This is a genomic window from Flavobacterium sp. KBS0721 (assembly GCF_002007065.3).
GTDB lineage: Bacteria > Bacteroidota > Bacteroidia > Flavobacteriales > Flavobacteriaceae > Flavobacterium > Flavobacterium piscis.
On the sequence record NZ_CP042170.1, the window covers coordinates 173,015 to 403,700 of the forward strand.

The window sequence follows — 230,686 nt, forward strand, 5'->3', positions numbered from 1 at the left end:
AAATACTTCGTGTTTTTCATACGGTTTTGCAGATCGAATTTGCGCATAACCACTTCCAATAATTTCGTTATTACTTTCGACAACCATAATTTCTGTCGCTTTATCTTCTATCAATTCCTGTATATCGTAATAAAATATTTCACCCTCTTTTAGTGTTGGATCAAATGGTCGTTCTGCATCAACAAGAGTCTGCAGGAATTCGGCAAGCTTAGGCAAATCAGTATTGGCAGCAGGCCTGATCGTTATATTTTTGTTATTTGTACTCATATTTCAAATATATTAAATCCTTTTTGATTCAATAAAAAAAGTGTTTAGAAAAATCATTTTTAGCTTTTGCAAATGGCGGAGTTAAAATTTTTATTGAATTAGTTTTATATTAGCTATAGTTTAAACATTTGCTCAACAAATCGGTGCAGGCTATTGTACAAAATAAACCTCATTAAGACTACTTATAATCAAAAAAAAGACAATGGAAAATCAATTTGAAGATATTATCAGGAAAGCGTACAATTCGTTTAACGAAAGAAACATTGACAACGCCTTATCGACAATGCAAAATGATGTGCAATGGTCAAAAGCATGGGAAGGCGGTTACATAAGCGGTCACGACGAAATTAAAGATTACTGGACAAGACAATGGACAGAAATAAATCCAAAAGTGGAACCTGTTGGCTTTAATGAAAGAGAAAACGGAAGTCTGGAAGTTAAAGTGCATCAAAACGTAAAAGATTTGCAAGGCGGTTTAATATTTGACGGACTAGTAAAGCATATTTATACTTTTCAGGACGGATTGATCAAAACGATGGACATAGAACTGGTAGAAAATAACTAATTTTGTATTCATCAGAAAAAACAAAATCATGTCAATAAAACAAGAATCCGAATTAATTGGAATGCAAAAGGCAAGTGAAGCTGTCGCTTTTACTTTGAAAGAAATGAGAAACTTTGCCAAAGCAGGAATGACAACGAAGGAATTAGATGAGTATGGCGGAAAAATCCTGAACGAATTAGGGGCAAAATCGGCACCTTATTTAACGTATGGTTTTCCGGGATGGACTTGCATTAGTGTAAACAACGAATTTTGTCACGGTATTCCGTCAGATAAAAGAATTCTTAACGAAGGTGATTTAATCAATATTGATGTTTCGGCAGAACTTGACGGTTTTTGGTCAGATAATGGAGGTTCGTTTGTAATTGGTGAAGATGTAAACGGACACCAAAAACTGGTTGACGCTTCAAAAGATATTTTACAAAAAGCAATCGACAATATAAAAGGCGGTGTAAAGATTTCTGAAATAGGATATCTTATAGAAACTGAAGCTAAAAAAAGAGGTTACAAAGTAATCAAAAATCTGGGCGGGCACGGTATTGGAAGAAGCCTGCATGAACAACCGGATGAATTATTAAACTATAAAAACCGATTTGATCAAAGACGTTTCAAAAAGGATTCGGTTGTAGCAATTGAAACTTTTATCTCAACCTCATCCTCTCTTGCCGTAGAACTTAAGGATGGCTGGACAATGGTAGGCAATAAAGGCGGACATATGGCACAACACGAACATACTATTGTAGTTACCAATGGCAAACCTATTATTTTGACAGAAATGAACGGAATCTGGAATTAAGATTTAAAACGATACTAAAAAAACAAACCCTTAAATACTATTATTTAAGGGTTTTGTTGTTTTATTTGTCTACCGATTTTTGCAATTGCGCAGGATATCGATCTCCTTGTATAGTGGTTTGGGAAAAAGCATCATCAATGTTTTTAATATCTTCTACAGATAATTTAATTGAGGCTCCACCAATATTTTCTGTTAATCGGTGTGATTTGGTGGTGCCCGGAATTGGTGCAATCCAAGGTTTTTGCGCCAATAACCAACCTAATGCAATTTGTGCAGGAGTTGCTTGTTTTTGAGAAGCAATGGCAGATAGCAAATCAACTAATTTTTGATTGGCTTTTCTGTTTTCTTCACTAAAACGAGGTAAAGAATTTCTAAAATCCGTCGCTTCAAAACTGGTGCTTTCAGTAATTGCACCTGTTAAAAATCCTCTTCCTAAAGGGCTAAACGGTACAAAACCAATTCCTAATTCTTCAATTGTTGGCAAAATTGCTACTTCAGGTTCTCTCCACCAAATCGAATATTCACTTTGCAAAGCAGATATTGGCTGAACGGCATGTGCTTTTCGAATAGAGGTTACTCCCGCTTCAGACATTCCAAAGTATTTTACTTTTCCTTCCTGAATCAAATCTTTCACTGTTCCTGCAACATCTTCAATTGGCACATTTTGATCTACTCTATGCTGGTAGAATAAATCAATAACATCCGTTTTCATACGTCTTAAAGATTCTTCGGCCACAGCCCTGATATTTTCAGGTCGGCTGTCTTGTCCGTTAAACGCCTGTCCGTCTTTAAAACCAAATTTAGTAGCAATAATTACTTCTTTTCTAAATGGGCTTAAAGCTTCTCCTACCAATTCTTCGTTGGCAATACCATACGCTTCGGCAGTATCAAAAAAGGTAATTCCCTGTTCGTAGGCTTCTCTAATTATTTTTATAGCATGTTGTTTTTCTATTTGGGCACCATAAGCAAAACTTAATCCCATACAACCCAATCCCAATGCAGAAACTTCTAAGCCCTGAGTTCCTAATATTCTCTTTTCCATAATTTTATTTTTAAAAATAGTGATCTGATATGTTTAGTATCATTTTTAATACTACAAATTTCCGCCAATAATCTCACTTGCCTATAATACATATTACTGCTATTCTAACCATTTTTACTGATTTGCATAATCACGCTAAGTTATTAAAAATCTGAGTAGTATATTTGTGTATATAATTTCATAGACGCATCATGGATCCTATTATAAAACTCGAAAAAGTTACACAGTACAATCAATTAAAAGATGTTGAAACCCAGCATCCTTTAATAAGTATTTTTGATAATTCTAATAGCAAAGCACTCCCCAATCATACCAGAATACACTTTGGTTTTTATGCTATATTTTTAAAAGCCGGAAATTGCGGTGAGTTAAAATACGGGCGTAACAATTACGATTATGATGATGGTACAATGGTTTTTATAGGTCCCGGACAAATACTCGAGGTTAATAATACTGAGAATTATAAATCTACTGGCCTAACATTACTTTTTCATCCTGATCTGATTAGAGGAACTTCACTGGCAAAAAATATAAATCAGTATTCGTTCTTTTCTTATGACTCACATGAAGCACTTCATTTATCTTTGAAAGAACAGCAAATAATAAAAGATTTATTTAGTAAATTAGATTACGAATTAATTCACTCTATTGATAAGCACAGTAAAGGCATCATCAGTAATACTATAGAATTGTTACTTAATTATTGTGTTCGATTTTATGACAGGCAATTCATTACCAGAGAAAATATCAATACTGATGTTTTATCGAAGTTTGAAAATTTGTTGAATGAGTATTTTTTATCTGAAATTGCAAAAGATTCGGGCTTACCTTCGGTTGGCTATTTTGCCGATCGTTTGCACCTTTCTGCGAATTATTTTGGTGATTTAATTAAAAAAGAAACAGGCAAATCAGCTCAGGAACACATTCAGTTAAAATTAATTACCTTAGCCAAAGAACGAATTTTTGATACTGACAAATCCGTTAGTCAAATCGCATTTGAACTTGGTTTTAAATATCCACAGCATTTTAATCGAATGTTTAAAAAGAATACGGGTTACACCCCAATTGAATACAGAAGTTTAAATTAAAATCTATAAACAAAAGAATGCTTGAGAATTTCCCTTTTTATTTAGGTCTTTTAATTGTTATTTTATTACTGATTATGTTGGCTAATAAAATAAAAGTAGCTTATCCCATATTATTAGTATTGGCAGGATTGGCTATCAGTTTTATTCCAAAAGTGCCTTTAATACAAATCGAACCCGATCTTATCTTCTTTATATTTCTGCCGCCATTATTATACGAAGCGGCGTGGACAGTTTCATGGAAAGAAATGTGGCGATGGCGACGCATTATTACAAGTTTTGCCTTTGTAGTCGTTTTTGTCTCGGCCCTCTCTGTAGCATTAGTGGCCAATTATATTATTCCCGGATTTTCATTAGCATTAGGCTTTGTTATGGGCGGAATTGTATCTCCTCCGGATGCGGTAAGTGCCGGTGCTATTTTGAAATTTGTAAAGGTGCCTAAAACTATTTCATCCATTTTAGAAGGCGAAAGTTTACTTAATGATGCTTCCTCCTTAATAATTTTCAGATTTGCGATGATTGCCGTGGCAACTGAGCAATTTATATTTTATAAAGCAGCGGTAAGTTTTAGCTGGATGATTTTTGGCGGAGTTGGAATTGGTTTATTAATTGGATGGCTTTTTATGAAAGCACATAAATATTTGCCTACAGATGCCAATGCAGATATCGTTTTATCATTAGCTACACCCTATATTATTTACCTCGCTGCCGAAGAAGTTCACAGTTCAGGTGTATTGGCCGTAGTGTGTGGCGGATTGCTTTTGTCTAATAACCGACACCGATTTTTGAGCAGCAGATCTCGTTTGCAGGGTATCAATGTTTGGCAGAGTCTCACTTTTATCCTGAATGGTTTTGTATTTATGCTGATTGGTTTAGATCTTCCGCAAATTACAAACGGACTTAAAGTCGAGGCTGTTAGCATTTCGTCAGCAATTGGTTATGGCGTTCTGATAACATTTGTTTTAATTATCAGTAGAATTATATCCTCTTATGGTGCTGTTGTCGTGACGCTCATTGCCCGAAATTTTATTACAGTTGCCGATAGCAGAAATCCCGGTTACAAAACCCCCTTTATATTGGGCTGGACCGGAATGAGAGGTGTAGTTTCATTAGCTGCTGCCCTGTCTATACCTGTTTATTTGAATAATGGCAACGGTTTTCCGCAGCGAAATCTTATTTTATTTATCACTTTTATCGTTATTCTTTTAACGTTGGTCATTCAGGGACTCACCTTGCCTTATTTCATTAAAAAAATTAATCTTACAGATGTTTATGATCCGCTGCCAAAAGAAGAAGCTCATAATAACCTGCGCCACGAATTAGCCGAATTTGCTTTAAATTATCTTAAGACCAATTACAGCGACCAAATCGAAAATAATACTTCTTTACAGCATCTTATTCATAAATGGGAACAATACAGTAATGGCATTGATGATGAAGCAATAGGCAAAGAACTGAAAGTAATTTATCTTGATTTATTAAACGAGCAAAGACAATGGCTAATTGCTAAAAACAAAGAAGATCAAACGCTGGATGAAACCATCATTAGGCGACAAATGCATTATTTAGATATTGAAGAGGAAAAATTGCGTTATCTCTAAAAGATAGTTTGTAAAGCATTACTTCTAAACCCGACCCTTGATATCCGGAATTTTCTCTGTTAGATTTTTCCAGTATCGTTTTGGCATGTGTTGGAGATGAAGTTTTGTATTTTTTCGGGATTCAATATTGACACTTTTGAAATAATTGCGCCATAAATCCTGAAAAAGTTCTTCGCCTTCATCGCCTATTTCTGCTAAAAACTTAGAGGAATTAGATTCAGTATTAAACTGTATTGCTACATTCGAAACATTTTTCAGATCATAATAAATACCATATTTACGTTTGGCATCATAAATTAACCAGCGCTGATCAGCATAACGGCTTCTAAAATGATTTTCTATAAGGGGCAAAACATTGCAATCCGGTTCGACGATCGCATAGTACAATTGGTCTTCTGTTAATTGAAACCTGACGAATGCCTCCATTCGATGTGATTCTTTTCCGGTAAGCCTAATGGCTTTTCGCAGTTCTAAAACATCATTATTACTAAAATCGTCTTCTACATTTATTGTACTTGACAATACATATTGCACATACCGAAACATGATTTCTTCGATCTTATTGGTTTCGGATAAAAAGGCATGATATAAACCCTGAAATCCATTTTTCGAAAAACGTTTTTGTAATCCGCTTAAAACCCGCTTTACTTTTATCTCATCTGTAATCACTGTATGATTGGTAGAAAAAAGCAAATCGGCAGAGGCTTCGTTTTTGGCAAAAACAATATCCTGCAATTTATATTCATAAATTTCGAATACGGCTGTAACCCAGCCTTCATAAGTACCATCGTAAATTATCTGTGTCATTCTAATTTTATTCCGTAATTGTGATTACTTCGTCCATTCGTTTGCTCAATATTAAACACATAGAAACATAGATTTTATATGCAAAAAAGGATACAAAAAAGAAATACATTTCTTTCACATAGTCCCCGAAGCTTCGGGATGCATTTTAATTAAGTGAAACGCCTTTTTAATAAACAAAGGCTATGTTTCTATGTGTTAAAAATTACTACCATTGCATTTAATTAACTAAAATAAAGCAAGCTGATTCGAAAAGTCACTCTTGTATTTACTCTTTTGAGTATTGAGAATATGATCTTTGATTTGAATAGAAGTTAAATCCTTTTGTAATTGAAAAGGTGTTGCAAATGCCAGAAAATATTTAGCGCGCGTATAGGCGATTCCTAATTTTTGCAAATCCTGAGGCACTAATTTTTTAAATTTTCTTGCAGCTACAATTTTTTTGGCACTCAAAAAACCGATACCCGGAATACGCTTAATTAGTTCGAGATCGGCAGTATTAACATCGACTGGAAACTGATTCATATTACGCAATGCCCAACCTAATTTTGGGTCGATATCCAGATCCAGATTAGGCTGATCAAAACCCACGATTTCATTTACATTAAATCCGTACAAGCGAATTAACCAATCGGCCTGATACAAACGATTTTCGCGAATCATCGGAACCGGAGTTCCTATCGCAGGAAGTCTGGTATCATAACTTATGGGTACATATCCGGAATAATACACGCGTCGCATGTTCATTTGATCATAAAAATAATTGGCCATTCCCAGAATTTCCATATCATTTTCCTGTGTTGCACCAATTACCATTTGTGTACTCTGCCCTGCCGGAGCAAATAGCGGAGCTTTATAATTGATTTTTTTCTCTTCTTTATGACCAACAATTTCATTTTTCAGATATTCCATTGGTTTAATCACATCGATATGATTTTTTTCCGGTGCCAGTAATTTAAGGCTTTTCTCTGTTGGCATTTCGACATTTACACTCAAACGATCGGCGTACATTCCGGCTTGTTGCAGTAATTCATCGCTGGCTCCCGGAATGGCTTTAAGATGTATATAACCATTAAAATTTTCTTCTAATCGTAATTTCTTGGCAATCCTCACCAAACGTTCCATCGTATAATCTGGATTATCAAAGATGCCAGAACTCAAAAACAAACCTTCAATATAATTTCTTCTGTAAAAACCAATCGTAAGATCAACGACTTCCTGCACCGTAAAAGCGGCGCGTTTTACATCATTACTTTTTCGGCTTACGCAATACGCGCAATCAAAAATGCAATGGTTGGTCAGTAAAATTTTCAGCAACGAAACACAACGGCCATCTTCGGTATACGAATGACAAATACCATATCCTTTTGCATTTCCTAGTCCATTATCCTTATTTTTTCGATTGCTTTGACTTGACGAACATGAAACATCATATTTCGCCGCATCAGCCAAAATCGACAACTTCTCCATCACTCTTTCATGTACCATTTTGAGCCTTTTTTTGTGGTTAAAAAAACTAAATTTGTTTCGCCTCAAAACTACTCTTTTATGATGCAAAAAATCTGAAATTGGTTGTTCTAAATTGTATCAAAATGCAACACTACAGCTTCAACTATTTGATTATGTGATTACAATCCAATTTTTCCTTCGGCCCAATAAGCCTGGGTATAGATTTTTTTATTGAGGACACCTTTTTCTTTTAATACTTTTCTAAACGCCTGAATAGACTTTGCATTTCCCATTAAATAAAATTGTCCATGTTGCCATAAATCCCAAATTTTAGCATCTAATTTATTCAGTGTTTCTATTGCAAATTCGGCTTTGTTGGGAGTCTTTGGAACAATATCAACTGAGAATCCTAGTTTATCAGGAACTTCCATATCATCAGGATCCAGTTCTAAAATACCGAGGTAATTATTTTCATTAGCATTTATTTCATCCTTTAAACTTTTAAAAACACTAATACAGGTTTCATCTCCATAAAAAAACTGGTATTTTTCTTCTTTTTTAAAAAACTCAAAACCTCGTGGCATTCCCACCGTTATTTGATCATCAGGTTTTAGGTTTTCGACGAAATAACTTCCAGGACCATTTTTATGAATATGAAAAATAACTTCAAATGTTCCTTTTTCGCTATTCCATTTACTGGGCGTATAATTTCGATAATTGGTATCATCAATCCTGATAATTATGGCTTGGCCAATTTTAAAATTGATGTGCGGAAAATGACCTTTGAACCTAATTCTCTTTATATTTTGGCTCAGCATTTTAGTATCGGTAACTTTTACTTTGCAAATTTTACTGCTAAAGGCAAGTTCCATAAAATCTCCAATAATTTTAGGCATCGAATTCATAATGGTATGTTTTAATTTCAATGCAAAATTGAAACTAAAACACAAAAAACAGGTTGCAGAGGAAATAGGGATGATTGGACTATTCGCGGAATTTCAATCGAAAGGCTAATGGGGTTTCGCCAGTTATTTTTTTGAATAATCTTGAAAAATAAGTATGGTCTTCGAATCCTAACATAAAGGCAATTTCTTTGACATCATTTTCGGTATAATACAGCAATCGCTGTGCTTCTATAATCATGCTATTTTGTAACCAATAAGTGACTGATTTACCTGTCGAAGCATTCACACAATAATTCAAATGGGAAGTAGTAATATTTAATTTTTGAGCAAAAAACGATGGACTTTCTAAAAAAGTAACTTCAGAAATTAATTGTTTAAAATTAGAATAAATCAGCATCGATTGATTTTTAATTTCTGATGCTACAGTATTGGATGCTGAATAAATATTGACAAAACGGTAAACTAAAGCATTAAAAAGACCATTGACAATAGCCGTTTTATTGAGAATAGTATCTTCAAAAGAACGGTGCAATAGCGCAACAGTTTGTAAAAGATCGTGCTTGTGGAGTTTATCAATTTTATTTACCTGATCAACAATTTTCAGATTCTGAAAAACAGCTGCACAATGATTCGGAATTAAAAATGGAGCTACACTTATATAATATCCAACTGCATCCGGTGAAACAAATTTTGGCGCATGAATCTGGAAAGGTTTTATAACTACAATACTTTGTGCACTAATTTTCAAGTCTATCATATCACATTTCATGATGACTTTGCCTTTGATAAGCACAAAAAAAATATAAAAATCATCGCGATGTGTTCCTAATTTATTTATGGTTTCTGCATCTCGTCCCAATACAGACGATTCGGCAATATAAATACCGCCAACTGCTTCTGAACTCTGATTGTAAACAGGAATTTTCAAATTGTGATTTTTGGATTTATGAATAACACGTAAATTTTAAACGATGAGGTCTGTACAAACTTAGAAAATTAATCCTAAAATCAGTATAGATAGCAAACAATCTGTTTTTTAAAAGCAAAATCCCTTTCATCATAAATGATTAAAGGGATTTTATATTTTTATTTTAAAAGAATAATGAAGCTTAGAAAGTCACAAATTTTACTCCAAGGCTAAACCATCTTGAAGGAAGAGGCACCGCTCCTACTTCATAATAAGTCGCATTAAAGATGTTTTGCGCATCTACATAAACAGTCACTTTTTTGATCGATTGACTTACTCTAAAATCATTTACCCAATACGATGGTCCAGTTACTCTTTGGCTAAAACGGGTTGCAAATAAAGCGGTAAAATTTTTATGCTGAAAATCTATTGTATTGGTTACCTGATGTTCCAGAGATGAAACCAAATACTTGGCATAAACAGTCGAAATTACATCCTGAAATTTAAAATCCAGATAAGAATATGCCAGATTGATATTCAACTTAGAATCGTTAGAAAAACTGACTCTGTAATTGGTACGCAAATTGAAACCACTGGTATTCAGGTTTCCGTAGTTGTTACTTTGCCACGGTTCTGTTGTTACATTTCTTGTCCAGTCGATAAAATTGCTGATTTTTCTAAAGAAATAATTGGCATTAAAACTAAAATCCCTTTTGATGTATTTGAATCCTATTTCACTCTGAAAAGCATTTTCGGTATCCAGATTCGGATTTCCAATATTTCCCGGACGCTGGTTAAGATATAAATCAGTAAACGAAGGAATACGCTGACTTGTGCCAATATTTCCAATGATCTTAAAAGCATCTGTAATCGCATAACTTGCATCTAATCCCGGGTAAGCCTGCCATTTATAATCTGAATTATAATTGACATAAGTTCCAAAATTTACATCAAGCTTTTCGATAAAAGTCGTTCTGTACTGCAGATAAATTCCGTAATTATCACGATTATGATCCCCAATATTAGACGAGTGAATATCTTCGCTTCTTACTTCGGCTCCAAAGCCTAATTCTCCTGTTTCCATTTTATAAGTCGTATTCACTTCTGCAGCAACTGAGTTGGTATAATGCTGGCTTCTTCCTGCGTTGAGGTTCGAAATTCCGTAATAGCGATAATCATCATAATTGTATCTGTAACTTACCCGAGGCATCAAAGTCCATTTTTCAGATAACTGATGTTTCGATTGTACCGATGCAAAAGTTGTTTGTACCACTTCGCTTGAGTTTTTATCTCCTGGCGCTGCATAAAATCCGTTTGCTCCAAAGCCATTATTGATGTAACCAAATGAAGTTAAAATTTCGTTGGTATCATTTAACTGGTAATTACCCTGATAAAAGATTTTATTATTTTCGAAAGCTGTATTGTAGCGATATCCATTGCTTTTATCATGCGAAGCAAAAAGCGAATGTTGCTGTTTTTCCTTGCTTAAGACACCACCAACCTGAATTCCGGTACCATAAAAAGTATCACCCGTATTTTGTGTATCCTTTTCGAAATTCGAACCTGCATAACTATTGACTAAAAATCCGGACTGCGTTGGTTTTTTGGTAATAATATTGATTGCTCCTGTTAAACTATTTACACCATAGGTAAGCGCTGCCGGTCCGCGGATGATTTCGATTCTTTCAATTACCTCAACCGGAATAGGGAGATTAAGCATATTGTGAGCGGTTTGAGAATCTATAACTTTGGCTCCGTTTAAAAGAACCACCGTTTGTTCGAAACTTCCTCCGTCGACACTTACATCAGCCTGACTTCCAAAAGGGCCTCTTTGTCTAAGGTCAACTCCGTTGGCATATTGCAGAATTTCCTGAACAGATCTTCCTGGTAATTTTGCAATTGTAGCCTGATCAATTACGTAAACGTTTCTGTTTTTCTTGGATATAGGCGTACTAAACCTATTTTCATGAATAATTACTTCATCAATATTAATGGTATCTTTTTGCACCTGAGCTTGTAAACTAACACTTAATAGAGTCAGTGCAGCAAAATAAAGTTTTGTCATTTGTTTTAATTTTTTGCAAAAGTAGTACCTTGCCGTACTACTAATGTATACCAGTTTTACAAAAATGGATAGTCCGGTTCAAATTCCTTTTAAAAGTTTCATTCAGCTCAAGCCTGAAGAAACTACCGCTTTGTATTTGCAAATCGTTTTTGAGTTTATAAAAGCAATACAAATTGGGTTGCTTCCTGAAGGCACAAAACTTCCGGGAACCCGCATATTATGTAAAGTATTAGAAGTAAACAGAAATACCCTGATCAAAGCTTTTCAGGATCTCGAATTGCAAGGCTGGATCGAAATTTTGCCCAACAAGGGCACGTTTATATTATCTGAAAAACAACAAAAAAACAAAGCCGATTTTACTGACGAAAGTAAAAATGTCTCAAAAGCAAACGAAGGTTTTACTTTTAAACATTCTACAATTCTTGAAAACCCAAAAGAAACCAGCGATTTGCCGTATCAGTTTAATGATGGTTTGCCTGATTTGCGATTGGTACAAAGCGATGTTCTGGCAAGATTGTATGTTTCTAAATTAAAAAAACAAAAAACCACCAAAACCTGGGAACAAATTCAGGCGCAGTCTCATCTGAATTTTAAAACCCAGTTTTCTAATTTTTTAAATTTAACGAGAGGAATTCGTATTTCGACCTCTAATTTACTTACCACAAGCAGTCATGAAATTAGTTTGTATCTCGTCACTAAACTACTTATTTCTCCAGGCGATAAAGTGGTAGTGGCTTCTCCGGGATATTATATTTCTAATATGACATTGTCTGATAGTGGTGCACAAATTATTACAATACCCGTTGATAAAGACGGCATCGATACGCAACAGTTAAAACAAATTTGCGAGGAACATCAAATCAGGATTTTGTATTTAACTTCAAATTATCATTATCCAACAACAACTTCACTAAGTGCAAAAAGAAGAATGGAAGTTCTGGAATTGGCCAATCGCTACGGATTTGTGATTATTGAAGATGATTACGATTTTGATTTTCATTATGACAATAATCCCGTTCTGCCTCTCGCCGCCTTAGATTCAAACGAAAGAGTAGTTTACATCGGATCGTTTGGAAGGTCTTTACCGGCAGGATTTGGTTACGGATTTATCGCTGCACCATCTGCTTTTATAAAAGAACTCGAAAAACATCAAAACATTCTCGAATCTGGAATTGATGTTATCAAGGAACAGGTTTTAACTGATTGGATCAAGGAAGGCGAAGTGCATCGTCTTTCGAAAAAAAACAAAAAAATCTACAAAGAACGCAGGGATAATTTTGTTTTATTATTGAAAGAAAAACTGGAAGGAAAAATCAAATTTCAGGTTCCGTTAAGAGGTTTGGCGATTTGGGTAGAATGGCTGGATCACTTTAATTTGATACAATTGCAGAAACAATGTGCCGCAAATGGATTATTTTTGCCCAAAACAGTTTTATATCAAACCAAAAATCTTACGGCAACGCGTTTAGGTTTTGGACATTTTGATCAAACGGAAATGGAAAATGCCGTAACTATTTTACGACAGTCTCTTGATGCTATTTTATAAATCTAAGTGTTAGATATTTTTCACGCAGATTTAGCAGATCTGGCAGATTTTTTATAATCCCTTAATCTGTGGCTTGATTTAAAACATTTTAAAATAAAAACATAACATGGAAATAGACCAAATTCTTGACCTGATCTATCCTCTTCCGGAACTTTCAAAACTAAAACTTCAAAATTGTGTAAAAGAAGTGCGTTTCTCTAAAGGTCATATTTTATTGCGTGCTGATAAAATTGAAACCACTATTTATTTTATTCGAAAGGGAATTGCAAGAGCTTATGCCAATCGCGATGACAACGAGGTTACTTTTTGGTTTGGCAAAGAAGGAGACACGGTTTTATCAATGAAAAGTTATGTCGCCAACCAGAAAGGATATGAAGATATTGAACTTCTGGAAGACTGTGATTTATATGAATTAAAATCTGAGAAACTACAGAAACTCTTTGAAGAAGACATCCACATTGCCAATTGGGGACGAAAATTTGCCGAAAAAGAACTTGTAAAAACCGAAGAACGCCTGATCTCGCGCCAGTTTCGTACTGCTACAGAACGCTATAAAGAATTACTTACTGATTATCCGCACTTAATTCAGCGTGTACAATTGGGACATATTGCCTCTTACTTAGGAATTTCTCAAGTGAGTTTGAGTAGAATTCGCGCCGAAATAAAATAGTTTCATTTTTTAACAAATGTAAAATTCCCTGCCAATTCCTTTTCTAACCTTTGCAAAAAAAAAGATATGAACTGGATTATTTTAGTTATTGCCGGCTTATTTGAAGTGGGTTTTACATTGTGTTTAGGAAAAGCAAAAGAAACTACCGGAAACGAAATGTACATGTGGTATACCGGATTTTTAATATCGCTTATTGTGAGTATGGGACTTTTAATGAAAGCAACACAAACTTTACCTATTGGTACCGCATATGCCGTTTGGACAGGTATTGGAGCTGTTGGAACTGTTTTAATTGGTATTCTACTATTTAAAGATCCTGCTAATTTCTGGCGACTCTTTTTTATTACAACGCTTATTGGTTCAATTATAGGTTTAAAAGCGGTATCTCACTAAAATATATCATTAGGCATATAAGACAAGCGGATTGGTACAAACTAATCCGCATTTTTTTATCTATAATTTTACATTTTCTCTTTAAAATCAGGTATTTCTACGTAGTGTTATAAATGTTAAAAAAACGAATTTTGTTTACCGAATGTGAGAAACCGTAAATAATTCTCAACAAACGATTATAAATTAGCAAAACATTTACTTAAAAATTAAAAAAGATACTCATTATACATTTCAAACCTGAAAAAGAAAACTATGAAAAATCTTTGGTGTTGGCGTTGCAAAATGGAAGTTCCTATGCTTAATGAAGAGGAATATAAAGTAGCCTCTAAACTATATCGAGATGGTTTTCAAACAGGGAAATGTAGTATGACCAGAAAAAAACGATTTAAAGACCTGCTTGACTATTATAAAAATTTAACAGGATTTGAAGAGACCAATCCTAACGCGATCATGCACCATCGTATCGACTTATACGGTTCTGAATGTGAAAATTGTTCTAAACCTTATAGAACTCCCAAAGCTTCTTTATGTGCTGCTTGCGGCAATAAAAGAGTATCTACCATTATCAATTATGCCGCAACTTTACAAGAGGCCGCACCAAAATGGTGGCAGAAATTCTGGATACTGAATAGGGCTGAGTAGCATTTTTATTACTTTTATAAAAATCATAAAACATGAAGATCAACTATAAAATTCAATTTTTTCTATTAATTATTTGTCTTTTCTTTATTGGTCTAGGAATCTTCTCCATATCAAATACAAGACTAAAAACCGGAACAGAACTTTTTTGGCAAATCTCTGCTTTTGTGCCATTTGTAACATCAGCAATTATTTTTGGCATTAATATTTATTCTCAGCGATTTAAAAATTAGATTGCTTACCTCTTCTTGTAAAAGATTCTATCACATTACTTTATATCTAATTTTAGATTGTGTTTATAGCAAAAGGAGATTATTTATTCAATGTCAAAAATGCGTTAAAAAACTTTTGTGATAGCAGTTTTTCGACAATAAAAAATACTTTTGTGAGATAGGAAAAACAAAGACTTATCAGCAACCCGAAACACAATAGTATGGATTACGAAAAATTCATCTTCTGCCTCGAAGGTGTCCCAGACGTAGACGACGACAGAGAGACCCTGGTAGTAAAGAACCTGGAAGAAATTGCTATTGATCAGGGTATTGCCAGTATTTATAAAACCTGCGATACAATTGAAGGTCTTGAAGAAAGTTTGAATGTGTTGCTTTACGAAGATCATAATTTTAAAGATTATGAAATCATCTATTTGGTAATGCCAGGTGAAGCAAATACTATTTGCCTGCACGATTACTATTACAGTCTCGAAGAAATAGCCGAACTTTTTGAAGGAAAAATGAAAGGTAAAATCATTCATTTTGCCAATTTAAAGGTTTTGGATTTAAATGATGAAGAGGCACAATATTTTCTCGACATCACGGGTGCGCGCGCTATTTCAGGTTACGGATCTACTTATAATAAAATTGCCAGTTCCAGCACAATCGACAAAGCCTTTTTTAGTTTGTATCAGGATAATGATGATATTACTGAAGTGGTAGAAGAATTGTATCAAAAACATTATGCTTTGTGCAAATTGCTCGATTTTAGATTGTATTATTGAATATGAAGGCAAAAACAATTGAGAAAATAAAAACCTACAGCCCAACAGGATTTCGCGAGAAGTTTCTGGGAGAAGACAATCCTATTCATTTGCTTTTCAAATCAAATTCGGATCATTTTTTCTGTCTTGAAATTGAGGACATGATGCAAATGCAGCATCCTGTTCCACCTTCTAAACATTCTTGTCATACCTTAATTTTTATTTCCTCAGGTCTGCATGTTATGAAATTGGGGTATCAGGAATATACTTCTACCGATAATGAAATCATCGTGATACCGGCTGGTCAGATTTTCTCTCTTGAAAATATTAATAATATACACAAAGGCTTTATATGCCAATTTCATCCTGATATTTTAATTGGAAAATACGGCAGCCGTGAAATGATCAATGAATTTGATTTCATGAAAATTTCCGGTAATCCCAAAATCACGCTGGATGTTAATGATGTTCCTGATATTACAGCCATTCTTAAGCGACTTCACAAAGAATATTCAGAAACTTCAAGCGCAAATCTCAATATTGTGCAATCGTATTTGATTACATTATTTTATGAAATGAATAAAAATTCGGTTAAAAGTGCTAAAAGTATTTCGGCAGCTGAAGTGATTACCAATAAGTTTAAAGAGCTCATTTATACCAATATCAAAACACATCATCAGGTCAACTATTATGCTTCTTTACTCAATGTTACTCCAAATCATTTGAATAAATCCGTCAAGGCCATCACAAACAAAACCGTAGCCACATGGATTGATGAAACCATTTTGTTAGAAGCGAAATATTTACTCTTTCAAACCTCTCTTTCTGTAAGCGAAATAGCAATGCAGGTTGGACATGAGGATCATTCTTACTTTAGTCGGTTTTTTAAAAAATTTGAAGGAATCACTCCTATCCAGTATCGAAAATTGATTGATAAATCCTAATTATTGCTTGCAGAATCCTATCAAAACGAAAAGCATTTATTGAAATTTGCCAAGTAAAAAAAAAGCAAACTATGATTTATGTTTTTAAGACTTCCGTTGATACAAATTCGAAATTAGAATTCGCAAATGCATTGCTTCAAGAATTACTACCAAATGCTTTTTGGAATTTTGATCTTGAAGATTGTGATAACATTTTAAGAATTGACAGTGAAGAAGAAATAAACGAAATAGTTCTAAAAAATCAAGTTTTCGATTGCATCGAATTAGAATAAACTGCCTTTTTAAAACTCTTTCAAACCTCAACTTACTATTATGGAGACTGCATTACATCAGAACAAAACCTTTGACACTATTGATTACTCAGATCAAAAACTATCTGATAATGAATTTGTAAACTGCGAATTTATCAATTGCCACTTCTCTAAAAGCGATTTCAGTTCTATCGATTTTTTAGATTGTACTTTTAAGAATTGCAATCTTTCGCTTTCTGTTCTTAAAAATACAGGATTAAAAAACATCAAATTTATCGGTTGTAAATTAATGGGACTTGACTTTAGTGCCAGTAATAGCTTTTTGTTTTCGATGTCTTTTCAGGATTGCCTTCTTGATTATTCGACTTTTATTTACAAAAAACTAAAGAAAACATACTTTATAGATTGCTCGATAAAAGATGTCGATTTCTCAAATACTGATTTGTCTTTAGCTGTATTTAAAAATTGTGATCTTGCCAATGCTACTTTCCAGGATTGTATTTTAGAAAAAACTGATTTTAGAAGTTCACGAAATTATGCATTTGATCCCTCTGAAAACAAAATAAAAAGTACCAAAGTATCTCATGCCGCACTTGCAGGATTATTAGAAAAATTTGATTTGGATATTGAATAATTAAAAAGTTTGCAGTCGCAGTTTTTAGTCTCAGATTTCCGTTCTGTATTTAAAAACCTTTGACCTACTTAATTTGAAAACAAAAAAGGGATATAGCCTAAAGCTACATCCCTTTTTTTCTAACTAACACTTAAAAATGAACTATTTTATCCAACGAGGGTCACCCACTCCGTTGTCTTTTAATGTTTGATTACTTATTGTGAAATCACCCGCTGCAGCATCTGCAAATTGTGGGTTTACAGTTGTAAATGTTGTCGATTTATCAACTGTTATTGAATTAGCACCAACTGTATATAATAAACTAGCATTAAAATAATTGTTACCTGCAAAAGTTGGCGGAGCAGTAGGTGTTCCTGAACCATTCTGGTTCGAATAAATTGCTGTTGTTGAAGCAATTATCGTATTTCTCACAGTAGAAGTATTAGCTCCAAATCGAAGATATAAAATTCTTTTCGACGCTACATTACTTGAAACATTGTATAAAGTACATTTATCAATTAATACATTTGTTGTTAAACCCGTACCTGTTAAGCCGGCATTATCTACACGAACAAATTCACGTCCGATCGAGCAAGAGTCAAATGTGCTATTTTTCAATACGATACTTGCTACATAAGTGTTTCTGAAATCTACAGTCTCAGCTTGCGCATTAGTACTTACATTTTCAACTATAGTATTATCTACCGTAAATGAATTTACTTTTGCCAAATTAACACTTCCATAAATTAAAGCTCGTAAATAATCATGAACATAACAACCACTAATTAATATGTCACCATAAATTGCACTAGCAGTATTAATTGTAATAAAACTAGTATCTCCAGCAGTACTTCCTTCCAAATTCAAATCAATTAATGAAACATTTCCTGTGCCGGCATTAAGAGTAAATCTTACATGCAATAATGGTTTATCACCCGCACGTAATCCTCTTATTGTAATTCCTTTGTTTAAAATAATTTCACCTTTAAACACCTGATAATCGCCAGGCATAAGCACTAATGTAGAACCTGCAGGAGCAGCAAGAATAGCAGCATTTAAGTCATCGGTAGGTTTTACTAAAATTCCGGTTCCAATATCTATTCCGGTTTTAAACGTCCTAACTCCTCTTGTTTTAGTTCCATTAAGTAAAGTTGCTGTATAATCTGTTTCACTTATAAGACCTGACACTAAAGCAACTCCTGCTATTTTTTCTTCTGCTGTTACAGCATGTACAATATTGCCTGGATTGATAGAAATTTGTGTTACAGTACTATTTGGAGTCCATCTTAATGTAACTTGCTTTGCCTCAACATCAGCATCAGCAACAGGTAATAAAATTTGCTCTGTCAATGTTGTAGCTGTTGTAACAGACCATTTAGAATCTGCTGCACCTGTTGCGCTTACTCCTTTTACTCTGATTGAATAAACGGTTTCTCCTTCTAACGGAATTGTTATAGGAAGTTCTGTAGGCAATACTTTTACTGTTTTGTAAATCGTTTTAAACTCAGTATCATCTGCACTAAATTCTACAACATAATAATCTACATCACTTTTTACTGTCCAGTTTAATTCTACTGAGGTTTGATTTCTAACAAAGGCTTTTAGTTCTATTGGAGAAAATGCTCTGCTCGCTCCAATATCTTCTAGAACTCCTTCATTATAGCTTTCGCAACTGGCAACTAGCAATAAAAACATAGCCAGCAATCCTTTTAATATATATTTTGCTTTCATAATTATAAACTATAATTTAATTATTATTAGTTACCTAAAACCCAGTCATTTTTCAATTGACCATTACTTCCGTCAATAAACGTTTGCCAAATTGGCCAAAATTGTCTTTTATCTGGATCAACTCCTAATTTGTACAAGCTGCTTATTTTATTATCTTCCAATTTATCCCAAGCTTTAGAAGTAAACCCTGTTGGAGCCTGAGTTTCTCCTCTATTTAATCCGTAAATATCCAATGTAATTCCATCATCCTTGTATTTATAATATAATGTTGAAGGAACATCCTGATAGGAACCTGTACGTGCTTTCAGATTGGTCATTTTCTCTTTGGCTTCATCTAATTTTGTTTTTAATAAATTCCAACGTATAAGCGCATATTTACGTTCCATTTCTCCAGTAAATTCATATTTATTTTCTTCAATAATAGCATTCATCATGGCTTCTTTACTTGTCAATGCGTCTACGTAAGCATCTACTTTTACAGCCTGACTCCCTGCAGCAAAAGCTCTGCGACGAATTTCTTTTAAATAAACTGCTGCAGATGCTGGCCCTTCTAATTCGTTAGCAGTTTCAGCAGCAATTAAAAGCACTTCTGCATATCGCATATAAATTTTATTTACACCATCATCATTTGGTGCAGTAACAAAACGGTTCATCCATTCAAAACGGTATTTACCAAAATACCAGGTTTGTAAGTCTCCAAGCTCTTGTTTTGCTTTTCCGTTTACTGCAGCTCCCCATTTATAGGGAACACAAGTAACATCTCTGCGGGTATCAGCCTGATCGTAGTCATAATAAACGAATGGTAATGGTCCGTTAGCACCACCTTTGTTTGTTCCCATACCTTGAAACTGATCTACAGCATCGTGTCTAACCGCAAGAGTATATAACATCCTTCCTCTTGTAGCTCCAAAAGGAATTTCCCATAGAGACTCGCCTCCAGCCGTTAAGGTTTCCTGATTGTATTTTTTCCATAATCCTTCAAAAGTTGGTTCTAAATGTGCTGAACCACTGTTAATTACAGAACGGCACTCCTCTAATGCCAATTTATACATATTAGCCACCGAAAGTTCAGGATCTTTGCTTCTTCTAACTCCGTCAGGATATTGCTGATAGCCGCTTGCCATCATAGCCAAACGAGCTCTTAAACCTTTAACAAAAGCTTTATTTACTCGTTCAGTACTTGAAGTTGCCGAAGATGCATTAGGCCATGCCACCAAATCAGAAGCCTCATCTAAATCAGCGATCAATTGCTTATAAATTTCGTCACGGCTTGTTTTAGGAATATAAATAGTTGCTGTAACAACAGGTTCAAAACGAGCAGGAACATCTCCCCAGTTTCTCACCAAATCAGCATAATAAATGGCGCGCAATGTTAGTGCTTCTCCCAATAACTGTCCTAATGCGCTATTAGACTTAGTATCTCCGTACGTACGCAAACCTCTAATACATAGATTGGCACGCTCAATTCCTTCATACATCATTGCCCAGGCATTTTTTGGAGAGTTCATCTCTGTATTGTCAGACTTAGCATTATACACCACCAAATCTGATTTGGCGTTATCACTGGAAGAGGCTAAAAGCCACTCCGTATCAGTATTCAATCCCTGATAAGCTAAAAGTCTTCCTCTGTAGGACTGCTCTTCTCCAAATGAGATTTTTATTCCATCAACAGCACCTTGTGCTAATTCAGCATTAGAAAAGATAATTTCGTCGCCTAATGTTGATTGTGCAGGCGTATCAAAGTATTCTTCTCCTAAATCCTGACAAGAAGCAAATAAACCCGAGATAATTAATCCTGCTATTATTACTTTATATTTCATTTTTGATAAATTTTAAATTAGAAATTAAGGTTTAAACCAAAAACCAATTGTCTGCTGCGCGGATATGCTGAATAATCAACTCCAGGTGTTAGTGGCGTTCTTCTTATTGTTGACACCTCAGGGTCCGGTCCAGAATAATTTGTAATTACAAAAACATTTGTTGCCGTAAAATAGAATCTTAATTTACTTACTCCCAACTTAGATGTAAACGATTCGGGCGTGGTGTAGCCTAAAGTTAGGGTATTCAGCCTTAAAAAAGATCCATCCTCTACCGCCCAGTCTGTAAACATAAAATTTTTCATATAAGGAGACCACATTGTCGTATTAGCATTTAGAGCCTGCAAAGCAGTAGGATCTGTTACTAATTGTCCTGACTGAGGATCTACATTTGTCCATCTTTTACCATCAGCCATTTCAGAACTTAAATTTTTATATTGTCCATTTCTGTTTGATGTTGAAAACTCTGCTTTGTTTGCATTATAAATATCATTTCCTATACTCCAGTTAAAAGCTGCAGAAAGATCAAAACCGTAAGCATTACCGTTAATTATAAATCCTCCTGTGCTTTTAGGATTAGAGTTACCAATAATTGTTTGATCTGATGCGGTAACTTTATTATCTGTAGAACCATCAGTATTTTTTAATTTCATCATACCTGGCTGTACAATAGTACCAATAACACTTGTAGCATCGGCCACACCAGCTTTTAAGGTGTATTTTCCTCCAACATAATCAAAATCTGAAACTTCATATCTGCCATCACTTTGATAACCAAACATTAACCCTATTGGCGACCCCACATTTACAGCATAATCGTTACCAATATCTGTTGATGCCCAATTGGTATTCATTCCGAAATTATCCATTACGCCAAGAGAGTTAATTTTATTTTTGTTAATACCAATATTAACAGAAAAATTTAAACCATAATTTTTCCTTTCAATTGCTACAAAATTCACAGTAGCCTCAAAACCTGTATTTTGTGTCTCTCCCATATTTCGAAACTGAGTCTTATAACCTGTACCTCCTACTGGAAATTCAATTAACAAATCTTGCGTAACATTTTTATATACATCAAAAGTTCCATTCAAACGATTTTTGAAAAATCCAAAATCAAGACCCAAATCCTGTGTCACAGTAGTTTCCCATTTTAAATTTGGATTTGCCAAAACACTCGATGGTGACCAATAATTATCAAAACCATTCATGCTGGTATTAGTACTTGATTGATAGCTCTGAACTGTTTGTCCTACCGGAATATTATTGTTACCTGCTTGACCATAACTTAGTCTAAACTTAAGAAGATTTAACCAGGATGTATTTTTCAAAAAACTTTCTTCAGAAATTTTCCATGCTGCCGAAGCTGCTGGAAAATATCCCCAACGATTGTTCCCTAAAAATCTGCTTGAACCATCTGCACGGAAAGATGCTGACAATAAATAACGATCTTTATAATCATAATTTAAACGACCAAAAAATGACAGTAATTTATCATCAGGGCTATAAAAATTATCCACGGAAAGTGGAGTTCCCTGAGTTGTTAATTTCCTTGCCTGATCCAAATCAAAGAAACTAGGATATTTCAGAACTGTTGTTGTCACATTATTTGAAGTAGTCGTAATCATTTCTTCTCCTAAAAGGGCTGTCAAGTGATGCTTATCTCTTAAGATATTTTTAAAATCATAATTTAATGTATTGGCATTTCTAAAGCGTACATCTTTACGATCACTCATTACCATACCAGGCATTCCTGCTCCAAATTTAGCAGTGCTCGAAAAATATGTAGATGATCCGTAGAAACGATAATCTGTATAATTATTATTATCCAATCCAAACTCACTTTGAAATTTTAGATTTTGAGCCAATTTCCAGCCAAAGCTTCCTAATAAATTATAATTTTTTCGAGATTGCTGACGATCATTATCACTTACAACTAAAAATGGATTTACTAAATAACTGTTAACAGTCTGGTCTTCATTATCAGTTGTTAATCCCGGCATTGGAACCGGAGCATAGCCAACACTGTGTCGTAAACGGCTGTCAAGCGATGAAGATTGTTTTTGATCATTGTTACCGCCTCCATTTATTTCTGTATCAGAGTAACGTACTGTAAAAGCAAGATCAATTTTCTCGCTTGCTTTATTTTTTAATGCCAATGATAAATTATTTCTTTTAAAATTAGAACCAATCATGATTGCTTTCTCATCATAATAGGAATAATTAAAATTATAATTAAGTTTGTCATTTCCTCCGCGAATTCCTAAATCACGGCTATTTACTTCACCACGACGACCGTAAATTTGTTTTTGCCAGTCAGTTCCTTTCACACCGTTATACAAATCGTGATCAGCCCAGTTACCAAAAAATTTGGTATAAGAAGTTGGATTACTTACAATAGTTTTATCTGTCTGGCTAAGCATAGCATATTCGTATTGCCATTTTACAAAATCACCAACAGGAAGGACATCAATATCGTTAGCCATTGTTTTCATACCATAAAACATATTAAAGCTAACTGCCATTTTTCCGTCTTTACCTGTTTTAGTGGTAATAATAATAACACCGTTTGCTCCTCTTGAACCATAAATTGCTGTAGAAGAAGCATCTTTTAATACGGTCATTGATTCAATATTAGAAGATGCAATGTCATTCATACTGTTTACAGGAAAACCATCTACTATAATTAAAGGCGAAGCATCTTGTGTTAGTGAACCGCCACCACGAACTCTAATTTTTATTTCTGCATCCGGAGAACCTTCTGATGAAGTAACCTGAACTCCTGCTATTCTTCCGGTCAAAGCTTCTGCAACATTAGAAACAGGAACTTTCTTTAAATCATTTCCAGAAATTGAAGCAACAGAACCTGTTAAATCTGATTTTTTTACCTTTCCATATCCAACAACGACAACTTCGTTTAACTCGTTAGAATCCTCAGTTAAAACAATATCTAGTTTTGTTTTTCCTGCAACAGCAGTTTCTTTGGTTTTAAAACCAATAAAAGAGTAAGTTAGAATAGCTGTTTTGGGATTTGAAAGTTTTATTTTATAGTGCCCGTCAAAATCTGTAGAGACACCATTTTTTGTTCCTTTTTCTAATACATTAACACCGGGTAAAGTTAATCCTGCAGCATCTCTTACTGTTCCTTCAAGTATTACCGACTGAGCATTCATACGGTTGCTTGTGAGTAAACACAATAAGAAAACAACTGCAAAGCAACAATTAGTTCCTTTGTTAAATAAATCTTTAAAATTCATGGTCGATTGTTTAAGTTATTAATAGTTTATTGTTTTTAGTGGTTTTTTGTGTTTGTAATCTTTTAAACTTTTTGATCTTTAAAGGCTATTAATACTTGGGAATAATATCAATTTTTATTTTATAAATAGCCGTTTTTAGTAAAGTAACACGAAGTTGTAATCGATTACACAAACATAAATATTTTTTTTATATAAAAAGTTAAAATTCATAATAATTTCCTAAAAAAAATATTACATTAAAAATAAAAGCACTTTTTTATACGACTTATGTAATTTTACGCAACTAAAAATATGAATTGTATTATTGTTTTGTTCAGATTTATTGTTATATTACATAAAAAACAATCGATTACATCGATAAAGATTAAAAATTTATTAATGATTAAATTAAGACTGTAAATATTCTTAAAAAGATAATCTAAAGAAAAAAGGAACTCTCATTATAGATTTCATTTATAAAAAAATTGGTTAAGAAGAGCCAATTAATTTAAAGCAAAAAAAAGCCTTTAAACAAGATCGTTTAAAGGCTATATAATTAAAAAGAAAAACTTACATATTATTAAGCACGCTGCAGCTGTAAATTACTTTTATGTTTTTGCATCAAAACATAGGTGATTACCATTCCGATAACAGCCATAGCAACTCCAATAAGATTTGGCGAGGCATAACTGTATCCTGCTACCAAAGGCAAACCTCCCAAAAAAGCTCCTAAAGCATTCCCGATATTAAAACTTCCCTGAAGTGCTGCCGAAGCAATCATTTCAGCGTCTTTAGCTGTTTTAATCATCAACATTTGTATAGGCGCAATTACCGAAAAAGAAATAGCACCTGTCAGAAAAGTCAGGAATAAAGAAATGTATTGATTATATGAAAATAAGTACACCAAAATCAAATCGATTGACATGACAAACAACAAAGCTAATACTGTTGGTGCCGGCGAGTATTTATCGGCTAGTTTACCTCCAAGAAAATTTCCCACTACCATTCCTAATCCGGCAAGAATTAAGATATAGGAAACGTCTTCGGCTGAAAATTTAGAAACATTAATTAATAAAGGTGCGATATAACTAATCCAGGCAAATAATCCTCCAAATCCAATTGCGGTAATACCTATAATTAGCCACGCCTCGGTTTTCTTAAAAAATTGCAGTTGGGTTTTCATATTTACATTTCCGCTTTTCTCCAGATTTGGCATCCATAAAGAAATAAATAAAAATGTAAGCAATCCTACAGCAGCAATTAATATAAAAGTATAGCGCCATATAAAATGATGCCCTATATAAGTACCAATAGGAACACCTATTAAATTGGCTAATGTAAGACCCGAGAACATAATCGCAATAGCCTGTGCCTCTTTACCTTTATCCGCCAAACGACTCGCTACAACTGCGCCAACCCCAAAAAAGGCTCCGTGTGGTAATCCGGAAAGAAATCTGGATGCGAATAAAAAATTATAATCTGGCGCAATAATCGAAAGCGCATTAAAAACAGTTAACATCAATGCTAAGATTAAAAGCATTTTCTTTGGTGGAAAGTTTCTTCCAAGGATTACTAATAAAGGCGCTCCAATAACAACTCCAAGTGCATAAGCAGAAATTAAATAACCTGCAACCGGAATCGAAACTTTCATATCTGAGGCAATATCTGGCAACAAACCCATCATAACGAACTCGGTAATACCAATTGTTAATCCTCCTAATGAGAGTGCAATAAGACTTTTTTTCATTTGTTTTTATAAGAAAGGAATAGATTTTCTATGGTGCAAAGTTAACACTGTTAAGCAGAAAATTAGTTGTACATTTGCGATATAAACTTGTAAATTTAAGTTATGCCAATTTTAAATCAATTCAAAACTCTAGTCATTGATGAATTTGAAGATGAGAAATTTCACCTTCCGCCGCATACGCATACTTATTATGAAATCATTTATATCAAAAAAGGGACTGGCGTTCATCACCTGAACAACAACTTATTACCTTATAAAACAGGTGATCTTTTTGTAATTTCACCAGAAGACGAGCATTATTTTGATATTAAAAAGAGTACACGCTTTTTCTATATTAAGTTTACCGATAATTATTTCAATTCGAAACAAAATCTTACTTGTGATGAATTTTTAATTCATACTCCTGAAAGTTTCATGCGTGATAAGACCCTAAAAGAAACGGTTCTTAAATTAGATGATCCCTGCAAAACAATATTAAAAAACACAATCGAGAACATTGCTGCTTATAATTGTAAAACAGATGTTTCGACCTCTCCTATTGTCTTTTATCAAATTCTTTCAATTTTTGGATTAATTAAAGAAACCATGCGTGGCCAGAATCTTATTGTTAAAGGAAATTCAATCGATAACGAACAGATAACATCCTATATACATCAGAATATTTATCAGCCAAAACTGGTTCAGATAAAAGTTATCGCGAATCATTTTAATATTGCTGAAACCTATTTTAGCGCTTATTTTAAAAGAACATTTTCTATTAGTTATCGCGAATATATTCATAATTTGAGAACCACATTAATCGAAAAAAGAATTCACAACAATCAGCTTCCTATTAAACAAATAGCGTACGAGTTTGGTTTTACCGATGAAAGTCATCTTTCGAACTATTTTAAAAAGAGAAAAAACATGAAACCAACTGATTTCAAAAAAACTTAAAATTGGAAATCTTAAATGTATAGTTGCTCTTAAAAAAAATATCTAAATTTGTACTTTCAAAAACAATTTCATTGAAGAAAAAATTCCACATATTATTTCTCTTTTTAACTCTTGGCTTCTTTTTGATGTCCAATTCGGGTTATGCATGTGGAAAAACCGAAGAAAAAATGGATTGTGAAAAGAAAGCAACTTCAAAAAAAGAAATTACGAATTCCTGCCAGAAGAATTGTTGTACAAAAACTAAAAAAGATCAAAAAAGCCACCATGGCTGCAACGGAAAATGCGATCATTCAGGTTGTACAACTTCATTTCTGCAATTGAGCCTGATCACAAACGAAATTGATTTAAGCAATAATCTTTTTAATTTTTCTACAAAAAAACAAATCTCATACTACAATAATGCTAGTATTTCTGATGGTTTTACTTCGATTTGGTTACCACCAAAAATAAAATAATTCTATTTCTGATAGCCATAATTATGTTTAGCTGCCAAAGCTCTAAAGTTCTGAGAAAAAATCAAACTTTGCGTCACTGGGACTTTGCGAGATTAAACATTCAATTAAAAAATAAAATTATTTAACTTAGAGGATAAATTCACATTCTCTATCAAAAATCACATACAATGAAAAATACAATTTCAACTATAGCAGTAGTAATCACATTATTATTTTCTGCAAATACTATTCAGGCAACTACCATAAAAACAGTAATAACTACAAATGAAGATGTTGATTCTAGTCAGTTACAAACTGTTTATGACGCTTATTTTACGGTAAAAGATGCTTTAATAAAAAGCGATGCGAAATTAACTTCGGCGAAAGCCAATGATTTATTAGCTGCAATAACTGCAGTAAAAATGGACAAACTAAAAAGTAACGAACACACTGTTTGGATGAAAGTGGTAAAAAAATTAACCGCTGATGCCAAAAGTATTTCAGGTACTTCAGATCTTAAAAAACAACGTGAAACTTTTAAATCACTTTCAAAAAATACCTACGATTTAATTAAAGTTTCTAAATCTGATGTCGCTGTTTACAAACAATATTGCCCAATGGCAGATGCTGATTGGTTAAGCAAAGAAAAGGCAGTTAAGAATCCGTATTACGGTTCTTCGATGCTGACTTGCGGAAACGTGGTAGAAACCATCAAATAATATGACGCTCTACATCAAAAACATGGTGTGCGGCCGCTGTAAAATGGTTGTGAAGTCTGAGTTGGATAAACTCGGACTTCAGACTATTGCTGTTGAATTAGGCGAAGTCGAACTGCAAGATAATATTACCGATTCTCAGAAAGAACTGTTGCTTAAAAATCTGCAAGCTTTGGGTTTCGATCTTATTGATGATAAAAAAAACAAAACCATTGAGAAAATCAAAAACCTAATTGTCGATTTGGTTCATCATAAAAACAACGAACTTAAAGTTAATTTGTCTGATTATTTGGTCGAAAACCTCAACCAGGATTATAGCACACTGAGTAATCTTTTTTCGGAAATTGAAAATACTACGATAGAAAAATACTTTATCAGCCAAAAAATAGAAAAGGTAAAAGAACTACTGATTTACAATGAGCTTTCGTTGAGTGAAATTGCTGATATGTTAAACTATAGCAATGTTGCTCATTTAAGTAATCAGTTCAAGAAAATTACTGGATTTACGCCTACTTATTTCAAACAGTTGAAAGACAAAAAACGCATTCAAATAGAGAATATTTAACCGCTAAGTTCGCAAAGATTTACGCAAGGTTCGCAAAGTTATTTTAGACAAAGCTTTGCGAACTTAACGTTTTTTATAAAACTAAGTATATCCAAAAAAACTTTGCTCCCGATAGTTATCGGGATTGCGGTTAAATACTCTTTCCTAAATATTACAAATCATTCTCATAATTATACAAACCGTTGTAAATCTTAGTTCGGAAATTTGCATTGTAATACCTAAAAAACGAAAAACAATGACTCATCAATATATAATTTCAGGAATGTCATGCAATGGCTGCCGCACTAAAGTAGAAAAAACGCTAAATGAAGTTAAAGGAATTCATGCCGAAGTAACGTTAGATCCGCCAATGGCAACCATAACAATGGAAAAACATGTTCCAACTGAAAAATTTCAGGAAGCTTTATCAGCAGTAGGAAAGTATACTATTGAAATGAAGTCTCCAACTCATGATACAGAACCCGCTGCAAAATCATGTTGTTCAGGCCATAAAAAAGAAGATCATACTTCGCATTCTCATAAAAAAGAAAACACAGTAATTCCTCATAATGCAACAGGTATTTTTTACTGCCCAATGCATTGCGAAGGCGATAAAACGTATAACAAACCCGGAGACTGCCCTGTTTGCGGAATGGATTTGGTACCTCAAATAGCCATTGGAACACAATTTACCTGTCCAATGCATCCGGAAGTTATTTCGAACGAATCAGGCGATTGTCCTATCTGTGGCATGGATTTGGTTCCGATGCAGGCTTCTGAATCTGAAGAAAACAAAACTTATACCGACTTGCTAAAGAAAATGAAGATTGCGACATTCTTCACGCTTCCTATTTTCATTATATCAATGTCAGAAATGATTCCGGATAATCCACTTTTTAAAATCATGTCAATTGAAAAATGGAATTGGGTTCAGTTTCTATTTTCAATTCCGGTTTTATTTTATGCCGGATGGATGTTTTTTGTTCGTGCCTATAAATCGATTATCAGCTGGAATTTAAACATGTTTACTTTGATTGGAATTGGAACCAGCGTTGCTTTTCTATTTAGCGTGGCCGGAATGTTCTTTCCTGATCTTTTCCCATCCGAATTCAAATCGCATCACGGAACCATTCATTTGTATTTTGAAGCGGCCACGGTTATCATTACGTTAGTTTTATTAGGTCAGTTATTAGAAGCCAAAGCTCACGGACAAACGAATGGCGCAATTAAAGAATTACTAAAATTAGCACCAACCGAGGCTACTTTGGTAGAAGATGGAAACGACAGAACAATTTCAATTCACGACATTAAAAAAGGTGATTTATTGCGAGTAAAACCGGGAGAAAAAATTCCTGTTGACGGAAAAATAACATCGGGAGAAAGCAATATTGACGAAGCCATGATTACGGGAGAACCCATTCCGGTTGATAAAAAAGCGGGTGACAATGTGATTTCAGGAACTATAAACGGAACAAAATCATTTATAATGATAGCCGAAAAAGTAGGTTCAGAAACTTTGCTTTCGCAGATTATTCAAATGGTAAACGATGCGAGCCGTTCGAGAGCCCCAATTCAAAAACTGGCAGACCGCGTTGCGAAGTATTTTGTTCCGACAGTAGTGGCTATTTCTATATTGACTTTTATTCTATGGGCAAAATTTGGGCCGGAACCTTCGTATATATACGGATTAATTAATGCGATTGCGGTTTTAATCATCGCCTGCCCTTGTGCTTTAGGATTGGCAACACCAATGTCGGTTATGGTGGGAGTTGGAAAAGGCGCACAGCACGGAATTTTAATCAAAAATGCCGAAGCGCTCGAAAACATGAATAAAATCGACGTTTTAATTACAGATAAAACCGGAACTATTACTGAAGGAAAACCAACTGTAGAAAAAATCTTTGCAATCGATAATAACGAAGATATTCTGCTGCAAAACATTGCTTCGCTAAATCAGCATAGCGAACATCCTTTGGCGCAAGCCGTTGTTAATTTTGCTAAAGCTAAAAACCAAAAATTACTTGAAGTTCCGGATTTTGAAGCAGTTGCCGGAAAAGGAGTTTTAGGAACGGTTAACAATTCGAAAATAGCATTAGGAAATAAAAAACTAATGGAACAGATTAACGCTTCGGTTTCTGATGATTTTGAAAGCAAAATTACAGCCGAACAAAATCTTGGAAAAACGGTTTCATACATTGCCATAAACAATATTGTTTCAGGTTATGTAACCATTACAGATGCCATAAAAACAAATAGTGCCCAAGCCATTAAAGATTTAATCGATCAGGGCGTTGAAGTCATTATGCTTACCGGAGACAATAAAAATACGGCTAAAGCAGTGGCGGATCAGCTTCATTTAAGTTCTTTCAAAGCCGATTGTCTTCCGGAAGATAAACTAAGAGAAATTGAACGTTTGCAAGCCGAAGGAAAAGTAGTTGCTATGGCCGGTGACGGAATAAACGATGCTCCTGCTTTAGCCAAAGCTGATATCGGGATTGCTATGGGAACCGGAACTGATGTTGCCATTGAAAGTGCCAAAATAACGCTCGTAAAAGGAGATTTAAACGGAATTGTAAAAGCTAAAAAACTAAGTTTTTCGGTAATGAAGAACATCAAGCAAAATCTGTTTTTTGCTTTTATATACAATGTTTTGGGAGTTCCAATTGCGGCGGGAATTTTATATCCTGTATTCGGGATTTTGCTTTCGCCGATGTTAGCCGCTTTGGCAATGAGTTTAAGCTCGGTTTCGGTAATTGTAAATGCTTTGCGATTGCGAAACCTCAACCTTTAAAAAATCAATATGAAACTACATACTATTTTAATTGTCTTTTTGATTGCTTTTAGTGCAAAAGCCCAAAAAGTAGTTCGTTACGATTTGCACGTTCGCGATACGATTGTCAATTTTTCAGGAAAAGAAAAACGCGCTATCGCAGTCAACGGACAAATTCCGATGCCAACATTGACTTTTACCGAAGGCGATATTGCGGAGATTTATGTGCATAACGATCTCAAAAAAGAAAATACTGCACTGCATTGGCACGGTTTATTTCTTCCGAATAAAGAAGATGGTGTTCCGTATTTAACACAAATGCCTATTAAGCCGGGAACAACTCATAAATATACTTTCCCAATTATCCAGAACGGTACGTATTGGTATCACAGTCACTCAGGTTTACAGGAACAAATTGGTTTGTATGGACTTTTTATTATTAATAAAAAGAAAGACGATCCTACATTCAGAAAAGGGATTGATGATTTACCAACTGTTCCGGTTATTTTAAGTGAATGGACGGATTTAAAACCAGAGAATGTGCAGCGAATGCTGCACAATGCCAATGATTGGTTTGCGATAAAAAAAGGAACAACACAGAGTTATGCCGAAGCGATCAAAAAAGGTCAGTTTTCGACAAAAGTCACTAATGAATGGAAACGTATGAATGCCATGGATGTGAGTGATGTTTATTATGAAAAGTTTTTAATTAACGGAAAAAATGAAAATCAGATTTCGCAATTTAAAGCCGGAGATAAAGTAAGATTAAGAATTGCAAACGGAGGCGCTTCAAGCTATTTCTGGCTGACGTATGGAGGCGGCAAAATAACAGTTGTAGCGAGCGACGGTAATGATGTTGAACCTGTAGAAGTCGACCGATTGATTATTGCCGTTTCTGAAACTTATGATATTATCGTGACAATTCCTGAAGATAAAAAATCCTTTGCTTTTTTGGCTACAGCCGAAGACAGAACCGGATCTGCTTCTTTATTTTTAGGTAGCGGCACAAAACAACCTGTCAAACATCTTCCTAAATTGAAATATTTTGAGGGAATGAAAATGATGAACGACATGATGAAGATGAATGGCGAACTGAATGATATGGGAATGAAAATGTCCCTGAACAAAATGGACATGAATGCAGTAATGTATCCTGAAATTTCGGGAGAAGATGCATCTGCAAAAACAGAAGATCATTCTATGCACAATATGGAAGGCATGGAAATGTTAAGTGATTCTACCGCTACTTCTGAAATTGTAACATTGAATTACGGAATGTTGAAATCGCCAAACAAAACAACACTTCCAAAAGACGCTCCGGTAAAAGAGTTACGTTTTACATTATCCGGAAATATGAATCGATATGTTTGGAGCCTGGATAATAAAGTGATTTCTGAAACAGATAAAATTTTAATCAAGAAAGGTGAAAATGTTCGAATTGTATTGTACAACGGGTCGATGATGCGCCACCCTATGCATTTACACGGACATGATTTTAGGATTTTAAACGAACACGGCGATTATTCTCCGCTAAAAAACGTAATTGATATTATGCCTATGGAAACCGATACCATCGAGTTTCAGGCAAATGCAGATGGAGATTGGTTTTTCCATTGTCATATATTGTATCACATGATGGCCGGAATGGGACGTATTTTTACTTATGAAAATTCAGCTCCAAATCCGTTGATTCATGATCCGAAAATGGCAGATAAAATGCTCAAAATGGACGATCGTATGTTTCATTTTATGGCCGAAAATGATTTTGCTTCAAACGGAAATGATGGTGAAGCCATGTTCAGCAACACACGCTGGAGTATTGGAACCGAATGGAGATTGGGTTATAACGATAAACACGGTTATGAAACCGAAACACATATTGGCCGCTATATTGGAAAAATGCAATGGTTTATGCCTTTTATCGGTTTTGACTGGCGCTACAGAAAAATGGGAATGGACGAACAGGAACAAAACTTTTTTGGACAATCGAATTCCAAAGACAATCGTTCTGTTTTTAGTTTAGGTGCCGAATATACTTTACCAATGCTAGTAAAAGCCCAAGTTGAAGTGTACACCGATGGAAATGTAAGAGTCCAATTTGAACGAAAAGATATTCCGCTTTCCAGACGTTTGCGAATGAATTTGATGTGGAATACAGATAAGGAATATATGGCTGGATTAAAATATATTGCCGGAAGAAACTTCGGAATCACAACACATTACGACAGCGATATGGGAATTGGTTTTGGAGTGAATTTGAATTATTAACAATAATTTTAATAATGTTTTAATTGCATTAACTTATCGTTGACAATTTCGAAAACCAAATCGCATTATATTTGAAAAACAATCGTTTATCAAAAAAAAGAAAAATATCTAACAACTAAATTATATTAAAATGAAAAAATTATTTACCGTTTTAGCCATCGCTTTATTTACAATTGGATTACAGGCGCAAGACACAAAACCGGCTCCTAAAAAAGAAAAAGCGAAGAAAGAAGCTTGTACTAAAAAATCAGGTGACAAAGACAAAAAATGTTGCTCTAAAAAATAACAGCAACATCATTACCAAAAAGGTTTCGAATATATTCGAAGCCTTTTTTTTATGTTTTTTTGCCACTGATCTCACAGATTAAAAAGATTTTTAATTGTACAGTAACCACAAGTCATCCCGAAGAATGACAAAAATGCGTATATTAAATTCGCGACAAAAAAAATATGTATCAACCTTGAGAAAGTTTCAAACTATGTCAAAGTTCATCGCCCAGAAATCCTTTTAATCTGTGTAATCTGTGGCAAAAAATTTTAGAACCTTATTTCAATCTTACACTCCATTCAAAATCCATTTCTGAAACCTGAATATCTTCTTCATTTGTACCTATGGATTTCATCCAGAAGGTTTGCCCCTCGCCTGTCGCTATTGTTCTTTGAATTGCCTCGGCAATCAAATGTCCGTCGTTACAAACGAATGTTATTCTTCCGGTTGCTTTTTTGGTAAAGTTTCCTTTATTATTGGCTACGAGCATCGATATTTTTTTTCCGCTTTGCTGAATTTGAGAGATGACCAATGCTCCGGTTGTTAACTCTGCTGCCATTGCCTGAACTGCAAAATACATCGAATTAAAAGGATTTTGATTGATCCATCTATGTTTTACGCTTACCACGCATCTATCTTCGTCGATTGCCTTTACACGTACACCACAAAAGTATGCTGATGGTAATTTGAATAATACAAATTTATTGAGTTTAGAAACTGATATCGCCATGGTATTTATTTTTTTATGTAAAAATACGAAAAAACTATGCACGCACAATAAATCGCAATTACTTTCCTAAAAAGGTAGCAAAACCAAGCCTTTTCGATGGTTTTCAATACATTATAAACAATTTTAAAACTTTAACTTTGTTAAAATTTTGTTAATATTTGGTACTATGCAAAACAAGATACTGTCTTTTAGACATATATTTGCATAAGAAAATACTATATACTTTTAATCATGGAAACAACAACACCACTAATCATGGAAACATCAGAAAAGAACATTGCAACGTTCACACACTTAAGTACTCTAAGTCAGTACATTATTCCTTTTGGAAATTATATTTTTCCAATCCTGATCTGGACGAGTTACAAAGACAAATCAGAATTTGTAAATTATCACGGAAAGCAAACATTGAATTTTCAATTGAGTCTTTTGCTTTACACTTTAATTTTAGCATTAATTGCAATTCCGATTTTTGCATTTGTACTTTTAAAAAACCTGCCAATCAATACGGTTTTTAACGATGAAGATTTAATCATCAGAAATCTGAACATCGACGGAAATATTGGAATTTTAAGTATTGGAGCAACAGCAGTTTTACTTTTTGGATTATTAAAATTTGTTGAATTCTTTTTAGTGATTTACGCTTCGATAAAAGCTTCGAATGGGGAGTTTTACAAATATCCGCTTACGATTCCTTTTATAAAGTAAGGCTTCGGCTTCGCTCAGCCTGACATAAAAATTAAAAGTTATAGTCGAAACTTTACAAGCAATCAACAAGAATCGTTTCGAAATCAATCATCAATCAAAATCATCATCAATCAATCATCATCAATCAAAAAACGAATTGTTCAATCTAAAAAAAACAAAATGAAATTATGAACATTGAAAACACAAAAGCACAGATGCGCAAAGGTGTTCTTGAGTTTTGCATCTTATCTGTATTGAAAGAAAAAGACGCATACACATCAGAAATATTAGACACTTTAAAAAACGCAAAATTACTAGTTGTTGAGGGAACAGTTTACCCGCTTCTAACCAGGCTGAAAAACGACGGTTTGCTTAATTATCGTTGGGAAGAATCGACTTCAGGACCACCACGAAAATATTATGGATTAACCGAAATAGGACAAACATTTTTAAACGAACTTAGCGGAACATGGACAGAATTGTCTGACGCCGTAAATCTAATCACCAATCAAAATCAATAATCATGAACAAAACAGTAAATATTAACTTAGGCGGTATGGTTTTTCATATAGATGAAGACGCATATTTAAAATTGACACGCTATTTTGACGCTATAAAACGATCATTAAACAACTCATCAGGACAAGATGAAATTATTAAAGATATCGAAATGCGTGTTTCTGAATTATTATTGGAAAAACAAAAAAGCGACAAGCATGTTGTAGGACTGAAAGATGTTGATGAAGTGATTGTAGTGATGGGACAACCGGAAGATTATATCCTTGAAGACGAAGAAAAAACAAATCAGTCTTTTAATGATTATAATACGACCAGAAAACATAAAAAATTATACCGAGATAAAGAAAAAGGTATGATTGGTGGTGTAGCAACTGGTTTAGGTCACTATTTTGGAATTGACGCTGTCTGGATAAAAATTATCTTCTTAATTTTTGTTTTTGCAGGTTTTGGAACAGGAATTTTAGCTTATTTTGTTCTTTGGATTGTAACACCTGAAGCGGTTACAACATCTGAAAAACTGGAAATGACTGGCGAACCGGTTACGATTTCGAACATAGAGAAAAAAGTGCGTGAGGAGATTGAAAACTTATCTTACAAATTTAAAAATGCAGATTATGACGCAATGGGAAACCAGGTAAAGTCAGGAGCTGAGAGAATAGGTAGTTCATTTGGAGACTTTGTTATGACGGTTTTTAAAATCTTCGCTAAGTTTTTAGGAGTAATATTAATCCTGTCCGGAATTAGTGTTTTGATTATGTTGCTGATTGGAGTATTTACTTTGGGAACCAACATATTTATTGATTTTCCTTGGCAAAACTTCGTTGAAGCAGGAAACTTTACTGATTATCCTATCTGGTCATTTGGTTTATTAATGTTCTTTGCAGTTGGAATTCCGTTTTTCTTTTTGACACTTTTAGGTTTCAAATTGTTATCTCCAAACTTAAAATCTATTGGAAATATTGTAAAATATACTTTGTTAGCAATTTGGATTATTGCCGTTGCAATTGTTATTAGTATAGGAATTAAACAAGCTACTGAAATTTCATACGACAATAAAACAGTAGAGAAAAAAGCACTTAACATTACACCAAAAGATACATTGTTCGTAAAATTCAGATACAATGATTATTATGCCAAGGATTTAAATCACCATAGAGAATTTGAATTTGTTCAGGATTCCGCTAACAATCAACTACTATATTCAAATGATGTTCGTTTGCATGTTTTACGTACTGATGAAGCTGCTCCTTATATTCAGATAGAAAAAAGTGCAAGAGGAAATTCGTTTATCTCAGCAAAACAAAGAGCAGAAAAAATCAATTACAAATTTCAGATCAACGGAAATCATTTAGTTTTAGATAATTATTTTCTTACTGATGTAAAAAACAAATTTAGAGGTCAGGAAGTTGATGTATATTTGTACTTACCTGAAGGTCAATTATTCAAGCCAGATGCTTCTGTTCAGGATTATGATGATTCTGAAGATAGTTTCTTCAACTTACATTTTAGTGGCAACTATAACTATAAAGTAGAAGGCTCTAAAATTAAATGTTTGAATTGTCCAGCTGAAGAGAATGACCATAATGATATAGACGAAGAAGAAACTCAGACTGACAATGACACAGTAAATGAGGTTTCGGTTAAAATTAATGGAAAAGAAATTTTAAACGGAAAAAAAACCAACGGCAGATTAACCACTGACAAAAACGGAGTTATAATCAAAATAAACTAAGCCATGATAAAAATAATCATTCATATTACGAAATTTATTGTTGCAGGTATTACCGCATTATTGTTCGCTTCATGCAACCTTAATGTAAACAAAATTGAAGGAAGTGGAAATGTTACCACTGAAAAAAGAATTGTTCAGGGAGATTTTACAAAAATAGATGTAAGCAATGCAATCGACCTGGTAATTGAGCAATCTGACGCGACAGAAATTGTTGTTGAAGCAGATGATAATATTCAGAAAGAAATTATTACAAAAGTCGAAAACGGAACTTTGATCATTAAGTCTAAACATAATTCATTTAGAGTTACAAAGAAAAAAGTAACGGTAAAAATGCCTAAAATTGACAAGCTGGAAGCTTCCAGTGCTTCAACTGTATCAAACAAAGGAATAATTCAGGGTGAAAATCTGGATTTAGAATCTTCAAGTGCAGCAACAATAGATCTTAATGTAGAATCTGATAATATCTCTGCCGATTCCGGAAGCGGAAGTACTATTAGTGTAAAAGGAAAAGCATTAACATTTCATACCTCAGCGTCAAGCGGATCCAATGTAAATGCAGGTGAATTATTAGCCAATGATATTCATGCCGAAGCTTCAAGCGGAGCCAGTGTAAATGTTCATCCTATTGTAAAATTGAAAGCTGAAGCAAACAGCGGAGGAAGTGTTAATTACAACAACACTCCTAAAACAATCGAGAAAACTTCGAATTCAGGAGGAAGTATTAGCCAGGGGTAAAAGATATTTATCTGTTAAATATAAAAAAATCATTCATCGAAAGTGGATGATTTTTTTATATTTGTGAAAATCAAATCTAGAATTAATGAAAAAAAATACAGCCTTACTCCTATTATTATTGGTTACAACATTAACTTTTGCTCAAAGAAGAGAAAAAATAAAAGGATCTAAAATCGTAACCACTTCAGTAAAAGAAGTAGGAGAATTTGATGGTATTGAAGCCGATGATAATTTAGAAGTTTATCTTGAAAGAGGAGAAAAAAATGAAATAAAAATTGAAGCCGACGACAATTTACACGATATTATCGGGATGGATTTAAGAGAAAAAGTACTTCGTTTATACACTTCTAAAGAAAGTACTATTTTCAAAAAACTAATCGTTCGTGTTACCTATACAAGTTCTCTAAAAAGTGTTATTGCAAAAAATGATGCAGTCGTTTATGCTATTCAGGAACTTCAGTTAGACGACATTACGTTTAATACTTTTGATTATGCTAAATTATTCCTGAATGTAAATTCTAAAAAGTTTACCTTATTTGCTGATGACAAATCAAAAACCGAATTGAATTTAAAGTCTGAAGATGCAAATTTACAATTGAGTAAAAATTCCTCGATTAAAACATTGGTATCTGCTATAAAATTCAAATGTGATTTATATCAAAAATCAGTTGCCAATATTGAAGGAATTGCCGAAAAAGCAACCATTCGTTTAGATAACAATTCCATCTTTACAGGAATCAAATTTACTTTGAAAGAAGCTAATATTACTGCAGAAAACTATGCTTTAGGAAGTGTTTTAGTTGAAACTACAGCCTCAATAGCCCTTGGGGATAAAGCCGAACTTTCTCTTTTAGGAAGTCCTGCCATTACGCTGACTCGTTTTTCTGAAGAAGCAAAATTATTGAAGAAGATAAAGTAGAAAGTCTCAGTTTTTCAGTTTCAGTTTTCAGTATGAAACTTCTTAAATATAAATACACAAAAAAGTCCTATTCGCCGCGACGAATAGGACTTTTGTTTTATAGCTCTATTCCTATTTCAATAAACTGAAAACTAAACTAAGACTGCAGACTGAAAACTTATTCCTTAGACGCCAAATACCTTTCAGCATCCAATGCAGCCATACACCCTGTACCCGCAGCAGTGATCGCCTGACGATATACATGATCTGCAGCATCACCCGCTACGAAAACACCTTCAATATTAGTTTTAGAAGTTCCCGGAGTGTTTATAATATAACCTGTTTCATCTAGTGTGATGTAGTCTTTAAAAATATCTGTATTTGGTTTGTGACCAATGGCAACGAAAAATCCTGTAGCAGGAATTTCGATAACTTCCCCAGTAGTTTTGTTCAGTGCTTTTATAGCATGTACTACTTGTTCGTCACCTAATACTTCAAGAGTATCGTGGTTCATTAAAATTTCTATGTTTTCGGTTTTGCGAACGCGTTCTTCCATGATTTTAGAAGCTCTGAATTTTTCGCTTCTTACTAACATGGTTACTTTTTTACAAAGTTTAGATAAATAATGCGCTTCTTCGCAAGCAGAATCTCCTGCTCCAACAATTACAACTTCCTGATTACGGTAGAAAAATCCGTCACACACAGCACAAGCAGAAACTCCGCCACCCATTTGTAAATAATGTTGTTCTGATGGTAATCCTAAATATTTAGCTGAAGCACCTGTCGAAATAATAACCGTTTCACAGTGCAATTCTATTGAATCGTTAATCCATACTTTATGAATATCTCCTGAAAAATCAACTTTTGTAGCCCATCCATCACGGATATCTGAGCCAAAACGTTTTGCTTGTTCTTGTAATTGAACCATCATTTCCGGCCCTGTAACACCATCAACATAACCCGGAAAATTTTCTACTTCGTTAGTAGTAGTCAATTGTCCTCCTGGCTGCATTCCCTGATATAAAACTGGATTCATATTTGCTCTGGCAGCATAAATAGCAGCAGTATAACCTGCAGGACCAGAACCTATGATTAGGCATTTAATTTTTTCGATTGTATCTGACATAATATGATTCTATTAATAATTGATGGTGCAAAAGTAAGTTTTTATTGTTGGAATAAAGAACTCAATTAATCAGTTTTTGCTATTCTGAAATAGAGAATAATGAATACGGTAGAAATAAAGAATTCTTGGTGACATATCAATGCTAAATGTTGTCGGGAAACATTAAATTTCATAATCTAATTGTTTTTTACCGTAGAGATCGCAATGCCGATAGCTTTCGGGATTCGCAGAGTTCGCTGATATTGGACTTGTGTTTACAAAACCTAAGTCCGCAAAGCTTTGTGAACTTTGTGTTTTACCGAATTTCGAATGTTTAAAAACTTATTGTCTCTGCAGTAATTTTTTTCTCTTTTCAGAGTTTTTGAGATTAATCCAGAATGAGATTGAAATTTCAGTTTTATGCAAAAAAAAAGCCTTTTCAAGAAAATGAAAAGACTTTTGTCGGGGTGGCAGGATTCGAACCTGCGGCCTCCTGCTCCCAAAGCAGGCGCGATAACCGGGCTACGCTACACCCCGTAAGCGGGTGCAAATATATAACTATTTTCGGCTTATCCAAAACAAATTTAGAAATAAGAAAAAAAATATTTCGCTATACATTATAATTAGAAACAAATGAGCCAATTAAAGTCAATTATTTATTTAAAAAAAATACAATATGCCTTTTAATAGTATAAATATGGCCTTTGCAATAAACTTAATTATATAGATTAATCTTTTTTTGCAAAAAAAATGAAGAAAAATGAAAAAAATACTATTATATATTGTTCTTTCTATGTCATTGACAGCTGTTGCACAAGAAAGTCTTGTATGCCGAGATGAGAATATCAAGATTGAGAACTTAAAAATGTATAAAGAAAAAGCGCATGCTTCTTATTATCATGATAAATTTAACGGAAGAAAAACAGCAAGCGGAAAAAGACTCGACAACACCAAGCTCACTGCTGCCCACAAAAAACTACCTTTTGGTACAAAACTAAAAATAACAAACGTATTAAATAAAAAATCCACTATCGTGGAAGTTAACGATAGAGGGCCTTTTGTAAAAGGCAGAGAAATTGATCTCTCTAAAAAAGCTTTTATGGATATTGCTTCGAACAAAAATAGTGGTGCTATTAATGTAAAAATCGAGATTTTGTTAAATTAAATCCTCCTTCTTAATATTGAAATATTATGTACTACTTTGGACAATAAAAAAAACTCTGAAGACCTATTAGTCTTCAGAGTTTTTATTTGAAAGATTTTCCAGTACTGTTGTACCGCTTCTTTTTTACTTTTCCATAACAATATAGACAGGATAGGATTCACTATTAGGCAAATTAACTTCTTCGTCGTACGATTGCGTACCTTCTCCATTGTTATATAATGCGACACGTTTCACACCTGTTGCTGTACTACCGCCACTACTATTAATCACATTTTGAATATTACCCGGACCGGCAAAACGCGTGATACACATTTTTTCGAGTTTCACAGTTGGACTATTCGGTATTTCAAAACCATTTTTCTTATTGACTTTGCCATCCGTTCCTGTAAAAACTGCATAAGATCCCATCCCTATACTTTGATGTTCTTTCACAGTATTTGCTACTTTGAATGCTGCATAACCATCTACTTTACCTCCCTGACTGCTCCAGCTAGCCTGATTTGGAGCATCGTATGGCGGTTCGTTTTGAAAGAAATAAGTTCTGCCACGTTCTCCTAACCATAATACTTCATATTCCTGAAAGTGTTCGACAAATAAAGCATAAAGTGTAACATCATCTCCTGTAACAATAAGGCCGTTTTTACATCTGTCTCTTATCCAGCGTGCATTTCCACCTTTTTGCGAACCATGGTCAGCGCGCCACAGCCAGAAATGATCACCCACTACATTGTTGCTGTTTATTTCCATAGAAGCATGTATCTGAATATTTTTTGACTGAACCCCGCCTACTCTACAAGTGATATCTGAAAGTAAAATGGGATCTGCAGAGTGGTCAGCATTTGCTCCTTCGTTACCAATTCTAACCTGATACGTTGTACTATTAAATGAATCCATAAGAAGTCCGGCAATGATAATTCCGTCTTTGTCATCTGCATAGATACATCCCCAAGTATTTTTCTCGGTCGGCTCTAATGTTACTGATGCTATACCAGCGCCCAAAAGTATTGCATCCTTTCTATTTACCTGAATAGGAGCATTCAATGCGTAATGACCTGGAGTAAAAAATATATTTTTGCCAACTTTTAACGCATTATTAATTTCAACATCAGTATCGCCTTCTTTGGCAACATACCAGTCGGTAAGCAAATCCTGAATTTTTCCTTTCCCCATATTTGTTGCCGACCAGGAAACTCCTACTCTGTCCTTTTGCCATGCCGGAACAAATACTTTGTACTCGCCATCATTATCGATAAAAAGAAAAGGTTTTTCTCTAATAACAGGTGTAGTAGGAACTGGCGAGTTGGCATCATCTGCTTTTGGAGGATTGACGCAACCTTGCCAAACCATATTATACGAACCGCCCATTGCGCCGGAACCTGAAGGAAAAACAGTATTTCTGGTGTACCATTGTTGCTGTCCGCCCCAGTTTGGCCTGGACGATGTATAATGTGTATCGGCAATAAAACCACCGCTTCCCCAAAAGTTAGTGTCTCCAATATCTGAAATGTATTTTGAAGTACTTTCAATCAGCATTCTTCTTGCACTGGTGGATTGAGAAACTGTCCATCCAAAATCCCGCATTATTGCTACATTTTCTACAGAACGCCAAAATGTACACGTAGCATTTGCTCCACCAGAAAGATGAGGTCTGGTGAATATCGAACCTAGTTTAACGGCTGATGGTAACTTACCTAAACCTCCTATATGAGAATAAAATCCTAATTCTATTGAATTTGCTGTTGCCGATGATGCAGAACCTGATCCGCCCGAATCGTAAGTTTGTCCCTCAATATTTGCTTTAAAATAATAGGCCTGACGTTTTGTAGTCCATTCGCCATTTGATCCGCCCAGGCCAATAGCACTAAACTGCGAATTAATATCATTTCGCGCAGTTTCTGCTTTTTCATATTTTCGATCGTAGAAATACATATTACTGCCAAAAATCTGGTTCTCTATCGAAACTATTATAGTTATAGCATTACGGGTAATTTTATAATAGTTCTCGTATCTATCTTTATTTGGCTTATTATCTGTAAATGTCAATTTCGTAGTCGAACCAACAGCAACAAACTCTGAAGCCAAACGACTTCCTCCTCTTGTAATTACATAATTTCCTGTAGAGCCAAATGCCGGCCATGATAAGGTTATACTATGTTTCTTTTTGTTGTAAATAATCTTGCCTTCTATCTTATTCTCCTGATTTTTTTCATCAGATAAATTTAGCGTTACAAAACTGCATAGCATCAGCATGACTGTAAATGCAGTAAATACTGAGATTAACTTTTTACTCATAATAATATTTTTGGGTTTAATATAGTTTTTAAGGATTCGAAAAATAGTCATAATCTTTAAACTATATGTCCGTATTTGGTCCCAATTTTCTCATCAAAAACTATACAAAGGCTTAATTTTCCTTTAATTGCAATGCTAAAAGTAAAGACTGAGTAAATAACAGAGTTGTAATTACAAATAGAGAGTTTTAGATCAAGCTAATTCTATAGAAGAAAACAAATACTTCATTTAACACGAAAAGAACTAAAAAAATCCCCTTCGTATTAAAATGTTATTATATTTACCAATCATAACATTATACTTAGTTCTTTATGGAAAGTTTTCTTTTAGTTGCGTTATTTTGTTTCTTAATCTATATCTTTAATACCATTAAAGGTCGTTTTAATAACCTCGAAAACGACATTCAGAAACTAAACAAAAAGATTGATCTTTTAAAAACAGTTGAAAAACCTACTGAAATTATTCCTACCGCATCAATTCCTGTTGTACAAAAAGAAGAATTTAAGATTGAGCCTGAACAATCTAACAAGGCTATTTTTGAACCTACGCAACCAGAAGCAATCAAAGAAAAAATAGCAGATGAGCAATTAGAAAAAATAGCTTTATCTTCTATTGATAATATACCTAAACCAATTGAATCTAGACCTCTGGAAACAAAACCAGTTCAAAGACCAATCATCCCTTTTGAACCGAAAAAATCATTCTGGGAAAACTTCAAGGAGAAAAATCCGGATTTAGAAAAATTCATTGGTGAAAACCTGATCAACAAAATTGGAGTTCTGATCCTTGTTTTGGGAATTAGTTATTTTGTAAAATATGCCATCGACAAAGACTGGATCAACGAACCGGCAAGAGTTGGAATTGGCGTATTATGTGGTGCCCTAGTTATGGGAATTGCGCATAAACTGCGTAAAAACTATGCCGCCTTTAGTTCGGTTATTGTTGCCGGGGCGATTGCGATTTTTTATTTTACAATAGGAATCGCTTTTCACGATTATCATTTATTCAATCAAACGGTTGCCTTTAGTATCATGGTGATCATTACAGCATTTAGTGCTTTAATATCATTATCCTATGATAGAATTGAGTTAGCTGTGCTTTCGCTAATAGGCGGATTTGCAGTTCCGTTTATGGTGAGTACCGGCGAAGGAAATTATGTAGTTCTTTTTAGTTACATTATTATTCTAAATATTGGAATTTTAGCCATAGCCTATTATAAAAAATGGAATCTGGTTAATATACTTGCCTACATCTTTACGGTATTATTATATTTCGCATGGCTAACTAAAGATTTAAGCTCGAACAAACCGCATTACCTTGGAGGATTAGTATTTGGATTTATTTTCTATTTCATTTTTATATTAATGAACCTTGTAAATAACATTCGGTCTAAAGGAGAATTTTCTAAAACCCAACTCACTATTTTGGCCAGCAACACTTTTTTGTTTTATGCTGCCGGAATGGCAATTTTAGCTAATTATCATCCGGAATTAAAAGGTTTGTTTACCACCATTCTTGCCTTGCTGAATTTAATTTACGCCTGGATTTTATACAAAAAATTCGATCTCGACCAGAAAGCTGCTTATTTACTTATCGGTCTAACACTGACTTTTATAACATTAGCAATTCCTATTCAGTTCGAAGGGAATTATATTACCTTATTTTGGGCAGCAGAAGCCGTTCTGTTATTATGGTTATCTCAAAAATCTAAAATTACAAGCTATCGATTTGGCTCTATAATAGTTCATATTTTAATGATTTTCAGCCTGATCATGGACTGGAACAAATATTACAATGGTGCTTTACCATTAAATATTATTATTAATCCAATATTTATAACGGGTATTTTTGCTGCCGGTTCTTTATTTGCAATTTGGTATTTATTAAAAAATGAAACCGAAAATTCAACTATTTTCGGCATTAGCTTTAATCCTGAAAAATACAAAAGAATCGTTTTAGAAACAGGTTTTGTAATTGGTTATTTCACAGGTTTATTAGAAGTTATTTACCAATCGAATCACTATATCGACAGCATTTACAGTTCGATAGCATTGCCTATTTTATATCATTTGTTATTCTCGGCTTTGTTTTCTTCTTATCTGATAAAAAGAAAAACAGAAACCGGATATCAGGGTGCTTTATTACTTGCGATTGCTAATATTGTCTTGTTTGCCTTTTGGTTCTCGAACTATCCATTTTTTGAGCACAAAGACATTATTAGTTCAGGAAGCGGAAGAGCAATTGCTTTTTACCTGCATTATATTTCATTGATTATCACGATATATTTTGGCTATCAATTGTTTCAGATTTATAAAAAAGTAGACTTTACTTTTCTTAAAAGCCGATACTTCATGTGGATTGCGGCATTTTTCATTATTTATGTTGCAAGTTCAGAGGTGATGCTTCACGGTCTTATTTTTATGAATTCTCCGGTAACTCTTCAGGACATACAAACAAGTCCTATGTACGCGAGTTACAAATCTAACTTACCTTATTTACGTGAATTTATTGCCGAAGATTATATTGCATTGGCCAGAACTAAAATCATCAAAACAGGATTCCCAATTCTTTGGGGAGTTTTAGCTTTTGTATTTTTAATTATCGGAATAAAAAAGCAACTAAAATCCCTGCGAATAATCGCTTTATCATTACTGGGATTAACGATCTTAAAACTATTTTTATACGACATTAGTAATATTTCTGAAACCGGAAAAATCATCTCTTTTATCCTTTTAGGAATTTTAATTTTGATTATCTCTTTTGTATATCAAAAAATCAAAGTATTAGTTATTGACGAAAACAAGCCTGAAGAAACCAATGAAACTAAATAAATTCATCTTATTGCTATTGATCACAAACCTCTCGTTTGGGCAATATCAAACTACTGCAAAACTAAAAAAAGTCGATCAAAGCGGCTTTAACGAAATTATTTTATCACCTGAGATTCGGTCATTATCGAAACAGGATTTGAGCGACATTAGATTATTTGATGCGAAAGGAAATGAAGTTCCGTATTTTATACAAGCATCTCAAAATGTTTCATCAAATACTTTTGAAGCATATACTATTGTTTCAAAAACGAATGTTCCTAAAAAGAGCACTTCAGTAATTATTGCAATTCCTTCAAATAAACACAACAATCAACTTTCGCTTTTTATCGCTAATTCTGATGTAGAAAAAAAATATTCTGTTTCAGGAAGCGACGACCAAAAAGAGTGGTTTGGGATTTCTGATGCACAAACACTTTACGATCTCAACAGCACATCAGAAACAAGCGTTATTAAAACAATATCTTATCCTTTGAGTACTTACAAGTACTTGAAAATAGATTTTGATGATCAAAAAACACTTCCAATTAATGTTCTTAAAGTTGGGAGTTTCAACTCAAAATTGCAGAAAAGTGCTTTACAGGAAATCTATCCAAAGAAATCGGTAACAAAAGAAATCCCTTCAGAAAAAGAAACTCAAATTCATATTCTTTTTGATGCGCCACAGGTAATTAATGAGATTTCATTCGAAATTTCAAAACCTACTTATTACAAGCGAACTGCAATTCTTTACAAGAAAACAAAACGCCAGACAAAAAGGAAATCTCAAATATTCGACGAAGAAATTACTTCTTTTGAGTTAAATTCAAATGCCACAAATACTTTTACATTTCCTCAAATATTCGAAAAAGAGTTTTTTATTAAAATCAAAAATCACGATAATCAACCCTTATCGATTTCAAAAATAAAATACTATCAAAAACCAATTTCTATTATTGCGGATTTAAATTCTAATGAAAATTATATCCTAAAAACAGGAAATAAAAAACTGAGAGAACCGGAATATGATCTTTCGAATTTTAAAACCAATATTGCCGGCAATTTACCACAAACAACTTTGTACCATATTCAGCAAAATAACCCGGCAAAAACTTCAACAGCAAGTCAGTCATTTTGGCAACAATCATGGTTTATGTGGCTTTGCATTATTTTGGGGGGCATTACAATTTTATTTTTTACCGCCAGTTTAGTAAAAGATTTAAAAAGAAAAAATTAAAGCAACGCTAAATCTAATGTTGCATATTTTTTTAATATTTAAACCAAAATTTGTTCTTTTACACCAAAAAGAAGATGATAATAGAACGAATTTTCGTTACTATTTTTTTATTATATAAGAAATTAAAATCCTCAGAACACGCACCATACAACGATTAACCGAAGTTTCTTAAATGTTAACAAAATAGATTTTCAGAAACCATAAATAATTGTATTTTTACGGTTCAAAATTCAGAAAATAAATGGGCAAAATCATTGCGATTGCTAATCAAAAAGGAGGCGTTGGAAAGACTACTACATCAGTAAATCTTGCAGCCTCATTGGGTGTTTTAGAAAAGAAAGTATTATTAATTGATGCTGATCCTCAGGCAAATGCCACATCTGGCCTTGGGATTGATGTAGAATCTGTTGAGATGGGTACCTACCAAATACTTGAACACAGTAACACTCCCAAAGAAACCATTATAAAATGTTCAGCTGTAAATGTTGATGTGATCCCTGCTCACATTGACCTTGTTGCCATCGAAATCGAATTGGTTGACAAAGAAAACAGAGAGTATATGCTTAAAAAAGCATTAGAAAGTGTAAAAGACGAATATGATTATATCATCATCGACTGCGCGCCTTCATTAGGTTTATTAACCTTAAATGCTTTAACGGCGGCTGATTCAGTTGTTATTCCTATTCAATGCGAATATTTTGCACTTGAAGGATTAGGAAAATTACTGAACACGATAAAAAGTATTCAAAAAATACACAACCCGGATCTTGATATCGAAGGATTGTTACTTACTATGTACGATTCAAGATTACGTTTATCCAATCAGGTTGTAGAAGAGGTTCAAAAACACTTTAACGATATGGTTTTTGATACCGTTATTCAGCGAAATGTAAAATTAAGCGAGGCTCCAAGTTTTGGAGAAAGCATCATTAATTATGACGCAACAAGCAAAGGAGCGGTAAATTACATTCATTTAGCTCAAGAAATTATAAAGAAAAACAGTAAATAGTTTTTATGACAAAAGCAATTAAAAAACAAGCCTTAGGAAGAGGATTATCAGCATTATTAAAAGATCCGGAAAACGACATTACATCAGTAGAAGACAAAAATGCTGACAAAGTTGTTGGAAACATCATTGAGCTTGAAATAAGTGCTATCGAAATAAATCCGTTTCAGCCTAGAAGCAATTTTAATGAAGAATCGTTACGCGAATTAGCCACTTCTATTAAAGAACTTGGTGTGATTCAACCTATTACTGTTCGAAAATTAGACTTTAATAAATACCAGCTAATTTCTGGAGAACGTCGTTTACGCGCTTCAACTTTAGTTGGACTAACACATGTTCCTGCCTACATTCGTATTGCGAATGACAATGAATCATTGGTTATGGCTTTGGTGGAGAACATTCAGCGTCATGACTTAGATCCAATCGAAATTGCTCTTTCGTACCAACGTTTAATTGATGAAATTCAATTGACTCAGGAACAAATGAGTGAGCGCGTTGGAAAAAAACGTTCTACAATTGCCAATTATTTACGTCTTTTAAAACTGGATCCGATTATTCAAACCGGTATTCGTGACGGTTTTATCAGCATGGGACATGGTAGAGCAATCATCAATATTGAAGATCTGGATATTCAGACTGATATATATCAAAAAATCGTAAGTGACAATCTATCTGTTCGTGAAACAGAAACTTTAGTAAAAAATTATCACGAAAGTTTAAAGCCAAAAGCGGAAGGGAAACCAAAAGCAGAATCTTCTTTTGTAGTTAGAGAAACACAAAAAAACACTTTCAACGATTATTTTGGTGCGAAAGTTGATGTAAAAGTCGCTGGCAACGGAAAAGGAAAAATTACAATTCCTTTTAATTCTGAAGCCGACTTTAATCGAATTATAAAATTAATAAACGGATAGTGAATAAGATTGTCCCCATAAGCCTATTGTTCTTTCTCATAGGAACCGTCTCTCTTTTTGCTCAGGCAAAAGAAGAAACGGTTTTGGTTGTTAAAGACACTAGCAAATTACAAGAAATTGATCCGCTTACTCCGGCAAAAGCAGCTTTTTATTCTGCAATTTTGCCAGGTTTAGGTCAGGCATACAATAAAAAATACTGGAAAATTCCTTTGGTTTACGGAGCAATTGGTACGAGTTTGTATTTTTATATTGACAACAATAACAAATACCGCGATTATCGTAACGCTTACAAACGAAGACTAGAAGGCTACAACGACGACAAATACCAATTTCTTGATGAAAGCCGACTTGTTGCAGGTCAGAAATTCTATCAGCGAAACAGGGATTTATCCGCTTTATTTGTTGTTGCTTTTTATGCACTAAACATTATAGACGCCAATGTTGACGCGGCTTTGATTCAATTCAACGTAAACGAAAGACTATCAATGCGTCCGGAAGTATATCCTAACGATATTACTTTCAGACCAAACGTTGGACTAACTTTTAATTACCACTTTTAAATAACTCCTGTTATTTAAACTCAAAAAATACACACAAAATGAAAATTGCGCTTTTAGGTTACGGAAAAATGGGTAAAGTAATTGAACGAATTGCTTTAGAAAGAGGTCACGAAATTGTTTTAAAGAAAGACGAATTCAATACATACGACGGACTTTCAACTGCTGATGTTGCGATTGACTTTAGCGTTCCAACCGCAGCAGTAAGCAACATTTCAAGCTGTTTTAACAACAATGTACCTGTAGTTTCAGGAACAACTGGCTGGTTAGAGCATTTTGATGAAATGATCGCACTTTGCAACGAAAAACAAGGTGGATTTATATCCAGTTCAAATTTTAGTTTAGGAGTTAATATTTTCTTCGAATTAAATGAATATTTGGCTAAAATCATGTCCCAATTTGATTCTTATAAAGTATCAATGGAAGAAATTCATCATACACAAAAATTAGATGCTCCAAGCGGAACCGCTATTTCTTTGGCAAAAGGAGTGATCGAAAACAGTAATTATGCCAATTGGACTTTAGACGAAGCCAAAAACAATAATGAAATTCACATTGAAGCAAAAAGAATTGGTGACGTTCCCGGAACTCATACGGTAACTTACGACTCAATTGTAGACAGCATCGAATTAAAACATACTGCACACAACCGCGAAGGTTTTGCTCTTGGAGCTGTAATTGCTGCTGAATGGCTTGCTGGTAAAACAGGAATTTACAGCATGAAAGATGTATTAAATTTAAAATAATCAAATTTGAAGAGGAAGGTTTTCAACAGAACAACCTAAAACCTGAAACATAAAACAAAAAAACGATGACACTATATCTTTGGTTCGTATTTTTCTTAGCCGTACAAGTAATTCACTTTTTGGGAACCTGGAAACTGTATGAGGCCGCAGGAAGAAAAAAGTGGGAAGCTGCTATTCCGGTTTATAATTCAATAATTTTAATGAAAATTATTAGCCGCCCAACATGGTGGACTCTATTACTTTTTATCCCGATTATTAATTTAATTATGTTTCCTGTTGTTTGGGTAGAAACCTTAAGAACATTTGGCAAAAAATCTACTTTAGATACTTTACTAGGGATTTTTACTTTTGGTTTTTACATTTATTATGTAAATTATACTCAGAAATTAGAATATAATGCCAACAGAGAATTAAGACCTCAAAATAAAACTGCTGACACTGTAAGTTCTTTACTTTTTGCTGTTATCGTAGCAACATTAGTACATACTTATGTGGTACAGCCTTATACAATTCCTACTTCATCTCTGGAAAAATCACTATTAATTGGTGACTTCCTGTTTGTAAGTAAAGTAAATTATGGTCCTCGTGTACCTATGACAACTGTTGCTTTACCTATGGTTCACGATACCATACCATTCTTAAAAAGAAAATCATATTTAAGCTGGCCGCAATTGCCATATTTCAGATTACCGGCTTTAGAAAAAATAAAACGATCAGACATCGTTGTTTTCAACTGGCCTGTAGATACTGTTCACTATTTCTATGAGCCAAAAGGAAGACCAGGGGTTATAAAACCTATCGATAAAAAATCAAATTATGTAAAAAGATGTGTTGGTATTCCTGGTGACAGCTTATCAATTGTAGACGGTTTTGTTTTCATTAACGGAAAAAAATTAATCCTGCCTGAAAGAGCGAAACCGCAATATTCTTATTCAGTAGCTTTAGACGGAAAAACTCCGGTTGATTTTGAATCATTAATGAAAGAGCTTGATATTACCGATGGCGCTTACATTAAAGATCAGGAAAAAAGAGACACTATCTATTTTAGAGCATTAACAGAAGCGAGTGCTGAACGCTTAAAAAACACTCCAGGAATTACTGCTGTAAAAAGAGAAATTGACAGAGGAAATGACAACGCGATTTTCCCTCATATCAACAAATGGAGTCAGGATAATTTTGGCCCTATTTACATTCCTCAGGCAGGAAAAACCGTTGCATTAACCAATGAATCTTTACCATTTTACAAAGAAATCATTACTAAATACGAAGGCAATACTTTGCAGCTGGACGGTTCACATTTCTTAATAAACGGAAAGCAAGCAACAACCTACACTTTCAAACAAGACTACTACTGGATGATGGGAGACAACCGTCATAACTCTGAAGATAGCCGTTATTGGGGTTACGTTCCAGCCAATCATATCGTAGGGAAACCGGTTTTTATCTGGATGAGCTGGGATACTAACGGAAAAGGGATTAACAAAGTTCGTTGGGACAGAGTCTTCACTACCGTTAATGGTGAAGGACAGCCACAATCCTACTTTAAGTACTTTCTGATTGTTCTTGCACTTTATTTTGTTGGAGAATATTTCTGGAGAAAAAGAAAAGAAAACAAAGCATAAAAAAATAGTTATTTTTGTTTCAGGTTTCAAGTTTCAGGTTCTTTGCGAACGTGAAACTTGAAACCTGAAACTTTTAACGTAAAACTTAACAAAATGAATTCCTTATTACTTCCTACCTATTTTCCGTCGATTAGTCACTTTGCAGTTATGGCTCAATCTGAAAATATCACTTTTGAAATGGAAGATAATTTTCAAAAACAGACCAATAGAAACCGTACTTATATCTATAGTCCAAACGGAATTCAGTTATTAAATATCCCTGTTAAGCATTCGAAATCTGCTCATCAAAAAACAAAAGATGTTCTGATCGAAAATGAATTTGACTGGCAAAAACAGCATTTTAAATCCTTAGAAGCAGCTTATAGAAGTTCTCCTTTTTTTGAATTCTTTGAAGATGATATCGCTCCTATTTTCGAAAAGCAACATACTTTCCTTATGGATCTAAATATGGAAGTTCTAGAGATAGTAACAAAGTGTCTACGAATGAAATTAGAATTCTCTAAAACTACAGAATATTTTCATGAGGTCGAAAACATTACTGATTTCAGATTTTTAGCAAACGGAAAAAAAGATCCGAATGTATTTGAAAAATATACTCAGGTTTTTGATGACAAACACGGATTCATCAACAATTTAAGTGTTTTGGATTTACTTTTTAACGAAGGTAAATTTGCAATGGATTACCTAAAGAGCCAGAAAATATTGTAAATCATTTCGACTACATAAAAAATACTATATTTTTATTTGCTGGCACTACAGCATTTATAAAACAAAAAAAAAAGGAGATTTCATTATAGAAATTCTCCTTTTTTTTTGTTTTAGAGTTTATTTACTTTGCTCCCGGAGGACATTTTTCTTCTATAAATTTCAAAAAAGTATCTACCAAATGTTTGCGGGTACCATCACCTTCGTAAATTGAGTGCGAACGATTTGGATAAATCATTAAATTAAAAACTTTATCATATTTAATTAGTTCATTGATCAAAACCTCAGCATTTTTATAATGCACATTATCATCTCCTGTTCCGTGAATATACAGCAAATTTCCTTTTAAATTCTTCGCATGAGTCACCGGAGAAGCTTGAATATAAGCTGATTCATTTTCATCTGGCAATCCCATATAACGTTCTGTGTATATATTATCATAAAAATGCTGATCTGTAACTGCAGCAATCGCTACCCCCGTTTTGTATATTTCCGGATACTGAAACATCAAATTCAAAGTAACAGCTCCACCACCGCTCCATCCGTGAACAGCAACTCTATCTTTATCGATAAAATTCCATTTCAAAACTTCTTTAGCGGCCATCGCCTGATCACGCGTATTGATAATTCCGATATTTTTATAAATAGATTTTCTCCATTTTGTTCCTTTAAGAGATGGAGTTCCTCTGTTGTCCATTGCAATCCCGATATATCCTTTTGGAATCAAATGATCTATAAATCCATTAAAATACGGTACATCGTTCGCGACAGTAGCTACTGGCTCGCCATAAACATAAAAAAACAGTGGGTATTTTTTAGTTGAATCAAAATCCAGAGGCTTGGCCATTATCCCATCCATTTCAATACCATCAACAGTGGTTACTTTAAATTTTTCTAAAGAAAATTTACGAGCAGGAGCCGTAAAAACATCCTCTTCTTTTGGCAGTATTTTTTTATGATCTGAAAGCGAAACCAATCTTACATTTGGGTTACGGTTGATATTAGAATTGGTGTGTTTTGCATAAGATCCGTCTGTAGAGAATTCATATTTATTTGTCCCTTCAAAAGCTTCGGGGGTAAGCCTTTTTGTTTTCTTCGAATTCAAATTCGTTTCATACAAATAACGTTGTGTTGCGTCTGTTGGACTGGCAATATAATAGATAGATTTTGTTTTCTCATTATAGGCTTTAAAATAGGCATCAAACTTTCCGGTTGTAATTAGCTCCTTCTTTTTTCCGTCGCGGCTAATTTTATAAACATGCATCCAGCCATCAGCATCAGAACTCCATAAGAAAGCTTTTCCGTTATCTACAAACTGACATGGAAAACCATCATAAACTCCTGAAGAAATATCGAAAACATCAATCCACTCAGGAGATTTCTCCTGATAAATTAAATTTGCTTTTCCTGATTGAGTGTTACAATTATAAATAGAAGCTTGGTTTTGATGTCTGTTAAGCTGAATCACCATTACTTCATTTGCGGCAACCCATTCCATACGAACCAAATAATTATTATCAGGTTCCCCCGGAATATTAAGCCAATTTGTTTTTACAGAAGCAACATCAATAACTCCAATCTTCACAGCCGAAGGTTTTTCTCCCGCTTTAGGATATTCAACAGGAACAACAAACGGATATAAAGCATCCGTATTATTAATCATCAAATGAAATTTTGTATCTGTTGCATCAACACGCCAAAAAGCAATACTCTTTCCGTCAGGACTCCAACGAAATCCATCTCTTGCTGCCAATTCTTCTTCATAAACCCAATCAAAAGTTCCATTAATAACCTTATCCGTTCCGTCAGTTGTTAAAGCCGTAATTTTACCTGAAGTTAGGTTTTCAAGATAAATATTATGTTTTGAAACATATGCAACATTTTCATTATCACTAGAGAACTTTGCAAACATAAGAGAAGATTCTTCTAAGTTTACGCCAAGTTTTCGTCCTTTTCCGGTTACTAAATCAAAGAACCAATAATCTCCTTTTGTATTAGCACGCCATACTTTTTTTGAGTTGGTATAAACCAATACTTTTGTCTTATTTTGATTCCAGACCAACTCTTTGATGTTTCCATTAAAACCAGCGTCTTTTAATTGTTTAGCGGTTAAAACAGTTGTATTCTGATCTATTTTACCTACATCATAAACCAAAATATTCTCAGCTGAATTTACCCAAAATGAATGCGAATTTGGCAGCCATTTTAACTCGTTAATGTCAATATCTTTCTGAGCAAATATACCTGAGCAAACAAAAAGAAGTAATAAAAAATGTTTTTTAATCATGATTTAGTTGGTATTTAGTAATTGTTCCATTTCTTTAATCTTTTAGATTATTTTCTTAAACACAAAGAGCGCAAAGGTTAGAAAAGCAAAGTTCGTAAAGCTTATTAATTAAACTTTAGGAACTTTAAATAAACCTTTGCGCTCTTTTATGGTTAAAAGCACTACTCCATAGAAAGCCTTGCCATTATAGGATAATGATCTGAGTTTTCAAAATCAGGAAAGCTTTCAAATCCTTTTACTTTCATTTTGCTGTCGGTAAAAATATAGTCAATTCGGGCTGGATAATAGCGGAATTTGTAAGTCGCACCAAAACCTTCTCCAGCTTCTTCAAAAGCATCTTTTTGCTTTCCTTTTATACTTCGATACACATACGAAAAAGGGCTATTATTCATGTCACCGCAAATAATAAACGGAGTTTTACATTTTTTAATATTCTCTTTAAATATTTCAGCCTGCTCCTGCTGTTGCCTGAATCCTTTACTTATTCGGGTATAAATAAGCTGTGACTTTTCCTGATTTACATTATCTATATTATTCGAAATATTAGTAACATCAGGCGAAATCTTAATCGACTGTAAATGCATATTATAAATTCTGATAACATTTGTACCACGTTTTATATCTGCATAAATTACGTTATTATCAGACTTAGGAAAAATAATATTTCCCTCATTTATAATAGGAAACTTAGAAAAAATAGCCTGACCTGTTTTTATCTGATTACCATCTATAAATATATAACGATGAGGATACACTTTTAAGTCGATATGAGCCGAATTGGAGTATTCCTGAATACAAAGAATGTCCGGATCTTGCTCATCGATAAAAGCCTTTATATTTGATGGAATATCATCTCGGTCCAGCCATTTAAAAACATTAAAAAGACGTACATTATAACTCATTACAGAGAAGTCTTTTTCGTCCTTGATATATTCCTTGGCAGAGAATTTATAAAACTTGCTGATAAATGTGATACCCGTGAGCAAAACCAAACCGGACAAAATAAGACGCTTTTTAAACTGAATTGCCCAATAAAAAAAGAAGAAGCCATTCAACACAAAAAATACAGGCATAAAAAGTGTAAACACCGATAGAAGCGGAAAACTTCTAGGCGCCAAAAAAGGTAAAATATAAATACTAAACGTTACTACAGTCAGTACTATATTCAAAAAGAACATTATTTTATTAAACCACGAAAGGTTTTTCATATTTTTATGCTAAAAGGATTATTTTCCAGCTTTAAATAAAAACTCTTTTTCTTCTTTTGTTAAACAATCATAACCAGACTGGCTAATCTTGTCTAAAATTTCATCAATTTGTTGTTGCGTTTTGTCTTTCGTAACAATTCTTGAAGTCACTTTTTCTGTAGGTTTTTGGTAATTTTTATGAACTTTTTTGAAAGGGGTCGAAGGGGATCTTTTGAAAAGATTGGTAAAGAAATCTAATGTTCTGGACACTATCTTACTTAAATCTGTTCCGTTTTGAAGCAATTTAATAAATAGAAAACCGAAAACTGCTCCAGCCAAATGCGAAATATGTCCACCGGTGTTCTCTAATCTAAACTGCATTAAATCCAAAACTAAAATTACAGCTGTAATGTGCCAAAGTTTAACGTTGCCAAAAAACATTAAACGCACTCCCATTAAAGGCTGATAAGTCGTTACCGCAACCAGGATTGCCATAATAGCCGCTGAAGCACCAACAATAGAACCTGCTACGTTTGAAAAATAAAAACTTAGCGCAAAAACAACTCCGGAGAAAATTGCACCCAAAATGTACAAACCTAAATATTGCTTTTGAGTAAAAAAGGTCAGGAACAAATTACTGGCAAAATTTAAAACCATCATATTAAACAATAAATGCCAAAACGATGCATGAAAAAAAGCATAGGTTAAGAATGTCCACGGTTTAAACAAAAACACGTTTGGATCTGATGATAAAGCCAGCCAATTTGGATAAGCAAAACCTCCTCCTGAATATTGATAAAAAAATACTAAAGCGATTATAAAACAAGCAACGTTCCAGTAAATAACACGCATTGCTATACCACCTAATTTATATTGTAATTTTAAATCATCAAGAATATTCATAAAAGCTTTTTTTAGTTTTTATTTGCCCTATTAAAGTTAAAAATTAATTCCAACGATTATTATTAAACTGATTTTTTTTCCAATACCACATAATCAAAAATCCGAAGAGAGCTCCCCCAATATGCGCATAATGAGCAATTCCAGATTCTATTCCCAAAAATGAACTTCCGAAAATACCAAAAAAACCATCAAAAAGAAGCATGTAGATTGGCACAAAATATTTTGCTTTTATTGGAATTGGAATGAACATAATGCCAAGTTCGGCATTAGGAAACATAAAGGTAAAAGCAACCATTAAACCGTAAACAGCACCTGAAGCCCCAACAACAGTTCCAAAATAAGCATCAGTAAAATGCTTAAACTCAGAAACAGTTAATATTTGCTGCCATCTTGTATCTATTTTTCCTTGATCTAGTAATTGCAAAATTTGCACTTTATTATAGCCATTAGCCAATAATGTATTCAATGCATCCTGATAAAAATAATAGTTTACAGCATAATTTATTAAAGCCGCTCCTAATCCACAAGAGATGTAAAAAAACAAGAATTTTTTACCGCCCCAAAAATGCTCAAGTGTCGATCCAAAAGAATATAACGCAAACATATTAAAAGCAATATGCATCACACTACCATGCATGAACATATGTGTAATAGGCTGCCAAAATTTAAATCCCGGATTTTCAGGAAAGAAAAGAGCAAAATATACTTGTGCAGCGGGAACTAAATTGCAGCCAATAAAAAAGATAATATTGATTATCAATAATTGTTTTACTACGGGAGTCATTTTCATCATAAGGCAAACTTTTTATCTATATCTTCCACACGCATGGTGATGAAAGTAGGTTTTTGAAAAGGTGAAATATTTGGATCTTTACAGGCAAACAAACCGTTTACCAAATTATCTTGTTCTTTTTCGGTTAAATAAGATCCTGTTTTAACCGCTAAACTTTTGGCCATCGATTTGGCAATTGTATCATTCTGGCTATAACTGCTAGCCGGGATTCCGTCTTGTAAATCACTTAATAATTGTTCTATTACAAGAGAAACTTCACTTTCGGTAATATTTACCGGAATTCCTGAAATCACAATATGATCGGTCTGTGCGTCTTCAAACACAAAACCGGTTGTTTCTAGAGAAGGTTTTAATTCTTCGATTAATGTCATTTCATCAGAAGAATAAAACAAATTCAGCGGAAACAGCAATTGCTGACTCGAAGCCTGGTTTACAGTCATATTAAGCAAAAATTGTTCGTATAAAATACGTTGATGCGCACGTTGCTGATCAACGATTACCATCCCGGATTTTATAGGCGAAACAATGTATTTTTTATGAATTTGATACGTTCCCTGACTTGCCTGCTCAATTTCATTATCATTGAACAAGGACGAAGTTACTTCTTCATTTTCGAATGTAAAAGGTGAGCTTTCTATTGTATCGGTTTCCAGACCAACATATAAACTTTCCCACGTTGCCGTTGGCTCTATTCTTTTATTATATCCCGAATATGAATTTGATCCTGAACCTGAACTAAAACTGGAACCTGAGCCTGAGTTTGAACCAGAACTCGATTTAGCATAATGCTGATTGGTTTTATCATCTGTAAACGGATTAAAAGTTCCGTCGACCTGAATTGTTGGTGTTTCTGCCTCTAAATCTTTATAGTGATAGGGCGTGTCTAGATTGGCATCGCGATCAAAATCAAGAACAGGCGCAACATTAAATTGTCCTAAACTATGTTTGATCGAAGCTCTTAAAATAGCATATAACGCTTGTTCATCATCAAACTTAATTTCTGTTTTAGTAGGATGAATATTGATATCGATTGTATTAGGCGGAACTTGTAAAAACAAGAAATAACTTGGCTGTGAACCATCTTTCAAAAGTCCGTCATAAGCTGCCATTACAGCATGATGCAAATAACCGCTTTTTATAAAACGATCGTTTACAAAAAAGAACTGTTCTCCCCTGCTCTTCTTGGCAAATTCGGGTTTGCAAACAAATCCCTGAACATTAATGATCTCTGTATCTTCGTTAACCGGAACGAGTTTTTCATTGGTTTTGCCGGACATAATCCCAACAATACGCTGGCGATAACCTGCAGCAGGCAAATTATACATTTCGCTGCCGTTATGGTAAAACGTAAAATGAATATTAGGATGCGCCAAAGCTACACGCTGAAACTCATCCATAACATGACGAAATTCAACTACATCAGACTTTAAGAAATTACGACGAGCCGGAATATTAAAAAATAAATTTTTAACAGCAAACGAAGTTCCTTTTGGTAAAACAGCCACTTCCTGCGAAACAAATTTACTGCCTTCGATGACAATATGCGTTCCCAGTTCGTCCTGATCTTGCTTGGTTTTCATTTCCATGTGCGCAATTGCCGCAATAGAAGCCAATGCTTCTCCACGAAAACCTTTTGTACATAACGAAAACAAATCCTCTGCCTGACGGATTTTAGAAGTGGCGTGACGCTCAAAACACAAACGCGCATCGGTCACACTCATTCCTGAACCATTATCAATTACCTGAACTAATGATTTTCCGGCATCTTTAATAATCAACTTAATGTCGGTTGCCTTAGCATCAACAGCATTTTCTAACAGCTCTTTTACGACTGAAGCAGGTCTTTGAACCACTTCTCCAGCGGCAATTTGGTTAGCAACGTGATCAGGAAGTAATTGAATGATACTCGACATTAAGAAAAAATAATTAAAAAGTTAAGGTTAAAATTTTCGAACCAAGAAGCACAAATTTAATGAATTTCTCTTGGCTTTTAGAATAAGTGCTGTCATAAAAAAAACAAAAAACCTGTACTATTTTACACAGTACAGGTTTTTAATATTTTAGAAGAAAAATATTGCTATTCTTTCTCGATTTTTATCGGTGTTTCTTCTATCTGAATTGCTCCTGAAGCCAACAAAGGCTGATGAAAAGGATGCGACATCGATGCTTGCTGGCGGATATAAGCCATTTTGATTGCAGCAATTGCGGCTTCAGTACCTTTGTTTCCGTGAATTCCTCCACTTCTATCAATTGACTGCTGCATATTGTTGTCTGTCAAAACGCAAAAAATAACCGGAATATCAGTTTGAACATTCAAATCTTTAATTCCCTGCGTTACGCCTTCGCATACAAAATCAAAATGCTTGGTTTGCCCCTGGATTACGCATCCAATTACAATTACTGCATCTACATTTTGTGTCTGCAACATTTTCTTCGCACCATAAATCAGCTCAAAACTTCCCGGAACATTCCAGCGAATAATTTGTTGAGCCGGAACTTCATTATCAATTAATGCTTCAAAAGCACCATTATAAAGCCCTTCTGTTATGGTTTCGTTCCACTCAGAAACAACAATCCCAAATCGAAAATCTTTCGCATTTGGGATCGTGTTTTTATCGTATTCGGATAAATTTTTATTTTCGGTAGCCATCTTTGATATTTAGATTTTTATTTCAGATTGCTAAAATACAAATCTTAAATCTAAAATCTAAACTCTGCAATAATATTATTGCGCTAATCCAATCAATACATCTACAGAAGCTGCTTCTGGAGTTGTATCGTAGTTTTCTTTAATATCTGTTAAATATTTCAAAGCGTCTTCTTTTTGACCTAAAGCCAAAGCCGTTTTTCCAGCTTTTAATAAGAAACGAGGCGTTGTAAAATCGTTTTTGTTAGATTCAGCTGCTTTTACATAATAGTCTAAAGCTTCTTTTTGTTGGTTTTTTTGAGAATAAGCGTCTCCAATTCCACCAATTGCCAAAGCATTAACGATAGCTTCTTTAGATTTAAAGTTACCTAAATACTTAATAGCGTCATCAAATTTACCTGTATTCAAATATGCCATACCAGCATAATAGTTCGCTAAATTTCCAGCATCAGTTCCAGAATATTCTTCAGCAATTTTCACGAATCCGAATTTACCTTCAGAACCATTCAAAGCCAATTTGTATAATGAATCACTAGCTACACCATTTGTCGCTTTATCAAAATTTTGCTGAGCAACAAACATTTCGCTTGCAGCTTCGTCTTGTTTAGGAGCTTCGATGAATTTTTGGTAAGCCAAATATCCAATAGTAGCCACAGCAATACCGGCAACTAAACCAATAATGATTTTTTGATTTTTAGCAACCCAATCCTCAGTTTTTGAAGCAGTTTCATCTAATTTAGAAAAAACGTCAGCTGTAGTACTGTTCTTTCCATCAAGAATTACTTGTTGTTCTTCATTCACAACCTCCTCTTTAACTTCCTTTTCCTTTGGTGCTTTATATCCTCTTTTATTGTAAGTAGCCATTTAAAATTAATTTAGTGAACGGCAAAAATAAAATTTTTATTGAAACTAACGTAAAAAAAATCAAATTTATATCTATTTAAAAAAAATAATTCAGTAAACGGATAATTCTTTCACTTTCATCACGGTATAATTCATCTTAAAATCCGCTAAAAAGCTCACTATTTGGATCTTTTTAGCAATTTGTATCTGACTATTTTCTACTTAATAAAAGTTACGAATATTATTAAAAGTAATTTTTCGCCACAGATTTCACAGATTGTAACAGATTACGCTTTTATTCAATTAAATTTGCAGAACAAAATCCTTTTTAATCTTTTATCCCGATAGTTATTTGGAGCTGTAGAAAAAACCTAATCTACAGGAAAAAGTAATAAACTGGAAACGCCAACTTTTATCATTACAGTTTCGAAAAAAATGTATTTAAACAAAATTTCTTTATTCAATTATAAAAATTTCTCCGAAGTCAGTTTTGATTTTGACCGCAAGATCAATTGTTTTGTAGGTAAAAACGGAATTGGAAAAACGAATGTGCTTGATGCCATTTATCATTTGGCTTACGGAAAAAGTTATTTTAATCCGTTGGCTGTGCAAAACATCAAACACGGAGAAGAGTTTTTTGTTATTGATGCCGAACTCGAAAAAAATGACAGAGCAGAACAAATTGTTTGCAGTTTAAAAAAAGGGCAAAAGAAAATTTTAAAACGAAACGGAAAAGCGTATGATAAATTCTCAGATCATATTGGGTTTATTCCGTTAGTAATTATTTCTCCCGCAGATCGTGATTTAATTATTGAAGGAAGCGAAACACGACGTAAATTTATGGACAGCGTAATCTCGCAATTAGACTCCACTTATCTGCATCAGCTTATTCAATACCAGAAAGTAATTGTTCAGCGAAATGCTTTACTGAAGTATTTTGCCCTGAATCATACTTTCGATAATGATACCTTATCTATATATAATGAACAACTGAATAGTTTTGGACAATCGATTTTTGAAAAAAGAAAAGATTTCCTCGAACAATTTATACCTATATTTAATGTACATCATCAGGCCATAACCGGATCTGAAGAAACGGTACAACTAGTTTACGAAAGTCATTTGTTTGAAAAAGACCTATTAACGCTTTTACAGGAAAACATCAATAGAGATCGCGCGTTGCATTACACAAGCGTAGGAATTCATAAAGACGATTTGTCTTTTGAGATCGACTCTCATCCTATAAAAAAATTCGGATCGCAAGGTCAGCAAAAATCATTTTTGATTGCTTTGAAATTAGCTCAGTTTGAATTTCTAAAAAAACAAAGCGGTGTAAAACCTTTATTGCTTTTTGATGATATTTTTGATAAGCTTGATGAAACCCGGGTCGGTAAAATCATCGAAATGGTCAACAGCGAGACTTTTGGTCAGCTTTTTATTTCAGATACACATCCTGAACGTACCGAAACTATTGTAAAATCGACACATCAGAGTTATAAGATTTTTAATTTGTAATTTTTTTTGCGACGAATTTCACGAATTAACGCTAATTATTTTCTTATTTAAATTTTAAAATCAATCTAAAATAGATAAGTTTTGTGAAATTCATTTTTCAGAAAAACTAATTTGTGCTAATTCGTGAAATTCGTGGCGAAAATATAAATTGAAAAATCATTACTTTAGCGATACCATTTTTAAAATTTAATCCCATGAAATTCCCCAAAATTTTATTGCTAATAGTTTCAATTGTATTCATTTCCTGCAACGATAAAAAATCAAACTCTTTTGAATCACTGCATCCAAAAGAATTTGCAGAAAAAATTAAAACAACCGATCATCCTCAAATTTTAGACGTTCGAACTCCTGACGAATTCGAATCGGAACATATCGATAATGCCAAAAACGTAAACTGGAACGGTGATGATTTCGAAGCAAAAGCAGCATCTTACGACAAATCAAAACCTGTTTTTGTCTATTGCTTAAGCGGAGGAAGAAGCAAAAAAGCAGCCGCAAAACTAAAAGAATTAGGTTTTAATACTGTTTACGAATTAGATGGCGGTTTCCTGAACTGGAACGAAGAAGGATTTGGAATTCCTGCAGCGGCAGAAGCCGGAATGTCTATGAATGATTTTAATGATTTATTAAATTCAGACAAAAAGGTTTTGGTCGATTTTTATGCTGTTTGGTGCGGACCTTGCAAGCAAATGGAACCGTTTCTTTTAACAATGCAAAAAGACATGGCAGATAAAGTAAAGATTATTAGAATTGATGTAGATAAGAACAAAACATTGGCAACTCAACTAAAAATTGACCAATTACCAACAATTGTATTATACGAAAACAAAGCCGTACAATGGAAAACAACCGGCTTCATCAGTGAAAAAGACTTAAAAAAACAACTGCAATAAAATAAAGAATATGCTAACGAAAGAATCATTGCAATTTTTAGACGATTTAAAAAAGAACAATAACAGAGATTGGTTTCAGGACAATAAAAAGAGATATGAGATTTTCAAAAAAGATTATCACCAGTTGGTGAGTGATTTTCTTGACGTAATGAAACCGCTTGATCCTTCATTAGAATTACTGGAAGTTAAAAACTGTACCTTCAGAATCAATCGCGACATTCGATTCTCAAAAGACAAAGCGCCCTACAAAGCGCATTTAGGCGTTTGGATGTCTACCGGCGCTAAAGGTGCTAACCGTGCTGGATATTATGTACATATAGAAAAAGGTGCCAGTTTTATCGCCGGCGGATTTTATTCGCCAGAAGCGGAAGATTTAAAAAAAGTACGTAAAGAAATTGCCTTTTTTCATGATGATCTGGAAGCAATTATTACCGATAAAAACTTTAAGAAAGAGTTTGGAAGTTTGGATATAAATGAAACCAATTCGCTTAAAAATCCGCCAAGAGGTTACGAAAAAGACCATCCTGCGATTGAATTTTTAAAACTAAAAAGTTTCACAGCTACTCAAAAATATGATATTGCTGAAGTCACTCAAAAAGACTTTGTTGCCAAAATGAGCAAAAAACTAATTGCTTTAAAACCTTTAAACGAATTCATCAATCGCGCCTTAGAAACGGATGAATTTTAGTTTAAAATAAAAGTTTGCCACGAATTTCACGAATAAGCACGAATTAATTAGTGGAAATTGGTGAAATTCGTGGCGAAAAACTTCAATGAATGAAAAGAAAAATACTTTTTCTGGGAGAATCCTATCGCGCTGACGCTATTACATGGATGAATGGTTTGAAAGAATTTGGCGATTTTGAAATTTGCACCTGGGAACTTCAAACACCCAACAATTCAAAACTCAACCGATTCAAGCGTATTTTAGAATATGTTTTTTCTCCTCTTTCTATTCGAAAAACAATCCGTCGAGAAAAACCGGATATGATTATTGCAGAAAGAACCACCAGCTATGGTTTTCTTGCAGCAATTTCAGGAATGCATCCTGTCGCAATTGCACAACAAGGCCGAACAGATTTATGGCCGGAAGGCTCGCTTTTATTACCCTTAAAAAAAATCATTCAGAAACACGCTTTCAAAAAAGCCGATTTAATTCACGCCTGGGGTCCGGTTATGACTATTTCGATGAAAGCAATTGGCGTTGACATGAATAAAGTTTTGGTCATACCAAAAGGAATTGATTTATCTCTTTTTTCTCCTTCAACAAACAATTCAAACAAAATCGAAGCTATTGTAACGCGATCTTTACAACCGGAATACCGACATGATTCGATTTTAAGAGCTTTTGCGATTTTACATCAAAAAGGAATCAATTTTTCGTTGACCATTGTTGGCGACGGAACACGCTTGCAATTCTTAAAAGACTTAGCAAGAGAGCTTCAAATCGAAAACAAAGTAATTTTTACAGGAAGAATCCCAAACACTGAACTTCCTAAATTATTGCAACAATCAAATATCTATATCAGCATGCCAATTACAGAAGGAGTTTCGGCTTCTTTATTTGAGGCAATGGCTTGTAATTGCTATCCTGTAGTTTCAGAGATTCCCGGAAATCAAAGCTGGATCAAGCATCGCGAAAACGGACAGTTAATTGAAATTGATAATATCAAAATTTTGGCAGAAGAACTAATTTGGTCTTTTGAAAATGCTGAATCGCGAAATCAGGCCGTTATTCAAAACAGAAAATTTGTAGAGGCAAATGCGAATTATGATATTAATATGAAGATTATTGCGGATAAATATCATGAATTGCTGGATTCAAAAATTTAACCGCAAAGTCCGCAAGGTTTTTTTTTATCTATTGAATATTCATAAACAAAGAAGTTCGCAAAGCTTGATTAATACAAAGCTTTGCGAACTTTGCCTTTTTACAATACCACGCATACATAAACTTTGCGGACTTCGCGTAAATCCTTGCGAACTTTGCGGTTAAAAAAAATAATAATCCTTACTTTTGAACTCAGATTTAAAAGCCTTTTATTTATGGAAATCCAATCCAATTTTTCTTTAAAAAACCACAATACTTTTGGTATCGAAGCCAAAGCCAAACAATTTGTTGCCGTTCATTCAGTAGACGAATTAAAATCAATTTTGAAACAATACAAAAACGAGAAAAAATTTATTTTAGGCGGAGGAAGCAATATGCTTTTAACTAAAGATATTGAGGCGTTGGTAATTCATATAGATTTAAAGGGCAAGAAAATCATTAAAGAAGATGATGATTTTGTTTGGGTCGAAAGTCAGGCCGGAGAAACCTGGCACGATTTCGTACTTTATACTATTGATAACAATTTTGGAGGTTTAGAAAACATGTCTCTGATTCCCGGAAATGTCGGTACAACTCCTGTTCAGAATATTGGTGCTTACGGAACAGAAATAAAAGACACTTTTGTTTCTTGCGAAGCCATAAATATTGAAACTCAGGAAATAAAAACCTTCACCAATGCCGAATGTAATTTTGGTTACAGAGAAAGCATTTTTAAAAATGAAGTTAAAGATCAATATATTATCACTTCGGTAATTTATAAATTAACAAAACGCAATCACAAAATCAATACTTCGTACGGAGACATTACGGCTGAATTGGCTAAAAACAATGTGACAACTCCAACTTTAAAAGACGTGAGTAATGCTGTAATCGCCATCAGACAAAGCAAATTACCCGATCCTAAAGAATTAGGAAATAGCGGAAGTTTCTTTAAAAACCCAATTTTATTAAAATCTGATTTCGAAAAAATCCATCAAAAATTTCCTGAAATGAAATATTATGAAGTTTCAGAAACTGAGGTAAAAGTTCCTGCTGGCTGGCTGATAGAACAAGCAGGTTTTAAAGGAAAACGTTTTGGTGATGCGGGAGTTCACAAAAATCAGGCTTTGGTTTTGGTCAATTACGGAAACGCAACCGGACAGGAAATTTTAGCCGTTTCGAAAGATGTTCAAAAAACTGTTTTCGAAAAGTTTGGGATTCATATTGAAGCGGAAGTTAATGTGATATAAAACACGAATTTCACTAATTCAAAAATTAAAAATATTGTCAAACTGAGCGAAGTCGAAGTCCGTTATATCAACAAAGCATCTCTTCCGAAGTCTCGGAACATTCGATGTGAAAAATCCAAAAACTCATTTTCTTCAAATAAGATGACACATAGTATTTCGATAAAAATAGTAAATCCCGACGACGAAAAAGTTTTGGTAATTACAGAAGAATTATCAGAAAATCTTTACCTTCGTTTTGGAAGTGACGGGAAAAATTCTTTTCAGGATTGGGAGAATGAAAATTCAAAATTTGTATTTGTTGTAGCTGAAATTAATTCTGAAATTGTGGGTTGCGGCGCTATTAGGCCAATTGATCAAAATATCGGAGAAGTAAAACGAATGTATGCCAAATATCCGGGAAAGAAAATTGGACAAACGATTTTAGGTTTTTTAGAAAATGAAGCTGTCAATCTTGGTTATACCAATTTGGTTTTAGAAACACGAGTAAAAAATGAAAGTGCTGTTCAGTTTTATCAAAAACAAGGATATAAAGTAATTCCGAATTACGGAAAATATATAGATCGACCGGAAGCCATTTGTCTGGAAAAATCTTTAAATCAAAATTCATAAAAATGTATACTCCTAAAATATACAAAGACGAAGATCCGGAATCGATCAGGACTTTTTTGAAAGAAAACAGTTTTGGCATTCTGATCAATCAGACTCAGGGAAAATTATGTGCAACACATATTCCGATAGAACTTGAAGTTACAGCTGACGGAAAAGAAATTTTACAAGGACATATTTCAAAATTAAATCCGCAAGCAGAAGGTTTTGCCGAGAACGATCAGGTTTTGGCCGTATTTACAGGTCCGCACAGTTATATTTCTTCTTCCTGGTACGATCACGAAAATGTGCCTACCTGGAATTATATAGCCGTACATGTTTATGGCCGAATTAAAATTGTAGACGAAGCCACCACAATAGAGCAGCTTAAAAAATTAGTTGATAAATATGAAGCGGGTTCTGAGAATCCGGTTCGTGTTGAGGATTTATCAACAAAAACAATGCGCGAAGCCAGAGGAATATTTGGTTTTGAAATTGAAATTGATGAAATTCAGGCTACCAAAAAACTCTCTCAAAACCGAGACGACCTCAATTATAAAAACATTATTACAGAATTAGAAAAAACTGAAAACCCTCAGGCTATTGCTGTTGCAAAAGAAATGTCGAAATGCCGAAAGTAAATTGGCTTTAGCCATTGAAATCTAGGAATTCATAAGTACATTTGCACGCGCAAGATTCAGAAATTAAAAGACATTAAAATCAGATGCTTATAACTTTATTTTACTTCTTTATTGCTATTGTTGTTATTCAGGTTTTCTACTATTTAGGAATTTTTGGAAAGTTTGCTTTTGCTAAACCACAAGATATTACATTAAAAAAATTACCCGTTTCGGTAATTGTATGTGCTAAAAATGAAGAAGAAAACGTTAAAAAGTTTATTCCGCTATTGGCAGAACAAGATTACCCTGATTTCGAAATTGTTTTAATAGACGATGCGTCAAGCGATGAAACTTTAGAAGTTTTTGAGCAATTTGAACAACAATATCCTAACATTCGTTTAGTAAAAGTGCAAAATAACGAAGCTTTTTGGGGCAATAAAAAATATGCTTTAACCCTGGGAATCAAAGCATCCAAAAAAGAATACTTATTATTTACAGATGCGGATTGTTATCCAACTTCAAAAAACTGGATTACGGCAATGACTTCTCAATTTACCATGAATAAAACGATTGTTTTAGGCTACGGAGGTTATGAGAAAGTTGAGCGTTCTTTATTGAATAAAATAATTCGTTTTGAAACGGTTTTAACAGCGGTACAATATTTTTCATGGGCAAAATTGGGACTTCCGTACATGGGGGTTGGTCGTAATTTAGCCTATAAAAGAGACGAGTTTTTTAATGTAAATGGCTTTATCGAACACATCCAGATTCGTTCTGGCGACGATGACTTGTTTATCAATCAGGCTGCAAACAAAAACAATACAACGATATCCTATACTCCGGAAAGTTTCACCTACTCTAAACCAAAAGAAACTTACAGAGAATGGTTTACTCAAAAAAGAAGACATATTTCTACTGCCGAACATTATAAGTTTTTCGACAAAATGCAATTGGGCCTCTTTTTTATATCACAATTATTTTTCTTTATTTTAGTTATACTATTATTAGCTTTCCAATTTCAATGGATTGCAGTTTTAGCTATTTTGGCAACTCGTTACACTGTTGCATGGACTGTAATTGGATTTTCTGCCGGAAAATTAAAAGAAAACGACATTAAAGTTTGGTTTCCTATTGTAGAAATCATGCTTATATTCACACAAATTAATATCTTTATAACTAATATCTTTTCAAAACCTGTATATTGGAAATAAATTCTAAAATAGAAAAAGCAAAAAAGGGCGATCAAATCGCCTTTACTTTTTTATTAGATTATTTCTGGAATGAAGTGTATGGCTTTATGCTAACTCGTACTGAAAACGAAACTACTGCCGAAGATATTACTATCGAAACCTTCTCTAAAGCTTTTGATAAGATAGGTTCTTATAACCCTGAATTTCAATTCAACACCTGGTTAATTGCCATTGCAAAAAACGTATACATTGATTTATTGCGTAAAAAGAAAACCAATCTTTTTATAGAAATTACTGATAACGAAGACCAACAGGCTTACAATATTGCCGACCCTACTCCATCAGCCGAAGATGCTTTAATTAAAGAGCAAAATCTTTCCCGCCTGCTACAATGCATCAAAGAACTGAAACCACATTATCAGGAAGTAATTCAGTTGCGTTACTTTCAGGAAATGACTTATCAGGAAATCGCACTTAAAATCGATGAACCTTTAAGCAACGTAAAAGTAAAATTACTTCGAGCTAAAAAATTATTGGCAGAAATTATCGAACGTAATAGATAATTTATTATCTTTAGGTAAAGAATAAAATATAATTCACTTTATTCTTAAAAAAGTAAATTATCCACACATTAAAACAACAACGCTTCCGTTGTTTGCCAAAACCCAAAACCTTATCGCTTATGATTTAAATGTTACTTAACCTTAAAATCCATAAATCATGTCTAAATCAAGTATCTACGAAACAAGCTGGACCAATCTTGTTTTCGAAAACAAAAACAAAGAGTACGGCGCGTATCAATTACGCCAGGAGAATTCAAAAACTACCATCTCAGCTCTATTTATGGGTTTGCTATTATTAGCCGCTTTGGGAAGTGTATCAATTTTAATCAACAAATTTAAAACTCCAGCTCCTGTAGAAGAAGGACCAGTTATTTATGACCCGCTAACGCCAGTAAATTTAACTCCAATCCCTGTTCAGCCAACGCCTCCGGCACCGCCAGTTCAACAACAGGCAGCAGCAGCTTCGGCAACAGATTTGAGTCAATTATCACATCCAGTTCTAGTACCAACCGAACAGGCTGTAGACAAGATTGCTACAAACGATCAAAATCCTTCTGCAGTACCTAATACAGGAGACGGATCAGGAACTATCGCGAATCCAATACCTGGAAATCCTGGTGGAGATACAGAAGTTGTATCAGTAGCACCAGTAACCAATGAACCTGTACTTCCTGCACTTTTAGACAAAATGCCGGAATTTCCAGGAGGAATGGCTAAGTTTTATACTTATGTAGGTAATAATTTCAACAGACCCGAATTGGATGCTGACAGAACTTTAAAAGTTTATGTTTCGTTCGTAATCGAAAGAGACGGTTCTATTACCGATATCATGGTGAAAAGCGATCCTGGTTACGGACTTGGAAAAGAGGCAATCAGAGTACTTAAATCATTAAAAACAAAATGGATTCCCGGAGTATTAAACGGGAAAGCAGTTCGAACTGCCTATAACCTTCCGATTACTATAAAAACGGAAGCTCAATAATAAAAATAGAAAAGCAGAACTTAGGTTCTGCTTTTTTTTATGCCTTAATTTAAAACATTATTTTATTGAACTATTAAGAGATAAAGAAAAATTAAGCCTTTTGTTAGATTATTAATTTTAAATTTAACCTCATAAAAATCTTAACTATTCTAATCTTAATGCCATTTACCTTTTCTCATCCCGCAATAATCCTTCCCTTAAAATATTTACCTAAAAATTGGATTTCATTAACCGGACTTATAATTGGCAGCTTAACTCCCGATTTTGAGTATTTTATTCGAATGAAAGTTCAGAGTAATTACAGTCATACTTTTTATGGAATATTTTGGTTTGATTTGCCTTTAGCAATTTTGCTTTCTTTTATATTTCACAATATAATCCGCAATTCTTTATTCTTTAATTGTCCTAATATTATAAAATCAAGAGTATTGCTTTTCAGCAAGTTTAATTGGAACAATTATTTTAAAGAAAATTGGATTATAGTTTTAATCTCCACAATAATCGGAATAGCTTCTCATCTTTTTTGGGATGGTTTTACACATAATCATGGTTATTTCGTAGAACATATTTCTTCATTAAAGAATAGCTTTTCTTTTTTAGGAAATGAAATTCCAATTTGGAAAATAACACAGCATGCAAGCACTTTATTAGGAGCCATAATTATAGTTGCATCATTTTTTAAACTTCCTGAAAATATAATTCAGCCGATAGATATTAATCAAAAATACTGGGCTACGACTAGTATACTTACAGTGACAATTTCAATCTTAAGATTTTTAATTAATTTAAATCATATCTCTCCAGGAAATATTATTGTAACTGTAATTTCAGCTTTTTTAATTTCTTTAGTAATAAGTCCTGTCTTAATTAAATCTACAGGAAGTGAAAAATTTTAACAAAATCAATTACTTTTACATCACCTTTCAAAGGAAAATCAAATCTATCAAAATTAAAAACTAAAAAATGGGAATATTTTCAGCTATTCTAGGCAACGCCGGTTCAGTAAGTCAGGAAGATTTAATTAAAAAATACGGACAGCTTTTGACTGATAATGAAGAAATCGAAATGGGTTTTAAACTTATCCGCGATACTTTTATCTTTACTAACAAAAGATTAATTCTTGTTGATGTACAAGGAATAACCGGAAGCAAAACAGAATACAAATCGATCGCATATAAAAGCATCACTCGCTTTAGCGTAGAAACCGCAGGAACTTTTGATCTTGATGCTGAGTTGAAAATTTGGGTTTCAAGTGAATTACAACCCAGTATTGTAAAACAATTCAACAAATCTGTAAATGTTTACGATGTACAAAAAGTATTGGCTTTTCACGTTTTAGGTTAATATTAAAATAAAAACCCGATAAATTTCTATGAAACTTATCGGGTTTTATTTTTCAAGCAGAAATTATTATTTCTTTTTAGTAGCTGTTTTTTTTGTAGTTGTAGCTTTCTTAGTAGTTTTACTTACTGGTGCAGTATTTACAATTTTTTGTTGTACATATGGTTTATACAAACCATCTTTTTCAGCTCTTTTCTTAGCATCTTCAGCCCTTTGTTTTGAATCCGGATGCGAACTCATCATCTGATCGATAAATGAAGCTTGTGATCCTTCGCTCATTTTAGCCAAAATTCTAAAAGCTGATTCTTCAGCATTTACGTTATAACCATTTTTTTTCATAAAATTATACGAGAACAAATCTGCTTCGGCTTCTTGTTTACGACTAAATTTACTATCGATTATGGCACTTCCTATTTTACCCAACTGGCTATCTGTAACGCTTGCAATTGTGGCAGATTGTGAAGCCGCACCTTCTAACAAAGCTTCTTTTCTGTAAGCAGCTTTTATGGCATCTCTTGAGTCATTATTGGCAACGTGACCAATTTCGTGACCAATTACTGCAAGAAGCTCATTATCATCCATAATATCCATTAATCCTGAATATACACGAACACTCCCGTCTGCAGTTGCAAAAGCATTTACTTCTTTTAATTTATAAACTTTATAATTTAAAGTGTATCCGTCGCCAGCAGTATATTTTCCAAAAACTCTGTTCAGTCTTAAAGTGTAGGGATCTGTTGCACTCGCAACTTCATTTTCAGTATCCATTTTATCTACTGCAGCTTTAGATAGCGCAGCTGCATCGGCATTACTAAACGTAAAACCACTAACACCTTTTTGAAGTGCCCCAACGGCTTTATCACCGAAATTAATCTGTGCATTCATTTTAGTAAAACCAAAAGCGGCAAACAAAACGCCTAATACAATAAATTTCTTTTTCATGTTTTATATTATTACAATTTAACAACAAATGTATTACAATGATTAGGTTTTTCTATTTCAATTAAATACAATTTATAACAAATAAAGATATAAATATTAAACGAGTAAAAATCAAGCTTGTGCTATAATTATTCTTCTTATTCAAATAAACAAACAAAAAATAGCCAATTTCACCAACATCATAATTTAAAAACAATAATTTAACACTAGAGCAAAATTATCGTTAAAATGGTTTTTCAAACTATAATGAGATCAATACCAAATTAAATGGTAAACAAATCATCAAATAAACTACATTGCTTATCTTTGTACTTTGAATTTTGATATATGGAAACAGTCATTGAAAATATACCAACTGGAAAACCGAAGTGGTTAAAAGTAAAACTTCCAATTGGACAAAAATATACTGAACTTCGCGGTTTGGTAGATAAATACAGCTTAAACACGATTTGTACCTCAGGAAGTTGCCCAAATATGGGTGAATGCTGGGGCGAAGGAACAGCTACATTTATGATTTTAGGAAATGTTTGTACACGTTCTTGTGGTTTTTGCGGTGTAAAAACCGGTAGGCCTGAAACGGTAGATTGGGATGAACCTGAAAAAGTGGCTCGTTCTATAAAAATCATGAACATCAAGCACGCTGTAATTACAAGTGTTGACAGAGATGATTTGAAAGATGGTGGTTCGATTATCTGGATCGAAACCGTAAAGGCAATTCGCAGAATGAACCCTAACACCACTCTGGAAACTTTAATTCCTGATTTTCAAGGAATAGAAAGAAACTTAGACCGAATCGTAGAAGCAAATCCTGAAGTAGTATCCCACAATGTTGAAACCGTTCGACGTTTGACTCGTGAAGTACGTATTCAGGCAAAATATGATCGTAGTTTGGAGGTTTTACGTTACCTGAAAGAAAAAGGAATTAACAGAACAAAATCCGGAATTATGTTAGGTCTTGGTGAAACTGAAGAAGAAGTTTTCCAGACGATGACCGATTTACGCAATGCCAATGTGGATATTGTTACTATTGGTCAGTACCTACAGCCTAGTAAAAAACATTTACCAGTAAAAGAATTTATTACCCCGGATCAATTTGCACGATACGAAAAATTTGGTCTTGAATTAGGTTTCCGTCATGTAGAAAGCGGTCCTCTTGTTCGCTCTTCATACAAAGCACAAAAACACATTTTATAAAAAGTTTTTATTCAATCGTTTATTTCTTTAATCGCACCAACGGTTAAACAAATAAACGATTGAACAATTTAAACAAATAAATAAAGCACTTGAAAACAAGAATTGCTATTAATGGTTTCGGAAGGATTGGTAGAAATTTATTCCGTTTACTTTTAAACCATCCTGATATTGAAGTCGTTGCCATCAACGATATTGCTGACAACAAAACCATGGCGCATTTGATAAAATACGACAGTATTCATGGGGTTTTGCCCTTTATTGTTAGTCATGACGAAAAAGGAATAATTGTTAATGAAAAACATTATTTATTTTTTCATGAAAAAAGCATTTCAAATTTAGACTGGAAAAGCCATAATATTGACTTTGTAATTGAGTCTACGGGAAAATATAAAACTCACGAAGAATTAAACGCACATATCGAAGCCGGCGCAAAAAAAGTAATCCTTTCTGCTCCATCAGAAGTTGATAGTATCAAAACGGTAGTATTAGGTGTTAATGAAAATATTCTGGACGGAAGCGAAAACATTATTTCGAACGCAAGTTGCACCACAAATAATGCTGCTCCGATGATAAAAATCATCGATGAATTGTGCGGAATCGAGCAAGCATACATCACAACAATACATTCTTATACTACAGACCAAAGTCTTCACGACCAGCCACATAAGGATTTACGCCGTGCAAGAGGCGCAAGTCAGTCAATTGTTCCAACAACTACAGGTGCAGCTAAGGCATTAACAAAAATTTTTCCTAAATTGCATGAAAAAATCGGAGGTTGCGGAATTCGTGTTCCCGTTCCCGACGGTTCATTGACCGATATTACATTTAATGTAAAACGCGCTGTTACTATTGAAGAAATAAATAAAGCATTTCAAGAAGCCTCAAAAACAAATTTAAAAGGAATATTAGATTACACAGAAGATCCTATTGTTTCTGTTGATGTCATTGGCAATACACATTCGTGTTTGTTCGATGCACAATTAACCTCTGTTATTGACAAGATGGTAAAAGTTGTGGGTTGGTATGATAACGAAATTGGCTATTCATCAAGATTAATTGATTTGATTTTGCGTACAAGAAAAACATAAGATTCATTGTAAAAGCATTGCATTACATGAAATACCACTTTTTTATTCTTTTTTGTTTTTTTAATTCATTTTTGTATTCTCAATCCAAAAAGAATACAGATAGTATTTTCTATTACAACAAGTTAGTTAATAAAAATCTGGGCAATAAAAAATATAAGGAAGCGGTTTACTATACCCAAAAATCTATCAATTTTTGCGAATTAAATCACAAACACGAAGGTTTAGCCAATCAAACATTTAAGCTTGGCAAAATTTACTACAAACAACATAAATATGATGAAGCCCTAAAAAGTTTTCATAGAAGTGTTGCTTCCTTTGACAGTGTAAAACCAACGTGTACCAAAGTGCTGGCACTGCATTATATTGGTGTAGCAAATACTGCAAAAGGTGATTATGAAATAGCTGCCATTTATTACAAAAAAGCAGAATTGCTTTTGAATCAGTTAAAAATGGTTGATCATGCCGAAGTTTTGAACTTTCAAAAAGCGATGGCATTAAAAACAAATAAGAATTTACCTCTTGCAGCAAAATCTTTTCACGAAATAATAGAAAAACCTGACAATCCTTCTATTCTAAAAACTAAGTCTGATGCCTATTATCAACTAGGGTTAATCGAAACACAGCTCAAACGAAATGATTCTGCTATAATTTATCTGGAAAATGCTTTAGACTATAATACAAAAAGCAATAATCTGGCTCAAAAATCAAAAATTATTTTAGCGATAAGCCAATATTACAAACAGCATAAAAATTTTGACCTCGCCTACTCTTATCTGGATGAACATTATCAGTTAGAAAATTATATTCTTAAATTAAAAAATGCGAAAATTGATCTTAATGAGTTCGAAAAATTCAAAAAAAATCAATCTTTAAACAATACCATTAAACGTGAAAGCGAAGAAAAAATTCAGCTAAAAACATATCGTTACTCTAAATTGGTCAGCATTTTGGCCATTGCCCTTATTTCGATTTTATCCCTTTTAAGCCTGGCATTATACAAAAACAATATTATTCGAAATCAAAACAATTTACTTTTAAGAGAGAAAAACAAAGAACTTGTTTTAGCCAAAAATAAAGCTGAAAAAGCATCAAAAGCAAGATCCGAATTTCTATCAACTGTAAGTCATGAGCTTCGGACGCCATTAAATGCGATTAACGGAATTACGCATTTACTACTAGAAGATAATCCTAAAAAAACACAATTAAAATATCTTGAATCTTTAAAATTTTCAGGAAATTATCTCACCACATTCATCAATGAAATTCTCGAAATTAATAAAATCGATTCTACAAAAGTCGAAATAGAAAACATTACTTTCAACTTAAAAGAATTGCTATTCAATATTCAAAGCTCCTTAAAAGAATTAGCCACTGCCAATAAAAACTATTTCAACCTTGAAATAGATGAATCAATTCCGGATAATTTAATTGGAGATCCTACTAAAATTTCTCAAATCATTTTAAATTTAATAAATAATGCACTGAAATTTACACAAAACGGAAATGTAAATGTAATTGCAAAGTTGTACACGAAAGAAGAAGATGGCGCTACAGTTTATTTTGAAATTGTAGACACAGGAATTGGTATTCCCGAAGACAAACTGCAAACCGTTTTTGAAAGTTTCTCTCAAGGTTCAATAGAAGTCAATCGCAAATATGGCGGAACTGGCTTAGGACTAACAATCGTTAAAAAACTGATTGAACTTTTAGGAGGCGAAATAAAACTAAAAAGTGAAGTGGGTAAAGGTTCTACTTTTACCTTTAAATTGAAATTCAAGATTAACAATGAACCTTTGGAAGTGGTAGAAGAAGCAAAACCCTATAATGACAAACAATTAAAACACAAATCGATTTTATTGATTGAAGACAACAAAATCAATCAGATGATTACGCGAAAAATGCTGGAAAACAAAGCCATTACCTGCGAAATAATAGATAATGGTGAAGATGCTGTTGAGCTTTTAAAAGTAAAACGATTCGATATGATTTTAATGGATGTTCATTTACCCGGAATCAACGGCACAACGGCTACAAAACTAATCAGGGAATTTGACAAAACCACTCCTATTATTGCATTAACAGCCATTTCGCTTGATGAAAACAGAGACATGCTTTTGTCATACGGAATGAATGATGTGATCACCAAACCTTTTGTACCAGATGAGTTTTACAGTACAATTGCGAAGTTTTTCGATTAATTTTTAAAGGCACTAAGGTTCTAAGTTCCTAAGATCCCGAGTTTAATTTAACGTACTCCAGAATTGACGCGTCAAAATTTTGGTGGTTATTGATAAATGTACTTTTTATTGGTAAATAATACAATTGAGAAGCTAGTTTAGAATCTTTTAAACGTACATAATCTTTTTCTGTTGTAACAATCTTTTTATTCTGAGCCTTACTCTGAATTGTTTCTAAGTCTGAATCTGAAAAATTATGATGGTCCGGAAAAGTCATACATTCGTCATTTTCATTTTTTAAATAATCAAAAAACGGCGTTGGTTTTGCAATTCCTGCAATAAGTAATTTTGGTTCTGATTTAATTTCATTTACAGCTATTTTTTTATTTTCACCGTAAATAGAATCATCATAATCGATAAAAGTAAAATAGACTTGCTGCGAACAAGTCAATTTCAATTTCAAACGAATTTCTGCTTGTTCTGTATCTGATAAATCTTTCGGGCATTTCGTGACAATTATAATGTTTGCCCTATTGGCTCCGCTTCTGCTTTCACGAAGATTTCCGGTTGGCAGCATAAAATCATCCGCATATAAATCACCGTATGAACTCAATAAAATATAGAAACCTGCTTTTACTTTTCGGTGCTGGTAAGCATCATCTAATAAAACAACCTGAGGCTTTTCATTCTGCGAAAGCAATTGTATTATCCCGTTTGTTCTGTTGGCATCAACCGCGACCTGAACATTGGGGAATTTTTGATAAAACTGAAATGGTTCATCGCCCAGAATTTCAGCATTTGAAGTCATATCGGCCAAAACAAAACCTTCAGATTTACGTTTGTAACCCCGGCTTAAAGTGGCAATTTTATATTTATCAGATAATAACCTGATTAAATATTCTATTTGAGGTGTTTTTCCGGTTCCGCCCACGCTTAAGTTTCCAACAGCAATAACCGGAATATCAAAAGATGTTGATTTTAGAATTCCTTTATCAAAAAGAAAATTCCTGATTGAAGTAATGAATCCATATAAAACGGCAAGCGGGAAAAGTAGTATTCGAAGTAATTTCATAAAGTTATTTATCGGAATAATGTCCCATCGCAGAGATTACAAAAACGGTTACAACTTCATCATCTACACGATAAATCAACCGATCTTTTTGATTAATTTTTCTTGACCAGAATCCTGAATATTCATATTTTAAAGGCTCAGGATTTCCAAAACCTTCATATGGATTATCAGTAAGATCTATTAAAATTTTAGCAATATTTTTAATAGAAATTTTATTTCCTGATTTTTTATGTTTTTCAATATCCTGATTTGCACTTTTAGTTACTTCAACCCTAAACTTCCCCATATATCATTTGGATCTAGCGTTGTAGTCTCGCCATTTTTAATATTTTCTTCTGCTTTTTTTACTTTTTCAATAAATTCAGAGCTATAAATGCTTGGCTCTTCATTAACCTGTCCATGAACTGGCTCAACGATCTCAATACCTTCGACACCTTTAAAAAAAGCTTCAAACATCGCCATAAATGCTTTTCCTGTCTTCGTTTGCTCGTTAATTTTTATTGTAGTCATAACTTTAGATTTTGAAACACAAAGATACAAAATTAGTATTACTCGTATTATCAGTATTACTGGTATTGCCAATTTACACAAACAATATTATTTAAATATTTTAAAATTGACAGGTTTATTCGTTAATTTGTTTCAGGTCTTAAGTTTCAAGTTCCTATATAAAACCTGAAACAAATTAAACCTAAAACCTGAAACAAAAAATAATGAAAATCAAAGAAATATTAGCAGTTCTCGAAGAAATGGCACCTTTGGCTTACGCCGAAGATTTTGACAATGTTGGCCTTTTAGTTGGCAATGCTGAAACTGATAGCACCGGAGTTTTAGTTTGTCATGATGCTTTAGAAAATGTAATTGATGAAGCTATCGCAAAAAACTGCAATCTGGTAGTTTGTTTTCACCCGATTTTATTCTCCGGAATTAAAAAAATTACGGGTAAAAATTATGTCGAGCGCACAATCCTGAAAGCCATCAAAAATGATATTGCTATTTATGCGGTTCACACAGCTTTAGATAATCATTCGGCGGGAGTTAATAAAATATTTTGCGATGCTTTAGGCTTAACAAATACCAAAGTTTTAATTCCGAAACAAGGTTTTATCAAAAAACTAGTTACTTATACGACTCCTGATAACTCTGATAAGGTTCGAGACGCTATGTTTGAAGCTGGGGCCGGAACGATTGGTAATTATGACAATTGCAGTTTTAATACTGAAGGTTTTTTTACTTTTCAGGGAAATGAAAACAGCAATCCTGTAGTTGGAGAACAAGGGAAATTGCATACAGGACGCGAAATAAAAATTGAAGTTGTTTTCGAAAAACATTTACAATCTAAAGTCCTGAAAGCACTTTTTGCCAATCATATCTACGAAGAAGTAGCTTACGAAGTGTATGATTTACAAAACGCTCATCAAAATATTGGTTTAGGAATGATTGGTGAATTTGAAACCGAAATGGATGAAAAAGATTTTCTGCTTTTGGTAAAAGATAAAATGATTGCCGACGGAATTCGCCATTCGGTCTTTACAGGAAAAAAAATCAAGAAAGTTGCCGTTCTGGGAGGCTCAGGAAGTTTCGCTATAAAAAATGCAATTCAGGCTGGAGCCGATGCTTTTTTGACGGCAGATTTAAAATACCATCAGTTTTATGAAGCAGAAAATCGACTACTTTTAGCCGATATTGGTCATTTTGAGAGCGAACGCTATACAAAAAACTATATTGTTGATTATCTTCGAAAAAAAATCCTTAATTTTGCCATCATTTTATCAGAAGAAAATACAAATCCAGTTAAGTACTTATAGAATATGGCGAATACGAAAGAATTAAGTGTTGAGGACAAGTTAAGAGCAATATACGATTTACAGCTTATTGACTCTAGAATTGACGAAATCAGAAACGTGAGAGGAGAACTTCCTTTAGAAGTGGAAGATCTAGAAGATGAAGTTGCAGGTTTAAGCACGCGTTCAGAGAAATTGAAAAGTGAACTTGAGGTTATTGAAGATCTTATCAAAGCAAAGAAAAATGCTATTGATGAGCACAAAGAGGTTATCAAAAAATACACAAAACAACAAGAATCAGTTCGTAATAACAGAGAATTTAATTCTTTGACTAAAGAGGTTGAATTTCAGGAATTAGAAATTCAATTGGCTGAAAAGCAAATCAAAGAAATGAAAGCTTCTATCGAACATAAGAAAGAAGTTACTTCTAACTTAAAAGAAAAACTTGACGCTAAAAGTTCTCACTTAAAACATAAAAAATCTGAATTAGATGCTATTATGGCTGAAACTCAAAAAGAAGAAATCTTCTTATCTGAGAAATCAGCTGAGTTCTCTGCTCAAATCGAAGAAAGATTATTAGCTGCTTATACTAGAATCAGAACTAGTGTTCGTAACGGATTAGCTGTTGTATCTATCGAAAGAGGAGCATCTGCAGGATCATTCTTTACAATTCCGCCTCAAACTCAGGTAGAAATCGCTTCTAGAAAGAAAATCATTACTGATGAGCACTCTGGAAGAATTTTAGTTGACAGCGCATTAGCTGAAGAAGAAAAAGAAAAAATGGAACAATTGTTCTCTAAATTCTAATACGAGTCCCGATTTTATCGGGACTTTTTTTTACTCAAAATTTTCCGCCACGAATTTCACTAATTTCACTAATTTTTATATCCTAAGAATAAAAATTCGTGCTAAATTTGTGAAATTCGTGGCGAATCTTTTTTAGATCTAGTTTCGAAAAATTATTTTTCTATCATTAAACTACTTGTTTTGGGAATTAAAAAAGGAATTCGGTTCATTACATTAAAATCGGTTGGGTCGTATATCAATTTTCTAAGTTATGTTCGTCCGCAAAAAGCTGTTGAACTTTCCTATGCCCTCTTTAGTCAGCCCAGAATTGGAAGACTGCAAAAAGAAGATTTACCCAAAATATTAAAAAATACTGAAACTGAAACGTTTCATCATAACGAACATCATTTTCAGACTTACATCTGGAAAGGTAACGAAACTAAAATTCTGCTTGTTCACGGTTGGGAAAGCAATGCCGCACGCTGGAAAAAAACCTTACCACATCTTCAAAAATCAGGAAGTACCATTATTGCAATTGATGCTCCCGCACACGGACAAAGCAGCGGCAAAGAATTTAATATTCCGCTTTATGCTGAATTCATTAATAAAGCGGTAGAAAAGTATCAACCCACAATTATTATTGGCCATTCGATTGGTGGCGCAGCTTGCGTTTATCATCAATATTTATTTCCCAATACAAGTATTAATAAAATGGTAATTCTTGGAGCGCCATCAGATTTAAAAACTTTGATCGACAATTATATTGCCATGTTGAGTTTGAATACCAAAATGTTTTCGCTTCTCGAGGGTAAATTCATAAATCGATTCAACTTTAAAATCGGAGATTTCTCTGCGCAAAAGTTCGCATCACAATTTAATGTTTCCGGCTTTATTGCGCACGATACTTCAGATAAGATTGTTGCTTTTGAAGAAGGGAAAAAAATTGCGAGTAATTGGAAGAATAGTCAGTTTATAGAAACTAAAGGTTTAGGTCACGGAATGCATGATGATGAATTGTATGAGAAAGTAATTGAGTTTTTGTTTTCTGTAGAAAAGGTTTAATGCCACTAAGGCGCTAAGTCGCAAAGTTTTTTTATTTCACCATTATACTTTGTCATCCTGAGGCACGAAGGATCGCACGAGTAATTCTGTTCCTAGAATCTCCAATCTATGTCGAGCTTCTTGTGTGATCTCTCCCTTCGGTCGAGATGACAAGATTGTGGTTACTTTCTATTAAAAAATTTTCCCGCAGATTTACCAGATATTGCTGATTTTTTTATTCAATTAAATCTGCTCAATCTGCCAAATCTGCGAGAGTTAGTCTGCTCATTTTTTGTCATCCCGAGGTACGAGGGATCTCCATAAGAAACTCCGCAATCAAAATCGCCAATCTTTGTAGAGCTACTTACGGAGATCCCTCGTACCTCGGGATGACAAAATTGTTTTTAAACAATAATTTTAAAAGACTTCAACATTTCTTTTTCTCCTTTTCCTGTTATTATAATAACTCTTGAATCTTTTGTTCTTCTTATCCAGTCCTGTTCCAACATTTTATTCAATAACAAAGTTCCTACTGAACCTGCGATATGATATCTTCTTTCGCTCCAGTCGAGGCAAGGTTTTAAGAATATTCGTTTTTGTTTTTTGGCGTCTCCAATATTAACTCCAAAATCTGAGAACCATTTTTCTCCTTCAGAAGTAACTTCGAAAGTATTATTCTTTTCAATAATTATTTTTTGTTCTAATAAACTATCGGCTAAAGCCACACCAATTTTACCTGCTAAATGATCGTAACACGTTCTGCAATATTTTATAGGAGGATAATTTTCTGTCTTCTTTTTTGCAGAAATCTCCGGTTTCGGAATCAGATTCGCCATTGCTTCAACGGCGTAGGCAACTTCTTTATTCGAAAATCGGTAATATTTATGACGGCCTTGTTTTTCGACAGAAATCAAATCGGCATCAAGAAGTTTTCCTAAATGCATACTGATGTTTTGAGCTGATGTTTCGATTGCAATGGCTAATTCAGTTGCAGTGAATGCTTTTCCGTCAAGTAAATTCCACAAAATTGACGCACGCGTAGCATCACCAATTAAAGTTGCCGTTTTTATAAACTGATCTTCCATTTTATTCCATAGTTAAATACAGACTGAACTATTCCCCTGTAAAGTTAAATAACTTTGTTAAAAATAAAATACAATGACCTCAAGTTTATTCGTTCAATCAGACATCCAGAATCCTTATTCAGTTTATAAATTAATGATGGACAAAAATCCTGTTTACTGGGATAAAACCAACAAAATCTGGGCAATTTATTCTTATCGATATTGTGTCGAAATTCTAAAAAACAATAAAGTCGAAATTCCGATTGTAAATCCAGATAATGAACAAAAACTGAATGAATTTGCTTTGAAAATTCTAGACAATCTAACACGATTATCAAATGGAATTCAACACGAAATTTCAAAAGAAATTGCAACGCTGTTATTTTCAAATATAAAATCAGTTAACATCAGCAAAATTACTTCGTCATTGATCGAAAATGATTTAGCTAACAATAAAATCGACTGGGTTAATTCTATCAGCAAAAAATTGCCGATCCTTGTTCTTTTAAAAAGTTTTGGTTTTGAAGAAAATGACTGTGATTTTATTTCAGAAGTAATAGACTCTTTTATCAAAATTATGCTTCCGCAGAAAACTGAAGAGCAAGTAAAATTTATAAATGAAATTTCAGCAAAACTTTATTTTACTGTTGAAAAACATCTTTCTTCACTACCCTTTTATGATTCTTTACTAATGAATATTTCGAATCAATATAATCTTTCAAAAGAAGAAATTAGTACAATTGCAGTTAGTAATTTTATCGGTTTATGTATTCAGAGTTTCGATGCCGGGCGCGGAATTTTGAGTAATTCTTTATTACAAATTATTCAAAACAAAACATTTTCAAACAGAATTGAAATAGAAAAATCGGTTATTGAAACCTTGCGCTTTGATCCTCCGATTCATAATACAAGACGAATCGCCATTGAAGATTTTTTCATCGGCGAAAGCCAAATTAAAAAAGGCGATTCAATATTAATTGTTTTGGCTTCTGCCAATCGAGATTCTCAAAAGTTTGAAAACCCTGTGAATTTTGATATTGAAAGAATCAATAACAATGAAAATCTAACTTTTGGAATTGGCGGTCATATGTGTCTGGCAAAATATTTTTCCATTCATTTGGCAACAGAAGCGCTTTGGCATTTATTTCAGAATTACAAATTTGTTTCATTGTTAGAAAGTCAAATTCAGTACGAATCCCTTATAAACGCCAGATTACCAAAAAGAATCTGTATTCAATTCAACAATTAAAATATAAAATATGATAGCAGTAATTTTTGAAGTAATTCCTAATGAAGGAAAAAAAGAAGAATATCTTGATATAGCTGCAAGTCTTCGCCCAGAATTAGATACTATTGAAGGATTTATATCAATAGAACGATTTCAGAGTTTTAGCAATCCTGATAAAGTTTTATCATTGTCTTTCTGGAAAGATGAAGAAAGTATTCAGCAATGGAGAAATCTCGAAATGCATCGTCATGCTCAGGCAAAAGGACGAAATGAAGTTTTTAAAGATTATCATTTAAGAATCGCCCATATAGTTCGAGATTACGGAATGTTTGATCGCAAGGAAACGCCTAGCGATAGTTCGCAGTTTCATTCTTAAAAAAGGTTCTAAGATTCTAAGACGCTTAGACCCTAAGGTTTTTCTTTTGATAGTCTTCTTTAGTTTTGTCATTGCAAGAAACGAGGAGTGACAAGATTGAGGAAAATCTAAAATCTGAAATCTGCAATACTAAGAAGTCTAACAATCTAAAGATCTAAAATCCAAGAAGTCTAAATTTTGCTTACTTTTGCAGTATGGAAGAGAATTTAAAACGTCTGAATAAATTTATTGGTGAAACCGGATATTGTTCCCGCCGTGAAGCCGATAAGCTTATTGAAGAAGGACGCGTAACAATAAATGGTGTTGTACCTGAAATGGGAACCAAAGTTTCGCAAAATGACGAAGTGCGTATTGACGGAAAATTGATTGTGGAGAAACACGAAAAATTGGTATACCTGGCTTTCAATAAACCTGTTGGAATCGAATGTACAACGAATCTTGAAGTTCGAAATAATATTGTAGATTATATTAATTATCCAAAACGTATTTTTCCAATTGGAAGATTGGATAAAGCCAGTGAAGGATTAATTTTCATGACGAATGACGGCGATATCGTAAACAAGATTTTACGCGCCAGAAACAATCACGAAAAAGAATATACGGTAACAGTAAACAAACCTATTACAGAACGTTTTATACAACGCATGGGAAATGGTATTCCGATTCTGGATACTGTGACCAAAAAATGTAAAGTAGAACAAATTAGTCAATTTACATTTAAAATCATATTAACGCAGGGTTTAAACCGCCAAATTCGTAGAATGACTGAATATCTGGGTTATGATGTTACGGCGCTTAAACGTATCAGAATCATCAATATTTCGCTTGATGTTCCGGTTGGGCGCTATCGTGATTTGACCGATGATGAAATCAAAGAATTAAATCATTTAATAGAACCCTCAAGCAAAACTGAAGAAGCAAGTTTTCCAAAAGTCGAAACTCCAAGTCCAAGACGAAGAACGGATTTTTTATCTAAAGATGATGTTCCTAAACGACGTACCGATTTTATATCAAAGGATGATCCCAGATTTAAGAAAAAAGGAGATTACTAAATTGATCCTATAAAAAAGACCCTTTCGCAGAACGAAAGGGTCTTTTTTATTTAATAGTTACCTAAATTATTTTATCAGAACCATCTTCTTCTTTTGAACAGATAAACACCAAAAATGGATAAGATTACCGATACTAAAAGTAATATCCAGATTCCGTATTTACTTTCTTCTAAACCGTTCGGCACGTTCATTCCGTATAAACTGGCGATTAAAGTAGGGATCATTAAAATAATAGAAATCGAAGTCATTTGCTTCATAATATTATTCATATTGTTCGAAATCACTGAAGCATAAGCATCCATCATTCCGGTCAAGATATTACTGTAAATATTGGCTGTATCTTGTGCCTGACTTAATTCGATATCAACATCTTCTAATAAATCCTGATCAAAATGTTCTCTTTTGGCTTTTAAATTTTTAATTCGATGAAACAAAACATCATTTCCTTTTAGGGAAGTAATAAAAAACACAAGACATTTTTCTATTTGCAAAAGTGCCTGTAATTCTTCGTTCTTGATTGACTTCTCTAAATTATCTTCGGCAAGCTTTATCTTTTGATTAATTTGTTTGAGGTATTTTAAATACCAAACACTTGAGGACAATAATAATCTTAAAACCAAATCAAAATTATCTTTTATGTGTATATTTTTGCGGTTGGTATATTGTACAAAATCAGAAATAATTTCGGTTTCGTAAAAACTAATGGTAACGCAAACATCTTCTTTAAAAATTAATCCAAGGGGAATGGTTTGAAAAGGCAGTTTAATATCATTACTTTTTACCGGAATACGCATGATAAACAAAGTCCAGCCGTCTTCTGATTCCATACGGGGTCTTTCGTCGATATCTTCAATATCATTGTAAAAGGCTTCAGGAACCTGAAGTTCTTCGAGTAAGTATTTTTTTTCTGTTTCTGAAGGAGACTCAATATTGATCCAGCAGTTTGGAGTCCATTCTTGTGTCTCGATTAATCCGTTGTTGTTTTTGTAAAAGGCTTTCATTTCAAAATTGCAGGGTTTTATCATAGCATTTTGAAAAGTTTCAAAAGCTATTTTAATTTAATACTAACGAATAATAATCGTCCATTGGAGAAGTTTTTTTTTAAGTGGTGCAAAAGTATCCTTTATTTTTAAAACCCAAAAGTTTAAAAGTATAATTAAATACTAAAAAACCACCTTCAGTATTTTACTAAAGGTGGTTTCAGGAAAAAATTATTTTTTATTATTCAAAAACTCATAGTACAATGCTTTTGATAAAAATGTTTTGTTCTGATATTCATCAATTTCTTCCTCTTTTCTAATTTCAATTAATTGTCCATCTAAATGAAGTTTTGAGAAATATTCTCTTCGGGCTTCATCATTAAAATTCAAACGGCTCAAAAATATCGGTTCGACACATTTGTTTACTGCAATATTATAAGTAGTAATAAGGTTTCCCCAGTTTACAAAACTGCACAGCAAAACCGTTCCGTAAAAATACCATACCATTTGATTTGCCAGATAAGCGTTTGTTTTTTGTTTTGTGATCTTTCGAAAAACAAAAACTAAACCTATAATGGCCAGGATTAGAAAAGCATAAACTCCCAATCGCTTATAAGTTAATCCGAAAACCGAAATGTATTCTGAGTTTTTAATAATGGTGCTTACGATCAAAAGCCCGTTTAAGACAATCCAGATTTTAGCCAGTTTTTTGAGATTAGCTGCTTTTTTATCAAAATTGAATCCGCCCTTGAAATAGAACATAATTACACCAACCGCCATAATAATTGAAAAAATTACTGAATTGACTCTTTCGTGTGTATCGGCACTTAAGTTTGATTTTTCTACTACTTCAAAAAATTGCTCGTAATTATAAGTTATGATGAATACTACGAGTAAAAAGTTGAGCAATACTAAAGTAATCTCACCACTTTTTCTTTCGAAATCTATATCTAAAAACGAAAATGTATTCTGACTTTTAATTTCGGCTATATTCTTAAAATCATTGTCTAATAAGTCATTTTTCTCATAACAAACTTCTGGTACCCAGTAATTCCAGAAACTGAAGGAAATGTAAAATCCTAAAATTCCAATTAAAATCACTTCGACAATATCGATATCTAAAGTATAATCTGTTAGTAAAGAAGAAAAATGTGAGCTACCGAAAGAATATGCTGTAAAAAAGACTATTATAAAAATCGTTGGGATAATGAAGTAAGCGACTAACTTCTTGGCAAAGTTGTTATGAATTTTTCTTTCCGGAAGCCATTGGCTGAAAATAAAAATACGACCAATGGAAGCGAATGCATTTAAAAATATTAACGGAAATACCTGTACAATTTTAAGTTTTGATTCCTGGGTTTTAAACTGTAAAAAGAGAATGGACATTGCCAAAGCCAAAAAAGAAACAAAATCTCCGTACCAGGCAAAAGCCAGACAAGATAAAACCGAAGTAACAACCAAGATCAAATGTGATCTGTCTGTAAACCGATCCTGAAAGAAATAACAGATTGAACCGGTTAATAATAGTCCAAAAATAGCGAGGTTTACTCCTATTGACTCGTTGTAAAAAAGCAGTGTAAATATTATACTGCAAGCTAGAATGATTTGATGTTTTTTCATTTTTGTTGATTTTATTTTTTTATTTGTTTACTATTTTATCAGCTTTTCTTAAAGGATTTTCCCATATTTAAGTGCTGATTTCATTTATTTCAATTTTAAAAGTACTTTGTGTTTCAAAGTGTTTAGACAAAAAAAATAGCGTTATTACGATTTCATTAATTTTTCGAGGTACGAAAGGTGTTCTTTAAAGGCCGCACGTCCTCTGGGAGTTACCTGATAAGAAGTTTTAGGCTTTTTGCCCACAAACTCTTTTTTGACTTCGATATATTCTGATTTTTCGAGCGCTGAGGAATGGCTGGCCAAATTACCGTCTGTGATGTTCAGGAGGTTTTTCATCTCGGTAAAATCAACCCATTCATTGACCATCAGAACGGACATAATACCCAATCTGACACGGCTTTCAAAATCTTTATTTAGTTTATCAATAATTCCCATTGCGTGGATTTATTTATATTTTTTGAACATTATTAGTCCGTACAAGATATGCAAAATACCAAAACCTACTATCCAAAAAACTAAACCATATCCGATATAAAAAAGAGAAATAAATCCTAAAAATAATTCACAGAATCCTAAGTACTTAACATCCGAAAACGTATATTTTTCTGCATTTACAAGTGCTAAACCGTAAAAAATTAAGGTAGCCGGAGCTACTAATCCATAAATTTCGTGGTATAAAAGTGCCAGACAAAATATGCCTCCGGCCAAAAGAGGAACCGCTAAATTGAACAACATATTTTTTGTTGCCGATGTCCAAATTGGTAAATCGTATTTTCTGCTTTTTCTAATGGTAAAGGTTAATCCGAAAACAAAAGCAAAGGCCAAAATGATTAATCCTGTAAAGAACAATTGAGACACCAAACCAGAAGTAATTGTGATTTGCTGGTCGTCGAAATATTCAATGCCATTTGCTTTGAATAATTGATAAACGTACAATCCGCCAATTAAAGCTGATAGGCCCGCAAAAACTCCTGAGAGTCCGCTTAGGGATATAAATCTTGAAGAGCGCTCCATCATGGAACGAATGTGTGCTAAATCTTCTTGGTGCTTCTGATTCATAAATAAAGTACTTTGTAGTGCAAAGTTATATTTTATTTTGAATTGACAAATAGAAAATTGATTTTTTTTTTATGAAGTCGCCTTAACTGTAATTTTTATATGCCACCCCGATGGGGTTCTGAAAGACAAAATTCATAGATATCTATAAATATATCGTCCCGATGGGACTCTATCATAAATTCGAATAGCGATTTAAATACTTATAATTTTGATGGACTTCATGAATGAACGTAAAGCTGCGTGAGGGATAGGAGCTGGCTACCGAAGTAGCGTGGATAGCCCGACCGTATTTACGAAAGGCGCACATAAGCGGCATGTTAAGTAGCGCCTTTTGTAAATACGGTCACGCCCAAAGTATATCAAACAACAAAGCCTACTCGATTGAATAGGCTTTGTTTATTTTTATTTGAAAAGAATTATTTTTTCGCGCTTCTCATTTTTCTTGCTAAAAGTGTATTTTTAAGTAACATTGCAATTGTCATTGGTCCTACTCCACCAGGAACTGGCGTAATAAATGATGATTTTTTACTTACTTCGTCAAAATCAACGTCGCCTTTGATTACGTAACCTTTTGGGTTTGATGCATCGTCTACACGAGTAATTCCAACATCTATAATTACAACTCCGTCTTTAACCATGTCTCCTTTTAAGAATTCAGGAACTCCTAAAGCGGTGATAATGATATCTGCATTTTTAGTGAATTCGGCTAAATTTTTAGTTCGGCTATGTGTTAGCGTAACGGTTGAATCTCCAGGATTTCCTTTACGGCTCATTAAAATACTCATTGGTCGGCCTACAATGTGGCTTCTACCAATTACTACGGTATGTTTTCCGGCAGTTTCTACGTTGTAACGCTCTAGTAATTGCATGATACCGAATGGCGTTGCAGGAATAAAGCTTTCCATCTCTAAAGCCATTCTCCCGAAGTTGGTTGGGTGAAAACCATCAACATCTTTATCTGGATCGATTGCCAATAAGATTTTTTGTTCGTCGATATGTTTTGGTAAAGGCAACTGAACGATGAAACCATCAAGATCGTCATCTTCGTTTAGTTCTTTGATTTTTGCCAGTAAAGCTTCTTCGGTAATATCTTCGGGTAAACTTACTAAAGTAGAATCGAAGCCTATTTGCTGGCAAGATTTTACTTTACTTCCTACGTAAGTTAAACTTGCCCCGTTTGTACCAACGATTACGGCTGCCAAATGAGGTACTTTTCCTCCGGCATCTTTTATCGATTGAACTTCGGCTGCAATTTCGTTTTTAATGTCTTCAGCTGTTTTTTTACCGTCTAGTAGTTGCATTATTCTGTAGTTAAAATGTTTCAGGTTTAAAGTTTCAAGTTTTAAAAAGCTAAAACTTGCGTTTATTTTAATCAAAAAAGTTTCAAGTTTTAGTCTCGAACCTGAAACTTTAAACTTGAAACTTTTTTCTTATTTTTTTATCTTGGCATTCCGCCTGGCATTCCTTTCATGCCTCCCATCATTTTCATCAGGTTTTTTCCGCCTGGACCTTGCATCATCTTCATCATTTTGCTCATTTGGTCGAATTGCTTCATTAACTGATTTACCTGCTCGACTTTGGTTCCGGAACCTTTAGCGATTCTGGCTTTCCTTTTTACGTCGATTATGGCCGGCTTGCTTCTTTCGATTGGTGTCATCGAGTGAATGATGGCTTCGATATGTTTGAAAGCATCATCTTCGATTTCTACATCCTTCATGGCTTTTGAAGCTCCTGGTATCATGCCAACCAGGTCTTTCATATTACCCATTTTCTTTACTTGCTGAATTTGCGTTAAGAAATCATCAAAACCAAATTCGTTTTTAGCGATTTTCTTTTGAAGTTTTCTGGCTTCTTCCTCATCAAATTGTTCTTGCGCTCTTTCTACAAGAGACACAACGTCTCCCATACCTAAGATACGCTCGGCCATACGATCCGGATAGAAAACATCAATTGCTTCCATCTTCTCGCCTGTACCTACAAATTTGATTGGTTTGTTTACAACGGTTTTAATCGAAATTGCTGCTCCACCACGAGTATCTCCATCTAATTTGGTTAAGATAACTCCGTCAAAGTTTAAGATATCGTTGAAGGCTTTTGCTGTGTTTACAGCATCTTGTCCTGTCATTGCATCAACAACAAACAAGGTTTCCTGTGGCTCAATTGCTTTGTGAACACGGGCAATTTCATCCATCATTTCTTTGTCTACTGCCAAACGACCTGCAGTATCGACGATTACAACATTGAAACCGTTTGCTTTTGCGTGTTTGATTGCGTTTTGAGCAATTTCTACAGGATTTTTATTTTCCGGCTCTGAATATACCTCAACGCCTATTTGATCTCCAACAACATGCAACTGATTGATCGCCGCAGGACGGTAGATATCACACGCTACAAGAAGTGGCTTTTTATTTTTCTTTGTTTTTAAGAAGTTGGCAAGTTTACCAGAGAAAGTTGTTTTACCAGAACCCTGAAGTCCTGACATCAAAATAATACTCGGATTACCAGAAAGATTGATTCCGGCAACATCGCCACCCATTAATTCAGTTAGTTCGTCTTTTACTAACTTCACCAATAATTGTCCTGGCTGAAGTGTGGTTAAAACGTCCTGACCTATTGCTTTTTCTTTTACTTTGGTAGTAAAATCTTTAGCAATTTTAAAGTTAACATCGGCATCTAATAAGGCACGACGAACTTCTTTTAAGGTATCGGCTACGTTTACTTCTGTAATTTTACCGTGCCCTTTTAATATATGGAAGGCTTTATCTAACTTATCACTTAAATTATCAAACATAATTTTTTCTTTATTTGAAGTGCAAAGATAATCTAATTAGGTATTTCAGGCAATTTTTATTTAAGTGCTTTTTTTGCCACGAAGTTTAGTTTTGCCACGAAGAGTCGAAGACACAAAGTTTGCTTTTTTTTTAATTTCTTTGAGCAAAAAATATAAAAAAGGCACAAAGAAAAAATAATCTTTGCGCCTTTGTGTCTTTGTGGCTATGAACCTTTTTTTTTAAAATTGGAAGTAAATAAACGGCTGTGAACCTGCCACAGCTGTAGCGTAAACAATCCAATAAACGAAACCAAGGATAATTGCTTTTCCTATTAATGGAGTTTTATCGAAAACAAATTTCATTTTTGATGTAATGGTTTCCGGTAAGAAATGCCAAACATATCCAAAAAGCATCAATAAGAATACATTTTTATATCCTAATATAATGGCTTGCCAATGTTCTGGTTCGAATGTTAGCTGACCAATATTGTTGATAACCTGTAAGGCTGTTTCGAAATCTCTGGCGCGGAAAAAGATCCAACAGAACACTACGAAATGAAATGTAATTACGATAGAGAAAAACGTCCATAAGAAATTTGAACCTTTTCCTTCTTTTTTGGATGGGAAAAATTCCATAAAAATTTTATGAACTGCTAATGCTAATCCGTGTAAGGCTCCCCAAACAATAAATTGTGCACCGGCTCCATGCCATAATCCCCCTAAAAGCATTGTAGTAAACAAATTGAAATTGGTTACCAATGTTTGATGCTTTTTCTTTGAAAGTAAAAATGTCAAAGAGAACAATACGATTGCCCCAATTGCTATACCTAACGGAATAAAACTCTCGTTTATATTTGACATTCCCCAAAGCAATAATCCGAAGAAGAATAAACTTGGGAATAAAAATCCCGCGAATGTTCCTTCACGATTTCCTCCTATAGAAATATACAAGAAATCTTTTAGCCAGGTTGATAATGAAATATGCCATCTTCTCCAGAAATCAGTGATCGAAGTTGATTTATATGGCGTTCTAAAGTTGGCCGGTAATTTGAACCCCAACAACAATGCGATTCCGATTGCCATATCTGAATATCCAGAGAAATCACAATAAATTTGAATAGCATATCCGTAAGATGCCATTAAATTTTCGAACGACGTATAATTCATTGGCGTATCGAAAACACGGTCGACAAAATTTATCGAGATGTAATTCGAGATTACAGTTTTCTTTATCAATCCGCCAATAATTAAAAACAAGGCGTTGTTTACATCTTGTTTAGTTAGATTTAATTTTTGGTAAATCTGTGGTAAGAAATCTTTTGCCCTAACAATTGGGCCTGCTACTAACTGCGGGAAAAACGAAACGAAAAATAAGTATTCGATGTAATTTTTTGTTGGCTTGATTTCTTCACGATAAATCTCGATAATGTAACTCATCGATTGAAACGTATAGAATGAAATCCCGACAGGCAGAAAAATATCATGAAGCTTATAGTTACCATGAAACATATCATTGAATGTTACAATCATAAAATTCATGTATTTGAAATAGCCCAGTAATCCTAAATTCAGGATCACACTGATAATCAAATAGATTTTCTTTCGACTGTCCTTTGCTTCTCTATAGATAATTTGGCTCAAGCCATAATCTACAACTGAGGAAAGCAATAAGAGTAAAAAGTAGATTCCGCTTGACTTATAATAAAAGAAAAGCGAGAAGAGAATAACGTATGTTAATCTCAAATAAAATGTTTTGCGTAAAAAAGCATACACAAAATAAAACACGAGAAACAGCCCTAAGAACAAACCTGTATTAAACAATAGTTTTTCTTCGGGATTGTATATAAACCAACTTTTAGCCTGTTCTAAAGTAACTGCACCGAAATTTTGAACAAACCAATTATTTATGTTATCTATTGTAATCAACTTACTTTTTTAATTTAAAATTATCGTATGCTTTTAAAAACGCCTCTGTAAACAAGTTTCCTTGTTTTTCGTATCCTTTCTTAGAATAATGAACCCAATCGGGCCCTATTAATCCTTGAGATTTTAATTGCTGGATTCCATGCATTCCTCCAAATTCATCATATAAATCCCACACAGCAACATTGTCCGTTTCTGTCATTTGAATTATACTTCTCGCATAATCGAATATGTAAGTATTAGTTCTTCTTCCTTTAAGCAAAGAAGGTGCTGGCGTACTAATAATTATCGGAACATTTATATTCTGCTCTCTCACTTTCTTAATAAACAGACGAATCTGTTCAATATAAGCCGAAGCTTCCATATGATCATAACTTTCATTAGTTCCAAAGGAAAGAACCAACATATCAGGATGCAAAGCTTTTAACTGCTCAAAGAATAAGGGATACTTGTTATAATCTGAGAATTTTGCACCGTTTACCCCTATTCCGCTGTACATAATTCCAGGAGCATCTTTTTCCAGAACGATTCCGTTAAGCGCATATTTATCAGCGTTTTTATTAGGAATCAGAAATATTTTATCCAATGCTTTATCAGAATGATAGGAATGAGAAAACGAATCAGATACAAGATCTAAAGTAACAAACTCTGAACTTGTAATGTTTTTAGGTTTCGTTTCATTTGTTAAGATCCTTAACGTTCTTCCTGCGCGAATGTTATTTGACTTCAGATGATTTTCTCTTTTAATTTCTGCAATCGAGATATTATATTTATCTGCAATTGTCGAAATGGCTTCGCCTTTTTTAATTTTGTGAGTAATGACTTTTCGTTCTGTTGACTGAATTGTTTTGGTTTGGGATGATGTAGCCAAATCAAACATATTCTCGTTTTTGGGCGTAATAATATGAATAGTATTAAACTTATAATTTGCCTCTTTTATACGCAATTCGATTGCAAAACCAGCATTGTCTCTCCATAATCCTATTCCGCTTAAACCAACAGGAACACTTTTAAAAGAATGAATGTTCCGATAACTTTCCCACACTCTGTTCGAATAGAAACGCTCATTATAAGATCCATTTGTTTTGGCTAATTGATAAGGAAAAACCAGCCCTCTGCCGGCATTGCCAAACTTTTGCTGAAGATTAAGCCTTATTTCATTGGTCATTAAATCACTCTGAATATGAGAATCTCCAATATGAACAATACTTATTTTCTGATTATTATGATCTTCGTTTTCTTTTAATTTCTTAAAAAAACTTCCTAAGACTTTTGCATTATAGATTTTATCCTCCGAAAAAGAATCAACTACTGCTCTATCTATCTTATGCATCATGTTTTTTGTTATTGGAATGGGATCTGTTTTTTGCACTTTATCGTTTGTTGCAAAAAAAAGACAACAAAAGAAAATCATTAATCTAGTCATTTACGCTATCATTTTTTACAGAAACGGAATCTGTATTTGTTTTCCTGACGGCTTTCCGCTTATTAACGTCAGTTTCTCTATTTCCTCGCAATGTTTTGTATTGCTCGTAACCTTTATTTAATTGATCGTATAATAATTTACCTATAGCTTTTGCTCCTCGCTGGTTAAAATGCGTATAATCTTTATTGGCTTTTGCCGGCGATTCATCTACCCATTTTACCATAGATCCGTCGCCTCCCATCAAAGTATACAGATTCACAAATCCGGATTCGGTTTCGAGTGCATATCTTTTTTGGGCTTTCATTAAAGGAACAACAGCAGAATCTGTTTTCATTTCCATATTATATTTGGTCGACTTATCAGCTGTTGAAATGATCAAAACAGAAACTCCAGGAAAAGATTCCTTTATTTTATTTACCGCTTTTGTCATTCCTTTTTGGTACCATGAATAATTCTTGGTTCCGTAGTTTAAAACGTTGGTTCCGTAATGTAAAATAACCAAATCGTATTTTAAGCTGTTATTGAATCCCTGCATTACATTGGCATTGAACATCGAAATTGGCAATCCTGAATTTCCTCTTTGTGAAAAATTATCAACATGAACTCCGCTTCCATTATCAAAATTAAAGCCATAAATTGGAATTGAATCCGCATGAATGAAATTTGCCTTGAATGCTTTTATACTTCCCGAAGTCACTTTTAATGTATTAATGAGATTATTCGGAACAAGGCTTTTTCGTAAAGTATCTTTTCCAATAATAAAATTTACATTTCCTTTTTTGGTTGATCTTCCGTAAAACAATGTAGGATTATCTAAAGTTGTTGCGTATTTATTAAGACCTGCCTCATATTGCACCCAGGTTGAATTTGCTTTATCATTTGCAAAAAAGACATGACCATTTACTCCAAAAGGACTTATCGGATTTTTGATATTTAAATACGATAGTGTTTTCCAGTTTTTAGAATAAGTAGATTTAACAGATCCTCTTGAAGCTGCAGATTCTGAAGTGATAGAAACAAAACCAACACCATTACCGCCAAAACGTTCCTGATAATTGGATCGAACATCCTGCACGATTAAATCTCCATCTGTCATGGAATCCCCGTAATAAGCGATTCTTACTTTTGCTTGTGGATTTTTTTCGAGCTGATATAATTTTTCATAAAAAGAAATCAGGTATTGATATCCTTTATAGTTATCGAAAGTTTCAGACGGAAATTCGATTCCTTCAGCAGCATCAAAATTGATTTTTTCTCCTGCTTCGTTTTTTTCACTTTCAGAAATACTGTCCCCTTTTAGCGCCAAGGAATCGTTTGCAACAGATTCTAAAAGCAAACTATCGATAAGTACATTTTTAGAATCTACTTTACTATCCGGAAAAATTTTATCTGGCAAGATTTGTTTAAATCCAATGAAAGCTACGAATGCCAATGCTACAATTGCAAAAGACTGAAAAAAATAAGATTTTGTATTCACTAGTAATAATAAATTTGAAGAAAGGATTAACTTTTTTTTTAAAATCAAAATGTCTGCTATTTCCTTATAAAAAAGTATGCGCAAAGATAGAATTAAACATTAATTTACGAATTATTTTTAACATTAAAATAAAACAAAAAAAGAGGCTAGATGAATCTAACCTCTTTATCAAAAAAAAATAAAAAAAACAAAGCTAATGATTAACTAAATTTTAATGTATTGTATCATATAATATTGACTTTCAAAGCTTAAAAATACAATCATCATTCCGCCTAAAATCAGCGTGAATAATTTATTTTCATTACGAAACTAGTGCCAGAAGTATATTATTCCTCTTGAATATTTTCTTAGAATGTTGTAGTGCTATTAGCCTGGTATGCAAAATTGAAAGTATAATATCTTGATGCAGATTCTGCCGTTGGAGTTGCAGGTGCTCCTTTGTAGTAACTTAAAATTTCAAATTTTGCGTATTTGCCATCATGAGTTTTCACTACAAAAACTTTCCCTGCAATAGGAGAAATTATAGTGTTTGCATAATTATACCATCCTTGTCCGCTTACTGCAGGAATTGAGTAAACTGTAGCTGCATCTTGTTTAAAAGTAGATGCTGCAGGAAATGCTGTTACAGCTCCAAAAGCATTAGAAACAATACTAATAGCTCCTGACCCTGTTCTTGCCGGTTCACCTGCGTCATCGACATTAACTTTTGCTCCACCATTTACAATAATAAACGTTCCACGAAAAGCGACATCCCATTTATCACCAGTAACAACTTTGTTTTCAGAAAAACTGAATTTTGTATAATCACCAGTGATAGGTTGTCCTTGACCACCTGATTGTGGTGCATAAAGATCCTTAACTGGTGTTGTCACAACTACTTCAGGAGTTGTATCCTTATCATCATCACTGCTACAAGATGCAGTAAAAAGCACTAGTGCTAAAAGCGAAAGTTTTAAGAAATTTGTTTTCATAGTAATGGTATTTAAATTATTGTTGATTTAGAAATTGTATTGAATTCGTGCATAAAGCTGCCTTCCTGCCAAACTCGGAATTTGACCTGGGTCTGTGTAATCAAATAAATTATTAGCTCCGGCCTGAAGCATGAATTTATCCATAATATCTTTTGAGGCTGATAAATTTGCTATAAAATAATCTCCTATAAAATTGTCGTATTTGTCGAGAATTCCATTTCCGTTGGTATCAAACAATCCGTATTTGCTTCGATAAAGAACACGCAAGTTGATGTCTGTTTTAAGTGACGGAATGGTATAAGCAAATTTAATATTGGCCGTATGTTTTGATCTGTTGTATAATCCGAAATAATCTGATTTATTAATTTTAACGGTTTGTAAATCAGAATTACGGATGTATTGATGCTCTTCAAAATTATCAACAACCGATTTATCTTTAGCAGTCAAATATTGGTATCCAAGCGAAACTGAAAAGTCTTTCGTAAAATCATAAGCAGAATTAAACTCTAAACCATAAGTAAAAACTTTACTGTAATTGAAGTAGCTAAAAATGTTTTGTCCATTTTTTTTGGTAGCAACAACACCCGTATCAATTAAATCGCTTATCGAATTGTAGAAAGCGTTTAGTTCTATTTTAAGTTTGTTTTTTTTATAATAGCCTCCAAAATTATAATTGATCGAACTTTCCGGTTTCAACGGTTCATCAAAATTGATTCCAGCTACTCTTGACGAAAGCAAATCCTGGCTTGCAAATTCATCTAATCGGGCTTCGGCAACATTATATCCCAAAACAGTATAGCCTACCGATGGATTTGTAAAATCGAAATATAACTGACGGAAATCCGGTGCTTTATAACCATATCCTACTGAACCTTTTAGAGAAAAACTGTTATTAAATTTATAGTTTGCCGCTAATTTCGGGCTTAATTGCGATGCATATTCGCTATGATTATCATATCTGAATCCGGCAAGAATATTTAGTTTTTCTGTGGGATTATAGTCATATTGCAGATAAAAATATTGTGAATTAAACTTGACATTATTAGCAAAATAGGTACGATCTAAAGTCTCATAATTTAATCCTGCCCCTGCTGTTAATTTATCATTATTTATAGACCAAGTTGTCCTTATTTCCGGTCGAACAAGCCACTGATTATAGTATGTTTTTTCAAAAAGTACATTATCCGGATCATTCAAAAAAGAATCATTCTTATAATTGGTAGCATACAATTCATATTCCCAGTTTAATCTGGGGTTCCATCTGTGTTCTAATTTAATTTGCGAATTCCATTCATTTTCTTTTGCATCACCTCTATATCTTTCAGATTCAATTATAGCTTTGTTATCTATCTTTTGATTAAAAAAACGATTGCTAACGGTAAGCTTCAGATTATCTGAAAAATCATAGTATATTTTGGGCTGAATTGTGGTATTATGAAATTTTTCAACATTTTGCAACCATGTGTTTTTATCCAGATCAAAACCGTCAGTCGAGTAAAAATTGGCAAATAAGTTTGCTCCAAATTTTTTCTTTTTCCAAAGTAAATTAGAATTAGCATCATTGGTATTAAATGTACCATATCGATAAGAAAGATTACCTGAAAACATATCTTTTCTAGGTCTTTTTGTAATTACATTAATCACTCCACCCATTGCTTCTGAACCATATAAAGCTGATGATGCTCCTTTTACAATTTCAATTCTTTCTATATTTCCAACAGAAATTCTCGATAAGTCCAAAACTCCTGAGCTTCTTCCCACAAGAGGAAGTCCATCAATAAGAATCATGGTATAAGCTGCGTCTAAACCCTGAATCTGAACACCTTCAAATCCGCTTTCATCCGGAATTAAAATAATTCCTGTTTGCTCGTTTAAAATTTCATTTAATCTTGTAACGCCCGATTTTATAATTGTTTCAGACGTAATTACTGTCATAGGTAACGGCAAAGACGAAAGTACTCTTTCAGTTCTTGTGGCTGTTGTAACCGTAACTTCAGACAATTCATTTGTTTGAACACTATCTTTTTGCATTTCCTGTCCAACAGAAATCTGAGAAAAAAGGACAACCGCAAAAAGCATCAATTTTGTTTTCATTATTTTTATTCAGTCTTAATAATGACGCAAATATATGAACTATTTTTATTTGTTCTAAATAAAATACATATATTTGCGAAAATTAAAAAACCAAAAAAATAAATTATGATTTCAAAAAGCCTCTATTTTTCAGCCGTTATGGCTTTGACTTGTAGCCTTGGTTTCAGTCAGGATAAAAAGCAACAAGACATTAAATCAATCAAATCTATGTGTGGTTGTTATGAAGTGAAATTTAATTTTACAGAAACTTTTCAATACCCTAAAGATTCTCTTACTTATAAGCCTTCTCAAACTAAACATGAATCTGCTTTAGAGTGGGTAGAGTTGTTAGAAGACACTCCTAATAAAATTGTAATGCAACACTTATTAATAGTAAGTGACGATATGATCATTAAACACTGGAGACAAGATTGGTTATATGAAAACACAGATTTATATTCTTTTGATAAAGCAAGTTCGTGGAAATATAAAAAACTGGACAAAAAAGCCGTAAAAGGTCAATGGACTCAAAAAGTGTATCAGGTAGATGATAGCCCTAGATATGAAGGATCCTCTACATGGGTACATGTAGACGGAAAGGACTACTGGGCAAACGTTGCTGATGCTCCGCTACCTAGAAGAGAGCAAACAAAACGTAATGACTATAATGTTTTAAAAAGAAGAAACATTCACGAAATTACTGCTACAGGATGGAATCATGAACAAGACAATGACAAATTGATTCGCGATGACAGCGGAAAAGATGTTTTGTTAGCACAGGAAAAAGGTATGGATGTTTACACTAAAGTAGCAGATAGTAAATGTATCGCCGGACAAAAATGGTGGGTAGCAAATAATGCTCTTTGGAAAAATGTTCGTGACAAATGGCAAACTCTTTTTGACAGACATAAAGACTTAAACTTAGAAGCTAAAGTAGACAGGAAAGCGCTTTATTCTCTTTTGTTCGATTTAAAACCAACTGCTACAAAAGCAGAATCTGATGCCATCATCGACAAATTTGTAAAATAAAAAATATTTGTGTTAGTTATAAAAAAGCCGATAGTTTTAGGACTATCGGCTTTTTTTGTCAAGACTTAAAAAAATGAAACTCTTTGCAATTCATTACTTAAAGTTCGTTTTGTTTTATGAGTGGATTAGCGTTAATCTCTGCTACTGGAATAAGCCATTGCCATCTTTTATCTGTTGGAGGGACATTCATAACTCCATTTGTAAGACCTGAATCGTGATTTGCCCCTGTTCTGTCCAAGGGAGCATTTGTTCTTTTCAAATCAAAAAATCTAAATCCTTCTCCCCATAATTCTATTCTTCTTTGGATCAATATTTCATCTATTAATGCTTGTCCAGTATTGGTAGACAATACATATTTTGGATCTCTGCTACTTTCAAAATCAAAAAGTATTGACGCGGCATCTGATTGCCCTAATCTCGCTTTTGCTTCTGCTTCTATAAGATACATTTCGGCTGCACGCATATAAGGAACATCACATCTACTATCGCCCGTACCAATAGCCAGGAATTTTTGACTTGTATAAGGAAATTTTGCAAAAGCAGATCCTAAAGCAAGACCTGGATGGCTTCCGTCTTTACTAAAAATAGTAGAACGAACATCTGTTTCCGGAATCATATTGTACAATTTACTATTTATTGCTTTTGGACAGGAACGTATAACTGTTGAGCTAAAGTTTCTGGACATATAAGCTCCAAAGTTTCCAAAATATAGCGTTTGCACTTCATTAATGTGACTACCCCACATCCATTCTTTATTATTGTAATCGTTAAAACCAGCGGCATAATCTGCAATAGACATTAAGCTTATTCCTGATCTGGCCTTATTTGCATAGTCGGCCGCAATTTCCCAGTTTCCCTGAGTTAAGGCTACTCGGGCTTTTAATCCCTGAGCTACTTTTAGATTTAGATGAGAATTGTTTGGTTTATCATAGCCAATTAATAAAATATTAGCTTCATCTAAATCTTTATTGATTTGAGCATAAACCTCTTCTACAGTAGATCTTGGAAAAGCTTCATTGCCAACATTCAAAATAATTGGCACTCCCAATTGTGAATTTGTTTCTCCATTTACATATCTTTTACCATACAACTGTACTAATTGAAAATGACAAAATGCACGGTATAACAATGCCTGTCCTTTTACAATATTTTTATCAGCTGTTGTACCGATAGCAGCATCAGTTGCATTTATTATTGTATTTGCATTTCGGACAATTCTATAATAGGTTCTGTAAGGAAAACGCACATCAACTGAATTTTCATTATTTAATCCACTCCAATTATATACTGTCAAAAACCAACCGTTTGTAATTGGAAAAACAACATCATCACCTACAATATCTGTTTGCTGCATTAAACCGCCCAAACCTCCCTGACTTTGATCTTCGTACTGAAGATATAAAGATCTATGGATCCCGTTTAACAAAGTCATTAAGTTCTCTGTTGTTTTTGTTGCTCCATCATAGTCAACAAACTCTGTTGGTTTTTTATCCAAAAAATCATCTGAACAAGATCCTAAGACAGCTATTGAGAGTATAAAAAATACTAATTTTATATAAGTTGATTTCATTTTCTTAAAAATTTAAATTAACACCTAACGTAATTACTCTTGAAGGAATATATCTGTTTTGAGTAGTACCATTAAATGTTTGGGTTGGATCCATTCCCTGACGTTTGGTAAATAACATGAGGTTTTCGCCATTTACATAAATCGTAGCATTATCGATTTCTAATTTCGAAATTAAATCAGAAGGTAATTTATAAGAAAGATTAATTTGTCTTAGTGATAAATAATCAGATCCTATTAACCATCTGTCCGAAGCGGCATTTGATTGGGGACTTCTGGTAACATCTAATCTTGGAACGTCTGTAATATCACCTGGCTTTTGCCATCTGTTTAAAATATCTGTGCTAAAAGCTGAACCGTAATTATTACCGGATTGCATTAAAGCTGAATAGTTTGTATCATACATCAAGCCTCCTATTTGGTAAGAGAACATAACATCCAACTGAAGTCCTTTATACTTAACTGTACTGCCAAAAGTTCCGAATAAATCTGGTATCGCAGAACCTGCATAGTGATAAAGTGCTTTGTTTTGATCTGTTGTTGCATTCACTCCATTTATAACTCGTGCACTAGTATCATTTTTAACCATTTTTTCAGGATCAGCAACATATAATGCATAACCGTCTGCAGGATCTACCCCATACCAATCTCTTAACCAGTAATCATAGATAGATTGACCTACAGCCAATTTTTTGGTGCCATCAATAATCTCTTTCTGTGGCAATTTGGTAATTTCATTTTTAATAGTTGAAGCATTTACATTTAAACTCCACGAGAAATCATTTGTTTTGAGAACAATACCGTCTAAAGCAATCTCAAAACCTTTATTCACCATCGAGCCAATATTTTCTACTCTATAATCTAAACCTGAAGATAATGCATTTGGCACTTGAAAAATAAGCCCATCTGTATTTCTATTATAATACTCAAGACTTCCTTTAAGTCTGTTTTTAAACAATCCAAATTCTACTGCCATATCTTTTTGAGTATTAACTTCCCACTTCAAATCAGGTGCTGCTGAAGCATATGTTACCACCCCGCCTTCACTACCATTATCATTACCTAAACTATAAGTGGTTTTTCCCACATAATAGTTTAAACCTTTTGTTACTGTACCATCTTCATCTCTATCGGAAGCTATATGAGAATCATTTCCAACTTCCCCTATCGAAGCCCTTAGTTTTAAATCATTAATCCAAGAATTTTCAGCTAGGAAATTTTCTCTAGAAATTACCCATGCCCCTCCAAATGACCAAAAATTTCCCCATTTATTATCTTTAGAAAATTTGGAAGACCCATCTCTACGAAATGATGCCGAAAAAATATATTTATCCATATAATCATATCCTACTCTTGAAAAATAAGATTCTGTCGAATAATTTCTCGTTTTACTTTCTAAAGTAGTAGTTGTTGCGTAATTAATAAATTCAATAATATCCGGAGAAACCTGACCTGTCTTCACCCCTGTAGTCCAATTTCTTTCATAATCAAAACTCTCATGACCAAACAATGCAGTAATAGAATGATTTCCTGTTTTTTTAGAATAATTTAATAATTGGTTATAGGTGATACCTGTAAATATCCTATCCTCTTTCGCCATTAATCCAGTAGGCGATCCATCTCCTATAAGGGTATTATATGAATATGTTCTATTAGAATAAGTCTTATCAATAGAAGCGTTAGTGGTAAATTTGAAATCTTTTAAAAAACTTATTTCAAAAAAAGTTCGTCCTGAAAGAGCCAGCCCTTTTTTAACATCTGTATTATTTAGTGTTTCATATACCACATTTCTTCCGTTAGCGGCTCCAGATCCTCTTGTGGTTGAATATACTTTATTACCAGAAGCATCTAATTTATAATCACCATTTACTTCATGATCAAAAATAGGATAAATTGGCCCCATCGTTCTCATTATCACAAAAGGATTGTTGAACGCACTTGTGTTAGCAACCCCATCAGTTCCCAATTTAGAATTAGTTACGGTTCCCGACAAATTCACACCTGTTTTAAACCAGTCATTTAAACTTGTATTTAAATTTAATCGTCCTGTTGTTCTTTCAAAACCAGATTTCTGAATGTATCCTTCCTCTGCTAAATGTCCGAGTGACGCAAAATAATTTGATCTGTCTGATTTTCCCTGATAAGAGAAATCTATATTTTTACGAACACCTGCTCTCTCCAATTGTTTTTCCCAGTTTAAATCTTCAGGATATAACAATTGTGCATTAGGATTTAATTTTCCGTCAGTTCCTACAACAGTTCCTACAGGAACATTAAAGGGATTTGTTACCAACACTGTACCTACTCTTCCTGACGCATAAATATTAGCTGCAGCAATGTCTGCCGGCGTAGTCATAGGGCGACTATTTCTTATAGCTTCCCATTCTAATGGATAATATTGATAAGCATCTACTCTATCATAATCTTTAATAGATCTTGAGGTCATACCAGTACTTACATTCAATGAAAATTTATCTTTTTCTGACTTTCCGGTTTTAGTTGTAATTATAATTACACCATTTGCGGCTTTTGAACCATAAAGTGATGTCGAAGAGGCATCTTTTAGAACCGTCAAGCTTTCAATATCACTCGAATTTAAATTGCTAATATCTCCAGCATAAGGAACTCCATCTACAATATATAAGGGAGTATTTGATCCGTTGATTGAACTGAATCCGCGAATTCTAATTTCTGGTGCCGATCCTGGTTGTCCAGCGGAACTTTGAACCTGAACTCCGGAAGTACTTCCTTCTAAAACAGACAACGCATTTGTTAAAGGTCTATTTTCTAGTTGTTCTGATTTAATTTGTGTTGCTGATCCCGTGTAAGATGATTTCTTTGCCTTACCATAAGCCACCACAACAACCTCATCTAACTCTTTTCCTATCTCTTTCATCTTAGCATTTACTACAGAAGAGGTGCCCACAGTAATAGTAACATCCTGCATACCTACATAGGAAAATAAAAGAACGTCTCCGGTTTTTGCTTTGATTGAGTATTTCCCATCAAAATCGGTCTGTACGCCATTCTTTGTTCCTTTAACGATAACATTTATTCCCGGTACCGGTCCAGACACATCTGACACAGTTCCCGAAATAACACGCTGTTGTGCAAAAAACAACTGAGAACTCAGTACAACAATCAGTAGTAAAAACCCTTTAATTTTTTGTTTCATTGTTTATATTTTGAAATTATTTTGGCGCAACTTATTAAATTAATATAACTTTAACAAGATTTTTAATTCTTTTAACATAATTAAAAGTAATCTATTTACTACTTTTAATAAATTTTGAGGTATTAAGCAATTGGTATTATAGCGCTTAAGAAAAAAAGCAGCAGTAATTAGAAGAATTACTGTAAAAAATTAGAATCTTACAAAAAGCTAAAAAATTCGCTAAGTATATCATCTCTTATCATTATTATCCTTCATAAAGATTAAAAAAGGACAAAAAAAAACCGTCCAAAAATCAATTTCAGACGGTGATCCTTTATCATTTTTACTAAATAGGGTACTAATTCAAAATAGTTAAAAACAAATAATAGGAAATATTTTTAAGATAACATCATCAAGTATTAGAACTGTCGATTAAATTAAGAATGCTTATTTTTTAATTTTAAAAACATTAAAAATTACTTCCGCAAAATAAATAAGGAATTTTCTTTCAAAAAAGAACAATAGGACATATTACTAACAATAAAAGCCAATAGTTTTACAACTATTGGCTTTTTACGCATTTTAATGTTTAAGATATTTACATTCTTTCAGGAACTTCAATTCCTAATAAGGTAAATGCTGATTTTATAACTTCGGCTACTTTTTGCGAAAGCTGCACTCTGAATATTTTTTTAGTCAAATCTACTTCTCCTAATATATGCACTGATTGATAAAATGAATTGTATTCTTTTACCAAATCATAGGTATAATTGGCAATCAAAGCAGGACTATGATTTTGAGCTGCATTTTGAATTACTTCAGGGAAAAGTTCGATTTGTTTTACCAATTCTTTTTCTTTTTCGTGTAATTCCTGGGTATTGGTTGCGGCAGAAAAATCAAAATCGGCTTTACGAATTATTGACTGGATTCTGGCATATGTATATTGAATAAACGGTCCTGTATTTCCGGCAAAATCAACAGATTCTTCAGGATTAAACAAAATACGTTTTTTAGGATCTACTTTTAATATGTAATATTTTAAGGCACCAAGACCAATTGTTTTGTACAATTTCGCTTTTTCCTCGGCAGAATAACTATCTAATTTTCCTAAATCTTCTGAAATTTGCTGCGCTGTATCTGTCATATCCTGCATCAAATCATCTGCATCTACAACAGTTCCTTCACGGCTTTTCATTTTTCCTGAAGGTAAATCAACCATTCCGTATGATAAGTGATATAAGCTTGAAGCCCAATCAAAACCAAGTTTTTTCAAGATTAAGAACAAAACTTTAAAGTGATAATCCTGTTCGTTACCAACGGTATAAACCATTCCGCCCACATCTGGCATATCTTTTACACGCTGGATTGCAGTACCAATATCCTGCGTCATATAAACAGCAGTTCCGTCAGAACGTAAAACAATTTTACGATCCAGACCTTCATCTGTCAAATCAATCCAAACAGAACCGTCAGAATCTTTTTCGAAAACACCACTATCAAGGCCTATCTGAACAACATCTTTTCCTAATAGATACGTATTACTTTCATAATAATATTTATCGAAATTAACTCCAAGATTGGTGTAAGTTGTAGCAAAACCGTCATAAACCCATTGGTTCATCATTTTCCAAAGTGAAATAACTTTTTCATCACCAGATTCCCATTTTTTAAGCATTTCCTGTGCTTCAATAATAATTGGAGCTTGTTTTTTTGCTTCTTCTTCGGTTTTGCCGGTTTCTATTAATTGTGAAATCTCTGCTTTATACGCCTTATCAAACTCCACATAATATTTACCAACTAACTTATCTCCTTTTAAGTTTGAACTTTCCGGAGTTTCTCCATTTCCAAATTTTTCCCAGGCCAGCATTGATTTGCAAATATGAATTCCGCGATCGTTGATAATTTGAGTTTTGTATACTTTTTTACCTGACGCTTTTATAATTTCGGCTACGGAATATCCTAACAAATTGTTACGAACATGACCTAAGTGTAAAGGTTTGTTAGTATTTGGCGAAGAATATTCGACCATAATGGCTTTGTCCTCCGGATTAGGAGTAACATATCCAAATTTTTGATTGTCTTTTATTTCATTAAAGAAATTCAAATAATAACTATCTGCAATTACAATATTCAAAAAACCGGAAACAACGTTAAAACGCGCTACTTCAGAAAGATTTTCGACTAAATAATTCCCAATTTTATTTCCTAATTCTACAGGATTGCTTTTGATCACTTTTAGTAAAGGAAAAATTACCATTGTAATATCGCCCTCAAACTCTTTTCGGGTAGTTTGAAATTCAATTTTATCAACAGTAACATCAAATAATGCTTGTATTGCTTTTTGTATAGAAGGGGTAAGAATTTGTGATAATGACATGTAAACTTATTTTTAAAGTGAGCAAAGATACTGCTTATTCATCAATTACAGAAAATGAAAAACATATAAAATAGTATAAAACACTTAGAATTTCCTAAAAAGCGTTTTATTATGATTGTTAAAATTATCAAAAAATTAAAATGCTAATCTATTAAAAAACAGAGGATCTTAAAAAAAACAAAATATTTTTAATTTTTCCTGTAACATATCGATGATAAAAGAGTCTTAATAGGAACTTTGAATTCGTTTGAAGCAAAAAATCTAAAAAAACAAAAAACAAATCATCATCATCAATCAAATCAAAATAATCATTACATCATTATGAAATTAAAATTCTTTCTGTTTGCATTACTGGGGGTAATTGCAACAACACAAGCCCAGAACACGGGAACAGTGTCCGGGAAAATTACCGAAAAATCGAATAACGCACCTATTTCTTACGCCACAGTTTCAATCAAAGACAACGGAAAAGTAGTTACGGGAGTAAATACAGATGATAATGGAAGCTTTTCGATTAAAAACTTAGCTTTAAAAAGTTATACGATCGAGATTCAGTACATTGGATTTAGAAAATACGTTGGGTCTGTAATTTTGAGTGACAGTAAAAAGTCAGCTACAATTAATGCTGCTCTTGAAGAAGAAGCAACTCAGTTAAAAGGTGTAAATATTGTAAGCGACCGTTCGACAATTGAACAAAAAATTGACCGAAAAGTAATTACTGTTGGAAAAGATTTGACAACTGCCGGAGCTTCTGCTTCTGACATCATGAACAATATTCCATCTGTAAATGTAGATCAGGACGGAAAACTTTCACTTCGTGGAAACGATAATGTTCGTGTATTAATTGACGGTAGACCATCAAACATTGATCCCGCTCAATTATTAAAACAAATTCCATCAACTTCGATCAAAAAAATTGAATTAATCACCAATCCAAGTGCGAAGTACAATCCTGAAGGAATGTCGGGAATTATTAATATCGTTTTGCATAAAAATGCCAATACTGGCTTTAACGGAAGTTACAGTGGCGGAATCACTTTTGGTGAAACGGCTAAATACAACCAGTCTTTGAATCTGAATTATAAAACCGGAAAAGTAAATTTCTTTGGTAACGTAGGTCAGAATTTTGGAACTTATTTTAATGAAGGTCACATCAACAGATTAGATCAGGACATTACTCAAAATTTAGACATTAAAAACGATAACGATTCTTACTTGTATAAAATTGGAATGGATTATTTAATTGATGATCATAATACTTTATCATTTTATACCAACCAAAATAAATCTAACGGAAAAGGATTTGTAGACACCAACATTGATTACAATAATGTAGCTGATTCTGATTTACTGAATGTTTTTCAAAAATCTAAATATACAGGTCCGGATCAGGTTGGGACTTACAACTTAGCATACAAACACATCTTTAAAAAAGAAGGTCATACTTTGGATGTTGAAGGAAATTATAGTGACAATAAAGAAACACAATACGCTTCTTTTGATACTCAGTCGACAAAACTTGACAATACTAAAAATAGCGTAATTTATGATGATTATATCAGAGGTACCCGTAAATTAAGTACTTTGAATGTTGATTACATAAATCCGTTAAACGAGAAAACGACTCTTGAAGCAGGTGCCGAAGCCAGAATTACTAAAACAGATAACTATTATACGACAGGAAATGCATTGGCAGAAATCCCAGTTTCTAATTATACTTATGATACTGATATTTACTCCGCTTATGTAACTTTTGGTCAGAAATATAAAAAATTCAGTTACCAATTAGGAGCTCGTTTCGAAAGCTATAAAGTAGCGGCCAATTTAAATAATGGTTTCAAAAAATTTGATGATGATTATATTACTTTATATCCATCAGCTTATTTCACATATAATTTAAATGAGAAAAACACATTGCAATTTAGCTATAGCCGTCGTGTAGATCGCCCTAGTTTAGAGCAGACAAAACCTATTCGTGAATTTTCTACTCCGTTGGTAACTTCATTAGGAAATGAAGCACTAAGACCTCAGTTTACAAATTCTGTGGAAGTGAATTATACTAAAACATTTGAAAAAGGAAGTTTTACGACAGGCGTTTTCTATAGAAGCATTAATGACCAAATCAGTAGAATTTTATATCCGGACGATACAGATCCAAGTGGTAACAAACAGATCATGACTTTTACCAATTATGATCATAATACTTCTTACGGTTTCGAAGTTTCTTTCAATTATAAGATAACAAAATGGTGGGACATCTCTCCATCTATCGATTTCTCAAGTATCAATCAGCAAGGAGTTGTGTTTTTATATGATCCGGCAACAAAAATTAGTAACCCTATTGAAAGAAAAGTTACCGTTGCGGCATTCAACGGTCGTATGAACTCAAACTTCAAAGTTAATAAGCGTTTAAGCTTTTTATTATTCGGATTTTACAGAGGTGCTGTTGATGGATTGCAAAATAACAACCATGAAATGTACAAAATGGACATAGGTTCGCGTTATACATTGTTAGACAGCAAGATGAACATTAGTTTACGTTTTAATGACGTATTCAATACTATGAAATATGCTTTTGATACGATGTATCCTTATCCTCAGGCAGGACAATTTACATGGGAAAGCCAAACCGTTTATTTAGGGTTAACCTATAATTTTGGTGGAGCAAAAATCAAAAATCTTGAACGTAAACAAAGAGAAGACAACACTAATAAAGGTGGTGGCGGAATGTTTTAATCCCACTTTTAGTAGTAGATTTTAATAGTTCTTGTAGAAAAGAAAAGCCTGGAGTTTGCCAACTTCAGGCTTTTCTTATTTTATATATTGCTTATAAAAAATTCCGCAATTCTTTTATCTCTTCCGGATTTGCTGTTTCAGAATTATCTGTAATGGCTGACGAATGATAAAAAGTAGGTTCTAATTTTTCCTGTAACAATTTAATATTCGAAGATCGTAAACCTCCGCCGGGCATAATCTCAATTCGGTCTTTTGCAAGTTTCTGAATCATTTCTAAATCATCGATTCCTTCTTCAACACTTGTTGCGTGACCAGAAGTTAAGATGGTTTTAAAACCACAATCAATAACATCTTCAAGGGCTTGTTCTATCGAATTGACATGATCAAAAGCACGATGAAAAGTACAGGAAAGCGGACTTGCCAAATTGACTAATTCCTGATTTTGCTTTTTATTGACACTTCCGTCAGGATTAAGAATTCCAAAAACAAAACCGTCAACACTTAATTTTTTCAAGTGTTTTATATCCTGCTTCATTTCTACAAATTCTTCATCAGTATATACAAAATCTCGACCGCGAGGCCTTATGATAACATGCATTTTAATCGATAATTTTTCTCGAACTCTTACCGCCAAAACAGCATTGGGCGTTGTTCCGCCAAGTTGCATATTTTCGCATAGCTCAATTCGATCTGCACCACTTTCCTCTGCAATTAATGCCGATTCGTAATTGAAGCACGCTATTTCCAGTTGATTTTTTTTCATTTTGATTAAAAAGAGGTTTTATCATTTCTCACTTAACAAAAATATTAATTAAAAATCAAAATCGCATACTCAAAGTAAAAAGCTAGCCAATTGGAACGTGGGCTTAGACTCCGCTCAGCCTGACAAAAGAGTATTAAATTACTTGTAAGTACATTTGTCATCCTGAGCGAAGTCGAAGGCTAGTTGATACTAAACATCTTTTTTATTATAATATTTATGAGAAGTTTCATTTAAACATTCTGAAAGATTTTTTAAGTCTTCCCATCTATCATTTATTATCGCTTCTTTCTTTTTTCTACTCCATCCTTTCACTTGCTTTTCAAATGCAATAGCTTGATTAATATCATTAAATTCGGTGCAAAAAACTAATTTCAAAGGTCTTTTACTATATGTATAGCTTTCTTTATTTAAACCAAAATGGTGTTCATTTAATCTCCTCTCTACATCATTCGTAACTCCTGTGTAATAACTGTCATCAGAACATTTTAATATATAAACATAATATCTTTTCATCTTATTTGATTTCAAAAACATATAAAAGTAAGAAAATCATTTCAAAATAAAATATTCTTTATATTCAAATGTCACCCTGAGCAAAGTAGAAGGACCCTCTCATTGGAACGCGGGCTTCGACTCCGCTCAGCCTGACAATCGTCATTCATCAAAATCTCTTTGCTAATCAAGTGTCACCCTGAGCGAAGTCGAAGGGTGCTCCCAATAGCAACGGGTCTTCGACTTCGCTCAGACTGACAATCGTCATTCATCAAAATCTCTTTGCTAATCAACTGTCACCCTGAGCGAAGTCGAAGGGCGCCTCAATGGGAACAAGGGCTTCGACTTCGCTCAGCCTGACAAATGAATGTGTATAAAAAAACCTGCTCTAAAAAAGAGCAGGTTTTAAAATATAATGCAAGATGAATTAATTTACCATTTAATAATAGCGCTTGCCCAAGTGAAACCACTACCAAAAGCGGCTAAAACCACTGTATCTCCTGATTTGATTTTTCCTTGTTCCCACGCCTCTGTCAAAGCAATCGGAATTGAAGCTGCAGTTGTATTACCGTATTTCTGGATATTATTATGCACCTGATCATCCGTCAATTTGAATTTGTTTTGAATGAATTGTGAAATTCTCAAATTCGCCTGATGCGGGATCAACATGTCAATATCCGAAACTTGTAAACCGTTTGCCTCTAAACCTTCATTAATTACTTCGGCAAAACGAACTACTGCATTTTTAAATACAAATTGTCCGTTCATATACGGATAATAACTTTCGTCATTTGGGTCATTATCTGCCAAAATATCGGTTACCCAACGCGCTCCCATTCCAGGTGCCTGCAAAGCTAATTCCTCTGCGTGCTGTCCTTCTGAATGCAAGTGAGTAGATAAAATTCCTTTTGTCAGATCTTCTTCACGACTTAAAACCGCTGCTCCTGCTCCATCTCCAAAAATTACCGAAACTCCACGGCCGCGGGTTGTCATATCTAATCCTGTAGAATGTACCTCAGAACCAATCACCAAAATATTTTTATACATTCCGGTTTTAATATACTGGTCTGCAACAGAAATAGCATAAACAAAACCAGAACATTGATTCCTAACATCTAATGCTCCTACTGTACGTAATCCTAAATCACGTTGCACTAAAACTCCTGGACCTGGAAAATAGTAATCAGGACTTAATGTAGCAAAAACTACAAAATCAATATCTTCTTTGGCTACGCCAGAACGTTCTATCGCAATTTTAGCTGCTTTTACTCCCATTGAAGTTGTGGTATCTTCTCCACGAATGATATGTCTGCGTTCCTGAATTCCCGTGCGCTCCTGAATCCACTCATCATTGGTATCAATAATCTTAGACAAATCATCATTGGTCACAACATTTGAAGGAACATAATATCCTAAGCCCGCTATTTTTGAGTGATACATATTGTTTTATTATTTATTAAAAAATTCGATTGCAAATTTAAGTATACTTTAAATCATTAGCGTACAAATTAGTGTTTTTTTCGTAATTGGCAATTTAATATACTTCAATTATAAATTCAATTGAAGCTATTTCGATCACGAAAAAACAGTTTTCATACCAAAACACTGAAAAGTATGAAAAATAACGTATAAAATGTAACAAGTTTAAAGTACTTTAGTCAAACATTATGAAAAGCATTTTTTTAAACTCCTAAAATTCAAATTATGAAATTAAAGGTTACTCTCCTCTTATTTCTAAACATGGGCTTTTTTGCCTTTGCTCAGGAAAACCTAACCTATCAAAAACCTTCTAAATCTATATTAGATCTAGCCGATTATCAAAGAGCTCCAACAGTATCTATGGATACTAAAAAGGAAACCATGTTACTAATATACAGAAACACCTATAAAACATTAGACGATTTAAACCAGGAAGAGCTTCGTTTAGGTGGACTGAGAATTAATCCGGTAACTAATATATCGAGTACGGTTACTTATACTACCAATCTTAAATTAAGAAAGATTAGCTCAAAAAACGAAACACAAGTTGCAGGATTGCCTGAAAATGCTAAAATAAGCAACATTTCATGGTCGCCAAATGATAAGAAAATTTTGTTTTCGCATACTACAAATTCAGGCGTAGAACTTTGGGTTGTAGATGTAGCAACGGCAAAAGCAGCAAAACTTACCGATGCGACTGTTAACGCAAATCTTGGCAATCCGTTTAGCTGGTTTTTAGACAATGAAACTATTCTGGTAAAAATGCTTCCTAAAAACAGAAAGCCTTTATTAGATTCTAAAAAAGATTTACCAACAGGTCCAATTATTTCAAGTACATCAGGTGCAAAATCTCAAAACAGAACCTATCCTGATATGTTGAAAAATCAAAATGACGAAATTAATTTTGAAAATATCATTACTTCAGAATTGTACAAAGTCAGCCTTAACGGAACTGCGACTCTGTTTAAAGAAGCGGCAATGTATGCGGGAGAAAGAATTTCACCAGATGGTAATTATATTATGTTAACAACTATTCAGAAACCATTTTCATATGTGGTACCTCTATACAGATTTCCATCTAAAACAGTTGTTTATGATGCAAGAGGAAAAGAAATTAAAACGGTTAATGAAGTTCCTTTAAACGAAATAATTCCTAAAGGTTTTATGGCCGTTAGAAAAGGAAAAAGAGAAATGGCCTGGAGAAACGACAAACCGGCTACGTTATCTTATGTTGTAGCTCTTGATGAAGGAGATCCAGCAAATAAAGTTGATTTTAGAGACGAAGTTTTTCTTTGGGATGCGCCTTTTGCAAACAATGCAACAACTTTAGCAAAAGTACCTCAACGTTATAACGACATAGTTTGGGGTAATGATAATATTGCTTTTCTTACTGACGAATGGTACGACACCCGAAATACAAAAACGTATTTAATAAATCCGTCTAACCCAAGCCAGCAGCCAAAAGTTATTACAGACAGAAACCAGCAAGATGTTTACTCAGATCCCGGAATTTTTGAAACTAAAAAGAATGAATACAATAAATATGTGTTAGCCATCGAAAAAGACAATGCATATCGCATTGGCGAAGGATATACAAAAGAAGGACAATTCCCTTTTATTGATGAATTTAATTTAAAAACGTTACAGTCAAAACGCCTTTATACTTCGACTTATAAAGACAAAAAAGAAGATTTATTAGGGATCGAGGATTTTAAAACCGGAAAAGTTTTAGTTCAGATTCAGTCTAAAAGTGACTATCCTAATTATTATTTCAGAAATATTAAAAAACAAAATAGCATTACGCCAATTACATCTTTCCAAAATCCTTTTGAAAGTATTAAAAACGTAAGTAAAGAAGTTATTAAATACAAACGTAAAGATGGTGTTGAACTTTCCGGAACTTTATATTTACCTGCCGGTTATGACAAAGTCAAAAAAGAGAAACTACCGTTATTAATCTGGGCTTATCCGGCTGAATACAAAGACAAAAACAGTGCAGGCCAATCGACTCAAAACTCAAACGAATTTACGTTTCCTTATTACGGATCATTTGTGTATTGGGTAACCAAAGGATATGTGGTTCTTGACGATGCTGCTTTTCCTATTATTGGCGAAGGAACTACAGAACCTAACGACAACTTTATACCTCAATTGGTAGCCAATGCCGAAGCTGCTATTGATGCTGTAGATGCTTTAGGATATATCAACCGTAAAAAAGTAGCGGTGGGAGGACATTCATACGGCGCTTTTATGACTGCTAATTTATTGACACATTCTAACCTGTTTGCTTGCGGAATTGCGAGAAGTGGTGCTTACAACAGAACCTTAACTCCATTTGGTTTTCAAAGCGAACAACGTAATTATTGGGAAACTCCTGAGGTTTATACTGCAATGTCTCCTTTTATGAATGCAGACAAAATGAAAACGCCGCTTTTATTAGTTCATGGTGAAGCTGATAATAATCCAGGTACTTTTACTTTGCAAACAGAGCGTTATTACCAAGCACTAAAAGGTTTGGGAGCCACTACAAGAATGGTAATTTTACCTAAAGAAGCACATAGTTATGTTGCCAAAGAAAACATCTTACACCTACTTTGGGAACAAGATCAATTTTTAGAGAAGTATTTAAAAAACTAAATTTCATTTATTTTCGATAATAAAAAAACCCGACAGAATTTAAATTCTGTCGGGTTTTGTATTTTAAGATTAGAAAATTATCTAATTACAAATAGTTTAAACCTAAAAATATTTCCTGTTCAAGAGGCAAATCGATTTCACTTTCAAAAAACACCAATTGTCTTTTATAAACCGTTTCAATCAGATAATGATTTCCTCTAAAATAAGTTTTTCTAATTTTTACCGGCAAATTCGATTCATTGACCATTTTAAACTGATGCGGATATACCAAAGTCTTATGCGTTTGATCTTCATAAGAAAGTAATAAATGAGTAGGAACTTCATTTACTTCTCCAAAAAGTGATGCTACATATTTAGTTTCAGGATCTTCGTAAATTTTTACCGGATTGTCTTTTACAATAACTTCTCCGTTTCGCATCACAATCGCTTCATCTGCAAAAGATAAAGCATCCGTACTATCATGGGTTGCAATAATGCAGGTAATTCCCTTTTGTTTTAAATATTTAAATAAATTTCGGCGCAAAGCATTTTTACGAAAAGCATCTATTTGGCTAAAAGGTTCATCTAATAAAATTACTTCAGGCTCTAAAGCCAGAACTCTTACCAGCGCCACTCTTTGTTGCTGACCTCCGCTTAAAAACTTCGCTTTTACATTCGAAAATTGCTCCATTTCTACCATTTCCAACAATTCCTGAACACGAAGTTTTTTCATGTTCGCAAAACCATTCGAAAGAAACTTACCAACGTTTTCTGCAACAGTTTCAAAAGGTGACAAATCAAAATCCTGTGCCAGATATTTCATATAAGGCATTCCCGGAATCAAATTGTATTTAGGGCCTAAAATAGGTTTTTCGTTATAAAAAATCTTGCCTTCATTTAAATCATATAAACCATACAGTAATTTAAGAAGCGTACTTTTTCCGCAGCCGCTTTCACCAATAATAGCAATATTTTCTCCTTTATTGATAGTAAAAGAAACGTTTTTTATAACAGGGTTTTCGGTATACGAAAAAGAGATATTTTGAATGTCGAGCATGGGTTATGTTTGAAAGCACAAATTTACAATGTTTAATTTCTAAAGTCAAAAAAAAGCTGCTTCAAATATGAAACAGCTTTTAAGAAATTTTATTGCGTTTGAAACCTATTTTCCAGCTTCTGCTTTTGCATCATTTACCATTTTGTCGTTTGCAGTAATAGAAAATTCTACACGACGGTTTTGGGCTCTTCCTTCAGGAGAATCATTAGTTGCAATAGGATCAGCAATTCCTAAACCAGAAGTTTTGAAACGACTTGATTTTAGTCCTTTTGAAGCTAAATAAGCTTGAACAGATGCAGCTCTTTGTCCTGAAAGTGTCAAATTGTATTCTGGTTTTCCTGTATTATCAGTATAACCAAAAATTTGAATATCAGTATCTCCGTATTCATTAAATACAGGAACTAATTTATCTAAATTTGCTTTTGCCTGAGTTGTTAAAGTCGATTTGTTTGTATCAAAACGAACAGAATTTTCATTTAAAGTTAAATGGATTCCTTCACCTACTCTTTCTACAGAAGCTCCTGGTAAAGCCTGATCGATTTCACGAGCTTGTTTGTCCATTTTGTTTCCAATAAGAGCTCCAGTTCCACCACCTACAGCAGCACCAATTGCAGCACCTAAAGCAGCGTTTCCGCCTTTCCCTAAATTATTTCCTAAAATACCTCCAATAAGACCACCGGCAACTACACCAATTCCTGCGCCTTTTTGTGTATTATTTGCGTTTTTTACTGAATCGCAACTTGTAAAGAAACTTACCAATACAAGTAAACTGCTCAAACCTAAAACTGTTATCTTTTTCATATTATATATTTTATATTTTTTTAATTTTAATTAGCTCTTTGAAATTGGTAAACAACGTCTTTAACTTGTCCGCCAACATTAATATTATCGATTAACTGAAAAGAACTTTCAGTAACACCAGCAACTTTTAATAAGTAACCATCTCTTACTTTTTTCGCTTTTTCACCGGCATTAAGAATTTTAAGAACAAAAAGTCCCTGATTGTTAATACTCCACACGATTGGCGAGCTAAAACCAGTACAGCTTGGCGCAGTTAGTGCCATCGTACCTTTATTGTTATTTGAAATAAAACTCCATGTACTACCAATAAAGCATTTAGAATCTGCAAGATCAAAAGAATTTACTTTGATATATTCAGAACCGGGATAAGAAACATTGGTTAAAACCCAATTTCCTTTAAGAGCAACTTGAGTAGATTTATCAAGTTTAGTCGATAGCGAAGTGCCTTCTGTTGAAGCTGTTGTCGAAGCTGATTTACACGCGAATAACATCGTGGCGATCATGCAAATGAAAATAATTTTCTTCATTTTGTACATTTATTTAAGTTAATACTTACTTATTTAACAATTATTATACCACAAAGATACAATTCATAAGAATATCATTTGTTTTACAATCTGATTATTTTCTTTCAGAATTAACACTTGCGACATTTTGTCACTAAAAAAGCAATTGGTATTCTATTTGAAGAAATGAGAATCATCACATTAAACTAAAAAATTAAAAAAATATGACAACAGGTAAAATTAATGTTTCGGTAGAAAACATCTTTCCCTTAATCAAAAAGTTCTTGTACAGCGATCACGAAATCTTTTTACGTGAGTTAATTTCGAACGGAACCGATGCTACTTTAAAGCTAAAACATTTAATTAGTATTGGAGAAGCCAAAGTTGAATATGGTAATCCTTTTATCGAAGTGAAAATCGATAAAGAAGCAAAAAAAATTCACATTATCGACCAGGGTCTTGGGATGACAGCTGATGAAGTTGAAAAATACATCAATCAGGTTGCTTTTTCAGGAGCCGAAGAATTCCTTGACAAATACAAAGATTCTGCAAAAGATTCTGGTATTATCGGACACTTTGGTCTTGGTTTTTACTCTGCCTTTATGGTGGCTGAAAAAGTAGAAATCATTACAAAATCATACAAAGACGAACCAGCTGCACACTGGACATGTGACGGAAGCCCTGAATTTACTTTAGAGCCGGCTGACAAAACTTCACGTGGTACAGAAATCATCCTGCATATTGCCGAAGATTCTCTTGAATTTTTAGAAGATTCAAAAATCAGTGGATTATTAAACAAGTACAACAAGTTTATGCCTATTCCGATTAAATTCGGAACAAGAACAGAAACACTTCCAAAACCGGAAGATGCTCCTGAAGATTACGTAAATGAAACTGTTGAAACTGACAACATCATCAATAATCCAAACCCGGCCTGGACAAAACAGCCAACTGAATTATCTGATGAAGATTATAAAAACTTCTACAGAGAATTGTATCCAATGCAATTTGAGGATCCGTTGTTTCACATTCATTTAAATGTAGACTATCCATTCAACTTAACCGGAATTTTGTACTTCCCTAAGTTAGGATCTGATATGCAAATTCAGAAAGATAAAATTCAATTGTACCAAAACCAGGTTTACGTTACCGATAACGTAGAAGGAATTGTACCTGAATTTTTGACAATGTTAAAAGGAGTTATTGACTCACCGGATATCCCATTGAACGTTTCCCGTTCAGGATTACAAGCGGATGGTGCAGTTAAGAAAATCTCTAACTATATCACTCGTAAAGTTGCTGATAAACTAAAAGCTTTATTCAACGAAAACCGTGCTGATTTTGAAGCTAAATGGAACGATATTAAAATCGTTTTAGAATACGGAATGCTTTCTGAAGATAAATTCTACGAAAAAGCAGGTGCATTTGTTTTGTATCCAACGGTTGATGATACTTATTTTACTCTTGAAGAATTAAAAGAAAAATTAAAAGAAAACCAAACGGATAAAGACGGAAAACTGGTAGTACTGTACGCTGGAAATAAAGAAGCACAACATTCTTATATTGAAACAGCAAAAGAAAAAGGATACGAAGTTTTACTTTTAGATTCTCCTATTATTTCGCACTTGATTCAAAAAATTGAAGGTGACAATAAAGATGTAACTTTTGTACGTGTAGATTCTGATCATATTGATAATTTGATCAAAAAAGATGAGAACACGATTTCTAAATTATCTGATGAAGAAAAAGAAACTTTAAAAACTTCATTAGAAGCTTATATCCCTAAAGCGTATAGTGTACAGCTAGAAGCTATGGATAGTCAAGCTGCTCCGTTTATCATCACGCAGCCTGAATTTATGCGTAGAATGAAAGAAATGAGCCAATCCGGCGGTGGAGGAATGTTTGGAATGGGTAATATGCCGGAAATGTACAATTTGGTAGTAAATACCAACTCTGATTTGGCAACCAATATTCTGAATACTGAAGACAAAACACATCAGGAACACTTGGTAAAACAAGCTTTAGATCTTGCTAAATTATCGCAAAACCTTTTAAAAGGAGAAGCTTTAACGGCGTTCGTAAAAAGAAGTTTTGAAATGATTAAATAATATTTTTAATCGCATAAATATTTAAAAATCCTGTAAGCTGAGCTTACAGGATTTTTTTATGCTTTTATTTTCTAAAACCTTAAAATAGATTGTAATTTATTTTTCGGAAAAATTAAACACTACATCATTACATTCAAACTATTTTCTTTATTTTGCAGCAAAATCTAAAAAACCAATGAAAAAATCAATTATTGCTTTTGTTACACTCGCAGTATTAGCATCTTGTAGCAAAAAAGAATCTACCGACAACTTGCACCTTACAGGAAATATAAAAGGATTAAAAAACGGGACTTTATACATTCAAAGAATCGTTGACACCTCTCTTGTAGCTATTGACAGCATTAAAATAGACGGAGACTCTTCTTTTGAAAGCGACATTAAACTGGAATCTCCAGAGGTACTTTATTTATACCTGGATCGTGGCGTTACCAATTCATTAGACAATAACATTTTGTTTTTTGCTGAACCTGGTAATATTAATATCGACACCAACTTAGACAACTTTATCTATAATGCCAAAATTACCGGATCTAAAAATCAGGAACTATATGATGAGTACAAAAAAATAAACTCTCGTTTTAATGATGAAAATCTGTCTTTGGTAGAATCAAGATTTAAAGCTACAAAAAGACAAGACCAAAAAGCTCTTGATAGTATAAACACGAAACAAGAATCTAACATCAAAAGAAAATACTTGTATGCTACAAACTTTGCTCTTAACAATAAAGATCACGAAATAGCCCCTTATATTGCTTTATCTGAGATTTACGACATCAATGTTAAATTCCTTGATACAATTCAAAAATCAATGACTCCTAAAGTAGCGCAATCTCTTTACGGAAAAAAACTAACGAAATATGTTGCAGACATTAAAAAAGAGCAACAAAAACAATAATACAGCATTGATAAAAACAAAAAAGTCCTGAGAAATCTCAGGACTTTTTTATTTATAGTAAACTCCAAATTTTTAAATTCCAAACTATAACGAAATCAACTTTATAATTAAATTGGAATTTGGAATTTTTAAAGATTTGATTTTTTATTTCATTTTATCTTCCTAACAAAGCTCCAAACATAGAAAGGATAAATATTAATCCGTACAATACTAAAATAGCAAGCGTAAAAATACCAAGGAATTTGTAATGAGATTTTAAATACCCAAAAGAGCTGGTTAGTGCTTCAGTATCGTTATCTCTAAACGCTTTTTTTGCATTAGATGCAAATTTGAATAAATAATAAACCGGGAAGAAATAAATTGCTCCAATAATAAAATACACAATTCCTATTACTACCCCAAAAGAACCTCCCATAGCGCTCGCTCCCGGGATCATACTTCCCATCGCTGCGAAAAAGGTTCCTGCAAAAACTGCAATTAGCATGATAAGCCCAATACCTACAAATCCTACTATTGATAAAAAGTAGGCCCATTTTGCGGTTTCTTTTAAAAAGTCTTTTGCAGATTGATCGAGTTGCAACTCAAATTTTTCAAAAACTGAATTTTCTTCCATTTGTTAAATATGTTTTGGTTAAGAAACAAACATAAGAAAAATATGGTTACAATTTTTCATCAAAGCAAATTCCCAATTAAATAATAACATTAAAATTCAAAATCCCAATCATACTTGCAATAAAACAATTCGTTCCAAAGGCCTTAACTATTAGATAATAATAAATTTCAATATTCGATATCAAAGTTGAAGCTGAAGGATTTTAATTCAAAAATCTCAATCATTTGGAATTTGGAATTTTCAAATATTGGAATTTCTCTTTTTTTGTTTTTCGGGCAAAAAAAAACCACCACTAAAAAGTGATGGTTTTACGTTGAGCCGGCGGAGGGACTCGAACCCACGACCTGCTGATTACAAATCAGCTGCTCTAGCCAACTGAGCTACGCTGGCGACTCATTACGGATGCAAATAATTTGCTCTTTTTTAAATAAAAACCACCACTAAAAGTGATGGTTTTGTTGAGCCGGCGGAGGGACTCGAACCCACGACCTGCTGATTACAAATCAGCTGCTCTAGCCAACTGAGCTACGCTGGCGACTCATTACGGGTGCAAATATAAAGCGGTTTTTCGTTTTACCAAAATAAATTTGCACTTTTTTATACTTTTTTTTGCTTACAATTCGTTGATTTTAGCAATCAATTGATTAGCAGTTTCTTCCAATTCAACATTGATTTGTTTAAAGTGCGCTTTTTTATTTTCAACGTTCTTAGCATTCACTTTTGTGATCAAAGTATCAAAAGCAGCGATAGCCTGATCGATCAAAGCGTTCGTTTCTGGAGTAGGATTTCCTGTTGTAGACATTTCGAATAAGTAAATTGCCTCAATAATATCTCCTAATACGAAGTTGATGTCTTTCTTTAAATTTTTAACGTTTGCCATTTTTATTTTAATTTTAATTTGCGACTGCAAAAGTACACATAATCTTTCTATTAAGTGCTATGAAATGTAAATTTCTAAAATAGAAGCTTTTCCACTCAAAATAAATGCATTTATCTCAGCCGGCACCAAAACCGTATCTCCTTTTATATACGATTGTTTGAAACCTTCATATTCAATTTCAAAACTCCCTTCGATACACATATAAACCGTAAAAGTTTCTCCTGATTTAGCCACCTCAACTTTATTTTCTAAAGGAATAAAATTCGTGGTAAAATAAGGGCAATCTACCACAGTATTCGAAGTATTTACTTTTGTCTCATATTTCTTCTGCGTTTCTACCTTATTATAGTTGATAGCATCAAGAGCTAAATCTACATGAAGTTCTCTTGTATTTCCCTGAGCATCTTTTCGATCAAAATCGTATAAGCGGTATGTAATATCAGATGTCTGCTGAATTTCAGCTACTACCAATCCTGCACCAATAGCATGAACGGTTCCGGTTTCTAAAAAGAAAACGTCGCCGGATTTTGCTTTTACGGTATCTAAAATCGAAACCAGCGTTTTATCCTCTAAATGTTTTAAGTATTCCTCTTTGCTGGAATTTTCTTTAAAACCAACAATAATTCTCGCATCGGCATCAGCTTGCGTTACATACCACATTTCGGTTTTACCAAAAGAGTTATGACGTTCTTTTGCTAATGCATCGTTTGGATGTACTTGTATCGAAAGATCTTCACGTGCATCTAAATATTTAAAAAGCAACGGAAATTGTTTTCCGAATTGATTGTACACTTTTGTTCCCAGAATTTCATTAGGCATTTCATCAATAAGCTGCATCAATGATTTTCCTTTCAAAACTCCATTAGAAACAACACTTACATCACCTTCTACGGTTGATAACTCCCAACTTTCGCCGGTTATTTTAGAAGTAATTGGTTTATTTAAAATTGTTTTTAACTTCTCTCCTCCCCAAATTCTATCTTTAAGAATAGGGTCAAATTGTAAAGGGTATGATTTTATACTCATGTTTTCTTAAGGCTAATATCTTTATTAATATAATTCCGATCTGATATTTTTTTCTACAATACTAATTCTTTGACAGTTTCAAGTGCTTTCGGGATGTGTTTTCCGGCATTCATACTATCAAAAATCAAAATAACAACACCGTTTCTGTCAATCACATACGTTACTCTTCCTGGCAAAAGACCAAATAAGTTATCGCGAACCCCAAAAAGGTGTCGCAATTTTTTATCCTGATCAGATAAGAGTATAAAAGGCAACTGATGTTTGTTGGCAAATTTGTGATGTGATTTTACACTATCGCTGCTTATACCAATAACTTCAGCACCAAGATCCTTAAAATCTTCATATTGATCTCTAAAGCTACAAGCTTCAGTAGTACATCCTGGCGTATTATCTTTTGGGTAAAAATAAATCACTATAGGCTTTCGACCCAAAACACTTTGGCTTTCAAAAACTTCTCCATGACTATCTTTTGCAGTAAAATTCGGAACTATATCTCCTATTTTTAGTGACATTTATTATTCTCCTTTATAAGTTACAAAATTACGATCCGTTTCATTCAAAACGATTTCTAGGTCAAAATCGGGTTGAATTCTTTTTCTAATTTTATTCCATATCACAACAGCAATATTTTCTGCAGTTGGATTCAAATCCTGAAATTCCGGAACATCCAGATTCAGGTTTTTGTGATCAAACGGAATCTCTACTTCTTCAAGTATAATATCCGCTAATACTTTCACATCTAAAACAAAACCAGTTTCCGGGTCAATTTTTCCTGTAACACTTACTGTTAAACCATAATTATGACCATGAAAATTGGGATTATTACATTTTCCAAAAACAGCATTGTTTTTTTCAAATGTCCAATCTTTTCTGTGCAATCGATGTGCAGCATTAAAATGCGCTTTTCTTGATATGGTTACTTTCATTTTGGTGGTTGGTTAGTCTGGGTTAAAGCTTATGATCTTCTAAATAATGATCAAATTCATCAAATATTATTTTAAACCAAACGGTATAAATTTCAGGTTGTTTCTCAATATCAGCTTTTACATCTTCTATCTTCATCCATTTCCAGTCTTCGACTTCTTCAGGATTGATGGCCGGATCATCATTATAATAACCAATCATAACATGATCGAGTTCATGCTCAGTTAAACCATTATCAAAAGGAGCTTTATAAATAAAATGAAAGAGTTCTTTCAAATCGGCTTTAAAACCCATTTCCTCAAACAATCTTCTGCTTCCGGCTTCAACATTCGTTTCACCTTCACGCTGATGGCTGCAACATGTATTGGTCCAGAGTAAAGGCGAGTGGTATTTTTGATGAGCGCGTTGCTGCAGCATAATTTCGTTTTTATTATTTAGAATAAAAACCGAAAAAGCGCGATGCAATACTGCTTTTTCATGTGCTTCTAATTTTGGCATTAAACCAATCTGCTCATCGTTTTGATTTACTAATATTACGTTTTCTTCTGTCATAAGGCTTATTGATCAAACAAAAATACGAAAAAAGAAATGGCTTGAAAATTCTAGCAGAGATTGTGAAAAGTTTAACGAGCATTGCATTTTACAAAAAACTGATTAACAACAAAATACAGATCATTCAAGCTAAAAAATCCTTTAAAAACAAGCTGTAAAAACTAAAACTGAATGTTTTACGTACATAATAAAAGTTAAAACATACTTAAAAAAATCTCAATTGTACAATCCACAGGATTTCAACGCGAAATCTAGTTGTATCTTTGAGACCACAGAATTAAAGCACTCAAAAACAATGAAAACAAAAACCCAAATCTTCAGTCTTTGCTTTTTAATTCCGCTTTTTATTTTACAGGCATGCGGACAAAGCGCAAAAAAAACAAACACCAAAACAGTAGTCATGGAAAACAAAATCAGCAAAACAGGAAATCCATATTATTCGAATACAGATACAACCAAACTCAATGTGAGTAATGCTGAGTGGAAAAAAGTATTACCCGAAGATGTTTATGACGTAATGCGAAATGCAGATACCGAACGACCTTTTACCGGAAAGTACTGGAATACAGATGAAAAAGGAACATACTATTGCGCTTCTTGCGGCAACTTACTTTTTCGTTCCGGAGCAAAATTTGCCAGCAACTGCGGATGGCCAAGCTTTTTTGAACAAGACAATAAAAAAAGTGTAGTATATAAAAATGATAACTCTTTGGGAATGGAAAGAATCGAAGCGCTATGCGGACGTTGCGGCGGTCATTTAGGTCATTTATTTGATGACGGACCGGAACCAACCGGAAAACGTTATTGCATGAATTCGATCGCACTTGACTTTGTTCCTGATTCTAAATAAAACAACAATGAAAAATATATTTCTGATTGCCATTTTTGCATTATCCCTGAACGGGTTTGCACAAAATACGAAAGCGAAAAGTGCTTCAAACCTTGAAACGATAACACTTGGCGGAGGCTGTTATTGGTGTGTTGAAGCCGTTTACGAAAATTTAGACGGAGTAAAATCTGTAGTTTCCGGTTTCTCCGGAGGTAAAGTAGCCAACCCTACTTATGAAGATGTCTGCACAGGAACAACAGGTCATGCTGAAGTTGTGCAGGTAACGTATGATAAAACGAAAACAGACATAAATGAAATTTTTCAGGTTTTCTTTACGGTTCACGATCCAACGACATTAAATCGTCAGGGTGCAGATGTCGGGACTCAATATCGCTCTGTAATTTTTTATAAAACTGAAGAACAGAAAAAAGCAGCCCAAAGCATTATTGCCGAGCTTAATAAAGCAAAGGTTTACAATAGTCCGATCGTGACAAAAGTTGAACCTTTTAAAGTTTTCTACAAAGCCGAAGATTATCACCAAAATTATTATGCAAACAACAAGAATCAACCGTATTGCAAAATGGTAATTCAGCCTAAAATAGAAAAATTTGAAAAAGTTTTTAAAGACAAATTAAAAAAGAAATAACAGACTTTTATATTGGTTAATAATAGTTGCCGTTCATGAAAATGAACGGTTTTTTTATTTTTTTTTGCCACGAGTTTCACGAATTATTACGAATTAGAATTAAACATTCTAAAGAAAAAAATTCGTGGAGATTAGTAAAATTCGTGGCAAACTTTTTTCTCCAATAGCAATTCATATTTTTTGTAATTTGCAACCACAAACCAATTAAAAACCACAAAATGAAGCAATTATTTTTATTCTTTGCCTTATTCATTACAATTTCTCAAATTCAATCTCGGGAGAATTTACCAACAGATTATCTTTCGAAAGAATTTCATAAAGGCCGTAGGGAAGCATTTAGAAATCTAATGCCCTCAAATTCTGTAGCTGTTGTTTTTTCTTATCCTGAAAGAGTATTCTCAAAAGACATTAATTATAATTATCATCAAAATCCTGATTTATATTATTTGTCAGGATATAAAGAACCTGATGCTGTTTTATTCATTTTTAAAGAAACTCAGGGAACAGAAAAATACAATGAAGTTCTTTTTGTAAGAGAAAGAAATGCGTCAAAAGAAACGTGGACAGGAAGACGATTAGGAACCGAAGGCGCAAAATCTAAACTAGGTTTTACCACAGTTTATAACGGGAAAGATTTCAAAGATTTTAAAATCGATTTTAAAAAGTTCGACAAGATAATTTACGATAAAATCCCCACAGATATTGGCAATGACAAAAGCGGATTTGACCTGTATGGTTTATTGGAAAACTTTAAAACCAAAGCTGCGATTATACAACAAAATACAGCATCAAATGACTTATTTACAAATATAACCAATTCGCTTAGAGAAATAAAAACTCTGGAAGAGATGGAGTTAATGCGTAAAACTGTAAAACTTTCCTGCATTGCGCATAACGAAGTTATGAAAGCCGTTGGACCAGATATGAGCGAAAATGAAGCCGACGGAATTCACGCTTACGTTCACAGACACTACGGTGCCGAAGGCGAAGGTTATCCGCCAATTGTAGGTGCCGGCGCAAACGGATGCATCCTGCACTACGGAGAAAATAACGCTACAAAAATCGACAACCAATTATTATTGATGGATGTGGGTTCTGAATATCACGGTTATTCTGCAGATGTTACCAGAACAATTCCCGCAAACGGAAAATTCACCGAAGAACAAAAAGCCATTTATCAATTGGTATATGAATCGCAGGAAGAGGTTTTTAAAATTTGCAAACCAGGAACGCCAATTCAGGATTTAAATGAAAGATCCAGAGAAGTTATTGCGTCAGGATTAATTAAACTTGGCATTATTACAGATCCTAAAGATGCCAGAATATATTATCCGCACGGCTGTTCGCATTTTCTTGGTTTAGATGTTCATGACAAAGGAAACTATATGGGTAATCTAAAAGAAAACATGGTGCTCACCGTTGAACCCGGAATTTATATTCCCGCAAACAGCAAATGCGATAAAAAATGGTGGAATATTGGCGTTCGTATCGAAGATGATATCGCCATCACAAAAGATTCATACGAAAATTTATCAGCAGAATCTCCTAGAAAATGGCAGGATGTCGAAAAATTAGCGGCTCAAAAAAGTACTTTCAACGAAATGAAATTTCCTAAGATATAATTAGATTTTTTTTCGCCACTAAATTCACGAATTAGCACAAATTAATGAGTGTATATTCGTGAAATTCGTGGCGAAAATATTTTTGATCTTATAATCTGTCGGTATATTTACAAACTATCCACTTCAATTTTAGTCAATTCAGACAATTGTAAAATTCTGGGAACGTCATTTTTATTCGCCACAAAAAACAAATAATTATCTCCGTGGGTATCGTAGCTCATTAATTCAAGACCTCTTTTTTCTAAAGCCGATTGAATATAAGGAAACAAATCATGACTATAGGTTTCTTCCGGATAGTCGAAATTAAGATCTTCGCCTATCATTTCTGAGATAAAATATTCAGCATCTTCAGGATCAAATTTCCAGTCGCTGTTCCATGCATCGATACTTTCGAAAAAATCCCATTGCCCTTTCACGATATCATGATATTCTGTATGACCTTTTTTAAAATTCTTTAAAAGTTTCTTTGATTGTTTTTGAACCAATTTTTCATCTACATCTCCTCTTGAAACCAATTTTATAAACTCTTCAAAAGTTTCCTGTGTAACCTCAACTTCTTCTGGTAATAGCTTTTCTTGCGAAGGAAGTTCGATATCTTCAGGCAATTCTATTTCTAAATATTCACAAATTCCCTGTAAAACCCTTTCGAACTCCTTAAATCCTATTTTCTGTGTATCATTTTTAGGCTCCTTTATATCAATAGATTCCGTTTCTAATATTCCTTTTGTGTAATCCATAAAAAAACTATTATTATAGAGCATTCTAAAATCATTAGTTTCTAAACTATTGGTACAGCAAAAAAAGATTACGAAATTATGCAAAACATGTTTCAGGTATTTTTTCGCTTCCGGAGTTGGTTCTGTATAAAACTGAATATGAATATAATCGTACTCTAATTCCTGAAGCATTTGTTCTTCTGAAACGGGTCCGATATTGATCTTTTTATAAATTTCGTTTAATACTTCGTAGGCGTTTTTAAAACCCGCTTTCTTAATTTCATTTTGTGCTTCTTCATAATTAAATGAACCGGGAAATGAATATAAATTCACCAAAACAGTATCATGAATTCCTTTTATTTTAAATTCCAGTTTATTATCCTCATTATACAAATAAGAATAAATGGCATCCATAACATCAAAAGAAACAATTGATTTTGGATCGTTATTTCGACCAAATAAATTAGAAAAGAAGTCTTTCATATGATATATTATTTTAAAGTTTCAGCAATCATCAAAGCACATTTTTCGCCATCAATAGCGGCTGATATAATTCCGCCCGCATATCCTGCTCCTTCTCCACACGGATACAAGCCTTTTATTTGCAAATGCTCATAAGTAATGGGATCTCTCGGAATACGAACAGGTGATGAAGTTCTGCTTTCCGGCGCATGCAAAATAGCTTCATTGGTCAAATAACCACGCATCGATTTTCCGAATTCTTTAAATCCTTCGCGTAAAATCTGAGATAAAAATCCCGGAAAAACCTGCCCCATTTCTACCGAGGTCGTTCCGGGAACATAAGACGTTTTCGGAATATCTGCCGAAACTTTATTTTGGGTAAAATCGATCATTCGCTGCGCAGGAACTTTTTGAGTTTCCCCAGCCAAATGCCAAGCTTTTTGCTCGATACTTTTTTGGAATTCCATTCCGGCCAAAGCACCAAATTTTGCAAAAGGCTTAAAATCTTCCAATTTCAGCTCAATCACAATTCCTGAATTTGCTGTAACCTGATCGCGTTTAGATGGCGACCAGCCGTTTGTAACTACTTCGCCCGGACTTGTAGCGCAAGGTGCAATTACACCTCCAGGACACATACAAAACGAATACATTCCTCGGCCGTTTACTTGTTTTACAATCGAATAAGGTGCGGGAGGCAAATGTTCGCCACGATAATCGCAACTATATTGAATACTATCTATTAGTTCTTGCGAATGTTCTGCACGAACTCCTAAAGCAAAAGGTTTTGCTTCGATAAAAATTTTCTTTTTGTCTAACAATTCAAAAATATCACGCGCCGAATGTCCAGTTGCTAAGATCAATTTATTAGCCAGAATCTTGTCTCCGTTTTGAGTAACGATTCCTTCAACTTCATTATTTTTTACCAGAATATCAGTTACTCGTGTATCAAATAAAACCTGACCTCCAAATTCGATGATTTTATTTCGGATATCTTCTATAATTTTCGGCAATTTATTTGTCCCGATATGCGGATGCGCTTCTATCAAAATATCTTCTGAAGCTCCAAAAGCCACAAGAAGCTCTAAAATTTTGGTTACATCGCCACGTTTTTTAGAACGTGTATATAATTTTCCATCAGAATAAGTTCCTGCTCCGCCTTCTCCAAAACAATAATTAGAATCTTCGTTTACCAAATGATCTACATTTATTGCTTTTAGATCACGTCTACGTCCTCGAACATTTTTTCCGCGTTCGATAACTATTGGCTTTAAGCCTAATTCTATTAATTGCAAAGCAGCAAAAAGTCCTGCCGGACCTGCGCCAACGACAATCACTTCCTGAGCCGAAGAAACATCCTTATATATTGGTAGCGCTATTTTAGTTTCCTGGAAAGTTTCGCCTTGCAGATAAATAATAACCTTCAAATTGATTTTTATCGCTTTTTGACGTGCATCAATAGAACGTTTTAAAATAGAAATATGTTGAATTTCCTTAGGAGAAACCTTTATTTGTTTAGACAAATAGTCTTTTAGCAACAATTCGTTTGCAGCTATTTCCGGCGTTACCTGAAGTAAAAGTTCTCTTGGCATTGTATCTTATTTATTCAATTAGCTTTTCTATTTATGAAAAGAACATGCAAAAATACTATTTTGAAATGACTTTATATAATTAACCGCGAAGTGCACTAAGTTTTATTTTTTAATCTCGCAGAGTCGCGAAGACGCAAAGTTTTTTATTTTCTTTGCGACTCTACAAAAATAAAGCAGTATATGATAAAGATTTTGAATCAAAAAAAAATAGCGTGCCAGCATAAAAATGCATAAACACGCTATACAGTCTAGCTCTATGGCTGACTAAGGCTACAAATTTAATAATATAAAAGATAAATAACCAAGACAGCTAAAAATAAAATTTATATTTATTAGGAAATCAACACAGAATCTCTGTGGCTCTACAGAAAAAAACTCAGTCCCGATAGCTATCGGGATAGCATCTCAGAACCTCAGTACCTTTTTTTCAAAATAGACTTTGTACCTTTGTGCCTATCAACCTTTGCACGTAAAAAAATAATGTCTAGAAAAATAAAACTAATTTGGGATTTTCGTGGTCCGGCTTCTGCAAAAACAGCTGAACATCACGAAATTCATTTGAAAGAATATATCACCATAGAAAAACTTCCGCTAAATATTACGGGTTTTAAAATTGTAAACGATCTGCATGCTACCGCTTTTATGGTAGTAACCGATGAAAATATGATTCAGATAAGAGATGCTTTGAAACCGCATCGGGGGGAAGTATTTGAAGAATAAATTCCAATAAAAAATTCCAAATTCCAATTGCAGCTGCGCTTGAAATTTGGAATTTATATTTTACTATTTGTTTTATTTCTTTTAGAATTTGGGTTTTAAAAAATTGGAATTTAAATTTAATTTGCAACCTCGCTGATAAATTTAATTCGCATCAACCTTAATTCATCAATATCATAATCGCCATCGAATTCTTTAAGAGCGTCTTCGATTTTATCTGATTCTGATTCCATGAAGTAATCGTGAATTTCTTCTTGCTGATCGTCATCCAGCATATCATCAACCCAATATTTGATGTTTAGTTTTGTACCAGCGTAAACAATCTGCTCCATTTCTTTGATCAAAGCATCCATCGAAAGTCCTTTTGCAGATGCAATATCATTTAGGGATAATTTTCGATCTATATTCTGAATAATGTACAATTTATTTGCTGAATTTACTCCGGTAGATTTTACCACTAAATCGTCTGGACGGATAATATCATTATCTTCTACATAACGATTAATCAGAGTTACAAAATCATTACCATATTTCTTTGCTTTTCCTTCACCAACACCGTGAATATTATATAATTCAGTTAAAGTAATTGGGTATTTTAGAGCCATATCCTCGAGAGAAGGATCCTGAAAAACAACAAAAGGAGGAACTCCCAGTTTTTTAGCTACTTTTTTACGCAGTTCTCGCAACATCCCCATTAAAACTTCATCAGCAGTTCCTGATGATTTTGCTGCGGTTACAATTGCTTCATCTTCAGATTCATTATATTCATGATCTTCAGACATCATAAAGGATACTGGATTTTTAATAAAGTTCAAACCTTCTTTTGTGATTTTAACCACACCGTAAGTTTCGATATCTTTAGATAAATAACCTGCAACAAGAACTTGTCTCAATAATGCCATCCAGTATTTTTCGTCATGATCTGATCCTGAACCAAAAAAGGATTGCGTATCGGTTTTATGCGCTTTTATTACAGCATTAACCCTACCTATTAAAGTAAAGACAATTTCTTTTGATTTATAAATGTGTTTAGTATCACGAACAATTTCAAGCAATTTAACAGCCTGATCTTTCGCTTCGACTTTACTTTTAGGATTACGAACGTTGTCATCCATATCTGCACCTTCACCGGTTTCGCTATCAAACTCTTCACCAAAATAGTGCAATAAGAATTTTCTGCGTGACATTGAGGTTTCGGCGTAAGCCACCACTTCCTGCAATAAAGCAAAACCTATTTCTTGTTCGGCAACTGGTTTACCGGACATGAATTTCTCCAGCTTTTCTACATCTTTATAAGAGTAATAAGCCAAACAATGTCCTTCTCCCCCATCACGACCGGCACGACCCGTTTCCTGATAATAACTTTCGAGCGATTTTGGAATATCGTGATGTATTACAAAACGAACGTCTGGTTTGTCAATTCCCATCCCGAAAGCAATTGTTGCTACAACGACATCTACGTCTTCCATCAAGAACATATCCTGATGTTTGGCTCGTGTTTTAGCATCTAAACCTGCATGATAAGGAACCGCACTGATTCCGTTTACTTGTAAAACTTCGGCAATCGACTCTACTTTTTTACGGCTTAAGCAGTAAATAATTCCTGATTTGCCATTATGTTGTTTGATAAACCGAATAATATCCGATTCTATATTTTTAGTTTTTGTCCGAACTTCGTAGTATAAATTCGGCCTGTTGAATGATGCTTTAAAAGTATTGGCATCAGACATGTCCAGGTTTTTAAGAATGTCTTCCTGAACTTTTGGAGTTGCAGTTGCGGTAAGACCAATTATAGGTACTTGCCCCAATTGTTTGATTATATTTTTCAGGTTTCGGTATTCAGGCCTAAAATCATGCCCCCATTCTGAAATACAGTGTGCTTCATCAATAGCTACAAACGAAATAGGTACGCTTTGTAAAAAAGCTACATATTCTTCTTTGGTTAAAGATTCCGGCGCTACATACAAAAGTTTGGTTAATCCAGAAGTAATATCTTTTTTTACTTGTGCGATTTCTGTTTTAGTAAGAGAGGAATTTAAGACATGTGCAATTCCGTTTTCTGAAGAAAGACTTCTAATGGCATCAACCTGATTTTTCATCAAAGCAATTAAAGGAGAAACAACAATAGCTGTTCCGTCCTGAATTAAAGCGGGTAATTGATAACAAAGAGACTTTCCACCGCCAGTAGGCATGATTACGAATGTATTCTTTTTGTTTAAGATACTCGTAATGACTTGCTCCTGCAAACCCTTAAATTGGCTAAAGCCGAAATACTTCTTTAATTCCTTGTGTATTTCAATTTCGTTTGAATTCATTCTTTATATTAATGGATATTTTGTATAAATTTGCAACACATAAAGATACAACTTTCTTTTATACATACAAATTTAAAATATCCTGTTTTGATTACAAAAGAAAATATATTGGCGATTGCCAAGAAAACAATACTCTCTGAAAGTGAAGCAATTACAAAGCTTATTGATTTTTTAGACGAAAATTTTTACGAAGCTGTCCAACGTATTTACGAAACCAAAGGCCGATTGATCGTTACAGGCATCGGAAAAAGCGCCATCATTGCTCAAAAAATGGTAGCGACTTTTAACTCTACAGGAACACCTTCTATGTTTTTACATGCCTCAGAAGCCATTCATGGTGATTTAGGAATGATCCAAAACGAAGATATTATCATCTGCATTTCCAAAAGCGGAAACAGTCCTGAAATTAAAGTTTTGGTGCCGTTATTAAAACGCTTTGGCAATACCTTAATTGCAATAACAGGAAACGTAACTTCATTTCTGGCAAAAGGTTCTGACTATGTTTTGAACACAACAGTCGAGATGGAAGCTTGTCCCATAAATTTAGCTCCAACAAATAGTACTACAGCACAACTTGTTATGGGTGATGCCCTTGCCGTTTGTTTGATGGAAATGCGCGATTTTAAACCTGAAGATTTTGCTGTATATCACCCAGGTGGAGCTTTAGGTAAAAAATTATTGCTTCGCGTAAAAGACATGATTGAACATTCGTTAAAACCAATGGTAACGCCGGATACTTCGGTTAAAAAAGTTATTTTTGAGATCTCTGAAAAACGATTGGGAGTTACAGCAGTAATCGAAAATGATAAAATAATTGGAATTATTACCGATGGAGACATCCGAAGAATGCTAAATGACGTAGATACTATAGCTGACTTAACCGCAAGAGATATAATGTCAAAAAATCCTAAAACAGTATCTTCAGAAACTATGGCGGTTGACGCCTTAAATATTTTAGAAGATTTTTCGATAACGCAGCTTATCGTTTCAGATAACGGAGAGTACAAAGGAGTATTACATTTACATGACATTTTAAAAGAAGGAATCGTATAATGGCAAAAAAGAACCTTGGCGAGATGTCATTTTTAGACCATCTTGAAGAACTTAGATGGTTATTAGTTAGAAGCACAATTGCAATATGCATTATGGCTTTTTTTACTTATTTCATAAGTGATTATTTATTTGATCAGATCATTTTAGGCCCTATAAGACCTACATTTTTTACCTATGTGTGGTTTTGCGATCTATCTCATGCACTTGGTTTCGCCGATAGCATTTGTATTACCGAACTGAATTTCATTATTCAAAACACTGAAATGGAAGGACAGGTAAATATTTTTGTATGGATGTGTCTTTTAGCCGGTTTCATACTAAGTTTCCCTTTTATTTTATGGGAACTTTGGAAATTTATTAGCCCTGCTTTATACGAAAAAGAAAGAAAAAATGCCAAAGTATTCATTTTTACTTCTTCTTTACTTTTCTTTTTAGGAGTCTTGTTCGGGTATTTTGTTGTAATTCCAATGTCTGTGAATTTCGTCGCTACATTCTCTGTGAGTGATGTGGTAAAAAACCAATTTACATTAGATTCTTATATGGGAATGGTAAAAACGAGTATCCTCGCAAGCGGATTGTTTTTTGAATTGCCAATCATTATATATTTCCTGACTAAATTAGGATTAGTAACTCCTGATTTCTTAAGAAAATATTGGAAATATGCCGTTGTAATTATTTTAATTGTAGCTGCAATTGTAACTCCTCCGGATGTAGTAAGCCAGACTATTGTAGCAATACCAATGCTGATTATTTACGAAGTGAGTATCCTTATTTCGAGGATTGTTTATAAAAATAAATTGAAAGAAAATGTCTGATATTGTACAAGAATTTAACGACTATCGTTCTAAAATGAACGAAAAATTACTCGCTGATAATAACAAAATTGTAAAGCGAATTTTTAACCTTGACACGAATGCATATGCAGCCGGAGCTCTTGATGTAAAAACAAAAGAGCTTTTAGGATTGGTAGCTTCGACAGTTTTACGCTGTGATGATTGTGTAAAATATCACTTAGAAACCAGCCATAAAGAAGGGGTTACCAAAGAAGAAATGATGGAAGCAATGGGAATTGCAACTCTGGTTGGAGGAACAATTGTAGTACCTCATTTAAGAAGAGCTTACGAATTTTGGGAAGCTTTAGAGGAAGCCGAAACTAAATAATTGTTAATACGTTTATTTGCTGAATCGTTTATTCGTTAATTTGTACCGAATAAACGATTCTAACGTTTAAACGATTAAACTTTAAAAATGAAATTAAGAGCTGATAATTTAATCAAAACCTATAAAGGTCGTAGTGTAGTAAAAGGAATTTCTGTTGAAGTAAACCAAGGAGAAATCGTTGGACTTCTAGGACCAAATGGTGCAGGAAAAACAACTTCTTTCTACATGATTGTTGGATTGGTAAAACCAAATCAGGGTAATATTTATCTTGATGATTTGAATATTACCGATTATCCGATGTACAAACGCGCTCAACAAGGAATTGGTTATTTGGCACAAGAAGCCTCTGTATTTAGAAAATTAAGTATTGAAGATAATATTCTAAGCGTTTTACAATTGACTAAACTTTCAAAGGAAGAGCAAATTGCCAAAATGGAAAGTTTAATAGAAGAATTCAGTTTAGAACATATTCGTACCAACCGAGGTGATTTACTTTCGGGAGGAGAACGACGTCGTACCGAAATTGCACGCGCTCTTGCAACAGACCCAAAATTTATTTTACTCGATGAACCTTTTGCGGGAGTTGACCCAGTTGCGGTAGAGGACATTCAGAGAATTGTAGCTCAGCTAAAAAATAAAAATATCGGAATTCTAATTACCGATCACAACGTTCAGGAAACATTAGCGATTACCGATAAAACCTACTTAATGTTTGAAGGTGGAATTTTGAAAGCCGGAATCCCGGAAGAATTAGTTGAGGATGAAATGGTTCGCCGTGTTTATCTTGGACAAAACTTCGAACTTCGTAAAAAGAAACTTGAATTCTAAATAAAGTATTTAGTCTCAGTCTCGGTTTTCAGTTTTAAAATAATAATTTAAAATGAATTCAGAAAAACCAACACAGGAAGAATACAATAATTGGCACAAAGACCCAAATAACTGGTATTTGGGATTCTTGTACTATAATCCTGAGGACAAAAGATTATTCGCTCCAAAAAGAATATGGCAACTTGGATCAACAATAAATCTTGCTAATCCTTATTCTGTCTTAGTTGTCCTGGCAGTATTCTCAATAATTATTCTTGCACTTTTATCACGATAAAGCAACTACACAGTAAATACTGAAAACTGCGACTGCGACTGAAAACTACTCAACAGTTATAAACTGTAATTGCTGCAAATCACCATTGTAGATATTAACATCAACACGATGTTTGATTCCCGGCAAGGATGCTTTTTCGGTAAATTGCCAAAAAAGCCAGTCGTCTTCGATTTTTTCTCTGTAAAAATTGTAATTGGCTATCCAAAATAAATATTCGCCAAATTCTTCTTTTAGAAAATCACTATAATAGCGCTCTCCGGAATAAATTATAGGACGCACCTGATAATGCGCTTCTACCTTATTCAACCAACGCTTTAATCCTTTCTTTAAACTATCCAAAGGTTGATTTTTAGGCAATCTTTCGATATCTAAAACTGGCGGCAGATCCCCTTTTTGTAATTTTACGGTTTTAATAAAAAGATTAGCCTGCTCGATTGAGTTTTCATTTGGCCTATAATAATGATAAGCCCCACGTATGATTTTATGTTCTTTTGCTCCTTCCCAATTTTTTTTAAACTGCCTGTCTACTCTGTCATTGCCCGCAGTTGCGCGAACAAAAACAAATTGTACAGGATATTTTTCTTCTAAAACCTCAACTTCATCCCATTGTACTTTTCCCTGAAACTCAGATACATCAATACCTATTACTTTTCCTTTATGATTTTCAAGAACTTTAATATTTCTAACATCAGACAAATGCTTATCAACCGCATCTTCGTCTAACACTTTATTTGATTTAAAGCCAAGATAATACGCCAGTCCATCACGATAATGATAAACTGCAAAAAAGAAAAGTAACACAAAAAAAGAATAAATAACAAAGCGAATTACTCTTGCTAAAACCGATTTCTGAGGTTTCGTTTTTCGCGAATAAGAAGTTCTTCGGGTAGTGGTTTTTCTTGCCATTGAGATGAAACTACTTTTTCAAAAACATATTATTAACAACTGATAATAATACGTAAAAAATGATAATCAAAGGAATTGCCATGTATTGCAGGACTACTACTAAAAGTAAAGAAACCAACAAAAATACTATTTGAAGTACATTATCTTTGACTGTAAATTTCTTGATTTTTAAAGCAAATAAAGGGATTTCAGCATTCAAAATATAGGCACTACATAATGTTATAGCTAACAAAACCCAGTGATTACTTAGTATTTCGAATACTGCCAAAGAATCTGAATATTCTAAAACCAAGGGAAGACTTAAAATAAACAGCGCATTTGCAGGTGTTGGCAGACCAATAAAAGAATCTGTCTGACGAGTATCAATATTAAAATTCGCTAATCTGTAGCAAGAACCCAAGGTTACAATAAATCCTAAAAAAGGAATAAAAACCGATCCAATTACTTCATGAGGATTAGCGCTTTTTACAAACATAGAATACATTACATATCCTGGCACAACTCCGCTCGTAACCATATCTGCCAAAGAATCTAACTGCAATCCAAGCGGACTTGAAACTTTAAATAATCTGGCAAAAAAACCATCAAAAAAATCAAAAAAGATCCCTAAACAAACCATGTAAAAAGCCATCAAAAAATCGCCTTGTGAAACAAAAACAACGGCTATGCAACCACAAAATAAATTGATTAATGTAATTAAATTAGGAATGTGCTTTTTGATATTCATGATTTATAAATTTTGATAAATAGTGAACGGCAAATTTAGCATAATAACTGTATGTAGAATGCGTTTTTTGAAGAGTTTTTAATTTGAAATTCTGACTTTCGCAATATTTATGAAAAGGAATAAATTTGCTGAGTAAAATATTATATTTTTGGTAAAAATTAAAACAGACTCAGATCTGCTAAAAAATATCCGTTGAAGAAAATCTTTGTGCTTTTATTATGTTGGAGTTGTACGTTGCAGTATGCGCAAACCGTTCGAAAATATTCGAATGAATTTATGAATATTGGTGTCGATGCAGCTGCTCTGGGAATGTCAAGTGCAGTAACGGCTTCTACAAATGATGTCAACTCGGTTTATTGGAATCCGGCTGGTTTAACCAATCTTGAAGATCATCAGATTTCATTAATGCACGCCAATTATTTTGCTAATATTGCGCAATACGATTATATAGGATACGCAAGCCCAATTGACGACAGAAGTGCGTGGGGAATTTCTATGATTCGTTTTGGTGTTGATGATATTATGGATACCACTCAATTGATCGATAATCAGGGAAACATTGATTATAACAGAATTCGTTTGTTTTCTACTGCTGATTATGGTTTTAGTTTTTCGTATGCCAGAAAATTGCCTGTTGACGGATTTCAATACGGTGTAAATGCAAAAATTATTCGAAGAATTATCGGGAAATTTGCCAATTCCTGGGGATTTGGATTTGATGTTGGATTACAGTTTGAACGAAATAATTGGAAATTTGGGTTGATGCTTCGGGACATCACAACAACTTACAATGTGTGGAATATTGATGAAGAAGAATATGCCAAAATTGCCAATGCAATTCCGGGAGAAAATAACGAATTACCAGAAAGTACTGAAATTACATTACCAAAAGCACAATTGGGAGTTTCGAGAACGTTCGATTTTCATAATGATTATAGCATATTAGTGGCAACTAATCTGAACATGCGTTTTGAGCAAACCAATGATATTATTTCATCTAAAATAGTTAGTATTGATCCTGCTCTTGGATTTGAATTTGGATATACCAATCTTGTTTTTTTACGTGCAGGAGTAGGAAATTTTCAGAATGTAACACAGTTAGACAATACTGAAAAATTGAATTTTCAACCTAATATTGGTCTGGGTTTTAAATACAGAGGTATTCAAGTCGATTATGCGCTGACTGATTTAGGAAACCAAAGTACTGCTTTATACTCAAATATTTTTTCATTAAAAGTAGATTTAGGTATCTTTAGATAAAATTTACAAACCATAAACTTCTTAAAATTTTAAATCATGAAAAATGTCATTTTCAAAAAAACACTTTTTAGTTTATTATTATTACTAAGTTTTATTGGTTTTAGTCAAAATTTGCCTTTATCCAAAGACGCTAAAATAAGTGTCCTCACTTGCGGATTAGGCAATGAAACTTATTCTTATTTTGGGCATACCGCAATACGAGTTGCTGATCCCGGAAATAATATTGATGTTGTATATAATTATGGCGCTTTCGATTTTAGGACTCCAAACTTTGTGGCAAAATTTGCAAAAGGAGATTTGCAATATTTCGTAATTGTACATTCGTTTTCGGAGTTTATTGAAGAATATAATAATGAAAAAAGAAGTGTATTTGAGCAAGAACTTCTTATTCCTCAGGATGCAAAACAAAGGCTTTTTGATAATTTAAATACGACATTAGCTTCTGAAGATCGTTTTTATACTTATAAATTTATTGATAAAAACTGTACTTCGATGGTAGTCGATATTATCAATAAAAGTTTAAACAGTACTGTTATTATAAAAAAAGGAGATACAGATATCACCTATAGATCTATTTTATTTCCCTATTTCAACGGTCATTTTTATGATCAATTAGGAACCAGTATTATTTTTGGAACCAAAGTAGATCAATTGGGAACGAAGATCTTTTTGCCTTTTGAATTGAAAAATAGTCTAGAGAAAACTACTTATCAAAACAATTCATTAGTTAATAAAACAAGTACATTGTTAAGCTTTGAAAAAGAAACTCCGGGTTCCTGGTGGAATAACATCTATACTTATCTTTTTATTCTTGCCTTTGTTATTTTAGCTCACAATAAAATCGTTGACAAAATCTATCTTTTAATTTTATCGTTAATAGGAACCTTTTTTGTTTTTATGGGATTTTATTCCTTTCACCACGAATTGGCGATGAATTATAATGTGCTTTTATTTAGTCCATTATTATTGATTTTACTTCTTTTTTCAGTTATCAAAAACAAAAGATGGACCTATCGATCTGCAGTTTTGCACTTACTTTTTTTAGTAGTTTATGCTATTTTTATGATCAACAAAGCTCATTTTCTAATTGTTTTGCCCATGATCATTACAAGTGGATTTGTTTTAGTGAGAGTTGCTATTCGAAACAAAAAACGTATCCCGATTATCATCTAAATTATTGTCCGCGGTAAAATAAAACTGTAGTAATTGTTTTGAAAGTAATACTTAAATCAAGAAATATACTTCGATGTTTGATATAGTATAAATCATATTGCAGCTTTATCAAACTCTCTTCGATAGATTCTCCGTAAGAATAGTTCACCTGAGCCCAGCCTGTAAGACCTGGCTTTATAACATGTCGTGTTTCATAAAATGGCATTACACGCGCTATTTCTTCAACAAAAAATGGTCGCTCCGGCCTTGGACCAATCACCGCCATATCGCCTTTTAAAACATTAAAAAACTGCGGTAATTCATCTATTCTTGATTTGCGCATCATTTTTCCAAAGGGAGTAATTCGCCTATCGTTTGACGTTGCAAAAACAACCCCGTTGGATTCAGAGTTTTCAACCATTGTTCTGAACTTATATATTTCAAAAATAACTCCATTTTTACCAACACGTTCCTGAGTGTAAAATAGCGATCCTTTGTTGGCAAAAAGGTTTCCAATATAAATTATAGGAATAAAAATAACACAAGCCAATAGCCCTATAAAAGAAAATAAAAACTCCATAGAACGCACCAAAAACAAGTAAAGTCTGTTACTATTACTTCGGCTAAAAGGGAAAAACCTATAGAAATCTCTTGCGATATAATGCACCGGAATACGCTGTGTTTTACTTTCATAAACCTGCGTGTATTCACGAATAACATTTCCCGATTCTAATAAATGAAGCAATTGCTGGTATAAATCTGCAGTAATTCCGTCGGTTTTTTGAGAAGCAATTACAATTTCAGAAATTTGATTTTTAAATACAAAATCTTCTAAATCCTTCTTTTTTATTTCTTTCACATAATGAAAATTCGAATCTTCCTCTGATAAAGAATCTGAATTGACAAAACCAATAATTTTATAATGCGGGTCAACATTCTCTAATCCTAAAACCAATTCTTCAACCTGATTTTGATCGCATATTAAAACTACACTTTGAGAAAATCGTTGTGAGGCAAGAAAATAAACATAGAATAATCGCCATAGTAGTAATGTTCCGATTATAGTAAAATAAAAAATAAATATAATCAAACGCTGTTTTGGCAATTCCGGAGATAATACAGGCGTAAATAAATAAGCCAAACTTGAAGCAGTTCCAGTAAATATTACACTTTGAAGAATTTGCAATTGATTACTTGCCACCTGCAAATTATACATTTCGAATATTAATCCAAAAACGTACACATAACTTAGAAGTAAAATAATACTAAGTAAATTACTTGTATTAAAAGCAAAGTAATTATAATCAAATATCAGGCTTAATATAAAGAGAGCCGATAATATAAAAACAGTATCAAAAAAAAGAAGCAATAATCTTCTTTCCGAAATTTCGAAATGCATTTTATTAGTAGGAAACATTTATTTGATTTTGTTTAGGGGCTTAAACTTCAGGCAAATGTATTATAAAAAAACAGATATTAGCCTACAGAATTTTCTGCTTTTTCCGGAATTTTAACCTGAACTAAAAGAAGCGATAATGCATATACAAAAGCCGGAGCTGCCGTTCGCATCGCGGCATGATTTATAGTCAAGAGCCAAAAGACAAAAAAGGATAAGAAATATAAGTGTTGTCTGTTATTTATATAAAGAACAAAAGGAGTTACAAAAAGTATCAGGAGACCAAAAATACCAAATAAACCATGTTCGCTAAACATACGGGTAATCTCATTATGTGAAGCAGCTTCTTCTCCAAACGTCTGCTTTCTGATTTGTTTTCCCATTCCTGCTCCAACACCTAAAATAGGATTTTCTAAAAAAAGTGCTAACTCTTCATTCATAATTTGTTCTCTACCTCCTAACTTATCTTTCTTTTCTCTACCGCGAGCATCCTGATTTGCATATCTTTTTTCTATAAGTCCCCTTGTCTGAAAAGAAGAATAAGTCCAAACTCCAACCGCCATAAAACCCGTTAGAATGAATACTAATACAAACTTACTTTTCCCTTTAGCATTCGAAAATCGATATAGCAAAAACAGTAGACAAACAATCATAACAACTGCTGTAATAATTCCTCCTCTAGAAAAAGTAACGATTCCTCTATAAGCTATAAAAAGCAGTAAAAAGCTATTTATAACTATTGTCATTTTTGATTTTGAGAATAAAACCAATTGTGTAAAGAAAATAAACATCCCTAAACCTAATGCTGTTGAAACCTGATTGGGACCAAACCCGCCTGAAGTTTCAAAATTAGATTGTGTTCCTGTCACTACATCTCTGACACTAGGATTGAATAAAAACAAATATACTGTCGTACTCACTATTGGTAGTGCCATTGCTATTAATATATTCTGCAAGTCTGAAAATAAAATTCTTCTTTTGAACATATAGATCGAGGATATTGCCAAACATACAGGACCTGATAAATTAAATACCAAAGATTTTTTAATATCTATAGAAGGATTAAAAACTGTAGCAGTAATTAAAATACCCGGAATTAATAAAATAAGGAAAAACCAGTATAAAAATGCATTTGATGAAAAATTACTGTAAATCATACCTAAAAGCATGAAAAAAATAACATTAACTTTTACAAATTCATTATTAAAATTACCGCCTGTCATTCGTAAAAAGACCTCTACACCAACTAAATAAGCTGCAATATAAAGCACTTCATTGTTTGCGTTTTTAGTGCGATAAACAATAAAAAAACCAGCAATTGGAATAAAAAGTGCGTATAATTTTGACAAAAAAGGGATCGCAAAAACAGCCAAAGCAATTACTGCATGAATTAGAAGCAGAAAGCTATAGGACAATTTTGTTTTTTTCATCTTCATATATTATTTTAAACTGTAAAAGTACTTAAAGATTTCAACCATAAAATATAATTCGACAGAATAGTCTCTGCACTAAAATCCTTTTGAACTTTATTAAATAAATTCAAACCTAGATCATTTCTGAATTTTTCTGACTCAATCAGGTTTTCGATGGCTGTAACAAGCTCATTACAATTGTTAGATTCTATCATTATTCCCTCTTTTTCCGAGATAATAATTTTTGAAATTTCACCTACATTTGTTGCAATGACGGGTAATTTATTTAATCCATATTCGAGAATCGCAAGCGGAAGCCCTTCTGAAAGAGAAGGCAAAACAGCAATCTGACATTGTAATAATGAAGCATTCACATTATTTGTAGTGCCGTAAAAATATACCGTGTTTTGAAGTTGTAAATCTTTAACTCTTTTCTTTAACTGATCAGAATAGGAATCATTAAAGTCTTTTCCAAATAAATGAAAAGTCCAATCCGGGAATTTATCTTTTATTACTTTAGCGGCATTAATTAATAATATATGATTTTTTTGAGGACGCAGATTAGCTACACAAATAATTCTTTTTCCTTCAGATCCGTTTAGATTAATCTTTTCATTTGAGATAGAAGAATCAAGAATAAAATTAGGGAAGTAAATTATATTTGAACACCAAAGATAAGATTTGGCCCAATCTCTCAATGCTGAGTTTACCGAAATAATTCCGGTAAAAAAGAGGGATCCAAGTTTTAAACTTATATTTTTTCTTGAAGATAAATCCTGTGAAATTCCGTAATGATCATGCCAAATGATTTTAATTTTTGGCAAAATCAATTTTACTAAAACTACACTAAAAAAAGAAGAGCTATGTGCATGAACAAGATCAACTTTATTCTCTTTTAAATATTTACGTAATCTAAAAACTGCTCCAAGATCTATTTTCTTCTTTTTTTTCAAAAACAAATAAGAAACGCTTTTATCAATTTGATTGACTAATAATCCTTCTTTACGAGATGTAACTAAACCAGAAAACTCTATTTTTTTAGATAATACATTAGCATAATTTACTGCCATACGTTCTGCTCCGCCTGGTTCTAAAGAATCTATAATTTGTACAATTCTCATGAGATCAATAGCTTTTTAATTTCATTTTCAAAAAGATCTGTGGTATAATTTTGTGACCATTGCATAGCTAGCCTGCTTTTAGTTAAAAATGTTTTTTCGTCGCTGATAATTTCCTTTATCCTATTTACATCTTTATCTAAATCCATTTCTAACAAAATACCTCTATTACCATAATCTAGCATAGATGGTAAACAAGAAACTTTAGTCGCCACAGGAACGCAACCCCAAAACATTCCTTCGACAATAGCTTTTGGCCAACCTTCGCTTCTTGAAGGTAAAATTACAAAATGGCTTTTTTGATAGGCTTTTTTTATGATTTCCTTATTTTGATTTCCGTGTAAAACAATAAATTTTTCCAGATTATTTGTTTGAATATAGTTTTCTAAAGCCCTTTGTTCAGAACCTTCACCATATAAATTAAGATTTGTTTTGTATCCTTTTTCTATTAATTCCTGAACTAATTTAAAAGCATACATTGGATTTTTTCCCGAAACCAGGCTGCCTACAAAAATGAATTCTATTGTGTTTTCAAAACTTTCTTTTATAACGTTTTCCTTTTCTGACTCTGAATAAGTAGCGGTAAAAAATGGTTTTATATTTTTAGATTGATTTTTCCATTCTCCATATACCAAAACAGTCATATTTCGTGTCAAAAAAGTATTGCTTAAAATCCATTTTTGCACTTTATATGTAAAAGGCTGCTTACTTTGAGGATCCCAATTTCCTGCATATTTTGCTGTTTTTATTTTTTCAGGAAAGAAAATCTGAACAAAACAGCCTATTAACCCCATATTTCCCGGGCAGCGCAAATGAATATGATCTGCATTTTTCATTGCCCAAAATATTCTCCAGAAAATTATTGGTAATTTAAAGACTGAGGATAAAACATTCTTAAAATTAGTCAGATTGAAATCAGGAACCGGGCGAAAATCAATCTTGTTACGACCATAAGGAATATCAATTTCTGTTGGTTTTTTATTTTTTAATGGAGCAACAATAATTACCTTATTTGTATATTTTAGCCAAATATTCATTTCATATACATATGGAGAATAGCTAAAATATTTTTCTTCTTTTAAAATATGATTTACCTGAGTAATTATGGCAAATTTCATAATTATATAAGGTTAGAAAAATTAATACAGTATTCTTCCATGCTAAATTTTTCTAAAAAAGTTTTTCTTGCATGAATCCCCATTTGAACTTGCTTTTCAAATTCTTTTTCAACTTTTTCAAAAATAGAAATCATTGATTCTAAATTTGGATCGAATTTAAAGCATTCTTTCCCTTCTTCTAAATAATTTGTCAATCCTGTTGTGTTAGATATTAATAATGGGACCTGATTCATCATAGACTCTAATCCTACTGTAGGTAGATTATCTCTTTTGGAAGGTATTATTATAAAATGACTTTTGCTCAAATAATTATCGATTTCATCATAACTTAAACCCCCAAAATATAAAACATTAGGTTCTCCAATTATTTCTTCTCTAATTTCTGTATCCTGACTTCCTGCTCCTGCAATGTTTAAAATAATGTTTGAACATTCTGTTTGTCTGTTATATTTTTTAAAAGCTTTAACTAGTTCTAATATCCCTTTTGAAGGATCTAACCTCCCTAGATAAGAAATTATAATTTTGCTATTATTTTTGTTACTTTCACTTGTATATCTATCCTTCATAGGATTTAAGAGAACCATTCCTTTTTTAACACAATAAAAATTTGATAAGTCATTTTTTGCTAAGTCTGATGGACAAACAATTATATCACATAAGGTTTTGTAAAATATCATTTTTCTGTAAAACGACATTTTATATCTAAAACTTAATGTATTATGATCTTCGGCAATTTGTTGCAGTAGAGTATGATAATAAACAAAAGTTCTCACTTTACCGAGTGAGAGTAATTTTGATATTGCAATAGTAATATTAGCACCCACAAAATGTCCTATTACTACCTCGGGCTTGTATTTAAAATAAATTTTAGAATACCAAAAAGCATCCTGTAAAGATGTAGGCCTTTTTTTCGAAGGCCATGAATAAATTACAATCTCGCCTTTTCCCTTTTTTATACTTTGCTTTTCATCAAAAAATGGTTTATGTGAGATAAAAATGACTCTATTTCCTAGGTTAGCCAAATGATGTGCTAAATTAAAACTCATCGAAGCAAAAGAATCTTCGCTATAATTATGTGCTATTAAAATATTTTTCATTAAAAAACTTTTACTATTGTAGTTTAGGCTTAGTAAATATTAAACTCCACCATCCTACAGTACGCCCAGCTGCTTCTGTAAAAGCTTTTTTTCTATTATTACCAGTAAACGAATTACTAAAGCGAATTAAAGTCAGCAGAATAGTTATTGCATTCCATCTGAAACGATCTTGTAGCGCTGGATTAGGATTTTTAATACGCCAAACGTACCATCCGTTTCGTACTACCATTTTACCGTACTTATACTGGTTTGGTCTTCCTGAATCAGCATGAAAATGAGATAAATGAGCATTGGTATTAATTACATTCTTACCAAATTTTAGAGCCCTCAAACTAAAATCAGCATCTTCATACAAGCCATAGCCTTCAAAAAACTTAGAAAATTTGATCTCATCTAAAACATTTTTTCTAAAGGACATTGACATTCCTATTAATAAATCTACCTCATATGTTTTTCCTGTCATTGGAAATCCTGAAGTTCTTCCATGCGAATAATTGGGCATTTTTCCAGAACCTAAATGAGACGAAAGTCCCAGGTAATTTCGTACTACATTTCTTGTTCCCTCTTTATAATAATATCCCTCAAACAAATAATACTTTTTGTTGCCATACTTAATATTTGGCTCTTGCTGTTTCCATTTATATTCATTGATTGCTATTCCTCCCACACCAACAACATCTAAATTACTTTGGAATGTTTTTATAATTTCAGAAAAATAATCTGGTTCTAAAAACGTATCATCATCCAAAAAACAAACTATTTCAATATCCTGATTTATTTTAGATATTCCAAAATTTCGTTGTTTTGTTAAACCTCTATTCTCATCTGAGACTTGAAAATATTTTAGATTTTGAAATAGATTTTGTTCTAAACATTTTTTAGTTTCTTCATTAAGTGAACCATCAACTATTAAGATTTCATCAGGATAACAGATCTGTCCTTTAACTGACTTGAGCAAAGTTAACAATGCATCAGGACGCATATATGTACAGATAATTAGAGAAAAGCGTAAAGGTAAATCCATCAAATTTATATTTTTAAAACTACCAAAATATTTCCTGCCGTTAGTTCTTCATCACAGTATTTCTGATAATCTTCATGAAGTGAAACTTTTTTAAATAAATCATAGGCTACTGCTCCTTTATTTAAATTGTCATATTCGAGATGAATAATTTCATAGTCATATTTTTTGAAAATTTCAAGAAATTGTGGTAATCTCAGCCTATTATGATAATCGTATCTAGTATGAACTTTATTCCATTCCTCTTTGCTATACTTTAAAAAATCATGAGAAGATAAACCGCGATCGCCATGCTGTCTCAAATCGCTTGGTGAAATAAAATGAATTATATAAGTGCCTTTTTTTAATTCTCTTTTCATTTTTTCATGTAATGCTTCAACATCATTTTCATTCATATGCGAGAGCACATAACGTGAAAAAACGACTTGGACATCAGGAAAGCTTTCTTTTACAGCATTGTAGTTTGGGAAATACTCAATTTCATAAGGAAGTTTATATTGATCATCAGGATTAACCAAGATCTTAGCAGAATATCTTTTAGAAAAAAGATCATTTAATTCTAAAATTCTTTCTTTTTTAAAATGTCTGTTAATGTCAACAGTATAGACTCTTTTTGCTTCAAACTTAAACTTAAAAAAATAAGGCATACTGGGAAACCAGCCTGAACCTAACTCAAAAACAGTTTTATCTTTTAAGTCAATATCCAAAGTAGTCAAAACCTTTGAAAGTCTAATATAGGTTGCTTCAACGCTTTTTAATCGACTCTCTAAGGTAGACCTATCGAACAAACCTTGAATTTTATGATAACAATAATCTCCCACTTTACTTGGTAAGAAAGAAAGTGATTTAAATAATATAGTTTTTACTTTATGATTCATTTACGATTTAAATTACATTCCGCATTTGTAGAGCAGTATTGCTTTTTTCGAATATGTTGCCTTCAATATCAATATCAAAAATTACTTTTTCAAAATTGGCCCAATAATCAATTAGCTCAGTAAGAGTTGGATTCCAGATTTCCTGGTTCTTAATTTTATTTCCTAAAAACTTAAAATTATCAGAAACTTTACTATCAATTGTTGTGGGTGTTGAAAATAATTTCCCACCATGATATTCCAGCTGTACTGAAAAATACGTATGTGCAATAAAAACGCCTTTCTCCTGAATTAAGGTGTTTATATTTTCGTGAGAGAGCGATTTTTTAAAATCGAGCATTTCTAAAGTCTGAAAAACATAGAATTCTTTGTCAACAATATTATGCTTAAATACAACTGGAGAATATCTTGCTAATTTATATGACTTCTTTTTCTTAGTATTCCAAAATAATAAAACTGAAAAGATAGAACTACTAAGTCTGGAAAAATCTTTAACCAAAGAAAAAAATGATCGTACATCCCTTTGAAAAAACATTTTTTTAAAATGTGTTGCTGCATTAGAGTATCTTAAAATCAAATCTTCATCATTATAATAGTGAAATAAAATATTCTTAATCATAAGCTGCATTTTTTTTAGTAAACCCACGTTTTTGCTTCCCTTTAAAAAACTTGCCAATGTAAAATGCTTTTTATTAAATTGATTTATCACGCCTTGTGTTGCAGTTCCTGAATCAATATAATTCCAAAGTGTATTAATTTTTTTTTCACACAAAACCGCTTCAAATTCACTCTCCTTAAATTTGTTATTTTTAAAAAGAGAAAAATTATAAGGCTGAAACCCATGATCAATCCAGACTTTTATATGATCTAATGGTGGGACAAATTGCTTAAAATCTGCGAAACTTTCCTCATTTTTTTTTAAAGACTGCGAAAGCGAATGATAACACAACTCATGTCCTGATTCCCTCCATTTCAATAATTCTTCTTCTTGATTTTGGTAAGATGCATTTTGTTCTCTTTTAGAAAAATGATTCAAGAAAAATCCTTTTGTAATTTTTATTTGATGTTTATTAAAAAATTCTCTTTGCAAAATTAAATTTTCTGCCGTATCAAAATCACAATGATCAGTAAAACATGCTACCGCAGAGAATGGAATTTTAGACCTACTAATCTCAATTGAATAACTTTCAGGAAATAATAAGGCTGGGGGTTCTGCGAAATCCCACTTTTGTTTTGCCTGAGAAATTATTTTTCTATTTTTATTTCCTAAATAGTTAGCAATAGGTGCAGCAAGATCAGGATTAAATCGCCAAAGTAAAACATATGGAATTTTATGATCTACTTCCCAAACACCATCTGTTATATTGGCCTGAATTATCTCTCCGGTTTGAAGTTTTATAATTTTTGGGCTAAATTGGTTGGCGATATATGTTGTGTGGCATTTTCTCCAAGTATAATCATGGTCGCGAAATTCAGCAATTTTTTTAGAAAAAGTGAATTTTATATCAAATGCATTACAATCTTCAATATTAAATAAACATAAATTTATAGCAATTTTAGATAAATGATTTGTATCAAATTCTACATCACGACTTCCCTCATGGGTCACAATTGTTATACTTTGTATCAAAAGTTATATTTTATTTTTTAATTGATTTGCCCAATACACACTTTGCTTCCACTGTTTTCTAAAATTCAAAAAATACAGAACGGGATTTTTTACCGATTGCAATTTGTAAAACTTGATAAATAAAATTGTTTTATAACCATCAATTTCTTCTTTGCTCAAATGTAAAACTTTGTATAACATTGCTGTTGGTGAAGGTTTTGGCTGAATGGTATCATTTTGCCATGGCAGAACCGGTTTAGTTCTAAAACCACCAATTGGCGCCTTTAGATGAAGAATTTCGGGTTCTGGAGAATATAGAACATCTATACCTTTATTTCTAAGCTGCATTCCAAAATCAGAATCTTCTCCATAACCAAATTCAAAACCTTCTCGATAATGAATGTCTTGCAAGATCTCACGTTTTACTATACTGCAACCCGATCCAAAGCTTTCCCACTGCATTTCTTTCTTATATTTTTCATTGGGATTGTATTCGCTTCCATAGCATCCCAATGTAACTGCCTTAACGCCGAATTTATCTATTTGATTAAAAGCTTCTTCTAAAAACGAATCTTTTATTCTTATATCATCATCAGCCATAAAGATCCAATCATTTTTTGTTTCATTTAAAGCTATATTTCGAGCGTTACAAGCACCTGCCTGATGTATAAAGATATGTTTTATCTCAAAAGGCCAGTTCTCTGAAGCCAAATAATCCAGCTCCGAAATACTATTCTTCATAGGATTTTGCTCCACAATTATTACATTTAGCGGCAAACAAGTTTGTTGAGCTAAATCTTTGAGAAAATCATACAAAAAGCTTTTTCGTCCTATTGTGGGAATAATAACATCTATAGCTCTGGAACTAACAATTTTAAGAACAGAATTAACCTGAACATTATTAAGATCTATTTTACCTACATTTCTATTTTTAAAAAACAAACTACTTAATAAAGGGAAAAAAAGAATTTTATGCTCATAAATAACCAAATTAATAAATAATAACAAAACCCAACGAGTTCTATAATGCTGCTTAACAAATCTAAAAAGGACAAATGTTGAACTAGTATATTTTTTCTCTATATTATTACTGTATAATAATTTTGGCTGTGAATAACATAATAATCCTAAAGGACTACAAACTTTTGCCAATGAATTAAGGTAATAATCAAAATCAGATTCTAGTTTTATGCGATTATTAACAGTAAGCAGCAACGAAGCATGAATAACACCAACAATGCTGCTCATTTGCCAAGTCGGATACATAACGTTTTTATTAATTTTAATAAAAGGTGAATCCTCGATATAGCCAATTTTTGTTCCTAGATAATCATTTTTTTGCGGATTAAAAGTAAACATCATTTTATCATGATGCATAAATTGAGAGACTTCCTTTAAATTAAGATAATCTTTATAATCTATATGACACCAAACTATTTTTGCAAAAGGAAATTGAGAAGCTAGTTCCATCATACCAGAAGAAATGTTGTCTGTATCGCTAAACGGTATGACTACATTTTCTTCTGAAATAACCTTTACAATTCTTTTATTATTATGAAATAATATTATCAAAATTTACGAATTATAGTTTTATAAAAATCAATATTATCCTTTACTATTTTATCAGTACTAAAAAAAACTTCGACTCTTTTTCTCGCATTTTTCCCCATTTTTTTTGAAAAGTCAGAATCTTCTAAAAGCTGAACGATACGTGATGCAAATAAATCATGATTATTAGGATGAACTAAAAAACCGCTTTCTCCATCCATAATCATTTCGTTTGCCCATCCGATATTTGAAGCTACGATTGCTTTTTTCATAGCCATGGATTCTAGCCAGGAAACCGGAAAAGCTTCTGCAAAGGAAGGGAACACGCAAACTGTAGCTTCTTCAATTTTGCTTTTAATTTCAGAATAAGGAACACTTCCTAAATAAGAAACATTTGCTTTGGCTTTTTCTGAAAAAAAATTTTGCATCATTTTCCAGGTTGATGAATTACCTGAAATAATATCCGGAACATCTCTACCAACCAAGATCAATTTTACTTCAGGAATATTCTCTATTACTTTATTAAAAATTAAAGGCAATTCCAGAAGCCCTTTTTTTCGAATTAAACTTCCAAAATACAATATCGTTTTTTCTATCTGGGAATTTTCATTATTAACCTGAAACAAATTAGTTTCAATCGGATTTGGAATAATGGTAAACTTTTTATTCAACTCAAAAAGCTCATTTGTTTTATCTGCAGTAAACTGGCTTACCGATAATAGTCCACCTGCTTTTTGTAATGCTCTTTTTTCGTGAAACTTATTAATCCACTTTACAGGGCGATCATCGAAATGACAAAAATAAGTATCCGAACCATTTAATCTTATAATTAAGGGACACAATTTGGGTTGTATAAATGATGAAATACCTGTCCAATCTGGCGCTTCAACTAAGTCAATTTCATCATTTGAATATAATTCATTAATTATTCTTTCAATTTTTTTTCTAGTTAATAACCACGATAATCCTTTAAACTTTATATTCTTTATCTGTTGAATAATAATTCCATCATCATCAAAAGTATTATCTTCTTTTTGACCATAAACTAAAACCCGAACTGAAACACCTTTCAATAAAAGGCCAACTGATAAATTTTTAATACTGGTCCCTATACCACCAGAGCTTCCTGTTTTAGGGTGTGGATATTCTGGTGTTAAAAAGGCTATTTTCATCATTTTATTTATTAAAAAAGTCTTTCAAAATCCTGGAAGTAAAAATTTTAGCTCCAGCATCAGTCATGTGTCCACAAGATGAGAAGTACTTATTGTCTACCACAACATTCTCGTAATTATGAATTTCCGGATATGCTTTTTTTACTTTATAAAAATAATTCATCCCTACAACATTTTCACACATTGGAGTCATAACAGTTATTAAATTGATATTATTAGCTACACAGATATTTTTAACTTCTTCATAGTACTTGTTATGTGGCAAGGGATTTAAATTGACAATATTATTTTTCATATTGCCATTCTTATGCTTTTTTAATGGATAAAATCCTAAGTTATCTAAAGCATTTGTTTTTTCCTTACTTTCAATTTTAAAAATTTCTCTAAAACCAATTTTCGAATCGTACTTTATATATCTGTAAAAAGGAATATAGTATAGTTCATTGAAATTTTTTTGACCCGAAAAATGCTCTTTAATAACATTTGAATTATGAATATAAGGCAAAAATTTTGCAGAAACTCCATCAGATTCCTGATCATTAGAAAGATTTAAATCAGCCTCAAGAATTATATTTTTTATTTTATATTTTCTTTCGATCATTAATTTCAAAAGTAATGACGATTCAAACAAATGGCCTCCACTCATACCGTAATTAAAAGTTTTTAATCCAACATTTTCAAACATCTGAGAAACAAAATGATTATTAGCTCTTGATGAGCCTAAAACTATAACATCATATTTTTGTGCTTTTGAGTTAAATACGGTTTCAATTTTTCCTCTATTTTTAGATCGCATAAAAATGGCTGTATAAAGACCATCAAGAGCAACAGCAGTCAAAATGATTACCAGGATAATTTTAGTTATATAAATTAAAAAACGTTTCATTAAAATTGAAAATATATAAATTCTTTATAATCTGAAAAAGTTCCGAATGCCATTATAGCTATTATCGCAAAAGCCAATTTTAGCATATTTCTTTTTCCTGAAAGCGGTTCAACTTTGGTGCGATTATTCCATTCGACCAAAACAAAAATGCCAAGAATTATTAATAATTCATAGCTATAACGTTCATTATCTAAATATTGAAAACTAAAATCTCTACTTAAAATCATACGTTTTAAATACAAAATCGCATCGGTGATTGTCTTGGCTCTAAAGAAAATCCACGCTATACAGGTTAACGAAAAAGTATATAAAATACTTACTATGACTTTTACTGAATCAAAATTAAATTTCAACTGAATAGCCCCCATATTGTTTCTGTTACTGTTGGATAAAAGCAATGGTAAAAAGTAAATGGCATTTATAAATCCCCATGCCAGATAAGTCCAATTGGCTCCATGCCAAAATCCGCTAACAACAAAAATGATAAACGTATTTCTAATTTTCATCCAGATTCCACCTTTACTCCCACCTAATGGAATATATAAGTAATCACGAAACCAAGATGAAAGAGAAATATGCCAACGACGCCAAAACTCTGCAATATCTCTTGAAAAATAGGGATAATTAAAGTTTCGTAATAAATCTAATCCGAACAGTTTTGAAACTCCTAAAGCAATATCTGAATATCCTGAAAAGTCTCCATAAATTTGAAAAGCAAAGTATATTGCCCCTAAAATAAGTGAGAAAGAATTCATCGAAGTATAGTTGTCGAAAATCGCATTCGCATAAGTCGCGCAAGTATCTGCAATGACTACTTTTTTTACTAATCCCCAAATAATCTGACAGATCCCTTCTTTGGCTTTTTCAAAATCAAATTCTCTTTTGACTTTTACCTGCGGCAACAAATGTGTTGCTCTTTCTATAGGGCCGGCAACCAAAAGAGGAAAGTAACTTACAAAAAGTGAATAATCTACAAAGTTATATTCGGCTTTTATTCTTTTCAAATAAATATCAATTACATACGATAATCCGTGGAAAGTGTAAAATGAAATTCCGACCGGAAGAATAACATTTAATAAAATTGGGCTTGCCTGAATGCCAAATGAATTTAATAAATCTGCGAAGGAAGCTGCAAAAAAATTATAGTATTTAAAAACACCTAAAAAACCTAAATTTACCGAAATACTAAGCCAAAACCAAAACTTGCGGCTTGCTTGAGATTTTCCTTTTTCGATTTGAATTCCGGTGTAATAATCTAAAAACGTAGAAAAAACCAGTAAGAACAAAAATCTCCAATCCCAACAAGAATAAAAATAATAGCTGGCTACAATTAACAAAGCATTTTGCGTGCTTTTCGTTTTATTGAATACAAACCAATACAAAAAGAAAACGATTGGTAAAAAAATAGCAAAAGCTAAGGAATTAAAAAACATATTTGAGGTCTAACTTTAAATAGATTAAATTTATGGATTTTAGATTATTAACTTAAAATAGTTGTCAACCATTTGAGATAATGAAAAAGCGTGCAAATTATCATTAATATCTGAATTATTATCCAGAATATATTTTTGATTTAAAATGTTTTCCAAAATTCTTTTTAATTGGTCTGTTTTAGTTGCTTGAAATAAAAATCCATTTTCATTTTCTTTAATTAGTCCTAGCACATTTCCCTCTTTTAAAGTTGTAACAACTGGCAAATTGCATATTAAACTTTCGAGAACAACATAACAAAATGTTTCACCATGAGAAGGATGAACTAAGAAATCGTAATGAGAATAAATTTGATTTAAATTTGAGACACTTCCTTTAAAGTTAAAGAACTTTTGAAGTGAGAATTTTTCAATCATTTCCTCTAGTTCTTCCTTATAATATCCTTTACCATAAATATCAAATGAAAAATCAAGACTATTTCTTTCTTCCATTTCATTTACTGCCAGAATTAAATCCTGAATTCCTTTTTCTTTTCTTAAATGAGAAACTACGATAAATTTATTAGAAGTAGAAAAAATTTGTTTCTTAGTGTATTTTGTAAAATCTAATCCATTTGAGATGATTTCTGTTTTGTACCTTAAGTGAAGTCCAAACTCCTTTACAAGTTCTTTTTTAGTAGATTCTGAAACCGCTACAAAAACATCAATATATCTTGAAAACAAAATTCCTTTTAATCTCTTATTTATTCTTTTTTTGAATGGGTATCCGTATAAGGGTCTTGGATTATGATCAACTGTGATAACTTTTGCATCTGTAAGTTGCTTGACTTTATAAAAAAAAGGCGTACATAATTCTATAAAATGAGTTATGATATGTGAATATTCAGTTTTAAGTTTACAAAAAGAGAGAAAATTATTTTCTGTTTGACACTCATAGATAGTTAAATTTGAATACTCACCATGATTAGATTGGTTAGGAAAAAACCAATCTACTTCAAAACCATTTTCTTTGCATTTTTTATCAAAATCCCAGAAAAAATAATCCATGCCTCCCACTCTTTCCGGAAGCAATTCATAATTACATATTACGGCTATCTTACTCATTAGTTTTATTTAGTAAACTTTTATGCAAGTATTTACTAATCTTAGTTTCAATTTTATGAGTATAAAGAATACTTAGAGTAATCATTACAGTTATTATTAAGATTGGTGCTATAAAGCTATTTGGATAAAAAACAGTAACAATATTCCGAATCCAAACAATTCCAATATATTCATGAATAAGGTAAAGAAAGTAAGATGAAAAACCGACTTTAGTAATAAATCTGTTTTCTAAAAAATGTAAAGTTTTAGGATAATATATAAAACAAAAGAAAAGAAAAAACATAATTATACTTGATATAAACTCCGATAAATTAAAGCTATGGTTAATGATAAAAAAACTCATTACTAGCAAAAATATGTATAGTTTGTATTCTTTATTTTTATAGAGCATATAAAACAATGCTCCAGACAGAAAAAAGACCAGATGTTTTAGAAGGTTGAACAGATTAAATAATTTAGTAAAATAATCAAATTGATCAAAGCCAGAAAAAAGTAATGCATAATATAAAAATATAGCCCCAAAGGAAGCTATAATAAAATTTCTTTTAAAATTTTGTTTACTTGAAAAGTAAATAATACTGGCAAAAGTATAAAACTGCATTTCCGGCCATAGACTCCAGTAATCATAGTTGATATAGCTAAAGTGATTTGGAATCCCTGAAATTAAATTATAAAGATTAGGGGGTAAAAATGTGATACTAATCATTAAGTTTCTAAAATGGTTGTCCTGAAATGTATTATAATGATCAAATATTAGTAAAAAACAATATGTTAATACAGAAGCAACCAATATAGAAGGGAATAGGCGAATGAACCTCTTTTTCCAAAAAGATATAAAATCCTGTGTTCCTTCTAATGAATAACAAATTACAAATCCGCTTATTATGAAGAAAAAAGGAACTCCTTTAAAGCCATAATGAAAATAGTTTCCACCAAAATAAGGGTACACAGAGTCATTCCACCGATAAAAATAATGATATAAAATCACTGACATTATTGCTAATGTTCTAAAACCATCCAGAATAGTTATTCTATTATTAGAATTTACCCCCTTTAAATTACTCATAATTTTAATTAAATTTTGCCTTTTTTATCTAAATCACAGCAATAATCTACATCGCTCCCTCTTTCAGGAAGTAATTCATAATTGCAAACAACTGCTATTTTTTTCTTAATCATTGAATGATAATAACGTTGTAGCAATGCGTTTACTAGTATTTTTTAATTCTCCTCCTATTTGTAGTCGAAGAAAGCTTACTCTTTGTTCTTGTTTATTATCTTTTCCTTCAAGAATAAAATTAACTGCATCTAAATATTCATTTTCATTTTTGACAATATTAGTTGAATCGGAATCAACTAATTTTGATAAATGTTTATATTTCAAAAATTTTTGATCATCGAACCAACCGTTTTTATCCGTTCCAAAAACAGGATTTATAACTGGTTTGTCAAAAATAAAAGCATCTAAAGTGATTGTTGACAGGACATTTATACACAAATCACAATATTTTAATAACGCTTTTAAATCATTCAGATCCTCAACAGTTGGCACTCTTTGCGTCCAAGCTTCCTGATGTCCTTCTCTGCTGATATTCCAATCAGGAAAGTTCCAAATAATAAAAGGGAACTTTTTAATTAAATTCTCAAATCTTATAGGTTCTTCAGCTGGGGATGTTCTAACTATTAGATTAACTTTTTTTACAAGTCTTTCTTCTGAAATAAATTTTGCTAGTAACTCTAAATAGATTGGGTCATTTTCACTACTTGCATCATTACAAGTAAAAAATATAATTGGATAATTATTATCAATTTTAAACTTCTGTAAAAAATCATCTTTACCATATCCAAATTCATTAGTTGAATAAGGCTCAAATTGGGGAGTTCCTACCACTTTTATTTGTTTTTCTTTTACAGATTGATAAAACGCAAGTAATTCTTGTTTCATCAAATGACTCCAAACCAAATAAAAATCAAAAACACCTGCCATTCTACCTTTCGAAGCTAAATTATCCCAACTAAAAATAAAAGCTGAAGTCTTAATTTTTAATTTTTCTGCGGCATAAATAAGTGGGGCGATAAATGGTGGACGCTGATGTGTAAAAAATAATGTAGAAATATTATCCTCTTTTAAAAGATTTAAATACTCTTTGGTTATTAAATCGTATTTAAACGTTTGTTGTTGTAAACGATTATAGATCCAAATCAATTTCTCTGAATAAAATAATTTGGAACATTTATGAATAGTTCTTGTTGCAAATCCTCTCGGATTTTTTGCTTTCGATTTGGTGCTGCTTAAATTATCTTCGATACCAAAATTGCCTTTTGCATGTAATTGCAAATGGGTAACTTCTTTGGCTTTTCTAAAAAACCACGTATAAAAAGACTCCTCAAAAACCCTTAATTCTATAATTTTACACTCTAAATTGAAATCACTATAAACTGTTTTAGGCAAACATGAATAAATAATTACTTCATCAAAATTAACTTTTGCTTCCTTAATAAAATCGGTTAATATAAAATTACGAAATCCAACACCATCTGTAATAACAACCCCTAAATTCTTCATAAAAAACTCTTATTTTAGACTTCCAATTCTTCCATGATCAGAATAGGATCTATGCACTACAAAATTATTATCTAAAGGCTTTTCTGAAAGAAATGTAATATCACAAAATCTATCTTTCTCTAGAGGATTCAATCGCCATGGAATAGTACTTTTATAATCCAAAACCCAACCATTTTTTTCTAAATCTTTAGATTTTAAATCATTCCACGAAGAAATATAATCCATCCATATATAACCTAATTGCCATGCTTGTTCTTCTAACAGTTGCAGATTTTGGATATCTACAATCCTCAATCCTCCTACATTTTCCTGACTTACCGCCCTAGAACCATCATTTAAAACAATTCCTTTTATGGATGGTTGACAAAAATAATGAGTATCTTTTTTTATCAAAGATTCTATTTCAATATCTATAGGAACACAAACATTGGCAAAATCTTTATTCTCAATACTTGGATTAATTTTTACATAACGTACCAAATCATAATAACGAATCCAACGCATATTTTTGTAAAGCCCTAATCCCGCTTCATTTGCTGCTGTTGCGGCCAAAGGATAATAATTACGGGCCAATTCATACAGTTTTCCTAGAATACCTTTTCCTCTGCATTCTTCATTAAGATATACATTAATAATCCAAGCAAGACCACCTCCAAAATTTGCTCCTACATGACCAACAACTTCACCTTTTTCGTTTAAACATATAAATGAACGACCATGTTTTGAATCTCCATATTGCCATTCCCAAAAAAATTTATCGTGTAGCGGATGATTTTCTCTATATATAATTTTGAAAAAAGATTCTAAAATTCCCCAATCGTTTATAGTTGCTTCTCTAGTAATCATAACTTTTCTTTATAATTTTTACCTCCTAACAAATCATTACAATCAAATCTATTTAATAACAAATGATTACTGGTTGCTGTATTTATTCCTCTATTTGTTGTAAAACCTAATTTGTATCCAACTTTTTTAGCCATCTCCGCAACTTCATCTGTACAAGTTTCAGGGGTTCCGTAAGGGTAAGAAACTAAATCTAATTTTGAACCTGTTAGTCGTTCAAAAAATGTTTTAGTATTTTCAAGTTCAAATTTAATTTTTTCAGTATTTAATAAACCTAATGGATAATGACTGTGTGTATGGCTTCCCAAATACCCCAATTTAGCAATTTCCTTTAAATTTTCTTCACTCATATAAAGTGATTCTAGAACACTACTTTCTTCAAAATGCAAATCAAACATGTTTTTTATAATCCCTTCTTGCTGTTTGAAATTTAGTTTGAAATTTAAAATATACTTTAAAACTGCACTATTTTCATCGTCATATCTATAAATTTCTTTTGCTTTCACTTTTTCTAGATCTGAAAAATCAACTTTTTCAATTTTTAAAATTTTATCTAAAAATTCAGTTGTAGAGATAATCGATCTTAATAAATGAATTTTATGAACTGTGCTTACTTTTTTATCTTCAAAATTTAATGAATTTGCAAAAAAAATAACTGGGATATTGAGTTCATTCAAAATAGGCAAGGCCAAGTCAAATTGCTCTTTTAAACCATCATCAAAAGTTATTAGTAAAATATTTTCTTTAGATTTTAATACCTCATCAATATTACTTACCAAATTGTTTGGGCTCATAAAATCTCCTTGTTTTTTTAGCAACATTAATTGTTGTTGAAACTCTTTAGGAGTAAGTCCAAATATACTTGGATAATTTGCCTTAAACTTATTTCGTATATAATGATAATTACTAACTGTAAGCATTATTTAATATCTCTAAATTGTTTTTGATGATTAAGTTGCCAAATATCTGCTTTTTGAAGACATTGAAGAAATAATTCATTACTATTTCCCTGACCAAAATCATCTTTTACGCTTTTTACTTTATGCGCGTCAATGATTGAAAGTGCTTTTGTTATACCTTTTCCAGAATAATCTGTATTGATAATATCGGCATGAACAGCTCTGTTTTGCTGACGCGTTCCGATATTAATAATCGGAATTCCGTAGTATGGAGCTTCTCTAATTCCTGCACTACTATTGCCAATAATAAATTGACTGTTTTTTAATAAAGTCAAAAAATATTCAAAGCGAAGTGATGGAAAAATCCTGAACCTTACATTATCCTTTAATTTTTCATATGCTTCAAGAATAAATTGGCTTCCTAAATCGTTGTTTGGGAAAATAACTATGTAATTATGATTGTCTTCTAATAGTGAAATCACAAAGTTTTCTACATATTGCTTCATTTCATTAATCTCAGTTGTAACTGGATGAAACATAACTATTGCATATTTTTCAAAATTTATTTTATAGTATGCTTTTGCTGTTATTAAATCCGGTAATTGATCTGAAAACATAATATCAACATCAGGTGAACCTATTGCAAATATAGATTCTTTTATTTCTCCCATCTGCATCAATCTTTTTTGGGCTTGTTTATTGGAGACAAAATGAATATGGCTCAACTTACTTACACTATGACGAATTAATTCGTCTACGGTGCCTGAAACTTCTCCACCCTCTATATGGGCTACCAAAATATTGTTCAGCGATCCTACTATGGCACCTGATAACGTTTCGACCCTATCACCATGAACAACAATCATATCCGGATTTACTTCTTTGCAATAAGCTGATAGCCCTTCGATGGTTTTAGCGAGAGTCAAATCCATTGTAGTTTCATGGGTGTGGTTTTTGAACGTATGGATGTTTTTAAAATTACATCTTTCAATTTCAATTAAGGTGTAACCATAGATTTCTTGTAAATGCATACCTGTAACAAAAACATAAACTTCAAAATCCTGCTGTTTTTCAAGAACCTGAATTAATGATTTTATTTTGCTAAAATCTGCACGAGTACCTGTAAGGAATAAAATTTTCTTCATCAAATTATTCAAAATCAGCAAAGTCTAACTGCTCATCATTTTCAATATCTCTTCTTGCAGTTTTGCCAATTATATTATTAAAGTGTTCCGCTAAAATTTCACCTGTACCAGGACGTTTTACCCAGATATTTTGTTTAGTTAATTTATCTCCTTTTTTAATTGGGGCTATTGTACATACCGTTGCAAATGCAAAATCTATTGTTACTTGCTCTTCTCTAGCCGGTTCTTTAGTTCCTCCTCGCATTAACGCTATTTCTGCAGATGAAATAATTAATTCATGACACGCTTTTTCATCCATGCTACAAACGATATCCGGACCTGTTCTTTGCATGTGATCTGTAAAATGTCTTTCTAAAATACTAGCGCCAAGTGCTACTGCACCTAAACACGCATTATTATTGAGAGTGTGATCGCTGAGACCAAAAACTTTATCTGGAAATGCTTTATGTAATTCTATCATTGCTCCAAAACGCACCAAATGAATTGGGGTTGGATACAAGTTTGTTGTATGTAGCAATGCTACCGGAATATTGTGGTTATCAAAAATAGCAACTGCTTTTTGAACACTTTCGATAGTATTCATACCTGTACTTAAAATAACCGGTTTTCCAAATGATGCAATGTGCTCTAATAAAGGATAATTATTGCATTCACCAGATCCAATTTTATAAGCCGGAATATCAAATTTCTTTAATCGCTCTGCTGCTGCCCGGGAAAATGGAGTCGATATAAAAATCATTCCTTTGCTTTCGACATACTTTTTAAGTTCGAGTTCGTCACTTTCATTCAATGAGCAACGTTCCATGATTTCGTAAATAGAAACATCGGCATTGCCTGGAATCACTTTTTTAGCAGCACCGCTCATTTCATCCGCAACAATATGTGTTTGATGTTTTACCACCTCAGCTCCTGCTCTTTGTGCAGCATCAACCATTTCTTTGGCAACTTGCAAAGAACCTTCGTGATTAATTCCGATTTCGGCAATAACTAAAGGCGGAAAATCCTGGCCTATTTTTCTTCCGGCGATTTCTATATATGGATTCATAAAGTAGGTTCTTAATTAGGGTTTTATATGTTTATGATATAAATATTCGGCATAGTCAAAGTCTTCTTGCGTATCAATATCCACGCTGGCAAAAATATGATCTATTTCGAAAGGAAATGCATCTTCGGAAATAATTATATCTTCATGAATTAAAGAGGCTTTCGTAATATACAGCAATCCATTTTCGAAGTAAAGAGGCTCGATATCCTGACTGCGCTGACCAATTTTGTAATTGTATGGAATAAATTTTTGATCTGTTATTTTGCCGAATTTTTTATGATTTCTCGAAACAGTAAATAAACTATTGCTGTTTTCTTTTTGATATATTTCAAAAGATTCTTTCAATAAATTCTTTGGTCGAATAGGATTTGTAGCCTGCAATAAAACAACATTATCGACCTCTGAATCAATACTCTGCAAAACATGCTTTAATGCCGAAACTGTTGGTTCTAAATCTCCTGATAGATCCTTAGGCCTGTCAATAACTTTTGCACCATACTTTAGGGCGATATTTTTTATAGCTTCATCATCAGTTGAAACATATATTTCGTCAATAATTTCACTATTTGCCTGTGCGAATAATATACTAAATGAAAGTAACGGAAATCCGTCAAGCAATTTTATATTTTTTTGAGGCAATCTTTTAGACCCACCCCGTGCAGGAATTATAGCAATGTTTTTCATTCAACTAAATTATTATCTTCTGTTTTCCAATAAATTTTGGTTTCTTCTAACTGTTGATAAAGATTAAACTCTTTCAAAGATAATCTGTTTGCATTTTTTACGATGTTCGGAATATTTATAAATAAATTCATTATTGCTAATAAAAGTGCTTTCAATGCTTTAAAATCTCCTTTAAAAACTTTCAACTTTAGTTGTATCCAAATAGAATATGCTAATTTTCGAGGAATAACCGAAATTGGATAAAATAAAAAATAAAGATACCAGCCTGATTGCAATGATCTTTGAAGTCTTATGCTATAATCGGCATTATTTTTTCTTGCTATTACATCTACTCTATGATTGACTAAAACTTCTGGTAAATAATGTATTTCCCATTTTTTTTTAAATAATTGGTAAGAGGCAAAATTTTCTTCTCCGTAAAAAACAAACCATTCCGGATAATTGGCAATATCTTTCCATGCAGACATTCGCCATACATGCCCACAACCCACAAAACTTTTCATGCGATGTGAAACGTCTTTTGAAATAGTTGTCTCAGGCTCGTCTAAACTCCAAAAAATCCTAAAACCAAGTATACCTACTTTTGAGTTTTGACTAAAGGTTTCTTCAATAATTTTGAGAGGATTCTGGGTTATAAAATGTAAATCGTCATCTATAGAAATAGCATATTCTGTAGTAACGAGATTCAGTAACCGATTTCTACTGTAGATTAAGCCTTTGCTTTTATCGTTTTTAATTAGCTGAATTTCAGGATAATTCTCTTGTAGAAAAAGATACGTTTCATCAGTCGAACCATCATCACAAATCATACAAATGACATCTTCCCTGTCTAGTAAATTTTGAATTTTACGCAATGTAAAAGCCAAATCTTTTATTCGGTTTTTTGTGGTGATTAAAATTGAAAATCTTTTTTGGCTTTGCATGCTTAATAATTTTCAATCATTGATTTTGGTAATTTTTTATATTTCAAAAACAGCTTAATACTCCATTTGAACGAAATAAACTTTATAAAAATCTTGTTTTTAATAAAATGCAGAAGTTCATTTTCTTTTTTATTTATAGAAAAATTTGAATCTAAGTTTTCATCCGTTGTTTTTTCAACAGTTGTAATACCCATCCAGTTTTCAAGCGTATTACCCATATGATACGCATAGTTATCCTGAGTTGTTAAGCGCCAATAATTTTTATGCAATGGTAATTGATCTAGATATCCTTCGCTATTTCCACCCATTTTGTAACCTATATAAGATACTAATTCTTTGAACATGTCTTTTTTATACGTGGCTACAAAATGTCCTGAACCTATTAAAACTTTTAAATCCGGGGTAAGTTCTAAACCTAAAGCATATTGCAAATAATCCTGATTGTAATTTCGATCCCAGCCAAGACTATCATAAAACCGAATTAAGGCTTCCCTATTTTTTACAGGGACAAATTGTAATTTTTTGTTGAATAAATTGTCAAAAATAACGTTACCACAATTAGCTTCGTACATTTTGAACTGAGGAACAATGCCTACAACTCCGGCATTAGGAATATGAGTAAAAACTTTTACAGTTTCGGCTTGCCAATTGGGTAAGAACAAGACATCTGAATCGGATATTGTGACCAATTCTATTGCATTCCCAACTAAACCTTTCAGTATCGCATTGAGCTTTCCTATATTTTCAGTATGAATTAGTTCTTGAATTTTATTTTGTCTTAAAAGAGCATCCAAATAATCTGACACAATTTTGTCACTCCCGTTATTAGCGATAGTTATAAAAGATTTTTTGTGTATTGTTGCAAATAGAGATTCTAAGCATAGTTTTAAAATTGCAAAACTATCTTTAAAATATGCCTCATGATTAGGGATATATACTGGTATGATAACCTGATGAATGTATTTCGATTCATCATTTTTTTGATCTTTATATGGATTATAACCTACTCTCATATTAAAATCTAAAAACAATTTTTAACCTGTTTTTAATTCTTTTTTTTAATTTACTTATTTTCTTAACTAAAGTATCTTCTTTAATTTGCTGTTTGAAGAAGCTTGTGTTTTTACATATTATTTTTGGATACATTTTTTTTAATTCACTATAAACACTGCTTTTCTTTTTATTAATATAATCTGAATTTTCTTCGTTATATTTCGTTCTATATAAAGCTTCGATAATTTTCCAACTATTTAATAAACTAATTGCTTTAATCTCTGAGTTTAGTATGCTTAAATTATCAGTTAAATTATTTCTATATAAAACATATGTTTTTGCACAAAACAATATTTTGTCAGCATTTAATAGAACTCTAAAAAAAAACTCCCCATCATCATTTACAGTAAGGCTTTCGTTCCAATATCCCGACTGATTAATTAATTCTTTATTTATTAAAAAATTTATCGGCGGAAAGAACCCCCCATGAATACCTATTAAATTAAAATACTCTTTAATCGTATTAAAGTCTCTATAATCTGCACTATTCTCTATGAGCGTTAATGGATCAGATTTTTCTATAAACTTTCCCCATTTACAAGTACAAACAGTATATTTATTTTCATTAATTAGTAATTTTATTTGTTCTTGAATTTTATTATCCGCAAGGAGATCATCAGAATCCAAGAATTGAATAAACTCACCTCTCGCTATTTTAAGTCCTAAATTTCTAGAAATGCTTGCTCCCTTTTTTTGTTTCTCAGATTTAATTATATAAGTGAATCTATTGTCTTTATTGCTATATTCATTCAACAATAGTTGTGTTTCATCAGTTGAATTATCATCTACAATAATACACTCCCAATTAGAGTAAGTTTGCGCCAAGACACTTTCCAAAGTCTCAACAAGAAGATGAGCTCTATTATACGTCGGAATAATTATAGAGACAATAGGATTATTTAATAACATTTTTTTTAAATTTTAACTTATGTTTTTTCAAACTTAAAAAAATCAACTTTATAAAATTGAAGTACCCATATATAAAAAAATTATTCAAAAAATACCATGACAATTTAAAAAAAAACATGCTGTTTTTTTTATTGGCTAGATAAATTCTAATAATCGCTTTAAGTAATTCTTCTTTTTGAAAAGAATTAAAAAAATGTTTTTTTTCAACTAATAAATAATATAAAAACTCAAAAGCTGCTTGGCTTTTTAATCTTTCTAAACCTTTACTCCCAGATATACTCCTTTCAGAAATACGTACATAAACAATTGAATCATTGATTGAATAAACATTTTCAAAATTGGAAAACTCTAAAACTGCCAAAATATCAGTACACCAGGCTAGGGGAAAATCTTTAAAACCGACAGTAAAAAATTTTTCTTTATTAAACAGATATTCGCTTAAAGAAGATCTTCTTTCTCTAAAAAAAAAATCAATTGAACTTTCAATAATTGGATTTTGAAAGACTTTTGATATTTGTTTCCCTTTTTGGTCAATATTACAACTGGCAAATCTCACCACGTTAAATCCCTGATTAACTGTGTTAATTTTACTATAAAAACTTTCGACGCAATTGGATTCTAAAACATCATCATCGCCTAAAATCATAAACCATTCTTCATTTAATGAAAGATTTACACATCTCTCCCAATGTTTAACTAACGAAGTACCACCAAAGTTAGATTGAAATTTATTGTATTGAAAATCAATTTTTCCAATAAATTTTTCCAAAAGAATTGACGGATCTTCTGGGCTTGAATCATCTCCGATATAAACTTTAAATTGTTTATTAGTCTGATCGGCAAGCGACTGTAAAGTAGCTTCAAAAAATGTAAATTTATAATAAGGGATTATAATAGCCAGCATCATTTAATAAAAAAATTAAATTGATAAACTTAAAAAAAACCTTCTAATACATTTAAAAAACAATATAAACTCGTGGTTAGAAAAATAAAACCAACATAAATTGCACCATTCAGAAATTTTTAATTTTCTATTCTTCTTTACAGAAATCTCATATTCTAATACTAAATCTATTTTTTGCGACTTATTGAATAAATTAATATTTTTAAAAATACATTCTGTATAAAATTTTTCACTTGCAATATTTTTCAAATTTTGATTTCCTTTATTTCCAGAGATGCAAAAAGAAGAATGTCTAATAAACAAATGACTATCATTTATTGTAAAAATGGGTTTATGATCAGAAAAAGATAACCAAGCTGCATCGTCACTATGCCAAGCCAAAGGAAAATCATAAAATCCAAATTTAATAAAAGCTTCTTTTGAAAACACATATTCGGACAGGGTACTTCTTGTTAAACCTTTAAATCTTCTAAAATAAGAATCAGTTGCTTTCTCCCATAAAGGATGTTTAAACGAGTCACTAACCTTATTTAAAATCATATTTATTGACTTTGTTGCAAATCTAACTACATTCGATTTTTCATTAAAGACTGGATACTCTTTAAACCATGATGCTACAACAGTTTCTTCCAAGAAATCATCATCACCCAGCAAAATAATCCACTCTTCATTCTCAATTAAATCTATGCAGCGTTCCCATTGTTTAACTAAAGAGACTCCTCCTATATTTTTGTCAAAACGATAATATGTAAAATCAAACTTATCTTTGTATTTTTCTAAGCAAGATAATGGACTTTCGGGACTTTCATCATCACCTATGTAAACTTTAAAACGCTTGTCAGTTTGTTTCGCTAAAGATTCTAATGTTTCTTCAAAAAACATAATTTTATAATATGGAATAACTATGGCAAGCATCATTTGTATATTTTCTTTAAATATTCTAAATAAAATTTAGAGTAGACTAAAAATGAAAAAAAATTAAACCAAATATTAATAGTTTTTTTATTTAATCCAAAACTTAAAATTTGTTTCATAAATCTTTTTGCATTCTTAATTTCTAACAATTTTATTGTTTCATGATTTTGGATGTCAGGAATACTTATTGGTAAATAATTATTATAAATTTTGTGCGCTTTCAAGGTGGAAAACATCCAATTTTCATTTACATTACCTAATGAAAAATGTTCTATTAAAATTTCATTAGTAACAATTATTTTAAGACCTTTTTTTTTATGCTCTAAAGAAATATTTAAATCATAATTATGAAAACCTTTCATTCGAGTATCAAATGAAATAAGTTCGTTTTTTCTCATTGCCATAAAAACTCCATCAATAGTAACCACCTCAACATTACTTTCTTGTTCAAAGCCATAATTCCAAGTTACTATCTTCTCATCACCAAAATGCTGAATTAAGTTTGCTGCTTTTTGGTAATGTGGGCAATCCCACCAAGCTGAAGGCATTTTACTTTTAATTTTGGTACCCGCTACTCCAATCAGGCCCAGACGACTATCCTTATTAAAAAGATTGAGCAAAATATTTCCCCAATTATTGGTATGTATAATGATATCATCGTGCAGAAAGCAAAAAAAATGTCCTTTACTTTTTGAAATACCATCATTATATGCTTCAAAAATAGATTTCTCATTTTTAGAATTATCAATAACTATCAACTCATAATAACAACCTACGGTTTTTTTAATATTTTCAAACAAATTAGAATCAATCTCCTTTTTTCTACTGCAAATTATTATGGATAACATATAATTATTAATGTTTCTTTTTTTTAAAAAACTTCAGTTTGCCAAATAATGCTTTAAAAAAGATAGATGGTTTAATTTCTATTAAATTTTGTGTATTATTTTGAGCATAATTATTAATAAAATTTTCTACCGATTTAGATTTTATAAAATGTAGTTCATTCCAAACTTCCGGAATAATTGGATGAAAATTCTTGTAACTATTATAATTAAGATAATTTAATTGTTTCCATGATTCAAAGAACTTTTGGGTGTCAAAATCATCTCGATGCCCCCAGTTTTTTATTTTTAATAGAAGTTCCTCATCTGTTCTTCCCCATGAATTATGTATTACATTAAAATTTATGAAAAAGTTTCTTACGCTTTTATTTGCTCTGCAAGACTCATAGTTAGGTATATTTGTAATAAACGAGAATTTTTCATCATTATCTATATATAAATATCCCTCAGGTATTTTTTTAAATAAGGTAATTAATCTTCCTCTAAATACAATTGGAGTATATGCAGGAAAAACTGTTAAGTACCAATATTTTTTTAAATAACTCCTTAGTTTATCAAAATCATATACGTATTCATCTGTATCTAACTGAATTAACCACCCTCTTCCCATTTTTTGCAATAACATATTTCTCTCTCTTGTTTCGCATTCAGAAGGAGATAAATCTCTTACATAAAAAGAATCATAATAAAATTCGATTTTATTATCAATATCCAATTGATTTATTTTGGTAAAAAACGACTCTGATATTTCAAAAAAATTGCCACTCCATGTTTTTTTTTCTTTATCAATTGCTATATATATTCTATCTACCTTCTTATATAATTGATTTATAGATAACAATAGTAAGTCGAAATCATATGACACTACGTAACCAACTTTTATTTCAGAAATTCTCATTAAAAAAAATATTTATAAAAAATTAAAAAACCAAGTAATAGATTGAAATTAATTAGAAAGACAAAAAATATCTTAAATCATAGTCAATTTACTATGATATTTTATTAAAATAAAAAAAGTTATTATCCTGAAATATTTTTTTTAAATTTTAAAACTAACCTTTTTTTAAAATGATATCTTTTCCAAAATTCATCAAAAATAGTTAGTAATACGAATGCCCCTTCCCATCTTCTGTTATTCTCAATTAGAAATATACCTTTATCATATTTTAATAATTTCATAATTTTTCTATTATTTGAAACAATCGCATTATAATTTGTCGGTTTATTTTTTTGCAAAAATGCAATCATAACTTTCCTCATCTCAAAATCAATGTCAATAATAGAAGCTCTATTTTCCGTCTGTGATGCTTTCGCAATAACGCTATTTCCATGAAATCTAAAATTATTAATAGAATCTGAAATAAAAGCAATTTTAAATTGTACAATTTGCTCTAAATAAATAACCCAATCGCCACAATATTTTAATTGATCATTTTCAATTAAAATATCGTTAATTTTTAGGTTACTTTTTTTAAATAATACAGCACTGGCATTAGGAATAATATTTTTATAAATGAGATACTTCTCTATAAATAAATCACCATCTATAACAAAATTTTCCTCGAATTGCAAAGTATTAAAACTATTGGTATGCGCTTTCCAGTTTCCAATTAAAATACTATTTTCATCAACTTTATTCGATTGACAATAAGACAAAACAACTTCATCGTTTTCCAGCAAAGGCTTACTTACAATCTCTAGAAAATTGTTTTCACAAAAATCATCCGATTCAGCAATCCAAATATATTCACCCTTTGCAAGAGATATTCCTCTTTTCCATTGAAAAAAAGTATTTCCCGAATTCTTCTCATTAAAAATATAATGAGTGACTTGTGTTCTTTTAGCATATTCTAAAAGTATGTCTCTACTATTATCTGTACTACAATCATCTAATAGTATAACTTCAAAGTTTTGATATGTTTGATTAAAAATACTATCTAAGCGTTGCTTTAAGAATTTTTCATGATTATAATTGGGTACTATTATAGAGATTAAGGGGCTAATATTATACATTATTTCTTAAATGATTTAGGCAAACTTTTAAAAAATGTAAATCCAAAAAAGGTATAGAAAAATAAGTCCAAAACATATCTTTTATTCTTAAGCTTTTCTTGACTCTCTAATAATTCTTTTTCAGAGGACGCTATAGCTAAAACATATTCATCATGAATTGATTTACTATGTTTTTTCACAATGTAATCTTGATTTAAAAATAACATATCGTCAGTAAACGATCTAATCATCGAATTTTTAGAAACAAAATATTTGAACGTAACTTTATGCATGTTGTAAAAAATTACGTTATGACTTCCTAGTGAGAGCCAAAAATCCCAATCTTCATGCCCTTGATAAGGCATATTTTCATCATAACCTCCAATTTTTCCCCAAAGTTCTTTTTTATAAATCGCACAAGCGTCTATGTAATTATGAATTAACATTTTTTTTAATTTAAAATCATCAACTTTCCAAAGTCCATTTCTTTCTCCAAAATATTCTGCATCCCCATGTATTACACCAATATTAGAATCTTTTTCAAACATTTTAATAGCATTCAACGCAAAATCTTTTTCTAATAGATTATCAGAATCAAGAGGTAGTATATAAATTCCATTTGACCTTGAAATTCCATAATTTCTGGTCTTGCCTAATCCCTCATTCTCTTTCGAAAAATATTTAAATCTTTTATCTTGATTTGTCCACTTTAACGCTATTTCTTCTGTCCCATCTATTGAACCATCATTTACAATAATGGCTTCCCACTCTTGAAAATCTTGATTTAATACAGATTCTAAAGTAGATTCTAAAGTAGTCTCAACGTTAAAGCAAGGAATTATTATGGACAAAATTGGATTCATCTTAGAAGTTTGTATTACTAAAAATGGGGTAGATTATTTCGTTACAAAACCGTATAAACCAGAATACATGTCACCATTCTGAAAAAGCTTAGTTTTTTTATCTTTTCTTATTAAAAACTTAATGAATACACTTAAAAATGGTTTCACAAGTTTTTTATGTTTTTGTTGGAGTCTAAAATCATTCCATACGGCAAATGATAAGGCGAGATAATAATGAAATCCTCCTAATGGTTTAATTTCCCAAGATGAGAATTGAGCATTTTTGAAATGTTCATCTAGTGCAAAAGGTGTAAATCTATGATAATCGTAAGGAGCTTCATGAATTGGCCAAATGTTGGGAACTGTAAAAAAAAATGTCCCTCCCGGTTTCAAAACTCTATTGATTTCTTTTAAAATATGCTGTGTATCTAAATAATGCTCTAGAAATTCTGTAGTAAGAATGAAATTAACTGAATTATCTTCAAGTGGAATTGTTTTTCCATCCCAATAATAATCTGGTTTTACATGATGATGATATTGTGTTGGCTCAAGATCTACGCCTATATATTCTTTTACTAAATCATTCTTAAGAAACTCTTTGTAGGGCATAATGCCACAAGCAAGATCTAAAACGCTTCCATGCAATTTAGGTTTTAATTCAGAAACGGCAGCTAATAATGATTTTCTAATTAAGTAAAAAGAAATTTGCATTTTATCTGCTTTTAAATTAATAAAAGGATCCCAGCTTTTCTTATCTAAATTATTTTCCATAATAAAATCTAATTATTTAATATCTTTTACCCAACCACCATCTTCAAAATATTGACATACATTTTTTTGCCATCCCCATTCAGGTTCTTTTATACCAATCATGTCTAAATCAAATGCACAACAATTAAACTCTTGAAATTTTCTTTTCATTTTTGTTTCTGACAAATGAACTTTTATACTATAAGTACCTTTATAGAGAGAAAGTTCGTTATAAGTAAACGACAAAAAATTAATACCCTTCGATCTGCATATTTCAGTATTAATATCAAATATGTAATCATATAAAACTGGCACTTCTAAATGATTTAAAATTTGAAAAGATAACGCCATATTCTTTATATCATCTTCTGGCATTGCGATTTCAAAATTAATTTTAAAAGGTTTTTTATAACCTTGTAATGTTCCCCCTTCAGAAGTAAAAATTTGAACTTTAGTTACTGTTGGATTATTGGATTGAATTTCATGTTCAAAATTATTATCGTATTTATGCATAGATGAATACAACGAAATGGCTTTATTTGTCTCCTCTATTGCCACTATTTTTCCATTTGCAAGAAGTATTGTACGTCTAGTTAAAGTACTGATTGCACTTAAATCATGACTAACAAAAATAACTGTACGCCCATCTGAACGAGAAATATCCTGCATTTTGCCAATAGCTTTCTTCTGAAATTCAGCATCACCAACAGCCAAAACCTCATCAATGACTAAAATTTCTGGTTCTAAAAAAGCTGCTACTGCAAATGCTAAACGAACGGTCATTCCGGAACTATATCTTTTTACTGGTGTATCTATGTAGCGTTCGCAACCGGAAAACTCGATAATTTCATCAAGTTTAGAAGCTATTTCTTTTTTGGTCATTCCGAGAATAGCACCATTTAAGAAAATATTTTCTCGTCCTGTCATTTCTCCGTTAAAACCTGTACCAACTTCTAAAAGTGAAGCAATACGCCCACGAGATTTTATACTTCCTGTAGTTGGCGCTGTTACTTTCGAAAGTATTTTTAAAAGTGTAGATTTTCCTGCTCCATTTTTACCAATGATTCCTAAAACTTCTCCTCGTTCAACCTCAAAGTTTATATCTTGTAAAGCCCAAACATAATCAGAAGTTCCTTTGATAGAACGATCATTTACATCTCCTATTTTTAAATACGGATTTTCTTTTCCTCTAATCTTGTGCCACCAACGATTAATGTCATGACTAAGGGTTCCAGTACCTACTTGCCCTAAACGATATTGTTTAGAGATATTTTCGGCTTTTAATATTATATCTTTTTTCAATTGTAAATCTAAAATGGTAAATGAATTAAACAGCTATATTTGGTTCTAAACAGTATCTATAAAACTCTTTTCGGTTTTGTTGAAAACTAACAGGCCAATAAAAAATACTGCAATAGTAACAGTTAAAGTATAGGATAATCCCAAAAATGAAACTTCTCCCACATCTAAAAGCATGTAACGAGCTGTTTCTATTATATATGCTAATGGATTATACTCTACTAGCCATCCATAACCCGGTAGTTTATCTTTAATCAAACTCATAGGATACATTACTGCAGATAAATACATTAATAACTGTATCCCAAAACTAATTAAATGACTAAAATCACGATATTTTGTGACCATTGCCGAAATTAGCATTCCTAATCCTAGCCCTAAAAGTCCCATTATAATAATCAAAATTGGAAAAAATAAAATCAGGCCATTTAACCCCAAATTTGCTCCTTGAAAATAATAGAAAATGTAAAATCCGATAAAAATCAAAAATTGAATTCCGAATTTTACCAAATTAGAAATCACTACCGAAAGTGGTGTAATAATCCGAGGAAAATATACTTTTCCAAATATGGCAGCATTCGCTTTAAACGTGTCTGAAGTTCCCGTTAAGCATGCTGTAAAGTAATTCCAAACGGTTATTCCAGCCAAATTAAACAAAAATGGAGGAACAGTACCTGTATCAATACCGGCGACGTTATTGAATATTATAGTAAATGTTACAGAAGTAAATAAGGGCTGTATTAAGTACCATAAAGGCCCTAAAACAGTCTGTTTATAAACAGTAATAACATCGCGTTTTACAAAGAGCAATAACAAATCTCTGTATTGCCAAACTTCTTTCAGGTTTAGGGAGAAGAATTTATTTTTAGGTGTTATTTCAAACAACCAATCATTTGGGGTATTGTTGTCGTTCATTTTATTTTAAACTAATTAACCGAAATAGTTCTTGAAAAGCAAGATTTATTTAATTAACAAGATTTTTATTCGCTTATAAATTATTATAAAAGCAAAAAGGCGTTTTATAAAAAAACACCTTTTTAATATCATTTGAATCCAAAATTCAATTTATCATAAGAAACTACTTATCTAAAACTTCAAAAGCAGAATTCATACTTTTAAATTCGGGAACAATTTTCTTCATTTTAGTTACAATGTCATCGTTATCATAAAAATCAGCAATACCTATAAGCTCGTCGATTTCAATATGTAAATTCTCATATTCGTCTTGTATTTCCTGAGCGATCATGATCTTATTATGATAAGTTGGTAAAGTCTTAGAAGTATCATTTAATAATTCTTCATATAACTTTTCTCCAGGTCTTAAACCTACTATTTTAATCTTAATTTCCTTGTCCGGAATAAATCCTGCCAGCTTAATCATTTTTTTCGCAAGATCAATTATTTTTACTGGTTTACCCATGTCAAAAATATAAATCTCACCTCCGTTACCCATAGCACCGGCTTCCAGTACCAATTGACAAGCTTCCGGAATGGTCATAAAATAACGAATAATATCCTGATGCGTAATCGTAACTGGGCCTCCTTCAGCAATTTGTTTTGTAAACAAAGGAACAACTGATCCATTTGAACCTAAAACATTTCCAAAACGAGTTGTAATAAATTTAGTCACGCCTTGAACGTCCTCTTTTTGATTTTTTAAATACAACGATTGAACGTATTTCTCTGCTATTCGCTTACTGGCCCCCATAACGTTACTAGGATTAACTGCTTTATCAGTAGATACCATAACAAATTTCTTGACACGATACTTACACGATAAATCTGCCAAATTTTTAGTCCCTTTAATATTAGTTTGAATGGCTTGTGACGGATTCTCCTCCATTAACGGAACATGTTTGTAAGCTGCAGCGTGAAAAACAACATGGGGACTATAATTTTTGAAAACTTTATCTAACGCTTTCTTACTTCTTACATCAGCAATTACAGCAACAATTTTTGATCCGGAATTCAAAGCTAAAGTTTCTAAACACAAATTATGAAGTGGTGTCTCGGCATGGTCCAGAATAATAACCATCTTAGGATTAAATCCTAAAACCTGTCTTACTATTTCACTTCCAATTGATCCTGCTGCTCCCGTAATAAGAACAGTTTTATCTTTTAATTGTTTTGAAATCGATTTACTATCCAGAACTATAGGTTTCCTTTCTAGTAAATCCTCAATCTGAATATTTTTTACCTTTTGTGAAATTTCTTTTTGGTTTTCCCAATCAGAAATTAAAGGAACCGTATATACTCTATAATTGAATTCTAAACATTGATCAACAATAATTAATTGTTCTTCTTTAGATAAGCTTTTATCAGCTATAATAACACCCTCTGCTGCTACAGAACGCATTAAAGCTGGTAATTTTTTTCTTAAAATCAGAATTGGTAAATCTAACATTCGTTTAGATGCATTCTGATTATTTTTATCTACAAAACCAACAATTTTAAATCGGGAAGGTGTTTCGAATTTTAAGGCATTGGCAACCGAAATTGCATTAGCATCTGTTCCGTAAATTACAGTTCTAATTAATTTAGAATTGGTCTTCTCTGAAAAATATAATTCAAAAGTTTGTTTTACTACAACACGATACAGAAACAAACCGCAAAATGACAATACCAAATTAATAAATAGAGCTGTATTTAAAAATGCTTTGTATCCTGTATAGAGTTCAAAAACTAAATTTAAAAATAAAAAAAACACCAAAACTGACATTTGAGAAAATAGCAATTTTATAGCATCTATATAAGACGAGTGTCGAATAATTCCTGAATAAGTTCTAAATAACCAAAAGAAAAAAACATTTACAACAATTAAACTAGTGACAAAGTAAAAATGATGAGGAGTTATAATGTAACCTAAAGCTGTTCCTTCAAACAACATATAAGTAAATGTAAATGCAAAAATCAGAACCATTATATCTATCGCGATAATGATCCATCTTGGTAAATAACTAAGATTATTAATGCTTGCTCTCAAATTTCTTGGTGAGAAAGAATTAAGTAACAAGGAGGCTATTTGGTTTGATTTATCTGTATCCAATTTGGTTCAGTTTAATTTTGTAAACTTTGTATGACTTACAAAAATACGAATTAAAGGTTTTAAAATTTTTTTTTCTTAACACAAATTAAATTTTAACTCCTTTTCTCTTTCGTTTTAATAAATCAACTAAATAAGTTCCGTATCCTGACTTTAATAAAGGTAATGCCAATTTTTCTAATTGGGTATCATTAATAAAACCTTGTCTCCAGGCAATCTCTTCAATACAGCCTACTTTAAGTCCTTGTCTTTCTTCAAGTACCTGAACAAATTGGCCTGCCTGCATTAAACTATTAAAGGTTCCGGTATCCAACCAGGCTGTACCTCTGCTTAAAATGCCCACTTTTAAAGCTTCTTTTTCTAAATATACTTTATTAACATCAGTAATTTCATATTCACCACGAGCACTTGGTTTAATATTTTTGGCAATCTCTACAACAGAATTATCGTAGAAATATAATCCAGGAACAGCATAATTAGACTTTGGCTCTTCGGGTTTTTCTTCGATAGAAATTGCTTTAAAATTTTCATCAAACTCAACCACTCCATATCGTTCCGGATCCGATACATGATAAGCAAAAACAACACCACCATTGGGTTTTGTATTTGATTTTAAAAGTTCTTGCATATTAGATCCAAAAAAGATATTATCTCCTAGTATTAATGCTACATCATCATTGCCGATAAATTCTTCTCCAATTACAAAAGCCTGAGCTAAACCGTTTGGAATAGCCTGTTCTGCATAACTAAATTTACAACCTACATTTGAACCATCTCCCAACAGTTTTTTGAAATTTGGCAAATCATGTGGAGTAGAAATAATTAATATTTCACTAATACCTGACATCATCAAAGTAGACAAAGGGTAATAAATCATTGGTTTATCATATACGGGCATCATTTGTTTGCTCATCGCAAGAGTCAATGGATGTAAACGTGTACCAGAACCTCCGGCTAAAATAATTCCTTTCATATATTTTGATTTAGACTTTAGACTTTAGATTTCCTAATACTGAAATGCAACAACCAAATCTTAAAATCATCTTTACTTATTTTATATAAACATTTTTTTTAAACTTTCTTTATAATTTGGAATATCCAGATTATAAAGGGTTTTAATTTTTTTCTTATCTAATAATGAAAATTCAGGACGTTTTGCAGGAGTTGGATAGGATGCTGATGATATACCTCCAACATTGCAATTGTATCCACCAAATTCTTTTATGCTCAACGCAAATTCATACCAACTTATTTCACCCTCATTTGAATAATTATAAATTCCGGATATCCATTCTGGAAATTCTAAAATATCAATCATTGCCTGAGCAAGATCCGCAGCATACGTTGGAGAACCTATTTGATCATTTACCACATTAATAGCTTCTCGTTCCTGCATTAATCGTTGCATGGTTTTTACAAAATTATTTCCAAATTTGCTATACACCCATGAAGTTCTTATAATAATTGAATTTGGATTTTCCTTCAAACAAGCTATCTCACCTGCTCTTTTACTTGCTCCATACACATTGACAGGATTAGTTTCCTCATCTTCATTTAAAGCTATTGAAGAAGTTCCATCAAAAACATAATCTGTAGAAATATGGATTAGTTTTGCATTATTCTCTTGGGTATATTTTGCAATTAATTCAACTGCTAGGTGATTTATTTTAAAAGCCAATTCCTTTTCAATTTCTGCTTTATCAACTGCGGTATATGCTCCACAATTAAAAATTACATCAGGTTGAATTTGATTGAGTTGAATTTCAAGAAAATGTAAACTATCTAAAGTAATTTGAGTTCTATCAGCGAAAATCCATTCATATTGAGGATAATTTAATGATAAAACAGCTAATTCAGAACCTAATTGTCCGTTTGCTCCCGTTACAAGAATTTTTTTCATTAAAATAAACTATTACAATTTTCAATAAAAGGAAGTATTTGATCTTTTTCGGAAACAATTGCATCTTTCAAATTCATTCCCCAATCAATATTTAAAGATGGATCGTCAAATTTAATTCCACCTTCAGAAGCTTTATTATAAAATTGATCGCATTTATACATTACAGATGCTGTTTCACTAACTACTGAAAAACCATGAGCAAATCCCTGCGGAACTAATAATTGTTTTTTATTTTCAGCTGATAATAAAACGCTAAACGATCTTCCATAAGTTGAAGAATCCTTTCTTAAATCTACAGCAACATCAATAATTTCTCCTTCTAAAACTCTTACCAATTTTGTTTGCGCAAATGGAGGATTTTGATAATGTAATCCTCTTAAAGATCCATACTTAGAAAAGGATTGGTTGTCTTGTACAAATTCAATATTAATTCCTAAATCTTCAAATTTAGTTTTACTGTAAGATTCAAAAAAATAACCTCTCTCATCACTAAAAATTGTTGGTTCAACAATAATTAAATCCTTTATATACGTTTCTTCAATTTTCATATTAAATTATGCAAGTTTTTTTATTTACGATGCAAAAAAAGTATTAATAACTTCTTTTATTCTATTTTTATCTTCATTTGTTAAATTTGATCCTGATGGCAGGCACAATCCTTTTTCAAATAATTCTGCCGCTAAAGCAGCACCATAATATGGGTGTTTTTCAAAAATTGGTTGCAGATGCATTGGCTTCCAAAGAGGGCGGCTTTCGATATTTTCTGCTTCAAGAGCCAATCTTAAATTCTCTTTATTTTTATTTCCTTCTTGTATAACCAAAATTGTATTCAGCCAATAATTTGAAAAATAATCTTCATTTAAGACTTCAAAAAGTTCAACATTTTTATTTTCTAAAAAAAGTTCCCTATAAAAAAGATGATTATTTCTTCTTGCTTCGACATTATCCTCTAAAATCATAATTTGTCCTAGGCCAACTCCTGCGCAGATATTACTCATTCGATAATTATAACCTATTTCACTATGCTGATAATGGACTGCTTCATCTTTTGATTGTGTAGCATAAAAGACTGCTTTTTGTTGTATTTCATTTGAATTTGAAATAAGAGCACCGCCACCAGACGTCGTGATAATTTTATTTCCGTTAAATGAAAGAATCCCGAAATCTCCAAAAGTTCCACACTTTTTTCCTTTATACGAACTTCCTAAAGCTTCTGCACTGTCTTCGATAATAGGTATTTGATATCGATTTGCAATAGCATGAATTTCATTTATTTTATAAGGTGTGCCATACAAATGTACAGCTATTATGGCCTTTGGCTTTTTGCCTTTTTTAATTCGATCTTTGATAGCTGCTTCGAGATAATCGGGACATATATTCCATGTTTCGGCTTCGCTATCAACAAAAATTGGTACCGCGCCTTGGTATAAAACAGGATTTACAGATGCCGAAAATGTCATTGTTTGGCAAATGACCTCATCTCCAGCTTGAACCCCTAGTAAAATTAGTGCCAAATGTATTGCTGATGTACCAGAATTTAAAGCCGTAATAAAAAAGTCGTCTTCAAGATAATCTTTAAGTCTTAACTCAAACTCGGCAACATTTGGCCCTCCTGAAGTTAACCAATTAGTTTCTAACGCTTTTGAAACAAATTCTTTTTCAAAACCACTTTGCTGGGTTAAGGAAAGATAAATTCTGGAGTTATTCATTTATAAGCCAATAATCAGAAGGAAACCTTGCATCATCTTCTTTGACATCAGTTAAAGGTAAAGTAGAAAATGATATTAATTTTGAATTACTTTCAAGAGATTGTATTGCATTTGCATAGCCTGCAGGAATGTGGACTATCTTACTTTCTAATTCTGAAACAACAATAGTTTGTATATCCAACATTTTAGAGGGGCTTTCCCAATCATCAATTTTTACAAAATGAATTTTGAAAGAACCACTTACACAGTAAAAATTTTTTGCATCTAACTTATGCCCTTGCCAGGCGCGAATTGGATTTTCTTCGGAATTGCTGATAATATAAAATCTTTCAATCTCCTTAAAACTAAAATCATTTACATAGGAAATACTACCACGATGATCTACGAAATTACCTCCCTCAATTATACTCGCAATCATATATTCAGTTTTAACTTTTTCTTGTTTAGTAAATAAAATTTCAATGTATATATCAAAAGAAGAGGAATTACGACAATTAAAAACAACAACGCATCCTCCGTTTTTTGATATAGAAAAATAACTAAAGCCGAAATGGCAATTTGAACTAAAGCATAATACAATGATACTAACCTATGTTGTAATTGGCATTCATTACTTAAAATCTGATATAAGTGCAGACGATGCGCTTCGAATATATTTTGTCTTAAATACAATCTATGAACAATAGTACAAACTGCATCGACACCATAAACAGCTAAAAACAGAAGCCAAATTAAAGAGTTTGTGACCAAAATTAATTTGAGAACTAAGTAAATTATCCAAAATGCGATTGCAATACTACCTACATCACCTGCAAAACATTTTGCTCTTTTTCTATAGTTAAAAAATAAGAAAACAACACTTGCAATCATTCCGTATTTTATCAAATCTCCATCAATAAATAATTGGAGTTTAGTATTAACGCATAATAACGCTCCCAGAACAGCTAAAGTATAAAGTCCGGTTATGCCATTAATTCCGTCCATAAAATTATAAGCATTTATTAGGCCGATAGCCAAAACATAACTGATCACAACTCCCCAAATCGGCATCAATGTAAAAACTCCTAAATCAAAAAAAATTAAAGTTATAGCCAGAAAGTGAATTGAAATTCGGATTTTATTTGATAAATTTTGAATATCATCCCAAAAACTCACAAGACTTACCAAGGTTATTCCAGTAAAGAAAAGATAATTGCTTTGGCTATTTTGTATGAAATAAAGTAACGCCGAAAACCAAAAAATAATTCCGCCTCCACGTAAAGTTATTTCAGTATGTGAACTACGCAGATTTGGTTTGTCTATAATATTATATCGATCTGCTACTTTAAAGTAAAGAAGCATCAATATCATTAAAATTAGTCCTAAAATTGTGTATTGCATTATTTAATAAAGCTTTTTATTGTTTTTTCTAAACCTTCGCGTGTTGAATTTGGTAACTTTTCCACTCCTATAGCCATTTTTATTTTCTGATTTGAAACTCTATAATTTTCAGTCATTTTTTGAATTGTTTCAGAATTTAGTGGAAATTTAACTAAATCCCCAAGTTTTGCAATTCCGTTTATTAAGAGCTTTGGAATCGCGATATTTAAGTTTTTTTTATTTAAAACTTCTGCTATTATCTCAACTAATTCATTTGTTGACAACACACTATCATCTGAAAAATTATATATACCAGAATTAATGTTTTTATTGTGAAGAATTTCCTTAATTATGTAATTAAGATTATCGATTCCTAAAAAAGACCTTTCATTATAAAAAGCTCCTAAAGGATATGGAATTCTTTTTTTAACTACATTATAAAGAAGATTCAAGTTACCTTTATTTCCTGGTCCATGTATCATACAAGGTCTGATAATAAAAACCCTTTTCCCTACTGGAATCTCCTTTGATAAAATATATTCCTCAGCTTTTAGTTTTGATTGTCCGTAAGGCGTTTTAGGATTTGGAATTACATCTTCATATAATACATCTTTTACATCATCTGCAACAGCTTTAACGCTGCTGAAATAAAAAAAGTCATTAATTTTGCTTTCTAAAAAAGCATCAAATAACTCCTTGGTTAAATTTGTATTGATTTTAAAATACTCTGATGAATCACTTGTATTTTTTGTATCATGTGCTTTTCCCGCCAAATGTATTACAGCATCTCCAAAAAAATTACTTTTCCAATTTGATTCTCTAAGTGAAACCGAATTTGCAACGAATGAATTTACATTTAAATAGCCTAAAAGATTTTGACCGACAAAACCAGAAGCACCTGTTATTATTACTTTAATCATCAATTTTAAATTTTCAACTCGGCAGAAATCAAATCCCAGACCTTTGTTTCTTCAAAATTACCATTTACAAAAATTCTACCTTGTCTTCCATGTTCTAAAGCTATTTCTTCATTTTCCATGTAATATATAATTTTTTTCGCTATATCATTTACGTCATAAGTTATATAAATTCCTGTTTTGTTATCAATTATCGCTTCTGTACACCCTGTTGCTTTTGTTATCAAAACTGGCAGTTCCATAGAAGAAGCTTCTAGAGCTACTGTCGGAAAACCTTCCCGATAAGTTGGCAAAACAAAAATATTCATTAATGAAAAAAAAGGAGATGCATCTATTACAAAATCTATGAATATAATTGATGGATTTTCCGCTATTACTTTTTTTGAATAACTCGAAATTGAATCTCTCTCTTCTATCGGGCCTACTAATAAAAGTTGTGAGTCTGGAAATTTTGAATTCACTATTTCCCAAGCAAGAATTAATTCATCAATTCCTTTATCTTTTACTAACCTACCAATATAACCAACAACATTGTCTTTTCGAATATTATATTTCGATCTTAATTCGTCTAATTGATTTTTGTTTTTGTAATCCGGATTAAATTTGGTAGAGGTATTTATACCGTTGCATGTCCCCATACCTAAAACAATATTTTTTGAAGCTTTATTTAGTCTGTCTCTTTCGCTAATCTGTTTAACTGAATTACTAACACAAACTACTTTTTTAGCAAAAAATCCTGTTAGTCGGTCAATGTTTTTCATTAAAAATCTTTTAAAACCAGTACTGGTTTCATAAATAATTCCATGACGAAAATAAATTCTTTCTTCTGTTCTTGCTAAAAATGCCGCTGTCATTGCTACCAAACCTCCTTTAGGAGTGTGACCAATTACTGTACTTATGTTGTTTTTTTTTATATACTTGTAAATACTGATAATCGCTTTTAAATCTTTTAACGGATTAATTGATCTTGTAATTTCTACTTCGAAAGGAATAAATTTAAGAGTATTCGATAATTCATGTAATTCTTTTGAACTTGAGCACGCTAAATGATAATTTTTACCATTTTTACTTCTCAAATAATTAAACTGATTTCCAAAAAAATGATTTATTACAAATGAAACAGTTACTACATGCAGTATTTCATTATTTATTTTGTTTTTATTAGGTTTCATGTTTTTATTAGTGGAAACAAGTTTGGGTAGTCTTTTCATACTTTAAAATAATTATTAAGAAACTGCCTCAATTTAATTAGTGCTTTATTTATAACGATCTACAAATACGTATGATAAATTTTAAAAAAGAATAATTACAATAAAAAATTAATTCAAAAACATTAATTCTTCGAGATTTAAAAAGGAAAATAAAGTTTGACATTTCCCCTTTTTGCATTTTCCATAGATGAGAAGATAATCCTGAATCACCAAATTCTCTTTTTTTTAATTGATTATTAGCTAAAATAGAATTAACATAAATGCATTTATGATCATATGCTATAGTAAGCCATAATCTATAATCTTCTGAATATTTTTGTTTAATATTGAAATTATATTTTGAAAACACTTCAGTTTTCACTAGCACAGTTGGCGTAGAAAAATAGTTTTTGAACATTAATTTATTAAAAGAAATAGTTTCGAATTCTATTTCTTCTTTAAACTTCCTCTTTTCAAACCCAGCACCACATAAATATATTTCAGGATCTTTTTCAAAATAACTTAACTGAAGTGCTAATTTATTTTGCTTCCATTCATCATCAGAGTCCAAAAATGCAATATAATCACCTTTTGCAAATTTAACCCCGTTATTTCGTGCTGAAGAAGGACCTTGATTAATTTGGTTATAAAGATTTATTCGTTCGTTATTTGAATGATTTAAAGATTTCAAAAAAGATTGAATTAAATAAAAAGTATCATCAGTAGAACCATCATCTATTATAACAATTTCCCAATTTTCATAAGTTTGCCTTAAAACTGATTTTATTGCGTTAATAGTTAATTTTCCAGAATTGTAGGCGGGTATTACTACTGAAATCATTTAATAATTAATTTAATTTATTGGAAAGCACATTTTACTTCCTCATTAATTGAAATAAATTGTTACAATATATTTCCCAAGTACAGTCTTTCTCCACTCTTAATCTTGCTTTCAATCCCTCTGAACTAATTATTGATTGTTCCCCATTAAGAAGATTATCAAATAAAGCGTATAATTCTTTTTCATTATCCTGCTCTATTAACCATCCGCCACTACCCTCCTTAACGGCATCCGATATGCCTCCAGTTTTCGTGCCAATTACTGGTATTCCACAGGACTGCGCTTCCAAAAAAACTAATCCAAACCCTTCTACATTTACGCTTGAAGGATTCTCTCTTGTACACAATATGAACAAATCATTTTGATTATAAAAACAAGGCAAATCAGCGTCCTTCACAAATCCATGAAATTTGACAATTTTCTGAATTCCTAAATCATTTACTAGATTAATCAACTCTTTAAGATATTCTCCAGTTCCTCCAATATTCCATTCTATCTTATCCGGGTATTTCTGATTTATTTTCAATAAAACATTAGCAATAAAATCGTGTCCTTTAAATTGTTCTATTCTAGAAACAGTACAAATTTTTAATTTTTCAGAGTTCGATAGTTTGTTCTTATCAGGCTTAAAAAATTCATGATTAACAGCTAAAGGTAATGTTACAACGTTTGAATCCTTAGATACCTTTGTTATTAGTCCCTTAGTATATTCGCTATTAGCTATAATTAATCTTGATTTTCTCAAAACAAAATTAGCATAATATTTTATCCAAATTCTTTTTCTAAAATTTGAACTTCCGCTTAAAAATTCTGTACCATGACCTAGTACAAATACATTTTTAAAGCCCGCCATTATAGCCAATAAACCCTCAGGATGCCAGGTTCCACAAAGAATATCATAATTATTCTTATTTTTTAATTTACTTAAATATTTAACGGCTTTAATTTCACAAAAAAGACGGTTTTTGGGAAGTTCAATTATATAAACATCTTTTAAGTTGTAAGGGAAATTTTCGCCATCTTTTTTTCTTGTCAAAACAGTTACAGTATTATAATAACTTTTCATTCCAACAGCTATTTCTTGGCATAGTCTTGCAATTCCACCATTTGAAGGTGGAAAATCATAAGAGAATATTATAAGATTCTTATCTGAAAACATAAATAGTTGGAAGATATTTAATTCGTAAAATTTCTAGTAAACGATTCATTAATAAATAATCCTTTATAAGGGAAAAATAATTGTGGATATTCCGAAATAGATTGGTGAAATATAAAATAAGCATAACAGAAAAACAAAACTAACAAATAAGCTCTTTCTTTTTTAGAAGGAAACAGTAATAACTGGCTCGCCATTAGGAAACATTCCATCGTATTAAAGTAAAAACTGCCTCGTCCAACAAGTATTACAAATGAATTTGAAAACATAAAATAGATAATAAGACCAAAGGTAAATCCATTAAATAATACTCTGTAAGTTGGAAATTTTTTTACAATTTTATCGTAATTTATAAAAAATATGAAAAAAAACAGAAGACGTCGAAGAAGTCCAACAAGACTTAAAGTTGTTTCGGACATTTTATTTTCACTGTACATTTCTGCCTTATCTGCTACTGCGCCTCCCAGGTAACCACTCAAAGTATCAAATAACATATTTGGCAAGCTAGATTTTCCAATTATAATAGCCAGAACTAATGCTAAAACAACATAGTATTTTTTAAAGTCTTTATTTAAGAAAAAATATACTAAAAATAAAAGTGCCGAAGTATGAAAGAAAAAAGCAATAAGTACACATAAAAAGAACTTAATCATCTTCTTCTCTAACAAAAATTTTAAGGAATAAAGACAAATTGCTATTGCAATAAGCTGCTTGTTAGATCCAACAATCCCCATTGTCGATGCAAAGAGGATTAATAAAGAAACAAAAGGTAGAGGGCTTAAAACTTTATTAGCCTTGAATATAAAATGATAATATACGAGTGCATGAATTACTAAAAAAATACTATAATTATCAGTAAAAGACCTAACTGTAAAGGCAAAAAGGCCATAACCTATCTCATAACCCACTAAAACATTGAATAGTACTATCTGGTACGAGGTCGATTCTAAAAAATGCCTAAAATAATCAGCCCAGTCAGTTCCTGTTTCCCAACGTGTCCCAATTAGAAATACAACCCAAATAAATAAAAAGAAATACATTTTCCTTTTTACATTTATTGCAACATTTGTTCGAACTTCTATAAATGAGAAGACAATAAAAAAAAGAAAAGTTATTAAATATACTACCACTAATTATTAATTATTTGTATTTCAATTATAAACAATTTAAAATAGTGCTTATTCTATTTTCATAGGTATGCTCCTTAAGAAAATGTGTATGTTGATCTAAAGCGAGTTGATGTCTCTCTTTTTGGTTTTCTAAATAATAGTGAATTAATTCTACCGCTTCATTAATATTTTTATAGGTAAATTTTTCGACAGGAATTACAGAATACTCCGAAATAGCCGGTTTATAATCACAAATTTGGAAAGCGCCAATACCAGCAATTTCAAAAAATTTTGCATTTACAGAATTTATTTCGGCATAATGAAAATTATTAAAAACAATTTTAGAGCCAAATAATATTTCTGATTTACGACTACCAGTTATATATTCATTCCTGAAATTTGAAACAATTTCAGGTCTAGGAAATTTTTTATCTGGCGTTCCAAATAAAGTCATATTAATTCCACTCTGCACCAGATGACTTACCATTTTTGCTCGGTAAGGATACATAGTACCGAAAGTTACTACATCTATGTTTGTTCCATTTTCTATTTCTTTTCTATCTCCCGAAGGCATTACATGCACGCGGGGATTAAATGATTCTGGTAAATAAAATGTATTTAAACCCATTTTATTTTTCATAAAATCGACGATAAAGCTATCTTTTGTAAAATACGCGTCATATTTTGAAGCAAAAATTTGTTGCTGCTCAAAATTTGTTATCGCATCTGGATTAATGTGAACAACTGGAACATTTGGAAGGTTTTTTTTTAAGATATCAATACAAACAGGGTGTATAAATCTATAAGTACAAATAATCAGCTCTGGTGCTTGCTCAATAATTTTATATGCAATTTTTTTAAAAATGGATTCATTATAGTTTTTCAATAATTTAAACCCCCAATAATTAACTCTAAATGGAACATTAACTATATCCTTAATATCTATGTGAAAAACTTCATTTTTTAAAAATTTCAAAGAATCATTTAAGTGAAACTCTAAACTATCAAAATCTTTGCTTCCTAATAATGCTACTTTCATTTTTTATTGTCTAATTCTTCTTTTAAAACTTCTAAATATTTTAAACCATACTTCAAATCAGGTTCCATGTAATTTCCTTCAGCCCATTCATTCCATGATTTTATAAAAATAATTTTATGCTCATCATCTTTGTTTTCTACAGTTTTAATTGCATCTTTTAAATGCGTTCTAAAATACTCAGGGGTAGAATTTGTAATCACTAAACCTTCTCTGCCACTTCGTGCAGTATGATCCCATCCTGGAATGACACTCGGATAAACATGATCCAGAGAATCAATATGAGGTTCGATAAAATATTTACTCATTACTTTATACGAAAAAGCATTAGGAACTCCTCTAAAAAATTTGTTTAGTCTTTTTATCACTTTTTGAAAAAAGGTACGATGATTAATTAAATAATTATTTATTCGTACAGTATTAACTGCATCTACGCCAGTTTCCATAATTGAATTTACATCAGCATTGGAATTATTTATATGCCCTACAAAGTAGATTCCTTTTAGCCCATTTTCAATTGCAAGCTGTCTCCAAGTTTGTATAAATATTTTTATTTCTTCACTATCCAATGGTTTATAAATCATAAAAAGAGGCTTGCCCTCAACAGTAATATATCTTTTATCTTTAAGGGCGTCTAACACTTCATAAAAATGAGCCTTATAATCTTCTACTCCAGGGTAAAATTGTTCAATTAAGATATTTCTATTCGAAAGACCATGTGCAAAACCTTTCCATGTGTCATTTGCCCATGCTAAACAGAAAGGAAAATCTGGTTCGCCAAATTTTACCACTTCATTAAAAGGTCTTTCTATTAATCTTTTTCCGTTTCCAAACCAATAGTGCCAATAACAAAATCCTTCCACTCCATACTCTCTTGCCATATCGGCTTGAGCCTTTCTTGATTCTGCTACTCTCAAATCATAATATCCTAAATCTGCAGGTACTCTCGGTTGATAATGCCCTTTAAACAGAGCTTTTGCTTTACCAACATTTGTCCATTCTGTAAATCCTTTTCCCCACCATTTATCGTTTTCCGGGATCGGATGGTATTGCGGCAAATACAATGCAATAACACGTGCATTTTTTTTCATAAAATAATTATTTTTTAATAAATCCTTTTAGTATTTCAAAAGGATTTACTGACAAGATTTTAGATAAGATTAAGAGGGTTACAATCAATACAATTATTTTTAAAATAATGGATAGAATTATATTGTCCAAATTTATCATGTATACAAATAAAAAGGTCATTAGACAAACCACTAAAAAGCTTACAACTGGTGTATTTCTTTGTATATCTAATTTAGCATACCATATTAAAATTAAGCATTCAATAGCTAATACCAAACTCGAAACTAAGGCGGCAGCAACTAAACCAAATACTGGTAATAAACTAATATTTAAAACAACACTTATTACAGCACCAAAAATGCTAATCCCCGAATTTATTTTTGTTTTTCCTTTTGCCGTAACAACAGTACCATATAGCATTTTTACCGACGAACAATAAACTCCTATAATAATCATTGGAACATAAAAGTAAGCTCCATGAAATTTTACTCCAGAAAATATTTGAAAAAATTCTTTTGAAAAAAGAGATAACCCCAAGCTACCAAATAATAATACGTAAACAAAATTATTTCTTATTCTTTCAAATACACGCGAAAAGTTTTCGCTTCCCCAGCTTTTAAAAATAAAAGGTTCAAATGCTTTATAAGCGCCATAAGAGAATATATTAAGAATTAAAGCCAATGTAGATGCTGTACCATATATACCTAAGTCATTTAAATTTAAATATTTATCAATCAATATTCTATCTGAAATGGTAGTTATATAGTAAGCCAATGATCCGGGTACCAATGGTAAAGAAAATATTAATATCTCTTTGATCTGCTTCCAGTTAAAATTCCAAATAATGTGTTTTTGAGTAATTATTAGGAAAACAACAGCGTAAATTATACTTAACACTAATAAAGAATATAAAACTCCTAATGCAGAATAATTAAAATATACTACTAATACTAAAGTTAGAGCTAATGTAATAACACCCCTGGAAATGTTTACCATTGTTAAAAAAAGAGGTTTTTCTAACAATCTATATAATGCAGAAGGAAGAATTGAAAAAATATTAAAAAAGTTCGTTAAAACCCCTAATATTATATAGGGATAAAAAGAGATTTTACTATCTAGTAATTTAAAAAAGTAACCTCCAAATAAAAATAGCAGCGCAACGATGATCAGATTATATGCTATAATAAAAGTAGAAAGATTTCCTAACAGTTTCTTTTGTGCAGCTTCATCTTCACATCTATAAAAATGCACTAAATAGTACGTATTTGTGCAAAGAAAAGACACAACCATTAAAAAAGTTGAAAGTGCATTTACATAATTTAAGATTCCATAATCTGTAGGAGTCAGATAATGAGTTAATACTGGAAATGCGATAAAACTTAATAATCTTGGTATAATATCACCAAGAGCATATATGGTAGTATTTCTAATTAATTTTTTACTTTCAGCCATAATGTTATTTAATCAACTCTTTTAATATGGCAGGATCAAAATCTTGAATGTAATCGTGAAGTAAACTATAGTCGGTTTTTACGTTATTTCTAAGCATATTTTCCAGGTCATCTTCTTCACGAGCGATCATAAGTTTTTTTTCTGTGCCATCAAAAGGAGGAACTAATTCAAAACCCGACATATTACAATTATTATTGTCAACTGGGTCAAAAACTAAATAATTGACTCCTTGAATTAAAGAATCTAAAACAACAGTCGACGATGCTCCGATAACTAATGATGATCTTGAAAGCGATGTGTTTAAATCTTCTTCATCAATAATATAAAACTCTTGATCCAAAAATGCATGAACCCACTTTTTGTTAAGAGAAGGGTGTACTCTGTATCTAACTCTTTTTACTCCCATTTTCTTTAAAACCGATTGCACTTTGTATAAATATAATACAACCATACTTTTATCACTGATTACAGTTTTATCATATTCATGCTGATGCCATAATGCAGAAGAAAGAGGAACAACTAAAATATCGGAAAGACTAGACTTAAGTTCTTTTTGTTTTTCTAAAGTTGTAAATTTTGGGTTACCTACAACTTTAATTTTAGATGATTCAAATCCAGCAGCTATGTAATTGTTCTTAATTTTTTCACTCCACACCATCAAATAATCAGATCTATTATCAACATCTTTTGTATAAATCCCTGGTAGACCATGTGTAAAAACAAACGAAGGTTTTTCTAACTTTTTAAAAACATCAATAAAGTATTTACTGTAAAAATATTGATCCGTATATAATAATAATGCTCTAAAATCTTTGGTACTATATTGATCAAGAAAATGATTCTGAAAATTCTCTAATTCAAGATGCAAACCAAGATCAAGGTAATTAAAAAAATCATCTTTCTTTATAAGTTTTTGAATTTTACTATGCCAATTGTAAGTTGTTAGATCGCCATAAATATTCTTTTTACCTATAGGATGCCAAATTGGAGAAAATGAAGTGAACTCTAAGTTAGACAAGACGTTTCTATCTGAAAAACTAACTGTTGATAATATATTTATTTTTTTTATTTGATTTTTTTCTGAATTTTTTAAAATAGCAGTAGAATATTGTAGAAATCTTATAAGTTTTTCTTTAAAATATATTTTTCTGTTTCTATGATAATTCTCTGCAATGTGTCTTTCAGAATTATAAATATGCCAATCTAATTCTGATTTAAAGAAATCAATATATTTTGAGGATAATTCATTACCGGAATTATCTCTTAAATACTTTATAAGATATTTGTCCATTTTAAATTTTATAGAAACAGAATATTAATTTTAACAAGATGTTTAATTTTCATGGGAAACTATTGGTTTTATAACCAAATTAGGACTTGAGCCAAACACCATACAATTATCAGGAATATTAGTATCTTTAATATAAGTATTAGCTGAAATTATTACATTGTTACCAATTTTCGAATTACCCAATACCTTTGTATTTGATAACATTTTTACATTTTTACCAAATGTTGGAAATATTCCTTTATTATTTCCAACTGTACAGCCCTGAGTAAATAAAAAATTGTCACCAAAAGTTCCTCTACCAATTACTGATCCAAGAGGGTGATCTAAATGGAAAATATCTGGAAGATTTACTTCATAGAAAAGATCACATGAATTTAACATTCTATTTAAATAATATACTTTATCGCATACTAATCTATTTTCATTATTCTTTTGAAAAATCGAGTTACTTAAAAAGTATAGAAAGATACACCATTGGCCAGAATGAAATGGGTTAAAGTAAGCTTGATTATTTTTACTGTAGTACTTATTAGAAGTATTGATAAAACAATGTTCTAATCTTTTCTTCACATTCTCTAATGAAAATCTAATTATATCCTCTTCATTCTCTGTTAGTTTGAAAATTTTAAGCTGATTAAAAAGCAAATTTAAAACATACTCATCACTAAAATCACATAATAGCATTCTTTTCAATTTTAATTTTATTTATATTCATCAAGATTTATCTTAGCTATATAAATAGATGATCCATTTTTTGTTTCATGCGAAGAATATAAACTCATCCAAAGAACATTATCTTTTATTACCATTCCTGGATATCCACAATCACAACAACCAAAACGATAGATAATTTTGTATTCGTTGGTTTCCAAATTATAAATCCCTATTAATACTTTTTGAAATGCTCCAGTAAAAAGTACATACTTATTATTCAAAAACACAAAGTTAGGACCCGTAAAATTTGTAAAAGGCAATTCTGCAAATGTTGTAAATTCATTTTTTTCAACATTGTATTTTTGAAATAATGCTGATGCATAGTTTCTTCTCACTAACGCATACAAATCTCCATTCGTATTTGTATTTATCGTTGCTTCTGTTGGTAATGCAACATTACTATAAACAAAATCATCGCTTTTAAACGAAAGACCATCATCACTTTTATAGAGTCTATAAATATCCGACGCATTGTATCCAAAAGAGTATGCTTTACCATTTAACCATGTTATTTTCCATGGCCAAGCTTCATTCCCTTTTATTTTTGAAGTTGTTTTCACTTTATTATCAAGTGTAACATTTTCGATTTTATTCCATTTGTCAGAATAATTCACTCGATAATCACTGAATTTAGAAATAGCTTTGCCTTCATAACTAGAGCCATGAAAGTAGAGCATCAATTTATCTTTGTTTAATGAAAATTTTGGATCACGTAAATCAATTCCATCAATAGCAATTTCTTTGATTAGTTCCCATTTTTTTCCATCTGTGCTATTTAATAATTTGATAACACCATCACGTCCAAAAATATGCTTATCGGATTCTCTATATACTAGGAAAAACTGTTTATTAAAATAGACTAAATCTGTAAAAGCGTTACTTAAGCCATCAGAGTAAGTAATTCTTTGTGTTATTTTATCACTTTTATCATTTTTATCATTTTCATCCTGTGCAGTACATGATGAACAAAAAACTATTACAAGCAGTAATAGATTAAGTAACTTTATCTTCATAAAACTATTATTTAATAATATATTCCCATTTTAGTGCGTCACCTTTTTCTAAGTTTGAATTAATCTTTTTACCTAAAATATCTTTAAAAAACTTTGGATGCATTCCAAAACCAGGTCTAATTGATCTAACATTTTTATCAGTAATTAGCTCTCCTTGCTTAATGTCTTCAACAACATACAAAGATCTAGAAAAATCTTTGCCTTTGGCTTGTTTCTCTGTTAAGGAATAATCAACAATTCCTACAGCGCTTTCAGCTTCTCGGACTGCTATAACCATTTTCGTAAACTCTTCTTCATTCATCGAAAAAGACGCGTCTGGGCCGCCGATTGAACGATCTAAAATAAAATGTTTTTCTATAATTTTTGCCCCAAAAACTGTTGCAACAATTGGTACGGTTGCTCCCATTGTATGATCAGAAAGTCCACTAATTACATTATATCGCTCAGCCAAGTCTCTAACCATACACATATTTGCTTCTTCTATTGGAGCTGGATAACTAGAAGTGCATTTAAGTAAAGCAATATCATTATTTCCCATCCTTCTACAGGCATCAAGTGCTAACACAATATCTTCTTGTTCTGCAATTCCAGTAGAAATTATAATTGGTTTTCCCTTTGATGCAGTATACTCAATTAATGGAATATCTGTTATTTCAAAGGAAGCTATTTTATAAGCAGGAACATTCAAATTTTCTAAAAAATCAACTGCTGTTTTATCAAAAGGTGAAGAAAAACATACTAATCCTTCTTCTTCTGCAACTCTAAATAATTCTTTATGCCATTCCCATGGTGTATATGCTTCCTGATATAATTTATGTAAATTTTGTCTATCCCAAATTGTACCTTTGATTATAAAATCATCTTTATCGCAATCTATTGTCATTGTGTCAGCTGTATAAGTTTGTAATTTTATACAGTTTGCACCTGCACGTTTGGCGGCACGAATAGTTTCTAATGCAGTTTCTAAACTTCCATTATGATTTGCAGATAATTCTGCAATTATAAACACGGGTGACGTGCTATTTATTTCTATATTTCCTAATTTCATATTCAATTAGTTGATTGATCTTATTAAACAAAAAGCTTCTGCAAAGTTCGAGCCTACAACAACTCCCCATCTTTGAGCTTGGATTTTCAGTGCCTCTGGTGAACGGGGATGCGGATATTCTCTACGTTCAAATTCATAACTTTCCATCCCTTTGATTTTTGCTTCAACATCTTTCTCTGATACACTGAAAAATAAATTGGGCAAAAAATGCTTTGGATCTGTAGGGGATCTCCATTCAGTTCCTGAAGGAGTTTCAAAAGTTATAATTGTTTTAACTTTCTCATCTCTCATTGGCCGGCAGCAAGTAATTATAGATTCAAATGTTCGTTGGTGGTCAATATTAACATCTCCTCCATGATGTGTAAAAATCACATCTGGATTAAATTGTGTTTTCTCTTTTTCAACTGTCTTTACAATATCAAGTAGTGCTACTGAATCAAATCGATTATCCGGAAAATCATAGATACTTGTACTATGATATCCGATTGCAAATTGCGCCTTTTTGATATTTTCTCTGTGAATAGACAATTCACTTTCCCAAGCTTTAACATCTCTATTGTCTGCTCTGGAAGTTATACCTTCTCCTAAAATCACAACATGCGTTTGCACATTGTATTCGTTAATTAATTTATGAAATGTTGCTCCCAGACCTAATAATTCATCATCTGGATGAGCTACAACAACCATTATTCTTTTATTTCTTAAAGATTCGAACATTCGCATTAATTATTTTTCCAGTTTCATCAAAACTAGCGTTATCAAATTCAAATTTCATTGTATCTGTTTCAATAAATGCCTTAGGATATCCATCACAATCTAGCATTCTAATGTAATCATATATTTTATCTAAATCAATTATATTAGTAAAATTACCTTCTTCCCTTTTTCTTCTTTTAAATTCTACCACTTCACCAACTTGTGGTATAGCAATAGACTTATTTTTAATAATATCGAAAATCATCTTACCAATTATTTCAGAAGCACGAAGGAAAATTTCTGTGGCTGTCCCACTAAGATCTAATGGTTCTTTAAGATAGATGTTTCCTGTATCCAAACCTTGTTCTACCCTTAAAGCCGAAATTTTTGTTGATTTGTGGCCCCTGACAATTAAATTTTGTAACGGACTACCACCTCTTCCATATGGCAAGTCTGTCATATGAAAAACAATACATTCGTACTGTTCATATATTCCCTTTGGAATAATATGGGACCAGTGAGGAATGAAAATTTTATTAGGTTTAAATTTTTCTAATGTCTCTAGATTAAAATCCTCTTTTGAATCAATTAATAGCCAACTGTCATTCTCAAAAGATTCTTGTAATTTTTTAAAAAGGTCTTTATGCCAGCTTTTTTCTGACAAAAAAATATATCTAAGCATATTTTAAGCTAATTTTTGATATTCAAAAAATAATAAATCTGGATCATTTGTAGGCAATTGTTTAAATCCTAGTTTAACAAAAACTGAATATGAAGCTTTATTATCTTTTTTCACTATCGCTTTAAACTTTACATTGTCAATGTTTTCAAGTAAAAAACCCACAATTTTTGTTCCCAATCCTTGACCTCTATAATTACAATCAATAGAATAATCAATCTGCCAACAGTCATCAATTTTATCAATTCTTATTTGTCCTAGTGATTTATTTCCTTGAGTTAAAATAAAAATTTTTGTTTCAAGACTTTCAATTTTGTTTTTGAGCCATTTTAAATGATTTTCCCATATAATTAACTCTTGATTAAGAGCATTTTTTCTAACAAATATATCATTAGCCCAATTAAATAGCAATTCTGCATCATTGTACATCGCCTCTCTTAAAAAAAAATTATCATCTAAAGTGGGAACATGTACATTTTTAAATTTTGAATGAATAACTACATCAATAAACTTACCATTAAAAAAACAATGATTTTTTAAAACAGCTTCTTTATGATAACCTTCCTTTTCTATCACTTCATATAGATGAGGTCTCAAATCAAACGCATAGGTATATATTTTATGAAAGTTTAATTCATTAAAGGCAACATCTTCTATCATTTTTAAATAGATTGACCAATATTTTTTGAAATTGTCTTTTTGTGACTGGGTATCAATCACAAAAGATATTTCAGCATTCAAATCTATCCAATTAATGTGAACCAATCCTCCGTATCCTATGCATACTTCATTTTTCAAAAAAGAAAACAAAATCTGATTTGGCTTTTCAAGTTCAAAAAGTCTAGCTACAACTTCAGAAAAATATTTATCTTGATCTTCTATTGTAAGCGGTTTATCTTGACGTAAATGATAAATTTGTTCATTTCGCCATTTCATTATTTCAAAACGATCTTCATAACGAATCGGAACAATTGAAAAATCTCCTTGAGAGTATACTTGCTTATTTAGTACTTTGTAACAATTCATATTTTAATTCAGCCAATTTCCAATCTACTTCATTGTCAACATCCTGACCTTCCATTTCAGAAATAATTATGCTTCCACTATTTTCAGTTAAGATCTTTTTTTGTTCTAAGCATTTATTTGTTTGCATCCAATAAAACTGTCCTGCATCATGATAACTCTTTTCCAAATCTTGAGATCTCGCTAAACTAAATTCAGGATAGAAAAATTTAATTTTATCTTCTTCAAATTTTAAGCTTCTTTGTATTGGGAATCCAAATGGTATAACGGGAAAAACGCTGTCATAATTATTTGTTTCCAGCATTTTATGACTTTCACTTAGCTTATTAGAAGTAACAAATGGTGCGCAGGCATAAATACAACAAACTACATCGTAATGTTTATTTGTGTCTTTGTATTTTATTAAAACCTCCTCAATAACGTCAAAAGTTGTTGCATAGTCATTTGAATTTTTTTCTGTACGCATAAATGGAACTTTTGCCCCATATTTTAATGCAATTTCAGCAATTTCATCATCATCTGTAGAAACCATTACTTCATCAAATAATCCAGAATTAAGTGCTGCTTCTATAGAATAAGCTATAATAGGTTTTCCTAGAAAAGGTCTAATGTTTTTTCTAGGAATTCGCTTACTTCCTCCTCGTGCAGGAATTATACAAAGATTAGACATTTAAAAATTCAAGTGTTTTTGTGATAACAAATTCTTGTTCTTCAGCTGTTAATGTAGGATACATTGGAAGGCTGATACACTTTGAATAATAATCTTCTGCTTTACTTAAATCAGTATCGCTATTATATCCAATTTCTTTATAATAAGGCAACTGATGAACGGGAATATAATGAATTTGAGCATAAATTTTATTCTGATGCAAATAATCATAAAGTCCCTTTCTATCTTCCACTTCAATTACAAAAAGATGATGTGCATTTAAAAAATTATCTGGTAAACTTTGAAACCTAATTTTTCCTTGAAAAGCACTTTTATACTTTTGAGCAATTTCATTTCTCTTTTCTACACCTTTCTCATTTCTTCCCAATTGAGAAATTCCTAAAGCTGCTTGAAAATCGGTTATTCTATAATTATATCCTAATGTCTGCATTTCATAAAACCAACCACCTTGGTTTTCTGACATATTTTCTTTTGTTATTCCATGAGAACGTAAAAGCAATAATTTTTTATAAACTTCTTCAGAGTTTGTAGTTACCATTCCACCTTCTCCACACGCAATATGTTTTACCGGGTGAAATGAAAAAACAGCTGCATCCGCATATACACCATTTCCACAAAATTGCTTCTGATTTTTAGAATCCATAAAATATCCGCCAGGTGCATGACATGCATCCTCCAAGATCCACAGACTATGCTCATCCGCTAATTTCCTAAACGCTTCTAAATCTACTGGTAATCCAGCAAAATCAACAGGAATAATTCCTTTAAAGAAACCTTTTGGCTTGCTTTCTATTAATTCTTTTGTTTTTTCAAGCGACAACAAATATGTATCTCTATCAATGTCTGCGAACCAGACTTCGGCACCAACAAATCGTGCACAATTAGCTGAAGCCGCAAAAGTTATTGGAGTAGTAATTACTCTATCTCCCTGTTCCAATCCTAAAGCCATGACCCCAATATGAAGACCTGCAGTTGCATTATTGACCGCTACAGCATATTTAGCATCTACAGATTTTGCGAATTTCTCCTCAAACTCTTTTATCTTAGGTCCTTGAGTTAAAAAGTCTGATTTTAAAGTTTCAATTACAACTTTAATATCTTCCTCAGTAATATCTTGTCTTCCGTAAGGAATAATTTTATTTTCCATTATACTTCAAAATTAGCATCAACGTGTTCTTTTATTAAGGCTCTCAAAGTATCAACAGTTTCCCAATCTTCATTTGAGCCAGAATTATAATTAAACCCTTCTTCTACTTTTTTAGCTTTAAAATGATTTAAATATTCTTCTAATTTAAAATTAGGAATTGAAGGTAAGATCGTATAATATTTCCCTAGGTCATAAGTATAAAAAGAGTCTGAAGCTGTAATCATTTCTTCATGAATTTTTTCACCAGGACGAATTCCTACTACATCAAGTGTGCAATCTGGAGCTACAGCCTCAGCGACGTCTGTAATTTTATATGAAGGAATTTTTGGAATAAAAATTTCACCTCCCCAAGCATGTTCCATTGCATGCATCACCATATCAACGCCTCCTTGAAGAGAAATATTAAAACGAGTCATTGCAATATCGGTAATTGGTAATTTACCTTCTTTCTTTTTGTTTATAAAGAATGGAATTACTGATCCGTTAGATCCCATTACATTTCCATATCTAACAACTGAAAATTTTATAGGATTAACTCCTTTAATATTGTTCGCTGCTACAAATAATTTATCTGATGTTAATTTTGTTGCTCCATATAGATTAATGGGTGCGCACGCCTTATCTGTTGATAATGCTACTACATTTTGTACATTAGTCTGCATAGCTGCATGAATAACATTTTGAGCTCCTCCAATATTAGTTTTAATACATTCGTCAGGATTGTATTCTGCTAAATGTACATGTTTCATTGCTGCAGCGTGAATAACATAATCTACATTCTGAAAAGCTCTGATCAATCGCTGTTCATCCCTAACATCTCCAAGAAAAAATCTAATTTGAGGATATTTACTCAAAGGATATTCCTGCGCCATTTGAAATTGTTTTTGCTCGTCACGAGAAAAAATAATTACCTTCTTAACAGATGGATATGTTTCAAAAATATGTTTTGTTAATGCTTTACCTAGAGAACCTGTTCCTCCAGTTATTAATATTGATTTGTTATTTAACATGGTGTTATTGTTGATATTGATAAAAATTAAACTAAAAGCTTTGTTAATCGTCTAATTGTAAAATATAATAAGGCAAAAAATCCTCCTAAAAAACCTCCAATTAAAATCCCTTTCAACTTTCCGAAACGTTCTTTAGCTAATGGTAAAATAGGTCTGTCTATTACTTGAATTAATGGTGTTTCTTTTCTTAAAGTCACTTTGGCCAATTCTACTTGCTTAACCAGTTCTGCTAATATTGCAGTATTTGCCTGCACATCTACTTGTCTTCTTGCTGATGGTGCACGACGAACGTTTAAAGCTGGATTTAAATTAAAAGTATTGTCGTTAGCTATTGCTACTCCAGTTATGGCGCCATTGAGTTCACCACGAATAGAATCAACTTGACGCTCTAAAATAACCATATTAATTCTAGCCTTTTTACTTTTAGTTTCAACATAAAAATCTCCAACTTTTTTAGCCAATCCCTCACAAAAATATTTAGAAAACATTTCATCAGGCGATGAAACATCAATATTTATAATAGCAATTTTTTTGTCTTTCTGACCAACCGTTAAACTTGTAGTAGAGAGTTTTTTAAACATTACTCCTAAAATACTATCCTGAACTCTAGTAAACTTTTTACGATCAGCATTTGGCAGAAACTGAACTTTACTAAATTTAGGGTCTTTATTCCAGATTGCTCTCCAATTGTTATTTTGAATATACATCTCTGCTAAAGAAATTTGTTTTCCATTTACAAAAACAGGAGAAAGTAACGTTTTTTCAACCATTGACCTTGATTTAAATAACTCCGTCAAATTAGACCCCGAAAAGATACCTCCTGCATTTCCTCCTAAATCTAATCCCATAGAACTTGCAAATCCAAGTGCTCCTCCAAATCCACCAGTAGGTTTTTCATCCTCCAAGGCAAAAGAAAGCGTAGCTGTATAAATTGGCTTATTAAATGTCGAGTAAGTAATCCCCAATAAAGATCCTAAAATTGCAATCAAAAAAATATTTTTCCACTTTGAAAAAAAATAAAAAAACCATTCTTTACTTTGTAATATTAATTCTCTTAACGAGAGTTCATCATTCACATTTGTATTGTCCATGAGTTTTATTTAAAAGCTGTTACTATTAATAATGCTAAACTTGTTAACACACTTCCTATACCAACCCATTCTCCTGTGCTCATTTTTCTTGTTTCTGGTTTTTCGGGAACTACTATTTGAGAGCCTGGTTGTACTGTCGGATATGATTTAAAAAATAAAAATGACTTAGTTACATCTGCCCGACCATTAGGGTAAATAATATAAGCTTTTTTCTTCCAACCTTTGCTGTCAACACCTCCAACTGAATTAAGATAATATTTAAATCCTTTTCCAGTTCTATATGGGATTTCAGATGTTAGTAATACATTACCAGCAACTTTCACACCTTCATTGTATACTGCCACTTCAATTTCATCACCAGGAAACAAAGTAACGTTTGAATAATGATTTTTATCTTTTACAATTTTTTCCCAGTTTACAGGTATAGTAGCATATTTCAATTCATCTCTAAGTCTTTTAGATAGTACTCCCTTCAGCGTATCTTTGCTTTTTAATCCTGATTCTTCTTCTGAGGATACTTTGTTCCCAATATTAAAATTTATATTTTCTAATTGTTCAATCTGTTCTTCTTTTATTGGTCTTTTAATTTTCATACCATCTAAATTAGCAATAGATGTTAGCCCTCCCGCCCTCATTACAAGATTGTAAACAGTCTCCTTTTTATTCGCCAGAACATATTTGCCAGGATAAGCAACTGCACCGTTAACTTTGACCATTTCTGGTTTTTCATAAACTGCCACTTTTCTTATATTGATAACATCAAAAGGTTTTAAAACAAAGTTTTTAATTTGTTCATTACTATCAGCAGTAATTTCAAGTTGAACCAATTCAATGCGTTTTGGATCAGAATCATCTATCACATCAGACTTTAGCATTCTAGCAATTTCAACTCTTTTAGATGCTGAGCCCGTTAGACCACCAACCTGAACAACCAAATCATTTAAAGTTAAATTGTCGAAATATTCATATACCCCAGGATTTTTAACTTCACCATCAATTGTTACTTTGTATTCTTCTCTGAAATCCAGAATAGAATATACCGTTACAATATCTTCTCTTTTTAATTTCAGATCAGCATTCAAATCTCCGGATAATGCGGCGCTCAAATCTACATTTACAATCTCAGTGGTTAAATCTGTTTTTAATCTAATAATCCTAGCTCTTTTTGTGTACGCATCCTCCTTCAGACCTTCTGCTCTGGTAATAAGATCCGAAATTCTCATTCCTTCACTATACGAATAATAATCTGGCCTAAAAACAGCACCTTCAATTTTAATTCGATTTTCAAATCTGTTTAATATTTTAGTCACTCTAAACACATCACCAGATTGTGATAAATATGTATTATACTCACTTTCATTTATATCATGTACTTTAAACTCTTTCCCTGTTTTTTGTGTCACATTAACTGATGCAGTATAGGCAAATTCATTAAAACCAGAGGCGAAATTTAATAAATCAGAAAATTTTTCTCCTTTTTTCATTTCGAAAATCCCGGGACGTTTTACTTCCCCTTCAACTGTAACTCTTTGGCTATATGCCGGAATTCGAATAACATCGTTATCCTTCAAACTCACATTATCAGATTGATCTCCTTTCACCAAAAATTTATAGATGTCAACATTTTTATAAACTTTATTATTTCTAATTAATTCTATATTTCTGTAACTTCCGTTTTTTCCTGGACCTCCAGCCAAATGCAAAGCGTTATATACTGTCGCTAAAGAAGAAATTGAGTAATTACCTGGTTGCTTACCTCCAACAATCGTTACCTTAATCGTTCGGATTCTACCTAAGCTCACACTCACTTGGGATTGTCCTGAACTTACTGTACTGTAAACTCTTGCAATGGCAGCTTTAATTTTTTGGGTCGCTGCTTCAATTGACATTCCAGAAACTGAAATTTGTCCTACGTAATCTATAGTTATCTTTCCTTCTACGCTTACCGGTATACTGGCATTATATTCCTGAATGCCATATACACTTACCTGCAATTCATCGCCGGGCCCCAGAATGTAATTCATGGGAGTGGCTAATTTTAAATCCGGTTCAAAATTTAAAGTAGGATTATCAAACAACTCAGAACCAAAAATTAAAGAATTTGTTGAATCTTTTACTTTATCGTTTTTAACTACTTCCTGTTTTCTTCCAAATCCAGAATTTTCCTTATCAACTATGTTTGGTTTATTATCTTTTGAATTTTTCTTATTAAATTCAGAAAGCTTAATTCTTAGTTTATTAAACTCTGTTTGTGTCATTCCCTTTGACAAGGCCATCGACTCTACATTATCAATTGTTGTATTGTTGCTTCTTAACTGTGCACTAATTTTACCCAAATCATCATCAGATAAATAATCAACCTTGATCGTACTCAAATCTTTCGACTTAAGTATGTCTTGGGCATTTGCATTAAATGACAGTGATAAAATAAAAAGCAGCGTAAGAACGAATGTTATCTTTTTCATATAGAATTATAATTTAACCTAAAGTTTGGTTGAAATAAAATTGCTTATTGTTTATGAATATTGTTTTTGGTAATAATCTTTATAAGAACCTGATGTTACATTTTGCAGCCATTCTTCATTATTAAGATACCAATTAATTGTTTTTTCCAAGCCTTCTTCAAATGTAACAGAAGGTTTCCATCCCAATTCTCTATTAATTTTTGATGCATCTATCGCATAGCGTAAATCATGACCAGGTCTGTCTTTTACATAAGTAATCAATTCCTGAGAAGTCCCTTCAGATCTGCCTAATTTTTGATCCATAATTTGGCACAATAATTTTACCAATTCGATATTCTTCCACTCATTAAAACCTCCAATATTGTAAGTTTCATGATTTTTTCCTTCATGAAAAACCAAATCTATAGCAATGGCATGATCTTCTACAAAAAGCCAGTCACGTGTATAATTACCATCTCCGTAAACAGGTAATGGTTCATTATTTATAATATTATTTATAAAAAGTGGAATCAATTTTTCAGGGAAATGGTAGGATCCATAATTATTAGAGCAATTTGTTAAAACATAAGGCAATCCATAAGTTTCTCCATAAGCTCTTACAAAATGATCAGAGCTTGCTTTTGAAGCTGAATAAGGTGAATTAGGATAGTAAGAAGTAGTTTCTGTAAAAAGACCTTCAACTCCAAGTGAACCATACACTTCATCAGTACTAATATGGTAGAAACGTTTTCCGTCAAAATTATCTTTCCATTGATTTTTAGCTGCATTCAATAAATTCATCGTACCAATAACATTAGTCCTAACAAATGCTAAAGGATCTTCAATAGAACGATCTACATGGGATTCTGCTGCCAAATGCAAAACACCATCAAAATTATGAATTGAAAAAAGTTCATTTATAAAGCTCTCGTCTACTATATCTCCTTTTACAAAAGTATAGTTAGACTGATTTTCAATATCCTTAATGTTTTCCAGATTACCTGCATAAGTTAATGCATCTAAATTAAAAATTTGGTATTCTGGGTATTTGTTTACGAAACGTCTTACTACATGTGAACCAATAAAACCGGCACCACCGGTTATAAGAATCTTTTTCATTTTGAATATTAATTTAATAAATCGGAATTTATTTTTTCTAATTCACTATAGATATCCTTAACATCTTGCGAATTTTCTTTTTGCAAAATTAAATTTGCTGTATCGGTATATACAAAAATAGTATTTTTTAATCCTAAAAAAGTGGTATGCTTACCAGAACCAATTACCATATTTCCATTTTTGTCTGTCGGATGTCCTTTTGTCACTAAATAATCGTAAACCGACTCAAATGATCCTAAATCTGACCATGAAAAAGCAGCAGGTACCACTTTAATTTTTTTACTACGCTCCATTACCGCATAATCAATACTTATTGATGGAATTTCTAATGATAAATCCAAGTCTAAAAACCCATTTTCACTTGCCTCCCAGACAGTTTTAGATTTCTCATATACATCAGGTTGAAATTGTTTTAGTTCATCCAGAAGAACACTTGCTTTGAAACAAAACATTCCACTATTCCACAAAAAATTTCCTTTTGCAATAAACTCTTTAGCTGTAGTTTGGTTAGGTTTCTCTCTAAATGAAATTACCCTATCTCCTTTTGATTCAATATAACCGTATCCAGTTTCCGGTTTGGTTGGAATAATACCAAAAGTTACAATAAATCCTTCTTCTGCCATTAAAACTGCTTCCTTTATAGCTTTATTATAATCCTCTATTTTATCAATAATATGATCTGAAGGTGTTACAATTAATATGTCATCCGGATCTGATGCAAACGCAGCAAAAGCTATTGCAGCAGCAGTATTGCGAGGCGTAGCTTCAACAATGTTCATATAAGAAGTTTTGGTTTTATCCATAACCTTACCACTTAAATGATGATTATCAACATTTCCCACCACCATTACTTTATTTATTAAGTGACTGTTACGATCAACAGTCATTTCAAATAAAGATTTATTTTCAAATATTTCAAGATATTGTTTAGGCTGGCTTTTTCTTGAAAGAGGCCATAATCTGCTTCCTACTCCTCCAGTCAAAATAACATGTATAATTGATTTTTGTGTTTCCATTTTTTTTAAAAATAAAAAAAAGAATTTTTAAATACTATAACCTGTTATCAGCTATACTACCCAAAACTCCTTTGACATCGTATAATAAACTATTTTCTTTTTGCAACTCTGAGAAATTTAAATCTAAAAATTCTTTGTGAGAAACTCCGAGCACAATTGCGTCAAATGTATCATTTGGCAAAGTGTTAATTGTTACTAAATTATATTCTTTTTTTACATCATTCACATTAGCCAATGGATCAAATATGGTTACTAAAATTCCGTATTCTTTTAATGCTTTTACAACATCTACAATTTTGGTATTGCGAACATCCGGACAATTTTCTTTAAAAGTAATTCCAAGCATTAAAAGATTTGCACCATTAACCGAAATTCCTTTTTTGATCATCAACTTTACTATTTGAGAGGCAACGTATTCTCCCATGCTGTCATTCAAACGGCGACCAGCTAAAATTATTTCGGGATGATAACCAAATTCCTGGGCTCTTTGTGCTAAATAATAGGGATCCACACCAATACAGTGTCCTCCTACTAATCCAGGTTTAAAAGGCAAAAAATTCCATTTTGTTGATGCGGCAGCTAATACTTCCTGCGTATCAATATTCATTAAGTTGAATATTTTAGCCAGTTCATTTACAAAAGCGATATTAATGTCTCTTTGTGAGTTTTCTATCACTTTAGCCGCTTCTGCCACTTTTATAGAAGGCGCTAAATGTGTTCCGGCAGTAATTACTGACTTATATAAATTATCAACTTTTAAACCAATTTCAGGTGTTGAACCTGAAGTTACTTTTAAGATCTTTTCTACTGTATGCTCTTTATCTCCCGGATTTATTCTTTCTGGTGAATATCCGGCATAAAAATCCTCATTAAATTTTAATCCTGAAACTTTTTCTAAAACCGGAACACATTGCTCTTCTGTCGCTCCAGGATAAACTGTCGATTCGTAAATTACGATATCTCCTTTTTTTAATATTTTACCAACAGACTCACTCGATTTATATAATGGAGTCAAGTCTGGACGATTATTTTTATCTACTGGCGTAGGAACCGTAACTATAAAATAATTACAATCTGCAATATCGTTTAAAGAAGTCGTGCAATACAATCCCGCGTCAGAAGTGGAATTATCTACTAAAACATTCTTCAATGTAGCATCATCAACTTCTAATGTTGTATCTGTACCTGATTTTAAAGAAGCTATTCTTGATTCATTAATATCAAAACCTATAACTGAATATTTAGTAGCAAATAATCGAGCCAAAGGCAGGCCAACATAACCCAAACCAATAATGGCTATTTTTACGTTTTCGTTCAATTTGTAATCTTTTTTATCTATTTCAGTCATAACAATTCACGGCTTCGCCTCTCTGAGTCACAAAAATTGGACACAGATACTCTAAAATCATTTTCGGCAAATATAACATATTAAGTCAATCTATTCAATACGGTTTCCCGTAATACAGAAAAAACAACCAAATAAATAGCACCAATAACCACCAACGCTCTATCAATCAGTATGTAAAAATTCACCTTATAAAAAAAACAGAAAATAAACTTTCTATTTAGAGAAATTTTACCTTCTGTTAGTATCAATAGTTACACAATATAACTACATTATTTATATTTTATTTTAAGAACACATCCTAAAGATTCCAAAACTAATGTATAATAGGTGTTTGAAATTTCCTGAACTATCGCATCCTGATTACTAAAAACTCCTGATTCTAACTTTATACGATCCCCTACCTGAATCGAAGTTACTGAAATATCACTGATATTTGGAGCTGCCAAGCTTGTTTTTATTATTTTAATTTCTTCATCACGAACAATTGCAGGTTTTCCTAACCAAAACAGAAATCGAACTACGCCAGAAACTTGAAAAACAGAACTACGATCAGTATCTTCTAACTGAACAAAAACATAGGAGTTAAAAAGCGGCACCTCAATCTTCTTCTTTCTATCTGTCCATTGTTTGATTTGAATTATTAATGGACAATAACATTCAATTCCAATTTCATTAAGTTTTTCGGCAACTTTTTTCTCCCACTTGGGCTTTGTATACACTACATACCAATTTTTCATTTTTGTATCTTATTGAAATAAAATTTTAAAACAATCTCTCACTATTCATTTCATATCAAATTTCACCTCAATATCTTTTTCAATTAAGAACCTATTCCTTTATAAATAAACCCTATTAATTCTAATTCTTTTGCATTCAAAATATTTCTTCCGTCAAAAAGAAATGCCGGTTTGTGCATTGAATCGTAAATTTTTTGCCAATCATAGCTTGTAAATTCATCCCATTCTGTTAGAATCGCAATGGCGTGAGCGCCTTTACATGCCTCATAGGCATTATCAAATATTGATAAGGCTTTGCTATTTGCTTCGTCACTTCTGGTTTCTAAATAATCTAAATCACTTAGCATTTTATTTCTCAAAACTTTAGGATCATAAACAGAGATTTTTGCCCGCTCATTGATAAGATCATCAGCAACATAAATTGCAGCAGATTCTCTGGTATCATTGGTATCTTTTTTGAAAGCCCATCCCAAAAATGTAATTTTCTTATCAGCAACTGTATTATATAAAGTTTGCACAATTTTGTTCGAAAATCTTCTTTTTTGATGATCATTCATTATAATTACCTGTTCCCAATAATCAGCCACCTCATTTAATCCGTAAGATTTTGCGATGTAGACCAAATTCAGAATGTCTTTTTGGAAACAAGAACCACCAAAACCAACAGATGCTTTTAGAAATTTAGGCCCAATTCTGCTATCCATTCCAATTGCTTTTGCAACTTCGCTCACATCAGCTCCCGTTTTTTCGCATAGTTCAGACATTGCATTTATAGATGAAATACGCTGTGCCAAAAATGCATTTGCAGTTAGCTTAGAAAGTTCTGAAGACCAAACATTTGTTGTCAAAATTTTATCTTTGCTTACCCAATTTGCATAAACATCAACTAAAGCATTAATTGCTTCTTCACCTTCCGGCGTTGTATCTCCACCAATTAATATTCGATCAGGATTTAGCAAATCTGTCACAGCAGTTCCTTCAGCTAAAAATTCAGGATTTGATAAGATTTGGAACTGAACTCCATTTCCGGTATTGTCCAGAATACTTTTTATCGCTTCGGCTGTACGTACTGGTAAAGTTGATTTTTCTACGACAATTTTATTATTCTTCGCAACTTTGGCAATTTGTCTGGCACAAAGTTCTATATATTTTAAATCGGCAGCCATGCCTTTTCCTTTTCCGTAGGTTTTTGTTGGCGTATTTACAGATATAAAAATAACCTGAGCCTCATCAATTGCTTTTTCTACTTCTGTCGAAAAGAAAAGATTTCTTCCTCTTGCCTCAGCTACTATTTCTGAAAGTCCCGGTTCATAAATTGGAATATTATCTGTATTTGGATCGTTCCAGTCTTTAATTCTTTGTTCATTCAAATCAACAACAGTCACTTGAATATGCGGACATTTTTGAGCAATTACTGCCATTGTCGGACCTCCAACATAACCTGCACCAATGCAACAAATTTTTGTAATTTTCATTTAATTTACTATTATCTTGATCCTTAATTTTATTTTAAATTATTCCAATACCAGCTTACAGCTTCTTTTAACCCATCTTGCAATGAATATTTAGGATCATATCCTAAAATTGTTTTCGCTTTATCTATACTTGCTAATGAATGCGGAATATCTCCTGCTCTATTTTCTCCATAAACAATTGCTACATCTGCAATTTTAGCATCAAATTCAGATAGATATTTTTTTAAGTATCCTACCAGATCGTTTAATGTATTGCGATCACCAAATGCGGTATTGTAAACTGTATTTATAGCTTCCGGATTTTGACTCATCATTGCTAATTCATTCATCTGAATTACATTGTCGATATAAGTAAAATCACGGGAATAATTTCCGTCTCCATTTATGATTGGACTTTCATGATTCATTAATTGTGTAACAAACTTCGGAATCACCGCGGCATACGCTCCATTTGGGTCTTGCTTTCTTCCAAAAACATTAAAATAACGCAAACCTATCGTCTCCAAACCATAAGTTCTGCTGAAAATTTCAGCATACAATTCGTTTACATATTTTGTAATAGCATATGGTGATAATGGTTTACCAATAACATCTTCTACTTTTGGCAATCCCTCAGAATCTCCATAAGTTGAGGAACTTGCTGCGTATACAAATCTTTTAACTTTCGCATCACGGGCAGCCACTAGCATATTTAGAAAACCGGAAACATTCACATCATTTGTCGTGATGGGGTCATTTATAGATCTCGGAACAGAACCTAAAGCGGCCTGGTGCAAAACATAATCAACTCCATCCACCGCTAAATTACAATCGGCGATATTTCGAATATCACCTTCTATCAATTTATAATTCGGATTATCTATAAAATCTTTTAAATTATGGCGGTGTCCTGTAGCAAAATTATCCAGACAAACTACTTTATATCCCAATCCTAAAAAATATTCGGACAAATTTGAACCAATGAAACCTGCTCCACCTGTAATTAAAATTGTATTTTGAGTTGATGTTTTCATTTTTACCAATTATTTTTTCCTGAATTTATTCAAAATTTCTTTCCAGAAACTTATTCTATCTCCTTCATCATGATAACCATTTGAATAAGCTCCATAGCCGTACCCATATCCATAAGCAGTGCCATATTTCGCTTTATTTTCATAACCATTTAAAATAATACTCGCATTTGCAAGCTCACCACGCTGTACTCTGGTATTTAGCAACGTTATCATGTCTTTTTTAGTATAATTTTGTCTCACTATATAAAGCGTAACATCTGCAAATTGTGCTAACTCTAATGCATCTGACACTAACCCAACCGGAGGCGTGTCCAGAATAATATAATCGTATTGCTGTTTCAGCTCCAAAATCAAGTCCCGCATTGCATCGCTCAAAATTAACTCTGACGGATTTGGCGGAATTGGTCCCGAAAGAATCACATCAAGATTAGGAATTTGTGTTGGATTGATAATCTCAGCTAAACTATTTTGTTTTATTAAATAATTTACAACCCCTATTTGATTTTTCAAATTAAACTCATCTGCCAATCTTGGTTTTCTTAAATCTAAACCAATGATTACAGTTTTCTTTTCGCTTAAAGCGAAAACTGTAGCGATATTTATCGAACAAAATGTTTTTCCTTCACCACTTATAGACGAAGTAATCATCAATGTTTTCGAACCGCTTACCTGTTGTTTTTTATATAAAAACTGCAACGAAGAACGAATCGTTCTAAAGGCTTCTGAAAGTGCCGACTTTGGTTTATCGAAAACCGCTAAATTCAGAGAATCTTTATTTACTCCAATTACTCCAATTAATGGAATTTGAGTTAATTTACTAATATCTTCAGTATTCTGGATTGAATTATTAATAAAGAAAATTCCAAAAATAAACAGTAAAGGTATTAACGTCCCCAAGAATAAAGCCAGAATATAATTTACAGAAGTTTTTGGACCAATTAATCCTCCCCCAATATCTTTTGCAGGATCTATAAAATGAATATCTGATAAATTCGAAGCTTTAACAATCTCAGCCTCATTTCTTTTCTTTAAAAATTCATTATAAATATTATCGCTTAAATCGTATTTTCTTTGGATCTTCAATAATTCCTGCTGTTGTTCCGGAAGTCTTTTTACAGTACTTTCAGCCTGACCTATTTTAGCATTTACCATTGCCAAATCTGTCAATAAAGATCCTTTTGCAGAAGCAATATTCTCCAGTAAAACATTTTTCACAGCTTGCATCTGGTTGTCAAAATCTTTAAAGATCTTATCACTTTTTACCGCATAAGCCATTTCTGATCTTTGTGTAGAAAGCGCTATAAGTTTCGATACATTCACAACAACATTTGGATCTTCGATTCCGGCAACAGATGGTGCAGGCAATCTCGAATAATCAACGCTATTATTTAAATATGATTTTAAAGAATTGTAGTACGCTATCTTTCTTGTGACCTGATCTCTTTCAACATCAAAATCCATTATTTTATCTGAAACTTTCTCGCCTCCTCCTTCAATCTCATAAATATTTTTGTCTTTTCTAAAAGATTTAAGCTCACTTCCAGTTTCTTTCAATTGTGACTCCATTGCAACAAGAGTACTATCAATAAAACGAATGGTATTAGTGGCAAATTGATTTTTTCCGTCAAGCTGAAGTTTGATTAACATTTTTACTGTTGCATTCAAATATTCGACCATTCGTGCTTTATTTGTTCCCTGCATTGACAATGTTAATATCGATCCGCCTTTGTCGTCAGAACCAACATTCACTCCTCTGTAACCTGATACAGTACCATCAAAATCATTGAATTTTACAAAATATTCGTTCCCTGTGTACATACCTGGATTATCATTTATTTGAAGCTTCCAGTTTAAAAAAGGCAACGAAACTTGTTCGCCAACTTTATATTTCTTCACAAATTCTGTTGGCTGAACAGCAGTATTGCTGTATGTATTAGTAGAATAAGTTATTAACGAAACAGCATTATTCTCGAAAGGTATACGAATTTCATATTCATTAGCACTCAGAAATTTAATACTGATCAAGGTATTCGCCAACTGACCTTTTGATTTGTCTATATTGACATAAAACGGAACAGCACCGTAAGAGTCTACTAAATTGTATTTTCCCTGGGTAAGGTAATCGATGTAAAATTGCAATTTATCTACCACCAATTCGTTATGAGATCGTGATTGTATAATAGTCGAAATTCCGTTTACCTGATCTGAAACTCCTCCCCAATTAAAAACCAAACTGGTATTTGATGTAAAAAATGGGTTTCTTTCTTCTTTTATTGAAACCATGGTTTGCATGGCGTAAATTTTTTCTTTTCGAATATTTACCTGATATGCAATTGTAAAAGCAATTATCAAACTAGCCAAAAACCATTTCCAATAACTTAAAATCTTTAACAAGAATCCTTTAAAATCAAAATTTGAATGATTCTCAAAAATGGAAAAATCTTTTATATCTAACATTTTTTGAATTTGGTTTTAGTTTTTAAGCAGTAGAAAAACTGTTGTAGCTAATGACAAAACAGTAATAATTGTAGTGATGGATTCTATACCTGTTTTTCCTGTTCCCCAGGTTTTTTGTTTGAGCGGTTTCACATAAACATAATCATTGGGCTGCAAATAAAAGTAAGGTGATTTTATCACATTAACATCTGTTAAATCAATATCATGCATTTGGACACCCGTTGGGGTTTGACGAATTATTGTTACCTCTTTTCTATTCCCGGTTATGGTTATATCGCCGGCATTTGCAATGGCTTCCATAATATTAACATGCTCCTGAAACAATGTTTTTGTACCAGTACTTCCTACTTCGCCATTTATTGTATATCTAAAACCTGCTAATTTTACGGTAACAAAAATATTAGCTTCTTTTTTAAAATATTCTTCCAGCAATTTTTTTTCAATTGTAACCCGGACTTCTTCAAGCGTATATCCTATAACATTAATTTCTCCTAATATTGGCATTCTAATATTGCCGTGATCATCAACAGTAAATCCGTTAAAATACAATCCTGACTCAGATTTCCCAGCTCCCGAAGCACTATCTGTTGTATTAAAAATTGAAACTAATTTAGGATCAATTGCTTTTATATCGACACTTAAAATGTCATTTACTTGTAATCTATATGGTTTAGATTCTACTGCGGCAATATTATTTTGCTCTGCTGAAGTATTTTTATCCTGCAAATAGGTTAAGTCTTTTACTGGAATACAGGATGTAAACAACACACCAATTAACAGTAATATATAAAAGCCGTTTTTTGTCATTATTGAAATTTTATCGCAAATATAGCTTTTCCTTTAATCTTCAGAAAATCTAGCCTTTATTTGGGTTTATTTAATTATTTTTGAAAGTTTTTTCGAACGGAACACGATGTAAAATACTTCTTCCGAGTGTAATTTCGTCTGCATATTCTAACTCATCACCTACAGAGATACCCCTGGCAATTGTAGAAATTATAATTTCTGATTCGGCAATTTGCTTATAGATATAAAAATTGGTAGTATCCCCTTCCATAGTTGAACTAAGGGCAAAAATAATCTCGATTACTTTTCCCGCTTTTACTTTCTCGACCAAACTCGAAATGTTTAACTGACTTGGGCCGACACCTTCTATGGGAGAAATTTTTCCGCCTAAAACATGATAAATTCCTTTATACTGACCGGTATTTTCGATCGCCATAACGTCACGAATATCTTCGACTACGCAAATAGTCTGATGATTTCGTGCCAAATTCGCACAGATTTCGCAAACTTTTGTATCTGAAATATTGTGACAGCTTTCGCAAAATTTAATATCCTCACGCATATTTAATAATGCCTGAGACAAAAAGCCTGTTTGTTCTTTGGGCTGTTTTAATAAATGAAGCACCAAACGCAATGCCGTACGCTTACCAATTCCAGGCAATTGCGACATTTCGTTGACTGCTTTTTCTATTAATTTTGATGAAAATTCCATGACGACAAAAGTAATATTTTTAATGGTTTAGTAGACTGGGAGACAACTAAATTCAATATGATCAAGAATACTAATTATAAATACAAAAGTTCTTTCTAGCCCAGATGGTAACGGCATCCTTTTGTGGTGGGGTTCACCACAAAAGATATAGTGGACAGCTGGAAATAGCTCCTGAAAAAAATTAATATTGATTTGTAGCCAATAAAACCAAAGTACAAGCAACTTCTGCCTTAATATTATTCAATTCTAATAATTGATATAATTCGGGATTTTCAGTTCCCGGATTAAAAACTACACGTTTGGGCTGTGCTTCGATTATGTAATTGTAGTAATCACGCTGACGCGTAGGATTTAAATATAACGTTACCGTATCTACATTTTTTACCGGAATTGCTTTGGTATAAATTTTTACACCTGCAACTTCTCCCGTGTTTTGACCAATTGCCAATACAGTATGTCCTTTTTCGACTAACATATTTATGGCTCTAAAAGCGTAACGATCTGGTTTAGTGGTTGCACCCAGAACTAAGGTTTTTTTATTTTTCATCATTTTTAAATATTTTACAAAAGTAATCAAAAAGAATGAGCTTATTTTAGGTTATTGATTTAGAAATAATAACATTCGAAACAATATCCTAACAAGAATTTGCTTTCGGATATTAAAAAATAACTATTTTTACTTCATTAACTCAAACTTCATGGATTTATTCATTTATTTATTTGCTGCTCTTTTCTCGGTCTTAAATCCGATTGGGACGGTGCCAATTTTTGTTGGACTTACACAACATGATTCTCAGGAAGAACGTTCCCGAATCTCGCTTTGGACTGCTATAAACGTTTTTATCATTTTAATTGTTTCGTTTTTTATTGGCCAATATGTTCTAAGCTTTTTTGGAATTAGTATTGACGCTCTTCGAATTGCGGGCGGAATTGTAATTGTAAACTCTGGTTTTTCTTTGCTTTCCGGAAAAATTAATAAAAAACGAGGAATTAATAAAAAGGTTGAAACAGATGCACAACAACGTAATGATATTGCACTAACACCATTAGCAATACCAATGCTGGCAGGCCCGGGATCAATATCTTTGCTTATCGCTTTTTATCAGGAGCATCACGGAATGGAGGAAATTGTCATCTCTACCTTGGCTATTTTAGCTATTGCAGTTGCCATTTTTGCCATTTTAAAAAGCGCCCATTATTTAGCACGAATATTAGGAGCATCCGGAATTGTTGCTATTTCAAGAATTGTTGGTTTTATAGTAATTTCTATCGGAATTCAATATATCGTAAGTTCGATTATTAATATAGTCAAAGGAAATTTGATGTAACTCGTTCAATATTTCAAATAAAAATATCCAAATTCCAAAAGCTGAAAATCAGTAAGGAATTTGGATTTTTTTTTAAGTTACTAAAGCTTAATTTCTTGGCAGAAAAACTTCGGCCATCATGCATCTTGCACTTCCGCCTCCGCAAGCTTCAATCGTATCAAGGCTTGAACTTAAAATTTCAGCATGATTTTCTAATTGCGCAATTTGCTTTGGCGTTAAACTTTGATGTGCTGATGCACTCATAACAATATATTTCTTGTCATTTGTACCTCGAACTTCCAGCATATTACCGGCAAAATTATTTACCTGAGCCTCGGTAATCAAAATAATTTCTTTTTTATCCGCTTTTAGGTTTTCAAGAACCATTTTGCGTTCTTTTTTATCATCTATAGAATCTGCACAGACAACAGCAAATGTTTCTCCTAAACACATCATTACATTAGTATGATAGATTAGTTTACGTTCTCCATTGACAGTTTGAAAAGCTTCAAAAATAACCGGAGCATAATCAAAGTCTTCACAGAATTCGATAAATAATTCTTCATCGGCGCGAGGAGACAAAGCACAATATGCTTTTGCATTCGCACGGTCTAAAAGCAAACTTCCTGTTCCTTCCAAGAAAAAGCCATCTTCTTCTGCAGATGTATAATCCATTATATTAGCAATTTCGAATCCTTTATCTTCAAGAGTATCCAAAATATCTTCTCGACGTTCCTGACGGCGATTTTCTGCAAACATTGGATAAAGTGCTACATCTCCATTTTCATGAAAAGAAACCCAGTTGTTTGGAAAAATACTATCCGGAGTATCTGTTTCTAATGTATCATCAATAACCGTAACATCAACCCCAACAGCTCTCAATTTTTCTACAAAAACATCAAATTCTTGTTGCGCTTTTGCATTTACCGTACTTGGTAAAAGTCCGTCTAATACTTTTTGATAATAATTATTTACTGCAGTTTGCTCATTCATTCTAAAGGCAACTGGCCGAATCATTACAATTGCATTTGTTGTTTGTTTCATTTTTATTTTTGTTATGGGTTGTAGGTTATGAGTTTTGAGTTTCTAAACTATAAGGCACTTAACTTTTCCACTTCTCTTCAACATATTTAATAAAATTAAATATTCTCCCTCCCAACCCTTCATAATTATTAATTAACTGATCCATACTACTAAATGTATTAGGATAAAGTTTCGCTATTTTTTCTAAATGCCCAATAGTTTCAAGACAACTTGAATGTGAATAAATTAAAAATTTAATAAAATCCGCTTTATATCTTCTTCTCCCATAACCTTCAACTATATTAGAAACTATAGAATCTGAAGATCTACGAATCTGACTTCCTAACTCATACAATTCATACTTAGGAAGTTTTAGCGACGAAGGATGAACTATATAAAACAGCTCCAGTCCAATTTTGTAGACATCTAAATCTTTATAACTTTTCATAAAAAAACTTATTGAATCTCATTCCCACACTCATAACTCACACCTCACAACACAAAACTCAAAACTAGTCTCTAATTAAAGGCAAAGTCGAACATCTCAACAAACCTTCTTGCTTTGCAATTTCAGCATACGGAATTTCTTCAACGGTAAAACCTTTAGCACGTAACCAATTGTTCAATCTTGTAAAATTTTTCTCTGAAACGACTACATTTTCATCAATAGAAAACACGTTAGAAAACATGTTGTACATTTCGTTTCTTTCGATGTGAAATAAGTTTTCTTTTCCAAAAAGATTCACTAAATACATGTAATCAGCTTCTTCGCGGAAACCTCTTTTATAAATAATACCTTTATCTTTTCCAACAGGCTGAAAACAACAATCTAAGTGCAAAGCATTGTCTCTGGCTTCGATTTTAGATTTAACCAAATCAAACTCTTTTACGATTTTGTTTGGAAACAACTCTTTAATAAAGTTAACACCATGCATATTAGTTCTTGCCGTAATATAATCTTTATAGTCACTTCCTTTATATGTCCCGATAAAGATATGATCATTCCAGAGCATAACATCTCCACCTTCGATGTGAACTTCTTCCGGCGGACGAACCACTTTTAAAGGATCTATCTGATCAATTATATATTGAATCGCATCTAACTCACGTTCTCTATCAGGAAGAATATTAGATTTCACAAAAGTATCATCTATTACAAAACCTATATCTCTGGCAAAAATCTGATTATAATTTTCAATCATCTCAGGACGATAAACCGTTACATCATATTTTTGAAAAACAGCATTAAAAGCATCCATTTCAGCAACCATATCTTTTTCGACAGGATAAGTTCCTGCCTTAATATGCTCCAATGATTTAGGATCATAAGCCTCGTCTAAAGATGGAGTTGGCCCATTATGAACAGCAGAACCCAAGACTACAGCACGCAATCTAGACGTTTCGTTCTTTATATTTAATTGCAACATAACTTTATTATATTTTGGCCAAAGATAAAAAAAGCTTCACAGTTAAGTGAAGCTTTAAAATATTTTTATTTGTTCGACTTAAAGTCTCTCAACGGGTGCCCAGTATAAATTTGTCTTGGACGGCCAATTGGCTCTTTATTCTCACGCATCTCTTTCCATTGTGCAATCCACCCTGGTAATCTACCGATAGCAAACATTACTGTAAACATATCTGTAGGGATTCCTAGTGCTCTGTAAATAATTCCAGAATAGAAATCTACGTTTGGATATAAGTTTCTTGATTTGAAGTATTCATCTTCCAAAGCTGCTGTTTCTAATTTTTTAGCAATCTCTAAAATAGGATCTTCAACACCTAAAGTTTCTAAAACTTCTTTAGCTGCTTTTTTAATAATTTTTGCTCTTGGATCAAAGTTTTTGTAAACTCTGTGACCAAATCCCATTAAACGGAAAGGATCATTTTTATCTTTCGCTTTCGCTAAAAATTTATCAGTATCACCACCGTCTTTATTAATTTCTTCTAGCATTTCAAGCACTGCCTGATTTGCACCTCCATGAAGTGGCCCCCAAAGTGCAGAAACTCCTGCAGAGATAGAAGCAAATAAACCAGCATGAGATGAACCTACCATTCTTACTGTAGAAGTAGAACAGTTTTGTTCGTGATCTGCATGAAGAATAAATAATTTATCTAATGCTGCTACGATAACCGGATTAGCCGAATAAGGGCTTGTAGGCAATTTAAACATTAATTGCATAAAATTATCTACATAACCTTGTGTATTGTCATAATAATTTAACGGATAACCCATAGTTTTTCTATAAGTCCAGGTAGCAATTACAAGAAATTTACCCATTGTTTTACAAATGGCTTCGTACATCTCTTTTTCATTTTCAACGTTTACCGCTTTTGGATTAAATGCTGTTAAAGCACTTGTCAAAGCTGATAACACTCCCATTGGGTGAGCTGTTTTGGGGAACCCATCAATGATATTTTTCATCTCTTCGTTTACCAAAGTATGTTTTCTAATACCATTTTCGAACTGCTCTAATTGTTGAGCTGTTGGCAATTCACCAAAAATTAAAAGATAAGATACTTCCAAGAAATTAGCTTTCTCAGCTAAATCTTCGATTGAATATCCTCTGTAACGCAAAATTCCTAATTCTCCGTCTAAGAAGGTGATTTCACTTTTGCAAGAACCAGAATTTTTATATCCAGGGTCTAAAGTAATAATACCAGTTAAATCACGTAATTTGTTAATATCGATAGCTGATTCATTTTCGCTCCCCGTAATTACCGGAAGTTCAATTTTTTGACCATCTACTTCTAATGTAGCTATTTTTGACATAATATATCGGAAATAAATCTTTAAAATAATAATTTATCAAATCTAAGGAATTTAAGACTAATTAAAAAAAGAATACTGCTATGAATTTGTTAAAAGTCCAAAAAAAAACCATTCGCAGAAAACGAATGGTTTAAATTTAATATATAACTCTTACAATTATTTGATCTTGAAAGCGTTTAATCCCGGGAAATAAGCATTACTTCCTAACTCTTCTTCAATTCTTAATAATTGATTGTATTTTGCCATACGATCAGAACGAGAAGCAGAACCTGTTTTAATTTGACCACAGTTTAAAGCTACAGCTAAATCAGCAATTGTATTATCTTCTGTTTCTCCTGAACGGTGAGACATTACCGAAGTATATCCTGCATTTTTAGCCATATTTACAGCTGCAATAGTTTCTGTCAAAGTACCAATTTGGTTTACTTTTACTAAAATTGAATTTGCGATTCCTTTTTCGATTCCAGTTGACAGACGCTCAACATTAGTAACGAACAAATCATCACCTACTAATTGAACTTTGTGTCCAATTTTTTCAGTTAAATATTTCCATCCATCCCAGTCATCTTCGTACATACCATCTTCGATAGAAATAATTGGATATTTAGCAGCAAGTTCCGCTAAATAATCAGCTTGCTCTTCAGAAGTTCTGATTTTTCCAGTTTCCCCTTCAAATTTAGTATAATCGTATTTTCCGTTTACATAAAATTCAGAAGCAGCACAGTCAAGAGCGATCATAATTTCGTCTCCAAAAGTATATCCTGCTTTTTCAACCGCTAATTTGATAGTATCTAAAGCATCTTCAGTACCACCAGCCAAGTTTGGCGCAAAACCACCTTCGTCACCAACAGCAGTACTTAATCCTCTGTCATGCAAAACTTTTTTCAAACTGTGAAAAATCTCAGTTCCCATTTGCATAGAATGAGAGAAAGAAGTTGCTTTTACAGGGAAAATCATAAACTCCTGAAATGCGATAGGCGCATCAGAGTGAGAACCTCCATTGATGATATTCATCATTGGCACAGGTAGTGTATTGGCAGAAACTCCACCTACATATCTGTATAATGGCAATCCAAGTTCGTTAGCAGCAGCTTTTGCAGCAGCCAAAGAAACTCCTAAAATAGCATTAGCTCCTAATTTGGATTTGTTTGGAGTTCCGTCTAAATCAATCATTAATTGATCGATAGTGTTTTGTTCGAAAACAGAAGTTCCTACTAATTCTTCAGCAATAACAGTATTTACATTATTCACTGCATTTAAAACTCCTTTTCCTAAGAATGCTTTTCCTCCGTCACGTAATTCAACAGCCTCATGTTCTCCCGTTGATGCTCCAGATGGAACAGCAGCTCTTCCTAAAACCCCATTTTCAGTTATAACATCAACCTCAATAGTAGGATTACCTCTAGAATCAAAAATTTGTCTTGCGTGAACTTTAATTATAATACTCATTATTTTTGTTTTTTATTAATAAATTATATTTTTTTTCGAAATTATAAAAATATATAATAGAAAAATTGCATTCTTACTATTAAACACCTTTATTTATTAACTATATCGTTTTAGCAGTAGCGAGTTTTATGTTCTCAACAAACTGATCAAACAAATAAGAAGAATCATGTGGTCCTGGACTAGCTTCAGGGTGATATTGTACTGAAAAACAATTCTTATTTTTCATTCGCATTCCTGCTACTGTATCGTCATTCAAATGTACGTGAGTAATCTCTAATTCCGGATGACCATCCAAAGCTTCTCTCTTGACTGCAAAACCATGGTTTTGAGAAGTTATCTCCCCTTTACCGGTAATAATATTTTTCACAGGATGATTAATTCCGCGATGACCACCAAACATTTTATAAGTTTTAACCCCATTAGCCAGAGCTATAATTTGATGACCTAAACAAATACCGAATAATGGTTTATCATCTGCTATAATTTCTTTAGCGACTTGTATTGCTCCAAATAATGGATCTGGATCTCCAGGCCCATTTGACAAGAAATATCCATCTGGATTAAATTCTGTCAAATCTTTATAGGATGAATTATATGGGAAAACTTTAATATAGCAATCTCTCTTAGCAAGATTTCTTAAAATATTCTTCTTGATACCTAAGTCTAATGCTGATATTTTGTAAGTAGCATTTTCATCTCCAAAAAAATAAGGCTCAGTAGTCGACACTTTTGAAGCCAACTCTAAACCTTCCATGTTTGGCACATTTGCCAATTCTTTTTTCAATTCTTCAACCGAAGTTCCATCCGTACAGATAACAGCATTCATAGCACCGTTATCACGGATATAACTTACCAACGCACGAGTATCAACATCAGAAATACAGATTAAATTCTCTTTTGTAAAATAATCTTCTAAACTTCCGGAAGCATCTTCACTTGAATAATTAAAGCTGAAGTTTTTACAAACTAAACCAGCAATTTTGACACTGTCAGATTCAATTTCTAAATCATTGACTCCATAATTCCCAATGTGTGCATTGGTGGCAACTAATATCTGACCAAAGTAAGAAGGATCAGTAAATATTTCCTGATATCCTGTCATCCCTGTATTAAAACAAACTTCACCAAAAGTTTTACCGCTAATTCCGATAGATTTTCCGTGAAAAATAGTTCCATCACTAAGTAATAAAATGGCGCTTTGTCGTGTAGTGTATTTCATTCTTTAATTTGTATTGTTTTTTTTTATCGTCTAATGAATCAGGCAAAACTGTTTCAATTGTAATTAGATATTTTGCAAATTTACTTCTTTAAAAGAGTGTCTCCAAGATTTTTTAAAACTTTCATTCATAAAAATAAAACCAGAGCATCAAAATAAGTTAAAAATCAGATTTCCTTAAAAAAAATCAAAAAAAAAGGATAAACTAAAAAATTAGCTTATCCTTGATTTCTATAGAATCATTACTTTCATAATTATTCAGAAGCTTCAGTAGTCGATTCTGATTCAGCAGCTGGAGCTTCTGGAGTAGTCTCCTCAGCTTTTTTTGCTTTCCCACCACGACGGCTTTTAGCTTTTTTAACTTCTTTTTTACCACCATTGTAAAGTTCATTGAAATCTACAAGTTCGATCATTGCCATATCAGCATTATCTCCTAAACGATTTCCAACTTTAATGATACGAGTGTATCCACCTGGACGGTCTCCAACTTTAGCAGCTACGTCTCTGAACAAGTCAGTTACCGCATATTTACTACGTAAGTAAGCAAAAACAATACGACGGTTGTGAGTCGTATCTTCTTTTGATTTTGTGATTAAAGGCTCAACGAATTGTTTAAGCGCTTTAGCCTTAGCAACAGTAGTGTTAATACGTTTGTGCTCAATAAGAGAACAAGCCATATTAGCCAACATAGCTTTTCTATGTCCAGTCTGTCTGCTTAAGTGATTGAATTTTTTTCCGTGTCTCATTGCTATTTTAAATTTAATCCGCCTTAGCGGATTGAATTATTCTTTATCTAATTTGTATTTAGCTAAGTCCATTCCGAAAGTTAAATTCTTAACAGCTACAAGTTCATCTAGCTCAGTTAAAGATTTTTTACCAAAATTACGGAATTTCATTAGGTCATTTTTATTGAACGATACTAAATCACCAAGTGTATCAACTTCAGCCGCTTTCAAGCAATTTAATGCTCTCACAGATAAATCCATATCAACAAGCTTAGTTTTAAGCAATTGTCTCATATGCAATGACTCTTCATCATACGATTCTGTTTGTGCAATTTCGTCAGCCTCGAGTGTAATTCTTTCGTCAGAAAATAACATGAAGTGGTGAATTAAAACTTTAGCAGCTTCAGTAAGAGCATCTTTTGGATTAATAGAACCATCAGTTTTAATTTCAAAAACTAATTTTTCATAATCTGTTTTTTGCTCAACACGGAAGTTTTCAATTGCATATTTTACATTTTTTACCGGAGTAAAAATAGAGTCTGTAAAAATGGTACCAATTGCAGCGTTCTGTTTTTTGTTCTCCTCAGCAGGAACATATCCTCTACCTTTTTCGATTGTTAAATCGAAGTTCAATTTGATTTTAGAATCTAAATTACAGATAACAAGGTCTGGGTTCAGCACTTGGAAACCTGAAATAAATTTTTGAAAATCACCTGCTGTTAGTTGATCTTTACCAGAAACAGAAATTGTAACTGCTTCATTATCGATATCTTCAATTTGACGTTTGAAACGTACTTGTTTTAGATTAAGGATAATTTCGGTAACATCTTCAACAACACCTGAAATAGTAGAAAACTCATGATCTACACCTTCGATACGAACAGATGTAATTGCATAACCTTCTAATGCTGAAAGCAAAACTCTTCTAAGTGCATTACCAACTGTCAATCCATAACCAGGTTCTAAAGGTCTAAATTCGAATTTACCTTCAAAATCGGTTGAATCGATCATGATAACTTTATCGGGCTTTTGAAAATTAAATATTGCCATAAATTTCGACTAAGTCAATTATTATTTGTTGTACAACTCTACGATTAATTGTTCTTTAATGTTTTCTGGAATTTGAAGTCTTGCAGGTACAGAAACAAAAGTTCCTTCTTTAAGATCATTATTCCAAGTAATCCATTCATAAACATGACTTGAATTTGATAAAGAACGTTCGATAGCTTCTAAAGATTTAGATTTTTCACGAACTGCAACTTTATCACCAGGTTTAAGGTGGTAAGAAGCGATATTTACAACTTCACCATTTACAGTAACGTGTCTGTGAGAAACTAATTGTCTAGCACCTCTTCTAGAAGGAGCGATACCCATTCTAAAAACAACGTTATCTAATCTTGCTTCACATAATTGTAAAAGAACTTCACCAGTAACACCTTTAGTAGCTGATGCTTTTTTGAATAAATTTCTGAATTGTTTTTCTAAAATCCCGTAAGAATATTTAGCTTTTTGCTTTTCCATTAACTGAACAGCATACTCAGATTTTTTACCTCTTTTTTTAGCCATCCCGTGTTGTCCAGGTGGGTAATTTCTTTTTTCGAAAGATTTATCATCTCCGAAGATTGCTTCGCCAAATTTACGAGCAATTCTAGTTTTTGGACCAGTATATCTTGCCATTTCTAAAAAATTAAATTTAAGGTAGAGATTATGAATTCAGGTCAAATCCTTCGATAATCTATGTTCTACCTTGTTTATACTATGAATAAATAAAATTAAACTCTACGTCTTTTTGGAGGACGACATCCGTTGTGAGGCATTGGAGTAACATCGATAATCTCAGTAACTTCAATTCCACCGTTATGAATAGAACGAATAGCAGACTCACGCCCGTTTCCTGGTCCTTTTACATAAACTTTCACTTTTTTAAGTCCAGCCTCAAGAGCTACTTTACTACAATCTTCTGCTGCCATTTGGGCTGCGTATGGAGTATTCTTTTTAGAACCTCTAAAACCCATTTTACCAGCTGAAGACCAAGAAATAACTTCACCTTTTTTGTTTGTCAAAGAAATGATGATGTTATTGAAGGTAGCAGAAATATGAGCTTCTCCCGTTGATTCAACGATAACTTTACGTTTTTTTGCAGTTGCTTTAGCCATATTACTTATTATTTAGTTGCTTTTTTCTTGTTAGCAACAGTTTTTCTTTTACCTTTTCTTGTTCTAGAGTTGTTTTTAGTTCTTTGTCCTCTTAAAGGAAGACCAGATCTATGACGGATACCTCTGTAACATCCAATATCCATTAAACGTTTGATGTTTAAAGAAACCTCAGAACGTAATTCTCCTTCAATTTTATAAAATGAAACTGCATCACGAATTGCTCCGATCTCATCATCATTCCAATCTTGAACTTTTTTGTCTTGGCTAACTTGAGCTTTTTCTAAAATCTCAATAGCTCTACTTCTTCCTAATCCAAAGATATAGGTAAGTGCTATAACACCTCTTTTATTTTTTGGGATATCTACCCCTGCTATTCTTGCCATAATTATCCTTGTCTTTGTTTAAATCTAGGATTCTTTTTGTTTATTACGTACAATCTCCCTTTTCTACGCACAATGATGCACTCGGGACTTCTCTTTTTTACTGATGCTCTAACTTTCATAGTGAATATCCTTTAATATCGATAAGTAATTCTTGCTTTTGACAAATCATAAGGACTCATTTCTAGTTTCACTTTATCACCAGGTAATAATTTGATGTAATGCATACGCATTTTACCAGAAATATGAGCAATTACGATATGTCCATTTTCTAACTCTACACGGAACATCGCATTTGATAATGCTTCGATGATTGATCCGTCTTGTTCTATTGCTGATTGTTTTGCCATATAAAAATTAAGCTACTGCTTTTCTATTTTTACCAGTCTTCATTAAACCATCATAATGTTTGTTTAACAAGTATGAATTGATTTGTTGAATAGTATCTATTGCAACTCCAACCATAATTATTAACGAGGTACCTCCAAAAAACATTGCCCAAGATTGTTGTACATCCATAATACTTACAACAATAGCTGGGAACACAGCAATCAAAGCAAGGAATAAAGATCCTGGGAAAGTTATTAAAGACATCACTTTATCAAGAAATTCTGAAGTTTCAGCTCCCGGACGAACGCCAGGAATAAAACCACCACTTCTTTTCAAATCATCAGCCATTTTGTTAGTAGGAACCGTAATCGCAGTATAGAAAAATGTAAATACAATAATTAAAGTTGCAAATACAAAATTATACCAAAATCCGAACATATTACTAAAAGCGCCAACAATAGATTGTGATGTGTCTGATTTAGACAGTCCAGCTACAGCTGCAGGTATAAACATAATTGCCTGAGCAAAAATGATTGGCATAACCCCTGAAGCATTAAGCTTTAAAGGAATCCATTGTCTGTTTCCACCTGCCAAGTCTTGCTCGTAATCCCCACTTGTTGTACGACGAGCGTACTGAACAGGAATTCTACGTACTGCCATTGTAAGCAATACACAAGAAATGATTACTAATAACCAAACGATAATTTCAATAACTAACAACATTGGACCACCATTGTTATTGGTAACTCTGGTTGTAAATTCTTGTATAAAAGCTTGCGGTAAACGAGCTAAAATACCAACCATAATCAATAATGAAATTCCATTTCCAATACCTTTATCTGTAATTTTTTCTCCAAGCCACATAGCGAAAATTGTACCAGTAACTAAGATAATAACAGAAGAAAACAAAAATTCAGGTGAATTAAAGCCTAGTAAGAATGCACTTCCAGGTAATGTTCTGTATAAATTATAGATATAAGTCGGACCTTGAACCAGTGTAATAGCTATAGTCAACCAACGAGTGATTTGATTAATCTTTTTTCTACCACTTTCTCCATCGTTTTGAAGTTTTTGCAAATAAGGAATAGCAATTCCCATTAACTGAACAACAATAGATGCAGAAATATAAGGCATAATTCCTAAAGCAAAAACTGAAGCTTTAGAGAAAGCACCTCCTGTAAACATGTCTAGGATAGATCCTAAACCATTTTTAGTTTGTCCCGCTAAACCTGTTAATTGAGTTGCGTCAATTCCAGGTAGCGTTACGTGTGCACCAAAACGATATACTAAAAGCAACCCTAATGTAATTAAGATTCTGTTTTTCAGTTCTTCGATTTTCCAAACATTACTTATTGATTCAATAAATTTCTTCATCTTAGTAGATAAGTTATATAGTTACAGCTTCTCCTCCAGCAGCTTCAATAGCAGCTTTTGCAGTAGCAGTAAATTTGTGGGCAGTTACTTTTAATTTTGCTTTCAATTCTCCTCTACCTAAAATCTTAACGATTTCATTTTTGGTAGCCAGACGATTTGCTACGAAATCTGTCATTGAAACAGAATCAGTAATCACACCATTGTCTACTAATAATTGAAGCGTATCTAAATTAACACCTTCGTATTCTTTACGATTGATGTTTGTGAAACCAAACTTAGGTACACGTCTTTGAAGTGGCATTTGCCCTCCTTCAAAACCAATCTTTTTAGAATAACCAGAACGAGATTTTGCTCCTTTGTGACCTCTTGCAGAAGTACCACCTTTTCCTGAACCTTCTCCTCTACCTAATCTTTTATTTTGATTGTGTGTTGACCCTTCAGCTGGTTGTAAGTTACTTAAATTCATAACAGTATTTGTTATTTAGCTTCTTCGACAGAAACTAAGTGTTTAACTTTGTTTATCATCCCAAGGATAGCAGGATTTGAATCATGCTCTACAACTTGTCCCATTTTACGTAGACCTAAAGCTTCCAAACCTCTCTTTTGAGAAAGAGGACAGTTGATTTTGCTTCTTACTTGTTTTACTAATAATTTAGCCATAATTTCCTTGAATTAACCTTTAAAAACTTTTTCTAAAGAAACACCTCTTTGTTTTGCAACAGTATAAGCGCTTCTCATTTGTAATAAAGCATCAAAAGTTGCTTTCACTACGTTATGAGGATTTGATGATCCTTGAGATTTAGATAATACATCGTGAATACCTACTGATTCAAGAACTGAACGAACAGCTCCACCAGCAATAACTCCTGTACCATGAGAAGCAGGAATTAAGAATACACGCGCACCACCAAATTTACCTTTTTGTTCGTGAGGAACAGATTGTCCGTTCAAAGGAATTTTTACTAAATTTTTCTTAGCATCTTCTACTGCTTTCGCAATTGCTTCAGAAACGTCTTTAGATTTTCCTAATCCATGACCAACTACTCCGTTTTCATCACCTACAACTACAATAGCAGAAAAACCGAAAGCTCTACCACCTTTTGTAACCTTAGTAACACGATTAACACTTACCAGACGATCTTTAAGTTCAAGACCACTTGGTTTTACCAATTCTACATTTTTGTATTTAGACATAATATATTAGAATTTAAGTCCAGCCGCTCTTGCGCCTTCTGCTAATGATTTAATACGACCGTGATACAAATACCCACCTCTATCAAAAGTGATGGTATCAATCCCAGCTTTTAACGCTTTCTCAGCAACTAGTTTTCCAACAGCAGCAGCAATTTCAACGTTAGTACCTTTTCCTATTTCTTTTTCTCTTGAAGATGCAGATAATAAAGTAACTCCATTCACGTCATCAATAATTTGAGCATAAATTTCTTTGTTACTTCTAAATACAGATAGTCTTGGGTTAGTAGCAGTACCACTAATCGATTTTCTA

The 230,686-nt window shown here is 32.5% G+C and carries 215 protein-coding genes and 3 tRNA genes (2 of these 218 cut by a window edge); 71 read left to right on the forward strand and 147 right to left on the reverse strand.

Features of this window, described 5'->3' with window-relative positions; genetic code table 11:
- Window positions 1–267: the 5' portion of a GNAT family N-acetyltransferase gene (locus tag B0M43_RS00875; RefSeq protein WP_078005856.1), read on the reverse strand. 210 nt of this gene lie to the left of the window's left edge; only the first 267 of its 477 coding nucleotides appear in the window; the start codon lies at window positions 265–267; its stop codon lies beyond the left edge, outside the window.
- A gap of 202 nt (window positions 268–469) precedes the next feature.
- Between B0M43_RS00875 and B0M43_RS00880 the strand changes: the two genes are divergently transcribed.
- Both B0M43_RS00880 and map read left to right on the forward strand, forming a co-directional pair.
- Window positions 470–832 (forward strand): nuclear transport factor 2 family protein, encoded by a 363-nt coding sequence (locus tag B0M43_RS00880; protein WP_078005857.1) that lies wholly within the window; start codon window positions 470–472, stop codon window positions 830–832.
- 28 nt (window positions 833–860) lie between these two features.
- Entirely contained in the window at window positions 861–1,625 is a 765-nt protein-coding gene (gene map / locus B0M43_RS00885) for a type I methionyl aminopeptidase (protein WP_078005858.1), read from the forward strand.
- A 61-nt stretch (window positions 1,626–1,686) separates the two neighbouring features.
- On the opposite strand, the gene B0M43_RS00890 is transcribed toward map, so the two are convergent.
- A complete protein-coding gene (locus B0M43_RS00890) occupies window positions 1,687–2,667 on the reverse strand; it encodes an aldo/keto reductase (RefSeq protein WP_078005859.1) in 981 nt (326 codons plus the stop codon).
- 191 nt (window positions 2,668–2,858) lie between these two features.
- Here B0M43_RS00890 and B0M43_RS00895 point away from each other — a divergent pair, with 191 nt between their 5' ends.
- The gene (locus B0M43_RS00895) at window positions 2,859–3,755 is read left to right on the forward strand and encodes an AraC family transcriptional regulator (RefSeq protein ID WP_078005860.1); all 897 of its coding nucleotides are present in this window, start codon (window positions 2,859–2,861) and stop codon (window positions 3,753–3,755) included.
- Between the two features lie 17 nt (window positions 3,756–3,772).
- The gene (locus tag B0M43_RS00900; protein WP_078005861.1) at window positions 3,773–5,353 is read left to right on the forward strand and encodes a Na+/H+ antiporter; all 1,581 of its coding nucleotides are present in this window, start codon (window positions 3,773–3,775) and stop codon (window positions 5,351–5,353) included.
- A 24-nt stretch (window positions 5,354–5,377) separates the two neighbouring features.
- Here the strand turns inward: B0M43_RS00900 and B0M43_RS00905 are convergent, their stop codons facing one another.
- From B0M43_RS00905 to B0M43_RS00925, 5 genes are all read right to left on the reverse strand, one after another.
- Window positions 5,378–6,160 carry a TIGR03915 family putative DNA repair protein gene (locus tag B0M43_RS00905; RefSeq protein WP_078005862.1) on the reverse strand — a complete coding sequence of 261 codons (783 nt, stop codon included), beginning with the start codon at window positions 6,158–6,160 and terminating at the stop codon, window positions 5,378–5,380.
- Window positions 6,161–6,385: 225 nt separating this feature from the next.
- A complete protein-coding gene (locus B0M43_RS00910) occupies window positions 6,386–7,645 on the reverse strand; it encodes a putative DNA modification/repair radical SAM protein (protein WP_078005863.1) in 1,260 nt (419 codons plus the stop codon).
- A gap of 140 nt (window positions 7,646–7,785) precedes the next feature.
- Window positions 7,786–8,511: a siderophore-interacting protein gene (locus B0M43_RS00915; RefSeq protein WP_078005864.1), complete on the reverse strand. Its 726-nt coding sequence runs from the start codon at window positions 8,509–8,511 to the stop codon at window positions 7,786–7,788.
- 79 nt (window positions 8,512–8,590) lie between these two features.
- Window positions 8,591–9,439 (reverse strand): AraC family transcriptional regulator, encoded by an 849-nt coding sequence (locus B0M43_RS00920; RefSeq protein ID WP_078005865.1) that lies wholly within the window; start codon window positions 9,437–9,439, stop codon window positions 8,591–8,593.
- A gap of 181 nt (window positions 9,440–9,620) precedes the next feature.
- The gene (locus B0M43_RS00925) at window positions 9,621–11,483 is read right to left on the reverse strand and encodes a TonB-dependent siderophore receptor (protein WP_078005866.1); all 1,863 of its coding nucleotides are present in this window, start codon (window positions 11,481–11,483) and stop codon (window positions 9,621–9,623) included.
- Window positions 11,484–11,526: 43 nt separating this feature from the next.
- Between B0M43_RS00925 and B0M43_RS00930 the strand changes: the two genes are divergently transcribed.
- The 8 genes from B0M43_RS00930 (at window position 11,527) to B0M43_RS00965 (ending at window position 17,536) form a co-directional block, all read left to right on the forward strand.
- Window positions 11,527–13,029 carry a PLP-dependent aminotransferase family protein gene (locus B0M43_RS00930; RefSeq protein ID WP_246860183.1) on the forward strand — a complete coding sequence of 501 codons (1,503 nt, stop codon included), beginning with the start codon at window positions 11,527–11,529 and terminating at the stop codon, window positions 13,027–13,029.
- A gap of 106 nt (window positions 13,030–13,135) precedes the next feature.
- Complete coding sequence (locus B0M43_RS00935; RefSeq protein WP_078005867.1) at window positions 13,136–13,699, forward strand: Crp/Fnr family transcriptional regulator; 564 nt, start codon at window positions 13,136–13,138, stop codon at window positions 13,697–13,699.
- 66 nt (window positions 13,700–13,765) lie between these two features.
- Complete coding sequence (locus B0M43_RS00940; RefSeq protein ID WP_078005868.1) at window positions 13,766–14,092, forward strand: multidrug efflux SMR transporter; 327 nt, start codon at window positions 13,766–13,768, stop codon at window positions 14,090–14,092.
- 252 nt (window positions 14,093–14,344) lie between these two features.
- Window positions 14,345–14,734 carry a hypothetical protein gene (locus tag B0M43_RS00945; protein WP_210418042.1) on the forward strand — a complete coding sequence of 130 codons (390 nt, stop codon included), beginning with the start codon at window positions 14,345–14,347 and terminating at the stop codon, window positions 14,732–14,734.
- 430 nt (window positions 14,735–15,164) lie between these two features.
- Window positions 15,165–15,728, forward strand: a complete 564-nt coding sequence (locus B0M43_RS00950; RefSeq protein WP_065451022.1) for a DUF6642 family protein — start codon at window positions 15,165–15,167, stop codon at window positions 15,726–15,728.
- Between the two features lie 2 nt (window positions 15,729–15,730).
- On the forward strand, window positions 15,731–16,651 hold the full coding sequence (locus B0M43_RS00955; RefSeq protein WP_168199917.1) for an AraC family transcriptional regulator: 921 nt from the start codon (window positions 15,731–15,733) through the stop codon (window positions 16,649–16,651).
- A 71-nt stretch (window positions 16,652–16,722) separates the two neighbouring features.
- Window positions 16,723–16,923: a hypothetical protein gene (locus B0M43_RS00960; protein WP_065451020.1), complete on the forward strand. Its 201-nt coding sequence runs from the start codon at window positions 16,723–16,725 to the stop codon at window positions 16,921–16,923.
- 40 nt (window positions 16,924–16,963) lie between these two features.
- Window positions 16,964–17,536 carry a pentapeptide repeat-containing protein gene (locus B0M43_RS00965; protein ID WP_078005869.1) on the forward strand — a complete coding sequence of 191 codons (573 nt, stop codon included), beginning with the start codon at window positions 16,964–16,966 and terminating at the stop codon, window positions 17,534–17,536.
- A 141-nt stretch (window positions 17,537–17,677) separates the two neighbouring features.
- Here B0M43_RS00965 and B0M43_RS00970 read toward each other — a convergent pair whose 3' ends face one another.
- The 4 genes from B0M43_RS00970 to B0M43_RS00985 form a co-directional block, all read right to left on the reverse strand.
- Window positions 17,678–19,246, reverse strand: a complete 1,569-nt coding sequence (locus B0M43_RS00970) for a DUF5123 domain-containing protein (RefSeq protein WP_078005870.1) — start codon at window positions 19,244–19,246, stop codon at window positions 17,678–17,680.
- Window positions 19,247–19,272: 26 nt separating this feature from the next.
- Window positions 19,273–21,066, reverse strand: coding sequence for a RagB/SusD family nutrient uptake outer membrane protein (locus B0M43_RS00975; RefSeq protein ID WP_078005871.1), 1,794 nt, complete (start codon window positions 21,064–21,066; stop codon window positions 19,273–19,275).
- Window positions 21,067–21,083: 17 nt separating this feature from the next.
- Window positions 21,084–24,320 (reverse strand): TonB-dependent receptor, encoded by a 3,237-nt coding sequence (locus B0M43_RS00980; RefSeq protein WP_078005872.1) that lies wholly within the window; start codon window positions 24,318–24,320, stop codon window positions 21,084–21,086.
- 559 nt (window positions 24,321–24,879) lie between these two features.
- Window positions 24,880–26,046 (reverse strand): MFS transporter, encoded by a 1,167-nt coding sequence (locus B0M43_RS00985; protein ID WP_078005873.1) that lies wholly within the window; start codon window positions 26,044–26,046, stop codon window positions 24,880–24,882.
- Between the two features lie 102 nt (window positions 26,047–26,148).
- Here B0M43_RS00985 and B0M43_RS00990 point away from each other — a divergent pair, with 102 nt between their 5' ends.
- The 7 genes from B0M43_RS00990 to B0M43_RS24385 all read left to right on the forward strand — a co-directional run bounded on the left by B0M43_RS00990 (window position 26,149) and on the right by B0M43_RS24385 (window position 34,000).
- Window positions 26,149–26,982, forward strand: coding sequence for an AraC family transcriptional regulator (locus tag B0M43_RS00990; protein ID WP_078005874.1), 834 nt, complete (start codon window positions 26,149–26,151; stop codon window positions 26,980–26,982).
- A 71-nt stretch (window positions 26,983–27,053) separates the two neighbouring features.
- Complete coding sequence (locus B0M43_RS00995; protein WP_168199918.1) at window positions 27,054–27,437, forward strand: hypothetical protein; 384 nt, start codon at window positions 27,054–27,056, stop codon at window positions 27,435–27,437.
- Between the two features lie 167 nt (window positions 27,438–27,604).
- Window positions 27,605–28,135, forward strand: a complete 531-nt coding sequence (locus B0M43_RS01000) for a DUF3347 domain-containing protein (RefSeq protein ID WP_078005876.1) — start codon at window positions 27,605–27,607, stop codon at window positions 28,133–28,135.
- Between the two features lies 1 nt (window position 28,136).
- Complete coding sequence (locus tag B0M43_RS01005; RefSeq protein ID WP_078005877.1) at window positions 28,137–28,697, forward strand: AraC family transcriptional regulator; 561 nt, start codon at window positions 28,137–28,139, stop codon at window positions 28,695–28,697.
- 235 nt (window positions 28,698–28,932) lie between these two features.
- A complete protein-coding gene (locus B0M43_RS01010; protein WP_078005878.1) occupies window positions 28,933–31,467 on the forward strand; it encodes a heavy metal translocating P-type ATPase in 2,535 nt (844 codons plus the stop codon).
- Between the two features lie 9 nt (window positions 31,468–31,476).
- Window positions 31,477–33,714, forward strand: coding sequence for a multicopper oxidase family protein (locus tag B0M43_RS01015; protein ID WP_078005879.1), 2,238 nt, complete (start codon window positions 31,477–31,479; stop codon window positions 33,712–33,714).
- Window positions 33,715–33,844: 130 nt separating this feature from the next.
- A complete protein-coding gene (locus B0M43_RS24385; RefSeq protein ID WP_158596316.1) occupies window positions 33,845–34,000 on the forward strand; it encodes a hypothetical protein in 156 nt (51 codons plus the stop codon).
- Between the two features lie 259 nt (window positions 34,001–34,259).
- On the opposite strand, the gene B0M43_RS01020 is transcribed toward B0M43_RS24385, so the two are convergent.
- Window positions 34,260–34,712: a DUF4442 domain-containing protein gene (locus B0M43_RS01020; protein ID WP_078005880.1), complete on the reverse strand. Its 453-nt coding sequence runs from the start codon at window positions 34,710–34,712 to the stop codon at window positions 34,260–34,262.
- Window positions 34,713–34,943: 231 nt separating this feature from the next.
- Between B0M43_RS01020 and B0M43_RS01025 the strand changes: the two genes are divergently transcribed.
- The 5 genes from B0M43_RS01025 (at window position 34,944) to B0M43_RS01045 (ending at window position 39,304) form a co-directional block, all read left to right on the forward strand.
- Complete coding sequence (locus B0M43_RS01025) at window positions 34,944–35,420, forward strand: DUF4870 domain-containing protein (protein ID WP_065451007.1); 477 nt, start codon at window positions 34,944–34,946, stop codon at window positions 35,418–35,420.
- A gap of 167 nt (window positions 35,421–35,587) precedes the next feature.
- Window positions 35,588–35,920: a PadR family transcriptional regulator gene (locus B0M43_RS01030; protein WP_008464689.1), complete on the forward strand. Its 333-nt coding sequence runs from the start codon at window positions 35,588–35,590 to the stop codon at window positions 35,918–35,920.
- A 2-nt stretch (window positions 35,921–35,922) separates the two neighbouring features.
- Entirely contained in the window at window positions 35,923–37,650 is a 1,728-nt protein-coding gene (locus B0M43_RS01035) for a PspC domain-containing protein (RefSeq protein ID WP_065451006.1), read from the forward strand.
- 3 nt (window positions 37,651–37,653) lie between these two features.
- Window positions 37,654–38,385, forward strand: a complete 732-nt coding sequence (locus B0M43_RS01040; RefSeq protein ID WP_078005881.1) for a head GIN domain-containing protein — start codon at window positions 37,654–37,656, stop codon at window positions 38,383–38,385.
- An 85-nt stretch (window positions 38,386–38,470) separates the two neighbouring features.
- On the forward strand, window positions 38,471–39,304 hold the full coding sequence (locus B0M43_RS01045; RefSeq protein ID WP_065451004.1) for a GIN domain-containing protein: 834 nt from the start codon (window positions 38,471–38,473) through the stop codon (window positions 39,302–39,304).
- A gap of 157 nt (window positions 39,305–39,461) precedes the next feature.
- Here B0M43_RS01045 and trxB read toward each other — a convergent pair whose 3' ends face one another.
- Both trxB and B0M43_RS01055 read right to left on the reverse strand, forming a co-directional pair.
- Entirely contained in the window at window positions 39,462–40,409 is a 948-nt protein-coding gene (gene trxB, locus B0M43_RS01050) for a thioredoxin-disulfide reductase (RefSeq protein WP_078005882.1), read from the reverse strand.
- Between the two features lie 441 nt (window positions 40,410–40,850).
- Window positions 40,851–40,925 (reverse strand) — tRNA-Pro (locus B0M43_RS01055).
- 256 nt (window positions 40,926–41,181) lie between these two features.
- Here B0M43_RS01055 and B0M43_RS01060 point away from each other — a divergent pair.
- Window positions 41,182–41,553: a septal ring lytic transglycosylase RlpA family protein gene (locus tag B0M43_RS01060; protein ID WP_371296046.1), complete on the forward strand. Its 372-nt coding sequence runs from the start codon at window positions 41,182–41,184 to the stop codon at window positions 41,551–41,553.
- A gap of 123 nt (window positions 41,554–41,676) precedes the next feature.
- On the opposite strand, the gene B0M43_RS01065 is transcribed toward B0M43_RS01060, so the two are convergent.
- The gene (locus B0M43_RS01065; protein WP_078006166.1) at window positions 41,677–43,845 is read right to left on the reverse strand and encodes a hypothetical protein; all 2,169 of its coding nucleotides are present in this window, start codon (window positions 43,843–43,845) and stop codon (window positions 41,677–41,679) included.
- A gap of 311 nt (window positions 43,846–44,156) precedes the next feature.
- Here B0M43_RS01065 and B0M43_RS01070 point away from each other — a divergent pair, with 311 nt between their 5' ends.
- From B0M43_RS01070 to B0M43_RS01105, 8 genes are all read left to right on the forward strand, one after another.
- Entirely contained in the window at window positions 44,157–46,676 is a 2,520-nt protein-coding gene (locus B0M43_RS01070; protein ID WP_078005884.1) for a DUF2339 domain-containing protein, read from the forward strand.
- Window positions 46,663–47,889: a hypothetical protein gene (locus B0M43_RS01075; protein WP_078005885.1), complete on the forward strand. Its 1,227-nt coding sequence runs from the start codon at window positions 46,663–46,665 to the stop codon at window positions 47,887–47,889. The genes B0M43_RS01070 and B0M43_RS01075 overlap by 14 nt, the downstream gene beginning before the upstream one ends.
- A 241-nt stretch (window positions 47,890–48,130) precedes the next feature.
- Entirely contained in the window at window positions 48,131–48,898 is a 768-nt protein-coding gene (locus tag B0M43_RS01080) for a ParA family protein (protein WP_065450999.1), read from the forward strand.
- A gap of 5 nt (window positions 48,899–48,903) precedes the next feature.
- Entirely contained in the window at window positions 48,904–49,806 is a 903-nt protein-coding gene (locus B0M43_RS01085) for a ParB/RepB/Spo0J family partition protein (RefSeq protein WP_065450998.1), read from the forward strand.
- On the forward strand, window positions 49,806–50,366 hold the full coding sequence (locus tag B0M43_RS01090) for a DUF5683 domain-containing protein (protein WP_065450997.1): 561 nt from the start codon (window positions 49,806–49,808) through the stop codon (window positions 50,364–50,366). The genes B0M43_RS01085 and B0M43_RS01090 overlap by 1 nt, the downstream gene beginning before the upstream one ends.
- Window positions 50,367–50,404: 38 nt before the next feature.
- Window positions 50,405–51,109 (forward strand): 4-hydroxy-tetrahydrodipicolinate reductase, encoded by a 705-nt coding sequence (dapB, locus tag B0M43_RS01095; protein ID WP_065450996.1) that lies wholly within the window; start codon window positions 50,405–50,407, stop codon window positions 51,107–51,109.
- 65 nt (window positions 51,110–51,174) lie between these two features.
- On the forward strand, window positions 51,175–52,731 hold the full coding sequence (gene lepB / locus B0M43_RS01100; RefSeq protein ID WP_065450995.1) for a signal peptidase I: 1,557 nt from the start codon (window positions 51,175–51,177) through the stop codon (window positions 52,729–52,731).
- 93 nt (window positions 52,732–52,824) lie between these two features.
- Window positions 52,825–53,439 carry a WbqC family protein gene (locus tag B0M43_RS01105; protein WP_078006167.1) on the forward strand — a complete coding sequence of 205 codons (615 nt, stop codon included), beginning with the start codon at window positions 52,825–52,827 and terminating at the stop codon, window positions 53,437–53,439.
- A gap of 121 nt (window positions 53,440–53,560) precedes the next feature.
- On the opposite strand, the gene B0M43_RS01110 is transcribed toward B0M43_RS01105, so the two are convergent.
- The 7 genes from B0M43_RS01110 to B0M43_RS01140 all read right to left on the reverse strand — a co-directional run bounded on the left by B0M43_RS01110 (window position 53,561) and on the right by B0M43_RS01140 (window position 62,117).
- The gene (locus B0M43_RS01110; RefSeq protein WP_078005886.1) at window positions 53,561–55,723 is read right to left on the reverse strand and encodes a DPP IV N-terminal domain-containing protein; all 2,163 of its coding nucleotides are present in this window, start codon (window positions 55,721–55,723) and stop codon (window positions 53,561–53,563) included.
- Window positions 55,724–55,884: 161 nt separating this feature from the next.
- On the reverse strand, window positions 55,885–56,931 hold the full coding sequence (locus B0M43_RS01115; RefSeq protein WP_078005887.1) for an endonuclease/exonuclease/phosphatase family protein: 1,047 nt from the start codon (window positions 56,929–56,931) through the stop codon (window positions 55,885–55,887).
- Between the two features lie 18 nt (window positions 56,932–56,949).
- Window positions 56,950–57,813 carry a rhomboid family intramembrane serine protease gene (locus tag B0M43_RS01120; RefSeq protein WP_065450992.1) on the reverse strand — a complete coding sequence of 288 codons (864 nt, stop codon included), beginning with the start codon at window positions 57,811–57,813 and terminating at the stop codon, window positions 56,950–56,952.
- A 43-nt stretch (window positions 57,814–57,856) separates the two neighbouring features.
- Window positions 57,857–58,606: a rhomboid family intramembrane serine protease gene (locus tag B0M43_RS01125; RefSeq protein ID WP_078005888.1), complete on the reverse strand. Its 750-nt coding sequence runs from the start codon at window positions 58,604–58,606 to the stop codon at window positions 57,857–57,859.
- Window positions 58,603–60,519, reverse strand: coding sequence for a DNA mismatch repair endonuclease MutL (gene mutL / locus B0M43_RS01130; RefSeq protein ID WP_078005889.1), 1,917 nt, complete (start codon window positions 60,517–60,519; stop codon window positions 58,603–58,605). The genes B0M43_RS01125 and mutL overlap by 4 nt, the downstream gene beginning before the upstream one ends.
- A 164-nt stretch (window positions 60,520–60,683) precedes the next feature.
- Window positions 60,684–61,256, reverse strand: coding sequence for a 6,7-dimethyl-8-ribityllumazine synthase (ribH, locus tag B0M43_RS01135; protein WP_065450990.1), 573 nt, complete (start codon window positions 61,254–61,256; stop codon window positions 60,684–60,686).
- Between the two features lie 75 nt (window positions 61,257–61,331).
- On the reverse strand, window positions 61,332–62,117 hold the full coding sequence (locus tag B0M43_RS01140; RefSeq protein WP_065450989.1) for a tetratricopeptide repeat protein: 786 nt from the start codon (window positions 62,115–62,117) through the stop codon (window positions 61,332–61,334).
- A gap of 414 nt (window positions 62,118–62,531) precedes the next feature.
- Between B0M43_RS01140 and B0M43_RS01145 the strand changes: the two genes are divergently transcribed.
- The 12 genes from B0M43_RS01145 (at window position 62,532) to B0M43_RS01200 (ending at window position 72,848) form a co-directional block, all read left to right on the forward strand.
- On the forward strand, window positions 62,532–63,611 hold the full coding sequence (locus B0M43_RS01145; protein WP_065450988.1) for a DNA replication/repair protein RecF: 1,080 nt from the start codon (window positions 62,532–62,534) through the stop codon (window positions 63,609–63,611).
- 194 nt (window positions 63,612–63,805) lie between these two features.
- Window positions 63,806–64,504, forward strand: a complete 699-nt coding sequence (locus tag B0M43_RS01150) for a thioredoxin domain-containing protein (RefSeq protein ID WP_078005890.1) — start codon at window positions 63,806–63,808, stop codon at window positions 64,502–64,504.
- 10 nt (window positions 64,505–64,514) lie between these two features.
- Complete coding sequence (locus B0M43_RS01155; protein WP_078005891.1) at window positions 64,515–65,192, forward strand: DUF2461 domain-containing protein; 678 nt, start codon at window positions 64,515–64,517, stop codon at window positions 65,190–65,192.
- An 89-nt stretch (window positions 65,193–65,281) separates the two neighbouring features.
- Window positions 65,282–66,337 (forward strand): glycosyltransferase, encoded by a 1,056-nt coding sequence (locus B0M43_RS01160; RefSeq protein WP_078005892.1) that lies wholly within the window; start codon window positions 65,282–65,284, stop codon window positions 66,335–66,337.
- 213 nt (window positions 66,338–66,550) lie between these two features.
- Window positions 66,551–67,564, forward strand: a complete 1,014-nt coding sequence (murB, locus tag B0M43_RS01165) for a UDP-N-acetylmuramate dehydrogenase (RefSeq protein WP_078005893.1) — start codon at window positions 66,551–66,553, stop codon at window positions 67,562–67,564.
- Between the two features lie 141 nt (window positions 67,565–67,705).
- The gene (locus B0M43_RS01170) at window positions 67,706–68,173 is read left to right on the forward strand and encodes a GNAT family N-acetyltransferase (protein WP_078005894.1); all 468 of its coding nucleotides are present in this window, start codon (window positions 67,706–67,708) and stop codon (window positions 68,171–68,173) included.
- A 2-nt stretch (window positions 68,174–68,175) separates the two neighbouring features.
- A complete protein-coding gene (locus B0M43_RS01175; protein WP_065450982.1) occupies window positions 68,176–68,790 on the forward strand; it encodes an FMN-binding negative transcriptional regulator in 615 nt (204 codons plus the stop codon).
- Window positions 68,791–68,873: 83 nt separating this feature from the next.
- Window positions 68,874–69,980: a glycosyltransferase gene (locus B0M43_RS01180; protein WP_078005895.1), complete on the forward strand. Its 1,107-nt coding sequence runs from the start codon at window positions 68,874–68,876 to the stop codon at window positions 69,978–69,980.
- Window positions 69,971–70,522, forward strand: a complete 552-nt coding sequence (locus tag B0M43_RS01185; protein ID WP_065450980.1) for an RNA polymerase sigma factor — start codon at window positions 69,971–69,973, stop codon at window positions 70,520–70,522. Before B0M43_RS01180 ends, B0M43_RS01185 begins: the two co-directional genes overlap by 10 nt.
- A gap of 157 nt (window positions 70,523–70,679) precedes the next feature.
- Complete coding sequence (locus tag B0M43_RS01190) at window positions 70,680–71,504, forward strand: energy transducer TonB (RefSeq protein ID WP_078005896.1); 825 nt, start codon at window positions 70,680–70,682, stop codon at window positions 71,502–71,504.
- A 158-nt stretch (window positions 71,505–71,662) separates the two neighbouring features.
- Window positions 71,663–72,400: a DUF4184 family protein gene (locus B0M43_RS01195; protein WP_078005897.1), complete on the forward strand. Its 738-nt coding sequence runs from the start codon at window positions 71,663–71,665 to the stop codon at window positions 72,398–72,400.
- A gap of 67 nt (window positions 72,401–72,467) precedes the next feature.
- A complete protein-coding gene (locus B0M43_RS01200) occupies window positions 72,468–72,848 on the forward strand; it encodes a PH domain-containing protein (RefSeq protein ID WP_055093313.1) in 381 nt (126 codons plus the stop codon).
- A gap of 66 nt (window positions 72,849–72,914) precedes the next feature.
- Here the strand turns inward: B0M43_RS01200 and B0M43_RS01205 are convergent, their stop codons facing one another.
- Window positions 72,915–73,787, reverse strand: a complete 873-nt coding sequence (locus tag B0M43_RS01205) for a M48 family metalloprotease (RefSeq protein ID WP_078005898.1) — start codon at window positions 73,785–73,787, stop codon at window positions 72,915–72,917.
- 327 nt (window positions 73,788–74,114) lie between these two features.
- Here B0M43_RS01205 and lipA point away from each other — a divergent pair, with 327 nt between their 5' ends.
- From lipA to B0M43_RS01220, 3 genes are all read left to right on the forward strand, one after another.
- On the forward strand, window positions 74,115–74,981 hold the full coding sequence (gene lipA, locus B0M43_RS01210) for a lipoyl synthase (RefSeq protein WP_065450976.1): 867 nt from the start codon (window positions 74,115–74,117) through the stop codon (window positions 74,979–74,981).
- Window positions 74,982–75,070: 89 nt separating this feature from the next.
- Window positions 75,071–76,069 carry a type I glyceraldehyde-3-phosphate dehydrogenase gene (gene gap, locus B0M43_RS01215; protein WP_065450975.1) on the forward strand — a complete coding sequence of 333 codons (999 nt, stop codon included), beginning with the start codon at window positions 75,071–75,073 and terminating at the stop codon, window positions 76,067–76,069.
- Window positions 76,070–76,095: 26 nt separating this feature from the next.
- Window positions 76,096–78,267, forward strand: coding sequence for an ATP-binding protein (locus tag B0M43_RS01220; RefSeq protein WP_078005899.1), 2,172 nt, complete (start codon window positions 76,096–76,098; stop codon window positions 78,265–78,267).
- Between the two features lie 28 nt (window positions 78,268–78,295).
- On the opposite strand, the gene lpxK is transcribed toward B0M43_RS01220, so the two are convergent.
- Genes lpxK through B0M43_RS01235 form a run of 3 tightly spaced genes read right to left on the reverse strand, consistent with a single transcriptional unit; the run spans window position 78,296 to window position 79,828 of the window.
- Complete coding sequence (lpxK, locus tag B0M43_RS01225) at window positions 78,296–79,318, reverse strand: tetraacyldisaccharide 4'-kinase (protein ID WP_078005900.1); 1,023 nt, start codon at window positions 79,316–79,318, stop codon at window positions 78,296–78,298.
- A 4-nt stretch (window positions 79,319–79,322) separates the two neighbouring features.
- Complete coding sequence (locus B0M43_RS01230) at window positions 79,323–79,604, reverse strand: Txe/YoeB family addiction module toxin (RefSeq protein ID WP_078005901.1); 282 nt, start codon at window positions 79,602–79,604, stop codon at window positions 79,323–79,325.
- Complete coding sequence (locus B0M43_RS01235) at window positions 79,580–79,828, reverse strand: DUF2683 family protein (RefSeq protein WP_078005902.1); 249 nt, start codon at window positions 79,826–79,828, stop codon at window positions 79,580–79,582. The genes B0M43_RS01230 and B0M43_RS01235 overlap by 25 nt, the downstream gene beginning before the upstream one ends.
- A gap of 203 nt (window positions 79,829–80,031) precedes the next feature.
- Between B0M43_RS01235 and B0M43_RS01240 the strand changes: the two genes are divergently transcribed.
- From B0M43_RS01240 to B0M43_RS01250, 3 genes are all read left to right on the forward strand, one after another.
- Window positions 80,032–81,126, forward strand: a complete 1,095-nt coding sequence (locus tag B0M43_RS01240) for a Nif3-like dinuclear metal center hexameric protein (RefSeq protein ID WP_078005903.1) — start codon at window positions 80,032–80,034, stop codon at window positions 81,124–81,126.
- 3 nt (window positions 81,127–81,129) lie between these two features.
- On the forward strand, window positions 81,130–81,909 hold the full coding sequence (locus tag B0M43_RS01245) for a zinc ribbon domain-containing protein (protein WP_065450969.1): 780 nt from the start codon (window positions 81,130–81,132) through the stop codon (window positions 81,907–81,909).
- A 180-nt stretch (window positions 81,910–82,089) separates the two neighbouring features.
- Window positions 82,090–82,950, forward strand: coding sequence for an alpha/beta fold hydrolase (locus B0M43_RS01250; protein ID WP_078005904.1), 861 nt, complete (start codon window positions 82,090–82,092; stop codon window positions 82,948–82,950).
- A gap of 383 nt (window positions 82,951–83,333) precedes the next feature.
- On the opposite strand, the gene B0M43_RS01255 is transcribed toward B0M43_RS01250, so the two are convergent.
- Window positions 83,334–84,014, reverse strand: a complete 681-nt coding sequence (locus tag B0M43_RS01255; RefSeq protein WP_078005905.1) for a helix-turn-helix transcriptional regulator — start codon at window positions 84,012–84,014, stop codon at window positions 83,334–83,336.
- 73 nt (window positions 84,015–84,087) lie between these two features.
- On the opposite strand from B0M43_RS01255, the gene B0M43_RS01260 reads away from it, so the two are divergent.
- From B0M43_RS01260 to rluF, 3 genes are all read left to right on the forward strand, one after another.
- Window positions 84,088–85,242 carry a cytochrome P450 gene (locus B0M43_RS01260; protein ID WP_078005906.1) on the forward strand — a complete coding sequence of 385 codons (1,155 nt, stop codon included), beginning with the start codon at window positions 84,088–84,090 and terminating at the stop codon, window positions 85,240–85,242.
- Window positions 85,243–85,252: 10 nt separating this feature from the next.
- Window positions 85,253–85,597, forward strand: coding sequence for an antibiotic biosynthesis monooxygenase (locus B0M43_RS01265; protein WP_078005907.1), 345 nt, complete (start codon window positions 85,253–85,255; stop codon window positions 85,595–85,597).
- Window positions 85,598–85,791: 194 nt separating this feature from the next.
- The gene (rluF, locus tag B0M43_RS01270; protein ID WP_078005908.1) at window positions 85,792–86,649 is read left to right on the forward strand and encodes a 23S rRNA pseudouridine(2604) synthase RluF; all 858 of its coding nucleotides are present in this window, start codon (window positions 85,792–85,794) and stop codon (window positions 86,647–86,649) included.
- Window positions 86,650–86,723: 74 nt separating this feature from the next.
- Here rluF and B0M43_RS01275 read toward each other — a convergent pair whose 3' ends face one another.
- The 11 genes from B0M43_RS01275 to B0M43_RS01325 all read right to left on the reverse strand — a co-directional run bounded on the left by B0M43_RS01275 (window position 86,724) and on the right by B0M43_RS01325 (window position 100,969).
- Window positions 86,724–87,650 (reverse strand): magnesium transporter CorA family protein, encoded by a 927-nt coding sequence (locus B0M43_RS01275; RefSeq protein ID WP_078006168.1) that lies wholly within the window; start codon window positions 87,648–87,650, stop codon window positions 86,724–86,726.
- A gap of 210 nt (window positions 87,651–87,860) precedes the next feature.
- On the reverse strand, window positions 87,861–89,249 hold the full coding sequence (locus B0M43_RS01280; RefSeq protein WP_078005909.1) for a DUF4173 domain-containing protein: 1,389 nt from the start codon (window positions 89,247–89,249) through the stop codon (window positions 87,861–87,863).
- 144 nt (window positions 89,250–89,393) lie between these two features.
- Entirely contained in the window at window positions 89,394–89,684 is a 291-nt protein-coding gene (locus B0M43_RS01285; protein WP_055093284.1) for a transcriptional regulator, read from the reverse strand.
- A 9-nt stretch (window positions 89,685–89,693) separates the two neighbouring features.
- Complete coding sequence (locus B0M43_RS01290) at window positions 89,694–90,308, reverse strand: hypothetical protein (RefSeq protein WP_078005910.1); 615 nt, start codon at window positions 90,306–90,308, stop codon at window positions 89,694–89,696.
- A gap of 416 nt (window positions 90,309–90,724) precedes the next feature.
- Entirely contained in the window at window positions 90,725–91,609 is an 885-nt protein-coding gene (locus B0M43_RS01295; RefSeq protein WP_078006170.1) for a bifunctional 5,10-methylenetetrahydrofolate dehydrogenase/5,10-methenyltetrahydrofolate cyclohydrolase, read from the reverse strand.
- A gap of 137 nt (window positions 91,610–91,746) precedes the next feature.
- The gene (gene ffh / locus B0M43_RS01300) at window positions 91,747–93,099 is read right to left on the reverse strand and encodes a signal recognition particle protein (protein ID WP_072964887.1); all 1,353 of its coding nucleotides are present in this window, start codon (window positions 93,097–93,099) and stop codon (window positions 91,747–91,749) included.
- A gap of 219 nt (window positions 93,100–93,318) precedes the next feature.
- Window positions 93,319–95,004 (reverse strand): MBOAT family protein, encoded by a 1,686-nt coding sequence (locus B0M43_RS01305; RefSeq protein ID WP_065450957.1) that lies wholly within the window; start codon window positions 95,002–95,004, stop codon window positions 93,319–93,321.
- Between the two features lies 1 nt (window position 95,005).
- Window positions 95,006–96,337, reverse strand: coding sequence for a GDSL-type esterase/lipase family protein (locus tag B0M43_RS01310; protein ID WP_246860184.1), 1,332 nt, complete (start codon window positions 96,335–96,337; stop codon window positions 95,006–95,008).
- Window positions 96,338–96,419: 82 nt separating this feature from the next.
- Window positions 96,420–97,904, reverse strand: coding sequence for an SGNH/GDSL hydrolase family protein (locus tag B0M43_RS01315; RefSeq protein WP_065450955.1), 1,485 nt, complete (start codon window positions 97,902–97,904; stop codon window positions 96,420–96,422).
- 347 nt (window positions 97,905–98,251) lie between these two features.
- Entirely contained in the window at window positions 98,252–98,875 is a 624-nt protein-coding gene (locus B0M43_RS01320; RefSeq protein ID WP_078005912.1) for an HmuY family protein, read from the reverse strand.
- A 27-nt stretch (window positions 98,876–98,902) separates the two neighbouring features.
- Entirely contained in the window at window positions 98,903–100,969 is a 2,067-nt protein-coding gene (locus tag B0M43_RS01325) for a TonB-dependent siderophore receptor (protein ID WP_078005913.1), read from the reverse strand.
- A 105-nt stretch (window positions 100,970–101,074) separates the two neighbouring features.
- On the opposite strand from B0M43_RS01325, the gene B0M43_RS01330 reads away from it, so the two are divergent.
- The gene (locus B0M43_RS01330; protein ID WP_065450952.1) at window positions 101,075–101,977 is read left to right on the forward strand and encodes a DUF6607 family protein; all 903 of its coding nucleotides are present in this window, start codon (window positions 101,075–101,077) and stop codon (window positions 101,975–101,977) included.
- A gap of 97 nt (window positions 101,978–102,074) precedes the next feature.
- Here the strand turns inward: B0M43_RS01330 and B0M43_RS01335 are convergent, their stop codons facing one another.
- The 3 genes from B0M43_RS01335 to argS form a co-directional block, all read right to left on the reverse strand.
- The gene (locus B0M43_RS01335; RefSeq protein WP_078005914.1) at window positions 102,075–103,547 is read right to left on the reverse strand and encodes a RagB/SusD family nutrient uptake outer membrane protein; all 1,473 of its coding nucleotides are present in this window, start codon (window positions 103,545–103,547) and stop codon (window positions 102,075–102,077) included.
- Window positions 103,548–103,551: 4 nt separating this feature from the next.
- Complete coding sequence (locus B0M43_RS01340; RefSeq protein ID WP_078005915.1) at window positions 103,552–106,719, reverse strand: TonB-dependent receptor; 3,168 nt, start codon at window positions 106,717–106,719, stop codon at window positions 103,552–103,554.
- A 577-nt stretch (window positions 106,720–107,296) separates the two neighbouring features.
- Window positions 107,297–109,075, reverse strand: coding sequence for an arginine--tRNA ligase (gene argS, locus B0M43_RS01345; protein ID WP_078005916.1), 1,779 nt, complete (start codon window positions 109,073–109,075; stop codon window positions 107,297–107,299).
- A gap of 321 nt (window positions 109,076–109,396) precedes the next feature.
- Here argS and B0M43_RS01350 point away from each other — a divergent pair, with 321 nt between their 5' ends.
- The gene (locus B0M43_RS01350; protein WP_078006171.1) at window positions 109,397–111,811 is read left to right on the forward strand and encodes a TonB-dependent receptor domain-containing protein; all 2,415 of its coding nucleotides are present in this window, start codon (window positions 109,397–109,399) and stop codon (window positions 111,809–111,811) included.
- 91 nt (window positions 111,812–111,902) lie between these two features.
- Here the strand turns inward: B0M43_RS01350 and B0M43_RS01355 are convergent, their stop codons facing one another.
- The 3 genes from B0M43_RS01355 to B0M43_RS01365 form a co-directional block, all read right to left on the reverse strand.
- Entirely contained in the window at window positions 111,903–112,574 is a 672-nt protein-coding gene (locus B0M43_RS01355) for a copper homeostasis protein CutC (RefSeq protein ID WP_078005917.1), read from the reverse strand.
- A gap of 189 nt (window positions 112,575–112,763) precedes the next feature.
- A complete protein-coding gene (locus B0M43_RS01360; RefSeq protein ID WP_078006172.1) occupies window positions 112,764–113,087 on the reverse strand; it encodes a GIY-YIG nuclease family protein in 324 nt (107 codons plus the stop codon).
- Window positions 113,088–113,498: 411 nt separating this feature from the next.
- Complete coding sequence (locus tag B0M43_RS01365) at window positions 113,499–114,506, reverse strand: 3-oxoacyl-ACP synthase III family protein (protein WP_065450948.1); 1,008 nt, start codon at window positions 114,504–114,506, stop codon at window positions 113,499–113,501.
- Between the two features lie 264 nt (window positions 114,507–114,770).
- Between B0M43_RS01365 and B0M43_RS01370 the strand changes: the two genes are divergently transcribed.
- A complete protein-coding gene (locus B0M43_RS01370; protein WP_078005918.1) occupies window positions 114,771–117,182 on the forward strand; it encodes a prolyl oligopeptidase family serine peptidase in 2,412 nt (803 codons plus the stop codon).
- An 85-nt stretch (window positions 117,183–117,267) separates the two neighbouring features.
- Here B0M43_RS01370 and B0M43_RS01375 read toward each other — a convergent pair whose 3' ends face one another.
- The 3 genes from B0M43_RS01375 to B0M43_RS01385 all read right to left on the reverse strand — a co-directional run bounded on the left by B0M43_RS01375 (window position 117,268) and on the right by B0M43_RS01385 (window position 119,546).
- Entirely contained in the window at window positions 117,268–118,218 is a 951-nt protein-coding gene (locus tag B0M43_RS01375) for an ABC transporter ATP-binding protein (RefSeq protein WP_065450946.1), read from the reverse strand.
- Between the two features lie 105 nt (window positions 118,219–118,323).
- Window positions 118,324–119,019, reverse strand: coding sequence for an OmpA family protein (locus B0M43_RS01380; RefSeq protein WP_065450945.1), 696 nt, complete (start codon window positions 119,017–119,019; stop codon window positions 118,324–118,326).
- Window positions 119,020–119,045: 26 nt separating this feature from the next.
- On the reverse strand, window positions 119,046–119,546 hold the full coding sequence (locus tag B0M43_RS01385; RefSeq protein ID WP_065451190.1) for a lipocalin family protein: 501 nt from the start codon (window positions 119,544–119,546) through the stop codon (window positions 119,046–119,048).
- 203 nt (window positions 119,547–119,749) lie between these two features.
- Between B0M43_RS01385 and htpG the strand changes: the two genes are divergently transcribed.
- Together htpG and B0M43_RS01395 are read left to right on the forward strand one after the other, a co-directional pair.
- A complete protein-coding gene (htpG, locus tag B0M43_RS01390; RefSeq protein WP_065450944.1) occupies window positions 119,750–121,633 on the forward strand; it encodes a molecular chaperone HtpG in 1,884 nt (627 codons plus the stop codon).
- 175 nt (window positions 121,634–121,808) lie between these two features.
- Window positions 121,809–122,528, forward strand: coding sequence for a DUF4369 domain-containing protein (locus B0M43_RS01395; protein WP_065450943.1), 720 nt, complete (start codon window positions 121,809–121,811; stop codon window positions 122,526–122,528).
- 154 nt (window positions 122,529–122,682) lie between these two features.
- Here the strand turns inward: B0M43_RS01395 and B0M43_RS01400 are convergent, their stop codons facing one another.
- The 8 genes from B0M43_RS01400 to idi form a co-directional block, all read right to left on the reverse strand.
- Window positions 122,683–123,141, reverse strand: a complete 459-nt coding sequence (locus B0M43_RS01400; protein ID WP_065450942.1) for a DUF5362 family protein — start codon at window positions 123,139–123,141, stop codon at window positions 122,683–122,685.
- A gap of 316 nt (window positions 123,142–123,457) precedes the next feature.
- Window positions 123,458–123,531: transfer RNA gene (locus tag B0M43_RS01405), tRNA-Thr, on the reverse strand.
- Window positions 123,532–123,602: 71 nt separating this feature from the next.
- Window positions 123,603–123,676: transfer RNA gene (locus B0M43_RS01410), tRNA-Thr, on the reverse strand.
- A gap of 78 nt (window positions 123,677–123,754) precedes the next feature.
- Entirely contained in the window at window positions 123,755–124,021 is a 267-nt protein-coding gene (locus B0M43_RS01415; protein ID WP_026982865.1) for a hypothetical protein, read from the reverse strand.
- A 57-nt stretch (window positions 124,022–124,078) separates the two neighbouring features.
- Window positions 124,079–125,047, reverse strand: a complete 969-nt coding sequence (locus B0M43_RS01420; protein ID WP_078005919.1) for a type I phosphomannose isomerase catalytic subunit — start codon at window positions 125,045–125,047, stop codon at window positions 124,079–124,081.
- A 53-nt stretch (window positions 125,048–125,100) separates the two neighbouring features.
- Window positions 125,101–125,559, reverse strand: coding sequence for a peroxiredoxin (locus B0M43_RS01425; RefSeq protein ID WP_065450940.1), 459 nt, complete (start codon window positions 125,557–125,559; stop codon window positions 125,101–125,103).
- 3 nt (window positions 125,560–125,562) lie between these two features.
- Window positions 125,563–125,973 (reverse strand): 6-carboxytetrahydropterin synthase, encoded by a 411-nt coding sequence (locus B0M43_RS01430; RefSeq protein ID WP_065450939.1) that lies wholly within the window; start codon window positions 125,971–125,973, stop codon window positions 125,563–125,565.
- A 22-nt stretch (window positions 125,974–125,995) separates the two neighbouring features.
- Window positions 125,996–126,523, reverse strand: a complete 528-nt coding sequence (gene idi / locus B0M43_RS01435) for an isopentenyl-diphosphate Delta-isomerase (protein WP_065450938.1) — start codon at window positions 126,521–126,523, stop codon at window positions 125,996–125,998.
- Between the two features lie 295 nt (window positions 126,524–126,818).
- On the opposite strand from idi, the gene msrB reads away from it, so the two are divergent.
- From msrB to B0M43_RS01450, 3 genes are all read left to right on the forward strand, one after another.
- Complete coding sequence (gene msrB, locus B0M43_RS01440) at window positions 126,819–127,373, forward strand: peptide-methionine (R)-S-oxide reductase MsrB (protein ID WP_078005920.1); 555 nt, start codon at window positions 126,819–126,821, stop codon at window positions 127,371–127,373.
- Between the two features lie 7 nt (window positions 127,374–127,380).
- Window positions 127,381–127,998, forward strand: a complete 618-nt coding sequence (gene msrA / locus B0M43_RS01445; protein ID WP_078005921.1) for a peptide-methionine (S)-S-oxide reductase MsrA — start codon at window positions 127,381–127,383, stop codon at window positions 127,996–127,998.
- A 218-nt stretch (window positions 127,999–128,216) separates the two neighbouring features.
- Window positions 128,217–129,620: an aminopeptidase P N-terminal domain-containing protein gene (locus B0M43_RS01450; protein ID WP_078005922.1), complete on the forward strand. Its 1,404-nt coding sequence runs from the start codon at window positions 128,217–128,219 to the stop codon at window positions 129,618–129,620.
- Window positions 129,621–129,727: 107 nt separating this feature from the next.
- Here the strand turns inward: B0M43_RS01450 and B0M43_RS01455 are convergent, their stop codons facing one another.
- A complete protein-coding gene (locus B0M43_RS01455; RefSeq protein WP_078005923.1) occupies window positions 129,728–130,819 on the reverse strand; it encodes a hypothetical protein in 1,092 nt (363 codons plus the stop codon).
- 8 nt (window positions 130,820–130,827) lie between these two features.
- Window positions 130,828–132,387, reverse strand: a complete 1,560-nt coding sequence (locus tag B0M43_RS01460; protein ID WP_078005924.1) for an NAD(P)/FAD-dependent oxidoreductase — start codon at window positions 132,385–132,387, stop codon at window positions 130,828–130,830.
- Window positions 132,388–132,867: 480 nt separating this feature from the next.
- Here B0M43_RS01460 and B0M43_RS01465 point away from each other — a divergent pair, with 480 nt between their 5' ends.
- Complete coding sequence (locus tag B0M43_RS01465) at window positions 132,868–133,107, forward strand: hypothetical protein (RefSeq protein ID WP_078005925.1); 240 nt, start codon at window positions 132,868–132,870, stop codon at window positions 133,105–133,107.
- A gap of 116 nt (window positions 133,108–133,223) precedes the next feature.
- Here B0M43_RS01465 and recQ read toward each other — a convergent pair whose 3' ends face one another.
- On the reverse strand, window positions 133,224–135,419 hold the full coding sequence (gene recQ / locus B0M43_RS01470; protein WP_065450932.1) for a DNA helicase RecQ: 2,196 nt from the start codon (window positions 135,417–135,419) through the stop codon (window positions 133,224–133,226).
- A gap of 87 nt (window positions 135,420–135,506) precedes the next feature.
- On the opposite strand from recQ, the gene B0M43_RS01475 reads away from it, so the two are divergent.
- The 5 genes from B0M43_RS01475 (at window position 135,507) to B0M43_RS01495 (ending at window position 138,735) form a co-directional block, all read left to right on the forward strand.
- Window positions 135,507–136,472 (forward strand): SIS domain-containing protein, encoded by a 966-nt coding sequence (locus tag B0M43_RS01475; protein ID WP_078006173.1) that lies wholly within the window; start codon window positions 135,507–135,509, stop codon window positions 136,470–136,472.
- Window positions 136,472–137,287, forward strand: a complete 816-nt coding sequence (gene tatC, locus B0M43_RS01480; RefSeq protein WP_078005926.1) for a twin-arginine translocase subunit TatC — start codon at window positions 136,472–136,474, stop codon at window positions 137,285–137,287. The genes B0M43_RS01475 and tatC overlap by 1 nt, the downstream gene beginning before the upstream one ends.
- A complete protein-coding gene (locus B0M43_RS01485; RefSeq protein WP_078005927.1) occupies window positions 137,280–137,633 on the forward strand; it encodes a carboxymuconolactone decarboxylase family protein in 354 nt (117 codons plus the stop codon). Before tatC ends, B0M43_RS01485 begins: the two co-directional genes overlap by 8 nt.
- 87 nt (window positions 137,634–137,720) lie before the next feature.
- A complete protein-coding gene (lptB, locus tag B0M43_RS01490) occupies window positions 137,721–138,461 on the forward strand; it encodes an LPS export ABC transporter ATP-binding protein (RefSeq protein WP_026982881.1) in 741 nt (246 codons plus the stop codon).
- A gap of 52 nt (window positions 138,462–138,513) precedes the next feature.
- The gene (locus B0M43_RS01495) at window positions 138,514–138,735 is read left to right on the forward strand and encodes a DUF5808 domain-containing protein (RefSeq protein WP_078005928.1); all 222 of its coding nucleotides are present in this window, start codon (window positions 138,514–138,516) and stop codon (window positions 138,733–138,735) included.
- 45 nt (window positions 138,736–138,780) lie between these two features.
- Here B0M43_RS01495 and B0M43_RS01500 read toward each other — a convergent pair whose 3' ends face one another.
- Window positions 138,781–139,641 (reverse strand): glycoside hydrolase family 25 protein, encoded by an 861-nt coding sequence (locus B0M43_RS01500; protein ID WP_065450928.1) that lies wholly within the window; start codon window positions 139,639–139,641, stop codon window positions 138,781–138,783.
- 10 nt (window positions 139,642–139,651) lie between these two features.
- Window positions 139,652–140,368, reverse strand: a complete 717-nt coding sequence (locus B0M43_RS01505; RefSeq protein ID WP_065450927.1) for a phosphatidylcholine/phosphatidylserine synthase — start codon at window positions 140,366–140,368, stop codon at window positions 139,652–139,654.
- Between the two features lie 276 nt (window positions 140,369–140,644).
- On the opposite strand from B0M43_RS01505, the gene B0M43_RS01510 reads away from it, so the two are divergent.
- Window positions 140,645–141,628 (forward strand): PorV/PorQ family protein, encoded by a 984-nt coding sequence (locus B0M43_RS01510; RefSeq protein ID WP_078006174.1) that lies wholly within the window; start codon window positions 140,645–140,647, stop codon window positions 141,626–141,628.
- A gap of 36 nt (window positions 141,629–141,664) precedes the next feature.
- On the forward strand, window positions 141,665–142,801 hold the full coding sequence (locus tag B0M43_RS01515) for a DUF4105 domain-containing protein (RefSeq protein ID WP_078005929.1): 1,137 nt from the start codon (window positions 141,665–141,667) through the stop codon (window positions 142,799–142,801).
- 1 nt (window position 142,802) lies between these two features.
- Here the strand turns inward: B0M43_RS01515 and B0M43_RS01520 are convergent, their stop codons facing one another.
- The 69 genes from B0M43_RS01520 to B0M43_RS01860 form a co-directional block, all read right to left on the reverse strand.
- Entirely contained in the window at window positions 142,803–144,197 is a 1,395-nt protein-coding gene (locus B0M43_RS01520; protein ID WP_078005930.1) for an exopolysaccharide biosynthesis polyprenyl glycosylphosphotransferase, read from the reverse strand.
- Between the two features lie 59 nt (window positions 144,198–144,256).
- On the reverse strand, window positions 144,257–145,606 hold the full coding sequence (locus B0M43_RS01525) for an O-antigen ligase (RefSeq protein WP_078005931.1): 1,350 nt from the start codon (window positions 145,604–145,606) through the stop codon (window positions 144,257–144,259).
- A 14-nt stretch (window positions 145,607–145,620) separates the two neighbouring features.
- A complete protein-coding gene (locus tag B0M43_RS01530) occupies window positions 145,621–146,709 on the reverse strand; it encodes a glycosyltransferase (RefSeq protein ID WP_078005932.1) in 1,089 nt (362 codons plus the stop codon).
- A complete protein-coding gene (locus tag B0M43_RS01535) occupies window positions 146,706–147,824 on the reverse strand; it encodes a glycosyltransferase (protein WP_078005933.1) in 1,119 nt (372 codons plus the stop codon). Before B0M43_RS01535 ends, B0M43_RS01530 begins: the two co-directional genes overlap by 4 nt.
- A gap of 2 nt (window positions 147,825–147,826) precedes the next feature.
- Entirely contained in the window at window positions 147,827–148,921 is a 1,095-nt protein-coding gene (locus B0M43_RS01540; RefSeq protein ID WP_078005934.1) for a glycosyltransferase family 4 protein, read from the reverse strand.
- A gap of 13 nt (window positions 148,922–148,934) precedes the next feature.
- Window positions 148,935–149,945, reverse strand: coding sequence for a glycosyltransferase family 2 protein (locus B0M43_RS01545; RefSeq protein WP_078005935.1), 1,011 nt, complete (start codon window positions 149,943–149,945; stop codon window positions 148,935–148,937).
- Window positions 149,946–149,950: 5 nt separating this feature from the next.
- Window positions 149,951–150,820 carry a hypothetical protein gene (locus B0M43_RS01550; protein WP_078005936.1) on the reverse strand — a complete coding sequence of 290 codons (870 nt, stop codon included), beginning with the start codon at window positions 150,818–150,820 and terminating at the stop codon, window positions 149,951–149,953.
- A 7-nt stretch (window positions 150,821–150,827) separates the two neighbouring features.
- Window positions 150,828–152,447 carry a hypothetical protein gene (locus B0M43_RS01555; RefSeq protein WP_123921752.1) on the reverse strand — a complete coding sequence of 540 codons (1,620 nt, stop codon included), beginning with the start codon at window positions 152,445–152,447 and terminating at the stop codon, window positions 150,828–150,830.
- A 3-nt stretch (window positions 152,448–152,450) separates the two neighbouring features.
- Complete coding sequence (locus B0M43_RS01560; RefSeq protein ID WP_078005938.1) at window positions 152,451–153,998, reverse strand: glycosyltransferase family 2 protein; 1,548 nt, start codon at window positions 153,996–153,998, stop codon at window positions 152,451–152,453.
- Window positions 153,995–155,149, reverse strand: coding sequence for a glycosyltransferase family 4 protein (locus B0M43_RS01565; protein WP_246860185.1), 1,155 nt, complete (start codon window positions 155,147–155,149; stop codon window positions 153,995–153,997). Before B0M43_RS01565 ends, B0M43_RS01560 begins: the two co-directional genes overlap by 4 nt.
- A 1-nt stretch (window position 155,150) precedes the next feature.
- Window positions 155,151–156,032, reverse strand: a complete 882-nt coding sequence (locus B0M43_RS01570) for a hypothetical protein (protein ID WP_078005939.1) — start codon at window positions 156,030–156,032, stop codon at window positions 155,151–155,153.
- A complete protein-coding gene (locus B0M43_RS01575) occupies window positions 156,032–157,465 on the reverse strand; it encodes an MBOAT family protein (protein WP_078005940.1) in 1,434 nt (477 codons plus the stop codon). Before B0M43_RS01575 ends, B0M43_RS01570 begins: the two co-directional genes overlap by 1 nt.
- A gap of 39 nt (window positions 157,466–157,504) precedes the next feature.
- Entirely contained in the window at window positions 157,505–158,566 is a 1,062-nt protein-coding gene (locus B0M43_RS01580) for a glycosyltransferase family 4 protein (RefSeq protein WP_078005941.1), read from the reverse strand.
- Window positions 158,559–159,632 (reverse strand): acyltransferase, encoded by a 1,074-nt coding sequence (locus B0M43_RS01585; RefSeq protein WP_078005942.1) that lies wholly within the window; start codon window positions 159,630–159,632, stop codon window positions 158,559–158,561. The genes B0M43_RS01580 and B0M43_RS01585 overlap by 8 nt, the downstream gene beginning before the upstream one ends.
- 105 nt (window positions 159,633–159,737) lie before the next feature.
- A complete protein-coding gene (locus B0M43_RS01590; protein ID WP_078005943.1) occupies window positions 159,738–161,132 on the reverse strand; it encodes a hypothetical protein in 1,395 nt (464 codons plus the stop codon).
- 9 nt (window positions 161,133–161,141) lie between these two features.
- Window positions 161,142–161,978: a GNAT family N-acetyltransferase gene (locus B0M43_RS01595; RefSeq protein WP_078005944.1), complete on the reverse strand. Its 837-nt coding sequence runs from the start codon at window positions 161,976–161,978 to the stop codon at window positions 161,142–161,144.
- On the reverse strand, window positions 161,975–162,895 hold the full coding sequence (locus tag B0M43_RS01600; protein WP_078005945.1) for a polysaccharide deacetylase family protein: 921 nt from the start codon (window positions 162,893–162,895) through the stop codon (window positions 161,975–161,977). Before B0M43_RS01600 ends, B0M43_RS01595 begins: the two co-directional genes overlap by 4 nt.
- On the reverse strand, window positions 162,895–164,019 hold the full coding sequence (gene neuC / locus B0M43_RS01605) for a UDP-N-acetylglucosamine 2-epimerase (RefSeq protein WP_078005946.1): 1,125 nt from the start codon (window positions 164,017–164,019) through the stop codon (window positions 162,895–162,897). The genes B0M43_RS01600 and neuC overlap by 1 nt, the downstream gene beginning before the upstream one ends.
- Before the next feature lie 4 nt (window positions 164,020–164,023).
- Window positions 164,024–165,064 (reverse strand): N-acetylneuraminate synthase family protein, encoded by a 1,041-nt coding sequence (locus B0M43_RS01610; RefSeq protein ID WP_078005947.1) that lies wholly within the window; start codon window positions 165,062–165,064, stop codon window positions 164,024–164,026.
- Between the two features lie 15 nt (window positions 165,065–165,079).
- The gene (locus B0M43_RS01615) at window positions 165,080–165,748 is read right to left on the reverse strand and encodes a cytidylyltransferase domain-containing protein (RefSeq protein WP_078005948.1); all 669 of its coding nucleotides are present in this window, start codon (window positions 165,746–165,748) and stop codon (window positions 165,080–165,082) included.
- Window positions 165,745–166,671 (reverse strand): glycosyltransferase family 2 protein, encoded by a 927-nt coding sequence (locus B0M43_RS01620; protein ID WP_078005949.1) that lies wholly within the window; start codon window positions 166,669–166,671, stop codon window positions 165,745–165,747. Before B0M43_RS01620 ends, B0M43_RS01615 begins: the two co-directional genes overlap by 4 nt.
- Window positions 166,672–166,673: 2 nt before the next feature.
- Entirely contained in the window at window positions 166,674–167,684 is a 1,011-nt protein-coding gene (locus tag B0M43_RS01625; RefSeq protein WP_078005950.1) for a glycosyltransferase family A protein, read from the reverse strand.
- Between the two features lies 1 nt (window position 167,685).
- Window positions 167,686–168,633 carry a glycosyltransferase family 2 protein gene (locus tag B0M43_RS01630; RefSeq protein ID WP_078005951.1) on the reverse strand — a complete coding sequence of 316 codons (948 nt, stop codon included), beginning with the start codon at window positions 168,631–168,633 and terminating at the stop codon, window positions 167,686–167,688.
- A complete protein-coding gene (locus B0M43_RS01635; protein WP_078005952.1) occupies window positions 168,620–169,540 on the reverse strand; it encodes a glycosyltransferase family 2 protein in 921 nt (306 codons plus the stop codon). The genes B0M43_RS01630 and B0M43_RS01635 overlap by 14 nt, the downstream gene beginning before the upstream one ends.
- 12 nt (window positions 169,541–169,552) lie before the next feature.
- The gene (locus B0M43_RS01640; RefSeq protein ID WP_246860186.1) at window positions 169,553–170,455 is read right to left on the reverse strand and encodes a glycosyltransferase family A protein; all 903 of its coding nucleotides are present in this window, start codon (window positions 170,453–170,455) and stop codon (window positions 169,553–169,555) included.
- Window positions 170,452–171,300, reverse strand: coding sequence for a glycosyltransferase (locus tag B0M43_RS01645; protein ID WP_078005953.1), 849 nt, complete (start codon window positions 171,298–171,300; stop codon window positions 170,452–170,454). Before B0M43_RS01645 ends, B0M43_RS01640 begins: the two co-directional genes overlap by 4 nt.
- Before the next feature lie 7 nt (window positions 171,301–171,307).
- Complete coding sequence (locus B0M43_RS01650; RefSeq protein WP_078005954.1) at window positions 171,308–172,195, reverse strand: hypothetical protein; 888 nt, start codon at window positions 172,193–172,195, stop codon at window positions 171,308–171,310.
- A gap of 122 nt (window positions 172,196–172,317) precedes the next feature.
- Entirely contained in the window at window positions 172,318–173,310 is a 993-nt protein-coding gene (locus B0M43_RS01655; protein WP_078005955.1) for a glycosyltransferase family 2 protein, read from the reverse strand.
- Window positions 173,310–174,152, reverse strand: coding sequence for a glycosyltransferase (locus B0M43_RS01660; RefSeq protein ID WP_078005956.1), 843 nt, complete (start codon window positions 174,150–174,152; stop codon window positions 173,310–173,312). The genes B0M43_RS01655 and B0M43_RS01660 overlap by 1 nt, the downstream gene beginning before the upstream one ends.
- Before the next feature lie 33 nt (window positions 174,153–174,185).
- A complete protein-coding gene (locus B0M43_RS01665) occupies window positions 174,186–174,902 on the reverse strand; it encodes a class I SAM-dependent methyltransferase (RefSeq protein WP_078005957.1) in 717 nt (238 codons plus the stop codon).
- 12 nt (window positions 174,903–174,914) lie between these two features.
- Window positions 174,915–176,183 (reverse strand): ABC transporter ATP-binding protein, encoded by a 1,269-nt coding sequence (locus B0M43_RS01670; RefSeq protein WP_078005958.1) that lies wholly within the window; start codon window positions 176,181–176,183, stop codon window positions 174,915–174,917.
- Window positions 176,184–176,228: 45 nt separating this feature from the next.
- Window positions 176,229–177,095, reverse strand: a complete 867-nt coding sequence (locus B0M43_RS01675; RefSeq protein WP_078005959.1) for an ABC transporter permease — start codon at window positions 177,093–177,095, stop codon at window positions 176,229–176,231.
- 163 nt (window positions 177,096–177,258) lie between these two features.
- Complete coding sequence (locus B0M43_RS01680) at window positions 177,259–179,226, reverse strand: nucleoside-diphosphate sugar epimerase/dehydratase (protein ID WP_078005960.1); 1,968 nt, start codon at window positions 179,224–179,226, stop codon at window positions 177,259–177,261.
- An 85-nt stretch (window positions 179,227–179,311) separates the two neighbouring features.
- Entirely contained in the window at window positions 179,312–180,196 is an 885-nt protein-coding gene (gene rfbA / locus B0M43_RS01685; RefSeq protein ID WP_078005961.1) for a glucose-1-phosphate thymidylyltransferase RfbA, read from the reverse strand.
- Between the two features lie 81 nt (window positions 180,197–180,277).
- The gene (rfbD, locus tag B0M43_RS01690) at window positions 180,278–181,123 is read right to left on the reverse strand and encodes a dTDP-4-dehydrorhamnose reductase (protein ID WP_078005962.1); all 846 of its coding nucleotides are present in this window, start codon (window positions 181,121–181,123) and stop codon (window positions 180,278–180,280) included.
- Window positions 181,123–181,671 carry a dTDP-4-dehydrorhamnose 3,5-epimerase gene (gene rfbC, locus B0M43_RS01695; protein WP_078005963.1) on the reverse strand — a complete coding sequence of 183 codons (549 nt, stop codon included), beginning with the start codon at window positions 181,669–181,671 and terminating at the stop codon, window positions 181,123–181,125. The genes rfbD and rfbC overlap by 1 nt, the downstream gene beginning before the upstream one ends.
- 24 nt (window positions 181,672–181,695) lie before the next feature.
- Complete coding sequence (locus B0M43_RS01700; protein ID WP_078005964.1) at window positions 181,696–182,832, reverse strand: DegT/DnrJ/EryC1/StrS aminotransferase family protein; 1,137 nt, start codon at window positions 182,830–182,832, stop codon at window positions 181,696–181,698.
- Window positions 182,825–183,250 carry a WxcM-like domain-containing protein gene (locus B0M43_RS01705; protein WP_078005965.1) on the reverse strand — a complete coding sequence of 142 codons (426 nt, stop codon included), beginning with the start codon at window positions 183,248–183,250 and terminating at the stop codon, window positions 182,825–182,827. Before B0M43_RS01705 ends, B0M43_RS01700 begins: the two co-directional genes overlap by 8 nt.
- Complete coding sequence (locus B0M43_RS01710) at window positions 183,247–184,212, reverse strand: glycosyltransferase family 4 protein (RefSeq protein WP_078005966.1); 966 nt, start codon at window positions 184,210–184,212, stop codon at window positions 183,247–183,249. Before B0M43_RS01710 ends, B0M43_RS01705 begins: the two co-directional genes overlap by 4 nt.
- Window positions 184,212–185,111: an NAD-dependent epimerase/dehydratase family protein gene (locus B0M43_RS01715; protein WP_078005967.1), complete on the reverse strand. Its 900-nt coding sequence runs from the start codon at window positions 185,109–185,111 to the stop codon at window positions 184,212–184,214. The genes B0M43_RS01710 and B0M43_RS01715 overlap by 1 nt, the downstream gene beginning before the upstream one ends.
- A gap of 5 nt (window positions 185,112–185,116) precedes the next feature.
- Window positions 185,117–186,280 (reverse strand): glycosyltransferase family 4 protein, encoded by a 1,164-nt coding sequence (locus tag B0M43_RS01720; protein ID WP_168199919.1) that lies wholly within the window; start codon window positions 186,278–186,280, stop codon window positions 185,117–185,119.
- A gap of 88 nt (window positions 186,281–186,368) precedes the next feature.
- Window positions 186,369–187,139, reverse strand: coding sequence for a glycosyltransferase family A protein (locus B0M43_RS01725; RefSeq protein WP_078005969.1), 771 nt, complete (start codon window positions 187,137–187,139; stop codon window positions 186,369–186,371).
- Between the two features lie 34 nt (window positions 187,140–187,173).
- A complete protein-coding gene (locus B0M43_RS01730; protein WP_078005970.1) occupies window positions 187,174–188,298 on the reverse strand; it encodes a glycosyltransferase family 4 protein in 1,125 nt (374 codons plus the stop codon).
- Between the two features lie 17 nt (window positions 188,299–188,315).
- The gene (locus B0M43_RS01735) at window positions 188,316–189,335 is read right to left on the reverse strand and encodes an EpsG family protein (protein ID WP_078005971.1); all 1,020 of its coding nucleotides are present in this window, start codon (window positions 189,333–189,335) and stop codon (window positions 188,316–188,318) included.
- Window positions 189,336–189,450: 115 nt separating this feature from the next.
- Window positions 189,451–190,443 (reverse strand): glycosyltransferase, encoded by a 993-nt coding sequence (locus B0M43_RS01740; RefSeq protein WP_078005972.1) that lies wholly within the window; start codon window positions 190,441–190,443, stop codon window positions 189,451–189,453.
- Window positions 190,440–191,531, reverse strand: a complete 1,092-nt coding sequence (locus B0M43_RS01745) for a glycoside hydrolase family 99-like domain-containing protein (RefSeq protein ID WP_078005973.1) — start codon at window positions 191,529–191,531, stop codon at window positions 190,440–190,442. The genes B0M43_RS01740 and B0M43_RS01745 overlap by 4 nt, the downstream gene beginning before the upstream one ends.
- 7 nt (window positions 191,532–191,538) lie before the next feature.
- Window positions 191,539–192,963 carry an oligosaccharide flippase family protein gene (locus tag B0M43_RS01750; RefSeq protein WP_078005974.1) on the reverse strand — a complete coding sequence of 475 codons (1,425 nt, stop codon included), beginning with the start codon at window positions 192,961–192,963 and terminating at the stop codon, window positions 191,539–191,541.
- Between the two features lie 4 nt (window positions 192,964–192,967).
- Entirely contained in the window at window positions 192,968–194,254 is a 1,287-nt protein-coding gene (locus B0M43_RS01755; protein ID WP_078005975.1) for a hypothetical protein, read from the reverse strand.
- Window positions 194,255–194,296: 42 nt separating this feature from the next.
- Window positions 194,297–194,938: a transferase gene (locus B0M43_RS01760; protein WP_078005976.1), complete on the reverse strand. Its 642-nt coding sequence runs from the start codon at window positions 194,936–194,938 to the stop codon at window positions 194,297–194,299.
- 17 nt (window positions 194,939–194,955) lie between these two features.
- Window positions 194,956–195,981, reverse strand: a complete 1,026-nt coding sequence (locus B0M43_RS01765) for a hypothetical protein (protein ID WP_078005977.1) — start codon at window positions 195,979–195,981, stop codon at window positions 194,956–194,958.
- A gap of 7 nt (window positions 195,982–195,988) precedes the next feature.
- Window positions 195,989–197,029 carry a pseudaminic acid synthase gene (pseI, locus tag B0M43_RS01770; RefSeq protein WP_078006177.1) on the reverse strand — a complete coding sequence of 347 codons (1,041 nt, stop codon included), beginning with the start codon at window positions 197,027–197,029 and terminating at the stop codon, window positions 195,989–195,991.
- Window positions 197,030–197,035: 6 nt separating this feature from the next.
- On the reverse strand, window positions 197,036–197,746 hold the full coding sequence (locus B0M43_RS01775; protein WP_078005978.1) for a PIG-L deacetylase family protein: 711 nt from the start codon (window positions 197,744–197,746) through the stop codon (window positions 197,036–197,038).
- Entirely contained in the window at window positions 197,724–198,407 is a 684-nt protein-coding gene (locus tag B0M43_RS01780; protein ID WP_078005979.1) for a formyltransferase family protein, read from the reverse strand. Before B0M43_RS01780 ends, B0M43_RS01775 begins: the two co-directional genes overlap by 23 nt.
- A 3-nt stretch (window positions 198,408–198,410) precedes the next feature.
- On the reverse strand, window positions 198,411–199,430 hold the full coding sequence (locus B0M43_RS01785; protein WP_078005980.1) for a GNAT family N-acetyltransferase: 1,020 nt from the start codon (window positions 199,428–199,430) through the stop codon (window positions 198,411–198,413).
- Window positions 199,405–200,097 (reverse strand): pseudaminic acid cytidylyltransferase, encoded by a 693-nt coding sequence (gene pseF, locus B0M43_RS01790; protein ID WP_078005981.1) that lies wholly within the window; start codon window positions 200,095–200,097, stop codon window positions 199,405–199,407. The genes B0M43_RS01785 and pseF overlap by 26 nt, the downstream gene beginning before the upstream one ends.
- Window positions 200,090–201,244, reverse strand: a complete 1,155-nt coding sequence (gene pseC / locus B0M43_RS01795; protein WP_078005982.1) for a UDP-4-amino-4,6-dideoxy-N-acetyl-beta-L-altrosamine transaminase — start codon at window positions 201,242–201,244, stop codon at window positions 200,090–200,092. Before pseC ends, pseF begins: the two co-directional genes overlap by 8 nt.
- Window positions 201,244–202,254 (reverse strand): UDP-N-acetylglucosamine 4,6-dehydratase (inverting), encoded by a 1,011-nt coding sequence (gene pseB / locus B0M43_RS01800; RefSeq protein WP_078005983.1) that lies wholly within the window; start codon window positions 202,252–202,254, stop codon window positions 201,244–201,246. Before pseB ends, pseC begins: the two co-directional genes overlap by 1 nt.
- Before the next feature lie 26 nt (window positions 202,255–202,280).
- A complete protein-coding gene (locus B0M43_RS01805) occupies window positions 202,281–203,345 on the reverse strand; it encodes a lipopolysaccharide biosynthesis protein (RefSeq protein ID WP_078005984.1) in 1,065 nt (354 codons plus the stop codon).
- Window positions 203,346–203,350: 5 nt separating this feature from the next.
- Window positions 203,351–205,810 (reverse strand): SLBB domain-containing protein, encoded by a 2,460-nt coding sequence (locus B0M43_RS01810; protein ID WP_078005985.1) that lies wholly within the window; start codon window positions 205,808–205,810, stop codon window positions 203,351–203,353.
- Between the two features lie 51 nt (window positions 205,811–205,861).
- A complete protein-coding gene (rfbB, locus tag B0M43_RS01815; RefSeq protein ID WP_078005986.1) occupies window positions 205,862–206,908 on the reverse strand; it encodes a dTDP-glucose 4,6-dehydratase in 1,047 nt (348 codons plus the stop codon).
- Between the two features lie 8 nt (window positions 206,909–206,916).
- A complete protein-coding gene (locus tag B0M43_RS01820) occupies window positions 206,917–207,924 on the reverse strand; it encodes a mannose-1-phosphate guanylyltransferase (RefSeq protein WP_078005987.1) in 1,008 nt (335 codons plus the stop codon).
- Window positions 207,925–207,958: 34 nt separating this feature from the next.
- Entirely contained in the window at window positions 207,959–209,272 is a 1,314-nt protein-coding gene (locus tag B0M43_RS01825) for a nucleotide sugar dehydrogenase (RefSeq protein WP_078005988.1), read from the reverse strand.
- A 269-nt stretch (window positions 209,273–209,541) separates the two neighbouring features.
- Window positions 209,542–210,009, reverse strand: coding sequence for a UpxY family transcription antiterminator (locus B0M43_RS01830; RefSeq protein ID WP_078005989.1), 468 nt, complete (start codon window positions 210,007–210,009; stop codon window positions 209,542–209,544).
- 83 nt (window positions 210,010–210,092) lie between these two features.
- Window positions 210,093–211,484 carry a UDP-glucose 6-dehydrogenase gene (locus tag B0M43_RS01835; protein ID WP_078005990.1) on the reverse strand — a complete coding sequence of 464 codons (1,392 nt, stop codon included), beginning with the start codon at window positions 211,482–211,484 and terminating at the stop codon, window positions 210,093–210,095.
- A gap of 29 nt (window positions 211,485–211,513) precedes the next feature.
- Window positions 211,514–212,497 carry an SDR family oxidoreductase gene (locus tag B0M43_RS01840; protein WP_078005991.1) on the reverse strand — a complete coding sequence of 328 codons (984 nt, stop codon included), beginning with the start codon at window positions 212,495–212,497 and terminating at the stop codon, window positions 211,514–211,516.
- Window positions 212,498–212,506: 9 nt separating this feature from the next.
- Window positions 212,507–214,954 carry a polysaccharide biosynthesis tyrosine autokinase gene (locus tag B0M43_RS01845; protein WP_078005992.1) on the reverse strand — a complete coding sequence of 816 codons (2,448 nt, stop codon included), beginning with the start codon at window positions 214,952–214,954 and terminating at the stop codon, window positions 212,507–212,509.
- Between the two features lie 15 nt (window positions 214,955–214,969).
- Complete coding sequence (locus tag B0M43_RS01850) at window positions 214,970–215,761, reverse strand: polysaccharide biosynthesis/export family protein (RefSeq protein ID WP_065450868.1); 792 nt, start codon at window positions 215,759–215,761, stop codon at window positions 214,970–214,972.
- A 70-nt stretch (window positions 215,762–215,831) separates the two neighbouring features.
- Window positions 215,832–216,452 carry a recombination mediator RecR gene (recR, locus tag B0M43_RS01855; protein WP_078005993.1) on the reverse strand — a complete coding sequence of 207 codons (621 nt, stop codon included), beginning with the start codon at window positions 216,450–216,452 and terminating at the stop codon, window positions 215,832–215,834.
- A 181-nt stretch (window positions 216,453–216,633) separates the two neighbouring features.
- Window positions 216,634–216,999 (reverse strand): CoA-binding protein, encoded by a 366-nt coding sequence (locus B0M43_RS01860; RefSeq protein ID WP_078005994.1) that lies wholly within the window; start codon window positions 216,997–216,999, stop codon window positions 216,634–216,636.
- Window positions 217,000–217,150: 151 nt separating this feature from the next.
- On the opposite strand from B0M43_RS01860, the gene B0M43_RS01865 reads away from it, so the two are divergent.
- Window positions 217,151–217,780, forward strand: a complete 630-nt coding sequence (locus B0M43_RS01865) for a MarC family NAAT transporter (protein ID WP_078005995.1) — start codon at window positions 217,151–217,153, stop codon at window positions 217,778–217,780.
- 87 nt (window positions 217,781–217,867) lie between these two features.
- Here the strand turns inward: B0M43_RS01865 and ctlX are convergent, their stop codons facing one another.
- From ctlX to rplR, 18 genes are all read right to left on the reverse strand, one after another.
- Window positions 217,868–218,803 carry a citrulline utilization hydrolase CtlX gene (gene ctlX / locus B0M43_RS01870; RefSeq protein ID WP_078005996.1) on the reverse strand — a complete coding sequence of 312 codons (936 nt, stop codon included), beginning with the start codon at window positions 218,801–218,803 and terminating at the stop codon, window positions 217,868–217,870.
- A gap of 58 nt (window positions 218,804–218,861) precedes the next feature.
- Complete coding sequence (locus B0M43_RS01875; protein WP_065450863.1) at window positions 218,862–219,230, reverse strand: four helix bundle protein; 369 nt, start codon at window positions 219,228–219,230, stop codon at window positions 218,862–218,864.
- A 64-nt stretch (window positions 219,231–219,294) separates the two neighbouring features.
- Window positions 219,295–220,209 carry a dimethylarginine dimethylaminohydrolase family protein gene (locus tag B0M43_RS01880; protein WP_065450862.1) on the reverse strand — a complete coding sequence of 305 codons (915 nt, stop codon included), beginning with the start codon at window positions 220,207–220,209 and terminating at the stop codon, window positions 219,295–219,297.
- A 65-nt stretch (window positions 220,210–220,274) separates the two neighbouring features.
- On the reverse strand, window positions 220,275–221,552 hold the full coding sequence (locus tag B0M43_RS01885; protein ID WP_065450861.1) for a citrate synthase: 1,278 nt from the start codon (window positions 221,550–221,552) through the stop codon (window positions 220,275–220,277).
- 156 nt (window positions 221,553–221,708) lie between these two features.
- Complete coding sequence (gene eno, locus B0M43_RS01890) at window positions 221,709–223,001, reverse strand: phosphopyruvate hydratase (protein WP_065450860.1); 1,293 nt, start codon at window positions 222,999–223,001, stop codon at window positions 221,709–221,711.
- A 100-nt stretch (window positions 223,002–223,101) separates the two neighbouring features.
- Entirely contained in the window at window positions 223,102–224,220 is a 1,119-nt protein-coding gene (gene carA, locus B0M43_RS01895; protein WP_078005997.1) for a glutamine-hydrolyzing carbamoyl-phosphate synthase small subunit, read from the reverse strand.
- A 251-nt stretch (window positions 224,221–224,471) separates the two neighbouring features.
- Complete coding sequence (gene rplQ / locus B0M43_RS01900) at window positions 224,472–224,963, reverse strand: 50S ribosomal protein L17 (protein ID WP_029272056.1); 492 nt, start codon at window positions 224,961–224,963, stop codon at window positions 224,472–224,474.
- A 36-nt stretch (window positions 224,964–224,999) separates the two neighbouring features.
- Window positions 225,000–225,992 carry a DNA-directed RNA polymerase subunit alpha gene (locus tag B0M43_RS01905; RefSeq protein WP_026109818.1) on the reverse strand — a complete coding sequence of 331 codons (993 nt, stop codon included), beginning with the start codon at window positions 225,990–225,992 and terminating at the stop codon, window positions 225,000–225,002.
- A gap of 21 nt (window positions 225,993–226,013) precedes the next feature.
- Window positions 226,014–226,619, reverse strand: a complete 606-nt coding sequence (gene rpsD, locus B0M43_RS01910; protein ID WP_026982953.1) for a 30S ribosomal protein S4 — start codon at window positions 226,617–226,619, stop codon at window positions 226,014–226,016.
- A gap of 95 nt (window positions 226,620–226,714) precedes the next feature.
- Window positions 226,715–227,098, reverse strand: coding sequence for a 30S ribosomal protein S11 (rpsK, locus tag B0M43_RS01915; protein ID WP_007803677.1), 384 nt, complete (start codon window positions 227,096–227,098; stop codon window positions 226,715–226,717).
- An 8-nt stretch (window positions 227,099–227,106) separates the two neighbouring features.
- On the reverse strand, window positions 227,107–227,481 hold the full coding sequence (gene rpsM, locus B0M43_RS01920; RefSeq protein ID WP_007803675.1) for a 30S ribosomal protein S13: 375 nt from the start codon (window positions 227,479–227,481) through the stop codon (window positions 227,107–227,109).
- A gap of 2 nt (window positions 227,482–227,483) precedes the next feature.
- Window positions 227,484–227,600, reverse strand: a complete 117-nt coding sequence (gene ykgO, locus B0M43_RS01925; RefSeq protein ID WP_072945378.1) for a type B 50S ribosomal protein L36 — start codon at window positions 227,598–227,600, stop codon at window positions 227,484–227,486.
- Window positions 227,601–227,612: 12 nt separating this feature from the next.
- Window positions 227,613–227,828 (reverse strand): translation initiation factor IF-1, encoded by a 216-nt coding sequence (gene infA / locus B0M43_RS01930; RefSeq protein ID WP_007136545.1) that lies wholly within the window; start codon window positions 227,826–227,828, stop codon window positions 227,613–227,615.
- 7 nt (window positions 227,829–227,835) lie between these two features.
- On the reverse strand, window positions 227,836–229,182 hold the full coding sequence (secY, locus tag B0M43_RS01935; RefSeq protein WP_065450858.1) for a preprotein translocase subunit SecY: 1,347 nt from the start codon (window positions 229,180–229,182) through the stop codon (window positions 227,836–227,838).
- 13 nt (window positions 229,183–229,195) lie between these two features.
- On the reverse strand, window positions 229,196–229,648 hold the full coding sequence (gene rplO, locus B0M43_RS01940; protein WP_017495009.1) for a 50S ribosomal protein L15: 453 nt from the start codon (window positions 229,646–229,648) through the stop codon (window positions 229,196–229,198).
- Window positions 229,649–229,659: 11 nt separating this feature from the next.
- Window positions 229,660–229,842: a 50S ribosomal protein L30 gene (rpmD, locus tag B0M43_RS01945; protein WP_017495010.1), complete on the reverse strand. Its 183-nt coding sequence runs from the start codon at window positions 229,840–229,842 to the stop codon at window positions 229,660–229,662.
- Between the two features lie 12 nt (window positions 229,843–229,854).
- Window positions 229,855–230,379, reverse strand: coding sequence for a 30S ribosomal protein S5 (gene rpsE / locus B0M43_RS01950; RefSeq protein WP_085950271.1), 525 nt, complete (start codon window positions 230,377–230,379; stop codon window positions 229,855–229,857).
- 3 nt (window positions 230,380–230,382) lie between these two features.
- Window positions 230,383–230,686, reverse strand: partial view of a 50S ribosomal protein L18 gene (gene rplR, locus B0M43_RS01955; RefSeq protein ID WP_065450857.1) — the 3' portion only. Its footprint extends 47 nt past the window's final position; the window shows 304 of its 351 coding nt (coding positions 48–351); its start codon lies beyond the right edge, outside the window — the gene reads right to left on this strand; it ends in the stop codon at window positions 230,383–230,385.

Coding starts and splice junctions, on each gene's coding strand:
- B0M43_RS01905 (WP_026109818.1), bottom strand. CDS start 225,992: ATGGCAATATTTAATTTTCAAAAGCCCGATAAAGTTATCATGATCGAT.
- B0M43_RS01190 (WP_078005896.1), top strand. CDS start 70,680: ATGTCTAAATCAAGTATCTACGAAACAAGCTGGACCAATCTTGTTTTC.
- B0M43_RS01825 (WP_078005988.1), bottom strand. CDS start 209,272: ATGACTGAAATAGATAAAAAAGATTACAAATTGAACGAAAACGTAAAA.
- B0M43_RS01535 (WP_078005933.1), bottom strand. CDS start 147,824: ATGAAATTTGCCATAATTACTCAGGTAAATCATATTTTAAAAGAAGAA.
- B0M43_RS00880 (WP_078005857.1), top strand. CDS start 470: ATGGAAAATCAATTTGAAGATATTATCAGGAAAGCGTACAATTCGTTT.
- B0M43_RS01370 (WP_078005918.1), top strand. CDS start 114,771: ATGAAATTAAAGGTTACTCTCCTCTTATTTCTAAACATGGGCTTTTTT.
- B0M43_RS01035 (WP_065451006.1), top strand. CDS start 35,923: ATGAACAAAACAGTAAATATTAACTTAGGCGGTATGGTTTTTCATATA.
- B0M43_RS01040 (WP_078005881.1), top strand. CDS start 37,654: ATGATAAAAATAATCATTCATATTACGAAATTTATTGTTGCAGGTATT.
- B0M43_RS00910 (WP_078005863.1), bottom strand. CDS start 7,645: ATGGTACATGAAAGAGTGATGGAGAAGTTGTCGATTTTGGCTGATGCG.
- B0M43_RS01200 (WP_055093313.1), top strand. CDS start 72,468: ATGGGAATATTTTCAGCTATTCTAGGCAACGCCGGTTCAGTAAGTCAG.
- B0M43_RS01485 (WP_078005927.1), top strand. CDS start 137,280: ATGTCTGATATTGTACAAGAATTTAACGACTATCGTTCTAAAATGAAC.
- rfbD (WP_078005962.1), bottom strand. CDS start 181,123: ATGAAAAAAATTCTTGTAACGGGAGCAAACGGACAATTAGGTTCTGAA.
- B0M43_RS01015 (WP_078005879.1), top strand. CDS start 31,477: ATGAAACTACATACTATTTTAATTGTCTTTTTGATTGCTTTTAGTGCA.
- B0M43_RS01860 (WP_078005994.1), bottom strand. CDS start 216,999: ATGAAAAATAAAAAAACCTTAGTTCTGGGTGCAACCACTAAACCAGAT.
- B0M43_RS01500 (WP_065450928.1), bottom strand. CDS start 139,641: ATGGCAAGAAAAACCACTACCCGAAGAACTTCTTATTCGCGAAAAACG.
- B0M43_RS00915 (WP_078005864.1), bottom strand. CDS start 8,511: ATGAATTCGATGCCTAAAATTATTGGAGATTTTATGGAACTTGCCTTT.
- lpxK (WP_078005900.1), bottom strand. CDS start 79,318: ATGAAATTACTTCGAATACTACTTTTCCCGCTTGCCGTTTTATATGGA.
- B0M43_RS01465 (WP_078005925.1), top strand. CDS start 132,868: ATGTCTAGAAAAATAAAACTAATTTGGGATTTTCGTGGTCCGGCTTCT.
- rplQ (WP_029272056.1), bottom strand. CDS start 224,963: ATGAGACACGGAAAAAAATTCAATCACTTAAGCAGACAGACTGGACAT.
- B0M43_RS01080 (WP_065450999.1), top strand. CDS start 48,131: ATGGGCAAAATCATTGCGATTGCTAATCAAAAAGGAGGCGTTGGAAAG.
- pseC (WP_078005982.1), bottom strand. CDS start 201,244: ATGGAAAATAAAATTATTCCTTACGGAAGACAAGATATTACTGAGGAA.
- B0M43_RS01725 (WP_078005969.1), bottom strand. CDS start 187,139: ATGATTTCAGTAGTAATACCCGCCTACAATTCTGGAAAATTAACTATT.
- B0M43_RS01545 (WP_078005935.1), bottom strand. CDS start 149,945: ATGGATTTACCTTTACGCTTTTCTCTAATTATCTGTACATATATGCGT.
- recR (WP_078005993.1), bottom strand. CDS start 216,452: ATGGAATTTTCATCAAAATTAATAGAAAAAGCAGTCAACGAAATGTCG.
- rfbB (WP_078005986.1), bottom strand. CDS start 206,908: ATGAAAAAGATTCTTATAACCGGTGGTGCCGGTTTTATTGGTTCACAT.
- B0M43_RS01125 (WP_078005888.1), bottom strand. CDS start 58,606: ATGATGAAAATGACTCCCGTAGTAAAACAATTATTGATAATCAATATT.
- B0M43_RS01525 (WP_078005931.1), bottom strand. CDS start 145,606: ATGAAAAAAACAAAATTGTCCTATAGCTTTCTGCTTCTAATTCATGCA.
- B0M43_RS01715 (WP_078005967.1), bottom strand. CDS start 185,111: ATGATTAAAGTAATAATAACAGGTGCTTCTGGTTTTGTCGGTCAAAAT.
- B0M43_RS01630 (WP_078005951.1), bottom strand. CDS start 168,633: ATGTTATTAAATAATCCTATTGTCTCTATAATTATTCCGACGTATAAT.
- B0M43_RS01595 (WP_078005944.1), bottom strand. CDS start 161,978: ATGATTACTAGAGAAGCAACTATAAACGATTGGGGAATTTTAGAATCT.
- B0M43_RS01020 (WP_078005880.1), bottom strand. CDS start 34,712: ATGGCGATATCAGTTTCTAAACTCAATAAATTTGTATTATTCAAATTA.
- B0M43_RS00975 (WP_078005871.1), bottom strand. CDS start 21,066: ATGAAATATAAAGTAATAATAGCAGGATTAATTATCTCGGGTTTATTT.
- B0M43_RS01615 (WP_078005948.1), bottom strand. CDS start 165,748: ATGAAAAACATTGCTATAATTCCTGCACGGGGTGGGTCTAAAAGATTG.
- B0M43_RS01575 (WP_078005940.1), bottom strand. CDS start 157,465: ATGTTTTTTAATTCCTTAGCTTTTGCTATTTTTTTACCAATCGTTTTC.
- B0M43_RS01085 (WP_065450998.1), top strand. CDS start 48,904: ATGACAAAAGCAATTAAAAAACAAGCCTTAGGAAGAGGATTATCAGCA.
- B0M43_RS01235 (WP_078005902.1), bottom strand. CDS start 79,828: ATGACTACAATAAAAATTAACGAGCAAACGAAGACAGGAAAAGCATTT.
- B0M43_RS01735 (WP_078005971.1), bottom strand. CDS start 189,335: ATGTATTTCTTTTTATTTATTTGGGTTGTATTTCTAATTGGGACACGT.
- B0M43_RS01760 (WP_078005976.1), bottom strand. CDS start 194,938: ATGCTATTATGTGATTTTAGTGATGAGTATGTTTTAAATTTGCTTTTT.
- B0M43_RS01590 (WP_078005943.1), bottom strand. CDS start 161,132: ATGAAGAATTTAGGGGTTGTTATTACAGATGGTGTTGGATTTCGTAAT.
- B0M43_RS01660 (WP_078005956.1), bottom strand. CDS start 174,152: ATGAATCCAATTTTGTCCATAATAATTCCTTGCTTTAACGTTGAGACT.
- B0M43_RS01400 (WP_065450942.1), bottom strand. CDS start 123,141: ATGGAAGAAAATTCAGTTTTTGAAAAATTTGAGTTGCAACTCGATCAA.
- B0M43_RS01755 (WP_078005975.1), bottom strand. CDS start 194,254: ATGGACAAATATCTTATAAAGTATTTAAGAGATAATTCCGGTAATGAA.
- B0M43_RS01510 (WP_078006174.1), top strand. CDS start 140,645: ATGAATATTGGTGTCGATGCAGCTGCTCTGGGAATGTCAAGTGCAGTA.
- B0M43_RS01240 (WP_078005903.1), top strand. CDS start 80,032: ATGAAAATCAAAGAAATATTAGCAGTTCTCGAAGAAATGGCACCTTTG.
- map (WP_078005858.1), top strand. CDS start 861: ATGTCAATAAAACAAGAATCCGAATTAATTGGAATGCAAAAGGCAAGT.
- B0M43_RS01835 (WP_078005990.1), bottom strand. CDS start 211,484: ATGAAAATTACAAAAATTTGTTGCATTGGTGCAGGTTATGTTGGAGGT.
- recQ (WP_065450932.1), bottom strand. CDS start 135,419: ATGAATTCAAACGAAATTGAAATACACAAGGAATTAAAGAAGTATTTC.
- B0M43_RS00970 (WP_078005870.1), bottom strand. CDS start 19,246: ATGAAAGCAAAATATATATTAAAAGGATTGCTGGCTATGTTTTTATTG.
- B0M43_RS01385 (WP_065451190.1), bottom strand. CDS start 119,546: ATGAAGAAAATTATTTTCATTTGCATGATCGCCACGATGTTATTCGCG.
- B0M43_RS01635 (WP_078005952.1), bottom strand. CDS start 169,540: ATGATGCTGGCTATTATAATCCCTTATTATAAATTTACATTTTTTGAA.
- B0M43_RS01455 (WP_078005923.1), bottom strand. CDS start 130,819: ATGAAAGACTTCTTTTCTAATTTATTTGGTCGAAATAACGATCCAAAA.
- B0M43_RS01075 (WP_078005885.1), top strand. CDS start 46,663: ATGAAACTAAATAAATTCATCTTATTGCTATTGATCACAAACCTCTCG.
- B0M43_RS00950 (WP_065451022.1), top strand. CDS start 15,165: ATGGATTACGAAAAATTCATCTTCTGCCTCGAAGGTGTCCCAGACGTA.
- B0M43_RS01745 (WP_078005973.1), bottom strand. CDS start 191,531: ATGAAAAAAAATGCACGTGTTATTGCATTGTATTTGCCGCAATACCAT.
- B0M43_RS00965 (WP_078005869.1), top strand. CDS start 16,964: ATGGAGACTGCATTACATCAGAACAAAACCTTTGACACTATTGATTAC.
- B0M43_RS01230 (WP_078005901.1), bottom strand. CDS start 79,604: ATGGGGAAGTTTAGGGTTGAAGTAACTAAAAGTGCAAATCAGGATATT.
- B0M43_RS01585 (WP_078005942.1), bottom strand. CDS start 159,632: ATGAGTAATTTAAAGGGGGTAAATTCTAATAATAGAATAACTATTCTG.
- B0M43_RS01640 (WP_246860186.1), bottom strand. CDS start 170,455: ATGATGCTTGCCATAGTTATTCCATATTATAAAATTATGTTTTTTGAA.
- B0M43_RS01320 (WP_078005912.1), bottom strand. CDS start 98,875: ATGAAAACAAATTTCTTAAAACTTTCGCTTTTAGCACTAGTGCTTTTT.
- B0M43_RS01805 (WP_078005984.1), bottom strand. CDS start 203,345: ATGGACAATACAAATGTGAATGATGAACTCTCGTTAAGAGAATTAATA.
- B0M43_RS01025 (WP_065451007.1), top strand. CDS start 34,944: ATGGAAACAACAACACCACTAATCATGGAAACATCAGAAAAGAACATT.
- lipA (WP_065450976.1), top strand. CDS start 74,115: ATGGAAACAGTCATTGAAAATATACCAACTGGAAAACCGAAGTGGTTA.
- B0M43_RS01730 (WP_078005970.1), bottom strand. CDS start 188,298: ATGTTTTCAGATAAGAATCTTATAATATTCTCTTATGATTTTCCACCT.
- lepB (WP_065450995.1), top strand. CDS start 51,175: ATGACACTATATCTTTGGTTCGTATTTTTCTTAGCCGTACAAGTAATT.
- B0M43_RS01325 (WP_078005913.1), bottom strand. CDS start 100,969: ATGAAAACAAAATTGATGCTTTTTGCGGTTGTCCTTTTTTCTCAGATT.
- B0M43_RS01665 (WP_078005957.1), bottom strand. CDS start 174,902: ATGGAAAATAATTTAGATAAGAAAAGCTGGGATCCTTTTATTAATTTA.
- B0M43_RS01810 (WP_078005985.1), bottom strand. CDS start 205,810: ATGAAAAAGATAACATTCGTTCTTACGCTGCTTTTTATTTTATCACTG.
- B0M43_RS01740 (WP_078005972.1), bottom strand. CDS start 190,443: ATGAAAGTAGCATTATTAGGAAGCAAAGATTTTGATAGTTTAGAGTTT.
- B0M43_RS01175 (WP_065450982.1), top strand. CDS start 68,176: ATGTATACTCCTAAAATATACAAAGACGAAGATCCGGAATCGATCAGG.
- B0M43_RS01330 (WP_065450952.1), top strand. CDS start 101,075: ATGATTTCAAAAAGCCTCTATTTTTCAGCCGTTATGGCTTTGACTTGT.
- B0M43_RS01425 (WP_065450940.1), bottom strand. CDS start 125,559: ATGTCACTAAAAATAGGAGATATAGTTCCGAATTTTACTGCAAAAGAT.
- B0M43_RS01450 (WP_078005922.1), top strand. CDS start 128,217: ATGAAGCAATTATTTTTATTCTTTGCCTTATTCATTACAATTTCTCAA.
- B0M43_RS01060 (WP_371296046.1), top strand. CDS start 41,182: ATGTCATTGACAGCTGTTGCACAAGAAAGTCTTGTATGCCGAGATGAG.
- B0M43_RS01365 (WP_065450948.1), bottom strand. CDS start 114,506: ATGTATCACTCAAAAATAGCGGGCTTAGGATATTATGTTCCTTCAAAT.
- neuC (WP_078005946.1), bottom strand. CDS start 164,019: ATGAAGAAAATTTTATTCCTTACAGGTACTCGTGCAGATTTTAGCAAA.
- B0M43_RS01380 (WP_065450945.1), bottom strand. CDS start 119,019: ATGAAAAAGATAACAGTTTTAGGTTTGAGCAGTTTACTTGTATTGGTA.
- ykgO (WP_072945378.1), bottom strand. CDS start 227,600: ATGAAAGTTAGAGCATCAGTAAAAAAGAGAAGTCCCGAGTGCATCATT.
- mutL (WP_078005889.1), bottom strand. CDS start 60,519: ATGTCGAGTATCATTCAATTACTTCCTGATCACGTTGCTAACCAAATT.
- rpmD (WP_017495010.1), bottom strand. CDS start 229,842: ATGGCTAAATTATTAGTAAAACAAGTAAGAAGCAAAATCAACTGTCCT.
- B0M43_RS01600 (WP_078005945.1), bottom strand. CDS start 162,895: ATGCTTACAGTTAGTAATTATCATTATATACGAAATAAGTTTAAGGCA.
- rpsD (WP_026982953.1), bottom strand. CDS start 226,619: ATGGCAAGATATACTGGTCCAAAAACTAGAATTGCTCGTAAATTTGGC.
- B0M43_RS01065 (WP_078006166.1), bottom strand. CDS start 43,845: ATGAGTAAAAAGTTAATCTCAGTATTTACTGCATTTACAGTCATGCTG.
- B0M43_RS01070 (WP_078005884.1), top strand. CDS start 44,157: ATGGAAAGTTTTCTTTTAGTTGCGTTATTTTGTTTCTTAATCTATATC.
- B0M43_RS00930 (WP_246860183.1), top strand. CDS start 11,527: ATGTATACCAGTTTTACAAAAATGGATAGTCCGGTTCAAATTCCTTTT.
- B0M43_RS01000 (WP_078005876.1), top strand. CDS start 27,605: ATGAAAAATACAATTTCAACTATAGCAGTAGTAATCACATTATTATTT.
- B0M43_RS01830 (WP_078005989.1), bottom strand. CDS start 210,009: ATGAAAAATTGGTATGTAGTGTATACAAAGCCCAAGTGGGAGAAAAAA.
- rfbA (WP_078005961.1), bottom strand. CDS start 180,196: ATGAAAGGAATTATTTTAGCCGGAGGTTCTGGTACACGTTTACATCCA.
- rfbC (WP_078005963.1), bottom strand. CDS start 181,671: ATGAAAATTGAAGAAACGTATATAAAGGATTTAATTATTGTTGAACCA.
- tatC (WP_078005926.1), top strand. CDS start 136,472: ATGGCAAAAAAGAACCTTGGCGAGATGTCATTTTTAGACCATCTTGAA.
- B0M43_RS01885 (WP_065450861.1), bottom strand. CDS start 221,552: ATGTCAAAAATAGCTACATTAGAAGTAGATGGTCAAAAAATTGAACTT.
- B0M43_RS01700 (WP_078005964.1), bottom strand. CDS start 182,832: ATGAATAACTCCAGAATTTATCTTTCCTTAACCCAGCAAAGTGGTTTT.
- B0M43_RS01150 (WP_078005890.1), top strand. CDS start 63,806: ATGAAATTCCCCAAAATTTTATTGCTAATAGTTTCAATTGTATTCATT.
- B0M43_RS01110 (WP_078005886.1), bottom strand. CDS start 55,723: ATGATTAAAAAACATTTTTTATTACTTCTTTTTGTTTGCTCAGGTATA.
- B0M43_RS01565 (WP_246860185.1), bottom strand. CDS start 155,149: ATGATGAAAATAGCCTTTTTAACACCAGAATATCCACACCCTAAAACA.
- B0M43_RS01610 (WP_078005947.1), bottom strand. CDS start 165,064: ATGAATCCATATATAGAAATCGCCGGAAGAAAAATAGGCCAGGATTTT.
- dapB (WP_065450996.1), top strand. CDS start 50,405: ATGAAAATTGCGCTTTTAGGTTACGGAAAAATGGGTAAAGTAATTGAA.
- B0M43_RS00990 (WP_078005874.1), top strand. CDS start 26,149: ATGCCAATTTTAAATCAATTCAAAACTCTAGTCATTGATGAATTTGAA.
- trxB (WP_078005882.1), bottom strand. CDS start 40,409: ATGTCAGATACAATCGAAAAAATTAAATGCCTAATCATAGGTTCTGGT.
- B0M43_RS01420 (WP_078005919.1), bottom strand. CDS start 125,047: ATGAGTATAAAATCATACCCTTTACAATTTGACCCTATTCTTAAAGAT.
- B0M43_RS00925 (WP_078005866.1), bottom strand. CDS start 11,483: ATGACAAAACTTTATTTTGCTGCACTGACTCTATTAAGTGTTAGTTTA.
- B0M43_RS01260 (WP_078005906.1), top strand. CDS start 84,088: ATGACCTCAAGTTTATTCGTTCAATCAGACATCCAGAATCCTTATTCA.
- lptB (WP_026982881.1), top strand. CDS start 137,721: ATGAAATTAAGAGCTGATAATTTAATCAAAACCTATAAAGGTCGTAGT.
- B0M43_RS00890 (WP_078005859.1), bottom strand. CDS start 2,667: ATGGAAAAGAGAATATTAGGAACTCAGGGCTTAGAAGTTTCTGCATTG.
- B0M43_RS00895 (WP_078005860.1), top strand. CDS start 2,859: ATGGATCCTATTATAAAACTCGAAAAAGTTACACAGTACAATCAATTA.
- B0M43_RS01625 (WP_078005950.1), bottom strand. CDS start 167,684: ATGAGAGTAGGTTATAATCCATATAAAGATCAAAAAAATGATGAATCG.
- B0M43_RS01010 (WP_078005878.1), top strand. CDS start 28,933: ATGACTCATCAATATATAATTTCAGGAATGTCATGCAATGGCTGCCGC.
- B0M43_RS01340 (WP_078005915.1), bottom strand. CDS start 106,719: ATGAAACAAAAAATTAAAGGGTTTTTACTACTGATTGTTGTACTGAGT.
- B0M43_RS01195 (WP_078005897.1), top strand. CDS start 71,663: ATGCCATTTACCTTTTCTCATCCCGCAATAATCCTTCCCTTAAAATAT.
- B0M43_RS01180 (WP_078005895.1), top strand. CDS start 68,874: ATGCTTATAACTTTATTTTACTTCTTTATTGCTATTGTTGTTATTCAG.
- ribH (WP_065450990.1), bottom strand. CDS start 61,256: ATGGCTACCGAAAATAAAAATTTATCCGAATACGATAAAAACACGATC.
- B0M43_RS01780 (WP_078005979.1), bottom strand. CDS start 198,407: ATGCTTAGATATATTTTTTTGTCAGAAAAAAGCTGGCATAAAGACCTT.
- B0M43_RS01645 (WP_078005953.1), bottom strand. CDS start 171,300: ATGTTATCCATAATAATTTGCAGTAGAAAAAAGGAGATTGATTCTAAT.
- B0M43_RS01720 (WP_168199919.1), bottom strand. CDS start 186,280: ATGAAACCTAATAAAAACAAAATAAATAATGAAATACTGCATGTAGTA.
- htpG (WP_065450944.1), top strand. CDS start 119,750: ATGACAACAGGTAAAATTAATGTTTCGGTAGAAAACATCTTTCCCTTA.
- B0M43_RS01375 (WP_065450946.1), bottom strand. CDS start 118,218: ATGCTCGACATTCAAAATATCTCTTTTTCGTATACCGAAAACCCTGTT.
- B0M43_RS00900 (WP_078005861.1), top strand. CDS start 3,773: ATGCTTGAGAATTTCCCTTTTTATTTAGGTCTTTTAATTGTTATTTTA.
- B0M43_RS01115 (WP_078005887.1), bottom strand. CDS start 56,931: ATGAAAAACCTTTCGTGGTTTAATAAAATAATGTTCTTTTTGAATATA.
- B0M43_RS01030 (WP_008464689.1), top strand. CDS start 35,588: ATGAACATTGAAAACACAAAAGCACAGATGCGCAAAGGTGTTCTTGAG.
- B0M43_RS01505 (WP_065450927.1), bottom strand. CDS start 140,368: ATGAATATCAAAAAGCACATTCCTAATTTAATTACATTAATCAATTTA.
- B0M43_RS01750 (WP_078005974.1), bottom strand. CDS start 192,963: ATGGCTGAAAGTAAAAAATTAATTAGAAATACTACCATATATGCTCTT.
- eno (WP_065450860.1), bottom strand. CDS start 223,001: ATGAGTATTATAATTAAAGTTCACGCAAGACAAATTTTTGATTCTAGA.
- B0M43_RS01145 (WP_065450988.1), top strand. CDS start 62,532: ATGTATTTAAACAAAATTTCTTTATTCAATTATAAAAATTTCTCCGAA.
- B0M43_RS01845 (WP_078005992.1), bottom strand. CDS start 214,954: ATGTTAGATATAAAAGATTTTTCCATTTTTGAGAATCATTCAAATTTT.
- B0M43_RS00945 (WP_210418042.1), top strand. CDS start 14,345: ATGAAAAATCTTTGGTGTTGGCGTTGCAAAATGGAAGTTCCTATGCTT.
- B0M43_RS01850 (WP_065450868.1), bottom strand. CDS start 215,761: ATGACAAAAAACGGCTTTTATATATTACTGTTAATTGGTGTGTTGTTT.
- pseF (WP_078005981.1), bottom strand. CDS start 200,097: ATGTCTAATCTTTGTATAATTCCTGCACGAGGAGGAAGTAAGCGAATT.
- B0M43_RS24385 (WP_158596316.1), top strand. CDS start 33,845: ATGAAAAAATTATTTACCGTTTTAGCCATCGCTTTATTTACAATTGGA.
- B0M43_RS01220 (WP_078005899.1), top strand. CDS start 76,096: ATGAAATACCACTTTTTTATTCTTTTTTGTTTTTTTAATTCATTTTTG.
- secY (WP_065450858.1), bottom strand. CDS start 229,182: ATGAAGAAATTTATTGAATCAATAAGTAATGTTTGGAAAATCGAAGAA.
- B0M43_RS01255 (WP_078005905.1), bottom strand. CDS start 84,014: ATGGAAGATCAGTTTATAAAAACGGCAACTTTAATTGGTGATGCTACG.
- B0M43_RS01515 (WP_078005929.1), top strand. CDS start 141,665: ATGAAAAATGTCATTTTCAAAAAAACACTTTTTAGTTTATTATTATTA.
- B0M43_RS00955 (WP_168199917.1), top strand. CDS start 15,731: ATGAAGGCAAAAACAATTGAGAAAATAAAAACCTACAGCCCAACAGGA.
- rplO (WP_017495009.1), bottom strand. CDS start 229,648: ATGAATTTAAGTAACTTACAACCAGCTGAAGGGTCAACACACAATCAA.
- B0M43_RS01280 (WP_078005909.1), bottom strand. CDS start 89,249: ATGAAAAAACATCAAATCATTCTAGCTTGCAGTATAATATTTACACTG.
- B0M43_RS01360 (WP_078006172.1), bottom strand. CDS start 113,087: ATGAAAAGATATTATGTTTATATATTAAAATGTTCTGATGACAGTTAT.
- B0M43_RS01655 (WP_078005955.1), bottom strand. CDS start 173,310: ATGTATAATATTAGCCCCTTAATCTCTATAATAGTACCCAATTATAAT.
- B0M43_RS01105 (WP_078006167.1), top strand. CDS start 52,825: ATGAATTCCTTATTACTTCCTACCTATTTTCCGTCGATTAGTCACTTT.
- B0M43_RS01265 (WP_078005907.1), top strand. CDS start 85,253: ATGATAGCAGTAATTTTTGAAGTAATTCCTAATGAAGGAAAAAAAGAA.
- B0M43_RS01155 (WP_078005891.1), top strand. CDS start 64,515: ATGCTAACGAAAGAATCATTGCAATTTTTAGACGATTTAAAAAAGAAC.
- B0M43_RS01395 (WP_065450943.1), top strand. CDS start 121,809: ATGAAAAAATCAATTATTGCTTTTGTTACACTCGCAGTATTAGCATCT.
- B0M43_RS01710 (WP_078005966.1), bottom strand. CDS start 184,212: ATGCAATACACAATTTTAGGACTAATTTTAATGATATTGATGCTTCTT.
- msrB (WP_078005920.1), top strand. CDS start 126,819: ATGAAAACAAAAACCCAAATCTTCAGTCTTTGCTTTTTAATTCCGCTT.
- B0M43_RS01550 (WP_078005936.1), bottom strand. CDS start 150,820: ATGAATCATAAAGTAAAAACTATATTATTTAAATCACTTTCTTTCTTA.
- ffh (WP_072964887.1), bottom strand. CDS start 93,099: ATGTTTGATAATTTAAGTGATAAGTTAGATAAAGCCTTCCATATATTA.
- B0M43_RS01785 (WP_078005980.1), bottom strand. CDS start 199,430: ATGAATTGTTACAAAGTACTAAATAAGCAAGTATACTCTCAAGGAGAT.
- carA (WP_078005997.1), bottom strand. CDS start 224,220: ATGAAATACACTACACGACAAAGCGCCATTTTATTACTTAGTGATGGA.
- B0M43_RS00985 (WP_078005873.1), bottom strand. CDS start 26,046: ATGAAAAAAAGTCTTATTGCACTCTCATTAGGAGGATTAACAATTGGT.
- B0M43_RS01530 (WP_078005932.1), bottom strand. CDS start 146,709: ATGAGAATTGTACAAATTATAGATTCTTTAGAACCAGGCGGAGCAGAA.
- B0M43_RS01005 (WP_078005877.1), top strand. CDS start 28,137: ATGACGCTCTACATCAAAAACATGGTGTGCGGCCGCTGTAAAATGGTT.
- B0M43_RS01205 (WP_078005898.1), bottom strand. CDS start 73,787: ATGAAAAAGAAATTTATTGTATTAGGCGTTTTGTTTGCCGCTTTTGGT.
- rpsM (WP_007803675.1), bottom strand. CDS start 227,481: ATGGCAAGAATAGCAGGGGTAGATATCCCAAAAAATAAAAGAGGTGTT.
- B0M43_RS01245 (WP_065450969.1), top strand. CDS start 81,130: ATGGCGAATACGAAAGAATTAAGTGTTGAGGACAAGTTAAGAGCAATA.
- B0M43_RS00935 (WP_078005867.1), top strand. CDS start 13,136: ATGGAAATAGACCAAATTCTTGACCTGATCTATCCTCTTCCGGAACTT.
- ctlX (WP_078005996.1), bottom strand. CDS start 218,803: ATGAAACAAACAACAAATGCAATTGTAATGATTCGGCCAGTTGCCTTT.
- pseI (WP_078006177.1), bottom strand. CDS start 197,029: ATGAAATTAGGAAATATAGAAATAAATAGCACGTCACCCGTGTTTATA.
- B0M43_RS01875 (WP_065450863.1), bottom strand. CDS start 219,230: ATGAAAAGTTATAAAGATTTAGATGTCTACAAAATTGGACTGGAGCTG.
- B0M43_RS01160 (WP_078005892.1), top strand. CDS start 65,282: ATGAAAAGAAAAATACTTTTTCTGGGAGAATCCTATCGCGCTGACGCT.
- B0M43_RS01120 (WP_065450992.1), bottom strand. CDS start 57,813: ATGAATATTCTTGATGATTTAAAATTACAATATAAATTAGGTGGTATA.
- infA (WP_007136545.1), bottom strand. CDS start 227,828: ATGGCAAAACAATCAGCAATAGAACAAGACGGATCAATCATCGAAGCA.
- B0M43_RS00940 (WP_078005868.1), top strand. CDS start 13,766: ATGAACTGGATTATTTTAGTTATTGCCGGCTTATTTGAAGTGGGTTTT.
- B0M43_RS01335 (WP_078005914.1), bottom strand. CDS start 103,547: ATGAAATCAACTTATATAAAATTAGTATTTTTTATACTCTCAATAGCT.
- B0M43_RS01430 (WP_065450939.1), bottom strand. CDS start 125,973: ATGAAAGTAACCATATCAAGAAAAGCGCATTTTAATGCTGCACATCGA.
- B0M43_RS01705 (WP_078005965.1), bottom strand. CDS start 183,250: ATGATTGCGAGTATAATTGAGGGAGGTAATTTCGTAGATCATCGTGGT.
- idi (WP_065450938.1), bottom strand. CDS start 126,523: ATGACAGAAGAAAACGTAATATTAGTAAATCAAAACGATGAGCAGATT.
- pseB (WP_078005983.1), bottom strand. CDS start 202,254: ATGTTAAATAACAAATCAATATTAATAACTGGAGGAACAGGTTCTCTA.
- B0M43_RS01350 (WP_078006171.1), top strand. CDS start 109,397: ATGAAATTAAAATTCTTTCTGTTTGCATTACTGGGGGTAATTGCAACA.
- B0M43_RS00980 (WP_078005872.1), bottom strand. CDS start 24,320: ATGAATTTTAAAGATTTATTTAACAAAGGAACTAATTGTTGCTTTGCA.
- B0M43_RS00905 (WP_078005862.1), bottom strand. CDS start 6,160: ATGACACAGATAATTTACGATGGTACTTATGAAGGCTGGGTTACAGCC.
- rluF (WP_078005908.1), top strand. CDS start 85,792: ATGGAAGAGAATTTAAAACGTCTGAATAAATTTATTGGTGAAACCGGA.
- B0M43_RS01285 (WP_055093284.1), bottom strand. CDS start 89,684: ATGGGAATTATTGATAAACTAAATAAAGATTTTGAAAGCCGTGTCAGA.
- B0M43_RS01880 (WP_065450862.1), bottom strand. CDS start 220,209: ATGTTGCAATTAAATATAAAGAACGAAACGTCTAGATTGCGTGCTGTA.
- B0M43_RS01840 (WP_078005991.1), bottom strand. CDS start 212,497: ATGAAAACATCAACTCAAAATACAATTTTAATTACAGGTGGAGCAGGT.
- B0M43_RS01775 (WP_078005978.1), bottom strand. CDS start 197,746: ATGTTCGAATCTTTAAGAAATAAAAGAATAATGGTTGTTGTAGCTCAT.
- rpsK (WP_007803677.1), bottom strand. CDS start 227,098: ATGGCTAAAGCAACTGCAAAAAAACGTAAAGTTATCGTTGAATCAACG.
- B0M43_RS01520 (WP_078005930.1), bottom strand. CDS start 144,197: ATGTTTCCTACTAATAAAATGCATTTCGAAATTTCGGAAAGAAGATTA.
- B0M43_RS01865 (WP_078005995.1), top strand. CDS start 217,151: ATGGATTTATTCATTTATTTATTTGCTGCTCTTTTCTCGGTCTTAAAT.
- B0M43_RS01540 (WP_078005934.1), bottom strand. CDS start 148,921: ATGAAAAATATTTTAATAGCACATAATTATAGCGAAGATTCTTTTGCT.
- B0M43_RS01310 (WP_246860184.1), bottom strand. CDS start 96,337: ATGATGCATAAGATAGATAGAGCAGTAGTTGATTCTTTTTCGGAGGAT.
- B0M43_RS01580 (WP_078005941.1), bottom strand. CDS start 158,566: ATGAGTAAGATAGCCGTAATATGTAATTATGAATTGCTTCCGGAAAGA.
- argS (WP_078005916.1), bottom strand. CDS start 109,075: ATGTCATTATCACAAATTCTTACCCCTTCTATACAAAAAGCAATACAA.
- B0M43_RS01765 (WP_078005977.1), bottom strand. CDS start 195,981: ATGAAGATAAAGTTACTTAATCTATTACTGCTTGTAATAGTTTTTTGT.
- B0M43_RS01675 (WP_078005959.1), bottom strand. CDS start 177,095: ATGAACGACAACAATACCCCAAATGATTGGTTGTTTGAAATAACACCT.
- msrA (WP_078005921.1), top strand. CDS start 127,381: ATGAAAAATATATTTCTGATTGCCATTTTTGCATTATCCCTGAACGGG.
- B0M43_RS01355 (WP_078005917.1), bottom strand. CDS start 112,574: ATGAAAAAAAATCAACTGGAAATAGCGTGCTTCAATTACGAATCGGCA.
- B0M43_RS01275 (WP_078006168.1), bottom strand. CDS start 87,650: ATGAAAGCCTTTTACAAAAACAACAACGGATTAATCGAGACACAAGAA.
- B0M43_RS01570 (WP_078005939.1), bottom strand. CDS start 156,032: ATGAAACGTTTTTTAATTTATATAACTAAAATTATCCTGGTAATCATT.
- B0M43_RS01140 (WP_065450989.1), bottom strand. CDS start 62,117: ATGGCTACTTACAATAAAAGAGGATATAAAGCACCAAAGGAAAAGGAA.
- B0M43_RS01620 (WP_078005949.1), bottom strand. CDS start 166,671: ATGCAAAGCCAAAAAAGATTTTCAATTTTAATCACCACAAAAAACCGA.
- B0M43_RS00960 (WP_065451020.1), top strand. CDS start 16,723: ATGATTTATGTTTTTAAGACTTCCGTTGATACAAATTCGAAATTAGAA.
- B0M43_RS01460 (WP_078005924.1), bottom strand. CDS start 132,387: ATGCCAAGAGAACTTTTACTTCAGGTAACGCCGGAAATAGCTGCAAAC.
- B0M43_RS01650 (WP_078005954.1), bottom strand. CDS start 172,195: ATGAGAATTTCTGAAATAAAAGTTGGTTACGTAGTGTCATATGATTTC.
- B0M43_RS01415 (WP_026982865.1), bottom strand. CDS start 124,021: ATGGCAAACGTTAAAAATTTAAAGAAAGACATCAACTTCGTATTAGGA.
- B0M43_RS01820 (WP_078005987.1), bottom strand. CDS start 207,924: ATGGAAACACAAAAATCAATTATACATGTTATTTTGACTGGAGGAGTA.
- B0M43_RS01295 (WP_078006170.1), bottom strand. CDS start 91,609: ATGCAACTACTAGACGGTAAAAAAACAGCTGAAGACATTAAAAACGAA.
- murB (WP_078005893.1), top strand. CDS start 66,551: ATGGAAATCCAATCCAATTTTTCTTTAAAAAACCACAATACTTTTGGT.
- B0M43_RS01170 (WP_078005894.1), top strand. CDS start 67,706: ATGACACATAGTATTTCGATAAAAATAGTAAATCCCGACGACGAAAAA.
- B0M43_RS01290 (WP_078005910.1), bottom strand. CDS start 90,308: ATGAATCAGAAGCACCAAGAAGATTTAGCACACATTCGTTCCATGATG.
- B0M43_RS01045 (WP_065451004.1), top strand. CDS start 38,471: ATGAAAAAAAATACAGCCTTACTCCTATTATTATTGGTTACAACATTA.
- B0M43_RS01495 (WP_078005928.1), top strand. CDS start 138,514: ATGAATTCAGAAAAACCAACACAGGAAGAATACAATAATTGGCACAAA.